The sequence below is a fragment of the Enterobacter sp. QK-SA4 genome (assembly GCF_056856775.1).
Genome location: NZ_JBXFXH010000007.1, coordinates 4,439,104 through 4,669,789, shown reverse-complemented (window position 1 = coordinate 4,669,789; position 230,686 = coordinate 4,439,104). Strand labels below are relative to the sequence as shown.

The following is a 230,686-nucleotide window of genomic DNA, read 5'->3' as shown; positions in this document are numbered from 1 at the left end:
CGGTACGCCGGTCTCAAAAACGGTGTAGTTCACCCCGTCGACGGTGACCGTCGCACCGCTCGTGATGGCGCTGCTGCTGGGCTGCAGCGTGCCTTTGTTGCAGGTAAAAACAATCCCGCACCAGAACACCTGCTGCACGCTGGCGGTGGCGCTCCAGGTCGAGCCGATAATGCTGCCCGGCACCACGGAATCCGCCGGCCCGCTGTAGGTCATCGGCTGAGGGGAGAGCGTAATGTCCGATTTCCAGTCCAGAGCCTGCACGCTGGCGCAGAAAAGTAATCCGCCGAGAAGAAATAATAAACGCATCATAGATACTCCGTTGTCCATGTGGCGAAGGCTGACACATCGCCAGCACTGACGGATGCGCCGGTGGCTACCAGCTGCGCGTAAAAGGTCATCTGTACGCTGTCATCCCCCGCCATTCCGTACGCGGCGGTTTGTGTGTTCAGGGGAATGAGCCCGCTCTCTTTATTGAGGATCTGCACCGCCACGCCGGTAGCGCCACCGTCAGCAATTTTCAGAAGCTGCGGGTTGTCATCATCCGGCGTTCCGCTGAAGCGAATTTTTACGCCAGCAAAGGTTGGCCCACACGCTTCAAGCCTGAGCGTAAAGGGCGTTTTGATATTGCTGACGGCTCCGGCGCGGTTGAACTGCTTGATGCCAATGGTGCCCAGCGGCACGTTTTGCACCTCAGAGCCCTCTGCAACCACGCAGGTGTTGCCAATCACATTGCCGGTGACGGAGACCAGCACGTCATACCCGCGAACGGGGAGAGCGAAAACCAGCAGTGCGATGCAGCCGATCCGGAACGTTACTGACATACCACCTCCTGAGAATAGAGACCGGTGCGGGCGTTATAGTTCTGCTTGTTTAAGGCGTAGGTAATGGCGCAGCGCTGGCGGCTGCCGCGGCCCCACACGGCGTTCAGCGTGCCTTTCTCTGACAAACCGGAGAGATACAGGCTGCCGCCATCGCCGACGATGCCGCTGGTTTTGTCATCATCGAGCGAGACCAGCGTGCCGAAGGGGAGCACGTCGTTGCCGTGACGCACGATAAACATCGCTTTAGCCCCCTGGTGCGTGATGAAGGTGGCGCGAACCAGGGCGCCATCGGTAGGCGTTTTGTTGGCGATGGCGTTTTCCAGCTCCACGTCATTGCCGGCGGTCGTCACGTCCAGCGCGACCTGGTTGACGCGATACGGCGTGGCGTACGGGATCACCGCGTAGCCCCGGCTGTCCGTTTTGATGCCCTTATGGTTAAGCACGGCGACGTTGCTGGCTCCCGGCGCTTTTACCAGAATGTTGGTGTTCCCGAGCGGCTGGCTCAGCGTCAGGCCATCTTCATGCACTACCGCGCCGCCGCTGATGCCGTAGCTGAGGTTGCGGGAGTCGCTGGCGTAGCTATAGCCCAGGTTGTAGTCTCCCCACGCGCCTTCGTACTGCAGGGTGGCATCGCCGCCGTAGTGCTGTCGGGAGCTGTAGCGCTGGTTGACGCTATAGAACAGGTTTTCCTGGCCCGGCAGGTAGCCGCTCACGCCCGTGCTGGTGGTTGTGCCGGTGGAGTCCGCATGGGTCGTGGTAAAGCGCGCGCGGGTCGACAGCGTCGGGTTGCCCAGCGGGACCGAAATTGACATCGACAGGATGTTATCTTTCTTGTCGTCATACAGGCTCGAGCTTCGCTGGACGCTGACGCCAAGCGACACGTTGCGAAACGTGGCGTTCCACGCAAACTGCAGGCTTTGCGTGGTATTTGACGTGTTCCAGTAGGTCTGCTGATCCCACGACAGTGACAGCGAGCCGTATTGTCCCATCGGCTGCGACAGCAGCAGCTGGTTTTTTGCCTTGCGCGACATGCGCAGGTTGTACACGGTGTCGTATTGGGTGGTGACGGTGCCATCGTCTTCCACCGTCTGCTTTGGCGATCCGCCCGACATGCCTTTGTACGTGGTGTCGCTGAGGGTATAAAACCCTTTCGTGGAGTAGCGCAGCGAGAAGAAGTTAACCCGCGTGCCAATGTCGTTCAGCAGCTTGCTGTAGCGCAGGCGGACCGAATCACCGGTATAGTGCCGATCGTCCGCCAGCTGGCTGCGGGCATGGGTCAGGTCGATGGAGTAGGCGCCAAAGCGGCCAAGGTTTTGCCCAAACCCGAGGGCCAGGCCGTTATAGCGATCGGCAAACTGCGCCCCGCCGTAAAACGTCAGGCCGTATCGCCAGCCGTAGAACAGCTCGCCCTGCGCGAAAGAGGGCGCGTCCTGATTGCCCGTCGGACGGTATTTCCCGGCGCCGAGGGCATATTTCACCTGTCCGTTACGCACCAGGTTCGGCACGCTGGCAAAGGGAAGCGTGTATTGCGTTTTGCTGCCGTCGTTCTCCTGAATGGTGACCGCCAGATCGCCTCCCGAGGAGGTCGGATAGAGATCTTTCAGCACAAACGCCCCCGGCGGGACGGAGGTTTGATAGATGATGTTGCCGTTCTGACGAACCGTGACCGTGGCGTTGCTGCGCGCGATGCCCCGGACTTCAGGCGCATAGCCGCTGAGGCTTGCGGGCAGCATGTTGTCATCGGTTTTCAGGGCGATACCGCGCAGGCCCACGGAGTCGAACACCTGCGCCGAGGTGTACGTTTCCCCGGCATACACCTGCGCGCGCAGGGCGTGAATATCGCGCTGCAGCCAGGTCTGCACGTGGGTAAGCTCATTGCTGTCTTTGGTCCACGTGGTGAAATCACGTAGCCGCCACGCGCCCAGGTTGACGCCGCTGTTGAGGCTCGCAAACAGCTGCTGCTCCCGCGTGCGCGTCTCGCCGCGATACTCATTGTTCGAGCCATTGACCACGTAATTCAGCCACGCGGCAGGAATGCCCGCCTCCCAGCTTTCCGGGCTGACGTACCCGCGCGGCAAATTTCGCATCGCACTTTGCGGTACGGTGAAGCTCAGGGTGAGCGTCTTCTGGTCCAGATCAAACTGCGTATCCGCAAACGCCTTCGTTAAGAAAATGCAGCGCTGCGCCAGCGGCAGGCCGCCGCCCTTCGCCTGATGGCTATCGATGCCCAGCGCGGCGAATTGTTCAGGCGTGAGGCAGGGCAGCGCTTCACCCGTGCTGTCTTCAGCAAGGCGGAACGTGACGTTTCCCGTGAACGCATAATTCGTATTGATATACACGTTGAGATTGTAATCACCCGGCGGCAACGCGCTCCCGGCGTTGACCCAGGCGAGATCGGCGCTGTTTGCGCTCTCGCCGTTGAGGAACGCGGGGTTAAATTGCAGCTCGCTTTCAGCAGCCACGGCTTGCCGAATCACCAGGGAGATCACCGTGGCGCACAGGATTTTTATTTTCACGTGGTCACGCCTTACTGTTTTTATTATTGGGATAACGACGCGCGCGTGGCGGGGGTCCATGCCCCGTAATCGTTAATGGTTTGATAGCTCATGCTGCTCGCGTGGCTGAAGCGTTCAGCCAGCGTCACGCTGCCTTTCGGGGGCACCATCACCGGCTGCACCGGCATACCGTCAATTTTCACGTTGATGGTGGTGAGGTAGTACGGCGTTGGGTTACTGAGCGTCACTTTTCCGGCACGGTAGGCACCGGCCAGTTTTTTCCACGCCTCTCGCGGGGGCTCACTGAGTCCCTCCGGGCGATAAAAGACCTTGATGCGGTTAGCCGATGCAAACTGCAGCGTATTCCCGGCGCCGCTTTTCGCCTGCTGGGGGATAGCTTTGACCGTCATCCAGTAGAGCGTCTCCCGATCCGCTGGCAGGGCTTTGCCGTTAAACATGATTTTCACCGCGCTTTCGCTGGCCGGTTTTATGACGTACAGCGGCGGCGTGATCGCGAAGTCGTTGGTGCGTTCGCCTTTCTCATTCTCCATCCAGGACTGGATGAGGAACGTGGCGTCGGGATGGGTGTTTCTCACCTGCATCATGGCCTGGCTGGTGGCGCTGGAGTAGACCAATCGCGTTGCGCCCAGCCCCACGCCGCCGGCATAGACGGCGGAGGAACATAACGCGCCCGCCAGGCAAATCCATGTGTTTACGCGCATAGTGTTACTCCTGAAAGATAAGACAGGCCCGGCTCGCAGACCGGGCCTGAAGATTACGAATAGGTCACTGTGTAGGTTGCGACGGCGCTGGCATCACCCGCGGTGGCGCCGCCCTTCGGCGAGTAATATTTCGCGCTGAAGTTCAGGGTGTTGGCACCCTTACGCAGAGGGATGGCCGAAGCGGGTTCACCCAGCTTCACCACGTTGCCCTGCTCGTCATAAAGGCGAATAGCCACGTTTTGCGCAGAGTTGGCGCTGCCGTTTGCCCCGACGGACAAGCTATTAACATCGGAAGTGTCCGGCGTGCCGGTGAAGGTGACGGCCACGGTTGTGGCGGCAATCGGGTTCTCATCCGTAGAGGCTGATGTATCGGCGATTTCGCAATCTTCCAGGGTGATGGCAAACGCTTTTGCCGTGCTGGCTTCGCTGCCGGCGGTCGCCAGCGTTGCGGTACGCACTTCACCCATATCCACGTCAATGTTGGCGCTTCCTGCGCTGATGGCGCAGGCGGAAGTCACCACTTTGCCGCTAAAGTTCACCGTGCCGCCGCTGGTGCCGGCAGCCAGGGCCGTGCCCGCTGGCAGTAATGCCGCAATAGCGATCGCGAGCAGCGTTTTATTATTGAATTGAGCTTTCATTGTCCTGATTCCATTATGGTGTTATGTCGAGATTTGCTCTGAAAGCAGCAGGTCTAACTGGTTAAAAAGACCAGCAAATCTGTCTTGTTCCTGAGCCCGAGTTTTCTTATCGCTGAGCTTTTTAACGCGCTGACACGACGGTAAGAAAGCTGCTCTGTTTCGGCGATGTAACGCATATCCAGACCCTTTCGCAGTTCCTTCAATACCCTCCATTCACCCGGCGTCAGCGATAACGCCGTGGGTTTTTTTATTGGGCGATAACGGCTATCGACCATTTTTAATACGCTGGCTCGCCAGTGATAAAGCGGGTCCTGCAGCGAGAGATAGGCGTCTATTTCACCGCGTATCCACAGCCAGGAATTTGCCGGTGCGGAATACATGCAAATAAGTACGTCGGGATAAAGGACTTTCATCTTCCTGATATATTTCAGGCAGTCATATCCGGCGTGATATTTCTCCATGCCGGATAAAAAAATCACGTCTACCGGTGCGGCCGCGAGTATCGTTTCGATCTCCGCGTAATTATCGATCGATGCCGTAATCTGCATAGCCGGGACAATATTTTTTAATAACGCGGCGATCCCCTGGCGCGCAAAGTGATCTCCACCCAATAGCGCGATATTTAAATGACGTGTGTTGTTGAGCTTATTCGCCATGTCATTCCCTCGATTTATAATTGTAATGAGACTCGTCTGTCTGGCAGAACGATGCCTGTATTTTCGAAGCAATTAAGCATTGCACGGTGTGAGCCCACTATACTCAGGGCGTAAAAGAGGTAACCTGAATTAATCTTAATTTGTTTTAAGTACGGTTTAGGTGTAGCGTCAATTTCTCCTCGCTGAACCGGCTTTTGCTTATCTACCTGTAAATAATCATACCGATAGTTTTTATTGAAAAGTTAGCTTTAATAAATGTTTTGTAAGGAAATAGTCTGGGGACGTCATGCGACGCGGGTTGTTACTGACGGTGACTAACAGTTTCGTGCCGAAATTGTTAATTAAGACGACAGGTTTCGAATGGGGCATAATTTTGAAACCCGCCGGGAACACCCGTCCTCTCTCCTTTTTGTTAAAAAAACAAATTAAGGGTGCTGAATAATTCAGACAATGATGGCTAAACCGTTCAACGGGCGGATTTGTCGAGTTTTGTCAGTGTCAAGACGGCTTTAAATAGCGGTTAAGAAAACTTTAGACCCTTCAGATAAAGAGAAAGGAAAAATAAGAATTTTCGCCAGGCGCCAGGATATACAGTTGCGCATTTATCCGTCACATTAATCCTTACACAGGCGAGGGATACGCATGTTAACCGTGAAGGGAATCTACTGGAGCAACAGGCGTTGACCGGAGGTATTTAGCCCATTCTATGCATAAGCATTACATTATTAATGGCCTGGTAGAGTTTCATCCAGCGGCCAGCACATTACGCGATCTCAACAATCCTGACCGGGTGGTGGTATTAAATTCCCCGGCGGGGCGCTGTTTGTTGTTATTAATAGAAAGAGTCGGAAGTATTGTGACTCAACAGGAGTGCATGGATATTGTCTGGCAGCGCCGGGGGATGCTGGTTTCGCCTAATACCTACTACCAGAATATTTCTATTCTGCGTAAGGGGTTGAAGAAAGTGGGGTTTGAAACCGATCCGATTGTCACTATCCCGCGGATTGGACTGACGCTCGCAAGCGATACGCAAATCACCGTTAAAGAGACGCAGCCGCAGGCTGATGAGGAAGAACGTGCTGCTCCGGATGTCTGCGAAGAGACCGTCGCCCCGACCGACTCGACGCGCCGCTTCTGGCTGCCGGGCGCGCTGGTGCTATTGCTGATGCTGGCTGGCGTGAGCGTTATCAGCCATAACCTGCTGCATGACAGCTATTTCGTCGACGGGTACCGCTTCGCGATGAAGATGGGCGATTGCCAGCTCTATTTTTCTCGCGATATTGAAACGCAGCGCGACCGGGATAAAGCCCTGGCCTATGCCGCCCCGTTTAAGGACCAGTGCGCGAACTATCCCTGGGTGTACGTCAGCGGTTACATCCTGCTGCCCCGTGCATCGGTCATTCGCTGTGACAGACCGATGACGGAACCCAACCGCTGTATGTCCGATTATTTTATAGAGGATCGCTAGTATGGTTCGCTACCGTCAAACGCTTGTTGCGCTCTGCCTGTGCCTGTTGATGGGGGCTGTCGTGGCGGCGTATTACCTCTGGCATCGCCATTACATTCAGCCCTTTTCCTGTCAGGCGAACTTTATTCAGCATCACCGTGATGAGACGCTCTCTCTGTGGCTGAATTACACCGTGGAGGGTAACAGCGGAATACTCAGCATGAATGGTCGGTTGAAAAGCGATCCCACGAAGACCCTGAATCGCAAACTTTTCTTTCAGATTGAGCGCAAAGACAGCGTCTATAATCTGACGTCCATACGCAATATGAAATTTCCGGACGACAACATCAGCGATAGCTGGCTGGAGAAGTACGAGCCCTTATTTTTTATCTATCCGAATAAGAATATTTATATGCGTATTAAGAAACAGCAGAATGAGAATTATTTATTTATTCTAGGGACGCTGCCGACCTATGTGTGCCACACGTCAAAAAACGGATAGCGACAGGGAGAAATGTTTTTAAGTTTTTGCGACCATCATTTATGCTTGATTTAACAGCCAGGACCTATCTTAGGAAAATATAACAGCAACAATAATGTTGCGATAATGTAATTATTCTTCGGCAAGTTAATGAAAAATATAATTGATGATAGCGTCAGAATGACGCCTGCACGGAATAAATCCCTGCATATGGGTTTACTCCTGTGGCCCCATTTCTCGCTTTTCGCATATTCAGGATTAATAGAGGCGTTACGTATTGCATCCAGCGTCCAGAAGCGTAGCCAGAAAATACGCTTTAAACTCAGTCATATAAGCACTTATCCCGACTTACCGGTAGTGAGCAGCTCAGGGCTCAGCTTGCGGCCGGAGGCCGCCCATGCGCCGCCCGGTGACTTCGACTACATTGCGGTAATTGGTGGAGGCCTGGAGCACCTTCACCAGGGGCACCGTGGCGACAGAGCGTTTCTCACGGAGGCTTATCACAACAACGTTCCCCTGATAGGTATTGGTACCGGCAGCTTTATCCTGGCGGAGGAAGGCTTACTGAACGAGCGCCGCGCCTCGATTCATCCTCATCACCATGACGTTTTCACGCAACGCTTTCCGCAGGTTTATGCTGAGCAAGGCCTCGATTTTATCGACGAAGGCGATTTGCTGACCTGCCCGGGCGGGATCTCAACGCTCACCCTGGTAACGGCGCTTATCCGAGCCCACGGGGGAGACGACATTGCGGCCACCACCTCCCGGCGGCTGTCCCTTCCTCCGCATGACGCCGCCACGCCGCGGCCCGCGAATATCGCCATGATCCCTGATTCACGGCTGCGCAGGGCGGTGACGATCGTCGAACAGTATCTGACTCACCCGCTGAACGCCGCCAGGCTCGCGCAGGACGTTAAGCTGAGCGAGCGCCAGCTTAACCGCCTGTTTCACGCCGAGTTTGGCAAAACGGCGCGGGAATTTATTCGCAGCGCCAGGCTGCGCTATGCCTGCTGGCTGCTGAAAAACTCTCAGCAAAGCGTTACGGATATTGCGCGACGGATGCGGTTTAGCGACTGCGCCCACTTTATTCGTCATTTTCAGACCGAGTACGGCTGCACGCCGGGGGTATGGCGCACGTCGCAGAACTGATGCACCTATTTCGTGCTTTCTTCGTAGGGTATTACTGGCTCGCCTGGATAGACTTCCGTTAAAAGCCTAACGGAGGGAAGACGACATGAACTGGCAGCCTTTTCGCGGCGATGCACCGGAAAATATGACGATTTTCAGCGCGTCATTTCCCGACGTCAGCGACCAGTGGCCGATGAAAGACGACGCTGCCCGCGAGATCGCCTCCCTTGACCGCGCCCTGAAAGCCGAGCCAGCGCTCCGGCCCCCGAGGGTGGAATACGACGAAGGGGGGCAAGCCGTGCTGGTTCCCCAGAACCGCTATTCCGAACAGGCCTTCCGCAACCGCCCGGCGCTCACCGCGTGGCGCACCCGGCTGGTGCCCTCCGCGCTGGCGCTGTTTGTGGTGCAAAACCCGCTGGAAGATCGCCTGCCCGACGGCACGAAAATGGACAGCGACAGCCGCCAGTGGTTTATCCACGCTAACGATGCGATTGGCGTGCGCTCCCGCGCCAGAGTGCTGGCCGCGCTGGTGGATAAGTACATTCATAATGAGAGCGAGAACAACTGGGTCAGCCTCGCGAGCGGTGCCGCCATCCCGGTGCTGGAGGCGCTGCGTGAAGCAAAGCTCGACGGCCAGCGGGTGTATCTCACGCTGGTGGACAAAGACCCGGTGGCGCTCAGTTGGGCCGAAACCATGGCGGCGCAGGAAGGGATTGTGGTGGGCGAACAGCTGACCCTGCTCAGGCGCAACCTGCTCCATACGCTGGTGCGTAACGAAGACCTGCTGCTGGAGCTGGGCGAGCAGCAGGCCGAACTGGTCGACGCGCTGGGGATTTTCGAATACTTCAACGATACCGACGCGGTGATTTTTCTCCAGCGCGCGCTGCGGCTGGTCAAGCCCGGCGGGGCGGTAATTGTGTCAAACATGCTCACCAGCAGCCCGCAAATTGACTTTGTGCTGCGGGGTATCGGCTGGGAGGATATTTACCCTAGGTCGTTACAGCAGCTGCAGGATATTCACCTCGCGGCGGGCGTGCCGGTGGAAAATGTTACCGTGGTGGTGCCGAAGGACGGCGTGTACGCGGTGATGGAGATTAGGGTTTAGCGCGAGCTGTGTGGGGGGACAAACCGCACAATCGGTTCCCTCTCCCTGAGGGAGAGGGCTAGGGTGAGGGGGAACAGAGCGCGCTGAGTTACTTGAATTAACGTTCTAAACCGCACATGATCCCCCCATGAAAATAGAAACCGCACTCCCCACACACTTTGAACGTCTGGTCGCGATCTGGGAATCCTCCGTTCGCGCCACCCACCACTTTTTACAGGAAAGCGATATTGCGGCGCTGCGCCCGTTATTGCTCAATGCGTATTTACCTAACCTCAAGGTTGTGATTGCTGAAGATAACGCAGGCGTTATTCACGGCTTTTCAGGCGTGGATGAAAACCGCATTGAAATGCTGTTTGTTGACGACGCGAGCCGGGGGAAGGGCGTCGGGAAATTGCTGCTGAAATACGCCATCGCCGAGTTTGGCGTAAACGAGGTGGATGTGAATGAGCAGAATCCGCAGGGCGTGGGATTTTATCGCCATATGGGGTTTGAGCAGGTCGGGCGCTCGGAACTGGACGGGCAGGGGAATCCGTTTCCGTTGCTGCATATGCGGTTGGGTGGGCAGGTTTAACGCCCTCTCCCTCTGGAGAGGGAATCTGCAAGCTAGTTACTGGTAATTTGCCCGATGATTACGCCTCGCACTTTATCGCCATCGAAGTAATAAGAGACCGTATTACTCTGGATGAATCCATTCTGTACTGGCGTCTCCTGATAAAAAAGCATCGCTTTCTTTTTGGCGATCTCTTTCTTGCCGAACAATGTGACTAAATTCCCATGCGTCGCGTTTAATAATGGAACATTAGCGACTGAGACTCTGACAGGTTCCGTTGTTTTAGCACACCCTTCATGGATGCCATCCCTGGCAATAGCTAGCGCAGTTAACAATCCTGCACCCATTTCGTTATCCGAGATGAACCAGTAATTCGTGCCATCGTCGTCATGAAGGCAGACCCAACGAGCGGAACTGTCTTTGTTGACTGGTGTGCTGGTGATATCTGACAGGTGAGTAACCTCCATTTGCACGGTTTTCTTACCGATGGTAATAGTGGGATAGAGGGGCATTGTTGTGGGTTCTTCCGGCGTTGTTCCATCATCCTGATAATACCTGGCTGCGAAGCCGGACATTTGGGCTGCTGATGTATTTTGAACCAGGAATAGAAGTGCAGCCAAAAATATCATTACTTTCATTTTAGATGCCCTAATACGTAGCACGATTATTCCATTCATCAGTGTAGGCAATGTTCCCATCGCAATGTTTCCATGTAATCTTCTCGTAACGGAGTTGAATATCTTCGAGATGCGTGCTTGTTAAGCCGGTGGGATGCAACAGGGGTGATATAGAGGTGATCTTTACGTTCTCCATTATCATATTGAAATACTCACTCTCAACACCCTAGTCAAGAATTCGATACATTTTCAAAACTGCTTTTTGGAATATTCTTCCTTCACACATTGCACGATACAAAACAGGCGTTGCAGCATCAAATTCCTTATGCAAGTTTAAGGGGGAATGAACTCTCGTACCTGTCAAACGACCCGTATTCGAGCTCTCAGGGATCCATACCTGATGGATAACTGAACGGATTTCAAACGATCCTAATCTCGCTGGCAGCAAGGATGGACCAACTATGGGCGAACCATTTTCATCAAACAACCACAGATGAGCGGGAATTGACATAATTTACTCCTGTTAAATAGTCATTATCTTTTTTTATGTAAAAGGATATAGAGGCCTACAATAACTACAATTGACCATATTGCATTCATTACGATTTTTTCGGGTAGCCAGGTTACGGCAAATAGTGCAAATATTATGACGAATAAAAGGGGAATTGCTCCTCTCAGGAAGAATATGAGTTGGCCTTTTAGCCAGTATTTAATAGCTTTGATCATCCCTTTATCATCCTTGAAATCGCATATGCAATGTCGCTGTCTGAAGCATAAGCTTGGTTAAGTATGGGGGACCTCATTATTATGGGCTCAATCAAGAAAAACATCATTTCAAGCTCTTCCTGATAAAGGAGATTATAGTAATAAGCATTATAGTTTTTTAGATGGTTGGCGCTTCTGGATGCCTGCTCAACGATGCCATAAACTTTTAAACCAAGGACAGCATAAGTAGAAAACGATGTGATCTTTTCTTTCATCCAAATGTTGGTATGAACACTACTACAAATTGCAATAGTTGCCGAATATATAAAAGCCTGGCTGGAGAGCATCGATGATGAAATTGATATGCCTAAATACATAAGATTTCGTTGTATGTTATGTATTCTTTTTTCACTCTTGTTGCTTAATAGACTTTTAATATAAATATAGAGCATCTTAAAGATAACGTCTCTGTGTTTTATTAACTGGACAATACCTATCAAAAATCTTGAGTCTTCTTTGCGTAACCGTAAACATACGTCCTGATAGTTTTCAGTAAAGCACGAAAGTTGATAGCTTAATCGTGTTGCCCCATCATCTAACAGTTGTGCTTGCTTTAATACTTCATCTTTTACGCCAGTTAAGGCATGTTCTAACTTTAAAGCCAATATTTTATGTGCATCTATTGATGTTATTAATGAGTCGCTATAATACATATTGCACCCTTTAACAGTAAACATAGGCACAAGTTTCTATTAATATTGACGTTCTGCTGTGATGTATATCGCAATAGTTTATCTTTAATAAAAAATACAGGGATTTTAACCTTGTATTATATTTATCATGAATAATGATTGGCTATCAATTTAGATATTGTATGAGCGTGAGAATGAGGGCGTTAGATCCGTTGTGTATTAGTTTAATAGCCGTATGGCCGGTAAAGGCGAAACTGGGTGCCACGAGCTGAGCGTAACTACGAGTGTTGCTTTGAGATTGTAGTGATCTCTCACTAGAAATCTGATGTCTCCTTTCCTGGCCAAGTATCCGGAATTTCCGGATACTTGGATGCTGATCAATTTCGCCATCAGAAATTCTATTTACGAGATGCTAATTGATGGTTCGAACACGGCGATGGGGTTGCGTCTTTCTTTGCATGTCGTCTCCCCATCTACATCGTCTAACACGCATGGCTGGTTGTATGCCAGAAACAGTCGTTAAGCCAGGTGGCTTGTATTTGATTTTGCGAGGCGCTTTCCGGGACGTGGAGTTTGGATCGCGGCAAGCGCGTCCTCTATCTCAATGAGCTTTGCCTTCGTCCGTTTATAATCATCCTGCAACCTCTGCTCCTGCTCGTTATACGCCACCAGAACGATACACCCTTTCATGATCTTTACCGTGACCTGCTGTCCGGTATCAAAACCCGCCGCGCGCAGCCACTTGCCGGACAGAATGATATTGGGCGTGGATTTGTCGAAAACATTCGGGCGATATCCCACAATTAACGAACGCTCGGTTCCGGATTGGTCGGTGTCTGGGGTAGAATGCGAATCAGCCATAATCAACTCCTTGATAGTTGGTGAGGTTAGACGCTCCGGTTGTGTTCCCGCACATCGGGGCGTTGCAAACACAGGGGGGACTTAGGTAGCCTCCTATTTGTATCAGAGTAAATGGATAGGTGGCCTCATGTCAATCATATCGCGCGAAAAAAAACCAAAAGGTGGTGGGCAGTCTCCGCAGTTTAAGATGCGTATTGATCCGGCATTAAAAGAACAATTGGATGCGGTGGCGGCTGAGGAAGGGGTGAGTCTCGCCAGCTGGTTGAAGGAGCTGGCGAGAGAAGCTTTAAAAAGAAAAGGAATCATTCCGAAAGGATAATTTTTTGGAGATATCACTTTTTTAAGGTTTAAAAACTAATTTTTAGGCTTTGGTTTTCGTAATACATCTTTCATATGTTTTAAGGTTTCTGTAACAATTGCGCTTGTATTAATCAGAATATTCCTTCCAGTATCTTCACCTACTCTTCGAGTTCCTATTCTGACATTATAATTCTCATTCGGTTCATTCCCATCTAGTATACATCTATATATTTCTTCCTTTTCAGAGGATAAGACTTGTCTAAGCTCCCCTTTTGTCTCAAACATTGCATTTAGACTTTCGATAACATTCATCTTCGCAAAGTCAATTCCCTTTTTCTTTGCTATCTCGTGGAAAATATCTGTAGCATATTCATTCGCTAATATTTCAATGTTAATCAAACAGGTAAAAGGGAGTTTCAAAGGGTGTTGTACGTAATTTAATACAATTGCAAGTTGTCCATTGACATCACCATGATCAATTGACCAGTCGGTAACACATTCAGGATCCTGGATACTTCTATTAAGTGATGGGCTTATGATTTTTGCAATACTTTCAATTATCTGGGTAAAGCCTTGATCAAAGTTGTTGCGAAAATCAGCATACATTTTACCTCTGGCAAATATAGGCATAGTACAATCTTCAAGTAAAACGGGGAGCACAACAACTCTTTTCTCTTCAAGTTCTCTTAATAACCCTGAAGACAATTCTTTTTTACACCATTCTGAGGATGTAGATGCTTTTGACAGAATAACTAATAAAGCGCTTGCTCCATCCAATGCATCTTGTACTTTATCGAGAATAGTATCCCCTACAGACAATTCCCAACGATCTAACCAGATGTTTATGTTTCTATTGATAAGTTGTAGAGCTAACTTGTCAACAAATTCTTTATCTTGATGCGAATAACTTATGAAAATAGGCATTTATTCACTCCTTTCAAATGTAGATGTTTGCCATGTTGATATTTTAATTTTACCCGCAAGTTCTGGTAAACTCTCTTTCAGAAGCTCAATAGTATCTTCACTTGTATAAATCCATTTAATATCATCAAATTCAAATGGTAGTTTATACCGAGCAATTCTAGAATTATATTTGTCTTTGTTTTTTTTATAGGCTGAGTAATTTACTGAAATTAAGTTTCCACCAATTTGTTTTTTTGATGGAACGAAGCGCCATTCATTTTCCTCATAAAATTTATAATCTTTTTTATTTGCCCAGCTATTAAATCCAACTGCATTTTTAGTGAAGCACTTTATTTTAATAATTGCTAGTCTCAATTTTGATGGGAGTTTATTAAGAGTGTTTCTCCTTGCTTCTAGCAAATCTTCAAGACCCGAAGAAGCAAAAGAATCGTTGTTCATATATATAACTGGATTCACTTGACTTCTTATTGCCCAGTCGCTTTTAAAAGCTATTCCGTACTGTCCATAACTTATTGTTCTACCTAATAATTCATCTTCTCTGAATTTACTAAATGAGACCATGGGATGGGCAGCGTTAGATGATATTCTTTTATTTTTATTTGAGAACTCTTCACCACAATACTTAATTAGGAGGCCTTTATCTTTCAGAATTGACTCTATGTTTTCATAACTACTTGTAAAGTGAACGAGCATGCGAGTTCCCTTAAAATGTCTTTAAAAATAAGTATGTATTGTAGGGGAAAAAGAAATTAATAAATATCTTATATGAACAGTTGGCAGGACAAAGCAGCATTTTGCGCAGAAATGTAAAATTTTGGCGGAAGATCACAGGAGTCGAACCTGCCCGGGAACGCTGGCGTCCCCAACTGGATTTGAAGTCCAGCCACCTCACCGGAGATGACGATCTTCCGCGCCTCGATTGCTACATGGAGGCGGGGCGCATTATAGCTACTTTCAGGCATTTACCACATCCCCCCGCACACTTTTTTCACCTCTCTTTTGACCTGTACCCCCCTGTTTCAGCTAATTCTTAAGAAAATCCTCAGGTTAGCCTTTCGTGCTCACCAGTATTTACCGCGATCACAAAAAACAAGAAACGTAATCTGCTAACCAGAAAACGCAATACCCGCTCCTGAAACAATGGTTTAAAACTCTGTAACCGGTCTCAGCGCCCCCTACAGCGTGAAGGATAAAAAAATGAGCGAAGTATTGTCAGTAAAAGAGAAGATTGGCTACGGCATGGGAGACGCCGCCAGCCACATCATTTTTGATAACGTCATGTTGTACATGATGTTTTTCTACACCGATATTTTCGGCATACCTGCCGGGTTTGTCGGCACCATGTTCCTGCTGGCGCGCGCGCTGGATGCGATCTCCGACCCGTGCATGGGGCTGATTGCCGACCGCACCCGCAGCCGCTGGGGCAAGTTCCGTCCGTGGATTTTGTTCGGCGCCATCCCGTTCGGCATCGTCTGCGTGCTGGCCTACACCACGCCGGACCTCAGCCTCAACGGCAAAATGGTTTACGCCGCTGTTACCTACACGCTGCTGACCCTGCTCTATACCGTGGTCAACATCCCCTACTGCGCGCTTGGCGGCGTGATCACCAGTGACCCGACGCAGCGTATTTCCCTTCAGTCCTGGCGCTTTGTGCTGGCGACGGCGGGTGGAATGCTCTCCACGGTGCTGATGATGCCGCTGGTCAACCTGATTGGCGGCGACGACAAAGCCTTTGGATTCCAGGGCGGGATTGCCGTGCTGTCGGTGGTCGCGTTCCTGATGCTGGCATTCTGCTTCTTCACCACCAAAGAGCGCATCCAGGTGCCGCCGAGCACCACCTCCATGCGTGAAGACCTGCGTGATATCTGGCACAACGACCAGTGGCGTATTGTTGGTGTGCTCACCATCCTCAACATCCTTGCCGTCTGCGTGCGCGGCGGCGCGATGATGTACTACTGCACCTGGATCATGGGCTCGCCGGAGGTGTTCGTCGCCTTCCTCACCACTTACTGCGTCGGCAACCTGATCGGCTCCGCGCTGGCGAAACCGCTCACCGACTGGAAGTGCAAGGTCAGCATTTTCTGGTGGACCAACGCCGCGCTGGCGGTGGTCAGCGTGGCGATGTTCTTCGTGCCGATGCACGCCACCGTGCTGATGTTCGCCTTTATCTTCGTCATCGGCGTGTTGCACCAGCTGGTGACGCCGATCCAGTGGGTGATGATGTCCGATACCGTCGACTACGGCGAATGGACCAACGGTAAGCGTCTGACAGGAATTAGCTTTGCGGGCACGCTGTTCGTGCTGAAGCTCGGCCTGGCGCTGGGCGGAGCGATGATCGGCTGGATGCTGGCAGGCGGCGGCTACGACGCGGCAGCCAAAACTCAGAACAGCGCGACCATCAGCATCATTATCGGCCTGTTTACCCTGGCTCCGGCGGTCTGCTACGTGCTGAGCGCCATCATCGCCAAACGCTACTACACGCTGAAAACCCCTTTCCTGACCAAAATCCTGGGCGAGCTGGCGCAGGGCGCGCGCCGCAATCAGAAGGAGTTTGAAAACCTGCCGGTCAGCAAAGAATTACAGAACTAAGAGGACGAGAGTATGAAAATCAGTGATGGAAACTGGCTTATTCAACCGGGCCTGAACGTGACGTATCCGGTTCAGGTGTTCGACGTGGAGCAGCAGGGCAACGATCTGGTGGTGTTTGTTGCGCCGCGCGACGTGCGCGAGCGCACCTGGCAGCTCGACACGTTGATGTTCACGGTGCGCCTGTTTGCCCCGCAGGAAGGGATTGTCGGGGTGCGCATCGAGCACTTCCAGGGCGCGCTGAATAACGGCCCGCACTATCCGCTGAACGTTCTGAAAAACGTGAAGGTAGAGATTGAAAACACCCCCGATTTTGCCGAGCTGAAAAGCGGAAGCGTCAGCGCGCGCGTCACCAAAGGCGAGTTCTGGGCGCTGGATTTCCTGCGTAACGGCCAGCGCATTACCGGCAGCCAGCTGAAAAACAACGGCTACGTGCAGGACAGCAATACCGACCGCAGTTACGTTTTTGAGCGTCTGGATCTGGGCGTGGGGGAAACGGTCTACGGTCTGGGCGAGCGCTTTACCGCGCTGGTGCGCAACGGCCAGACGGTCGAAACCTGGAACCGCGACGGCGGCACCAGCACCGAGCAGTCCTACAAAAACATCCCGTTCTACCTGACCAACCGCGGCTACGGCGTGCTGGTGAATCATCCGGAAAACGTCTCGTTTGAAGTCGGCTCCGAGAAGGTCTCCAAAGTGCAGTTCAGCGTGGAAGGGGAATATCTCGAATACTTCGTGATCGACGGCCCGACGCCGAAAGAGGTGCTGAACCGCTATACCCGCTTCACCGGCCGCCCGGCGCTGCCGCCTGCGTGGTCGTTCGGCCTGTGGCTCACCACCTCGTTCACCACCAACTACGACGAAGCGACGGTCAACAGCTTTATCGACGGCATGGCCGAGCGCGACCTGCCGCTGCACGTGTTCCACTTCGACTGCTTCTGGATGAAGGCCTTCCAGTGGTGTGATTTTGAGTGGGACCCGGTGACCTTCCCGGACCCGGAAGGGATGATCCGCCGCCTGAAGGAGAAAGGGCTGAAGGTCTGCGTGTGGATCAACCCGTACATCGGCCAGAAATCCCCGATCTTCCGGGAGCTGAAAGAGAAGGGCTACCTGCTCAAGCGCCCGGACGGCTCTCTGTGGCAGTGGGACAAATGGCAGCCGGGGCTGGCGATTTACGACTTCACCAACCCGGAGGCGTGCCAGTGGTATGCCGATAAGCTGAAAGGCCTGGTGGACATCGGCGTCGACTGCTTCAAGACCGACTTCGGCGAGCGTATCCCGACGGACGTGCAGTGGTTCGACGGGTCCGATCCGCAGAAGATGCACAACCACTACGCCTACATCTATAACGAGCTGGTGTGGAACGTGCTGAAAGAGACTGTGGGGGAGAAAGAGGCGGTGCTGTTTGCCCGCTCCGCGTCCGTCGGTGCACAGCAGTTCCCGGTGCACTGGGGCGGCGACTGCTACGCCAACTATGAATCGATGGCCGAAAGCCTGCGCGGCGGGCTGTCGATTGGCCTGTCCGGCTTCGGGTTCTGGAGCCACGATATCGGCGGGTTCGAAAACACCGCTCCGGCGCACGTCTACAAACGCTGGTGCGCGTTCGGGCTGTTCTCCAGCCACAGCCGCCTGCACGGCAGCAAATCCTACCGCGTGCCGTGGGCGTACGATGACGAGTCCTGCGACGTGGTGCGCCACTTCACGCAGCTGAAGTGTCAGCTGATGCCGTATCTGTATCGTCAGGCGGCGCTGGCGCGCGGGTTCGGTACGCCGATGCTGCGGGCGATGATGCTGGAGTTCCCGGACGATCCGGCGTGCGATTACCTCGACCGCCAGTACATGCTGGGGGATTCGGTGATGGTCGCGCCGGTGTTCTCCGAGGCGGGCGACGTGCAGTTCTACCTGCCGGAAGGACGCTGGACGCACCTGTGGCACAACGACGAAATTCAGGGCAGCCGCTGGCATAAGCAGCAGCACAATTTCATGAGCCTGCCGGTCTACGTGCGCGACAATACGCAGCTGGCGCTGGGTAACAACAACCAGAAGCCGGACTACGCGTGGAATGAGGGGACGGCCTTCCAGCTGTTTAACCTGGACGACGGCGCAACGGCGGTGAGCCAAGTGCCTGCGGCGGACGGCTCCGTGGCGTTTACGCTGAAGGCGTCACGTCGGGGCGACATCGTGACCTTTACCGGTGCGGGAGACGCACAAAACTGGTCGGTGTGCTTGCGCAACGTGCAGAAGGTGAGCGACGTGAAGGGCGGTTCACACGAGGGCTGCGAGTGGGGTGTGGTGGTGAAAGCCGAGGGGGATGAGGTGGTGGTTCACTTCTGAGCTGGAAAAATGCCCGGTGGCGCTTCGCTTACCGGGCCTACGATAATTATGCGGTCTGGTGCCCTCACCCTGACCCTCTCCCACAGGGAGAGGGAACAAACATCAAAAACGGCAACAGGGTTGCCGTTTTGCATTTACCTTGCGCCACCCGGCTTGTTTATTGCACCGGTGTTGAAACCACTCCGCCCGTCATCGTCTGCTGTACCTGCTGTTTATCCATATTCACCGCGTTCAGCTTGCCGTTCACCGTTGGCTTAAGTGGGGCATTCGCCTGCACGCTACCGCTGGCGGTGAGCTGAATATTGCCGTCGCCCGCAATCGGCAGCGCAGGCCAGCCCCACTGCTGCAGCACGTTGAGCGGTACGCCGCGCCCGTTCAGGCTCACCGTAGTCTGCCGCTGCGGAAGCTGTGAAACCGTCGCCGTTGCTTCAAGAATACCTTTCTCGGTAAAGGCGCTAAGGTCGGTAATGTTCACCGTGGCGGCGTTCGCATTCAGCGCGAGCGACGGACGGCGCACGTCGACGCGGTTAAAGGTCGCCGCCGCGCCGTTCAGGGTCGCGCTGCCGCCCCAGACGCCCCACTGGCGATCTTTCACAAGCTGCAGGTTTGCGCCATAGCCATCCAGAGAGGTGATCTGCCACGGGAAGGCAGGATCGATGTCGATCACCAGGTTACGGCTCAGGCCGAATTTTTGCAGCGTGACGCTGTTCAGCCATTCCGGTAGGGGCTCCATCCAAAGCGTTTTCCAGTTCTGCGGCAGGGTGTACTCCAGCCCGGCGATGGCAACATCGTCCAGCACCAGCGCTTTACCGCCGCGCAGCCAGTTACCGGACGTGCGCACCATGCCGCCTTCCCAGCGGGAGGTGAACTGACGCAGCGCCATGCCCTGCGGGGAAAACTCCGCATTCAGGATCGGGTCGAAAAGATGCAGCGAGCCGTAGATAAACTCGCTGGCGTTCATGGACAGGCGGCCTTCCTGGCTCTGCCAGTCGCCTTTGCTGAGAGTCAGGTTGCGCAGGCTTAAGTCGAGATCGGTCACCGCCCAGTCCGGGCCCTGAAGCCGGGCGTCGGTCACGTCCAGACGACCAATTTGCAGAGAAGGGATGGAGGCCAGTGGCGCGAAGAACGCCATCAGCGTTTTATCGCTCTGCAGGCGGATCTCATTCAGGCGCATCGTGTCGATAATCCAGCTCCCGTCGGCGTTGCGCAGGGCGGAGCCGGTAAGCGAGCCACGGGCCATATCGGCGCCAATCGTTTTCAGCACCACTTCCCTGCCGTTAAGCTGGCCCTCGATCAGCACGTTGGTTGCCGGTACGCCGTTCAGGGTCAGCGAGCCCGCGCTCATCTGGATCTGCGCGTTGTTCCCCAGCACGTTGCCCGCTTCCGGCTGCCACGGGCTGACGCCGCCCGTGACCTTTTGCGCGCTCAGGTCCCATTCGGTATTCGGGCTGTTAAACGCCATATTGTTCAGCTGCAGGCGATCCGCCTGGAACGGCAGCGGTGCCGTTTGAGGCGAGAGATTCAGCGTGCCGTCGAACAGGGTGATGGTGTCCATATGCAGCGGATCGGTTATCTGGCGGCTGCTCAGGCCGATATCGACTTTTTTGGCAACCAGCGTGGCGGGTTTACCGTCCCGACCGAAGGTGACGTTTTCCAGAATGATGTGGGAAGGCGACGAAAAGCGGTGATTCATCTTGTCGAAACTGAGTTCGTAGTCGGTATTCACCGTCACCCAGCTGCTGACCTGAGACGCGCCCCAGCGGGTCTGGAGCAGAATATAGAGCGCCAGCAGCACAATGAGCAGGGCTACCAGAAGATAGACGAGTAGCTTTCCAATAAATTTCATGGTCTTCCATCCCGCAAAACGCACATAAGGGAGTTATGCACGATTTATGCGCAATCCTCAAGGCGGGAATGGTGTAATTAGATGTCACGGCAGGCATTGACTACCTGCCGTGAAGATGATCAGTTCTTTTCAGGCGGGAAAACGAGGTTCAGAACGATAGCGGTGATACCGCCCGCGGCAATGCCGGAAGAGAGCAAGTTTTTCACCCAGTCAGGCGCAAACTGCAGGATCAGCGGCTGCTGGGACACGCCCAGGCCAACGGCCAGCGACAGCGCGATAATCATGATCGCGCGGCGGTTCAGCGGCTCGCGGGAGACAATACGCACGCCGGAGGCCGCGATAGTGCCGAACATCACCAGCGTCGCGCCGCCCAGCACTGGCTCAGGGATATGCTGCACAAAGCCGCTTACCGCCGGGAACAGGCCGAGAACGATCAGCATCAGCGCCACCACAAAACCGACGTAGCGGCTGGCAACGCCGGTCAGCTGGATCACGCCGTTGTTCTGACCGAAGCAGGAGTTCGGGAAGGTGTTGAATACCGCAGAGACAAATGAGTTCAGGCCGTTCGCCAGCACGCCGCCTTTGAGGCGCTTCATGTACAGCGGGCCGGACACCGGCTGCTCGGAGACGTCCGAGGTGGCGGTGATATCACCGATGGTCTCCAGAGAGGTGATCATAAAGACCAGCATCAGCGGCAGGAGCAGGCCCCAGTCAATGCCCAGTCCGTAGTACAGCGGCGTAGGAACGACGATCAGCGCGCTGTTGGTCGGCGCGGTGTTCTCCGGCAGCATGCGCAGCGCCCACGCCAGCAGGTAGCCCGCCGCCATGGCGATCACCAGCGAGGCGACGCGCAGGTAAGGGTTACGCTGACGGTTAAGCAGAATAATGATCGCCAGCACGACACCCGCCAGCAGCAGGTTTTTCGGCGCGCCGAAGGTGTGGTCGCTCATTGCGGCATAGCCGCCGCCGATGGACGTCAGGCCCACCTGGATCAGCGACAGGCCGATAATCATCACGACCACGCCGGAAACCAGCGGGGTGATGACGCGGCGAGCCAGATGCAGAACGCGGGAGATCACCATCTCCGTACAGCTGGCCAGCATCAGCGTGCCGAACAGCGCCGCCATCATGGTCGGAACATCCGCACCGCCGGTTTTCAGCGCCGCACCGCCCATGATCAGCGGTGCCACGAAGTTAAAGCTGGTGCCCTGAATCGACAATAATCCCGACCCCACCGGACCCCACGCTTTAATTTGAATAATCGAGGCCACGCCGGAGGCGAAGAGAGACATGCTGATAATGTGCTGCGTGTCCTGCGCCGGTAAGCCGAGCGCCTGGCAAATCAGCAGCGCCGGGGTGATCACCGCAACAAACATTGCCAGAAGATGCTGGCAGGCGGCGAAAAGCGTTTGCGGCAGCGGCGGGCGGTCTTCAAGGCGGTAAATCAGTTCGCTATTTTGCTTCTGCGCAATCGGTTGCGCATCAGGCGACTCTATGGTGTTAACGGACATCGGCGGCAATCCCACGGTGGAAAAGCGGGCATTTTATCTGACCACCTGGTAAAAGCAAACGATTGCCAGCAAAAAAAGGGAAGAAAATCTGCTGCTGTGAGCAGGTTTTCTACAACGCGTGGGGAAAAAAAATTACACTTTTTGCGCCGGGAGCTCATGAAGAGCGCAACCCGGCCCAGGATAACGCCGCGTGTGTATGGAACACGCGCATTACAGGAGCCTTTTATGATTCATCTCGATACGTTGTCGACCCTTGTTGCCGCAACGCTGGTTCTTCTGCTTGGTCGCAAGCTGGTACATAGCGTTTCCCTTCTGAAGAAATACACCATTCCTGAACCTGTCGCCGGTGGCCTGCTGGTGGCGCTGGCTCTGCTTATACTGAAAAAAAGCATGGGCTGGGAAATCGATTTTGATATGTCCCTGAAAGATCCGCTGATGCTGGCCTTCTTTGCCACTATCGGCCTGAACGCCAACCTGGCGAGCCTGCGCTCGGGCGGTAAGGTGCTCGGCGTATTCCTGATTGTGGTGGTGGGGCTGCTGCTGATGCAAAACGCCATTGGCATCGGCATGGCAACGCTGCTGGGGCTGGATCCGCTGATGGGATTGCTGGCGGGGTCGATTACCCTTTCGGGCGGTCACGGAACCGGGGCCGCGTGGAGCAAGCTGTTCATCGAGCGCTATGGGTTTGAAAATGCGACGGAAGTGGCGATGGCCTGTGCGACCTTTGGCCTGGTTCTGGGTGGCCTGATTGGCGGCCCGGTGGCGCGGTATCTGGTTAAGCACTCCACCACGCCGAACGGCAGGCCTGACGATGAGCTGGTGCCGACCGCGTTCGAAAAGCCGGACGTCGGGCGCAGCATTACCTCGCTGGTGCTGATTGAAACTATCGCGACGATCGCCATCTGCCTGACCGTGGGCAAAGTGGTTGCGCAATGGCTGGCGGGTTCCGCATTTGAACTGCCGACGTTTGTCTGCGTGCTGTTTATCGGGGTGATCCTGAGCAACGGTCTGGCGCTGATGGGCTTCTACCGCGTGTTTGAACGGGCGGTATCGGTGCTCGGCAACGTCTGCCTGTCGCTGTTCCTGGCGATGGCGCTGATGAGCCTCAAGCTGTGGGAACTGGCTTCGCTGGCGCTACCGATGGTGGCGATTCTGGCGGTACAGGCGCTGTTTATGGCGCTGTACGCCATGTTCGTGACCTGGCGCATGATGGGCAAAAACTACGATGCGGCGGTGCTGGCGGCGGGTCACTGCGGGTTTGGTCTGGGGGCCACTCCAACGGCTATCGCCAATATGCAGGCGATCACAGAACGGTTCGGGCCATCGCACATGGCGTTTCTTGTGGTCCCGATGGTTGGCGCATTCTTCATTGATATCGTCAACGCGCTGGTGATTAAGCTGTATCTGATGCTGCCGATGTTTGCCTGAAATCAGGCGTTGGAATAGCGCTCGGTTTCCGGCATCCAGCGCTCAATTAACGCTGCCGCCTGTTCGGGGTAGCGTTCATGAATATGGCGAGCCAGGCGCTGAACTTCTGGGATCATGGCCTGATCGCGCAGCAAATCCGCCACTTTGAACTCGGCGTTCCCCGTCTGACGCGTGCCCAGCAGTTCGCCCGGGCCGCGGATCTCCAGGTCTTTTTGCGCAATCACAAAACCGTCGTTGCTGTCGCGCAGCACCTGAAGACGCATCTGGGCGGTTTTGGAAAGAGGCGCTTTGTAGAGCAGAACGCAGTGGGACGCAACCGCGCCACGGCCGACGCGCCCGCGCAGCTGGTGGAGCTGGGCAAGGCCGAGACGCTCCGGGTTTTCGATGATCATCAGGCTGGAATTCGGGACGTCCACGCCGACTTCGATCACCGTGGTGGCGATCAGCAGATGTAAATCACCCTGTTTGAACGACTGCATCACCGCCTGTTTTTCAGCGGGCTTCATGCGTCCGTGAACCAGACCCACGTTCAGCTCCGGCAGCGCCAGCTTAAGCTCTTCCCACGTGGCTTCGGCAGCCTGCGCTTCCAGCAGTTCAGATTCTTCAATCAGCGTACAGACCCAGTAGGCCTGACGCCCTTCCTGGGTGCAGGCGTTGCGCACGCGGTCAATGATATCGCTGCGGCGCGTGTCGGGAATGGCGACCGTGGTGACCGGGGTACGGCCCGGCGGCAGTTCGTCGATGGTGGAGGTATCCAGATCGGCGTAGGCGGTCATCGCCAGGGTGCGCGGGATCGGCGTGGCGGTCATGATCAGCTGATGCGGGTGGAAGCCCTGCTGCAGCCCTTTCTCCCATAATGCCAAACGCTGATGCACGCCGAAGCGGTGCTGCTCGTCGATGATCACCAGCGCAAGACCGTTAAACTGCACCTGCTCCTGGAAGATAGCGTGCGTGCCGACAATCATCTGCACCTGCCCACTGGCAATAGCCTCCTGTTGCGCAAGGCGCGCTTTGCCTTTTTGCTTCCCTGCAAGCCAGCCCACTTCAATCCCGAGTGGCGCAAACCAGGCGCGGAAATTGTTGGCGTGCTGTTCAGCCAGCAGCTCGGTCGGCGCCATTAGCGCCACCTGTTTACCGTGGGCAATCGCGCGCAGGGCCGCCAGGGCGGCAACCAGCGTTTTACCGGAGCCCACGTCGCCCTGCACCAGGCGCATCATCGGCACGTCGAGCGCCATATCGCGTTCAATCTCGGCGGTGACGCGCGCCTGCGCGCCGGTGGGTTTAAACGGCATAGAGGCCAGCAGCTTATCTTTGAGCTCATCACGAGGGCTTAAGGGCTGGGCGTGGAAACGCTGCGCGCCCGCGCGAAGCGCCAGCATGCTCAGGTTATGTGCCAGTAATTCCTCAAGGATAAGACGCTGTTGGGCGGGGTGTTTGCCGCTTTCTAAATCGCTGAGCTGCAGCGTTGGCGGCGGTCGATGCAGGGTTCGCAGCGCCTCGGGCAGGCTCATCATGCCCTGCGCCAGCTCGGGCGGCAGCAGCTCGGTAATTGCGCAGGTATCCAGCAGCTCCAGCGCCTGATCGGTGAGCTTACGCAGCGTCGCCTGCTTGATGCCTTCGGTCGTCGGGTAAACCGGGGTAAGCGTCTCCTGCATTTCCGGCGTGCTGAGATCGCCCTGCACGCGGTACTCCGGGTGGATCATCTCTGCGCCGTATTTCCCGCGTTTGGCTTCGCCATAGGCCAGCACCCTGCGGCCCGTCGCCAGGCTGTTTTTCATCGCCGCGCTGAAGTTGAAAAAACGCATGGTGAGAATGCCGGTGCCGTCGCTGATCTGGCAGGTCATCATCCGGCGTCCGCCGAAGGTGATGTTGCAGTTCAGGACTTCGCCTTCAACGGTGGCGTAAATGGCGGGAAGGAGATCGCCAATCTTGTAGAGCTGAGTGCGGTCTTCGTAACGCAGGGGGAGGTGAAGCAGGAGATCCTGCACGGTGTGCAGGCCAATTTTTGCCAGCTTATTGCTTTGCGCCGCGCCCACGCCTGTCAGGCTGTTAAGCGGGATGGCATCCAGCAGGCGGCCTTTCATCGCTTACCCGGCGTACTGCATGGTGGCCCACCACTCGGCATCGGCTTCAATTTCGCCCTGCGCATTGACGTGGGGGTAAGGCAATTTTTTCTGCTTCGCAACGCGAGCCAGCACCGGATAACCACCTTCAAACAGCAGGCGCTGCTGTTCATCTTCCGGCAGCATGCTGTTGCTGCGCTCGTACATCCCGGCGTTCTGACGCTGACGCTGCGCTTCATACAGAATGAGTGCGGACGCCACGGAGACGTTCAAAGATTGCACCATGCCGATCATCGGAATGATAATGTCACGATCCGCCAGATCCAGCGCTTCCCGGGAGATCCCGGTTTTCTCCTGACCCATCAAAATGCAGGTCGGGCGGGTGTAGTCGATCTCGCGGAAATCTACGGCTTTAGCGGACAGGTTAGTGGCAAGGATCTGCATCCCGCGCCCTTTCAGGTGCGATACGGCTTCGCCAATGGTGTGATGATTTTTGACAGACACCCAGCTGTTGCTACCTGCCGCCGCCGAGACCGTATTGCGCATACGGCCATCCGGCCAGACGGCGTGCACTTCATGCACACCGACGGCATCTGCGGTACGAACGATAGCAGAGACGTTATGAGGTTTGTGCACCTGCTCCATGCAGACCGTCAGGTCAGGCTGACGCCTGGCGAGCATTTCGCAGATACGTGCATAACGTTGTGAATTCATAAACCTAGTTTCGGTTTCGGGTGACTTTAATCACGTCCGGCATGACGCGGATCTTGCGCATAATATTCGCCAGATGCACGCGGTCGCGGGCGGTCAGACGAATAAAGGCGCTATACACGCGGCCATCTTTTTCTTCCGTATTCAGGCTCTGAATGTTGGAAGAAGCCGTGTTGATCGCTGCCGTCAGGTTCGCCAGGGCACCCTGGTGGTTGAACATATCCACCTTAATTTCGGTGATAAATTCCTGCGCCGTCTCTTTATCCCACTCGACCGCCATAAACTTCTCGGCCTCTTTCTGGTAGCCGCGAATGTTACGACAGGACTCGTGGTGGATAACCAGCCCTTTACCCGGGCTGACGTGCGCAATAATCGGGTCGCCAGGGATTGGACGACAGCATTTTGCGAAGGTGATCAGCACCCCATCCGCGCCTTTAATCGGCAGGTGTCCGTGGCTTTGCGTGGTTGCAGGCACCGCTGTCGTGTCGCCTTGCTGCAGGTTCTTCGCCACCACCACGCTCATGGCGTTGCCGAGGCCAATCTCTGCCAGCAGGTCATCAAGCGACGCGAGCTTCATGCGCTCCAGCTCGCGCTGGACGTTCTCCTGCGGAATTTCAGCCAGCTTACGGCTGCCGCCCAACGCGTGGTTGAGCAGACGACGCCCCAGGCTGACGGAATCATCACGCTTGAGGTTTTTCAGCAGCTGGCGAATTTTGGCGCGTGCTTTGGAGCTCACGACAAAGTTCAGCCAGGCCGCGTTCGGACGTGCGCCCGGCGCAGTAATAATTTCTACCGTCTGGCCGCTGGAGAGCGGCTGAGAGAGCGGATAAGGCTGTCTGTCGACGCGCGCGCCGACGCAGGCATGCCCGATATCGGTGTGCACGGCGTAAGCGAAGTCGACCGGCGTTGCGCCCGCAGGCAGTTCGACAATGCGGCCTTCTGGGGTGAAAACGTAAATCTCATCCGGGAAGAGATCGGATTTAACGCTCTCGATAAATTCAAAGGAGCTACCCGCACTCTGCTGAAGCTCCAGCAGGCTCTGCATCCAGCGCTGGGCGCGGATTTGTGCGGTCGTGCTGCTTTCGCCACCGTGCTCTTTATACGCCCAGTGTGCGGCAACACCCATCTCTGCCATCTGGTCCATGTCTTCGGTGCGAATTTGCACCTCAACAGGCACGCCGTGCGGACCGATCATCGAGGTGTGCAAAGATTGATAGCCGTTCGCTTTTGGGATAGCGATGTAATCTTTCATGCGCCCCGGACGCGGTTTGTAGAGGCTGTGCATCTGCCCCAGCACGCGATAGCAGGTGTCCGAGTCGTGGACGATCACGCGGAAAGCGTAGATATCCATGATCGAGTGAAAACGCTGCTCTTTGAGCACCATTTTGCAGTAGATGGAGTACAAATGTTTTTCGCGACCGCTGACGCGGCACGGGATTCCCGCTTCCTGTAAGCGCCCTTCAATTTCCGAGAGGATTTTTTGAATCATCTCTTTACGGTTACCGCGTGCGGCTTTCACCACCTCTTTAATCACGCGATAGCGGTTCGGGTACAACGCTTCAAAACCCAGCTCTTCCAGCTCGGTTTTAATGTGGTGAATACCTAAACGGTGCGCCAGCGGACTGTAGATTTCGAGAGTTTCACGGGCAATGCGGCGACGTTTATCCGGGCGAAGTGAGCCCAGCGTGCGCATGTTGTGGGTACGGTCAGCGAGTTTGATGAGAATGACGCGGATATCCTGCACCATCGCCATAATCATCTTGCGGAAGTTTTCGGCTTGCGCCTCTTTCTTGTCGCGGAAATTCAGCTTATCAAGCTTAGAGACCCCTTCCACCAGTTCGGCAACGCTTTTGCCAAACAGCTGTTCCATGTCCTGATAAGTGGCAGGGGTATCTTCGATCACGTCATGCAGCAGAGCGGCCATCAGCGTTTCGTAGTCGAGTTTCATCTCGGCCAGAATACAGGCCACCGCTACCGGGTGCGTGATATAGGGTTCACCGCTTGAACGTGTCTGGCCCTCGTGAGCGTCACGTGCAACGAGATACGCCTGCTGAAGACGCTTAATCTGGTCTTCAGGCAGGTAGGTTTGAATCAGTTGATTCAGGCTTTCAAACAGATACAAGGGCGACCCGCAGGTTTAATTAACGACGACCTTCAGCAATAGCGGTTACGGCCTGCAGTTCTGCGGCTTCCTGCTCTTGCTGCTCCTGGCGCTCACGCACGTCGAGGATCTGGTTGTTGATCAGACCTTCTTCGATTTCGCGAAGTGCAATAACGGTGGTTTTATCGTTTTCTTCCGGTACCAGCGGATCTTTACCGCCTACCTGCATCTGACGAGCGCGACGCGCGGCGACCAGCACCAGGTCAAAACGGTTACCAATTTTCTCTACAGCGTCCTGAACAGTTACGCGTGCCATACTTAAAATGCTCCACAGGTGAAGAAATGACTGGGCATGATACTGAAAGTGGGTTCAGTCTGCCAACAGTTTGGTGATTAATGCGTCATGTCGCTGCTTCTGGCGGCTCATACGCAGACGTTCTGCACGAAGAATGGTTTTGAGATCGCTCAGCGCGGCATCAAAATCATCGTTCACAATAAGGTAATCATATTCCGCGTAATGGCTCATTTCTGCAACAGCCTGTTCCATACGCTTTGCGATCACTTCTTCGCTGTCCTGACCGCGGCCACGCAGGCGGCGATCCAGCTCATCTTTCGATGGCGGTAAAATAAAGATACTGCGCGAGTCAGGCATTTTCTTGCGAATTTGCTGTGCGCCCTGCCAGTCGATATCCAGGAACACATTCACGCCCGTGGCCAGAACCTGCTCAATGGTTTCACGCGAGGTACCGTAGTAATTACCGAATACTTCAGCGTGTTCAAGAAACGCGTCTCTGCCGATCATCGCTCTGAATTCGTCGTGATCCACAAAGAAATAGTGTTCACCGTGCACTTCACCCGGACGCGGCGCTCGCGTGGTGTGAGAAACAGAAACCTGTGTGTCGTACAACGGTTGGGTTTTTAACAGTGCCTGAATAAGGCTGGATTTACCCGCGCCACTAGGGGCAGAAACAATATAAAGCGTGCCTTGAGCCATGAGAGTCTTTTGTATGTGTTAACGAAGAAGTCCTACATACGGGCTTATTATACACGTCACCGCCGTGTGACGTAGCCTTTGTCACACTTTTTCCCCTGGATTATTAAATTTTGCGTGCCGTTTTCAGGTTTTATCCGTGGTTTTCAGCAACCAAAAGAAACACCGGATAGCGTCTCGCATTGTGAAACGTTGCCGTTAGCGTTGTTTCAGGCATCCGGGTATACCTCCTGCAATGCAAAGGAGGGGGAGCGATGTGGCGATGGATAAGCGGGTTAATGCTGTTGTGGTGTGGCTATGGCGCGGCGGTGTGTCCGGTGTGGTCGCAGGCAAAAGCAGAAAAAGAGATGGCGTCGTTAAGCGCGCAAATCAAAGGCTGGGATGAGGCCTACTGGAAGCAGGGCGTGAGCGAGATCAACGACGAGGTTTACGACCAGCTTCACGGGCGGTTAACGCAGTGGCAGCGCTGTTTTGGCAGCGAGCCTTCAGAAGAGAAACTCCCGGCGCTGGTGGGAAGCGTAAAGCATCCGGTTGCCCATACGGGCGTACATAAAGTGGCCAGCAAAGAGGAGTTGAGACAGTGGATGCGTGCCCGACAGCATCTGTGGATGCAGCCGAAAGTTGACGGTGTGGCGGTGACGCTGGTCTATCGCAACGGAAAGTTAACCCAGGCTATCAGTCGCGGTGATGGCCTCAAAGGGGAAGACTGGACCGGGAAGGTACGTTTAATCCCGTCTGTTCCGCAAAATATCACCGGCGCGCTGGCGAATAGCGTCTTACAGGGCGAGCTTTTCTGGTTGCGTGACAACTATATTCAGCAGCAGATGGGCGGAATGAACGCTCGCGCAAAGGTAGCGGGGGCGATGATGCGGCAAAAGGATAACTCGCTATTGAGCAAGATCGGCGTATTTATCTGGGCCTGGCCGGACGGACCGAAAGATATGCGTACCTCTTTAGCTGAACTGTCTCAGGCCGGTTTTACGCTGTCGGCACGGTACACGCTACCCGCCGAATCTGTCGATGCCGTCGAGAAGCAGCGCGCGGCCTGGCACGTGACCGCATTACCCTTTGCCACGGATGGCATTGTGGTGCGTTCGGAGGATGAACCTGCGGGCGAAGAGTGGTTACCGGGAGAAGGCCACTGGGTTGTCGCGTGGAAATATCCTCCCGCAGCTCAGGTCGCTGAGGTGAGTGATATTCATTTTTCCGTGGGGCGCACGGGCAAAATTTCCGTTGTAGCAGCGCTGGAGCCCGTGCAACTGGATGATAAACAGGTGCAGCGGGTGAGTCTGGGCTCGGTTGGGCGCTGGCAGAATCTGGATATTGCTCCAGGGGATCAGATACAAATCAGCCTGGCCGGGCAGGGTATACCCCGGTTTGATAAGGTGCTCTGGCGCGGGACCGACAGACATAAACCAGAGCCACCGGCCTCACGCTATCATGCTCTTAGCTGTTTCTATGCTTCGCCGGAGTGTATGGAGCAGTTCTTTGCCCGTCTGACCTGGCTCAGTTCAAAGCAGGTACTTGATATTGAAGGAGTAGGCGAGTCAGGCTGGCGAACCCTCTGGCAGGCGCATCATTTTGAACATCTCTTTTCATGGCTGTTATTAACGCAGGCGCAGCTGCAGGCTACACCGGGGTTTTCCTCAGCACGCGGGCTGGCGCTCTGGCACCGATTTAATCTGGTGCGCGAGAAGCCGTTTATCCGCTGGCTCATGGCAATGGGTGTGCCATTGACCCAGGCTTCGCTGAAGGCGATGGGAGACATATCGTGGCAGAAGATGAGCGGGCGCAACGCAAAGGACTGGCAGACCCTGCCGGGAACAGGAGAGGAGAAAGCGCGACAAATCGTTAACTGGATTCACGCCCCTCAGATAGATGTGCTGGCGAAATGGCTCGCTGAACAGCACATCAACGGGTTCTGAAGCTAGTGGGCGCTGTGTTTGTAATGAAAAACGGGCAGCCCGAGCTTCAGACGCAGCGCCAGCATGCGGGCCGTAAAGCCAAACAGCAGCGTTGAGATGACCACCACGTCATGGTTTGAAACGTAATGCTGCAGAGCGATATAGAGCACCGCTGCCGCAAAGGAGATGCCGGCATACAGCTCTTTTTGAAAGACCAGGGGGATGCGTTTGCAGAACATATCGCGCAGCACACCGCCGAATACGCCCGTGACCACGGCGGCGATGGTGGCGATAACGGGTCCTTCCCCCATATCGAGCGCGATTTGTGCGCCGATGATCGAAAAGACAATCAGCCCCAGCGCATCAAGCACCAGAAACAGGCGGCGAAGATGGGGCATAACGGGCGCCACTATGGTGGTTAACACGGCGGCCGTCGCCACAGTAATCACGTACTCAGGGTGTTTAACCCAGCCGAGCGGGTAATGGCCAAGCAGAATATCGCGCACGGAACCGCCGCCCAGTGCGGTCGCCGTAGCAATAATGATCACGCCGAAGGTGTCCATACGGCGACGTCCGGCGGCAAGCGCGCCGGTCATGGCTTCTGCGGTGATGCCAATGAGATAAAGGATGTGAAGCAGCATATACCCTCCGGTGTGAACGTGGGGGAGGTTAGCGATTTGTGCGCAAGATCACGATTGAGATTTTCTAAGGCGAGTCAGTTTGCACTATAAATTTTTATCAAGTTCTATAGAGAAAGCTTGATGGAGGGCGGTAAAGCGACAAAATTGGCGTTAGGATGGATTAGAAATAGTAATGGGTGGTGCGGTCGACACCACCCGAAAGGCATTACTCGATTGAATCTGAATATTGAGTGATTGTGTGTTTGCGTTGATTTTATTATGTTTTTAATAATCTATTTTTTCGTTAAGTACACTCTTAAGTACACGAGAAAAGAAAGTGTTCATTGCAGTTGGGGAAATCGGTTCAGTAAGATGAAGTAACAAGTGCGGATTGTTGGCATACTTTACATTTTGCAATTTTAAGAGAGGGCTCAGTAAGGCCTCCTCCTTGCCATTCTGTATGAAAATGTTGGAAAGAGCCTCCACTTTGCCAATGAGAGCCGCCCCAGTTAGAACCTTTATCTAGTATTGCCAGAGTTTCTACAATCTCGCAATTCGGACATTTTAGTGTATATGTCGATTTATCTATGATTCCCAAATGTCTTCCTTAGCACGTAGCTTAATGCTCTCAGAGCAGAATCGTGTTTAACGAATTTAGTTTGCACCATGAGATTTTGTAGGTGCTGCACTAACTGGTCAACGTTTTCTTACCTAATCGTATGGTTTTGCACTCGATCGATGAGTGCTTTGGTCATATCGGTATCAGGTTCTGCTCGAATTCAGTTTCTGAGTGTGTATTGTTCTGACTAAAACATAAAAACGGCTATTAATTATATGTTTATCATCAGTATTGACAAGATTGCGAATCGGTTACTTTTTTAATGTCACTTGACAAATATCGAAAAATGCAAGATTATTGCTAGGTATTTCACCAAATCCCATCAAGGGCTACGTAACTCTACGCATGAGGTCTTTTTTATAATGAAGCAACCGTGGGAGCTAAACCCAGCTCTAACAATAGAGCGACTTAAACAACTTGCATCCCTAATTCGAAATGTCAGGGATGATGTGATTGATTTACATAATGAAGAGCTTGGTGATTCTGCTCGTTCAACTGGGTTGAGGGCCTATGAATGTTGCCGAACGAGGATAATTCGTGCTGCAACTCAATATGAAGAGTGGCCCTGGCTTGGCATAGTGAAAGACGATGGGAAATTTACCTTTTCTATTGATTCAGTGCCAGTCCGTTTGTACCGGGGAGGCCCTAATCGCCCGGAAGAGCGTAGGCTGATACCTTGCGTAGAAGCGCTGAGTCAGATGAGTTTATTGCCTGTTGAAGTAGGCAACGCTGCTTCAGTTATTTGGTTTTTTGCTGTTGAAGTTGATGATTTCCGCTATGTTGAGCGTGTAACCTTTACTGGCTTTTTAGAAGGCGTGCAGGTTTCATGCTGGGAAATTCCTTTGGATGAAAGGGTTCCTGCTTTCAGCTCCATTGATACCGAATTACCTGAGCCAGTCAAAACTCAGAAAGCATCAATCTCTGTTAAAAGGAAAGATAAAAAGGCCGAGAATGATGACTCGAATAATGGTTCGTAAGTTATGGCTATAGAATTTTATGGCGAACGGCTTCGGCTCGCTCGTTTGTTAAAAGGGTATACTCTGCAAGAGCTTGGTGATGCTGTTTGCGTGACCCGGCAAAGTATACATCAGTACGAAAGTGACGTTCGGGCACCAGCTGATGACGTGCGGAATGCATTGGCAGAGTTTCTTCAGGTTTCCACCGATTTCTTCGGGATACCTCTTTCTGGTGACGTTAAGCCAGAGCAATGCCATTTTCGCAAAAGACAGACAACGCCTGCAGGTGTTAAAGAGCGGGTTCAGGCATACAGTACTATTCTTGAGCAACTCGTTGCTGAGCTGCATGAACACCTAGATATGCCCGAGAACGGTTTTAATTTGATTGATAATAGTAAGATTGTAGAATTAACACCTCCATTGATAGAAAAGATTGCTGAGGGGGCCCGTATTCGTTGGGGGCTAACACCTGATGCCCCTATAGATAATATGGTTAATGTTGTTGAAAATCAGGGAGCAATTGTTACCTGTTTTGATGGCGTGTCTGAAAAAGTTGATGCTTTATCTGTTAATAGAAAATTCCCTATAATAATTCGCAACACTGCGAAAGAAAGTGCCTGCCGAATGCGTTTTGACTTGGCTCATGAATGTGGTCATTTAATAATGCATGATGGTATTGAGACTGGATGTAAAAAAACAGAGCGAGAGGCTGATGCTTTTGCTAGTGCTTTCTTATTTCCTAGAAAGTCTTTTGCCAGAGAATTTCCGTCCTGCTTAGGTGTTGGCGGAATGATTGACTGGAAAAAAGTGTATGCTTTAAAAGCTCGATGGAAAGTTAGTGCTAAAGCAATTATTTATAGAGCACATTTCTTGGGATTTATTAACGCCCAGCAATATAGAAGCGCTAATGTTTGGTTCAGTCAAACACGACAAACAAAAAAAGAAAAACTGGACGATCAAATTCCGTTAGAAGAACCTCATGTTCTTGAGGAAAGTTTAACTATTTTGAAAGAACATCTGGGTATATCTTTCGGCATGTTAGCTGAAAAGATTAAAATCAAACCAGAATTATTGGCAGATATATCAGGTGTTAAATACGTACCTGACATAGATGATGGCTATGACGATATTGTTGTTCCATTCAAGTTTTGACGTTTTATTGTCCTCTATGGCCCTTAATATTTAAGGGCCTAAACTTTCTCTCTCACTCTGAGCAGTAGATAATTGGGATTGCGTTTACTTCTTTTACTGCATGAGAAAAAGATGACAATATCCATAGCAATTGAGTAATGTGCCCATTCACCTTCTCACCTCTGGATATTTTATTAAACTCATCCTTTATTTCATTCTTTGATACAAAGGAACAGCTCAGAATGCATTTTCTATGCAATTTAAAATCCTTTAAAAGATTAGAAATATATTCATCCAGACCATTTGAGTTGCCTTTTCTGGTCCTTTTTATATTTGTCTCACCTTTAGTTGAATTATATTTCTCTACAAATTTAGCTTCGAATTTTTTCATAAAATCAGCTTTACTAAAATTCATGTAACCTAAGTTTTTTACCGCTTGTCCGACAACATCATGCAAGTTACTAGCGGAAGTACTAACCGGTCCATGCTTCGAATGAATGAAATTGATGCATGAGTCACCTTTATTAAAGGTTATGTGATCAGCCCATTCATTACCTAAATCATCGCAAAAAACATAGTCATCATTTTTATGTATCTTCTCAACTAGATTAAACATTGACCCTTTCGAAAATTGGACACTGGTTTTCCTGAAATTACCTTTTTCACTAGTTACGGAATCCATATTTTCCACGGGTCTTAACATATCTAATATACTATTTATTTCTGCGATGCCTGAATCATCTTGAAAACAGTTTCCAATAAAATACATATAGCGGGGATCATCAAAAGTTATACTATAAAATCCATTTTTAATTATATAGCTTTGTAGCGTAACATTACTTCCTGATACATTTACTTTTAATGATCTCAAGAATGAGGAGTCGAAGGTTAAAGTTTTATTATTTATTCTGATAAATGCCCGGCCAAATTTAGTTGTTATTTTTCCTTCTGAATCGATGGCGTAAACTCTTTCGAGATGCTTTATCAATCGCTCTAATTCCTTCGTTTTTAGTTCAACCTCTATTCCTTTTTTGTTTTCATATCTAATTTTAATATCATCTTCGATGAGTTGGTCATATAAAGATGAGCTTTCAATTAAAATTGCATTTGGTTTTGAGTGCTCAAGCACTTCATGAAGTTTCTTCTGCTTAGCAAATGCATCTAAAAAATCCTTTTCGCCCCCACCATCTTTTATTAGAGAAAGTTGATTGTAAACCCAAAGAGCTAAGTTATCAAAGTTAATTCTATTAGATGACTCGACTAAACGCCCGGTTCCTGAAATAGTTCTTACAGTTGATCCTTGTCTGAATTTCAAGAATAGCGGTATTGATCTTCCAGCAGCATGAGTAGAGAAAGTGCCCTTTAAATCCGGAGCTTCATAAGATCGCTGCCTTATTGCTTTGTCCGATACCGTCATGTTTCTTAAGGATATTCTTTGGAAAGAAACATCAGAATCATTGAAAGTCTCAGCTATCATTGTGTTAGTAATCAGGTCAAAGTTTTTCTCAATTTTTTCAGATATATTAGAGCAGCTTTTTTTGATTATACTAATGTGATTTTCAAATTCAAAAATAATAATAAACGCATGAATTCTGTCATATAGGCCAAGCTCACCTTCATCTTTCCCAATGAAGTAAACTGGCCTGATCGTGGGGAATATCCTGACTGAATATAAATAAGGGATATCTTCATCAATTAAATGGCTTCGAGTTCTAAATTCATTTAGTATATATAGAGCATCAGGTTCAATATTGTCATCAGAAGCATTTAATATATCCAAGATAAATACATCTTCTATTGGAGGTAGTGGTTCATTTCCCTTGGAAATATAAAATTGTGCATTTTTGGTTAATTCTAACTTCTCAAGCATCGTAGTATCCTTTAAAGATAAAAATACAAAATATATTCGAGAAATAGTTCAGTGAAGGTAATCTACTTGATTGGTAGAAATTGATCAATTAATAAAATTTATTCCTGAGAGCTATGCCACTGATTAATATTCATATCAATGTCGAGATAATCTCCATGCAGGTAAATGATTTAACTGTCTGTCTGTAACCGCTGCGATCACTGGCGATAGATGTCATGCTCAACTCCTTCTCGTACAGGTCAGAATTCACGTTCAACAAAGTAAATTGCATCCGTCAGCAGCGTATGCCGTTTCAGCTCTGGCTGAATGGAGAAGGTGTCCCTGCGCTGACTATGTATCCCCAAGCTGTCAAACAAGAACAGCCGGGTGGAATCCGTGCGAATAACCACAGACCAGTGCCAGGTGGTGCCCAGAATCACCACGCGCTGCGCCTGATTTTCCGATGGTGCCAGCCAGTCGTTGATGTCGCTGAGAATCTGTCGGGTACGTCGGGAGCGGTAACGGAAAGGGGTATGAATATTGAGAGGATAATGTCGGGCGTAATGCCCTTTCAACAGGACATCACCAATCAGGTGGTCCATTTGCTCTTCATCCAAGCCAAGCGTCAGTAGATCAAATAAATCCCATCGTCGTTTATAGCTGCTAAGTAGGTGGTACATCAATTTTTCTCGCCGAACTCTGCCGTCATAAAGATAACTGAGGGTGTTAATCAGGCTGTAGATGCCACACAAGTAGTCATGCTGGCCCTGACGGGACGCATGGACGTCTCGGGGAAGTGTCATTGTAGTGATTCCAGAATAGGTGATGGCCGTGAACCAGCCAAGATGGGTTAATACAGTGGCTGAGTACGTAATGACTGCCACTATATTAATTATAGCAAAATCAAACAGTTAATTCAAATGATTCCTATTATCACTTATCCAACACAGTCAAGGCTTCCATCACTTATTACTGGTTAACGTCTCCTTCAGCCAGGTCCCTCGCAACCTGAGTCAGAGCCTGCTGTAAAAGTTTATCCCTGGAGGCCGGTTTCATTGTGCGAAACAGTTGTATCCACAGGTTAAGTTGCTCGTCTGCTGAGGCATCTGTCGCATCCCTCTCACTTTTCAGCGCCATCCCTGCCGCGCTGATATGGTACAGAAATCCCTTCCCACTCGTGCGTTTGCGGCGGATTTCCGGGTGCAGAGCTGTGAGTTTTTCCAGACGTAGCCGTGCCCCTTTCGCAGTGCCCGGCATCCCTTCCATTCCGGCAAACTGCTCTGCTGTTAGCCACTCTCCACTTTCTATCGCACCGATATCACTGGGCCCAGTCATCTGTTTATTACTCATAAAAATTTCACCTCTGATCAAAGCGTTAGTTAAATGAGCGCAAATAACCACAAAAAGGGAACTTGATAACTTCCCTTTGTTCGCTTTTAATATCTCCAGTACTAACAACCCGGAGTGAATACATTGAGTAACTCAACAGATTCGCAAAAAAAGCGAAGTAAGGGAAGTGCTGTTAACTGGCACCGGGCCGATATTATCGCGGCCCTGCACAAACAGGGGCTTTCTCTGTCTTCCCTCTCACGGCAGCATGGGCTGGCTTCACGGACACTAAATAATGCCTTCGAACGTCATTATCCACGGGCTGAAAAAATTATTGCAGACGCTTTGGGTACCACACCTGAATCCATCTGGCCTCAGCGCTATGGGGGAAAGTAAAGAAGTAAAACCGACAGATTCTGATATCACAAACCAGAACCAGTCTGACAACTACATGATTTTTAAGTATTAAGGACAGGAAATTATGAAAAAAACATTGATGGTCTCACTACCGAGTATCCTACTGCTTACATTATCAGCAGAAGCCAAAGTGTTACCGATCCAGTCATACAACGTCTTAACGGAGCAGTTCAGTCTTTTGAACACTTGCAGAGCTGAGGGATATATTGTCGATACAGCAGTACTTAAGCGGCTTGATAAACTCATCAAACGCTTTGAATACCAGGATGCCTCCGGTACCACAACCCGCATCACCCCGGCAATGGAGCAGGAATATCACAATCGAGCGGATATGGACGTACTGAATGCACGAATGCTTGGTCAGCAGGATCAGGCCTCCATTGTATGCAATAAAGTGCTTAAAGATTTCACTGACCGGTTCGATGAGCTTGAGGAAAAGATCTCAGCCACGAACTCGCCGCAAACCGAATCCCCTGCTTTAGCACCCGCCCCTACCGAGCCGGAAGACCGCCCGATGAAATGGGAAAACAGCCCGGTTCAGGGTATTCCAATTCAGTGAGGGGTAACACAATGAAGAAGCGTATTATTACTGCGCTACTCGTCACAACAGCATCCGCCCCGGCGCTGGCAACTTACCCGGCAAGCCAGCCTGCTCAGGCCGCAGAAGTGATGGTCAGGATGTGTCTACAGCAACGTACAGGCGTTGATAAGAAAACGGCGATCGGTAGAGTCTACGACACCGTAAGCGACTGGCCCATAGCCTCAACAACAGAGGTTGCTGCGGCTATGGATGAAGGATGGAAGTTCGCTGTACAGAATAGCGGGGCTCAGTGCGAGAAAATTTATCTCGTAATGATTGATATGCTGGCGGGGAAGACGCACCTAAAGGGCTGAACTAATGCTAACTATATTTCTTTGTTATTTTAAAGGATGCTAAAGCACTTAATATCTAATAAAGTAGAACACCGTCCTTTCAAATAAAAAAACCATACGGCAGCGATAATGTTTCTGACGTGTGGTTTTATTTCAGTTTTAATACTTCACTTTTGTGATGATATTTTCCGCCTAAGATATTGAATAGAGGTAATTACGTGTCACCATCCTTCCTAGAAAGATATACTGCAAGACTTAGTACTACAAGACTTAATGTAGCAAAAACCTGAACAAACACAATGTTTGTAATGAAAGGTGTATTTTGCCCACAAAAATTAAATGCATACCCCACATTCGTTAGCGTGCCAACACTCAACGACATTGTAACGGCATCATATACAGAATTTATTTGCGGTAATAGCATATATGCCGCCGCTGAATAAAAAAATATCTCTAAATAGCTAAATAGAGCTAACCGAATACGTTCATGTTTGTTTAACCCCGTAACGGATTCATGCTGCTGAAATATGTCACAAACAAAAGCATATGTGATCTCATAACTTCTAGAAATAAATCGAATAAAAGCTATACACATTAACGCTTTTGAATAAAAGTAATCATGAGCATATTCATAAACAAGAAAATTAAGCACCATGATAATAACACTAATACAAAAGTTAACCTTATTGTTTATATCCACATAATCTTTTAACTCTTCCTTCACTTTTTCACCCGTAACGTTTGCCTTTAGTCGGGATTTGAAGCGAAATGCCCACCAGTAATCAGGACTGATAAAAAATGTGCTTTCATGTCCATTCTGCCATCTTGCAATAGGAGGAGAAGAAAACTCTTTTCTGAACGGGTATAATATTCTCTTAATGATGTATGCAAATATTGAATATGTGATAAATGAGATAATAAAATATCTCATCCAAATATATACCCAATCCAATGACGTATATTCGCAAATACTAATCATGTATTTTTATCCAGATTAATAATAATCTTAGCTACCGTTGAAAATTCACTCATTTTTTTAACCTTGGCATCAGTCCACTCCCCGTCATCTATTATAATATCACCGTCTTTTTTACCTATTGAAAAAACGCTATTATTATTCAATTCCAACGCAACGGCCTTGACTGTTTTATCTTTTCTAACTCTCTCTTTGCATACCTTTTGATGAATTTCACGAATTATTTTTTCATTCTTATTTTTGACGGTAGAACATTGTTGCAAATAAGTGAATCCAATCAATTCTGCTATAACAAAACAACGTCCTTCAGTTGTTTTCAACATATCAACATCTAAAGCGGGAAACCCTCCTCCCCTGATAATTTCCTCAAGACATTTCTCCATATCTTTATGGATATAAATTTCCATTAACCTACCAAATTTTTTAACCAACGTATCACGCTGAATTTTTTTCCTGATCTTGGCAGCCTCACGCTTTTTTACCTGCGGGTTCCTCATCATACCTCCTACGACAAATGTACAGTTCGCCATTGACTATGTGACTGTCACAAATTCAAGGCGAACTGTCACGCTTCTTTTTCGAAAAATGAGAGAAATTGCATCTTGTAAATCCTGCTCCTCATTAACTGAAGGAGCACTTCGATGAACGAACTCAAATTGATCAAACGTCAGGCCGTACTGGAGCGCTGCGCCGTCAGCCGGGCAACGCTCTACCGAATGGTTGCAGCAGGCACATTCCCGCGTCCGGTATCGCTAACAGGAGGGCGTGCGGTGGCATGGTTGCAACACGACGTTGAGGCGTGGATTGCCTCCAGGGTACCCACAGGGCAGCGAAAGTAGCAGGTGGATGGCTTATGGGCGTGTTTTCAGCCCGTCTATAAGCCACATATGCGCCCACTTAGAACCATATTGCCACTGGGGAATATAACCAGTGAGAAGCATGTAATTGGATTAACTGATATAGCCACTCACGATGGTGGGTGGCATGGAGATAAACATGAATAATATCGACAATGGGAAGAAGTCATTAAAAATTGGGGTAAGCAAAGATGGGCACCCACTGAGAATGCGTGTGGATGCGATTACTATTGTAACCATGGCAGAAAACAAGAATGAGAGAATACTTATTAAACGTTGGGTTGAGAGTGTTTTTGAAGATCCAACGCCCTATTCTTTAAGACCTGCGACAATATCGAAGAATGGAAAAAAACTCTATCAAAAGGGGTTTGTTATATACTCTGGAAATACCATGCTGCTGAGGTTTGAATATAAACCAGTAAGAAGAAATGTTGGCAACATAAGAATGGAGTTTCGCCCTCAGCATTTGGATGAAAAGGGCATGGACAGCCTTATTCTTTGGATGGCTGAAAGTGGCCTCGGTGAGTTTATTTTCAAACTCTTAAAAAGAGCGTGGATTACACGCTTAGACGTGGCTCTAGATTTGTATAAGTGTACCCTTGAGGACTATTTTTTTGGGATGAAACGCTGCTATACAGGGAAAATGAACCTTGGCACGGAAACTAGGGGATTAACGCTGGGAACAGTAAATTCTCATATTCAGATGTCTATATATGAGAAAATTGATCTGTCTGATGCTGAGACATCCTTTAAAACAGTAAAAGCCGAGGGCAAAAACACTCTCAGCGTGGATCAGTTCGCGGGTTTCCTTCGTATCGAGGCCAGAATTCGCCCAAAAAGTATACCTCACTCAAAGCAGAGTAAGAATGCTCTGCTTCTGGCTGATATAGGCAAAGTAGAGAACCCGTATGAAGATCTACAGATCTATCAGAAAGGTTTGAACGAAACGCTGTATCTCACTGAGAGTCGCTTTAAATATGAAAAGGGGCATAATCTGGTGAAAAATAAACACGACTTTTTGAAGTCTGTTAATCTCAGGAAAATGCCGAAGCGTCTTGAGAATGTGTTCAGAATGTATGAATATGATCTTCTGAATAAGTCTGAAATATGGTGTGCTTGGCCCAGTTGCGTAGCTAAACTCGGCCTGTTAAGCAACGCGCCGTTGTGGGTCAACAGCAACAGAATACGCCGATTTGGTTAAACATACTCCAGATGCCCTTGTTACTCATACAGGGGCACTTAGGGCGCTGAATCATGACCATTGTTCATCGGTGAACGTTCGCGCCAAAATGGCCTTCAGACGAGCCTGTGAGTCATCAAAAATAGTTTCTGGCCCTGTATGAGTATTTTGTCATTTCACGGAGAGGCATATCCCCCCAGTAAAATTCATCGGTTACTTGCTAAATCTGTGCGCAGAAAGCGGCAACGACTCTTACAGGCACCCAGTTGTTAACGATAGTAGCCATATTGGCACGATACACAATTACCCAAGCAACCTCAGTATGGGGGATTCCTCACAGAACTAGTCGTGAGGACCGGAATTGCCTATTGCTCTGGGGTCATTCCAGTCTGTTAATCCCCTAACAAATCAATGAAACATTTTATCGCCGTACAGGCTAACTGATTTTTTTGTTGTTTTTTATCGGCATCACATTGTAATCCTCACCGCGTTCCAGTGAGGCCAGTAATGCTGCCCACTGCTCTAAGGCTGCTTTACGTTCTTGAAAATATTCATAACGGTTATAGATGCCTTCTACACCCTTGATACGGTGGTTTAAACAACGCTCTGCAACAACAGGGTCAACGCCTAAAGCAGCTAAGTGTGAGCGCCCTGTACGTCGGAAATCATGGATGGTGAAATTTGGTATATCAGGAAGGTTGCTGCGCACTTTTGCCAGTGCTACGGGCAGTGTACTTTCCTGTATATGAGGGATCATTCTGTGTTGCATTTTACGCGCAGGTAGCACCCACTGGCTATTGAGGGACATCTGGTGTAGTTCCTTCAACCATTCAACGGTTATCGCGGGTAAGGGGATATCGATAGCATCACCGTTCTTTACCCGTTCGGCAGGTAAATGCCAGACTGAGTTATTTAAATCAAATTCAGCCCACTGAGCAGCGCAGAGTTCCATTTTCCTACAGCAGAGTGCAAGCAGAAGTTTCATAGTCAGCTCGTTTTGCCGGGAAAATCCTTGAGTCACCCGCATGGCCTGAAAGAATTTAATCAATTCTTCTCTGCTCAGCCAGCGTTCACGGGATTTCTCCTTACCTCCAGCATCAGCGATCTCAAACGCTGTTGTGGGGTTACTCTCCAGCATATGGCGTTTGATACCATAGTTGAAAATGCGGCGGGTCCAGCGGAGGACATCATTAGCCACTGTAGGGGCGTTTCGTGCGATGATCTTCTGCAACATATCATCAATATGGCGGGGGCGAACATCTTCGATTTTAAGATGCCCAATACTAGGATTGATGTCTTTGTCGATACGACGGCGCAGGATATCTGGATGTTTCCAGTTCCCTAAGATCTGGCGTTCGAAGTACTCGTGGGCCAGATCTGAAACCTTCAACGCATTTTTTTGTTCTTCAATCTTTTTGATAGCCTCGGCCTTACGTTCCTGCTTTTCTCCTGCAACGTCATAGCCTAAGGCAACACGTGCGGAAAGCTCTTTCGCCGTTTCTCGCGCTTTAGCGAGTGAAAATTCAGAGTAGGTTCCAATAACCATTGCCCTCTGTTTCCCGACAAACCGATAGCGGAAACGCCAGAATGGTATAGCGTAGTTTTTAGGAAAGCATAGATACAAGCCATTGCCATCAGATCGACCATTAAATCGTTCCCCAGCCCTCACCCATGCTTTGATCTGAATGTCCGTTAGCTTTGCCATAATTCGTCCTCAATGAAGTTCTTACTGTGTACATAGATGTGCGTGTACATAACATGAGTATATACACAACTATGTACACGATAAATGTGCGCTGTATTGAGATCGTGTGAGATTCTATGGTATTAGAAAAGCCCGTTATTACACAGGCTTGTTGGTGTCGGTGAGATGTTGTGAGACTTAAAAAGTTTTTCTGAAATTTTACTCTATGTTTTGGATCTGCTCGCGCATCTGCTCAATCAGCACTTTCAGCTCAATCGCTGAATTCGTCACTTCTGCATTGATCGATTTAGACGCCAGGGTGTTCGACTCGCGGTTGAACTCCTGCATCATAAAGTCCAGACGGCGGCCCACAGCTTCTTTCTTCTTCAGAATGTTGTAGGTTTCTTTAACGTGCGCTTCCAGACGGTCCAGCTCTTCAGCGACATCAATACGCTGCGCCATCAGCACCAGCTCTTGTTCCAGACGGGTGTTTTCCAGCTGAACTTCCGCTTCTTCCAGTTTGGCGACAAGGCGCTCGCGCTGCCATTGCAGCACTTCTGGCATATGGGTGCGGACTTTCGCTACTTCGGTGCTCACGCCTTCAAGGCGCTGCTCAATCATCGCTTTCAGCGCCTGGCCTTCGGTTTCGCGGGCAACGATAAAGTCGTCCAGCGTGCCGTCGAGGGCTGCCAGGATTTCAGCGGCAATAGCATCCAGATCCTGCTCACCGGCCGCCATGACGCCAGGCCAGCGCAGAATATCAACCGGGTTGATTTCGCCTTCATCGCTCTGCATTTTGACCCAGTTCGCTGCATTCACGAGCTGTTTCGCCAGTTTTTCGTTGAGGATGAGCTCGCCCTGTGCGCTGGCATCGGGCTCAAAGCGCAGGTTACATTCCACTTTTCCGCGCGTCAGACGCGTACGGATACGTTCACGTACGACAGGCTCAAGGCTGCGGAACTGCTCCGGCATACGGAAATACGTTTCCAGGTAACGCTGGTTTACCGAGCGCATTTCCCATGTGGCGCTACCCCAGCTACCCTTGATTTCACGCCGGGCGTAGGCGGTCATACTGCGGATCATAGACATTCCCGTTTTTAAAGGAGAGATGGGGGGATTATAGCTTTCGGGGGCTTCTCAGGATAGGAATAAGCGTCCTTTATCCGTATAATGCGCAGCCACATTCGTTTCAAGCCGGAGAATCCATCATGCGTCCATCAGGTCGTAGCGCCAATCAGGTGCGTCCCGTCACCCTGACCCGTAACTATACAAAACACGCTGAAGGCTCCGTGCTGGTTGAGTTTGGTGACACTAAAGTTCTGTGCACCGCCTCCATCGAAGAAGGCGTTCCGCGCTTCCTGAAAGGTCAGGGCCAGGGCTGGATCACCGCTGAATACGGCATGCTGCCGCGTGCGACCCATACCCGTAACGCCCGTGAAGCGGCGAAGGGTAAGCAGGGCGGGCGTACCATGGAGATTCAACGTCTGATCGCGCGTGCGCTGCGCGCCGCCGTTGACCTGAAAATCCTCGGCGAATTCACCATTACTCTCGATTGCGACGTGATTCAGGCTGACGGCGGTACGCGTACGGCGTCGATTACCGGTGCCTGCGTGGCGCTGGCCGATGCCCTGAACAAGCTGGTTGCGGCCGGCAAGCTGAAAACCAACCCAATGAAAGGCATGGTTGCGGCGGTTTCTGTCGGTATCGTTAATGGTGAAGCGCTTTGCGATCTGGAATACGTTGAAGATTCCGCAGCAGAAACCGACATGAACGTGGTGATGACCGAAGACGGTCGCATCATTGAGGTGCAGGGCACGGCAGAAGGCGAGCCGTTCACCCACGAAGAACTTCTCTCCCTGCTGGCGTTGGCCCGAGGGGGAATCGAATCCATTGTAACGACGCAGAAAGCGGCGTTAGAAAATTGATTTTAAAGGCGACCAATGAGTCGCCTTTTTTTTGCCTGTAAGACAGAAAAACCAAAGGAGCAAATCCATGAAATCGTATCAGCGCCAGTTTATTGAGTTTGCGCTTAACAAGCAGGTACTTAAGTTTGGCGAATTTACGCTGAAATCCGGGCGTAAGAGTCCCTATTTCTTCAACGCCGGGCTGTTTAATACCGGGCGCGATCTGGCACTGTTAGGCCGTTTCTATGCCGAAGCGCTGGTGGATTCCGGGATTGATTTTGACCTGCTGTTTGGCCCGGCCTACAAAGGCATTCCGATTGCGACCACCACCGCGGTGGCGCTGGCGGAACACCATGACCGCGACGTGCCCTACTGCTTTAACCGCAAAGAGGCTAAAACCCACGGCGAAGGCGGGAATCTGGTCGGCAGCCCGCTGCAGGGCCGCGTCATGCTGGTCGATGACGTAATCACTGCGGGCACGGCGATCCGCGAATCGATGGAAATTATCCAGGCCAACGGTGCGACGCTGGCTGGCGTGCTGATTTCGCTGGATCGTCAGGAGCGTGGCCGTGGCGAGATTTCCGCTATTCAGGAAGTGGAGCGTGACTATAACTGCAAAGTGACGTCGATTATTACCCTGAAAGAGCTGATTGCGTATCTGGAAGAGAAGCCTGAAATGGCGGACCATCTGGCAGCGGTAAAAGCGTATCGCGAAGAGTTCGGGGTGTAATTAAATTGCCCGGTGGCGTTACGCTTACCGGGCTTACAGATTACTGCAACTGAGCAGCCACTAACGGCCAGCGGGCGTCAAAATCGTCCGTTGGACGGTATTTAAATTCGCTACGCACAAAGCGGGAGAGCATCCCTTCACAAAACGCCAGGATCTGGCTCGCCAGCAGAGTCTCATCAATACTGTAACCTTCGCCTTCACGCATTTTCTTCTCGCGCAGAACCTGGCGCAATTGCGCTTCAATACGCTCGAAAAGCTGGTTAATGCGACCCTGCAGTCTGTCCTGTTCAAACATCAGCGCGTGGCCGGTGAGAATGCGGGTTAAGCCCGGATTGCGTTCACCGAAGCCCAGGATTAACAGCACAATCAGACGCAGACGCGCGGTGGTGTCTTTTTCGTCTTTCAGAATCAGGTTGATGCGCGTAATCAGGCTGTCTTCAATAAACTCGATCAGGCTGTCGAACATCCGGGTCTTGCTCGGGAAATGACGGTACAGCGCCGCCTCAGACACGCCTACAGAGGCGGCCAGTTTAGCGGTGGTGATGCGTTGACTGCCATCGCTGGATTCAAGCATCAGAGCCAGAGATTGAAGTATTTCTTCGCGACGATTCCTTTTCGCAGTTTGTTTTTCTGCCATGTTACAAAATACCCCTGAAAATAAGCACTTGCCAGGCTGGCATCCACACAGCGACCGCAAACGGGCGTTTGCGGTTTGTTATTGCATTATAACGCTGTGAGATACGTGTCTTTCGGGCCGTTATTTGCGCCCGGAATGGCCGAAGCCGCCTTCGCCACGGTCGGTGGCGTCAAAGTCTGCCACCAGGTTAAATTCTGCCTGTACCACCGGTACAAAGACCATCTGGGCGATACGCTCGCCCGGTTCAATGGTGAAGCTGTCCTGACCGCGGTTCCAGACGGAGACCATCAGCTGACCCTGGTAGTCGGAGTCGATCAGGCCCACCAGGTTACCCAGCACAACGCCGTGCTTATGGCCCAGACCAGAACGCGGCAGGATCACCGCTGCCAGAGACGGGTCAGCAATGTGAATTGCCAGGCCAGTTGGAACCAGGGTAGTGGCACCCGGAGCCAGTTCTACGGCGTCATCGAGACAGGCGCGCAGGTCAAGACCGGCAGAACCGGAGGTGGCATATGTTGGCAGCGGGAATTGCTCGCCAACACGCGGGTCCAGAATCTTAACGTCGATTTTTTTCATCATAACGGGTAACGATCTCGTCCAGTAATTGTTGGCCCAGGAGTTCCTTGCGCTCAAGCGGTAAGACTTTATCTCCATCCTGCCAGAAAAGGTGCAGTGCGTTGCTGTCGCTGTTAAATCCTTGTGTGGCCAGCGATACGTCGTTCGCGCAAATCAAATCGAGGTTTTTGCGGGTACGTTTTTGCCGGGCATATTCTTCCACATTATTCGTTTCTGCGGCAAACCCAACAACGTATGGACGATGGCTTTTTAGTGCGGCGACGCCGGCAACAATGTCCGGGTTTTTCACCATTTTTAGTGTTAATTCATCGCCTTGCTTTTTAATTTTAGCCTCGGCGATCGTCTCGGCACGATAGTCTGCGACGGCCGCACAGCCGATAAAAATCTGCTGGCTTTGCGCATGTGCCTGCACGGCGGCTTCCATCTCCAGCGCGGTAGTCACGTCAATTCGCTTCACAAACGCAGGGGTAGGCAGCGATACCGGGCCGCTCACCAGCGTGACGTTCGCGCCACGCCTTGCGGCGGCGGCGGCAATCGCGAAGCCCATTTTGCCGGAGCTGTGGTTGGTGATGTAGCGCACCGGATCCAGCGGCTCGCGCGTGGGGCCCGCGGTAATCATGATGTTGAGATGTTGCAGATCGTTGACAGGCGAAAAATGGGCAGCGGCCATATCAACAATCGTCAGCGGATCAAGCATGCGACCCGGGCCAACGTCGCCGCAGGCCTGGCTGCCGCTGTCCGGACCCCAGATAAGCAGGCCGCGTGAGGCCAGCGTCTCGAGATTGTGCTGGGTGGCCGCGTTACGGTACATCTGCTGGTTCATGGCAGGAACGACGGCAACTGGAGCTGACGTGGCCAGACAAATGGTGGAGACCAGATCGTTTGCCATACCGGCCGCCACCCGAGCGATTAAATCAGCCGTGGCGGGGGCGAGGATAACCAGGTCTGCCCATTTACCCAGCTCAATATGGCCCATCGCGGCTTCGGCGGCCGGATCGAGCAGGCTGTCAGATACCGGGTATCCTGAAACGGCCTGCAGGCTCAGAGGAGTGATAAAGGCTTTACCGCCTTGGGTTATCGCGACCCGCACGTCAGCTCCGCGCTCGCGCAGACGACGCACCAGCTCCGGCGCTTTATAAGCAGCAATGCCGCCGCTCACGCCAAGAACGATTTTTTTACCGGCCAGGCTCATCATGATTCTTTCCTGTTGGGTTTCACCAGAGAGCGGGCATTTTATCACAATCCCCAAAGCGGAGTGATTTTGTCCTTCGTCCACTTTGCGAGGCGCTACGCAAGAACGCAATGTGGCCGTCGAGCGACGGATTGGCCTGTGGCAGCATGAAGTTAAAAAGGAGAAAGAGCATGGAAGAAGAGGATGAGGAGCTGCTGCCGCGCGAAAAACTGCTGCGCTATGGCGTCACCCTGTTAAAAGACGATGAACTATTGGCGCTCTTTTTACGTACCGGAACGCCCGGAAAAACGGTATTTACGCTGGCAAAAGAGCTGATAGCACATTTCGGTTCACTGTACGGTTTATTGACCGCCGACCTGGCGCAGTTTAAGCACGTTGAGGGGATTGGCGTGGCGAAATATGCCCAGCTGAGGGGCATTGCTGAACTTGCCCGCCGTTTTTACAATGTCCGCATGGAGAAGGAAGATCCGATCCTGACGCCAGAAATGACGCGCGAATTCCTGCAAAGCCAGTTAACCGATATTGAACGCGAGATCTTTATGGTGATCTTTGTCGATAACAGAAATCGGGTGCTGAAACATAGCTGTCTCTTTGCGGGCACGTTGAGCCACGTTGAGGTGCATCCGCGTGAAATTGTGCGGGAAGCGATAAAAGTGAATGCAGCGGGCGTGATCCTCGCGCATAATCACCCCTCTGGCTGTGCAGAACCGAGCAGAGCGGACAAAGAAATCACCGAACGCATTATCAAATGCTGTCAATTCATGGACATTCGTGTACTGGACCATCTGATAATTGGCCGCGGTGAGTACATTTCTTTCGCAGAACATGGCTGGATTTAGGCTATTTCTCGCGATCCATCGGGATCTTTGTCTGTTCGGGACTTGAGCACACCGCCGAGTCAGCGTATACTACGCCACCTTTGAGAATCTCGGGTTTGGCATTTGGGCCTGGCAATCGAGAGTTCACTTAGAACTATGCGATGACCGGGCTGTAAAGCCTGACGAGGCGCCGATACCCCATACGAAGCTCGAGCTAATTTGATTTTTGGAGAATAGACATGTCCCGAGTCTGCCAAGTTACTGGCAAGCGTCCGGTGACCGGTAACAACCGTTCCCACGCACTGAACGCGACTAAACGCCGTTTCCTGCCGAACCTGCACTCTCACCGTTTCTGGGTTGAGAGCGAGAAGCGTTTTGTCACCCTGCGCGTATCTGCTAAAGGTATGCGTGTAATCGATAAGAAAGGCATCGATACAGTTCTGTCCGAACTGCGTGCCCGTGGCGAAAAGTACTAAGTACTTAAAGAGGAAATAAATCATGGCTAAAGGTATTCGCGAGAAAATCAAGCTGGTTTCTTCTGCTGGTACAGGTCACTTCTACACCACCACGAAGAACAAACGTACTAAGCCGGAAAAACTGGAACTGAAAAAATTCGATCCAGTTGTACGCCAGCACGTACTGTACAAAGAAGCTAAAATCAAATAATTTTAGTCTCCTTGTATCGAAAAACCCCGCAACTGCGGGGTTTTTTGCATTCTGAATCTCAACGGAGGAACCATGCCTGAATTACCTGAGGTAGAAACCAGCCGTCGCGGCATTGAGCCCCATCTGGTCGGCGCAACGATTCTTCACGCGGTGGTCCGCAATGGACGTCTGCGCTGGCCGGTGTCCGATGAGATCCACGCGTTAAGCGATAAACCCGTCCTTAGCGTACAGCGCCGCGCTAAATACCTGCTGCTGGAGCTGCCCGACGGCTGGATTATTATCCACCTGGGAATGTCCGGGAGCCTGCGCATTCTTACCGAAGAACTGCCTGCGGAAAAGCATGACCATGTCGATCTGGTGATGAGCAACGGCAAAGTGCTCCGTTACACCGACCCAAGGCGCTTTGGCGCGTGGCTGTGGACGAAGGAGCTGGAAGGGCATAACGTGCTGGCGCATCTGGGCCCGGAGCCGCTCTCAGACGCGTTTAACGCGGAATACCTCAAGGCGAAGTGTGCGAAGAAGAAAAGCCCGATTAAGCCCTGGCTGATGGATAACAAGCTGGTGGTCGGCGTGGGGAATATCTACGCCAGCGAATCCCTGTTTGCGGCCGGGATCCATCCCGATCGGCTGGCCTCTTCGCTGTCGGCGCAGGAGTGCGAGCTGCTGGTCCGGGTGATTAAAGCCGTATTACTTCGCTCGATTGAGCAGGGCGGGACAACGTTGAAGGACTTCCTGCAAAGTGACGGCAAGCCGGGCTATTTTGCCCAGGAGCTGCAGGTGTATGGCCGTAAAGGCGAACCGTGCAGAGTCTGCGGCACGCCCGTTATTGCCACGAAGCACGCCCAGCGCGCCACGTTCTACTGCCGTCAGTGCCAGAAATAAGGCTACTTTAACTTTTCCATCAATGCCTGATGGACGTTAGTCGGCAGAAAATGGGTGACATCGCCGTGATGACGCGCCACCTCTTTTACCAGCGTGGAAGAGATAAACGACCACTCTTTGGAGGGCATCAGGAACACGCTCTCCAGCTCCGGCATCAGGTGGCGGTTCATGTGCGCCAGCTGCATCTCATACTCGAAGTCTGCCACCGCGCGTAAACCACGGATAAGAATGTTTGCCTGCTGAGCGCGGGCGAAGTTAGCCATCAGGTCGCTAAACCCGACCACCTCAACATTCGGCAGGTGCGAAATAGCATCGGTGGCGAGCTGCACGCGCTCGGGGAGGTCAAACATCGGCTTTTTGCTGGGGCTGGCGGCAATGGCCAGGATCACCTTGTCAAACATGCACGCCGCACGGGTGATGATATCAAGATGACCGTTGGTGATCGGATCGAAGGTACCCGGATAAATCGCTTTTGTGCTCATGGCTCACGTTTTCTCTGAGTAGCCGCGGCAGAGCGCCCACAGCTCGGTGTATTTGTTGAAAGTATACTGGGCATTCACTACCGCGAGTAACCAGCCCTGCTTGCCGTCCAGCACGCCACCACGCAGCAGCAGCGTTTTCAGAAACGCGCCCAGCGTGTGGGTGAAGATTCCCGTCAGCGAGGCCTTCTTGCCGCGCTGGTGACGCTCCTGCGCCCATGCGGTGGCATAGTTGAGCTGTTTACGCTGGAAGCTCGCGAAATCACGGCAGGTCAGGTGCAGCAAATCGCCCTTCAGGGGGATGACCTGAGCGCTATCGCAGCTCAGGGATTCATGCACCAGATTGTCGTTGTACTGATACCGCTCGCGCTCGTAGAGGCGCATCACGCGGTCAGGATACCAGCCGCTGTGGCGCATAAAACGGCCAAGGAAGTAGTTGCGGCGGGCAATGCTGTACACGGCGCCAGGCTGGGGCGAGGAAAGTACAGCCTGAATGGCCTGCTGAAGCTCCGGCGTGATGCGTTCGTCGGTGTCGAGCATCAGGACATAATCACCTGTGGCATACCCCTGTGCGCGCTGGCGCTGGATGCCGTAGCCTTGCCAGTCAGCGTCGACAAAGACGTTTGCGCCCGCTGCCCGGGCAACATCCACCGTGTTGTCCGTACTTCCGGAGTCAAGAATGACTATCTCGTCAGCCCAGGCAACCGACGCCAGGCAATCCGGAAGCAGGTCGGCGGCGTTTTTGGCGATCATGACGACCGACAGACGCGTTGACATCAGTGGCTCCGCTGGGGCAGATATGGTTGCAGAAGCTGCAGCAGTCGGGTCAGTGCGCCCTGGTTCTGGTGCAGCACTTCGACGGCATGACGCCCGTACCACAGGCGATAATCTTCGTCAGTCAGAAGGGTCGATACCTCTTTAACCACCGAATCCGCATCGGTCACGGTAATTAAACCATCGGCCTGCTGTAATTTCGCGCAGATATCTTTGAAGTTAAACGTGTGCGGCCCCATCAGTACCGGAATGGCGTGGGCTGCCGGCTCCAGCGGGTTATGACCGCCACGCTCCACCAGGCTGCCACCGACAAACGCGAGATCAGCAATGCCGTACAGCAGCATCAGCTCGCCCATCGTATCGCCAATCACCACCTGGGTGCTGCCGGAAGGGATTTCACCGCTGCTGCGCAGCGTGAAGCTGAAGCCGCCTTTCTGGACCATTTCACGGGCATCTTTAAAACGCTCCGGATGGCGAGGCACGAGGATCAGCAGTAAATCAGGGAATTTTTCCAGCAGCTTGCGGTGAGCCTGCAGGATGATCTCTTCTTCGCCATCATGGGTACTGGTCGCAATCCAGACCTGACGACGCGGGGCCCACTGGCGACGCAGCGTGATCGCACGGGCGGCGAGTTCAGGGGTAACGGAAATATCGAACTTCAGGCTGCCCGTTACCGCAAGCTGGTTGCGTTTCAGGCCCAGAGAGATAAAGCGCGCCGCGTCCTCTTCGTTCTGCGCGGCAATCAGCGTGATTTTGCCCAGCAGGCGGCGCATAAATTTACCCAGCTTGCCGTAACCTTTCGCCGAGCGCTCTGACAGGCGCGCGTTGGCAATGACCAGCGGGATTTTACGGGCATGCAGAGCGGAAATCATGTTCGGCCACAGTTCGGTTTCCATCACGATCACCAGCTTCGGGCGAACGGTGTTGAGGAAACGATTCATGGCGCAGGGCAGATCGTAAGGCAGATAGACGTGCTGCACGTCTTTGCCGAAAGCGGATAACGCGCGCTCCGAGCCGGTTGGCGTCATCGTCGTGACGGTGATTGGCAGCGAAGGGTAGCGGTGACGCAGGGCGCGAACCAGCGGGATCGCCGCCAGCGTTTCACCGACAGAAACGGAATGCAGCAAAATACCGTCCGGTACGACTTTATTGCGGCAGAAGCCATAGCGTTCAGCCCAGCGTTTACGATACGCAGGCGCTTTCCGGCTACGAAGCAACAGTCTCAGCCACACCAGTGGCTGAATGATGTAGAGCAGAGCGGTATACAACAATTCCAAGCGATTATCCGTTTTTTTAGTTTCGGCGGGCAAATTCTAAGCATTTAGGCCAGGTAAAGCTATCTCTTATGCCAGATACCGTTTCAAACGGAAATAACGTCGACCCAGCCGCCAGCGCAGACGCGGACTTTTTGCACTTTTCCAGATGAGTTTCCAGATGCCTGTTTCGAAGAACTCTTTAATAATCATTGATTTCTTCTTCTCATCCTTCATGTTGTCGAAGGTGTGAATAATGCCCAACCCCTCTTTGGCAATTTGCCAGTGGCAGGCAGGGATCCCTTTCACTTTATCCGGGTAGCGCTGATTGATGGCGTCGAGCATCTGCAGGATTTTCATGTAGTGACGCGCGGAGCGAATTAGCGTGTCGTCATTGTCCGGCATATGGGACACCGATGCAGAGTGAATGTAGTAGTCGTAATAACGTTCACTGGTGTACTGAACCCGCTCTGCCGCAAGCAGCACTTCGGTGGTCCACGGAATATCCTGATGGCGCAGGCCGGGTTCGAAATGGAAACTGTGTTTACGGATAAAGTCGTGGCGATAGATGTTCAGCCAGGTGACGTGAAGGAATTTACGTGAATCCAGCGCCATTTTTAACCACGCAGGGCCAGCCATGACCCCTGTGGAAGCCAGTTTGTCTTCAGGGAAGATCGGGCGTGAGGGTTTTTTGTTGTTCTCCCAGACGTAGTTCCCGTTACAGGTGGCGACATCCAGATCCTGCGTGACGGCCATATCCAGCAGGCGCTGGTACATGCCGGGTTTAAAGACATCATCAATATCCGGGAAAGAGAGATATTGACCCGTCGCAACGGCCAGACCGGTGTTACGCGCGATGGATACGCCCTGGTTTTGCTGTTCTATAACCTGCATCTGCGGTAGTTTTTCTCGCCATTTTTCGACGATCTCCATCGAGCGGTCAGTAGAGCCGTCATTGACAATGATGACTTCCATGCTGTCGATGCGTTGATTGACAAGGCAGGTAAAGAACTGATCCAGGAAAGCTTCACCGTTATAAACGGCAACCACCACGCTTAACAATGGGGCAGAATTTTGCATAAGAAACCTGATTATTTTTGATTGTCGACCAGAGCAATATATTGCTGGCAAATGGCACTGATACCGAACGACGCGATGGTTGCATCGCCAACGACCGGCGGGGTGGTATAAATATCCGCCAGCGTTTTTGCCAGTGACGCGTCATTTAACTCTGCCAGCCCGCGCGCTAAGGCTCCGGTGAGGATTTCAGCAGGGCCTCCGGGGCAATTTGTACTGACCGGTGGCGTCTGGCAGATAATGGCTTCGACCAGCACATTACCAAAACCTTCGCAGTCAGAACTTAACACTAAAAGGCGTGCCCCTTTAATCCAGGGATAGGGATTGGAGTCGAACGGGCGGAAAACCGTTTTGTTTTCAATACCCAGCTCGGCTGCAAGCTGCTTGAGTTTGCGAATTTGAGCGTCAGAGCCATTGCCCATCATGACCAGCGTGGTGTCAATTTTGCTCAGGGCGAACGCACGTAAGAGTCGGTCGTGGCGTTTGTGCTCATGGAAGCGGCCAACATGAATAATGTAATCCTTTCCCTGCATTTCGAAAGGCGCATCCGCCAGACGCTGAATTTCAGGAATATCAAAAGGATTATGGATAACCGCTTTGCGTCGAAGATTGAGCGCCAGCGTCTCGGAAAGATCTTTCAACACGGCGCCTGAGACGGCGACAACGTTGCGGTTTTCGTAGGTATGACGAATTTTAAGATGTTTAAACCAGCGCGAAAGTCCGCTGCGATGGCGAAGATAGGAAAACGAGAACATGCCGTGCACGCAGAACCAGACTTTGTCACGTTCCAGCGCGCGGCAGTGCGCCACAATGCGGTCTGTCTTGTGCAGGTGAGAGAACACCACATCAAATTTACCGCTGCGCTCAGCTCGCTCAATCGCCTGATCAAGCAGTTGGGCGCGGCGTGGGATCTCCGTCAGCTTTCGCCACGGTTTTTTACATGTGTCCTGAACAACCTGATAATCGATGCCTTCCGGGATGGCGTAGTCGCACACTTTCCGCAGAGAGAATAGAGAGACCTGATGCCCCATTTCTATTAACCCGCGGGAGAGTGTAAGAACCGTTTTTTCGGCTCCTCCACCGGGTAAACCATCAATAATCATTAGGATGCGCATTTTTAATCCAGTAATTTTTGATAAAGCGTAATAAGCTGACTTGATAGTTTTTCGGGAGTGGCGTCTTTTACACGTTCACGTGCCGCTCGTCCCATATTGTTATTTTTTTCCAGTGAAGGGATAGCGGCTACCGCTTCCTTCAATGTACTGATATCAAGTGCGTCACAATAAAATCCGTTCTGGCCTTGTTGAATAAATTCTGCACCACCGCAACTCTCTGAAGTAATGACGGGCAAGCCGCAGGCCATCGCTTCAAGAATGACGTTAGGAAAGGGATCATACAGCGTTGGCAACAGTAAACCATCGGATAGCTGATAAAAAGGCAGAGTTTCTTTTTGCATCCCCAGGAAACGGATTTGCCCCTCGCAGCCTAACGAACGGGCGAGGTCGCGATAACGACGTTCTGCTTTATCTTGCCCAACCACAATCAGCCAGGCAGATGTTCCAGCAATAGCGCGTATGGCGCTGGCTAATCCTTTTCGTTCAAACCCTGAGCCTACAAAACAGAACACAACGGCATCGGCTGGCAAACCAAATTGTTGGCGCAAAATCGCACGCTGTGCCTCCTGGGCCGGAACGAAGCGGCTGGAATCAATTGAATTATAAATCACATGAATTTTCTTTGCGTCAATATCAAAGTCTTCAACGATTTCGCGTTTGATCATCTCCGCATTACAGATTACGGCTTTTAACTCAGGCGCCTGATACATTTCCCGTTCCGCACGCATCACATAGCGGTGATAGCGGTCATACATCAGCATTTGCGCACGCCAGGCAGGTAAAATGCGCGCGCGCTGCAGCAGCCAGCGACGATGCACCCCATCACCCGCGCGATAAATATCACACCCCGGGATGCGCTCATGGCTTTGAACAATATCAAACTGCTGTTGCTGCCACAGCGCGCGCGCGGCCTGTGCAAATCCGCGTTCTCGACTGATGCGGCCCCATTTTTGAGGGTTGCAAATGTGGATATGCCAGTCGTCCTGCTTCTCTCCCTGCCACTCGCGCGTGATGACGTTGAGCTCAAGGTTCTGATTGCTCAGCGCGGTGAGAGCGCGCGAAACGAAGCGTTCCGCCCCGCCATCAGGGCGATATTTTTGGCGAACAATGGCCAGACGATGGTGTTTCATGACAGATATCTCCTTGCGGCGGAGACGACAGCATCAACGGGAATGGCGTCGAGATAGCGTTCTTTCGTTTTGGTATCAATGGCATCCGGATCGGGTAGCGGGCCGTAATCGCCGGCCCAGATCACTTCCCCTTTAACCTGCCACGGTGACCAGAACGTCAGTTTTGATGGACCAAACAATGCCACGCAGGGCGTTTGAAGCGCGGCGGCCATATGCATTGGAACGGAGTCAACGCCAATAAAAAGACACGCATGATCGATGAGTGAGGCCAGCTGGCGCAACGTTAGCTGGCCCGCCAGAGAGACGACCCCCGTCTTCGGCGAGGCGGCGAGAATGCGATCGATCATCGCCAGCTCTTTTTTATCCGGCCCCGCGGTGAGCACAACCGTATGGCCCTCCTGCTGCAGTGCAGAAATGGTTTGCGCCATTTTGTCTTCGCTCCAGCATTTAAAGAACCAGCGGGACGTTGGTTGGATCACGATATAGCGCTCGCCCACACCCGTCTGCGTCAGCCTTTGACGGGCATAATCCCAGTCCTCTGCGGCGTAGGCCATGGTGACGGCAGGCTGCGGCGCGACAGGTAATGGCCCCAGAATGGAGAGATTCTGCTCGACCGTATGCAGGGATTTGTGGCCGTCGACAGAGACCAGATCGGTGTGACAAAAACGCCAAAAGGCACTATTGCGTTTGTTAAACGCAAATCCGAGGCGAACGGGTGCGCCGGTAAAACGAGTGACGATCGCGCTACGCCATTGATCGGCCAGGTTAATGACCAGATGATAATGCTGATTTCTTAACGCACACAGTAGCTGCCACTCTTTTTGAAGATGCTTCAGCGTGCCCAGCTGCTTCCATTTACGATCGATTCCATAAATTGTACCGATCGCCGGATGCGCGGCGAGCATATCGCGCGTTTCTTCATACAGCAGGACATCAATTTGCGCCTGCGGCCATTTTTGACGTAATGAATCAATGACGGGAGTGGTCAGCAACATGTCGCCATGATGGCGGAGTTTGATAAGTAAAATGCGCAAATCAGGTGTGTTAGGTAAGTTATTCATCATCATCTTATCGGCGTTGTACTGATGGCAATTCTAATAGACCTGATAGCGACTTGCACTCTTTCTCCATAATCTCAGTAATTTCCCAGGAAGGGTTTACTCACGCTTTGGAGAGTGCGTAACATAGCGCTAACTTTCCTGTCTTGCGGACTCATTATGAACAAACCAGCGTTTATCATCACAATTGATACTGAGGGCGATAATCTCTGGCAAAATCACCGCGTCATTAAAACGGAAAACGCGCGCTATCTGGCGCGGTTCCAGGCGCTTTGTGAGCGTTTCGGCTTTAAGCCCGTGTGGCTGACCAATTACGAGATGGCGATCGAGCCCGTTTTCATCGAATTCGCCAGGGACGCGATCGCCCGCGGTCAGGGCGAGGTGGGAATGCACCTTCACGCATGGAATAGCCCGCCGGAACACGATCTCACGGGAGATGACTGGCGCTGGCAGCCTTATCTGATTGAGTTTTCGGATGAGGTGATGCGCGAGAAAGTGCTGTTTATGACCCGCCTGCTGGAAGAGACCTTCCAGACCAAAATGTTAAGCCACCGTGCCGGACGTTGGGCATTTGACAGTCGCTACGCAAAATTGCTCGTTGAACTGGGTTACCAGGTTGATTGCTCCGTGACGCCACGCGTGAACTGGCGCAACGCGAAGGGCGCCCCGCAGGGTAATGGCGGAACGGATTATCAGCATTTCCCTGACCACGCCTATTTCATGGATTTAGACAATATTTCCCAGGCAGGCGATAGTCCATTACTCGAAGTGCCGATGAGCATTCAGTATAAACACCCGGCGTGGTTGAACACCATCAAACAGGGTTACGACAGGCTTCGCGGTAAATACCGCTCCCCCTCTGTGAACTGGCTAAGACCGTCCGGTGGGAATGCGGCGCAAATGATTCAGGTTGCACAGCAATGCCTGTCTCAGGGAAGTGAGTACGTGGAGTTTATGCTTCATTCGTCAGAATTTATGCCGGGCGGAAGCCCCACGTTTAAAGATGAGGCGGCGATCGAAGGGTTGTATCAGGATTTAGAAGCGCTCTTTAGCTGGTTATCCGACAAGACGGTCGGGATGACGCTGGCGGAGTTTTATCAATACAAGAAAAAATAATGCCCGCCAGGCGGGCATTACCATTAACGTTGCCTGGTTTGCGAAAAAGGAGTACTCAGCGCAAATACGGTGACAAAGAAGATTACAGCCTCTGAACTCAATAGTATGACGTCCGTCAGGCCATAGAGTAACAAAAGAAGCATGGTCGTCAGCAGCAGGCCATTTCTGTTTTTAAGTGCGTAAACGATCATCGATATATAGAAAAAGAATAATATCGCCAGCCCGGGGATCCCCTGCAGCGAATATTTTTCAATAAACTCATTATGCAGATGCACCCTGATAAACTCGAGTGCAGTCGCGAGATGTGGATGCCCATTTTTTACATATTGCTGCGTCCATACTTCGCGCTCTTCAACTGACTGCCCGAAAGGATGAGCAAGTCCGTTTTGAATACCCACATTCCACATAGAAAAACGTGCACCGAGTGAAGTTGCATCATTGCCTTTTTGATAATTTTCAACTTCAGCTTGTGTTTGTTGTATCTTTGGTAAAATTAATGGCTTGTAGCTGACGATAACAATACCCGCCACAATACATAAGAAAATCAGCGTTGATTTAAGGTGTATTCTTCTAAAATGGTAAAGCGTAAGTACAATCGCCAGGAGTAAATATAATCCCATTGCGGCACGCGTGCCCGTTAACAGAATAACGAAATAAGATATTAAAATGATGAGCCCTGCGGTGATATATAGTTTTATATTTTTCTCTAGATAAAGGCTGTATACAAACGCCAGCGACAGTACAGAGTAAACATAGGCCGACACGGTCGCACGGTTTATGGCCATCTCAATACGTCCCATACCCTGTGATGCCTGCCATAAGCCATAGCCAGTGGCAAGTATAAACCCTGCACCAGAGGCGTATAAAAAATATTTCTGGAAGGAAGCTTTATCAATATAAGACTTAAACCGGTCAAGGTAAAAAATGAGAATACTTGCCAGAATCAACTTTTTACTTGCACCGAGATAATCGCTATAAACGTTCAGACCTTCACTATGATATTCATACACCAGATACCAGCCAAGATTGAGCAGTCCAATTAGCAAGATCGGCAATGCGATAGAAAAAGGACGCACTGTGATTTTTTTATATTCGCACGCTAAGCCGATAACGCTGGCATAAATTGCAATATAGAAAAACTCTCGCTGCTTACCTGAACTCAGCAGCGTCAGTGCAAGCGAAATAAGGCTCAAAATCAGCGTAAGCTGATAAAGTCGCAGTTTTACTTTTTCCATAATGCCTCAATGACCCTTTTTTTGTAGCTGAAACGTACATCTCTGGAGAAAAAGAAAGAGAGAGAATAAAGTGCATTGACCCGCTGTTTGACCAGTTTGAGTTGCAGGTCAGTCAGATGCTGCCGGTGGTTACGGTAGATATCAAACCAGTGACAATTAACAAGATGCTGAAAAGAACGAGGGAATGTTTTTTCCATCTGTAATGTGCATTCAACCAGCGTAGCGATTTTAGTGGCGTCGAGACGGCTCGACAAACTGTCGCTACGTTTGATGTAATAGTAATGGCCCTGGCGTTGGTAGCAGATTTTTTCTGCCTGCATGAGCATGGCAGGAAATACCGCAAAGTCTTCGTAACAGACCATCGATGGAATGGGATTGCTCTCGTACAATTTCTGATGAATGAATTGCCCGATGAGGTGCGCCTGAAAATCTTTGTGCTGCAGGAATCGCTTAATTGCCTCATATTGCGACAAAGCAACCGGAGAGAACCCCTGCCAGTCGGCTGTCATTTTTTTGGTGTCGCGAATTTCCAGCAGGCGCGTCAGTAGCATATCAGGGCGCTCTGTTTTGAGAAAAGCCACGGCGTCCCTGATGCTGCCCGGTTTCATCCGATCATCGCTATCCAGCATGGTAATGTATTCACCTGAGGCCAGCGAGAGGGCACTGTTTCGAACATGACCTACGTTACGGTACTCAACGTATCGGGATTGCGCATTCGGAAACGCTGGCAGCCACGCCTCGATAATATCCTGTGTAGAGTCATTGGAACTGTCGTTAAAGATAATGATCTCTACATCATCGCCCGCACCTTCAATCGCGTTTTGCAGGCTTTCTAGCGTTGTGTGAAGCGTCTCTTTGGCGTTATGCGCGGCAATAATGATGCTTAGAAAAGCCATAAAAATTAGTTTCCCTGAGCATCAAAGGAGTATGCGGTTGCGTTAATTGTTGGTAGCTCACAGATGAAATGTTTAAGTTCACGCAGCGATTCGTCTGTTACAGCGAAGAGTTCTTCCCGGCCCTGTGAGAAGTAATATCGTGTTTCAAAAACATATGAGCAAATGTTGTCATCATTACCAATCAGCAATACGTTGCCCAGCGGACGCTGTTCATAGTGACAACAAGGCCCAAACAGTAAGATTACCGGCACGCCGACAGCATCGGCAATGTAGACATTCCCCGAGTCAGACGCGATATAGCAATCCATTTTAGAAATGGCCCACGGCAGCTCTTCAAGCGAGATTTTGCCAATCAGATTAATAAAGTTGGGCAGTTCACCATAAGCGCGGGTGATGTCATCCATCCACGATTGTTCATTCGGCGCGCCAAAGACATAAAACTCGCAGGGCAGGTCGGCGAGACGATCGGCAATTTGCTTCCAGATGACCGGCGGAACGGTTTTCGCTTTATTTCCCGCGGCTACGCTGATGCCAATGCGGATCACGCCGGGTTTATCGAGGATTGCCGGATAGGTCGCCGGTTTGAAAAGCGGCTTTGTGGCGTGCTTTGGCGAGTCTTTCCAGGTTAAGGTGCGATCGGCCAGTTTGAGATAGTTCGTTACCGACAGCGTCTTTCTGCCGTGTTCAACAGTGCCGTCTGCCGTTGCATAGAAAATACCGTGATACCATCTGCGCGTGTAAGTGCTTAAAAACTGTTTGTTTTTAGCGTTACATACGGAGGCGAAAAAGAGGTTCACGCTGTTGGGTTGCAGGAGATAGACATTGTCATAGCGGTTCATGATCCGGCAGGCAAAGACCAGCTTTCGCCACAGGTTACGCTTATGCTGCTCGATAAAAAAAATCTCGTCGATCGTCTCATCATGCTTTGCCAGCGCACCTACGCTACGGCTGATGAGCACGTCGCTTTTTTGCAGGTACGCCAGAAGGGGCGTTGCATTAACAAAATCGCCGATTTTTGCTGTCTGAATGACCAGATTTTTACCCGTCTCTTTGCGGAACAGCTTCCGGATAAGCTTCACCGGAAAGAGTAAAATCAGCAGAAATACGTAACTCATGCGTTAGATATCCCTGTTGGAAAGCCAACGGCTGCCCTGTAAAAATGAAAAAATAGCATCTGCGCTGATATCCTTCGTTTGCTGGGTCGGGCTGACCATCTGATGCTGGTTTTTGCCGTAACCCCCGATCAATCCAGGATCGGTCGGACCAAAAATCGTAATATTCGGACGATCCAGCGCCGCGGTTAAATGGCTTAAACCTGTATCAACGGAAACAACAGCATTCGCTCCCGCCAGCTGCGCTGCAACCTGCGCCAGCGTGAGTTTCGGCAATACTTCGACGTGTGAAAAGCCTGCTGCCAGACGCTCTGCGCGCTGCCGCTCATGTTCAGCGCCCCAGGGCAGTTTAATATGGATGCCGGTAGGTTGCATTAGTTCAATCAGGCTTCGCCAGTGCGTTTCCGGCCAGTGTTTATCGTCGCGCGTTGTGGCATGCAGGAAGACAAGATAAGGCTGAACACAGGGATCTGTATTGCGCAAAAAGTGCTGCGCAATGGCGTAGTCGCCCTGGGTTTCCGGTTTCGCATAGCCCAGGCTTTTTGCAAACAGCTCGCGGGTACGTTCAACGGCATGCTGTTGCTTTGCGATGCGGTGGCGGCGGTTATAGAACAGGGTCGCCAGCGGTTCGCGGGCGGAGTGCCAGTCCATGCCGTGCTTTACGCCGTGTGCCAGACGCGTCACCAGCGCGGCGCTTTTCACCAGCCCCTGGGCGTCGATGATAGCGTCGTAATGCTGTACCTGCACCGCCTCGCGGAAGGCCTTGCGTTCGGCTTTAATCGGCGCGGAGAACCACGCTTTGCGCCAGCGGCGAATCGCCACCGGTATCACGCGGTCAACCGCTTCATGCCAGGTGGGGATCTGCGCGAAGCCTTCTTCCACCACCCAGTCAAAACGAATGCCGGGAACGGCCCGCATGGCGTCCGTCAGTGACGGGAGCGTATGCAGCACATCGCCCATCGAAGAAGTTTTAACGATCAGTACCCGCATTCGTTATCCTTCTTCACTCAACAGCAGTTCGTTAAGCTCTTCGAGAACGCGCTCTGGCGTAATGTCGATCAGGCTCTGATGGTAGCCTTCTGCGGCATCGCCCTTGCGAACTTTATGGTAGCCCGTGATCAGGCGGATGACGCGCGCTTTATGAGAAAGCGGGGGCGTGAAGTCCGGGCTACTTGGGCCATACAGCGCCACCAGCGGGCGGTTGAGCGCTGCGGCGACGTGCATCAGGCCCGAATCGTTGCTGACCACGGCCTTACAGGCGGCGATCAGAATAACCGCCTGTTCAAGCTGCGTTTCTCCCGCCAGGTTGCGGCACCAGGCCTGCTGTTCATTACTGAGCGTCGCGAGAATTTCGTTGCCTGCCTCGTGGTCCTTTGCCGAACCGAACAGGACAATCTGGTAGCCTTCGTCAATCAGCTGTTTCGCCAGCTCCGCATAGTGGTAGTGCGGCCAGCGTTTTGCCGGCCCGAACTCTGCACCGGGGCAGAAGCCAATCATCGGGCGTTCAGACGAAAGACCAAACGCGTTACAGGTCTGGGATTTTTCACCGTCGTTAACCTGAAGCTGTGGCCATAGCAGAGGCTGCGGCAGATCTTTCGCACTGCGCATCACGCCTTTGTCGTAGGCCAGCGCCACATAGCGCTCCACCATCAGCGGCCAGGCCTCTTTATCCAGCACCCGCGCATCGTTCAGCAGGCCGTAGCGCATTTCACCGCGCCAGCCGGTGCGATGTGGAATACCCGCAAAAAAGGGCACCAGGGCGGATTTAAAGGAGTTTGGCAGGACATACGCCCGATCGTAGCGCTTCTCGCGCAGGCTATGGCCGAGTTTACGGCGTTCGCCAATTTCCAGCGCCCCGTGGCCAAGCGGCATCGGGATCGCCTCGTTCACTTCCGGCATACGCGACAACAGCGGACGGCACCATGCGGGTGCCATCACGTCGATTATCGCCTGGGGATAACGCGCCTTGAGCGTGCGATAGAGACTTTGCGACATCATCATGTCGCCCACCCATGACGGGCCGATCACCAGAATCTTCATACTTACGCGTCGCGGTTCAGCCAGGCCATATATTCCGTTACGCCTTCGGCAACGGTCTTGAACGGCTTATCGTAGCCTGCGGCGCGCAGGTTGGTCAGATCGGCCTGCGTGAACGCCTGGTAACGGCCTTTCAGCTTGTCAGGGAACGGAATGTACTCGATGCTGCCTTTTTTGTGATACGCCAGCGTTGCGTCAGCCACTGCCTGGAAGGACTCCGCGCGGCCTGTACCCAGGTTGAAGATGCCGGATACACCGTTTTCCCAGAACCACAGGTTCACTGCGGCAACGTCGCCCACGTAAACGAAGTCGCGCTTAAAGCCATCGCTGCCTTCGAACAGTTTCGGGCTTTCGCCGTTATTCAGCTGGGTGTTCAGGTGGAACGCCACGCTCGCCATGCTGCCTTTGTGGCCTTCGCGCGGTCCGTAGACGTTGAAGTAGCGGAAGCCAACGATCTGCGAGTTCGCTTCTGGCAGTACCTGACGCACGTACTCGTCGAACAGGAATTTGGAGTAGCCGTAGACATTCAGCGGCTGCTCATATTCACGGGACTCGATGAAGTCCGAGGTGCGCCCGCCGTAAGTGGCCGCAGAAGAGGCATACAGGAACGGAATTTCACGCTCCAGGCAGTAGTGCAGGATCTCTTTGGAATACTGATAGTTGTTGTCCATCATGTACTTGCCGTCCCACTCGGTGGTGGAAGAACACGCACCTTCGTGGAAGATAGCTTCGATCTCGCCGAACTCTTCGCCTGCCATAATCTGGATAAGGAAGTCTTCTTTATCCATGTAGTCAGCGATGTTCAGATCCACCAGGTTGACGAACTTGGTGCCGTCTTTCAGGTTGTCAACCACCAGGATGTCGGTGATGCCTTTGTCATTGAGAGCCTTAACAATATTGCTGCCGATAAAGCCCGCGCCGCCGGTAACGATGATCATAACTGTAACCTTTGAAGTGTGGAGCCCGGGGACAATCCCGGACGCTAATGTCTCTATCATATCATTAGTATGGCTGCCCTTCAGCCATTCACCTTCACAGCGCAGGGGTACGCGTGATTTATGCTGCAAAAACGACAAGAGATGACGTGTCATCTCGTCATGAACTATAGGTTTGGGTAATATGTCCCGAAATTTGCCGAGTCTGGAGAATTGCAATGCGTGGTGATTTTTACAAACAGTTAAACAGCGACCTCGACACCGCACGTGCGGAAGGGTTGTTCAAGGAAGAGCGTATTATCACGTCTGCCCAGCAGGCGGACATCACCGTTGCCGACGGCAGCCATGTGATTAACTTTTGCGCGAACAACTATTTAGGTCTTGCGAATCACCCTGAGCTGATTGCCGCTGCAAAAAACGGCATGGACACCCACGGTTTCGGCATGGCCTCCGTACGCTTTATCTGCGGTACGCAGGACAGCCACAAGCAGCTTGAGCAAAAGCTGGCGAGCTTCCTCGGAATGGAAGACGCGATTCTGTACTCCTCCTGCTTTGACGCCAACGGCGGTCTGTTTGAGACCCTGCTTGGCGCAGAAGATGCGATTATCTCCGACGCCCTGAACCACGCCTCCATCATCGACGGCGTACGCCTGTGCAAAGCGAAGCGTTTCCGCTACGCCAACAACGACATGGTCGAGCTGGAAGCGCGCCTGAAAGAGGCGCGTGAAGCGGGCGCTCGCCACGTGCTGATCGCCACCGACGGCGTGTTCTCCATGGACGGCGTGATCGCCAACCTGAAGGGCGTGTGCGACCTGGCAGATAAATACGACGCGCTGGTGATGGTCGATGACTCTCACGCGGTCGGTTTTGTCGGCGAAAACGGCCGCGGTTCCCACGAATACTGTGACGTAATGGGCCGCGTGGACATCATCACCGGTACGCTGGGCAAAGCGCTCGGCGGCGCGTCCGGCGGCTATACCGCCGCGCGTAAAGAGGTGGTCGAGTGGCTGCGCCAGCGCTCCCGCCCGTATCTGTTCTCCAACTCCCTGGCGCCGGCCATTGTTTCTGCCTCCATCAAAGTGCTGGAGATGGTGGAGTCCGGCGCTGAGCTTCGCGACCGCCTGTGGTCCAACGCCCGTCTGTTCCGCGAAAAAATGAGCGCCGCAGGGTTTACCCTGGCCGGTGCTGCCCACGCGATCATTCCGGTGATGCTGGGTGATGCGGTCGTCGCGCAGCAATTTGCTCGCGAGCTGCAGAAAGAAGGGATTTACGTCACCGGGTTCTTCTTCCCGGTGGTGCCAAAAGGTCAGGCGCGTATCCGCACCCAGATGTCTGCGGCGCATACGCCTGAACAAATTGAACGTGCGGTAGAAGCCTTTACCCGCATCGGCAAACAGCTGGGCGTAATTGCCTGAGGACGTGTGATGAAAGCGTTATCCAAACTGAAAGCGGAAGAAGGGATTTGGATGACCGACGTGCCGGAGCCGGAAGTCGGTCATAACGATCTGCTGATCAAAATTCGTAAAACCGCCATCTGCGGTACTGACGTTCACATCTACAACTGGGACCAGTGGTCGCAGAAAACCATTCCGGTACCGATGGTTGTCGGTCACGAATATGTTGGTGAAGTGGTGGGTATCGGCCAGGAAGTGAAAGGCTTCCAAATTGGCGATCGCGTCTCCGGTGAAGGCCATATTACCTGCGGCCACTGCCGTAACTGCCGCGGCGGGCGTACGCACCTGTGCCGTAATACCATTGGCGTGGGCGTAAACCGTCCGGGCTGCTTCGCGGAATACCTGGTGATCCCGGCGTTTAACGCGTTCAAAATCCCGGACAATATCTCTGACGATCTGGCCTCCATCTTCGACCCGTTCGGCAACGCGGTGCACACGGCGCTCTCCTTCGACCTGGTCGGTGAAGACGTGCTGGTCTCCGGCGCGGGCCCAATCGGCATTATGGCGGCTGCGGTGGCGAAGCACGTGGGTGCGCGCAACGTTGTGATCACCGACGTGAACGAATACCGTCTGTCGCTGGCACGCAAAATGGGCGTCACCCGTGCGGTAGATGTCTCGAAAGAGAGCCTGACCGACGTGATGGAAGAGCTGGGCATGACCGAAGGCTTTGACGTGGGTCTGGAGATGTCCGGCGCGCCGCCGGCGTTCCGCACCATGCTCGACACCATGAACCACGGTGGACGTATCGCGATGCTGGGTATTCCGCCGTCAGATATGTCTATCGACTGGAACAAAGTCATCCTCAAGGGGCTGTTCATCAAGGGCATCTATGGCCGCGAGATGTTCGAGACCTGGTACAAGATGGCGGCGCTGATCCAGTCCGGTCTGGATCTGTCCCCGATTATTACTCACCGCTTCTCCATCGATGAGTTCCAGCAGGGCTTCGACGCGATGCGTTCCGGCCAGTCAGGAAAAGTGATCCTGAGCTGGGATAAGTAATCAAAAAGGGGCCTCAGGCCCCTTTTTTACTGATTCTTTTTCTCTTCGTCCGTCAGGTAACGCACCTTGCGGGTGTAGTCCTGACCTTTGAACAACAGTTTGTTATCCGGCGATTCAAGATACTTCTGCCATTCGGAGAGAGGGAAACCGCCGTGCGCGCCAACCACCTCTTTCGGTACAACGGCTTCCTGACCGCCGATTTTCTTCGAGACCGGCCAGTTCATCCAGTCACCCAGGTTAACCGTTTTTAGATCCAGCATGTCCAGCAGCGCGGCGAGCGGCAGCTGATCGGTCGGCGGCTGCGTGTCGTCCATCAGCTCCCAGGTATCCTGGAACAGCGTCAGCCACAGCGGGCAGATACGGCGCCAGGTCTTTTTAGTTGCCGCAAGAAACGCGCCGTTAACGTGATCGACCAGATACGGGCGCACCGTCTCTTTGTAATACGCCGGCACTTTCTCCGCTGGCGCACCGTCCAGCTTGGCAATCATTTTGCCCTGACGGAAGCTGGAGTAGATATGCATATCTGCCATGTTGATCTCGGGCATCTTGAGCAAGTTGAGATCGGAATCGATCATCAATACGCCTTCACCGCGCGCCTGCAGCGGGGCGTTAAGCTTCACCAGGCGGCTGAGGTAGATCTGCTTATAGCGGTAACCTTCCTCACGAACCGGAAGGTTAAGCGTCACTACGCGTGTTTTCGGCGGCAGTACCCCAAAGGCGGATTCAGGCTGATCGCTGACGATGACGATTTCGCTCACCCCGGTGGCATAGCGTTCCGCGAAGGTGGCAGAGAGTAATGCTTCTTCGACGAAATCTGCGCCGGTACACGGAATCACAATAGAATCCACCGCAGCAAGCGCGCCCGTCACGGGCAGAGAGCTGTAAGGAATGTTGTGTCGCCCGGTGATATGACGATAGCGAGCATTAAGAAATTTAAACATAGTTATCTCGTTTGGTTAGTGCGCGCCAAGCACGGCTTCGACACCGCTGACATAGTTTTCGATGGCATAGGTATGACAGACGTTCTGGTATGCAGCCGCAGCCAGTCGAGCCCGCAGATCCGCATCTGACCAGATATTGTCCAGATGCTGTGCAAGCTGTGAAACATCGCTCCAGGGGAAGAGCAGCCCTGTCGAATCATGATCAATCAACTCCGCCGTGCCGGTCACCTGAGAGCCAATCACGGGGATATTGAGAAGCATCGCTTCCAGCACCACGCGCGGCAGCCCCTCGCTTTTTGAGGCCAGAATAAAGGCGTCAAACGTAGCGAGGTAATCAAATGGGGTATTCTGAAAACCGGTGAAGATGACGCGGGATTCAATTCCCAGCGCTCGGGCCTGTTCCGCTAAAGCGCGACGCTCGGCACCTTCTCCGACCAGCACCATTTTCCATTTCGCCTGGGGATGTTTCTGGCTGAACTGTGCCAGCGCCTCCAGCGTGTGGTGGTTGGCTTTGCGAGGGATTAACGACCCGATACTGCCGAACACAAACGTGTCGTCATCGATGTTCAGGCGCTGGCGCATCGCGCGTCGGTCAGGTAAAGGCTGGTGGATGTCGATGGCATTATTGACCGTCGTACACAGTTCGGGCCGGACGCCATGCTCAAGCAACACGCGTTCAACGCCGTGCGAGACGGCGATGATTTTTGTGGCATGGGCATTAACCAGCTTTACCAGCGGCGGGGTTAAAACAGGTTCAATGCGGCAGTGCTGAATCAACCGCGCCTGCAGCTTTGCCGCCGCGAGATAGCCTTCCTCATTTGAGCCCGGCTGGTTATTCATATAGAGCGTATCGAAACCGCCCTGCTTGAAAAGGGTTTCGATTTTGCTGACGTTAGGCCTGATGCGCCACATGATATCCACATGACGTGTAAATGCCTTGCGGGCGCCGCGTGAGAAAAACAGCAGGCTACGTCCCGCTTCCTTCAGCAATTTGGCCCAGACCGGCTGCTGGCGTTGAGGGATAACGATGAGTGGGATCCCGATGCCGTTGAGCACCTGGCCAATCGTCTCACCTTCAGCACGACTATAATCACTGTAAAAACAACAGGTAATATCGAATTTATCGCGATTGATTCGCTTCAGGAGCTCAAGCATACTGTTGGTGCCTCCCCCCCATTCTTTACCCGTATCCAGGAGGAGAATTTTACTTTTGTGCGGCATGTCTGAATCCGTGTGCTACCCTTCAACTGACTGCATTATAAAGAATCTGTTGAAATAAAATAGATTTTTCTATTTTATTGCGCTTCAGGATTAGACAAAATTTCAAGCGTGCTTATTTGAAAAGTGTGATTCAGGACTTTAATCGTCTCTACTCATTTATATAGTATTAATAATATTAATTTAGACTGCTATTGAGAGTGGGGAAATGTTTAAAATAACGGTCTGCTTATTAACGTTTAATTCTGAAAGATTATTGCACGATGTTATCCCGCCTCTTTTGAAAATAGCGGATGAAATTGTCGTAGTCGATTCTGGCAGTACGGACAAAACACGATATATTTGTGAAAGCTTTGGCCTTCAACCCGTCTATAAAAAATTTGGCTGGCATGGCGAGCAGATGAACTATGCCACATCCTTAGCCAGCCATGACTGGGTCCTGTGCATCGACAGCGACGAAATTCTTGATCAGGAAACGGTTAATGCCGTTTTAACGTTAAAAGCAGGCGATGAGCCAGACCCGGGAATGGCATGGCAAATATGCCGCCACTGGTTTGTTCTGGGTGAGGAAGTCCGGACGATTTATCCTGTTTCATCCCCTGATTATCCTGTGCGTCTTTTTAACCGTAACCAGTCCCGGTTTAATAACCGACCGGTAGACGATCAGGTCGAAGGTTTTCTCCGTTGTGAACGTATTCCGGGTTATGTAAAACATGATACGTTTCCCACGCTGCATGAGCTTTTTAACAAATTAAATTGTTATACAACCCGCCTGGTTCAACATCAAAAAATACGGCCCTCTATCGGGCGCGGCGTAATCAGCGCCATCGGGGCTTTTTTCAAATGGTATCTGTTTAGCGGCGCCTGGCGTATGGGCAAAGTGGGGGTTGCGACGGGACTGTACGCCACAGCCTATAGCTTTTTGAAGTATTTCAAATCCTGGTATCAGCATCAGGAAAAAAAAGAGCCCGTTGCTAACGAGCAGACGGACTCTCAGATTGCGAAATAAGCGTCAGGCTTTCTTACCCCATCCCTGCCACTGCTGCTGGACGTAATTCACCAGCGTACTGTTACTGATGCTGTCTCCGATGACGGAGAAGAAGCGGGTTGCATAGACCGGTTCAAGCGGTTGCTTAGGTACACAGCGCTTCACGCCGCGGAACGGATTGCGCGGCGCTGTCGGGACAGGCTGCGCAGAATTTGGTTTAGAGGTATCCACCTGCGGCTCGTTCAGCAGATCGCTCGGACGCACCAGCGTGATATCGGCAGGCAGGGTCGGCAGCATCTGCTGCAGGACGCGGACAGTAGACGGGTGCGGGTGACCGATGGCGATGGCTGAGCCATTGCGGCGGGCCAGCTGTACCGCGCGATTAAACTGCATGCGAATATCGGCTTCGTTCTGGGTATCATCCAGGAACACCTTGCGCTTAATCACCTTTACGCCCGTTCCCTGAGCGGCACGCATTGCCTGGCTGTTGCCGATGGTCATGCTGTCGAGGAAGTAGAGGTTGTAACGCTCCAGCGCCTGCATCACTTTGAGCATCCCGAACAGGCTTGATGTCATCGCGCTGCCCATATGGTTGTTCAGCCCTACGGCATACGGCACTTTGTTGTAGGCGTCGCGGATGATGCGCTCGATCTCCTCGCTGCTCATATCCGGGCGCAGGGTATCTTTTTCCAGCGGCTGCTTGCTGAGCGGGGCCATCGGCAGGTGGATCAGCACCTGATGACCGCTGCTGTGGGCTTTGGTCGCCATTTCGCGCGCGTGGGGCGCATTTGGAAGAACGGCGACAGAGATGGCCGACGGCATCGCCAGCACCTGATTTTCATAGTGTGGACGATAACCGAAGTCATCAATCACGATAGCGAGTTTACCTGCGTATACCGGTGCAGCCAGCGCCAGCGCGCTGACGACGGAGAAAACCATTCGACGAAATTGAAGCAAAACTTATCTTCCCAACCACGGCTGTGGATTGACCGCCTGACCCTGGCGACGAATTTCGAAATAGAGTGACGGGCGGCCCTGACCGCCACTGCTGCCCACAAGGGCGATGGGTTGGCCTGCGCGCACCTGCGTGCCAACGCTGACCAGCGCGCTCTGGTTGTAGCCGTAAAGGCTCATGTCGCCTTTACCGTGTTCGACCACCACCACCAGCCCGTAACCTTGCAGCCAGTCGGCCAGAATTACGCGGCCATCGGCGATGGCTTTCACTTCGCTACCTTCAGACGCACCGATAACGATCCCTTTCCAACGTAGCTCACCCTGCAGCTGTTCGCCATAGCGATGCAGAATTGAACCGCGAACGGGCCAGAAAGCCTGACCGCGAGGAGAGCCCAAACCGCCGGTACGCGACATCAGAGAGCGTTCGCTCTCGCTTGGCTTGTAGGTGGTCCCTTTGCGGGACGCTTCCTGCTGCTTGTCGCGAACGGCCTGCGCCTCGCGCGCCTCTTTTTCGGCGCGCGCTTTCGCCGCCGCTTCCGCACGGGCGATGCTGTTACGCAGTTTTGATTCGTTGGCGCGCATTTCGCTGAGCTGGCTCTGACCTTCCTGAATGGAGGATTCAAGGCCGGAAAGGGTTTTCTTACGCTCGTTGCGAGCCTGCTCAAGCTTCGCCTGCTGGGCCTGCTGATCGTAGAGCAGCGTCTGCTGCTGGCTCTGCTTCTCTTCCAGCTCGGCTTTTTGCGTTGAGACCTCTTCGCGCGTCTGCTTCAGCTGCGCGATCGTCTCCTGACGCGCCTGGTTGAGATAGCCAAAGTAGGCCTGCAGGCGCTGACCGCGCTGGCTCTCTTCGCCGCTGAGGATCAGCTGGAGTCCGGTATGTTCACCCTGACGGAATGCGGCATCAAGCTGTGCGGCAAGATTGCGCTCCTGCGCATCGCGCTGGCGCTCGAGTTTGGCAATCGACGCGCTCATCTCGTCGATCTGTTTATTCAACTGGGCGAGGGTGTTTTGCGTTTCACGGAGTTTACGCGTTGCGGCGGAGATCGCCTCTTCCTGCTGCTTAAGCTGGGCGAGCAGGGCGGAGCGCTGCTGCTGCTGCTGGCGTACCGCACGCTCTTTGGCGGCGATATCGGCCTGAATGGATTTCAGCTGGTCGCGGTCATCCGCGTGGGCGGATGCGGCGCACAGCAATACGCCAGCGCTGAGTGCGCTGGCGTAAAACAGAGGTCTGACTGATAACCTAAGCGGCTTCACGACCCATGTGATTGAAAAAATCGCCTTTCCCCTCATGGGGAGCGATTATTCCACGATGAACAGCGGCTTACCAGTCATCTCTTCAGGGATCGGCATACCCATCAGCGACAGCATGGTTGGCGCGATGTCAGAAAGCTTGCCGCCTTCCACTGCTTTCAGTGATTTATCACCCACATAAATCAGCGGAACAGGCAGGTTGGTATGGGCCGTGTGCGCCTGGCCGGTCGCCGGGTCGCGCATCTGTTCAGCGTTACCGTGGTCAGCGGTGATCAGCAGCTGGCCGCCAACGGATTCAACCGCTTTCGCTACCTGCTCAACACAGTGGTCCAGCGCTTCTACCGCTTTCACAGCCGCTTCCATCACCCCTGTATGCCCAACCATGTCGCCGTTCGGGTAGTTACAGATGATGGTGTCGTACTTACCGCTCTCGATGGCCGCAACCAATTTTTCCGTCAATTCTGCAGAGCTCATTTCTGGCTGCAGATCGTAGGTAGCGACTTTCGGGGAGTTGATCAGAGTGCGGTCTTCGCCTTTGAACGGCTCTTCAACGCCACCGTTAAAGAAGAAGGTCACGTGCGCGTATTTTTCAGTTTCGGAAATACGCAGCTGCGTTTTGTCGTTCTTCGCCATCCACTCGCCAAAGGTGTTTGCCAGAGATGCTGGCGGATACGCGCAAGGCGCTTTGATGTCTGCGGCGTATTCAGTCAGCTGGATGAAGTCCAGTTTTACCACTTTCTTACGGGCAAAACCGTCGAAGTCGCTGTTGACGAAGGCACGGGTGATTTCACGCGCGCGGTCAGCGCGGAAGTTCATGAAGATCAGCGCGTCACCATCTTCCATGGCGGCGTCGGCCTGGCCTTCAGCGCGGATCACGGACGCTTTAACGAATTCGTCATTTTCATCACGTGCATAGGCCGCTTCCAGCGCTTCAACGGCGGTCGCGAACTGGAATTCACCTTTTGCCAGGGTCATCAGGTCATAGGCCTGTTCAACGCGATCCCAGCGGTTGTCGCGGTCCATGGCGTAGTAACGGCCAATGATGGACGCTACGCGGCCTTTACCCAGCGCGGCGAACTTCTCTTCGAAGGCTTGCAGAGAGCCTTTTGCGCTGCGTGGTGGCGTATCGCGTCCGTCCAGGAAGGCGTGCAGATAGATTTTTTCCGCACCGCGCTCGGCGGCCAGTTCAACCATCGCCATGATGTGATCTTCGTGGCTGTGAACGCCGCCAGCAGAGAGCAGGCCCATGATGTGTACGGCCTTGCCAGCGGCAACGGCTTTATCGACCGCGCCAGACAGCGTTGGGTTGGAGAAGAAGGTGCGTTCTTTGATTTCAACGTCCAGACGCGTCAGATCCTGATACACAATACGCCCGGCGCCCAGGTTTACGTGACCGACTTCGGAGTTGCCCATCTGGCGGTCCGGCAGGCCTACTTCCAGGCCAGACGCGTCAATCAGCGTATGCGGACGTTTCGCCCACAGGGCATCCATGACCGGGGTTTTGGCGTTGAAAATAGCGTTATCCTGGCTATCTTCACGGTAGCCATAGCCATCCAGAATCACCAGTACCATAGGTTTTTTAGAAACCGACATTGCGACAACCTCATGCTCAAGAGTCAAAATTTGCGTAATTTTACTACAGCTGAATCGATCAAATAGCCGCAGAAGATCAAAGAAAGCGCAGGGGCAAGATGTTCATCAGACCATTTTGAGGCATTTTTTTAGGTGGCATGCCGCAGAAAATGGATTAGGTTATGGTCGCTGGCTGTATTTGCCAGAACGCACAGGTATACTCCTGTCCTGGTTTTTTTTATCACTTAGTCGGGAGTAGTTACCCTCCATGCAAGAAATTATGCAATTCGTTAGCCGCCATCCGGTTCTGAGCATCGCGTGGATTGGCCTGCTGGCTGCTGTGCTGTTCACCACATTTAAGAGCCTGACGTCTAAAATTAAGGTTATCACCCGTGGTGAAGCGACGCGTCTGATCAACAAAGAAGATGCCGTCGTGGTCGATCTGCGTCAGCGTGACGATTTCCGTAAAGGTCACATTGCGGGCGCAATCAACCTGCTGCCAGCTGAAATCAAAGCGAACAACGTCGGTGAGCTTGAGAAACACAAAGCCCAGCCGATTATCGTTGTCGATGCGACCGGCATGCAGGCACAGGAATCTGCCAGCGCGCTTCATAAAGCAGGCTTCGAAAACGTAACGGTGCTGAAAGAAGGTATTTCCGGCTGGAGCGGGGAAAATCTTCCTTTGGTACGCGGTAAATAAGGAGTTCAGTCATGGCCAATATTGAGATCTATACCAAAGCGACGTGCCCGTTCTGTCATCGTGCGAAAGCGCTGCTGAACAGCAAAGGCGTCACGTTCCAGGAACTGCCGATCGACGGTGACGCGATTAAACGCGAAGAGATGATCAAACGTAGTGGTCGCACGACGGTTCCGCAGATTTTTATTGATGCGCAGCACATTGGCGGCTGTGATGACTTGTATGCGCTCGACGCCCGTGGTGGACTCGATCCGCTGCTGAGCTAAGAGACTTTAGGACAATTAAAAAGGGTATTTCCATGTCAGAACAAAACAACACCGAAATGACTTTCCAGATCCAGCGTATCTACACCAAGGACGTCTCTTTCGAAGCGCCAAATGCGCCGCATGTTTTCCAGAAAGACTGGCAGCCAGAGGTTAAACTTGATCTGGATACCGCATCTACCCAGCTGGCAGATGACGTGTATGAAGTCGTGCTGCGTGTGACCGTTACCGCGTCCCTGGGCGAAGAAACTGCATTCCTGTGTGAAGTTCAGCAGGGCGGCATCTTCTCTATCGGCGGTATCGAAGGCAACCAGATGGCGCATTGCCTGGGTGCGTACTGCCCGAACATTCTGTTCCCGTATGCGCGTGAATGCATCACCAGCCTGGTTTCTCGCGGTACATTCCCGCAACTGAACCTTGCGCCAGTTAACTTTGATGCGCTGTTCATGAACTATCTGCAGCAGCAAGCTGGCGAAGGTGCTGAACAACATCAGGATGCCTGATGAGCACTGTTAATGCGTCAATGACTGTGATCGGTGCCGGCTCATACGGCACCGCTCTTGCCATCACGCTGGCAAGAAATGGTCACGAAGTGGTTCTCTGGGGCCACGACCCAAAACATATCGCAACGCTGCAACGCGACCGTTGTAACGTGGCGTTTCTTCCGGACGTTCCGTTCCCCGACTCCCTGCACCTTGAAAGCGACCTTGCGACCGCGCTGGCGGCCAGCCGCAACATTCTGATTGTGGTCCCGAGCCATGTATTTGGCGACGTGCTCCGTCAGATTAAGCCGCTGATGCGCCCGGATGCGCGCATTGTCTGGGCGACAAAAGGACTGGAAGCCGAAACCGGACGCCTGCTGCAGGACGTTGCCCGCGAAGCGCTGGGTGATGCGATCCCGCTGGCGGTCATCTCCGGCCCGACCTTTGCCAAAGAGCTGGCCGCTGGCCTGCCGACGGCGATTTCGCTGGCCTCCACCGATCAGGCCTTCTCCGACGATCTTCAACAGCTGCTGCACTGCGGCAAGAGCTTCCGCGTCTACAGCAACCCCGATTTTATCGGCGTGCAGCTGGGCGGTGCGGTGAAGAACGTGATTGCGATTGGTGCCGGGATGTCAGACGGCATTGGCTTTGGTGCCAATGCGCGTACGGCGCTGATCACCCGAGGACTGACCGAAATGTCCCGCCTGGGCGAAGCGCTGGGTGCCGATCCGGCCACCTTTATGGGAATGGCTGGCCTGGGCGACCTGGTGCTGACCTGTACCGATAACCAGTCTCGTAACCGCCGTTTTGGCATGATGCTCGGACAGGGCAGCGATGTTAAAGGCGCGCAGGAGAAGATTGGTCAGGTGGTTGAAGGCTACCGCAATACCAAGGAAGTCCGCGAGTTGGCGCACCGTTTCGGTGTCGAAATGCCAATAACCGAGGAAATTTATCAGGTATTGTATTGCGGAAAAAATGCGCGCGAGGCAGCATTGACCTTATTAGGTCGTGCGCGCAAGGACGAGCGTAGCAGTAACTAGTCGGAACCGTTGTCACCTGAATGACCCAGCCAGCGCAGAACTGGCTGGTCATTAACTATCGTCTGGAGTAAGCAATGCCGTGTGAAGAACTGGATATCGTCTGGAACAATATTAAAGCCGAAGCCCGGGCGCTGGCCGACTGCGAGCCTATGCTGGCCAGTTTCTACCACGCGACGCTACTCAAGCACGAAAATCTCGGCAGCGCGCTGAGCTATATGCTCGCCAACAAGCTGGCTTCCTCGATCATGCCCGCTATCGCTATTCGTGAAGTGGTGGAAGAGGCGTACGCCGCAGACCCGGAAATGATCGCCTCTGCCGCCTGCGATATTCAGGCCGTGCGCACGCGTGATCCGGCGGTCGATAAATATTCTACGCCGCTGCTGTACCTGAAAGGCTTCCACGCCCTGCAGGCTTACCGCATCGGCCACTGGCTGTGGAATGAAGGCCGCCGCGCGCTGGCGATCTTCCTGCAAAACCAGGTTTCCGTGACGTTCCAGGTCGATATTCACCCGGCTGCGAAAATTGGCCGCGGGATCATGCTCGACCACGCCACCGGGATTGTCGTCGGGGAAACGGCGGTCATTGAAGATGACGTCTCGATCCTGCAGTCGGTTACCCTGGGCGGTACCGGTAAAACCAGCGGCGATCGCCATCCGAAAATCCGTGAAGGGGTGATGATTGGCGCGGGTGCCAAAATCCTTGGCAATATCGAAGTCGGGCGCGGTGCGAAGATCGGCGCAGGCTCCGTGGTGCTCCAGCCCGTGCCGCCGCATACCACCGCCGCAGGCGTACCGGCGCGCATCGTCGGTAAACCAGACAGCGATAAGCCTTCCATGGACATGGATCAGCACTTCAACGGCATTCACCATACGTTCGAGTATGGTGACGGCATTTAACTTCTGAGAATGGCGCCCGGATACCCCAGCTGGCGCCAGGCTTCATACACCACCACCGACACCGCATTCGACAGGTTCATGCTGCGGCTGTCCGGCATCATCGGAATACGGATTTTCTGCTCGGCGGGCAGGGCATCCAGGATCGTGGCCGGCAGGCCGCGGGTTTCCGGGCCAAACATCAGATAGTCACCTGCCTGATAGCTCACGGCGCTATGCGCTGGCGTGCCTTTGGTAGTCAGGGCGAACATGCGCTGCGGCTTCTCTGCTTCCAGAAACGCGGCGTAATCGTGATGGCGAACGACGGCGGTAAATTCATGATAATCCAGCCCTGCGCGACGCAGACGTTTGTCGTCCCACGTAAAGCCCATCGGCTCAATGATATGCAGACGAAAACCGGTGTTGGCACACAGGCGGATAATATTGCCGGTATTCGGCGGAATTTCTGGTTCGAATAAAACGATGTTAAGCATGCTGCCCCCTTAATTGCGGGGGCAGAATAGCAGAAAAGAGAGTAACTACGCGACGCCGGGTTCCTGCGAGCGGCCGTACAGCATTTTGTAGACGGTAGCCGCAGCGGCTACCAGAGCGGGCACGCTGAGGATCATTAAAATACTGTCTGCCTGCCACTGCATAGAGAGAAGCTGGGCGCTGGTCATGGTTCCCGCTACGCCGCCAAAGCGGCCGATCCCCTGCATCCAGGCGATGCCCGTCGCGCGGCACTCGGTAGGGTAAAAGGTGGCGGCCAGGGTTTGCATGCCCGATTGCGCGCCATTCATCGCGATCCCCATCAGGAAAATCAGCCCGCCAAACAGGGCGATATGGTTATGCTCAATGCCAAGCAAAAGGATGAGGCCCATTGTCAGCACGAAACCACACGCGACCACCCGGTGCGCTTCCCAGCGGTCCATCATCCAGCCCGCGAGCAGAATGCCTGCGGTGCCGCCGAAGGTGAACAGCGAGGTCAGCCATGCGGATTCTGCCAGGGCATAGCCCATTCCCTGCATCAGCGTTGGCATCCAGCTCAGCAGAACGTAGTAAATGACCAGCCCCATAAAATAGGTCACCCACAGCATCAGGGTGCCGGGCAGCCAGGGCATGGAAAACAGCTGCGACACGCTCCCTTTTTTAGAGGCGACTTTCTCCTCCGCCAGGAAAAAGCCCGTGACGCTATCCAGCGTGCTGCGGGCAAACCGGCTGGCGATGCGGCGGACCTGCATGACGTCTTTCCCGCGCTGCACCAGAAACTTCACGGACTCCGGTAAAAACAGCGCCAGCAGCAGCGTTAAAACCAGCGGCGCAATCGCCCCGGTCAGCAGCACGCTTCGCCAGCCGTGGTGGGGGATAAGCCAGGAAGAGATCGCGCCGCCGCCCGCCGCACCCAGAGGGAAGCCGCAGTACATGGTATTGATCGCCATGGCGCGACAGCGCTGGGGGGCAAACTCGGAGATCAGCGTGATGGCGTTAGGCATTGCGGCGCCGAGGCCCAGGCCCGTCAGAAAGCGCCACAGCGTGAGCGTATTCAGACTTTGCGCCCAGGCCGTCCCCAGGCTCGCAAGGCCGAAGAACAGGCACGAAAAGACCAGCACGCGCTTGCGCCCCATCCGGTCCGATACCGGACCGGCAACCAGCGCGCCCAGCGACAGCCCCAGCAGCGCTGCGCTCAGCACCGGCCCCAGATCCTGTTTGTGTATTCCCCATTCTGCCGACAGCGTAGGCGCGATGTAACCCATCGCTGCCGTATCAAAACCATCGATCGCCAGAACCAGAAAGCCCAGCACAATGAGCAGCCAGTGAAACCCTGAAAAGGGACTCTCATCGATCACCTGCTGAATATCCACCTTACCTGAATACGCCATACGCTCCACTCCGATCTGATGTTGTTTTTGTGTTCTTGTATTTGCTTGTCTATACAATTGCGGACGGCGGGTGAATGTCAAATTTTCTTATCCAATATGTTATCTGGATGTTATTTTTGGCGTAAAAAAGCGCCCGAGGGGGGAAATCGGGCGCGTGAGAAAGGGGGATTAACCGGCGAAGGTCAGGCCGCGTTTCCCTGAGCAAGTGGCGCCAGCGCCGCCGGTAATTTGCTTAACTCCTGCACCAGGGAATCTCTGCTGATTTCACCGATCGTTTTCGCTCCTGTGAGCGTCATCGCCACCTTCATCTCTTTTTCGATCAGGTTGAGCAGATTCGCCACCCCTGCCTGGCCCGCCGTCGCCAGCGCATACAGATACGCGCGCCCCAGCAGCACGCTGTCGGCGCCCAGCGCAATCATGCGCACCACGTCCAGCCCGTTGCGGATGCCGCTGTCGGCCAGGATCGCAATATCGCCTTTCACCGCATCGGCGATGGCCGGCAGGGCGCGTGCGGAAGAGAGCACCCCGTCAAGCTGGCGTCCGCCGTGGTTAGAGACCACAATCCCGTCTGCGCCAAAGCGTACCGCGTCGCGGGCATCCTCCGGGTCAAGGATCCCTTTGATCACCATCGGGCCGTCCCAGAATTCGCGGATCCACTCCAGGTCTTTCCACGAGATCGACGGATCGAAGTTGTTCGCCAGCCAGCCGATGTAATCTTCCAGCCCGGTCGGTTTACCGAGGTATGCCGAGATATTGCCCAGATCGTGCGGACGACCGTTCAGGCCGACATCCCACGCCCACTGCGGGTGAGTAACCGCCTGCCAGTAGCGGCGGAGCGCAGCATTCGGGCCGCTCATGCCTGAGTGGGCATCACGATAGCGCGCGCCGGGAGTCGGCATATCGACGGTAAAGACCAGCGTGGAGCAGCCCGCCGCTTTGGCGCGCTCGAGCGCGTTGCGCATAAAGCCGCGATCGCGCAGGACGTATAGCTGGAACCACATCGGGCGCTTGATGGTCGGGGCGACCTCTTCAATCGGGCAGACGGACACGGTGGAGAGGGTAAACGGAATGCCTTTGGCATCCGCCGCCGCGGCCGCCTGCACTTCGCCACGGCGGGCATACATGCCGCACAGGCCCACAGGCGCGAGCGCGACGGGCATGGAAAGCGTTTCGTTAAACAGCTTTGTCTCAAGGCTCAGGTCAGACATATTCTTCAGCACGCGCTGGCGCAGAGCCACCTCCGACAAGTCTTCCACGTTGCGGCGCAGGGTGTATTCGGCATACGCCCCGCCGTCGATGTAGTGGAACAGGAACGGGGGCAAAATGCGCTGCGCTGCGGCGCGATAGTCACTGGCTGCTGAAATAATCATGCTTTGTTCTCCCTGGAAATATCACTGTCGCCAGGCAGACGGGTAATACGCGCCTGTCGGGCCTGGTCTTCATCGAATCGTTTAATGGTGGTGTGCACGAAACCGAGATGCGCCATCATCGCTTTGCGCGCGGCCTCGGCATCACCGGCCAGAATGGCGTTGAGCACCGCCTCGTGCTGTTCGGTCAGCCGGGCAAACACCGGCGGAACCAGATACATGCGCTGGCGGCTCTGTTTAACGGAGGATTGCAGCAGGTCGAAGAACCCGCGCATGGTCTGGAGCAGCACCACATTGTGCGACGCCTCGGCAATCGCCAGGTGAAAACGGACATCCGCCTGGGAGGCGATATCCGGGTCGCTGCTCTGCGTGGCCTCAAAGCAGGCGATGAGTTTCTCTTTGTCGGCGTCGGTTGCCCGCATGGCCGCGTGCCAGGCGGTACTGGTTTCGATAGCGTGACGCGCTTCAAGGATGTCGAAGCTGTAGTCCGGGTCGTTCTCCATCAGCGTCTTCAGCGGCTGCACGATGCTTTGCTCGGACCAGTCGTCATGCTGCCAGCGTACAAAGGTGCCGCCGCCGCGACGGCTCACCAGCACCCCTTCGCTAACCAGCGTCGCCAGCGCCTCGCGCAGAGAATTGCGCGACACGCCAAGCTGGGCGGCGAGCTGGCGTTCGGCGGGCAACTTCATGCCCGCTTCTAGCTGTTGTTCTTCAATCAGCGCCCGCACGCGAGAGGCAATCTCGTCGGACAGGCGTCTGGGCATTACTATCATGGGATCATCCAGGTTAAGACATAGGCCTGCAGGGTGGTGATCACCCCAACCATGCAGGTGAATATCAGGCTGTGTTTCACGGTAAAGCGGAACAGATCCGACTCTTTACCGACCAGTCCCACCGCCGCACAGGCAATGGCGATGGATTGTGGAGAGATCATTTTTCCGGTCACGCCGCCGGTGGTATTCGCGGCCACCAGCAGGACGTCCGACACGCCAATCTGCTGGGCCGCCGTTGCCTGCAGCGCGGCGAACAGGGCGTTAGACGAGGTATCGGAACCGGTCAGGAACACCCCCAGCCAGCCGAGGAACGGCGAGAAGAAGGTGAAGGCGTGGCTGGTATGGGCCAGCGCCAGCGCCAGCGTCGATGACAGGCCGGAGTAGTTCGAGATAAACGCGAACGCCAGCACCATGCCGATGGAGTAAATCGGCAGCATCAGCTCTTTAACGGTCGCGGCAAAGGTCTGCACCGCAGCCGCAGGCTTCATGCGCAGCCATACTACGGAAAGAATAGCGGCAAACAGGATGGCGGTACCGGTGGCGGAGAACCAGTCGAATTTATAGACCGCGGCATACGGCGTGGCAGCGTGCACCACCGGCGGCATACGGGCGACCATCTTGTCGAGGAACGGTACGGAAATATTAATCACCATGTCGTACAGCGCCCCACCCGGCGCGAACAGGGCTTTAAACGGCGGGATGCTCCACAGGGTGACCGTTGCGGTCAGGAACAGGAACGGCGACCAGGCGCGGATCACCTGTCCTGCCGTATAGCCCGTGCGCGCCAGGGTCTGATCAACCTGCGAGGCGCCCATGTCGGTGAAGCGGAAAATACGCACCGGCTGCCAGCGTTTCAGGAACAGCGTCAGACAGACCAGCGACACCAGCGAAGAGATGATGTCCGGCAGCTCCGGGCCGAGGAAGTTCGAGCTGAGGTATTGAGCGATAGCGAACGAACCGCCCGCCACCATCACCGCTGGCCAGGTCTCCTTCACGCCGCGCCAGCCGTCCATAATCGCCATGATCCAGAACAGGACGATAATGGTCAGGAAGGGCAGCTGGCGGCCAACCATCTGGCCGATCTCGAAGCTGTCCAGCCCGGTGACCTGTCCGGCCACCAGAATCGGAATACCCATCGCACCAAACGCAACCGGCGCGGTGTTCACAATCAGGCACAGACCCGCGGCATAGAGCGGGTTAAAGCCCAGACCGACCAGCAGCGCGGCGGTGATCGCCACCGGTGCGCCAAAGCCTGCCGCGCCTTCCAGAAACGCCCCGAAGGAGAAGCCGACAATCAGCATCTGCAGGCGCTGGTCCGGCGTGATGGAAAGAATCGACGAACGGATTATGTCGAACTGCCCGGTTTTCACCGAGATTTTATAGACAAACACCGCCGCGATGATGATCCACGCAATCGGCCACAGGCCGTAGAAGAAACCGTAGACGACGGAGGCCAGCGCGCGATCGACCGGCATTTTATAGAAGAACAGCGCAACCATCAGGGCGATAGCAACGGTATACGTCGCGGCGAGGTAGCCCTTCAGCTTGAGCTTAATCAGCGCAAAGAAGAAGAACAGGATCGGAAGCGATGCGATCAGGCTCGACAGCCAGATATTACCGGCCGGGTCGTAGTTTTGTTGCCAGAGGCTCATGCAGGTCTCCTGGGGACCAGACAGCCTGCGCTGCGGGTGAGTCTCCGCTCAACTCTGCGTCACAGGTTGTGTAAAAGTGGTCCTGCCAATGTTGTGTTGTAGGGTTAATGACAATGAATGGTTAACCAAATGTTATGGTTAGGCAATGGGTTTGTGAGCGGAAATAATGGAATTGTGAACGGGGGAAGAAAGAAAAGGGGGATTGGTTGGGCCAATTTGAAGCTGGGGCTCCACAGTATGATAGTGGGCCCCGCAGAAGAGTTAATCGAATTTCAGGAATTAGACAGCATTTTGAATAGAAGCGGTCTCCCCGATGACTATCAAACCATCTTGTTGCTTAAGACGGTTATCTTTAATCTCCAGCTCAATAACATCGGAGATCACTTTTCGAAGAACACTACTGGTTGATTTAAAACCAAGCATCCTTGAGACAGATGTAATGATTTCATCTTCAGTTGCTCCAAGGCTTGCGCTAACGATGCCAAATATACCCGAAGCGATTTCTATAGGTGCGATCAGTTCTGGTTTACGCAAGCTTGCAGACAAGACGTTCTGTCTGTTGCGGAGTCGAATCGTTACTTCCTTGTGTATGAAAAATTCATGTTCCTTATAAATATTACCTTTCCTGCAGGCAATTTGAGCAGCATGACTAACAACGCTTTCTATCCGTGCACCAGCCCGTTGTAATCCCCATGCGGAGCGAAGACGAGTTATTACCTCGTTAATATGGATAGGAGATTCTGTGAAGACTATTTTTTCAACCATGTCAGCAAGTATGCCGATTGGTGTTTCATGTAAAGCATATGAAAGATTGGCTTCGGGCTGTGCTTCTTCATAACTCACAGACTGGTCATTAGCGGAATCAGTTCTATCAAAACCAACCTCAATAACGTCTTCTCGTTCAACTGCCACGATATCAATAGAAACAGCTCGGGAACGCCCGTGTGTATGTTCTGCTCTGCTATTCAGTTCTGCTTTTGCATTATCAATAGCATCAATAACTTTTTGCAATTGTTCCTCTGGTCTTTGGAACCAATCCGTACTCCAGATTCGGTGTATTATCCAACCATGATCTTCAAGTACGGCCTGACGTAAACGATCACGCTCTCGGGCAGACCGAGAGGAATGATAAGCACTGCCATCACATTCGATCCCGAGAAGATAACGTCCCGGTAATTCAGGATCGGCAATTGCTAGATCGATAAAGAAGCCAGCAATTCCTACTTGCGGGTGTACTTGATAGCCTCGGTTCTGAAGTGCTGAGGCGACTTGTTCTTCAAATACGCTATCCATCGGACGCCCGGAAACTTTGGACATTGATAAGCGTCCTGTACGGGCATATTGAAGGAATAGTTTGAACGCTATTACGCCAACACCTTTCGCTCGCTCAAGATCAATATCTTCATCGGTGATCGATGCAAAAACCTCACATCGACGTTTTGCACGGCTAATCAGCACATTCAGCCGTCGCTCACCACCTTGCGAACCCAGAGGGCCAAATCGCATTGCCAGATAGCCTTGTTTATTACGCGCATACCCTACAGAGATCATGATGACATCACGTTCATCACCTTGGATATTTTCCAGGTTTTTAATGAAGAATGGCTCTCCTGGATGGGAATTAAAGAAATCCTCATATTGAGGATTTAAACGGCGAAGAACCTCTAATTCATCCTGAATAGCCTTACGTTGTGAAACCGAGAATGTTGCGACTCCCAGTGACAATTCGGGATTCTGCTGTACATGCTCAAGAATTGCGGTAGCAATTCTTTTTGCCTCAATAGGGTTGGCATTACCTGCACCTGATTCGAAAACACCGTTTTCAACATAATGGAATCGCAAGCCCATACCCGCCTCTTCAGTGTATGGGCTTGGTACTATAAACAATTTGTTTTCGTAGAACTGACTATTAGAAACCGCAATAAGCGACTGGTGTCGACTACGGTAATGCCAGCGGAGCATTCGCTGTGGCAAGCCTCTGGCAACAAACAATCCAAGTATGCTTTCGATATCTGCTACTTGCGTCGAATCTTCATCCCCATCATCGTTACTGGCTTCAGTCATGCGAGAGAAGAAACTGGTTGGCGGCAATTGCCTTTCGTCCCCGACAACAACAACTTGCTGACAGCGCGCAATTGCACCTATGGCATCGACAGGCTGAATCTGGCTGGCTTCGTCCATAACGAGCAAATCAAATTTTTGCTTACCTGGGATCAAGAATTGTGCGACAGAGAGTGGGCTCATCATCATGACCGGTTTGATTGCCTGAATTGCCGGGCCCGCTTTAAGCATCAATTGGCGAATAGGCATATGGCCTCTTTTCCTCGCCATTTCGGCACGCAGGACTCCAACCGGACCTGCAGCTCCGATTTTTGAAGGAATACGACGATGGTGTGCCCGAGCGACCTCAATACTTGAGCTCTTTATACGGCGTAAATCCATTTCGGCAAAGTACTGCACTTTTCGGTTATGAAGTTCACCGTCGAAGCGGGAAAGAGACGGTGTCTCTTTAGCCATTAAACTGAACAGCGATTCATAGTAGGTATATTCGACCGAGCTATAACAAGTTGATAATGGTAAGCGCCCATCCTCAAGCCGTTCTACAACTTCTGAGAGTCCCAAATTATTTGCCTGGTTGCGCCGATGTTGCCAGGCAACCCATTTAGACAGTTGTTCGGCATTTTCAGTCCAGGAGGTTAGTTTTTGCAGGACACTATCGATACGTAAATGCTGATTATCCAAATGGAAGAATTCGTCGGTGGACGATTCGAGTTCGTTGGCCAGATTTTCAAGTTCGTTAATGATAGAGACACGTGTCGCTGAAAGTTGATTAGCGGAGTTCAGTAACTCACCACGATCGTTTACTGTCGCGCATATGAAGCGTAAGTCACCGTGTTTTTCAATCCATGTACAATCGCTAACGATATTTTGCCAGTTGGACAGTGTACCTCGCCATGCACTACCCAATGCTGCGCTTCCCAATTCGTATTGGGATTCGATGGCCTTCTTTTGATATTGCAATGCGATAATCTTCTTGACCAGCGCCAGACGTTCACCAGGGCGATCTGCCGGATCTTTAAACACCTGTTGTGATGTTGAATCTATACGACTAAGTTTTTGAGCCATAGCTTCAACATAGCTTAATGGAACACGCTTAATAGAATAATGATTATCAAACCAGGATTCTGCAGTTGCGCCAAAAGCCTTCCAAAGTTGTTTCAGTTCAATATCGGCTTGATTAAGAAGCTGCTCCAGTTTCTGGCTAAAGTGCCTCAACGTTTCACGATCAGACAGTTGGCTCGCCAGTAAACGTGCTTCTGAACCAACATCTTTAAGCGTTGCCATCCATTCTACTAATGCCTTCAGAGCACTGCTGTCACTGTTTTCACCACGCCAATGTGAGCCAAACGCACTGTTCCCAAACTCGCTAGCGTTGGCGATGTTTTTTCGTAGCGCTTGCGCCTGAATAACCTTATCCAAAAGCTCAATTTGCTGCTGAATAGGTTGATTTGTATTTCGAATGAGGGATTGAGCAAGTGCACGTGAACGACGCCATTCGCTGTTCAGTATTTTGAACATCCCAGTATGTATCGCAAGGTTATGGCGAATTTGTGTGAGTTCGGTATCCCAAATGGTCTCCGAAACATGGGGATCGATTTTCTGACGCAAAGAATGTAAATCAGCGATTGAATTGACCAACTCTCTGGCTTGTTCGACACCATGCTCCCATACGGAAGCGACAAAAGCTTGCGGGCTCGCATCGGGGGCATCAGCTACGCGTATGCTGAGTTCAATCAGATTATTGATTTCCTGAGATGAACGATACAGAGATTCAGTACCAAGCTCTTTCGTCAGAAGGGCCACTGTTAATTGAATTTGCGGTAATAGTGGTAGTAATGCTCTGGCAGCTGAGAAGGCATCTGGCAAAAGATCCTCTGGGACTGTTTGCAGTTCATCTCGGAATTCAAGTAGAGGGGTATCAAACTGTTCATCATGAAGCTGGTCTTTGATTTCCTCGAAATTATTTTGATACGTTGTACCCTGCTCAATTAGACTTTTTATTTCGTAAAGAGAGTTAGACCAGACAGGATTAACTAGTGCAGCTTCCTCTAACTCAGGTGCCTGATTTATGAGGTTAGCAATCTGAAAAATTTTGTCCGCCTCGTTGAAAAGTACTGGTTCAGGTATTATTCCAACTCGTACAGCTAAAGTCGCTATAGTGTTTTGAAAGTCATGTACTTTGTGTAACAACGTAGTAATTTTTGGCATCAGGCGATCGAGTTCACCCGGTAAAACGGATTCTCGTTTGACACCATTCCAGGGATGATTATGGGGTAGCCCAATATTCTCAATTCGTTCAATAAGCTCTTTAACGAGATCCAGTCGTTTTATCAGATCGTTATTACTCCATTCATCGAAGCCATGAAGAATGAAGTCCGTAGGTGTTTGTTCATTTTGACGCAATCTTACCAATTGCCCAATCACCTGATAAGGGCTCAAACCCGAAGGTGTATAGACTTTGTGGAGGCGCGCTGGGTGGGCATTCAGGGAGTCACGAGCTTCGGTTAAGTTCTCAATTAATTCATCAGGAAATTCACCGCGGGGTGAACCTAAATCCCATACTCGCTTCAACTCCTCGAGTAAAAGTCGTTTATTGGCCTTGTTGCTATGAAGTTCTAAACAGGCATCACCGACTCCTGTTTGGTCGAGACGGCGTTTGACGACTTCAAGAGCTGCCATTTTTTCTGCAACAAAAAGTACTGTTTTTCCATCCGCGATAGCCGACGCAATAATATTGGCTATTGTCTGTGACTTACCCGTGCCAGGAGGTCCTTGTATGACAAGGTTTTTACCTCTCCTTACTTCATGGATCGCCAGCGTTTGAGAGCTATCGCTATCCATAATATGAAGCATATCTTTAGGCGTGATAAGGTGGTCTATAGAGCTGTCCTCTGAAAGTAGTCCGTCGCTTTCATCAAACCCTTCTTCCATGAGGGCGCGAATAAGATATTTTGATGTAATAGCTTCATCATCGGGCCAGTTTGCAGGATCGAGATCTCGATACATCAAAAATTTAGAAAATGAGAACAAACCAAGGATGATGTCATTTGTTATAACTTCCCAGTCTGTTTTCAATGCTATTGATTGCTGTACAGCTTCAAAGTAACTACTTATGTTAATTTCATCATCATCAGATTGCATCACAGGTAATGTGATCTGATGTACGCGTTCAAGGAATGCTTCCAAAGAGAGGTTAGGAATGATGTCTTCTGAACGTGCTTTTAGTTTAAATCTTTCTCCAGCACTACCGCGTTCCAGGCTTACTGGCACTAGTATCAGAGGAGCATAACGGACATTCTCTTTATTGGTGGGATCTACCCACTTCAATGTACCCAGTGCCAGGAAAAGAATGTTTGCGCCTTGCTCCTCTTCAAGCGTTTTGGAGTCGTGGTACAAATCAAGTAATCGAGTTTGCAACCCTTTAGGGGTTAAACGAGTCTGCAGTTTAGTATCAAGATGCTGCGATTTTATTTCGGTGTTTGTTTCATCAAATTGATAAATAAAAGCTTTTTCGTCAGAAAGACCATCTTCAGTCTCCTGATCGTCTTCTTTACCTGATTTACCATGCAAAAATGTGAACGTTTTTTTTTCATTAAACAGAAGGTTGTAGACCAGTTCAGAACGTTCATCAATCACTTCCAGGAAACGTGTATTCTTCGATCGCGGAATGTTGAGTAATCGGTTTCTTGCGCCTAAATCCAGAAGTTCAGCCCTGGCTTTTTCAAGTTTTTGTTCTAAAGAAAGGGCGCTGTTTTGAAAGGTAGAGCTCTCAGTAGAATTCATAAAATTTATAACCTAATGCAATGACATACCATCATGCCAAAGAAATATATTATATTTCAATGACGTGCCGTGTGTATTAGTTAGATCTAAAGGAATGAATGTCCACTTTACTCTTAAGAATGAGAATTGTGAACCTGCAGATTTTACTCTTGCTTGTTTACATTTACGGGCAGTAACCCTGTTGTTTTGGACAATAAAAAACCCAATACATTCTTCCAATGAATATATTGGGCTAGGTTGTATAAAATTTTACTTAGATTAAGTATCAGAACGCGGTCTTACAAAAACCCGTCATCTCTTTCAGGCCCATTTCGCGGCCAAGCTCGGTCATCGGGTGTACCACCACCAGACCGCGGACGCTTTTCTTCAGCTTGCCCATGTCGGCCTGTTCTTTTTTGGTGATCGCTCGGCGGTGCGGCATGTTCATCAGCTTCTGCGCTTCTTTGCTCAGCTTCTGGCCTTTCACTTCGCGCAGGCGCTCGATTTCTGTTTCCAGCGTGGCGGCTTCTTTTTCCAGCTCGGCGTACTTCTCGGCGGAATCGACCAGTGACAGGCCAGCCATCTGGTGGCGGATCAGATCCAGGCGATCGCTCAGGCGTTTAATTTCGTTCTTTTCGACTTCTTTCATGACAAATAACTCTGAAAACGGGGAATTTAGAGGGAAGGATACACCAATGTGAGCAGGCTTACTTCTGAAACGCTTTTTTTAAGCTGATTCGGGAAATCAGCTCAGTCAGGGAGAGAACCATCGTGGAACGGACAACCTGTTGATAACGCAGCTTTTGCATCGCGTAGAGCTCAGGGTCGCTGTTATCAAAATGGGGCGCAGGGGGCAGCGCGGTGACGCAGTGCAGCTCGCCGAAGGGCCCCAGGATCTCATCATCGGTAAAGGTATACTCGTTACCGTCATGATTGAGTTCTTCGCGCAGCGCCATTAACAGCTCCGCATCTTCATACTCCTGCCGGTTCAGAACGCCAAGACCATAAATTAGCTTCAGACGCACGGATAGATCGCCCAGCGGTCCGTCTCCGTCCAGTAACGGTTCTACAGCATACTTTACCGCGTAGTCGTCTTTGCGAAACACCTGAAGCACCAGGATATTCACCGCCTCGGTTAACAGCTCGACGGCGGCAATCAGGAAGCTTCGTACGGTTTTGCCAGCATTCAGACGCTCAAGCACACGATTTTCAAAGGCCTGGGTTTGTTCCATTATTGCCTGCATATCTGACAATCTATTATTTGGGCGCAGGTTAACCTGCGCCGCACTGTGCATCATTTGGTTGCGTTGTATGCGTTAACCGCCTCCACAACCACGTCGCTGTTGGCGTCCAGACCGGAAATCTGCGCCAGCGCAGCCTGCGCGCCTTTGTCATCAATCAGCTGAGCCAGTTCCTGCGCCTGTGGGTCCTGCTCGCTGCGGTAGTGCATCGCGGCGGCAATCCCTTTCACCAGGTTGGCGTGCGGCAGGCCGTATTCCAGCGTGCCCAGCAGCGGCTTAATCAGACGGTCGCCCGCGCTCAGTTTGCGCAGAGGCTGACGGCCCACGCGCTCAACGTCATCTTTCAGATACGGATTTTCAAAGCGACCGAGGATTTTCTGGATGTATGCTGCGTGTTTATCAGCATCAAAACCGTAGCGTTTGATCAGCACCGCGCCGCTCTCTTCCATTGCCCCTTTTACCACCGCGCGGATCTTCTCATCGAGGATCGCATCACGAATGGTCTGATGACCGGCCAATTTTCCGAGGTACGCGGTTATAGCATGCCCGGTGTTCAGCGTGAAGAGTTTGCGTTCGACAAATGCCATCAGGTTATCGGTTAATTCCATTCCCGGAATGGTCGGCAGGGCGCCTTTAAACTGGGTTTTATCAACGATCCACTCGCTGAAGGTTTCCACAGTCACTTCCAACGGGTCGTTGGTGGCGGATTCAGACGGCGGAACGATGCGATCCACGGCGGAATCCACAAACCCGACGTGCGCTTCAACCCAGGCTTTGTCTTCATCTGCTACAGCGTTGAGCACGTGGCCTTTCAGCTGCGTGGTGCCGCGCACCATGTTTTCACAGGCGATGATGTTCAGCGGGGTGTCGATGCCCTGCGCTTTACGTTTTGCCAGGCCTTTCGCAACCGCAGGGGCGATACGCTCAAGAACGACCGGACCCACGGCCGTGGTGACCAGATCGACGCTGGCGATCAGGTCGATAACGTCTTCCCCGATGCTGCTGACCGCGTTGACGCCGGATACCGTCTCAACCTGCTCGTTTTCACCGACTACATGGACCTGATAGCTATGACGCGCATTCAGGGCATCCAGGACCACCTGATTCACATCGGCGAATGTCAGCGTAATGCCCGCGTCTGCCAGCAGTTTACCGATAAAACCACGACCGATGTTACCTGCGCCAAAATGTAATGCTTTCATAGATTTAACCTTCATCAATGTTTTTACCCGAGAGGGCTGGGGTGAGGAACGTTTCCCCTCACCCTAGCCCTCTCCCCAGAGGGGAGAGGGAAGAGGACTTATTTATTAAGAAGTGCCAGGACTTCTTCCACGCTGGTAGTGCTCGCCAGACGCGCAATGACAGACTCATCGTCCAGCGCGTTGGTCAGGCTGGTAATCACCTGAATGTGCTCGTTGTTGCGAGCGGCGATACCAATCACCAGACGGGCGATGTCGTCTTCTTCTTCACCGAAGCGCACGCCCTGCGGATACTGACAGAATACGACGCCGGTTTTCAGGACGCGATCTTTCGCTTCAACCGTACCGTGCGGCACCGCGATGGATTCGCCCAGGTAGGTTGGCGTCAGTTTTTCGCGTTCCAGCATCGCGTCAACATATTCAGGCTGAACGTAGCCTCCTTTCACCAGCTGCTCGCCGGCAAAGCGAATCGCTTCTTCTTTGGTTGCCGCTGTGCGACCGAGGAAGATGTTTTCCGCACCCAGTTTGAACAGGTGGGCGTTGCTCTCGTCAAAGCTGTCCTGCAGGCTTGAGCGCACTTTCACTTCGTTGTCTTCGTGACGCTGCGCCGCAACCAGACGTTCGGTCAGGCTGGTGTACAGGCCGCTGTCGAGGAAGTTAGTCAGCGAAATGTGCTGTGCCTGCGGTACCTGGCGCATGGCGCGTTCAGTCAGGTCGCGGTGCGTGATGACCAGGTCAACGTCCGGCGGCAGGCTGTTAATGGCGCTGTTGGTGACGGAGATGTTGGTCAGGCCCGCATCCTGCACTTTCTTACGCAGCACGCCTGCACCCATTGCGCTGGAACCCATACCGGCGTCACAGGCAACGATGATTTTACGCACGTGGCTCAGGTCGTTAGAGACATCACCAGCCGCCAGCGGGGTCGCGCCTTTGGATTCGGCTTTCATGTCGTGCATACGACGGGTCGCCGCTTCGATATCGTCGTCTTCTTTCACTTTACTGGTTTTCAGCAGGATAGAAGAGACCACGAAGGAGACCGCCATTGCCGCACAGATGGCCGCGATGTTCGCGAAGTACGCCCCTTTTGGCGTCATCGCCAGCACCGCCAGGATAGAACCCGGAGAGGCTGGAGACACCAGACCGCCGCCCAGCACGCTCAGGGTGAACACGCCGGTCATACCGCCAAGGATAACGGCCAGGATCAGACGTGGGTTCATCAGCACGTACGGGAAGTAAATTTCGTGAATACCGCCCAGGAAGTGAATGATTGCCGCACCGCCAGCAGACTGCTTAGCGCTGCCGCGACCAAAGAACATGTACGCCAGCAGAACGCCCATACCCGGACCCGGGTTAGCTTCAATCAGGAAGAAGATGGATTTGCCGAGATCGTGAGACTGCTGAATACCCAGCGGCGAGAAGATGCCGTGGTTGATGGCGTTGTTCAGGAACAGGATTTTCGCCGGTTCAACGAAGATAGACGCCAGCGGCAGCATGTCGTGCGCAACCATGAAGTTAACGCCTGCCGCCAGAATTTTGGACAGCACTTCAACCGCAGGGCCAATGCCGAGGAACGCCAGAATCGCGAGGATCATCCCGATGATGCCCGCAGAGAAGTTGTTCACCAGCATTTCGAAGCCGGATTTGATCTTACCATCAACCCAGACGTCGAATTTCTTAATCGCCCAGCCGCCAAGAGGACCGGCAATCATTGCTCCGAGGAACATCGGCATATCCGCACCGACGATAACACCCATGGTCGTGATAGCGCCCACTACGCCACCACGGTCACCGCCCACCAGACGACCACCGGTGAAACCGATGAGCAGCGGCAGGAGATAGGTAATCATTGGGCCAACAAGTTTCGCCAGCGTTTCGTTAGGCAACCACCCTGTCGGAATGAACAATGCAGTGATGATACCCCACGCGATAAACGCGCCGATATTTGGCATCACCATGTTGCTGAGGAAACGACCAAAGCTTTGAACTTTGATCTTGAAATCGGATGACATAAAACACCCCTTCTTCTGTTTACGCTTAGGCTTGCGGCCCGAGGTTTATTGTTAATGAGGCGGCAGAGGTAGCCGGGCCCTGTTCTGATGCTGTGAAATCTGGCACTGAATCGTTCAACTGTCCAGACAGCGAAAATTTGTGTGACGCATGTCACGTAAAGATAGGGGGGGTGGATGTCAATGAGGTGATCCTGGTCACAAAAAAGGTGGGCAAAAAAAATACGATGGCGAGAAATACGGCAAAAACCATCCTTTTTTGTGATGGTTGTCACGCTTTGGTTTTGTGTGTTTGTTTCTGGATTGTGACTGATTTCACAAAATATTTTTATGCAGATTTCTCCGGCTGTGATCGGCGGCAAACTCTGTTTAGCGATTCGGCGTCAGGATGGCATAGCGCGACACGTTAAGCTAAAAAACCACTTTTGATGTGTGGTATGGCGAAAAGTTAAAACGTGGATTACGCTAATATTGTAAGGTTAAGTATATTATTATTCAGGATATATTTTGACACGCTTATAAACTTGCACGGAGATATTATAAAAACCGATACTCCCCGGCTCTGAAATAACCAGCATACCTTATGTATTTCAAAATAAATTAATTAGGTTGCGTACTGTTTTATTAATTCAATGAGTTGACGTTGTTTAAGTGAGGAGAATATGTTTCTCAACTATTTTGCGCTGGGCGTATTGATTTTTGTATTTCTGGTTCTGTTTTATGGAATCATCGCCATCCATGACATTCCTTATAATATGGCCAAAAAGCGTAACCATCCGCATGCCGATGCGATTCATACGGCAGGCTGGATTAGCCTGTTTACGCTCCATGCCATCTGGCCGTTCCTGTGGATATGGGCCACGCTATACCGTGAAGATCGCGGCTGGGGGATGCAAAACCACATCACCAAGCCTGATGAGGTTCCGGGCATGGATGCGCTGGCCAAACGCGTGGCAGAATTAGAACAAAAGCTGGCCGCGGTAAAGCCTGCTGCTGATAATAACACGCTGGAGCGCTAATCATGGATCTGTTGATTATTTTGACCTACGTGGCATTTGCCTAGGCCATCTTTAAAATATTCCGCATTCCGGTAAACCAGTGGACGCTTGCCACCGCAACATTAGGCGGGGTGTTTATTGTTGCCGGACTTATTCTGTTAATGAACTATAACCATCCGTACACCTTTACGGCGCAAAAAGCGGTTATTTCTATTCCGATTACGCCGCAGGTTACCGGGGTGGTTAGTGAAGTGACCGATAAAAATAACCAGCTCATTAAAAAAGGCGAAGTGTTATTTAAACTGGATCCGGGCCGCTATCAGGCGCGCGTCGACAGACTCCAGGCCGACCTGGTGACCGCGACGCATAATATCGACAATCTTAAAGCGTAGCTGGCGGAAGCCGTCGCCAATACGACGCGCGTTTCCGCAGAGCGTGACCGCCTGTATAAAGATTATCAGCGCTACCTGAAAGGCAGCCAGGCGAAGGTGAATCCGTTCTCTGAAAGCGATATCGACAACGCGCGGCAGAACTATCTCGCGCAGGATGCGCTGGTAAAAGGCTCCGTTGCTGAACAGACGCAAATTCAAAGCCAGCTGGACAGCATGGTGAACGGCGAACAGTCGCAGATTGCCTCCTTACGCGCGCAGCTTGCCGAAGCCAAATACAACCTGGATCAGACCGTGGTCCGTGCGCCAAGCGATGGTTACATCACCCAGGTGCTGATTCGTCCGGGGACCTATGCCGCCGCGCTGCCTTTGCGTCCGGTGATGGTCTTCATTCCTGAACAGAAGCGTCAGATCGTGGCCCAGTTCCGCCAGAACTCGCTGTTGCGTCTGAAGCCGGGCGATGAAGCGGAAGTGGTGTTTAACGCACTCCCGGGTCAGGTGTTTACCGGTAAGCTCACCAGCGTTCTGCCAGTAGTGCCAGGCGGGTCTTATCAGGCACAGGGTGCGCTGCAGGCACTGACAGTCGTGCCGGGTACGGATGGCGTACAGGCGTTGATTGAGCTGGAGCCTAACGCCGATGTCGATGCCCTGCCAGACGGTATCTATGCCCAGGTGGCGGTCTACTCGGACCATTTCGCCCACGTCTCGGTGATGCGTAAAGTATTGCTGCGCATGACCAGCTGGATGCACTACCTCTATCTCGATCACTAATCCTTCCGGGGCAGGAATGCGACACGCAAACCTGCCCTTTTTTCATCGCTTGATCCATACTGACTTTTTTCCGGCATCAAGGATCAGGCAATGAAACTCATCGGTAGCTACACCAGTCCCTTCGTGCGAAAGATCTCGATTCTCCTGCTGGAGAAAGGGATTGAATTTGAATTCATCAATGAACAGCCCTACAACGCTGAAAACGGCGTCGCGCAGTACAACCCGCTGGGGAAAGTCCCGGCGCTGGTGACGGACCAGGGCGAATACTGGTTCGATTCCCCGATTATTGCGGAGTATATCGAGCTGCTGGGCGTTGCCCCGGCAATGCTGCCGGCTGACCCAAAAGCGGCGCTGGCAGTGAAGCAAATTGAAGCCCTGGCCGATGGCATTATGGATGCGGCGTTAACCTCCGTGCGTGAACAGGCAAGGCCCGCCGCCCAGCAGTCGGAAACGGAACTGTTACGCCAGCGGGAAAAAATCAGCCGCAGCCTGGACAGGTGCGAACAGCTTATCCGGGAAGGAAAGATTCAAACCGACAGCCTGAACCTGGCAACCATCGCCATCGCCTGCGCCATCGGCTATCTCAACTTCCGCCGGGTTTCTCCTGGCTGGTGCGTCGACCGTCCGCTGCTGGTGAAACTTGCAGACACGCTTTTTAGCCGCGAGAGCTTTGCCCGTACCGAACCGCCAAAGGCTTGACGCGGGTTATAACACTTCGGCGTCGGAGGTTGTACAATCCCTACACATGTTAACTCCCTCTCCCGTCGGGAGGGGGGAAGATATTTACTCGCCAGGCGCCTTCATGACTACTCATCATTCGCTGTACAGCCAGATCCCCGCTACCGACCGTCTCCTTCGCGAGCCCCGCATTCATGCTGCCGTTGAGCGTTTTGGCCATACCGCGACGGTGGAGATGTTACGCCTGCTTCAGGACGAAGCCCGATGCGCTATTCAGTCAGAAAACGCCTTGCCCGAATGGTGCGCGGCGTGGGAGCAGGAAGTTGAGCACCGGCTGGATGAGAAAGCGCAAAGCGCGTTACGCCCGGTGATTAACCTGACCGGTACCGTCCTGCATACCAACCTGGGACGCGCGCAGCAGGCGGAAGAGGCTATCGCGGCGGTTGTTCAGGCCATGCGGGCGCCCGTGACGCTGGAGTACGATCTGGACGGCGCCGGACGCGGGCATCGTGACCGGGCGCTGGCGGACCTGCTGTGCCAGCTGACCGGCGCGGAAGATGCCTGCATTGTGAATAACAACGCCGCAGCGGTGCTGCTGATGCTGGCGGCCACCGCCAGCGGCAAAGAAGTGGTGGTTTCCCGCGGCGAGCTGGTGGAGATTGGCGGGGCGTTTCGTATTCCGGACGTGATGCGCCAGGCGGGCTGCACGCTGCATGAGGTGGGCACTACCAACCGCACCCATGCGAAAGATTATCGCGCGGCGGTGAATGAAAATACCGCCCTGCTGATGAAGGTTCACACCAGCAATTATCATATTGAAGGCTTCACCAAAACGGTTGAAGAGGGCGAGCTGGCGGCGATTGGCCGCGAACTGAATATTCCGGTGATTGCCGATCTCGGCAGCGGCTCGCTGGTGGATCTGAGCCTTTATGGGCTGCCGAAAGAGCCGATGCCGCAAGAGATGATTGCCGCAGGCGTCAGCCTGGTCAGCTTTTCCGGCGACAAGCTGCTTGGCGGGCCGCAGGCCGGGATTATCGTCGGCAAGCGCGAGCTGATTGCGCAGCTCCAGCAGCATCCGCTCAAGCGCGCCCTGCGAGCCGATAAAATGACGCTGGCCGCGCTGGAGGCGACGCTGCGGCTCTATCTCCATCCGGAGAAACTGGCCGACCGCCTGCCCACGCTGCGTCTGTTAACCCGCGATGCCGCTTCGATTCGCGCCCAGGCCGAATTACTGCTGCCGCGCATTGCCCCGTGCTACCCCGATTTTGATGTTCGCATTGAACCCTGCCAGTCGCAGATTGGCAGCGGTTCGCTGCCGGTGGACAGGCTGCCGAGTGAAGCGCTCACGTTCACCCCGCGTGACGGGCGCGGCAGCCACCTTGAAGCCCTGTCGTCGCGCTGGCGTGGCCTGCCCGCGCCGGTTATCGGGCGGATTTACGATGGCCGAATGTGGCTGGATCTGCGCTGCCTTGAAGATGAAGAGCGATTTCTGGAGATGTTGTTGAAATGATTATTGCCACCGCCGGTCACGTCGACCACGGAAAAACCACGCTACTGCAGGCGATTACCGGCATAAACGCCGACCGCCTGCCGGAAGAGAAAAAGCGCGGCATGACCATCGATCTGGGCTATGCCTACTGGCCCCAGCCTGACGGTCGCGTACTGGGTTTTATTGATGTTCCGGGGCATGAAAAGTTTCTGTCCAACATGCTGGCGGGCGTGGGGGGCATCGATCATGCCCTGCTGGTGGTGGCCTGTGATGATGGCGTCATGGCGCAAACCCGTGAGCACCTGGCGATCCTGCAGCTGACCGGCAACCCGCAGCTGACCGTGGCGCTGACCAAAGCCGATCGCGTGGATGACGCACGCGTCAGCGAAGTGCGCGAAACGGTACAGGCGACCTTGCGGGAGTATGGTTTTGCCGATGCTCCGCTTTTTGTCACCGTGGCGACAGAAGGGCGCGGTATCGATGAACTTCGCCACCACTTACGGCAGCTTTCGTCGCGTGACCACGCCAGCCACCACCGCTTCCGTCTGGCGATTGACCGGGCGTTTACCGTGAAAGGCGCGGGGCTGGTGGTGACCGGTACGGCGCTGGGCGGTGAAGTGAACGTAGGTGATACGCTCTGGCTGACGGGCGTTAACAAGGCGATGCGCGTGCGAGGCTTACATGCGCAAAACCAGCCCGCGGAGCGCGCTCATGCCGGGCAGCGGATCGCGCTGAACATTGCCGGGGATGCGGAAAAAGAGCAGCTTAACCGCGGCGACTGGCTGCTGGCCGATGCCCCACCTGAGCCGTCTGAACGCGTCATTGTTTGCCTGCAGACAAACGTGCCCCTGACCCAATGGCAGCCGCTGCATATTCACCACGCGGCCAGCCATATCACCGGACGCGTGTCGCTGCTGGAAAACGACCTTGCCGAACTGGTATTCGATTCACCGCTCTGGCTCGCAGACAACGATCGTCTGGTTCTGCGTGATATTTCCGCGCGGGAAACGCTTGCCGGGGCGCGGGTGGTCGCGCTGAATCCACCGCGACGCGGCAAGCGTAAACCTGAATATCTGCAGTGGCTGGCTGCTCTGGCGCAGGCCAGCGATGATAACGCCGCGCTGCGGGTGCATCTTGAGCGCGGTGCGGTGAGCCTGCGTGATTTTGCATGGGCACGCCAGCTGAGCGAGGAAGGGTTACGCCTGCTGGCCCAGCAGCCGGGCTTTATTCAGGCTGGAAACAGTCTGCTAAACGCCCCGGTTGCTGCGAACTGGCAGCGTAAGATACTGAGCACGCTCGCAACGTACCATGAACAGCATCAGGATGAGCCTGGCCCGGGCCGTGAGCGTCTGCGGCGCATGGCGCTGCCGATGGAAGACGATGCGCTGGTGCTGCTGCTGATTGAAAACATGCGCGAAAGCGGGGCGATCAAAAGCCATCACGGCTGGCTGCATCTGCCGGATCACAAGGCCGGGTTTACCGCAGAGCAAGAAGCGGTATGGCAAAAAGTGGCCTCGCTGTTTGGCGATGAGCCGTGGTGGGTTCGCGATCTGGCCCGCGAAACGAATACCGACGAGCAGGTAATGCGTCAGGTATTGCGCCATGCGGCGCAGCAGGGGCTGATAGTCGCGATCGTGAAAGATCGTTATTACCGTAACGATCGCATTGTGGCGTTTGCGAACCTGATCCGCGAGCTGGATCAGGAGCGGGGCTCTACCTGCGCAGCCGATTTCCGCGATCGGCTGAACGTGGGCCGCAAGCTGGCGATACAGATCCTGGAATATTTCAACCGTATCGGCTTTACCCGCCGTCGGGGTAATGACCATCTGCTTCGTGACGCGCAGCTATTTCCCTGAGCGCTACGTGTGGCGGGAGAGTTTTTGCTTTGCCAGCCATACCGCGCCCAGTCTTCCTGCCTGGTTACCCAGCTCGCAGGGCAGAATGGGCACCTTGAGGGCATCCCACTCCTCGAATTGCTCCAGGTACTTATCGAGCAGGAGATAGATTTTCTCCTGCTCGCTTACCCCTCCGCCAATCAGCACTGCCTGTGGATCGAACATCGAGATCACGCTATAAACGCCGCGCGAGAGAAAATGCGCCCAGGCTTCAATAGCTTCGCGCAGATGCACGTCGCTCTCCATACGTTTAAACAGCTCCTTGCCGTCAGGCATTTCTTCTTCTGAAACGGCCAGCGCGCGGCGGCAGGCTTTCATCAGGCCGCTGGCAGACGCAACCTCGTGCATCGGTTCGCCCTGGTCCCCCACGGGCAGCACGCCAAATTCGCCGGCGCGGTAATGCGACCCGCGATAGAGATCGCCTTCCATCACAATCCCGCCACCAATGCCCGTGCCGATGGTGATACAGACGAAATGCTCGTAATCCTTACCCGCGCCCTGCCAGCGCTCGCCCAGCGCCGCACAGTTGGCGTCGTTTTCCACGGTGACGGGAAGATCGGTCAGATCGGCGAAGAGTTCGCACAGGTTTTCGCTGTCGAGATAGTCGAGCGCGCCCGCTTTAGCCGCTTCGCCGCTATGGTGCTTAATATGGCCGGGAAAGCTCACGCCGATACCGACGATATCGTATTCGCCCTGATACGTTTCAACTACCGCTTTCCACTTCTTTTTGAAGGTGTTTTTATCCTCAGGGGTATCGTACTCGTCTGTCGTCAGCTCCTTGCCATTTTCATCAATCACGCCGTGCTTGATATGGGTTCCGCCTACGTCAAAACCGATAAATAGCTGCATCGCATCGTTCCTTATGAGCTCTTGACTTGTTAAGTATGGCTCAGTGGCAGAAACGAAACGTAAAGTACGGTAATCCGTGATACGGCTCGTAAACCCGCCACCCACTGGCGAGAAAAACGCCAGCCGGAACTACCCTTGTTGTACACCAACAGCAAGGAGACGGTCATGACAAACAATCCTCCCTCATCGCGTATCCAGCCCGGCGAGTATGGTTTTCCCCTCAAGCTGAAGCCTCGTTATGACAACTTTATTGGCGGCGACTGGGTAGCTCCCGTCGACGGCGAATACTATTCCAACCTGACCCCCGTAACCGGCCAGCCGCTGTGCGAAATAGCCAGCTCCGGCAAGCGCGATATCGATCTGGCGCTGGATGCGGCGCACAAAGCGAAAGATAAATGGGGCCATACCTCAGTTCAGGACCGCGCGGCTATTTTGTTCAAAATCGCTGACCGGATGGAGCAGAATCTGGAGCTGCTGGCGACAGCGGAAACCTGGGATAACGGCAAGCCGATCCGGGAAACGATGGCGGCAGACGTGCCGCTGGCCATCGACCACTTCCGCTATTTTGCCTCCTGCATTCGCGCTCAGGAGGGCGGAATAAGCGAGGTAGACAGCGACACCGTGGCGTATCATTTCCACGAACCGCTGGGCGTCGTCGGGCAAATCATTCCGTGGAACTTCCCGCTGCTGATGGCGAGCTGGAAAATGGCGCCCGCGCTGGCGGCTGGCAACTGCATTGTGCTGAAACCCGCGCGTCTGACCCCGCTCTCGGTACTGCTGCTGATGGAAATCGTTGGCGACCTTCTGCCGCCGGGCGTGATTAACGTGGTCAACGGTGCGGGCGGTGAGATAGGGGAATATTTGGCCACCTCAAAACGTATCGCCAAAGTGGCGTTTACCGGGTCGACGGAAGTGGGCCAGCAGATTATGCAGTACGCCACGCAGAACATCATTCCGGTGACCCTGGAGCTGGGCGGGAAATCCCCGAACATCTTCTTCGCGGACGTGATGGAGGAAGAGGATGCCTTCTTTGATAAAGCCCTGGAAGGGTTTGCGCTGTTTGCGTTTAACCAGGGCGAAGTCTGCACCTGCCCAAGCCGCGCGCTGGTGCAGGAGTCCATCTATGAGCGCTTTATGGAGCGGGCCATTCGCCGCGTAGAGTCTATCCGCAGCGGTAACCCGCTCGATAACGTCACGCAGATGGGGGCGCAAGTCTCGCACGGACAGCTGGAAACCATCCTCAACTACATCGATATCGGCAAGAAAGAGGGGGCGGATATTCTGACCAGCGGTCGCCGTAAGGTGCTCGGTGGGGATCTGCAGGAAGAGTATTACCTGGAGCCAACGATCCTGTTCGGTCAGAACAACATGCGCGTCTTCCAGGAGGAAATTTTCGGACCGGTACTGGCCGTGACCACCTTCAAAACGATGGAGGAGGCGCTGGAGATTGCCAACGACACGCCGTATGGCCTGGGTGCGGGCGTCTGGAGCCGCAACGGTAATCTGGCCTATAAAATGGGCAGAGGTATTCAGGCCGGGCGCGTCTGGACCAACTGCTACCACGCCTATCCTGCCCACGCTGCATTTGGCGGTTATAAGCAATCGGGTATCGGGCGTGAAACCCACAAGATGATGCTGGAGCATTATCAGCAAACGAAATGTTTGCTGGTCAGCTACTCCGATAAACCGCTGGGGCTGTTCTAATCGCCCAGCTCAGGCCGTCCATGGGCGGCCTGAGCAATTTGCTGGCGCAGGCAGTTCAGAACGCCATCCAGAACGTATTGCACGCGCCAGGGCTGGTATTCGCGTTTGCGGAAGATGGCCGTCAGATCGAGCCACCACTCTTCCTGATGCGGGAAGCAGGGAACCAGCATCCCTTGCGTTAATTCTTTTTTCAGACTCTCTTTTGGCGCAAAAACAATCCCAAGATTATTTCTTGCCAGCTCCAGGGCCGTCTGCGTATTGTCGCAAATATAATTACCGGTCACCCGGTAGTCATGCACGCTATCACTGCCGTGCACGCGGAAACGCCAGATATTTGCATCATCGACCAGCATGGAGTCAATGAGAATACAGGAATGATTAATTAAATCTTCAGGTCCCTTTAAGGGGTGTTTATTTAAATACTCAACGGTTGCGAATGCCGTAACAGAATATTTTGTCAAAACGCTGGCGACCAGGCTTTCATCTTTCGGCTGCGCATAGGTAATTAAAATATCGCAGTCATCTGGAAACGAAACACCTTCCGCAAATTCATTGCGATCCAGATTGTACGTTTTCAGGGATATGCGGATGTCACCGATATCATTGATTTTGTGGATCACATGCCGCGACAGATAGGTCACGATACCCGTAGGGGCGTAAATCGTGACTTTTCCGCGTTTTTCATGCTTGTAATCCGCAATGAAATTAACAAGTTGAGTATTTTTATCCAGCGTGGCGTTAACATAGGGAAGTAACGCTTCACCGAACTGAGTAAGCGCCAGTTGACGTGTGGTGCGTTCAAAAACCTTGAGTCCAACCCGTGTTTCAAAATCAGACAGATATTTGCTGACGTTGGCCTGCGCCATGCCCAGCAGGGCGGCGGCATCACCAATGCTGCGAGTTGCGGCGATGACGGATATGATTTTTAATTCGCGTGGCTTCAGCTGTAAATTACTCATCCTGCACACCCATCTATATGATTTTATATATAATATTATATAAACCACAGCGTTGCATTGGCAAATTTGTAACCATTATTATGCGCCTCGCTTGTTTGGCATTTTAATGGATTACATGTAATGACTATTAAATACAATTTACTCATCGCGGCCACGTTATTTGCAACATCCTCAGCAATGGCCGGTGACTTTTCACTAGGAGCGGGGGCTGTATTTAATGAGTCTCCTTACAAAGGCTATAACGAAAATACGACCGCAGTACCGTTAATTAGTTACGAAGGCGACAACTTTTATGTTCGCCAGACCACGGGCGGATGGATCCTGTGGAAAGACGCAAAAAATGAACTCAGCCTGACCGCATCGTGGATGCCGCTGCATTTCGATCCAGATGACAACGACGACCATCAGATGAAACAGCTTGATGAGCGTAAAGCCTCTGCCTTCCTCGGCGGCGCGTACTACCGCCACGAAAGCTGGGGTTCTCTGAAAGTGGCGGTCTCTGGTGATGCCACGGATGAAAGCGGCGGTATGATCGGCGAGGTTTCTTACTTCCGTCCAATCAGGATGGAACGCCTGACCCTGACGCCCTCTGTCGGTATTTTCTATAGCGACGAAAGCTATAACGACTACTACTACGGCGTATCCGGCAGCGAGTCTCGCCGCTCAGGTCTGGATGAATACACCGCCGGTGACAGCTGGACGCCATACGTTGGCCTGGCGGCCAAATATCAGTTAACCCAGAAGCTGTATCTCAACGCCAGCGCGGTCTACACCGTATTGCCTGACGACTTGAAGAACAGCCCGATGATCGACCGCGACGACAGCTTCGCGCTGATGACCGGCCTGACCTGGCGTTTCTGATGCGTTAAAGCCGGGTGGCGGCTTCGCCTTACCCGGCCTACATGGACTGCCATCGCAGTTTTACGTAGGCCCGAGCAAGCGAAGCGCCGCCGGGCATATTTGATAATACCAATCTCCCGTTTTCCCTTCCCGTCATGACTTCCTCATTAATATTCCTGATACGCTAATGCGATCTGCGCCATCAATAAAGGTGTGCATCATGTGTATCATTCTTAAAGAAAATTAAATCTGGCACTCTCGCCCGTATTTGGCGACGGGTGGGAATTAAGCACGGATATCAGGAGTCGTTATGTTTTATCCGGCTTACATTCATTCTGATTCCGACGGTAGCGCCAGCGGCTATCTCAAAAGAACTGGATTTTAACGTGCGCGAGGCGTAACAGATGAACCGATTTATCGTGGCGGATGCGGAAAAATGCATTGGGTGCCGCACCTGCGAAGTGGCCTGCGCGGTGTCGCATCAGGACGCCGTCTCCGCTCATGCCTTTACGCCCCGCCTTCGGGTGGTTAAGGGGGACGACTACACAACGGCAGTGGGTTGCCATCAGTGCGAGGATGCGCCGTGTGCTAACGTCTGTCCAACCCATGCTATCAGCCGTACGGCGGGAGCCTGGCTCGTTGAGCAGACGCGCTGCATTGGGTGCAAAAGCTGTATGGTGGCGTGTCCGTTCGGGGCGATGCAGGTGCGCCTGGAGGGAAATAGGGCGCAGGCGCTGAAATGTGATTTATGCCTGCATCGCGAAGGCGGACCGGCCTGCGTGGAGGCCTGTCCAACCCACGCGTTGCGATGCGTTGATCCTGCCAGACTACGCGCCGAACGGCTGCATAATCTGGCGTAAGAACTTACTGACCGTCTTCGCGCCAGGCTTTTTCAATTTCTTCGGCGAGAATTTTAACACCCGCTTCGATTTTTTCCGGATCGGGCACGTAGTTCATGCGCATGCACTGGTGTGTATGCGGCCACGGCTTATCCAGCCCCGGGAAGAAATAATCGCCTGGTACCATCAGCACGCCGCGCTTTTTCAGGCGCTGGTAGAGCAGTTCGGTGGTGATAGGCAAATCCTTAAACCACAGCCACAGGAAAATCGCCCCTTCAGGTTTATGGATCAGGCAGCGTTCTTCCGGCAGGTAGCGGCGAAGTATCGCAATCGTCTCCTGAACGCGCTGGTAATAGAATGGCTTGATCACGTCATTGGACAGACGCAGCAGGTCGTTGCGCTTAATCATTTCGCACATCATCGCCGGGCCAATGCCGCCCGGTGAAAGGCTGATAATGCCGTTCATATTGGTTATGGCGGTGATGATTTTCTCGTTGGCGATGATGATGCCGCAGCGGCTGCCCGGCAGACCCAGCTTAGAGAGGCTCATGCACAGGACAATGTTCGGGTTCCACAGCGGACGCGCTTCGCTGAAGATAATGCCCGGGAACGGCACGCCGTAGGCGTTATCGATCACCAGCGGAATGCCGTGCTGATTCGCCAGCGCATCCAGCTTCATCAGTTCGTCGTCGGTGATCACGTTGCCCGTTGGGTTAGTCGGGCGCGATACGCAGATCATGCCCGTCTCTTCACCAATATGCAGGTGTTCAAAATCGACGTGATATTTGAACTGGCCTTCCGGCAGCAGCTCGATGTTCGGGCGCGCGGAGACGAACAGATCCTCTTCCAGGCCGGAATCGGCGTAGCCGATATACTCCGGCGCCAGCGGGAACAGCACTTTTTTGGTGGTGCCGTCGGCGCGACGCCCTGCGAACAGATTAAACAAGTAGAAAAACGCGCTCTGGCTGCCGTTTGTCAGTGCAATATTCTGTGGTTCGATATCCCAACCCAGCTCGTCACGCAGCATTTCGGCGAGGAGTGTCAGCAGTTCAGTTTTCCCCTGCGGGCCGTCGTAATTGCAAAGCGCATCGGTTGCTTTGCCGCTTTCCAGCATCTGAGCGAGCAGCGTCTGGAAATAGGTATTCATCTCCGGAATTTGAGCCGGGTTTCCGCCGCCGAGCATGATTGCGCCCGGTGTGCGCAGCCCGTCGTTGAGGTCCTCCATCAGGCGAGTAATGCCTGAATGGCGGGTAAATTTGTCGCCGAAAAGTGAAAACGTCATAGCAGGTGATCTGTCGAGCTTATTTTGAAAGTGGGTAACCATAACGCTAGCACCGTGCTGGTGCAAATCGGGTGATGTGGTCGGATTTGTTGTTTTGTATGGCGGAATTGGATTTATACAGTGAATAGTTCTGGTGGATTTTGCCTCACTCCGACCCTCTTCCAAGAGGGAGAAGGGGAAAAGACGGCGCCGTGCGGTTCCCTCTCCCCTGCGGGGAGAGGGTTAGGGTGGGGGAGAATTATTGATTACCTGCCCATACCACCATCACCTTATCGCCCTTGTGCTCGCGCACGAAGCCATATCCCTCTTTCAGCGATAATGTGGTTTGCTTGCCTTCACCGATCGCCGGATGGCGGGCGCGGAACTGACCCAGCGTTTGCCAGTGGGCGACGGTTAGGGCCTGCTTGCCCGTGACGTCCTGCCAGTTCATATCTGATCGGGTGCCCTGTAATGGGTCAGAACCTGTCGGCCCGAACGGACGCTCGGATTCATCCCCGTAATAGATTTGTACGCTGCCCGGTGCTAACAGAAGCAGCTCCGCAGCTCGCTGGCCCCCTTCGCGGAACAGACGCGTATCGTGTGATGAGAGATAGCTCAGCACGTTGAAGCTTTGCAGCTTTTCCGCCATCTGCTGCCAGGTGAGATCCATATCTGCCAGACAATCCACCGCTTTTGCCGCCTGCTCCTGATAGTCAAAGTTAATCATCGCATCAAAACCGTGGCGGTAATAATCGCTTTGCATCACCCCGTGGCCCCAGGATTCCCCGGTCATCCAGAACGGTGCGTTGTCGAGCTTTTTATCCGGGTTCGCCCCTTTCCAGGCGGCCAGCGCCTGGCTTGCCTGGTCTTTCAGCTGTTGCCAGGCCGCAAGCTCAACGTGTTTCGCCGTATCCACCCGGAAACCGTCGATGCCGTAGTCGCGTACCCACTGGCTCAGCCAGTGGGTCAGATAATCGCGCGGGGTATATTCCGGGATGGCCTTCGCGCGGGTGTCGGGCTTGTGTTGGTAAAAGTTAGGCAATCCGGAAGGCGTCGTGGATTCCGTTTTCAGATCCGGCAGAAATGCCAGCGACATGGTCAAATCGTCGAAGCCAGGGTTGTCGTAATCGCCGATGTCCGTGCGGATCCATTTCTTGCCCCACCATTTCTCCCATGCGGCTTTGTCGCTAAAGTTGATGTAGTCGTTAAAGCTGTGCCAGCTTTGGCCCGCGCCCGGCTTCCAGTCCGTCCAGCGTTCTCCCAGCGTCTTTTTCAGCTCATCACCCTGAAGGTACAGGGCACCAAACTGAAATTCCTGCATGTCTGCCAGCGTGGCATAGCCAACGTGGTTCATAACGATATCAAACAGAACGCGGATCCCGCGCTTGTGCGCTTCATCAACAAGATGGCGTAAATCATCTTCGGTTCCCATGTTGGCGTCGAGCTTCGTCCAGTCCTGGGTGTAGTAGCCGTGATAGGCGTAATGCGGGAAATCTCCTTTGGTGCCACCGCCTACCCAGCCGTGGATCTGCTCAAGCGGGGAGCTTATCCAGAGCGCGTTCACCCCCAACTGCTGTAAATAATCGAGCTTGCCGGCAAGTCCTTTGAGATCCCCGCCGTGGAAGGTGCCAATCTCTTGCATACCGTCTTTATGACGACCGTAGCTGTTGTCGTTGCCCGGGTCACCATTCACATAACGGTCGGTCAGCACAAAATAGACGGTGGCGTTTTGCCAGCTAAACGGCGCCGGCCTGTCGGTTTCGGCGCGCTCAAGCAGCAGCAGGCCGTTACTGTTAGCGGCTGGCTGCAGGGTGATTTTTCCATTCTGCACCGTCGCCGTCTGTTTACTGTAGTAGTCGCGCACCACGGAGCCTTCCGGGAAGGTACTGCTGACGTCCAGCGTCAGCGGTTTGCCGTCCCACTTCGGACACTGGCGGATAACGTTTGCAACCGGCTGTTCTGCGGTACTCTGAATCGTCAGCATGAGGGTGGGCGTGCCGGAGCGGGTATCAATCCGCATCTGGTAGTCACCGTCGCGGAAAAGGCGCCACTGCGGCGGCGTGCCGTCACAGGGCTTGAGCGACAGCATCTCATTGAGTTTTATCGCATCCGCAGGCTGCCAGCACGTCTTGTCAAAACTCAGCGTCAGAGGACGCGTACCCTTCGCAAGCTTTGCCTGGCTGGTGAAGACACCGGTGCCTTCGGCGGTAAATGCGTTAAACCCCGGCGATGACCAGTCGGCATGCGCCAGTGCGGGTAACATCAGAAAGGCTAATGCGGTACGTTTCATTCCTTTTTCCTGTCGCGGCATTTTTGACCAGTGTGCCATCAGGCGGGGGGCTGAAACTCATCCCCTGTCGCTTTCTGCCAGGAGGATGCGTGAGGATGAGTGATCTCGCGCAAAATTAGGCAGTTATCTGCGATAGCGCACACAGTTTTTGTGGAATGATGTTTTTATGAGCAAGTTTCAGGTGACATAGTTTCGGAATTGGACTATTTCTATACGTGCTCTTGAAGTCTATTTTTGATATGATTTGAGATTCCGCTCTCAAATTTGTGAAAAAAATAAGGTGTTGGGATGATTACATCCGACCAGGAGACCTAATGATATCGACTCCCATTCGACGATATGGGGCTGCGATACTCATGTTACTCACCACGGCATTTTCGGGTGAGGTGCTTGCGAAGACGCACACGGATACAACGAGTAAGAAAGCCCACGTAATAAAGACGACAAGTAGTAAGGTTAGCAGTAAACAAGAGTATTCTCGCAATAGTGCAAAGAGTAGTTCACTTCCTGATTTGCGAAAATACCCTTCCGGAACACCAAGGAAAAAAGCGTTTCTCCGGACGGTAATGCCTTACATCACGAGTCAAAATGCCGCGATTACTGCGGATCGTAACTGGCTGATTTCCAAACAGTACGATAGCCGCTGGTCGCCGTCAGAGCGCGCGCGTCTGAAAGATATCACGAAGCGCTACAAGCTGAGCTGGAACGGTAACACCCGTCGTGTGCCGTGGAATGCTCTCCTTGAGCGTGTAGATATCATCCCGGGCAGCATGGTTGCTACCATGGCTGCTGCCGAAAGCGGCTGGGGTACTTCTAAGCTTGCGCGTAGCAACAACAACCTTTTCGGCATGAAATGTGTGAAAGGTCGTTGTAATAATGCCCCTGGCAAGGTGAAAGGCTATTCGCAGTTTGAATCTGTGAAAGATTCCGTCAGCGCTTACGTAGTGAATCTGAACACGCACCCGGCTTACTCATCGTTCCGTAAATCACGCGCTCAGCTGCGTAAAGCGGACCAGGAAGTGACGGCCAGTACGATGATCCACAAGCTGAAAGGTTATTCGACAAAGGGACAGAGCTATAACAACTATCTGTTCGCCATGTACCAGGATAACCAGCGTTTAATCGCCGCCCATATGTAATCTCAAAAAAAACGCCTTCCACTGGAAGGCGTTTTCTTTTCTATATCAGCACCTCGCTGTGGCGATCCCGATACTCCTTCGGCGTGGTGTCATACTCTTTGCGGAACACCGAATAGAAGTATTGCAGAGACGGGTAACCGCACATCTGCGAGATTTCGTTGATCGACAGTGACGTGGAAATGAGCAAGCTGCGTGCTTTCTCTAGCTTTTCAGCATGGATGACGGCATGAATGGTTTCGCCCACCTCTTCTTTAAAACGCTTCTCCAGATTCGAACGCGAAATGCCCACCGAATCCAGCACCTGATCGACCTTAATCCCTTTGCAGGCGTGGTTGCGAATGTAGTGCATGGCCTGAATGACGGCCGGGTCGCTTAAGGAGCGATAATCGGTTGAGCGACGCTCCACCACGCGGACAGGAGGCACGAGCAAACGCTGAAGCGGCAGAGATTCTTTATCGAGCAGACGATGCAGCAGCTTCGCCGCCTGATAGCCCATCTGACGCGTGCCCTGAGCAACGGAGGAGAGCGCCACGCGAGACAGATAGCGGGTCAGTTCTTCGTTATCTATGCCAATCACGCACAGCTTTTCGGGCACCGGAATGTGTAAGTGTTCGCAGACCTGCAGCACGTGCCGCGCGCGAGCGTCCGTCACGGCGATAATACCGGTTTGCGGCGGCAGCGTTTGCAGCCAGTCCGCCAGGCGGTTTTGCGCGTGCTGCCAGTTTTCCGGCGCGGTCTCCAGCCCCTGGTACACCACGCCGCGATACTTCTCCTGTGCGACCAGCTGGCAAAATGCGTGTTCTCGCTCAACGGCCCAGCGCTTGCCGCTGGTGGCCGGTAACCCATAAAACGCGAAGCGATGGACGCCTTTTTCTTTTAAATGGAGAAAGGCGGCCTCGACCAGGGCATGGTTATCGGTGGCAATATAGTGGACCGGCGGATAGTGTTCGGGCGCATGATAGGAGCCGCCGACGCCCACAATCGGGACGTCGACGTCGGTCAACAGCTGCTCAATGACGGGATCGTCATAGTCTGCAATGACGCCATCGCCCAGCCAGTCTTTAATGTTCTCCAGACGGGTGCGAAAATCTTCTTCAATAAAAATGTCCCATTCAGATTGCGACGCCTGCAAATATTCACCAACACCTTCCACCACCTGACGGTCGTAGGCTTTATTGGCATTGAATAACAACGTAATGCGGTGACGCTTTTCAAACATGGCTCACTTCCCAATTAAGTCACAATACGGTTATCAGGCCCGTCGCTTGGTGGCCGAGTCCATCCAGACTGCCAGTAAAAGAATGGCCCCCTTGACGATATACTGCCAAAACGTCGGGACGTCCATCATGCTCATCCCGTTATCCAACGACGCCATGATAAATGCCCCCATGACCGCGCCCGCCACGCTCCCGATACCCCCTGCGAGGCTGGTGCCGCCAATGACGCAGGCGGCGATAGCATCCAGCTCGGCGATGTTACCGGCGGAGGGAGAACCGGCGCCCAGACGCGAGCTGAGGATCAGCCCGGCGATAGCGACCATCAGGCCGTTAATGGCGAAGACCGCCAGCTTGGTACGCTCGACATTGATACCCGAGAGGCGGGCAGCTTCAAGGTTGCCGCCTATGGCATAAATACGGCGGCCAAATGCGGTACGCGTCGCCATAAACATACCGGCCAGCAGTAAAAGCGCCAGCAGCAGGACGGGTGTCGGGACACCGCGATAGTCGTTCAGAAGCCAGATGGCGCCCAGCACAATGACCGCCGTGAGCGCCTGACGCCCCACCACCGATGTTGACGCCGGAGAAACCAGCCCCAGCGCCTGACGACGCATGCGTCCACGCCACTGCCACGCGACAAACCCCAGCAACCCCACCACACCGAGGGTAAAGCCCACGCTATCCGAGAGGTAGCTCTGACCAATCTGCGACATGGCTGCACTGGTCGGGGAGACGGTGGTGCCGTTAGTGATGCCGATTAAGATCCCGCGGAAGGCCAGCATCCCCGCCAGAGTGACAATGAACGATGGCACCTTACGGTAGGCAACCCACCAGCCGTTCCAGGCACCCAGAACCAGACCCAGCACCAGCGTGACCGCCACAGTCAGCGGCAGCGGCCAGCCGAGCCAGACGTCAAAAATCGCCGCCACGCCGCCGAGTAGGCCCATCATCGACCCGACCGACAGGTCGATCTCCGCGGAGATAATCACGAACACCATGCCCACGGCCAGAATGCCGGTGATGGCGGTCTGGCGGAGCAGATTGGAGACGTTACGCGCGCTTAAGTACGAGCCATCGGTCATCCAGGTAAAGAACAGCATGATGACGATAATGGCCGCGATCATCACGAAAACCTGCAGGTTAAGCGCTTTTAGCCCCGCGAACGCACCGGGCGTCGGAACAGCTACTTTGATATCAGACGGATTGCTTTTCGACATGACGTTCGCTCCTTAAAGCGGCTTCCATCACCTGCTCCTGCGTCAGGTTCTGGTTAATCAGGTTGGCTTTCAGTTTTCCCTCGTGCATGACCAGCACGCGGTCGCTCAGGCCGAGCACTTCGGGTAACTCAGACGAAATGACAATGACGGCAATCCCTTGCTGTACAAGCTGATTAATCAGTTTGTAGATTTCATATTTGGCACCGATATCAATCCCGCGCGTCGGCTCATCAAGGATTAATATGCGTGGATTGAGAAGCAGGCAGCGCGCCAGAATCGCCTTCTGCTGGTTTCCCCCGCTCAGGCGGCCAATCGCCAGTTCCGGCGAGGAGGTTTTGACCTTCAGCCGGGCAAGCGACTGGAGGATGCACTGCTGCTCGGCGGCGTCGTCCAGGCTGCTCAGCGCGCCGGAGAATCGATCGAGTGCCGCAAGCGTAATGTTTTTACCCACTGCCATCACCGGTACGATGCCGTCTTTCTTACGATCTTCCGGCACCATGGCAATGCCGTGGGCAATCGCCTGCTGGCAGTTGTCGATTTTCACCGGCTGACCGTCGATATAAACCGCGCCCTCCCAGCGCCCCGGCCACACGCCAAACAGGCACTGTACGGCTTCGGTGCGCCCGGCACCGACGAGGCCAGCAATCCCAAGAATTTCACCGCTGTGAAGGGAAAACGAGACGTTATTGACGCGCTTGATGTGGCGGTTAACGGGGTGCCACGCGGTCAGGTTTTCCACGCGCAGCACTTCATCGCCCGTTGCGTGGGGTTCATTCGGGTAGAGCGCCGTCAGCTCGCGGCCCACCATCATGGTGATGATGTCATCTTCACTCATGCCTGTGGCTTCACGCGTGCCGATGTGCTGCCCGTCGCGGATCACGCAGATGGTGTCCGAAATAGCTTTAACCTCGTTCAGCTTGTGCGAAATGTAGATGCAGGCGATGCCGTGGTTTTGCAGATCGCGGATGATGTTGAGCAGAACCGCGGTTTCCTGTTCGGTGAGCGAGGCCGTGGGCTCATCAAGGATCAGCAGCCTGACCTGCTTATTAAGCGCTTTCGCTATTTCGACCAGCTGCTGTTGCCCGAGCCCCAGATCCCCCACGCGGGTATCCGGTGAAATGTTGAGGCTCACCTGCGCCAACAGCTTTTCGCAACGGAGCGTCATGGTGTCGTAATCCAGCACGCCGCGGTGGGAAATTTCGGCCCCGAGGAAAATGTTCTCCAGCACGGTGAGATGCTTCACCAGCGCCAGCTCCTGGTGAATAATGGCGATGCCTTTGCGCTCGGTATCGCGGATGTGTGTCGCCTGAATCACTTCGCCGGCAAAGACGATTTCGCCTTCGTAGCTGCCGTGTGGGTAGATCCCGCACAGCACTTTCATCAGCGTCGACTTGCCCGAGCCGTTCTCGCCGCACAGCGAAACCACTTCGCCGGGGTTCAACCGGAGGCTAACGTTGTCGACGGCTTTCACCGTGCCGAAGCGCTTGGTGATGCTTTTCATTTCAAGTAAATAGGGCATAACCGCTCCACATAACCCGAGGGAAGAACAGTACAACGTGATGCGCCCCCGCAGAGCAGGGGCTGCGCCGGATTACAGTTCGCTCTTCTTGTGGAAACCGTCTTTAACCACGGTGGCGTCAATGTTTTCTTTATTGACTTCAATCGGCGTGAGCAGGCGAGCTGGAACGTCTTTCAGGCCGTTATTCAGCGTTGCATCTGCTTTAGGTTGTTTGCCATTGCCCAGCTCCACGGCGATTTCCGCCGCCGTATTGGCCAACTGGGTAATCGGTTTGTAGACCGTCATGGTTTGGGTGCCTGCGATAATGCGTTTTACGCCAGCCAGATCGGCATCCTGTCCTGAAATGGCGACTTTTCCGGCCAGCCCCTGCGCGCTCAGGGCCTGGATAGCACCGCCTGCAGTGGCATCGTTGGAGGCCACAACCGCATCAATTTTGTTGTTGTTGGCCGTCAGCGCGTTTTCCATAATTTTCAGCGCGTTTTCTGGCAGCCAGCCGTCGGCCCACTGATCGCCAACCACTTTAATTTTCCCGTTATCGATGTACGGCTTAAGGACTTTCATTTGCCCTTCGCGGAACAGTTTGGCGTTGTTATCTACCGGAGAGCCGCCCATCAGAAAATAATTGCCCTGAGGCACTTTGTCGATCAGGCTTTGCGCCTGTAATTCCCCGACTTTTTCATTGTCGAACGAAATATAATAATCAATATCCGCATTATTAATCATGCGATCATAGGCCAGGACTTTTATGCCTTCCTGTTTGGCTTCTTTCACCACGTTACTTAATACCTGGCCGTTATAGGGGATAATGACCAGAACATCGACGCCACGGTTGATCATATTCTCGATCTGCGACATTTGTGTTTCTTCATTGCCATTAGCCGACTGAACAAACACGCTGGCGCCGAGGGATTCTGCTTTATTCACAAAAATATCGCGATCTTTTTGCCAGCGCTCCAGGCGGAGGTCGTCAATCGCCATACCAATTTTGACCTCTTTGGCATGTCCTGCAAAGCTTGCAAGGAGGAGCGTAGTGCAGAGCGTTAGAGTCAGGTTCTTTATCTTCATAATTATTAGGCCTTTTTGTAGGGGTATGTGTTGCTGAGATAAAAGAAACATTCACTGCTGAGACGCAGCAAATTTTTAACGCGGAAAGGCGGGCTGGCAATTACAGATTTTTATCTTCTCATTATGATATTTGGTTTATTTCTGAATTTATGACCGCGATCGGATTTTAAAATACGTAACGTCTTAATTACATTTGATTCTGGAATACGCGCCGAAAAATAGTTTGTCTGCGCATTATTTTGCGAGCCAGCGCACAGTTGTGCATTCTCTCAATAGCAGTGTGAAATAACGTAATTGAGCAACCCAAAATGTCTATTCACTATTACTCCTGTATCAACGACTCGCCGCATACCCTGATTATGGAGCTCAATATGCAAGCTTATTTCGACCAACTCGATCGTGTTCGTTACGAAGGCCCAAAAACGACAAATCCTTTAGCATTTCGTCACTACAACCCGGATGAGCTGGTGCTGGGTAAGCGCATGGAAGATCATCTGCGCTTTGCCGCCTGTTACTGGCATACCTTCTGCTGGAACGGCGCCGATATGTTCGGCGTGGGTTCCTTTGACCGCCCGTGGCAGCAGCCGGGTGAGGCCATTGAGCTGGCAAAGCGCAAAGCCGATGTGGCGTTTGAGTTCTTCCACAAGCTGAACGTGCCGTACTACTGCTTCCATGACGTGGACGTGTCGCCGGAAGGGGCGTCGCTGAAAGAGTATCTGAACAATTTTGCGCAGATGGTGGATGTACTGGCGGCGAAACAGCAGCAAAGCGGCGTGAAGCTGCTCTGGGGCACGGCAAACTGCTTCACCAACCCACGCTACGGCGCGGGCGCGGCTACCAATCCGGATCCGGAAGTGTTTAGCTGGGCAGCCACGCAGGTGGTGACGGCAATGAACGCTACGCATCAGCTGGGTGGCGAGAACTATGTCCTGTGGGGTGGCCGTGAAGGTTATGAAACCCTGCTGAACACCGACCTGCGTCAGGAGCGCGAGCAGATTGGCCGTTTTATGGAGATGGTTGTCGACCATAAGCACAAAATCGGCTTCCGCGGCACGCTGCTGATCGAGCCGAAACCGCAGGAACCGACCAAGCACCAGTATGACTACGACGTGGCGACGGTGTATGGCTTCCTGAAGCAGTTCGGTCTGGAAAAAGAGATTAAAGTGAACATTGAAGCCAACCACGCCACGCTGGCGGGCCACTCTTTCCATCACGAGATCGCGTCTGCCATTGCGCTGGGCATTTTCGGCTCTGTCGATGCGAACCGTGGCGATGCACAGCTGGGCTGGGACACCGATCAGTTCCCGAACAGCGTGGAAGAGAATGCGCTGGTGATGTACGAGATCGTCAAAGCGGGCGGTTTCACCACCGGCGGCCTGAACTTTGACGCCAAGGTACGCCGTCAGAGCACCGACAAATACGACCTGTTCTACGGCCACATTGGCGCGATGGACACCATGGCGCTGGCGCTGAAAGTGGCCGCGCGCATGATTGAAGACGGCGAGCTGGATAAGCGCGTAGCGAAGCGTTACAGCGGCTGGAACAGTGAGCTGGGCCAGCAAATCTTGAAAGGTCAGTTATCGCTGGCGGAAATTGCGAAGTACGCTGAACAACAGCAGCTGGCGCCGCAGCACCAGAGCGGGCACCAGGAACTGCTGGAAAATCTCGTAAACCACTATCTGTTTGATAAGTGATTGAGATGCACGTAGGCCCGGTAAGCGTTAGCGCCACCGGGCATTTCTGTTAAAGGAGTCACCGTAATGTATATCGGGATCGATCTTGGCACATCGGGTGTGAAAGCTATCCTGTTGAGCGAGCAGGGCGACGTGTTAGCAACGCAGACGGAAACGCTGCAGGTTTCACGTCCGCATTCGCTGTGGTCGGAACAGGATCCGGAACAGTGGTGGCAGGCGACGGATCGCGCAATCAAAGCCTTAGGTGAGCAGCACAGCCTGCGCGACGTTAAAGCGCTGGGGATTGCCGGACAAATGCACGGCGCTACGCTGCTCGATAGCCAGCATCGTGTGTTGCGTCCTGCGATCCTCTGGAACGATGGCCGCTGCGCGGAAGATTGCGCGCTTCTTGAGGAACGCGTACCCAATTCCCGCGAGATTACCGGTAACCTGATGATGCCCGGCTTTACTGCGCCCAAATTGCTATGGGTGCAGCGCCATGAACCGGAGATTTTCCGTCAGGTGGCGAAAGTCCTGCTGCCGAAAGACTATCTGCGTTTTCGCATGACGGGCGATTTCGCCAGCGACATGTCGGATGCCGCGGGCACCATGTGGCTCGACGTGGCGAAGCGCGACTGGAGCGAGGCGATGCTGGATGCCTGCCATTTGACCCGGGAACATATGCCCGCGCTGTACGAAGGCTGTGAGGTGACAGGCGCACTGCTGCCAGCCGTTGCTGAACGCTGGAATATGCCTGCCGTACCGGTGGTAGCCGGGGGCGGCGATAACGCGGCGGGCGCAGTCGGTGTAGGGATGGTTGAGGCGGGCCAGGCTATGCTGTCACTGGGAACGTCTGGCGTCTATTTTGCCGTCAGCGACGGGTATCGCAGTAATCCTGAAAGCGCTGTGCACAGTTTCTGTCATGCCCTTCCCGGGAAATGGCATTTGATGTCGGTGATGCTCAGCGCGGCATCCTGCCTGGACTGGGCGGCAAAACTCACCGGCATGGCCGACGTTCCGGCTCTCATTTCCGCAGCCCAGCAGGCGGATGACGCTGCGGGTACCGTCTGGTTTTTACCGTATCTTTCCGGCGAGCGTACGCCGCACAACAACCCGGAAGCGAAAGGGGTGTTCTTTGGTTTAACCCATCAACATGGCCCGGCAGAACTGGCGCGTGCGGTTCTGGAAGGCGTGGGCTATGCGCTGGCCGACGGGATGGACGTGGTGCACGACTGCGGCCTGAAACCGACGAGCGTCACCCTGATTGGCGGCGGTGCGCGAAGCCCTTACTGGCGACAGATGCTGTCGGATATCAGCGGTTTGCAGCTGGATTTCCGCACCGGCGGGGATGTCGGGCCCGCGCTCGGCGCCGCACGTCTGGCGCAGATAGCCATTCATCCGGAACAACCGTTTTCGCAACTGTTGCCGCAGCTTGCGCTTGAACAGGCGCATTTGCCTGACGCGGAGCGCCATGCGCGGTACGCTGAAAGGCGCGACGTGTTCCGCAAAATCTACCAGCAGCTGCTGCCTCTGATGTCGTAAATACGCTTGTCCTGGAGAGGCACGAGGATGTCCTTTTTTGGTCTGTGCGTGCCTTCATTTCCTTGCCAGTATGGTGTTACACCCACTGGCGAGGAGATTTATCATGTCACGCATTGCATTAATCAACATCGATACTCAGCAGTCATTCCATCACCGCAATTACTGGCAGGAGGACGAAATTCCTGCCTTTCAGCAGGCGATGCTGGGGCTGATCGAAGGCTGCCAGGCGCGCAATATTCCGGTCGTTGATATTTTTCACGTGGATGAAGACGGTCCTTTCACTCTGGAAAGCGGCTATGTCAAACCGATGGCCTTTTTACGTCATCAGCCGGATGTGGTTTTCCAGAAACACGTCCATAATGCCTTCACGGATACCGGGCTTGACCGCTGGCTGCGCGAGCGTGATATCAACAGTGTGATTATCTGCGGAATTCGTACTGAGCAATGCTGTGAAACCACCGCCCGGGTGGCTTCCGATCTGGGTTATGCTGTGACCTTTGTTAGTGAGGCAACGCTGACGTTTCCCATGACGTACAAGGGCATTACCCTTAGCGCAGCGGAAATTCGCCATCGTACCGAGACGGTACTGTCCGGGCGTTTTGCCGAGATTAAAACGGTAGCGGAGACGCTGGAGTCCCTGTAATGAGCATCGACGTCTGGTTCGTGATGTTGCCCGGGGTGCTGTCATTAGACATGACCGGCCCGGCAGAAACTTTTGTGCTGGCAGGCGACGCGTTTCGCCTGCATTACATTGGCCCGCAGCCTGAGGTTCCGACGTCCATTCGCCTGACGATGAGCGGCATTCAGCCGCTGCCGGAGCGTCTCCCGGAAGGCAGCCTGCTGGTGCTGCCGGGTGTGAGCGACTCCCGCAGTCAGTTCTCAACGCCACAGGCGCAGCAGATCCAGCACTGGCTGATGTGCATGCAGCCGCAGATCCAGCGCCAGGAAATCACCGTGATGTGCGTCTGTTCAGGGGCCTTACTGGCGGCGAAATCGGGCCTGTTGAACAACCGGCAGTGCACGACCCATCATGACGTTATTAGCCGTTTACGCACCGCTGCCCCCACGGCGACGATTAAAGAAAACCGCATCTTTGTGCAGGATGAGAACATCTGGACCAGCGCGGGGATCACGTCAGGCATCGATCTGGCGCTGCACATGATTAACCGCCTGTGCGGCCCCGAAAAGGCGCTGAGTGTGGCGCGTGAGATGGTGGTCTGGTTCCGCCGTTCCGGTGACGATCCCCAGCTATCCCCGTGGCTGCGCTACCGCAATCATCTTCATCCGGCGATCCATCGGGCGCAGGATGCGCTCACCGCCGAGCCGCAAAAAGCGTGGAGCTTGCCTGACATTGCCGCACTGGCGCACGTCAGCCCGCGTCATCTCACCCGGCTTTTCCAGTCACATTTAGGGATTAGCGTTCGCGATTATCTGGAGCAGCTGCGTCTGGCGGTGGCGGAACAGTGGCTATTGCAGGGGCGCGGCGTGGAACAGGCTTCACTGGCGGCAGGGTTTTCCTCCCCGCGCCAGTATCATCGTGCCCGGCAGCGCAGCGTTAACTGACGAAGCGGCGAACGTCTATTTTTTGCAGCAGCATCGACAGCAGCAGGCTGATCGCCAGCGTGGCGGCAAAAATCCAGACGATATCCAGCACCGGCCAGCTTTTAAGCTCAACGCCTCTCGTGCGCAGCGCGTGGATCACCAGCGCATGAAAACCGTAAATCCCGAGAGAGTGGCGCGAGATAAGACTCAGCACGGGCAGGGCGCGCGCGTTCAGGGTATTTTTAACGAGCGTGAGCAGTGATAGGGCACAGATAAAGACCATCGGCCCGCAGTAGAGATACCAGGTATCGGCAAAATTGCCGCGCCACTGTAGCTCGTGCAGCGTCCCGCGTGAAATCACCGTCACGCCAGCGATAAACAGCGCCCCGCAGAGCCAGTTCAGACCGCGTTTTTGCGTGTCCATCATCCCGATGGCGCGCCCCAGCATGCCGTAAAGCACATAGTAAAAAGTATCGCCGTTGATATAGAGATTGATCGGCAACCACTCAAATCCGTCGATTTTCTGCGAAACCGTATTCGGGTTGGCGACGATGCCAATCACCACCATCAGGGCCAGAAGCATTTTACCGCTGACGTTTTTTACCTGGATGAGCGGGGAGACCAGATAGATAACGATAATGGCGAAGAAGAACCACAGGTGGTAGAACACCGGTTTTTGCAGCACGTATTTCAGCGATAGCCCGGCGTTAATGGAGGTGAACAGGGTGATATAGAGCAGGGCAACGGCGCTGTAGAACCCCAGGCAGGCCGCGATGCGGATGAAGTGCCGCGGCTGCGCGCTACGTTCGCCAAAAAAGAGAAAGCCGGAAATCATAAAGAATAACGGCACGCTGACGCGCGATGCGGAGTTAAGGATATTGGCAATATCCCAGTTAACGGGGCTGATGCTGTGGGCATTCGTGACGTACCAGGTCGTCGTGTGGATCATGACCACCATCAGACACGCTATTCCTCGCAGGTTATCAATCCAGTTAATTTTTGACTGCATCAGTTCCTCGTATTCCCTGTAAATTGAGTGTGACTGCCATTGTCCAAAAGTCTTCGCTTGGAAAATTCTGAGTTTTATGCGCAGGCTTGCCGGGAGACCGTGAGATTCGCAGAATGGCAGACCTTAATCTATAAAAGTGTTGATATTAAAAATAACAGCCACTGACCAGGGCGGTAATAAAAATGATGATGAAGCGTGCGGCGTCACTCTTTCTGCTGGTGATCCTGGCGGGATGCAGCGCGCCGCAAGAAGCATCTGTGCAAAAAGCGCAGCAGGGTAAAATGAGTCCGGAACGTTCGTTGAATATGGAGTCTCTCTGCAAGGACAAGGCCGCCCGCCGCTATAACTCGGACATTCAGAAAATTAACATCATCGGATTCGAGCGCTTTCAGGGCAGCTATGAACTAAGAGGATATACGGCGCGTAAAGAGGGCTTTGTCTGCTCGTTTGATGCGGACGGTCAGTTTTTACACCTCTCCATGCGCTAGCCTGCTCGTATAATCAGCAGCCAGACGCCGTCAGCGTTCTGGCCGGAAGGCTTATTTCCCAATTTTCCCTAAACAACCCCGTTTCGTACTGTATATCTTGCAGCCAGCGGGTATACTGGTCCCTTCCATTTAAAACCACACGTATCCAGCACGAAATACTATGCAAAAGTTTGATACCAAGACCTTCCAGGGCCTGATCCTGACCTTACAGGATTACTGGGCTCGTCAGGGCTGTACCATTGTTCAACCTTTGGACATGGAAGTCGGCGCCGGCACTTCACACCCGATGACCAGCCTGCGCGCGTTGGGGCCAGAGCCAATGGCGACCGCGTATGTGCAGCCTTCCCGTCGTCCGACCGATGGTCGTTACGGTGAGAACCCGAACCGTCTGCAGCATTACTATCAGTTCCAGGTGGTGATTAAGCCATCACCCGACAACATTCAGGAACTGTACCTCGGGTCGCTGAAAGAGCTGGGTATGGATCCAACCATCCACGACATCCGTTTCGTGGAAGATAACTGGGAAAACCCAACGCTGGGTGCCTGGGGTCTGGGTTGGGAAGTGTGGCTGAACGGCATGGAAGTGACCCAGTTCACTTACTTCCAGCAGGTGGGTGGTCTGGAATGTAAGCCAATCACCGGTGAAATCACCTACGGTCTGGAACGTCTGGCCATGTACATTCAGGGCGTAGACAGCGTTTACGACCTGGTCTGGAGCGACGGCCCGCTGGGTAAAACCACCTACGGCGACGTGTTCCATCAGAACGAAGTGGAGCAATCCACCTATAACTTCGAATACGCGGACGTGGACTTCCTGTTCACCTGCTTCGAGCAGTACGAGAAAGAAGCGCAGCAGCTGCTGGCGCTGGAGACTCCGCTGCCGCTGCCTGCCTACGAGCGTATTCTGAAGGCCGCCCACAGCTTCAACCTGCTGGACGCCCGCAAAGCCATCTCCGTGACTGAACGTCAGCGCTACATTCTGCGTATTCGTACCCTGACCAAAGCCGTTGCAGAAGCTTACTACGCGTCCCGTGAAGCCCTTGGCTTCCCGATGTGCAACCGAAACAAATAAGAGGCGGCCATGTCTGAGAAAACTTTCCTGGTGGAAATCGGCACCGAAGAGCTGCCACCAAAAGCCCTGCGCAGCCTGGCTGAATCTTTCGCTGCGAACGTGACCGCCGAGCTGGATAACGCTGGCCTGGCACACGGTAAAATTGAGTGGTTTGCCGCACCTCGCCGTCTGGCGCTGAAAGTGGCAAATCTGGCGGCGTCTCAGCCGGATCGCGAAGTTGAAAAACGTGGCCCGGCGATTGCCCAGGCGTTTGACGCGGAAGGCAAGCCGAGCAAAGCGGCTGAAGGCTGGGCGCGCGGTTGCGGCATCACCGTCGATCAGGCCGAGCGTCTGACCACGGATAAAGGCGAGTGGCTGCTGTACCGTGCGCACGTGAAAGGCGAAAGCGCGGAAGCGCTGCTGCCGGACATGATTGCCACTTCTCTGGCGAAGCTGCCGATTCCTAAGCTGATGCGCTGGGGCGCGTCCGACGTGCACTTCGTGCGTCCGGTTCACACCGTGACCCTGCTGCTGGGCGATACCGTTATCCCGGCTACCATTCTGGGCGTGGCGTCCGATCGCGTGATCCGCGGCCACCGCTTTATGGGCGAGCCTGAGTTCACCATCGACAATGCCGACCAGTATCCGCAGATCCTGCTGGAGCGCGGTAAGGTCATTGCCGACTACGAACAGCGTAAAGCCAAAATCAAAGCGGACGCCGAAGACGCGGCGCGCAAGATTGGCGGTAACGCAGACCTGAGTGACAGCCTGCTGGAAGAAGTGACCTCTCTGGTGGAATGGCCGGTTGTGCTGACCGCGAAGTTCGAAGAGAAATTCCTGGCCGTTCCGGCTGAAGCGCTGGTGTACACCATGAAGGGTGACCAGAAATACTTCCCGGTCTATGCCAACGACGGCAAGCTGCTGCCAAACTTCATCTTCGTGGCAAACATCGAATCGAAAGATCCTATCCAGATTATCTCCGGTAACGAGAAAGTCGTTCGTCCGCGTCTGGCGGATGCAGAGTTCTTCTTCAACACCGACCGTAAAAAGCGTCTGGAAGATAACCTGCCGCGCCTGCAGACCGTGCTGTTCCAGCAGCAGCTGGGCACGCTGCGCGACAAGACCGACCGCATTGCGGAGCTGTCCGGCTGGATTGCCCGTGAAATCGGTGCAGACGTCAACCACGCGACTCGCGCGGGCCTGCTGTCCAAGTGCGACCTGATGACCAACATGGTGTTCGAATTCACCGACACCCAGGGCGTGATGGGCATGCACTACGCGCGTCACGATGGCGAAGCGGAAGACGTAGCCGTTGCCCTGAACGAGCAGTATCAGCCGCGCTTTGCGGGTGACGAGCTGCCGTCCAACCCGGTTGCATGTGCCGTCGCAATTGCCGATAAGATGGACACCCTGGCGGGTATCTTCGGTATCGGTCAGCATCCGAAAGGCGACAAAGACCCGTTTGCGCTGCGTCGTGCCGCGCTGGGCGTGCTGCGTATCATCGTTGAGAAGAACCTGAACCTCGATCTGCAGACCCTGACCGAAGAAGCGGTGCGTCTGTACGGCGACAAGCTGACCAACGCGAACGTTGTGGATGATGTGATCGACTTTATGCTCGGTCGTTTCCGCGCGTGGTATCAGGACGAAGGTTACACCGTTGACACCATTCAGGCGGTGCTGGCGCGTCGTCCGACCCGTCCGGCTGATTTCGATGCGCGTATGAAGGCGGTTTCCCACTTCCGTACCCTGGAAGCGGCATCTGCCCTGGCCGCGGCCAACAAGCGTGTATCCAACATTCTGGCGAAATCCGACGAGACGCTGAACGAGCGCGTGAACGCCGCAACCCTGAAAGAGCCGGAAGAGATCGCTCTGGCGATGCAGGTTGTGGTGCTGCGCGATAAGCTCGAGCCGTACTTCGCGGAAGGTCGCTACCAGGAAGCGCTGGTGGAGCTGGCCGAGCTGCGTGACGTGATCGATGCTTTCTTCGAGAAAGTGATGGTGAACGTAGAAGATAAAGAGCTGCGTATTAACCGTCTCTCTATGCTCGAGATACTCCGCGAGCTGTTCCTGCGCGTAGCGGATATTTCGCTGCTGCAGTAATGTGCCCGCTGCCCGGCGGCGCTTCGCTTGCACGGGCCTACAGGTGAGAAAAACCCGCTTCGGCGGGTTTTTTTATACCGTTTCGCCCAAAATTTAACCTTGAAACCTTCAACGCATTACCGCTATCCTTAACGTGTTAACTTTCTCGCGCTGGAGCGCCCCCCAAAAATGAACAAACACGACTGATGAATTTCGATCCTTGCTAAACGCCACCGCGTCGGCAGGGGATGTTTTGATTTCATTCAGGAGTGCTTATGGCTCATTTTGCGCAGTCCCCTTCTTTTATTTTGCATCAGGTCACCTGTCAGTTTCCGACGGGCGATACCCTTTTTGGTCCGCTGAATCTCACGCTGGAACCCTCCCTGTGCGCGCTGGTTGGCCGCAACGGCAGCGGGAAAACGCGTCTGCTGCGTCTGCTGGCGGGGCTGGACGAACCGGCTTCCGGTCATATTGAACGCTTTGGCTCGCATGCCTGGGTGGCGCAGCAGCACGTCATTTCGCCGCAGACGACGCTTGCTGAACTGCTCGGGTATGACGCGATTTTTGCGGCGCGTAAGCGCATCGACAGCGGCGATTATCAGCCTGACGATCTGGAGCTGCTTGACGGCCGCTGGGATGTTGCCGAGCGCCTGAGCGAGGCGTTTATCAATGCGCAGCTCCCACCGTTTGATCCGGATAAACCCGCCGGCGAACTCAGCGGCGGCGAGCGCATTCGCGCCCTGCTGTGCGGGGCGTTTACGGCTGAAGCCGATTTCATGCTGCTGGACGAGCCCACTAACCATCTGGACCGACAGGGCCGGGCGTGGTTCTACGACCAGTTGAGTCGGTATCAGGGCGGCGTGCTGGTGGCCTCCCATGACCGTGAGTTACTGGCTCAGGTACCCCGTATCCTTGAGCTGAGCGCCTCGGGTCTGCACAGCTACGGCGGAAATTATGCGGATTATCAAGCCCAGCGCGATGCCGAACAGCAGGCGGCCCGCGCGGCGCTGGAACATGCGGCAACCGAGCGCAAACGCACCCGCGCACGCATGCAAAAAGAGCATGATGACAGCCAGCGGCGGTCGGCAAAGACGTTACGCACCGTCGATACCCTGAATATCGCGTCGTTTGAGCGGGTCAAATATAAAGGCGCGGCAAAGGAACGTATCGGCTCCTGGAAAAAACAGCACAGCGAGCAAAATGAAGCGCTGAACGCTGCGGTTAACAAGGCGCGTGAGCGGGTTGAAGACGATAACCCGGTGATGTTCACTCTGCCGGGGAGTCAGGTCCCGGAGGGCAAACAGGTACTGGTGCTGGAGGATCTGGTGCTGCCGCATGTGCCTGTTCCACCGCTTACCTGGCGTATGGACGGACCGATGCGCGTGGCGTTAAAGGGACCGAACGGCTGCGGAAAATCGACGCTGTTAAAAACTATCCTCGGCGAGATGACTCCCCGTTCGGGTACCTGTAAGGTCTCCGTTAGCTGTGCTTATCTCGACCAGCATCTCTCCCGGCTCGATCTCTCGCAGTCGGTCATGACGCATCTCAATTTGAGTCATACCCCTCTGGAAGAGGGGGTATTGCGAACCCGTTTAGCGCAGCTTCAACTGGGGGCTGACAAAGTGATGCTCCCATTGGCGGCGCTCAGCGGCGGTGAGCGTCTTAAGGCTGCCCTGGCCTGCGTGCTGTGGCGCGCGGAGGCCACGCAGCTTCTGCTGCTGGATGAACCGACCAATCATCTGGATCTGGCTTCAGTCCAGGCCATTGAAGCGGCGCTGGCCGGTTTCCCCGGAGCTCTGCTGGTGGTATCACACGACGAGGCTTTTTTAAGAGGCTTAACGTTAACGCATGAGTGGGTATGGGAAGAGGCGGGCTGGCGTTGCGAGAGCCTTTAAAACACAAGCCCCCGCAGAGGCGGGGGCATTCAATCTTCACTACGCTATCTGTTTACTGAGTGCAGGGTTGGCCTGAATCAGGCGCATCAGCCTTAACTCGGTTGGGGTGGGTTTCTCACGTTTTGACTCCCACTCCTGCACCATAGCCACGCTGACACCCATCGCTCTGGCGAATTCTTCGGTTTTCAGTCCTGTCCCTTTGCGCAATTGCTCATATTCTGTAAAGGGATTGGATTTTTGTTGCAGGCTAATCGTCTGCGGTACGTCTTTAAAAATGATCTGTTCCAGACTGCTCAGCAGCTCAAACTCAGGATCTTTATATTCCATTGAGGACTCCTCTTAAATCTCACATCGTGATCAAGAACATCAGAGAGCCAGTTAAGAATAGTCCCTAATACGAACCTAGGATCGTCACGGGTGTGATTAATCGTGCGATAACGATCGCTTTACCCGATTCAGCGATATGGATAGTTATGCTAATTACCTGATTACTCATATGTCGGCTTCGGCAGGTATTTTTTTGTAAATGGTAAGAAATAAATCGGCAATAGCCGTTTTGCATGAAAAGAGTATCTTGCAAGGCTGACCTGGACTATCCTTGTCAGCGTCGGGCACGCGTGTGCCGGTGTGCGCTTTTTTGGGTGAAAGGAGTAATAAAATGGCGACAGGAAAGTCCTGCTCTCGCTGGTTTGCGCCTATTGCGGCGTTGTTGATGGTTGTTAGCCTGAGTGGGTGTTTTGATAAAGAAGGCGATCAGCGCAAAGCGTTTATCGATTTTCTGCAGAATACAGTGATGCGCAGCGGCGAGCGGTTGCCGACGCTGACTGCGGATCAGAAAAAACAGTTTGGCCCCTTCGTGTCCGATTACGCCATTCTTTATGGTTATTCACAGCAGGTGAGCCAGGCGATGGATTCCGGTATCCGCCCGGTAGTGGATAGCGTGAACGCCATTCGCGTTCCGCAGGATTATATGACGCAGCGTGAACCGCTTCGCCAGTCCAACGGTGCGCTTGGCGTGCTGAGCCAGCAGTTGCAGAATGCGAAAATGCAGGCTGACGCGTCACGTTCTGCGCTGAAGCAGGGCGACGATCTCAAACCTGTCTTCGACAAAGTGTATGAGAAAGTGGTGACGAAACCGTCTGAAGCGCTGCAACCGCTGATTCCGGCCGCGCAAATCTTCACGCAGCAGCTGGTTCAGGTGGGCGACTTTATTGCCCAGCAGGATACTCAGGTGAGCTTCGTTGCCAACGGCATTCAGTTCCCGACCTCGCAGCAGGCAAGCCAGTACAATACGCTGATTGGGCCGCTGGCCTCCCAGCATCAGGCCTTTAGCCAGGCCTGGAGTGCCGCCGTCACGGCCACAGAATAAACCGAAAAAACCCCGCTCCCGGCGGGGTTTTTTTATGCTTATGGAAAATAACGCTTGTCATTCTTCTACCACATCGGTATAACTATCCCCGTCGGTTTGTTACACAGACCTAAAGCAGTTTAGTAAAGCAGTCCAGATTGTTATCCATAGATACCCTTCGTTGTGACCCTTCCTTCATCGCTTAAAAATCTGTAACGCAATCCATCAAGCCGGAAGGCTCAATATATTTGTTAATAAGGTAATTTCTATGTCTGCTAAAATGACTGGTCTGGTAAAATGGTTCAACGCTGATAAAGGTTTCGGCTTCATCACTCCTGACGATGGCTCTAAAGACGTGTTCGTACACTTCTCTGCTATCCAGAACGATGGCTACAAATCTCTGGACGAAGGTCAGAAAGTTTCCTTCACCATCGAAAGCGGCGCTAAAGGCCCAGCAGCTGGTAACGTTGTAAGCCTGTAAGCTTCCAACCCAGTAGCACAAAATTCAAAAACCCGCCTTCTGGCGGGTTTTTTCGTTTCTATCGTTGCACCTGCGGGTTCACGCAGTTTATCTCCACCTTTCCACTTAGGGCGGCGATAAGGTTATCGACCGCAGTGGCCGCCATGTTGTAGCGCGTCTCATGGGTGGCTGAGCCGATGTGGGGCAGGGCGACGACGTTTGGCATTGCCAGCAGCGGGGAATCCACCGGCAGCGGCTCCTGTTCAAACACGTCCAGACCCGCGGCATGGATCTCGCCGTTTTGCAACGCTTCAATCAGCGCCTTCTCATCCACCACCGGGCCGCGACCCGCGTTGATGAAAATGGCGGATTTCTTCATTTTTTCAAACGCCTCTTTACCTATCAGATGACGGGTTTCGTCCGTCAGCGGCAGAACCAGGCAGACAAAATCGGCTTCCTCCAGCAGGGTATCCAGCTCGCAGTAGCGGGCGTTGAAGCGTTCTTCGGCTTCACTGTGATGGCGACGCGCGTTATACAGAATCGGCATGTTAAAACCAAAATGCGCGCGCTGCGCCAGTGCCAGCCCGATACGCCCCATGCCAACAATGCCCAGCGTTTTGCCGTTAACGTCCACGCCGAACCAGTCCGGTCCAATGCTTTTTGTCCATTCGCCCGCTTTGACGCGCTCGGCTACTTCCACCACGCGACGTGCCGTGGTGAGTACCAGCGCCATCAGCGTATCGGCCACGGTTTCCGTCAGGGCATGTGGCGTATGCATCAGCAGGATCTTGCGGGCGTTAAGGGCATCCACATCGAAATTGTCGTAACCCACGGAAACGGTAGAGGTAGCACGAAGCTTCGGCATTTTCTCCAGCAGGGCGACATCCACTTTCTCGCTTGAACCCAGCAGGCCTTCGGCGCTGGCGAACGCTTCGGCGTGCTGCGCCACGGTTTCCGGGCTCAGGTTCTTCACCTGCGTGACGGTGAAGTGTTCTTCAAGGCGTTTCTGCAGATCTTCCGGCAGTGCTTTGTACAAAATGACGGACGGCTTCATGCTAATCTCCGTTAATTTTTAAGGATTCAGGCGTGGCGTGCGCCGACAGGGTGTTGTTGATTATTAGCAGGCTTAACAATCAGAGTAAGCCACACGGAGGCGAAAAGCGCCACCCCCATAAAGATGTACGATGCGGACGGGCTGCCGGTGGCACCGTTCAGGTAGCCGACGAACCATGAGCCGCAGAACGACCCCAGCGCACCCATGCTGTTAATCAGCGCCATCGCGCCACCCGCGACGTTACGCGGCAGCATTTCCGGGATGATGGCAAAGAATGGACCATATGGGGCATACATGGCGGCACCGGCGACCACCAGCAGGGTATAAGAGGCCCAGAAGTGATTTGCACCCACGGCCCACGAGCCGATAAAGGCAAAAGCAGCGATCAGCAGCAGCGGCCAGACAAACAATTTTCGGTTCTGCAGCTTGTCCGACGCCCAGGAGACGACGATCATGGCGATGGTCGCGGCCAGATACGGTACGGAAGAGAGCCAGCCCACTTCTACCATGCCGAGGTTCTCGCCGCCGCTGCGGATAATCGACGGCAGCCACAGCACAAAACCGTACACGCCAATGCTCCAGGTAAAATACTGCGCGCAGAGCAGGATCACGTTGCGCGAGCGGAAGGCTTCACCGTAGTTGCGTACCGCCTTCAGACCTTGCTGTTCTTTATCCAGCTGCGCCTGCAGCGCCGCTTTTTCGTCTTCGGAAAGCCATTTCGCCTGGGCTGGTTTATCTTTTACCAGTACCCACCAGCAGAATGCCCAGATCACTGCCGGAACCCCTTCGATGATAAACATCTCGCGCCAGCCGAAGGACTGGATCAGGTAGCCAGACACCACCGACATCCACAGCACCGTGACCGGGTTACCGAGGATCAGGAAGGTATTCGCGCGCGAGCGTTCGGATTTGGTAAACCAGTTGCTGATGTAGATCAGCATCGCCGGCATGACCGCCGCCTCAACGACGCCGAGGATAAAGCGAATGGCGGCCAGGGCAGGAATATTGTTCACCACGCCGGTCAGTGACGCGCAGGCGCCCCACAGGATCAGACAGACGAAGATCAGCTTACGCACGCTGCGGCGTTCTGCATAAATCGCGCCGGGGATCTGGAAGAAGAAGTAGCCCAGGAAGAAAAGGGCACCCAGCAGGGAGGAGATACCTTTCGTGATGCCAAGGTCCTCTGTGATCCCCGCCGCGGACGCGAAGCTGAAGTTGGCACGGTCAAGGTACGCCAGGCTGTACGTGATAAACACGATTGGCATGATGTACCACCAGCGTTTTACTGCATTGGTCGAACTGTTCATAGGCTTGCCTCTGTTGTTGAGGTTGTTACCGCCGTTGTCTGTAGGGTACACGGTGGCTTAATTATTTGGTGTGGCTTGCTGCCCTCACCCTGGCCATCTCTCACAGGGAGAGGGAATTTAAATGCCGAGCTCTGCTCGCGTTGGTAATCCTTCGCTGTCGCCCTGCACCTGAATGGCCAGCGAGCCAATCTTGTTGCCCCGCGCCACGGCCTGCGGCAGCGTTTTGCCTTCCAGCAGGGCGCTAATCACGCCCACGGCAAAACCGTCGCCCGCGCCGACGGTGTCGACAACGTTCTCAACCTTCACCGCCGCGACCGCGCCCTGTTGGCCGTCGGCCGTCTTGAACCATGCGCCATCGGCACCGGTCTTCAGCACCACCGCTTTTACCCCTTTATTCAGGTAGAAATCGGCAATGCCTTCCGGCGTGCTTTCTCCGGTCAGGATCATCCCTTCTTTCAGGCCCGGCAGAACCCAGTCCGCTCTGAATGCCAGGCGGTTGAGCTTCTCGACCATTTCCGCTTCGCTTTTCCACAGCACCGGGCGCAGGTTTGGATCGAAAGAGATCGTTTTTCCCCTGGCTTTCAGCGTGGCTGCCGCGTGATCCAGCAGCTCATACGAGGTGGCGGATAGTGCTGCCGCCACGCCGCTCAGATGCAGATGGCGCGCAGAGGCGAAATAGTCGGCGTGATAGTCTTCTACAGAGAGGTGGCTTGCCGCCGATCCTTTACGAAAATACTCCACGATGGGATCGGTTCCATTTTCGACCTTAGATTTAAGCTGAAAGCCGGTAGGGAAGCGTCCATCGAGGGTGACGCCTGCGGCATCAATTCCCTCTTTTTTCAGCGAGTCGAGAACGAAATGGCCAAAGCTGTCGTCCCCCACGCGGCTGACCCAGCCGACGTTCAGGCCGAGACGCGCCAGGCCGGTTGCGACGTTCAGCTCTGCGCCTGCCACGCGCTTGATAAAGTGCTCCACCGCGCTCAGCTCACCCGTTTCAGTGGCGACAAACATCGCCATGGCTTCGCCGATCGTGATGACATCCAGCGTCTTGTGCATGTTTTACTCCTCGCGCAGCAGGTTGACGTAATGGCGGGTAACGGCGGTTAAATCCGTCCCTTCCAGCGGGAACTCGATACCGCGCGGGGCATCGGCAGGCAGCTGGCCGAGCAGATCCAGCCAGCGCGCATCGGCGTGGTCTGGCGCCACGGCGCGGAAGTTATCTCTGTGCGGCACGGCCGCTTTCACGTGGATATAGCTCACCGCAGGGGCCAGATGACGCGCGGCCTCTTCAGGCGAATCGCCAACCCACAGCCAGTTGCCCATATCGAAGGTCAGCGTGACGGGTAAGGCCATTTCCCGACAGGCGGCCTGGAAGCGCTGCATGGGCGCGAGCTGTCCGCAGTCGGTCTGATCGTTCTCCACGACCAGCGCCATGCCGCTTGCGTTCAGCAGGGTACGCAGGGCGTCGAGAGGCTGCGCGTCGCGGAAATGGCCCAGGGAAACCTTCAGCCACAGGGCGTTCAGGGTGCTGGCCTCAGAGAGATAGCGGGTCAGGTCCGGGTTGAGGGTGCCGTCAGGCATAAACAGGGCGGCGGGGGCGGAGTAGCACGCCAGCAGGCCGAGCAGCTCAATGGATTCTCCCAGCGCAGGCAGCGCCAGCAGCTCTTCGCTGTTGAACAATTCCCGGCGGATCTCCACGCCGTCTGCCCCCGCGCCTGCAATCACGGGAAGCATTGCCCGCTGACCGCCCGCCTGTCGCACCTGTTCCGCACCGTACGCGGCGGTGACCACCATAATTTTCCTGCCCATCTTCGGACTCCATCGCAACATATCAATACTATTACGCTAGATGGAACCGGTTCCAAAGAAAAGGTCAGGATGTCGAATTTATGATCGGTATCACAAGGGAAAATTAACGCGCCGTGGAGCCGCGAACGATCAGCTCGCCGGAGAAGACCTGCTCGCGAACGGCATCGCTGGTGCCTTCAATGCGACGAACTACTTGTTCAACAGCAGCATAGCCAATCTGCCAGGTGGGCTGTTTGAGGGTCGTAATGCCGACGCCTGCCAGCTCCGCCCACTCCAGTTCATCAAACCCCAGCAGACCGATATCGCTGCCCCAGTGCAGGCCAATGCGCTTGAGCGAGCGGGCGACCTGAAGCGTAAGCGCCCCGTTGGCGGAGATAACGGCTTTGCGCATGCCGCGATGGCGCGTGTGGAACTGGCGCAGGGTGTTATCGAGCTGGTCAGCTTCGTGAAGCGGCGTTTCGGCATTTTCGGCGATCACGCCGGGATATCGCTCCAGCGTGGTGCGAAATGCGCTCAGGCGCTCGCGACGGGTATTGACCATCCCTAACGGTTCACTCAGAAACAGAATGGCCTCGAAGCCCTGTTCGATCAGATGTTCGGTGGCGGTAGTGGCTGCCTGGGTGTTATCCAGACCGACCACATCGCAGGCAAATTCCGGGATTTTACGGTCGATGAGGACCATAGGCAGAGAGGACTGCTGCAGGCGGTTTAAACCCTCTTCCCGCATGCCCACCGCGTTCACCACAATCCCTTCGACCTGATAGCTGCGCAGCAGATCGAGGTAATGCAGCTCCTGGTCAACTTCGTTGTTGGTATTACAGACCAGCGGCGTGAACCCCTTCTCGCGACAGGCGGCTTCAATACCGCTGAGCACGTTAACGGAATAGGGGTTGGTGATATCGGCGATGATAAGCCCGATAAGGCGGGTGCGGCCGCGTTTGAGCCCGCGCGCCATGAGGCTGGGACGGTAGTCGAGATCGGCAATGGCCTGTTCAATACGCGCCAGCAATGCGTCGGACAGCAGGTGTTTCTCGCCGTTAAGGTAGCGTGAAATACTGGTTTTACCGGTTTTGGCGGCTTTCGCCACGTCGCTGATGGTGGCCCGGGCTGGTTTGCTCATCGCTGATTTCCCTGAATTTAGTGAGAATACCTTAGCGGGAAAATCAGACGAATCAAGTAATTTGCCCGGTGGCGCTGCGCTTACCGGAGGTTGCGGTCTGGTGCCCTCACCCCAACCCTCTCCCACGGGAGAGGGTGCAACCACTAAAAACGGCAACGAGCGTTGCCGTTTTGCTTTTACCTACTGAATTGGGCTTAACGTAATCTCAACGCGGCGGTTCTGCGCTTTGCCTTCCGCCGTGCTGTTGCTGGCGATAGGGTTGGCAGGGCCCATGCCGCTGGTGCGGATACGGTTCGCTTCAACACCCTGGGTAATCAGCGAGCTGGCCACGGAATCGGCGCGCTGCTGAGACAGTCGCATGTTCAGATCCTGGCTGCCGGTACTGTCGGTATAGCCAATCACGTTAACGGCGGTTTTATTGTACTCTTTCAGCACCATCGCCACGCCGGTCAGGGTGTTTGCGCCTGCTGGTTTCAGCGTTGCGCTGCTGCTGTCGAAGGTCACGTTGTTCGGCATATTCAGGATGATGTTATCGCCGCTGCGCGTCACGCTCACGCCGGTTCCCTTCATTTTGTCGCGCAGCTTCGCTTCCTGCACGTCCATGTAATAGCCAACGCCGCCACCCAGCGCCGCGCCCGCCGCTGCGCCAATCAGCGCGCCTTTACCGCGGTCTTTCTTGGAGGAGGAGAGCGCCCCCACGCCTGCGCCGACCAGCGAGCCGATACCCGCGCCAATGCCGGATTTACCCGCTTCACGCTCACCGGTGTAAGGGTTAGTTGTGCAGCCAGAAACAGCCAGGGCACCGCTCACCAGAGCGGCAATAACGAGTACGCGTTTTTTCATCTTCTTTCCTTAATCCTTTTTATTCTTTGCCACGGCGAGCGTGGCAGTTGATTATGACGTCCAGATACGGAGAAAATTCCGGTATAACTCTGAAATTTGTGACAAACCATAAACTGCCTCAGAAAGAAGGCCGTAAACCTGCACGCAACCAGGAGCGCACGCTTGAGCACCTCAACGAAAACCATTCTGACCGCCGCCCACTGGGGGCCGATGCTGGTCGAAACCGATGGCGAAAATGTTCTGTCGTCCCGCGGGGCACTGCCAACCCAACATTCCAACTCGTTACAGACCGTCGTTCGCGATCAGGTGCATAGCAAAACGCGCGTGCGTTGGCCGATGGTGCGTAAAGGTTTTCTGGCCTCGCCGGATAAGCCACAGGGGATTCGCGGTCAGGATGAGTTTGTTCGCGTGAGCTGGGATGACGCGCTGGCGCTGATCCACGCCCAGCACAAGCGCATTCGCGACAGCTACGGTCCGTCGTCCATTTTCGCCGGGTCGTACGGCTGGCGTTCTAACGGCGTGCTGCACAAGGCCTCGACGCTGCTGCAGCGTTACATGAGCCTGGCGGGAGGCTATACCGGCCATCTGGGGGATTACTCCACCGGCGCGGCGCAGGCGATCATGCCGTACGTCGTGGGGGGGAACGAAGTGTACCAGCAGCAGACCAGCTGGCCGCTGGTGCTGGCACATACCGACGTGGTGGTGCTCTGGAGCGCTAACCCCCTCAACACGCTGAAAATTGCCTGGAATGCCAGCGACGAGCAGGGCATCGGGTATTTCGACGCGCTGCGCAAAAGCGGCAAGCGCATCATCTGCATTGACCCGATGCGCTCTGAAACCATGGATTTCTTCGGCGACAGCGCCGAGTGGATTGCCCCGCATATGGGCACCGACGTGGCGATGATGCTGGGGATTGCCCATACGCTGGTCGAAAACGGTTGGCACGATGTTGAATTCCTGACGCGCTGTACCACCGGTTTCGATAAATTCGCCCACTACCTGACGGGCCAATCCGATGGGGTAGCAAAAACGGCAGAGTGGGCCGCAGAAATTTGTGGCGTTCCTGCGGACAAACTCCGCGAACTGGCGGCGTTGTTCCATAAAAATACCACCATGTTAATGTCCGGCTGGGGAATGCAGCGCCAGCAGTTTGGCGAGCAAAAACACTGGATGCTGGTCACCCTTGCCGCAATGCTTGGGCAGATAGGCACGCCGGGCGGGGGTTTTGGTCTCTCCTATCACTTTGCGAACGGCGGTAATCCAACGCGTAAAGCGGCGGTGCTGGCGTCACTGCAAGGCTCGGTGCAGGGCGGCGTGGATGCCGTGGATAAAATCCCGGTGGCGCGTATTGTTGAAGCCCTGGAAAACCCGGGCGGTTTTTATCAGCACAACGGTCTGGACCGCCACTTCCCGGACATTAAATTTGTCTGGTGGGCGGGCGGATCGAACTTCACGCACCATCAGGATACCAACCGCCTGATACGCGCCTGGCAAAAGCCGGAGCTGGTGGTGATTTCCGAGTGCTTCTGGACAGGTTCGGCTAAGCATGCAGATATCGTGCTGCCGGCGACCACCTCGTTTGAGCGTAACGATCTCACCATGACCGGCGACTACAGCAACCAGCATATGGTCCCGATGAAGCGCGTTGTGGCCCCGCGCGATGAGGCGCGTGATGATTTTGACGTGTTTGCTGAACTGAGCGAGCTGTGGGAAGCGGGCGGTCGCGAGCGTTTTACCGAGGGGAAAAGCGATCTGCAATGGCTGGAGAGCTTCTACCAGATTGCCGGACAGCGTGGCGCGGCGCAGGGCGTGACGCTTCCGCCATTTGCTGAATTCTGGGAGGCGAACCAGCTCGTCGAGATGCCGGAGAGCGAACAGAACGCGAAGTTTGTCCGTTTTGCCGATTTCCGCCGCGACCCGGAGAGCCACCCGCTGAAAACCGAGAGCGGAAAGATCGTGATCTATAGCGAGCGTATCTCCAGCTTTGGCTATGCCGACTGCCCGCCACACCCTATGTGGCTCGAGCCGGACGAGTGGCACGGCAACGCCCAGCCGGAACAGCTGCAGGTGTTGTCTGCGCATCCCGCTCACCGTCTGCACAGCCAGCTTAACTATACCTCCCTGCGCGAGCAGTATGCGGTCGCCGGGCGAGAGCCGATCACGCTGAATACCCTTGATGCGAAAGCCCGCGGGATCGCGGACGGCGACGTGGTGCGCGTCTGGAACTCGCGCGGGCAGGTGCTGGCAGGGGCAGTGGTGAGCGACGGGATTAAACCGGGCGTGATCTGCATTCATCAGGGCGCATGGCCCGACCTTGAGCCCGCCGAGGGAGGGATCTGTAAAAACGGGGCGGTTAACGTGCTGACCAAAGATCTCCCCAGCTCGAAACTGGGGAATGGCTGCGCAGGGAACACGACGCTGGCCTGGGTAGAGAAATATCAGGGACCCGAGCTTACCTTAACGGCGTTTGATCCGCCTGCCAGCTCATGATCCACGTCGGGTGCTGGGTATCATCCTGCCAGGCGCTGTCTTCAATGCGAAAGCCCTGAGCATGGTAGAAATTCACCGCCCGCACATTTTTCTGATATACCTCCAGCGTTAAATGCGGGAAGCGCTGTTGAACATGGTTCAGCAGCGCGCGCCCGATGCCTTTCCCGATGCATGACGGTGCGACAAACAGCGCGCCGACAAACTGAGACTGCATCACGCTGATAAATCCGCATGGCTCGCCGTCCTGTTCCCAGACCCAGGTTTCCGCCGACGGAAGGTAAACGTCCCGCACCATGGCCTCGTTCTCTTTCCAGTAACCCGGCTCGATAAACGGATGCGCTTCCGTGGTGCTTTCAAGCCATAGGCTCAGAAGCGGCGCGGTATTCTCACTTTGCCATTTGCGGATCATGATGGCCTCCCGGATGACAGAAGCAGCCGGTAACATGGTCGTTGACCAGGCCACAGGCCTGCATAAAGGCGTAGCAGATGGTGGAGCCGACAAACTTAAAGCCGCGTTTTTTCAGGGCCTTCGAGAGCGCATCCGAGGCCGGGGTGGAGGCCGGGATTTCCGCGAGCGTAGCGGCCTGGGTGACCTGCGGATCGTTGTTCACAAACGTCCAGACAAAATCTGAGAACGATTCGCCGTTTTGTTCCATCGCCAGGTAAGCACGAGCGTTGCCGATGATGGCCTGGATCTTACCGCGATGACGGATGATACCGGCGTCCTGCACCAGGCGTTCCACATCCTCATCGGTCATGGCGGCGACGGCAACAGGATCGAACTGGTGGAAGGCGTTGCGGTAGTTTTCGCGTTTCTTCAGTACCGTAATCCACGACAGCCCCGCCTGCTGGCCCTCCAGGCAGATCATCTCAAAGAGTTTTTTGCCATCCGTTTCCGGCACGCCCCATTCCCGATCGTGATAGTCGATATAAAGCTGATCCTGGCTCACCCAACCGCAACGTTCCATCCGTCATCTCCCTTATTGATACTGATTTCGCAAAATTTTCTTTCTGACTGGCTTGACGTGTTTACTATAAAGACAATAGTTAATACAGGGCTATAAGCTCTTCCTGAATAACGACAAATATCGCCGAATTCGGCTCTCTCTGGGGTCGCGTTGATGATGATAAAAAAAATCAGTGGTCGCCATGCTGCTTCTGGCCTGGTGGGAATTTCAGCCTGCCTGTTTTTTTGTAATACAGCGTCTGCCTGGCAACAGGAATATATCGTTTCAGACGCCCAAAATAATACGGCGGAACGCTATACATGGGACGCGGATCACCAACCGCGTTATGAGGATATTCTTGCTGAGCGTATTCAGTCTTCGCAAAACGCGCCGGGTCTTGCCCTGAATATACCGTCTGGCAGCACGACGGAGGGGGCGATGAGCGTGGGCTGGAATTTTCCGGTTTCAGCGCGGATCACCACCGGTCCGGTAGTGGCGTGGCGTTACGACGGCACGGCTCCCATGATGATCAACGAGTTTGGTGACAGCGCGTCGACGCAGGCAATTACCGACCCGCTCTGGCATGCCAGCGTCAGCACGCTGGGGTGGCGCGTGAATACCCAGTACGGCGATCTTCGTCCGTGGGCGCAGATTAGCTATAACCAGCAGTTTGGTGAAAACCAGTGGAAATCGCAGTTTGGCATGCCGCAAACGCCAGCCCCTGCCCAAAACGGTAGCTGGATGGACGTCACCGTGGGAACGGATATTCCTTTTAATACGCACGTGGCGGCCTATGCGTCGCTGGCTCAGGGGGAGCACACCACCACCGGTGAGGAGTTTTTATACACCCTCGGCGTTAGCGCAAATTTCTAGAGTTGTTACTTTTTTAAACGTTACGATAACATCTCGAATACAACAATCACGGGCTTTACAGTGATAGCGCGTACTAACATGCTGTCGCTTAATTCCCGGGCCAGGCCATTCATTCCCGATTCCAGGCATTTCATTCCGTTCAGCCTGCATTTCATGCCGTTTTACCCCAGGCGTTTTAAGGTTTTGTTTATCGTTGTCCTCAGCGAACTTCCTTAATTTCTCTTGCAGGACAACTGCCATGAACACATCAACCTATAACCGCACGCGCTGGCTCACGCTCTTTGGCACCATCGTCACTCAGTTTGCATTGGGATCGGTCTATACCTGGAGCCTGTTCAACAGCGCGCTTTCCGACAAACTCGGCGCGCCGGTCAGCCAGGTCGCGTTCTCCTTTGGTTTGCTGAGCCTGGGTCTGGCGATTTCGTCTTCCGTCGCGGGCAAGCTGCAGGAGCGTTTTGGCGTGAAGCGCGTGACCATGGCGTCCGGCATTCTGCTGGGTCTGGGCTTTTTCCTGACGGCGCATTCCAGCAACCTGATGATGCTGTGGCTGAGCGCCGGCGTGCTGGTGGGTCTGGCCGATGGCGCAGGTTACCTGCTGACTCTGTCGAACTGCGTGAAGTGGTTCCCGGAACGTAAAGGCTTAATCTCCGCGTTTGCCATTGGTTCTTATGGCCTGGGCAGCCTCGGGTTCAAATTTATCGACGCCCACCTGCTGGCGTCTGTCGGCCTCGAAAAAACCTTTATGATCTGGGGCGCAATCGTGCTGGTGATGATTTTGTTCGGCGCCACGCTGATGAAAGATGCGCCGCAACAGGAGGTTAAATCCGTGAACGGCGTGGTGGAGAACGACTTCACCCTCGCGCAGTCAATGCGTAAACCGCAGTACTGGATGCTGGCGGTGATGTTCCTGACGGCCTGCATGAGCGGTCTGTATGTCATCGGTGTGGCGAAGGATATCGCGCAGGGGATGGTGAAGCTGGATGCGGCCACGGCGGCGAATGCGGTGACGGTCATCTCCATAGCCAACCTCTCCGGTCGTCTGGTGCTCGGTATTCTGTCTGACAAAATTGCCCGCATCCGTGTGATTACGATTGGGCAGGTGGTTTCGCTGGTCGGTATGGCGGCGCTGCTGTTCGCTCCGCTGAATGAAGCCACCTTCTTTGCGGCGATTGCCTGCGTGGCCTTTAACTTCGGCGGCACCATTACCGTCTTCCCGTCACTGGTGAGCGAGTTCTTTGGCCTGAACAATCTGGCGAAAAACTACGGCGTTATCTATCTGGGCTTCGGGATCGGCAGTATCTGCGGCTCGCTGATTGCCTCCCTGTTCGGCGGATTCTACGTGACCTTCTGCGTCATATTTGCCTTGCTGATTATCTCGCTGGCGCTCTCGACCACGATTCGCCAGCCGCAGCGCGAAGTATTCAAGGAAGCGCACGCGTAAGCGATATGAAAGAGGCCTCCGTGGCCTCTTTTTTCTTTATGCGAGACGCTTCCCGTCTCGATATTTTGTAAAAATTTACACCGATCACACTCTCTGCTGCCACTTTTCTCTCCCGCTGTGGTCTACTTACCGCGCTTGTAGACGTTTCTCATAACGCTTCCTTACGCATTTACTTACTCTGTCCGCTTTCTCTTTGAGATTCGACGGGTCTTTATACCCCTTCCCCCAGGGTTGTTTGCATGAAATACATTAGGTCTCTTACCCAGCAAAGATTGTGTCTGATGCTGGCTGTCTATATCGGATTATTTCTGAATGGCGCGGTACTGTTCAGAAGAGTGGAAGGGTATGTTGAAAACCTTACCCTAAGTAATGGTATATTTGCCGCAATTGAAGTATTCGGCTCCGTTCTCGCGACCTTCTTCCTCTTACGCCTCCTGTCCCTTTTTGGTCGACGTACCTGGCAAATTTTGGCCTCGCTGGTGGTGATTATTTCCGCCGCCGCAAGCTATTACATGACCTTTATGAACGTGGTCATTGGTTACGGTATCGTTGCCTCGGTGATGACCACGGATATCGACCTCTCGAAAGAGGTGGTAGGGAAAGGCTTTATCGTCTGGACGGTTTTAGCCTGTCTGATCCCGCTGTTCTTTATCTGGAGCAATACGTGCCGCTATACGCTGTTACGCCAGCTGCGCACCCGTGGACAGCGGATCCGCAATATCGTCGTCGTCCTGCTGGCCGGTCTGCTGGTGTGGGCGCCTATCCGCCTGATGGAAACGCAGCAAAAACGCGTCGAAAAAGCGACGGGCGTGGATATGCCAAGCTATGGCGGCGTGGTGGCAAACTCGTATTTGCCATCTAACTGGCTGTCAGCGTTAGGGCTGTATGCCTGGGCGCAGGCGGACGAATCCAGTGATGTGAAATCGCTGATCAATCCAACGAAACAATTCACCTACCAGCCGCCAGCCGACGGGATTGATGATACGTACGTCGTCTTTGTCATAGGCGAAACGACGCGCTGGGATCATATGGGTATTCTCGGCTATAACCGGGATACCACGCCAAAGCTGGCGCAGGAGAAAAACCTGGTGGCCTACCGTGGCTACTCCTGCGATACCGCAACCAAGCTCTCGCTGCGCTGCATGTTTGTGCGTGAAGGCGGTGCAAGCGATAACCCGCAACGCACGCTGAAAGAGCAGAACGTGTTTGCCGTGCTGAAGCAGCTTGGATTTAGCTCTGACCTGTTCGCCATGCAAAGTGAGATGTGGTTCTACACCAACACGCTGGCAGATAACATCGCGTACCGCGAGCAGATTGGCGCAGAGCCGCGTAACCGCGGCAAAAACGTCGACGACATGCTGCTGCTGGAAGAGATGTCCCAGTCCCTCAAGAACCATCCGCAGGGTAAGCATCTGGTTATTCTGCATACCAAAGGGTCGCATTATAGCTACTACCAGCGCTACACGCGTGATTTCGCGAAGTGGCAGCCTGAGTGCGTGGGCATTAATAAAGACTGCAGCAAGCAGGAGCTGATCAACGCCTACGACAACTCGGTGCTGTACGTGGATACCTTCCTGAGCCGGGTGATCGACCAGCTGCGCGATAAAAAAGCGATTGTGATTTACGCGGCAGATCACGGTGAATCCATCAATGAGAAAGAGCATCTGCACGGTACGCCGCGCAAGCTGGCACCGCCGGAACAGTTCCGCGTGCCGATGATCATGTGGATGTCGGATAAGTATCTTGAAAATCCGGAGAAGGCGAAGATGTTTGCTCAGCTGAAAAAAGAGGCGGATATGAAGGTGCCGCGTCGTCACGTTGAGCTGTACGACACCATTATGGGTTGTCTCGGTTATACCTCACCGAACGGTGGGATTAACGAAAACAACAACTGGTGTAAACTCCCTGATAACAGCGTAAAAGCCGCGCAGTAGCTGCTCTGGCGAGAATATCGCCAGTTGAATGGCTTTTTGAAAATAAGGGATTGACGGGGGCGCACCTCAGCAGTAAGATGCGCTCCGCATTCGGCGAGTAGCGCAGCTTGGTAGCGCAACTGGTTTGGGACCAGTGGGTCGGAGGTTCGAATCCTCTCTCGCCGACCACATTCTGAAAAGGGCTAACCGCAAGGTTAGCCCTTTTTGCATTATGATCTTATCCCGTCAGAGTATCCAAAACGCCCCTTAGGCCTGCTTCTCCCTGCCTGTTAACGATTTTGTGACATAATCCATTGTATTTTTTTATATATAGATTGATCTTTTTTCGCGTTGCTTATGGATAACCTCAGCATTTTTCGCTGTGCGTTTTAACGTTCGCGGTATTTAGTGCTCAGATAATCACCATTCTGCAAGAAAATTTACCCATTCTGAATAAAAGTTAATCACTGATTGTTGCGAAATATGAAGAGACTTGTGCTGCAAGATAGCGAGTAGCATAAATTTCCCTGCTGAAAACTGGCATGCATAGTTTTTTTAATCTTTGTTTGCGGTTTCTCACACTCAGCGTAAATCCCCGTCACCTGTATTGACGTTTTCACATTCTGTTGACAGATTGTAGGGCATGAGGGGCATTTCAGGGACGATCTGCGCTGCAACTCAAACGCTCTTCTGAAAGGATTCTCCATCCCTTTAAAGCCTTCGGGCATCACCGACCGGACCGGGTAAAAAATAAATAAAGGTCTGGCGGCGTAACACAACAAAGCAAAACATCACATTGGAGCAGAATAATGAGTATTTCCTTGAAGAAGTCAGGGATGCTGAAGCTTGGTCTGAGCCTGGTGGCTATGACCGTGGCAGCAAGCGTACAGGCAAAAACCCTGGTTTACTGTTCTGAAGGCTCGCCGGAAGGCTTTAACCCACAGCTCTTTACCTCTGGTACGACTTACGACGCAAGCTCTGTACCGATCTATAACCGTCTGGTTGAATTCAAAACCGGTACCACGGAAGTGATTCCGGGTCTGGCCGAGAAGTGGGACGTCAGCGAAGACGGCAAAACCTATACCTTCCACCTGCGCCAGGGCGTGAAGTGGCAGGACAGCAAAGATTTCAAACCAACGCGCGACTTTAACGCCGACGACGTTGTGTTCTCCTTCGACCGTCAGAAAAACGCTCAGAACCCGTACCATAAAGTGTCTGGCGGCAGCTATGAATACTTCGAAGGGATGGGTCTGCCAGACCTGATCGCTGAAGTGAAAAAAGTGGACGATAAAACGGTTCAGTTCGTGCTGACGCGTCCGGAAGCGCCATTCCTGGCTGACCTGGCCATGGACTTCGCCTCAATTCTGTCCAAAGAGTACGCGGACAACATGCTGAAAGCCGGCACGCCGGAGAAAGTTGACCTGAACCCAATCGGTACCGGTCCATTCCAGCTGCTGCAGTACCAGAAAGACTCCCGCATTCTGTATAAAGCGTTCGAAGGCTATTGGGGCACCAAGCCGCAGATCGACCGTCTGGTCTTCTCCATCACGCCTGATGCTTCCGTGCGTTACGCAAAACTGCAGAAAAACGAATGCCAGGTGATGCCGTACCCGAACCCGGCTGATATCGCCCGCATGAAGCAGGACAAGAACATCAACCTGCTGGAGCAGGCCGGCCTGAACGTGGGCTATCTCTCCTTTAACACCGAGAAGAAACCGTTTGATGACGTGAAAGTGCGTCAGGCGCTGACCTACGCGGTGAACAAAGAAGCGATTATCAAGGCGGTTTACCAGGGCGCTGGCGTTGCTGCCAAAAACCTGATCCCACCAACCATGTGGGGTTATAACGACGACGTTAAAGACTACACCTACGATCCTGAGAAAGCGAAAGCGCTGCTGAAAGAAGCTGGCCAGGATAAAGGCTTTACCGTTGAGCTGTGGGCGATGCCGGTACAGCGTCCTTACAACCCGAACGCACGCCGTATGGCGGAAATGGTTCAGGCTGACTGGGCTAAGGTTGGCGTTCAGGCCAAGATTGTGACCTACGAGTGGGGCGAGTACCTGAAGCGCGCCAAAGCGGGTGAGCACCAGGCGGTAATGATGGGCTGGACCGGTGATAACGGGGATCCGGACAACTTCTTCGCCACCCTGTTCAGCTGCGCGGCGGCGAAAGACGGTTCTAACTACTCTCGCTGGTGCTACAAGCCGTTTGAAGACCTGATCCAGCCGGCGCGTGCGACCGACGATCACAACAAACGTATTGAACTGTACAAGCAGGCTCAGGTTGTTATGCACGATCAGGCTCCGGCGCTGATTGTTGCTCACTCCACCGTGTACGAGCCAGTGCGTAAAGAAGTGAAAGGCTACGTGGTAGATCCACTGGGCAAACACCACTTCGAAAACGTATCGGTTGAATAATAAGTAGGGTGTTCTCCCTCTCCCTCTGGAGAGGGCAGGGGTGAGGGGCGTGCATGCATCCCCTCACCCTAACTCTCTCCCGCTGGGAGAGGGAATTTACATTTGTGAGCAATACAGACGTCACGCCACTGGTCGTGCGTCATCAGAGAGAATCCGGGTTATGTTGCAGTTCATCCTCCGACGTCTGGGACTTGTCATCCCCACGTTTATCGGTATCACCCTTCTCACTTTTGCCTTCGTCCATATGATCCCCGGCGACCCGGTAATGATTATGGCGGGCGAGCGTGGTATTTCCCCTGAGCGCCATGCACAGCTGCTGGCGGAACTCGGTCTCGATAAGCCGATGTGGCAGCAGTACCTCCACTATATCTGGGGCGTGTTGCACGGTGATTTAGGGATTTCGCTGAAAAGCCGCCTTCCGGTGTGGGACGAGTTCGTGCCGCGTTTTAAAGCGACGCTGGAGCTTGGCATCTGCGCCATGATTTTCGCCACTGCGGTGGGTATTCCTGTCGGGGTACTGGCTGCCGTCAAGCGTGGCTCTATTTTTGACCATACCGCCGTGGGCCTGGCGCTGACCGGCTACTCCATGCCTATCTTCTGGTGGGGCATGATGCTGATCATGCTGGTATCGGTGCAGCTTAACCTGACGCCGGTCTCCGGTCGCGTCAGCGATATGGTCTTCCTGGATGACTCCAACCCGCTCACCGGCTTTATGCTGATTGATACGGCTATCTGGGGCGAAGAGGGCAACTTCATTGATGCCGTGGCGCACATGATCCTGCCTGCCATGGTGCTGGGCACCATTCCTCTGGCGGTGATCGTGCGAATGACCCGTTCATCGATGCTGGAAGTGCTGGGCGAGGATTATATCCGCACCGCGCGCGCTAAGGGCCTGACGCGTATGCGCGTCATCATCGTCCATGCGCTGCGTAATGCCATGCTGCCGGTGGTGACCGTTATCGGCCTCCAGGTGGGGACGTTGCTGGCGGGGGCGATCCTGACCGAAACCATCTTCTCCTGGCCGGGCCTTGGACGCTGGCTGATTGACGCGCTGCAACGCCGTGACTATCCGGTTGTGCAGGGCGGTGTACTGCTGGTCGCGACGATGATTATCCTCGTCAACCTGCTGGTCGATTTGCTGTACGGCGTGGTGAACCCGCGTATTCGTCATAAGAAGTAAGGGACCATCATGTCACAAGTCACTCAAAATAAAGTGGTCGCTGCACCGGTTCCTATGACGCCGCTGCAGGAATTCTGGCACTACTTCAAGCGCAATAAAGGCGCGGTGGTAGGGCTGGTGTATGTCGTAATCATGATCCTGATTGCGGTGTTTGCGAATTTCCTCGCACCGTATAACCCGGCGGACCAGTTCCGCGATGCGCTGCTCGCGCCGCCTGCGTGGCAGGACGGCGGCAGCCTGGCGCACCTGCTGGGTACCGATGACGTGGGCCGCGACGTGCTGTCGCGTCTGATGTACGGCGCGCGCCTGTCGCTGCTGGTCGGCTGTCTCGTTGTTGTGCTGTCGCTGATCATGGGCGTTGTACTCGGCCTGGTTGCCGGTTACTTCGGCGGTATCGTTGATAACATCATCATGCGCATCGTTGACATCATGCTGGCGCTGCCAAGCCTGCTGCTGGCGCTGGTGCTGGTGGCGATCTTCGGCCCGTCGATAGGCAATGCCGCGCTGGCGTTGACCTTCGTGGCGCTCCCTCACTACGTGCGTTTAACCCGTGCGGCGGTGCTGGTGGAAGTGAACCGCGATTACGTCACCGCCTCTCGCGTGGCGGGTGCCGGTGCGATGCGCCAGATGTTCGTGAATATCTTCCCAAACTGCCTTGCGCCGCTGATTGTTCAGGCGTCGCTCGGTTTCTCTAACGCCATTCTTGATATGGCCGCTCTTGGCTTCCTGGGCATGGGTGCGCAGCCGCCAACACCGGAGTGGGGCACGATGCTCTCCGACGTGTTGCAGTTCGCACAAAGCGCCTGGTGGGTTGTCACCTTCCCGGGTCTGGCAATCCTGCTGACGGTGCTGGCATTTAACCTGATGGGTGATGGTCTGCGTGATGCGCTTGATCCCAAACTGAAGCAGTAAGAGGCACGAGATGGCGTTATTAAATGTAGATAAATTATCGGTGCACTTTGGCGACGAAGGCACCCCGTTTCGCGCCGTGGACCGCATCAGCTACAGCGTAAATCAGGGCGAAGTGGTTGGTATCGTCGGGGAGTCCGGCTCCGGTAAGTCAGTGAGCTCGCTGGCGATCATGGGGCTGATTGATTACCCGGGCCGCGTGATGGCGGAAAACCTGCAGTTCAACGGTCAGGATCTGAAGCGCATTTCTGAGAAACAGCGCCGCCAGCTGGTGGGCGCCGAAGTGGCGATGATTTTCCAGGATCCCATGACCAGCCTGAACCCCTGCTACACCGTTGGTTTCCAGATTATGGAAGCGATTAAGGTGCATCAGGGCGGAAATAAGAAAACCCGTCGCCAGCGCGCGATCGACCTGCTGAACCAGGTGGGTATTCCTGACCCGGCATCACGCCTGGACGTTTACCCGCACCAGCTCTCCGGTGGGATGAGTCAGCGCGTGATGATCGCGATGGCGATTGCCTGTCGACCAAAACTGCTGATTGCGGATGAACCGACGACGGCGCTGGATGTGACTATTCAGGCACAAATCATCGAACTGCTGCTGGAGCTGCAGCAGAAAGAGAATATGGCGCTGGTGCTGATTACGCACGATCTGGCGCTGGTGGCCGAAGCCGCGCACAAAATCATCGTGATGTATGCCGGCCAGGTGGTCGAGACCGGGAATTCACACGATATTTTCCGCGCGCCGCGTCACCCGTATACCCAGGCGCTTTTACGCGCGCTGCCGGAGTTTGCCCAGGACAAAGCGCGTCTGGCGTCGCTGCCGGGTGTGGTACCGGGTAAATATGACCGTCCGCAGGGCTGTCTGCTTAATCCGCGCTGTCCGTATGCAACGGACAAATGCCGGGCAGAAGAGCCTGAGCTGAACCAGCTTGCTGACGGCCGTCAGTCGAAATGCCACTACCCACTCGATGATGCCGGGAGGCCAACACTATGAGTACGCAACAGGCCACCACGCAACAACCGCTGTTGCAGGCCATCGACCTGAAAAAATACTACCCGGTGAAGAAGGGGCTGTTTGCCCCTGAACGCCTGGTGAAAGCGCTGGACGGCGTCTCTTTTAACCTCGAACGCGGTAAAACGCTGGCGGTGGTGGGGGAGTCAGGCTGCGGCAAATCCACGCTGGGCCGTCTGCTGACGATGATTGAAGTGCCGACCGGCGGGGAGCTCTACTATCAGGGGCAGGATCTGCTCAAGCACGATCCGCAGGCGCAGAAGCTGCGCCGCCAGAAAATCCAGATTGTGTTCCAGAACCCGTATGGTTCTTTGAACCCGCGTAAAAAAGTGGGGCAGATTCTGGAAGAGCCGCTGCTGATCAACAGTAATTTGAGTAAAGAGCAGCGCCGTGAAAAGGCGCTGGCGATGATGGCGAAGGTCGGCCTCAAAACCGAGCATTACGATCGCTATCCGCACATGTTCTCCGGCGGCCAGCGTCAGCGTATTGCGATCGCCCGCGGGCTGATGCTCGATCCGGACGTGGTGATTGCCGATGAGCCGGTCTCCGCGCTCGACGTATCCGTGCGTGCGCAGGTGCTGAACCTGATGATGGATCTCCAGCAGGAGCTGGGGCTGTCTTACGTGTTCATCTCCCACGACCTGTCGGTGGTAGAGCATATTGCCGATGAAGTGATGGTGATGTACCTGGGGCGCTGCGTGGAGAAGGGGACTAAAGACCAGATCTTTAATAACCCTCGTCACCCGTATACCCAGGCGCTGCTGTCTGCAACGCCGCGTCTGAACCCGGACGATCGTCGTGAGCGTATTAAGCTGACGGGTGAACTGCCAAGCCCGCTGAATCCGCCTCCGGGATGTGCATTCAACGCCCGCTGCAGTCGCCGCTTCGGTCCGTGCACCCAGCTACAGCCGCAGCTGAAGGATTATGGCGGCCAGCTGGTTGCCTGCTTCGCGGTCGATCAGGATGAAAATGGCGAGAAGCCACAGGCATAACGAAAAAAACCGGCGTTAAGCCGGTTTTTTTTATGTCTGCTTGATTATTTCCGCAGGCGAATCTGGTCGACGGCGTGCTTCTCGCTCTTGGTGAGGATCAGGCTCGCACGCTCGCGCGTCGGCAGGATGTTCTCTTTGAGGTTCACGTAGTTGATCTCATTCCACAGCCCCGTGGCCACGCCGATCGCTTCTTCTTCAGAAAGCTGAGCATAGTGGTGGAAATAGGAATCCGGGTCAGTGAACGCCCCTTCGCGGAACTTCAGGAAGCGGTTGATGTACCAGTTTTGCAGCAGGTCTTCCGGCGCATCGACATAAATAGAGAAATCGACGAAATCCGAGACGAATACGTGATGCGGGTCGTGAGGATAGTCCATCCCGCTTTGCAGCACGTTCAGACCTTCCAGAATCAGGATGTCCGGCTGGACCACGGTTTTATCCCCACCCGGGATGCGATCGTAGATCAGGTGCGAATAGACTGGTGCAGTCACGTGAGGCACGCCGGATTTCAGGTCAGAGACAAATTTCACCAGACGGTGCATATCGTAAGAGAGCGGGAAGCCCTTCTTCTTCATCAGCCCGCGTTCTTTTAACACCTCGTTCGGGTGCAGGAAGCCGTCGGTGGTGATCAGCTCCACGCTGCGGTGTTCCGGCCAGCGGCTCAACAGCGCCTGCAGGACGCGCGCGGTGGTACTTTTACCCACGGCCACGCTGCCTGCGATACTAATGATATAAGGAATGCGTTGACCGTTCGTCCCGAGAAACTGCTCCAGCACGGCCTGACGGCGCAGGTTCGAGCTGATATAGAAGTTAAGCAAGCGAGAGAGGGGGAGATAAATTTCTGCCACTTCTTCCAGGGACAGATCTTCGTTTATCCCTTTTAACCGTGCGATTTCACCTTCCGTCAGCGTCATAGGGACGGAATCACGCAGGGCAGCCCACTGGCTGCGGTTAAAGTGAAGATAAGGCGTCATTAACGTTTGCTCTTTTTTGCTCATAAGCATGCTTCAGTGAGCCAGCATCACACTGTCGGATCATGGCTCATCACACAGTTAATTTTGGACAATGGGCAGGAGGTTAACACCAGATGACGGGAATAATAAGAAAAAAGATGGAAAGCGCTGCGTTACGCGGAAGCCGTCACGCTACGGTGAATACGGTGCTAATCACGATGATATGTTGAATATTTGACCTCAAATGACTACTTTTACAGCGTCCGACACGCTCTTCGCATAAAATGTGAGCGAAAGAACGTTTTATGCAAATTTTTAGTTGCATGACCGCGCAGGTATCCATAGAATGCGCGCTACTTGATGCCGACTTAGCTCAGTAGGTAGAGCAACTGACTTGTAATCAGTAGGTCACCAGTTCGATTCCGGTAGTCGGCACCATCAAGTCCGGTGGGGTTCCCGAGCGGCCAAAGGGAGCAGACTGTAAATCTGCCGTCACAGACTTCGAAGGTTCGAATCCTTCCCCCACCACCACTTTCTGGCAGCGTAAATGCCGCCGGAGCTGGTTGGAAAAATTAGCCAGCTCAAACTGAAAAAGAGAGAAATCTCTTTTTTTGTTACAGAAAGAACTGGGTAGCCGAGTTTCAGGATGCGGGCATCGTATAATGGCTATTACCTCAGCCTTCCAAGCTGATGATGCGGGTTCGATTCCCGCTGCCCGCTCCAATACGTGCTGATATGGCTCAGTTGGTAGAGCGCACCCTTGGTAAGGGTGAGGTCCCCAGTTCGACTCTGGGTATCAGCACCACTTCACTTCTCCTTCCCGTTTCTCTCTGTTTCAATTTTACTGTATTCAACAATTCAGGCATTTCGCCTGGTTGATGTGGTGATATCACCGATTTATCCGTGTCTTAGAGGGACAATCGATGTCTAAAGAAAAGTTTGAACGTACAAAACCGCACGTTAACGTCGGTACTATCGGCCACGTTGACCATGGTAAAACAACGCTGACCGCTGCAATCACTACCGTTCTGGCAAAAACCTACGGTGGTTCTGCTCGTGCATTCGATCAGATCGATAACGCACCAGAAGAAAAAGCTCGTGGTATCACCATCAACACCTCTCACGTTGAGTACGACACCCCGACTCGCCACTACGCACACGTAGACTGCCCAGGCCACGCCGACTATGTTAAAAACATGATCACCGGTGCTGCGCAGATGGACGGCGCGATCCTGGTTGTTGCTGCGACTGACGGCCCAATGCCTCAGACTCGTGAGCACATCCTGCTGGGTCGTCAGGTAGGCGTTCCTTTCATCATCGTGTTCCTGAACAAATGCGACATGGTTGATGACGAAGAGCTGCTGGAACTGGTAGAGATGGAAGTTCGTGAACTGCTGTCTCAGTACGATTTCCCGGGCGACGATACTCCAATCGTTCGTGGTTCTGCTCTGAAAGCGCTGGAAGGCGACGCAGAGTGGGAAGCGAAAATCATCGAACTGGCTGGCTTCCTGGATTCTTACATCCCAGAACCAGAGCGTGCGATTGACAAGCCATTCCTGCTGCCAATCGAAGACGTATTCTCCATCTCCGGTCGTGGTACCGTTGTTACCGGTCGTGTAGAGCGCGGTATCATCAAAGTTGGCGAAGAAGTTGAAATCGTTGGTATCAAAGAGACTGCGAAGTCTACCTGTACTGGCGTTGAAATGTTCCGCAAACTGCTGGACGAAGGCCGTGCTGGTGAGAACGTTGGTGTTCTGCTGCGTGGTATCAAACGTGAAGAAATCGAACGTGGTCAGGTTCTGGCGAAGCCAGGCTCAATCAAGCCACACACCAAGTTCGAATCTGAAGTGTACATCCTGTCCAAAGACGAAGGCGGCCGTCATACTCCGTTCTTCAAAGGCTACCGTCCACAGTTCTACTTCCGTACAACTGACGTGACCGGTACCATCGAACTGCCAGAAGGCGTTGAGATGGTAATGCCAGGCGACAACATCAAGATGGTTGTGACGCTGATCCACCCAATCGCGATGGACGACGGTCTGCGTTTCGCAATCCGTGAAGGTGGCCGTACCGTTGGCGCGGGCGTGGTTGCTAAAGTTCTCGGCTAATCGCTGATAACATTTGACGCAATGCGCATGAAAAGGGCATCATTTGATGCCCTTTTTGCACGCTTTCACATCAGAACCTGGCTCATCAGTGATTATTTTTGTCATAATCATTGCTGAGACAGGCTCTGCAGAGAGCGTATAATCCATAAAGGGATTATTTCGATTTGGCTCGCCTCGCAATCGCGGGGTGAAATTATTTGTAGAATTCTTCTGACAGGTTGGTTTATGAGTGCGAATACCGAAGCTCAAGGGAGCGGGCGCGGCCTGGAAGCGATGAAGTGGGTCGCTGTTGCCGTGCTGCTGATTGTGGCAATCGTTGGCAACTATCTTTATCGTGACATGATGCTGCCGCTCCGCGCGCTGGCAGTGGTGATTCTGATTGCTGCAGCGGGCGGTGTCGCGCTGTTGACGACTAAGGGTAAAGCAACCGTTGCTTTCGCTCGCGAAGCACGTACCGAAGTCCGCAAGGTCATTTGGCCGACTCGCCAGGAAACACTGCACACCACTCTGATCGTGGCTGCAGTGACTGCGGTAATGTCACTGATCCTGTGGGGACTGGATGGTATTCTGGTTCGCCTGGTTTCCTTTATTACTGGCCTGAGGTTCTAAGATGTCTGAAGCCCCTAAAAAGCGTTGGTACGTCGTTCAGGCGTTTTCCGGTTTTGAAGGCCGCGTAGCAACGTCGCTGCGTGAGCATATCAAATTACACAACATGGAAGAGTTATTTGGCGAAGTTATGGTTCCGACCGAAGAAGTGGTTGAGATCCGTGGCGGCCAACGTCGCAAAAGCGAGCGTAAATTCTTCCCGGGTTACGTGCTGGTTCAGATGGTGATGAACGACGCGAGCTGGCACCTGGTGCGCAGCGTACCGCGCGTGATGGGCTTTATCGGCGGCACGTCTGACCGTCCGGCGCCAATCAGCGACAAAGAAGTTGATGCGATTATGAACCGCCTGCAGCAGGTGGGTGATAAGCCGCGTCCGAAAACGCTGTTTGAACCGGGTGAAATGGTTCGTGTTAGCGACGGTCCGTTTGCTGACTTTAACGGTGTGGTTGAAGAAGTGGACTACGAGAAGTCCCGCCTGAAAGTTTCTGTTTCTATCTTCGGTCGTGCGACCCCGGTAGAACTGGACTTTGCGCAGGTCGAAAAAGCCTAAGCAGCGATCAAAAAAGCGGCGATTTAATCGTTGCACAGGGCGCGAGATTGGAATACAATTTCGCGCCTTTTGTTTTTATGGGCCCGGCCCGTAAAACGAATTTTATTCACGGGGAGCCTCCCTGAGGCGCTATCACCCAATCAGAGGATTTTAGAATGGCTAAGAAAGTACAAGCCTACGTCAAGCTGCAGGTTGCAGCTGGTATGGCGAACCCAAGTCCACCAGTTGGTCCAGCTCTGGGTCAGCAGGGTGTGAACATCATGGAATTCTGTAAAGCGTTCAACGCCAAAACCGAATCCCTGGAAAAAGGTCTGCCAATCCCAGTCGTAATCACTGTTTACGCTGACCGTTCTTTCACTTTCGTTACCAAAACCCCTCCAGCAGCTGTTCTGCTGAAGAAAGCGGCTGGTATCAAGTCTGGTTCCGGTAAACCGAACAAAGACAAAGTGGGTAAAATTTCCCGCGCTCAGCTGCAGGAAATCGCGCAGACCAAAGCTGCCGACATGACTGGTGCCGACATTGAAGCGATGACTCGCTCAATCGAAGGTACTGCACGTTCCATGGGCCTGGTAGTGGAGGACTAAGAAATGGCTAAACTGACCAAGCGCATGTCCGTGATCCGTGACAAAGTTGATGCGACCAAACAGTACGACATCAACGAAGCTATCGCTCTGCTGAAAGAACTGGCAACTGCTAAGTTCGTTGAAAGCGTTGACGTTGCCGTTAACCTCGGCATCGACGCGCGTAAATCCGATCAGAACGTTCGTGGCGCGACTGTACTGCCACACGGTACTGGCCGTTCCGTTCGCGTAGCTGTATTTGCTCAGGGTGCAAACGCTGAAGCTGCTAAAGCTGCCGGCGCTGAACTGGTAGGTATGGAAGATCTGGCTGATCAGATCAAGAAAGGCGAAATGAACTTTGACGTTGTTATTGCTTCTCCAGATGCAATGCGCGTTGTTGGCCAGCTGGGCCAGGTTCTGGGTCCACGCGGCCTGATGCCAAACCCGAAAGTGGGTACTGTAACTCCTAACGTTGCTGAAGCGGTTAAGAACGCTAAAGCAGGTCAGGTTCGTTATCGTAACGACAAAAACGGCATCATCCACACCACCATCGGTAAAGTGGACTTTGACGCTGACAAACTGAAAGAAAACCTGGAAGCTCTGCTGGTTGCGCTGAAAAAAGCAAAACCAACTCAGGCGAAAGGCGTGTACATCAAGAAAGTTAGCATCTCCACCACCATGGGTGCAGGTGTTGCAGTTGACCAGGCTGGCCTGAGCGCTGCTGCAAACTAATGCCTTTACGTGGGCGGTGATTTTGTCTACAATCTTACCCCCACGTTTGCTAACGAAAGTTAGCGGCTAAAAGATTTGTTCGTTGGAGCCTGGCCTAATCCAGGCCTCCGTCGAAGACCGCAGGTGTTTCGCAAGAGACTTAATCCCCTGCGTAGACGGTGACAGAACGCTAAGATTATTTTTGGATACTCTGGCTTGTTTCTGCTCACCGTATTAAGACGCTCTTTCCGTTGGGGAGAGTGAAGTGAGTTCCGGAACATGAGTTCCGGCAAACATCCAGGAGCAAAGCTAATGGCTTTAAATCTTCAAGACAAACAAGCGATTGTTGCTGAAGTCAGCGAAGTAGCCAAAGGCGCGCTGTCTGCAGTAGTTGCGGATTCCCGTGGCGTTACTGTAGACAAAATGACTGAACTGCGTAAAGCAGGTCGTGAAGCTGGCGTATATATGCGTGTTGTTCGTAACACCCTGCTGCGCCGCGTAGTTGAAGGTACTCAGTTCGAGTGCCTGAAAGACACGTTTGTTGGTCCGACCCTGATTGCATACTCTATGGAACACCCGGGCGCTGCTGCTCGTCTGTTCAAAGAGTTCGCGAAAGCGAATGCAAAATTTGAGGTCAAAGCTGCAGCCTTTGAAGGTGAGTTGATCCCGGCATCGCAAATCGATCGCCTGGCAACCCTGCCGACCTACGAAGAAGCAATTGCACGCCTGATGGCAACCATGAAAGAAGCTGCGGCTGGCAAACTGGTTCGCACTCTGGCTGCTGTACGCGATGCGAAAGAAGCTGCTTAATCGCAGTTATCTTTATAAAGCATTTGCTTACGTATAAACTTATTCTGATTTTCAGGAACAATTTAAATGTCTATCACTAAAGATCAAATCATTGAAGCAGTAGCAGCTATGTCCGTAATGGACGTTGTAGAGCTGGTTTCTGCAATGGAAGAAAAATTCGGTGTTTCTGCTGCTGCTGCTGTAGCTGTAGCTGCGGGCCCGGCTGAAGCTGCTGAAGAAAAAACTGAATTCGACGTAATTCTGAAAGCTGCTGGCGCTAACAAAGTTGCTGTTATCAAAGCAGTACGTGGCGCAACTGGCCTGGGTCTGAAAGAAGCTAAAGACCTGGTAGAATCTGCTCCAGCTGCGCTGAAAGAAGGCGTGAGCAAAGACGACGCAGAAGCACTGAAAAAATCTCTGGAAGAAGCTGGCGCTGAAGTTGAAGTTAAATAAGCCAACTTTTCTGGTTGCAGCCTAAGTAATTAGGCTGATGGCTGGTGACTTTTTAGTCACCAGCCTTTTTGCGCTGTAAGGCATCAGTAGCATTTCACACTGTTTGACTGCTGATTGTCCTGACAATGCATGTTTCTATCGACGACTTAATATATTGCGACAGGGTGCTCGCTCTGTGTAAATCGCGACGAAATGATTTAAGCGTGATAGCAACAGGTATTGCGGAAAGTATTCAATTTTCCGGTCCACAAAATGGTGTTGCACAAACTGTCCCTTCGTCGGACAGATGGGTCGACTTGTCAGCGAGCTGAGGAACCCTATGGTTTACTCCTATACCGAGAAAAAACGTATTCGTAAGGATTTTGGTAAACGTCCACAAGTTCTGGACATTCCATATCTCCTTTCTATCCAGCTTGACTCGTTCCAGAAGTTTATCGAGCAAGATCCTGAAGGGCAGTACGGTCTGGAAGCAGCCTTCCGCTCCGTGTTCCCGATTCAGAGCTACAGCGGTAACTCCGAGCTGCAGTACGTCAGCTACCGCCTTGGCGAACCGGTGTTTGACGTTCAGGAATGTCAGATCCGTGGCGTGACCTATTCCGCACCGCTGCGCGTAAAACTGCGTCTGGTGATCTACGAGCGCGAAGCGCCGGAAGGCACCGTAAAAGACATTAAAGAACAAGAAGTCTACATGGGTGAAATTCCACTCATGACAGACAACGGTACTTTCGTAATCAACGGTACTGAGCGTGTTATCGTTTCCCAGCTGCACCGTAGCCCGGGCGTCTTCTTCGACAGCGATAAAGGTAAAACACACTCTTCCGGTAAAGTACTGTATAACGCACGCATCATTCCTTACCGTGGTTCATGGCTGGACTTCGAGTTCGATCCGAAAGACAACCTGTTTGTCCGTATCGACCGCCGTCGTAAGCTGCCTGCAACCATCATTCTGCGTGCGCTGCAATACACCACTGAACAGATCCTGGACCTGTTCTTTGAGAAAGTGATCTTTGAAATCCGCGACAACAAGCTGCAGATGGAGCTGGTGCCGGAACGTCTGCGTGGCGAGACCGCGTCGTTCGACATCGAAGCCGACGGCAAAGTGTATGTGGAAAAAGGTCGCCGTATCACCGCGCGCCACATCCGCCAGCTGGAAAAAGATGATATCAAACTCATCGAAGTTCCGGTTGAGTACATTGCAGGAAAAGTAGCCGCGAAAGATTACGTTGACGAGTCAACGGGTGAGCTGATCTGCCCAGCGAACATGGAGCTGAGCCTGGATCTGCTGGCTAAGCTGAGCCAGTCTGGTCACAAACGTATCGAAACGCTGTTCACCAACGATCTGGACCACGGCGCGTATATCTCTGAGACTATTCGCGTCGACCCAACCACCGATCGTCTGAGCGCGCTGGTAGAAATCTACCGCATGATGCGCCCTGGTGAGCCACCAACTCGCGAAGCGGCGGAAAGCCTGTTCGAGAACCTGTTCTTCTCCGAAGACCGCTACGATCTGTCCGCGGTTGGTCGCATGAAGTTCAACCGTTCTCTGCTGCGCGACGAAATCGAAGGTTCCGGTATCCTGAGCAAAGACGACATCATCGAAGTGATGAAGAAGCTCATCGATATCCGTAACGGTAAAGGCGAAGTGGACGATATTGACCACCTCGGCAACCGTCGTATCCGTTCCGTAGGCGAAATGGCGGAAAACCAATTCCGCGTTGGCCTGGTACGTGTAGAACGTGCGGTGAAAGAGCGTCTGTCTCTCGGCGATCTGGATACCCTGATGCCTCAGGATATGATCAACGCCAAGCCGATTTCTGCAGCAGTGAAAGAGTTCTTCGGTTCAAGCCAGCTGTCTCAGTTCATGGACCAGAACAACCCGCTGTCTGAGATTACGCACAAACGTCGTATCTCTGCACTCGGCCCGGGCGGTCTGACCCGTGAACGCGCAGGCTTTGAAGTTCGAGACGTACACCCGACGCACTACGGTCGCGTATGTCCAATCGAAACGCCTGAAGGTCCAAACATCGGTCTGATCAACTCCCTGTCCGTGTACGCACAGACTAACGAATACGGTTTCCTCGAGACCCCGTACCGTAAAGTGACCGACGGTGTTGTAACCGACGAAATTCACTACCTGTCTGCTATCGAAGAAGGCAACTACGTTATCGCTCAGGCGAACTCCAACCTGGATGACGAAGGCCACTTTGTAGAAGATCTGGTTACCTGCCGTAGCAAAGGCGAATCCAGCTTGTTCAGCCGCGACCAGGTTGACTACATGGACGTATCCACCCAGCAGGTGGTATCCGTCGGTGCGTCTCTGATCCCGTTCCTGGAACACGATGACGCCAACCGTGCATTGATGGGTGCGAACATGCAACGTCAGGCCGTTCCAACTCTGCGCGCTGATAAGCCGCTGGTTGGTACCGGTATGGAACGTGCTGTTGCCGTTGACTCCGGTGTTACTGCAGTTGCTAAACGTGGCGGTACTGTTCAGTACGTCGATGCATCCCGTATCGTTATCAAAGTTAACGAAGACGAGATGTATCCGGGCGAAGCAGGTATCGACATTTATAACCTGACCAAATACACCCGTTCTAACCAGAACACCTGTATCAACCAGATGCCTTGCGTATCTCTGGGTGAGCCAGTTGAGCGCGGCGACGTGCTGGCAGACGGTCCGTCCACCGACCTCGGTGAACTGGCGCTTGGTCAGAACATGCGCGTAGCGTTCATGCCGTGGAATGGTTATAACTTCGAAGACTCCATCCTCGTCTCCGAGCGGGTGGTTCAGGAAGATCGTTTCACCACCATCCATATTCAGGAGCTGGCATGTGTGTCCCGTGACACCAAGCTGGGGCCAGAAGAGATCACCGCTGACATCCCTAACGTGGGTGAAGCTGCGCTCTCCAAACTGGATGAATCCGGTATCGTTTACATCGGTGCTGAAGTGACCGGCGGCGACATTCTGGTTGGTAAGGTTACGCCTAAAGGTGAAACCCAGCTGACGCCAGAAGAGAAACTGCTGCGTGCAATCTTCGGTGAGAAAGCGTCTGACGTTAAGGACTCTTCTCTGCGCGTACCAAACGGTGTTTCCGGTACGGTTATCGACGTTCAGGTCTTCACCCGTGACGGCGTTGAGAAAGATAAGCGTGCGCTGGAAATCGAAGAGATGCAGCTCAAACAGGCTAAGAAAGACCTGTCTGAAGAACTGCAGATCCTCGAAGCGGGTCTGTTCAGCCGTATCTATGCGGTGCTGGTTGCCGGTGGCGTTGAAGCTGAGAAGCTCGACAAACTGCCACGCGATCGCTGGCTGGAACTGGGCCTGACCGACGAAGAGAAACAAAATCAGCTGGAACAGCTGGCTGAGCAGTATGACGAACTGAAACACGAGTTCGAGAAAAAACTCGAAGCGAAACGCCGCAAAATCACTCAGGGCGACGATCTGGCACCAGGCGTGCTGAAGATTGTTAAGGTGTATCTGGCCGTTAAACGTCAGATCCAGCCTGGTGATAAGATGGCAGGTCGTCACGGTAACAAGGGTGTTATCTCTAAGATCAACCCGATCGAAGATATGCCGCACGATGCTAACGGTACGCCGGTAGATATCGTACTGAACCCGCTGGGCGTACCGTCTCGTATGAACATCGGTCAGATCCTGGAAACTCACCTGGGTATGGCTGCGAAAGGTATCGGCGACAAGATTAACGCCATGCTGAAGCAGCAGGAAGAAGTCGCGAAACTGCGGGAATTCATCCAGCGTGCCTACGATCTGGGTACCGACGTTCGTCAGAAAGTCGACCTGAATACCTTCAGTGATGAAGAAGTACTGCGCCTGGCTGAGAACCTGAAAAAAGGTATGCCAATCGCAACGCCGGTCTTCGATGGTGCGAAAGAAGCTGAAATTAAAGAGCTGCTGCAACTGGGTGGTCTGCCAACGTCTGGTCAGATTACGCTGTTTGACGGCCGTACCGGTGAACAGTTCGAGCGTCCGGTAACCGTAGGTTACATGTACATGCTTAAACTGAACCACCTGGTCGACGACAAGATGCACGCTCGTTCTACCGGTTCTTACAGCCTGGTTACTCAGCAGCCGCTGGGTGGTAAGGCACAGTTCGGTGGTCAGCGCTTCGGGGAGATGGAAGTGTGGGCGCTGGAAGCATACGGCGCGGCATACACCCTGCAGGAAATGCTCACCGTTAAGTCTGATGACGTGAACGGTCGTACCAAGATGTATAAAAACATCGTGGACGGCAACCATCAGATGGAACCGGGCATGCCAGAATCCTTCAACGTACTGTTGAAAGAGATTCGTTCGCTGGGTATCAACATCGAACTGGAAGACGAGTAATTCTCGCTCAAACAGGTCACTGGTGCCGGGTTAACCCCCGGCACCAGATTGTGCTAACTCCGACGGGAGCAAATCCGTGAAAGATTTATTAAAGTTTCTGAAAGCGCAGACTAAAACCGAAGAGTTTGATGCGATCAAAATTGCTCTGGCTTCGCCAGACATGATCCGTTCATGGTCATTCGGTGAAGTTAAAAAGCCGGAAACCATCAACTACCGTACGTTCAAACCTGAGCGTGACGGCCTTTTCTGTGCGCGTATTTTCGGGCCAGTAAAAGATTACGAGTGCCTGTGCGGTAAGTACAAGCGCCTGAAACACCGTGGTGTGATCTGTGAGAAGTGCGGCGTTGAAGTGACCCAGACCAAAGTGCGTCGTGAACGCATGGGCCACATCGAGCTGGCGTCTCCGACCGCTCACATCTGGTTCCTGAAATCTCTGCCGTCCCGTATCGGTCTGCTGCTGGATATGCCGCTGCGCGATATCGAACGCGTTCTGTACTTCGAATCTTATGTGGTTATCGAAGGCGGGATGACGAACCTGGAACGTCATCAGATCCTGACTGAAGAGCAGTATCTGGACGCGCTGGAAGAGTTCGGTGACGAATTCGATGCGAAGATGGGTGCGGAAGCTATTCAGGCCCTGCTGAAGAGCATGGATCTGGAGCAAGAGTGCGAGCAGCTGCGTGAAGAGCTGAACGAAACCAACTCCGAAACCAAACGTAAAAAGCTGACCAAGCGTATCAAACTGCTGGAAGCGTTCGTTCAGTCTGGTAACAAACCAGAGTGGATGATCCTGACCGTTCTGCCGGTTCTGCCGCCAGATCTGCGTCCACTGGTTCCGCTGGATGGTGGTCGTTTCGCAACGTCCGATCTGAACGATCTGTATCGTCGCGTTATCAACCGTAACAACCGTCTGAAACGTCTGCTGGATCTGGCTGCGCCGGACATCATCGTACGCAACGAAAAACGTATGCTGCAGGAAGCGGTAGATGCCCTGCTGGATAACGGTCGTCGCGGTCGTGCGATCACCGGTTCTAACAAACGTCCTCTGAAATCTTTGGCCGACATGATCAAAGGTAAGCAGGGTCGTTTCCGTCAGAACCTGCTCGGTAAGCGTGTTGACTACTCTGGTCGTTCTGTTATCACCGTAGGTCCATACCTGCGTCTGCATCAGTGCGGTCTGCCGAAGAAAATGGCACTGGAGCTGTTCAAACCGTTCATCTACGGCAAGCTGGAACTGCGTGGCCTCGCCACCACCATCAAAGCCGCTAAGAAAATGGTTGAGCGTGAAGAAGCTGTCGTTTGGGATATCCTGGACGAAGTTATCCGCGAACACCCGGTACTGCTGAACCGTGCACCAACACTGCACCGTCTGGGTATCCAGGCATTTGAGCCAGTCCTGATCGAAGGTAAAGCTATCCAGCTGCACCCGCTGGTATGTGCGGCATATAACGCCGACTTCGATGGTGACCAGATGGCTGTTCACGTACCGCTGACGCTGGAAGCCCAGCTCGAAGCGCGTGCGCTGATGATGTCTACTAACAACATCCTGTCCCCAGCGAACGGTGAACCAATTATCGTTCCTTCTCAGGACGTTGTATTGGGTCTGTACTACATGACCCGTGACTGTGTTAACGCCAAAGGCGAAGGCATGGTGCTGACTGGCCCGAAAGAAGCTGAGCGTATTTATCGCGCTGGCCTGGCCTCTCTGCATGCGCGCGTTAAAGTGCGTATCACCGAATACGAAAAAGATGAAAACGGCGAATTCGTTGCGAAAACCAGCCTGAAAGACACGACCGTTGGCCGTGCCATTCTGTGGATGATCGTACCGAAAGGTCTGCCTTTCTCCATCGTCAACCAGGCGCTGGGCAAGAAAGCGATCTCCAAAATGCTGAACACCTGTTACCGCATTCTGGGTCTGAAGCCGACCGTTATCTTCGCTGACCAGACAATGTATACCGGCTTTGCTTATGCAGCGCGTTCAGGTGCATCTGTTGGTATCGATGACATGGTCATCCCAGAGAAGAAACACGAGATCATCTCTGAAGCGGAAGCCGAAGTTGCTGAGATCCAGGAGCAGTTCCAGTCTGGTCTGGTTACCGCGGGCGAACGCTATAACAAAGTTATCGATATCTGGGCTGCAGCGAACGATCGTGTATCCAAGGCGATGATGGATAACCTGCAGACCGAAACCGTGATTAACCGTGACGGCGTAGAAGAGCAGCAGGTTTCCTTCAACAGCATCTACATGATGGCCGACTCCGGTGCGCGTGGTTCCGCAGCACAGATTCGTCAGCTGGCAGGTATGCGTGGTCTGATGGCGAAGCCAGATGGCTCCATCATCGAAACGCCAATCACCGCGAACTTCCGTGAAGGTCTGAACGTACTCCAGTACTTCATCTCCACCCACGGTGCTCGTAAGGGTCTGGCGGATACCGCACTGAAAACAGCGAACTCCGGTTATCTGACGCGTCGTCTGGTTGACGTTGCGCAGGATCTGGTTGTGACCGAAGACGATTGTGGCACCCTCGAAGGTATCACCATGACCCCGGTTATCGAGGGTGGTGATGTTAAAGAGCCACTGCGCGATCGCGTTCTGGGTCGTGTAACCGCGGAAGACATTCTGAAGCCGGGTACTGCAGACATCCTGGTTCCACGCAACACGCTGCTGCACGAGCACTGGTGTGACCTGCTGGAAGCGAACTCTGTTGACTCCGTGAAAGTACGTTCCGTTGTATCCTGTGACACCGACTTTGGTGTATGTGCGCACTGCTACGGTCGTGACCTGGCGCGTGGCCACATCATCAACAAAGGTGAAGCAATCGGCGTTATCGCGGCACAGTCCATCGGTGAGCCGGGTACACAGCTGACGATGCGTACGTTCCACATCGGTGGTGCGGCATCTCGTGCGGCTGCTGAATCCAGCATCCAGGTGAAAAACAAAGGTAGCATCAAGCTCAGCAACGCGAAGTCTGTTGTTAACTCTGCTGGCAAGCTGGTTGTGACCTCCCGTAACACCGAGCTGAAGCTGATCGACGAATTCGGTCGTACCAAAGAGAGCTATAAAGTGCCTTACGGTGCGGTTATGGCGAAAGGTGATGGCGAGCAGGTTGCCGGCGGTGAAACCGTTGCAAACTGGGATCCACACACCATGCCGGTTATCACCGAAGTGAGTGGTTTCATCCGCTTCACTGACATGATCGACGGCCAGACCATTACTCGTCAGACCGACGAGCTGACCGGTCTGTCTTCTCTGGTGGTTCTGGATTCTGCTGAACGTACTACCGGTGGTAAAGATCTGCGTCCTGCACTGAAAATCGTTGATGCTCAGGGTAACGACGTTCTGATCCCTGGTACCGACATGCCTGCGCAGTACTTCCTGCCGGGTAAAGCGATCGTTCAGCTGGAAGATGGCATTCAGATCGGTGCGGGTGATGCTCTGGCGCGTATTCCACAGGAATCCAGCGGTACCAAGGACATCACCGGTGGTCTGCCACGCGTTGCGGACCTGTTCGAAGCACGTCGTCCGAAAGAGCCTGCAATCCTGGCTGAAATCAGCGGTATCATCTCCTTCGGTAAAGAGACCAAAGGGAAGCGCCGTCTGGTTATCACTCCAGTAGATGGCAGCGAACCGTACGAAGAGATGATTCCTAAGTGGCGTCAGCTCAACGTGTTCGAAGGTGAACGTGTAGAACGTGGTGACGTGGTTTCCGATGGTCCAGAAGCTCCGCACGACATTCTGCGTCTTCGTGGCGTACACGCGGTAACGCGTTACATCACCAACGAAGTACAGGACGTTTACCGTCTGCAGGGCGTTAAGATTAACGATAAGCACATCGAAGTTATCGTTCGTCAGATGCTGCGTAAAGCAACCATCGAAAACGCAGGCAGCTCCGAGTTCCTGGAAGGCGAGCAGGTTGAATACTCACGCGTCAAGATCGCTAACCGCGAACTGGAAGCGAACGGCAAAATCGGTGCGACCTTCTCGCGCGATCTGCTGGGTATCACCAAAGCGTCTCTGGCAACCGAGTCCTTCATCTCTGCAGCATCGTTCCAGGAAACGACTCGTGTCCTGACCGAAGCCGCTGTTGCAGGTAAACGTGATGAACTGCGCGGTCTGAAAGAGAACGTCATCGTGGGTCGTCTGATCCCGGCGGGTACCGGTTATGCGTACCATCAGGATCGTATGCGTCGTCGTGCTGCGGGCGAACTGCCAGCTGCACCGCAGGTGACTGCTGAAGATGCATCCGCGAGCCTGGCAGAACTGCTGAACGCAGGTCTGGGCGGTTCCGACAACGAGTAATCGTTGATGCCGTAAATAAAAAACCCGCCTCGGCGGGTTTTTTTACATCTGCATGTATTCAATTCACCAACGGGATCCGACGATAAAGCTCAATCATATCGCCCGCCAGATCCTGAATGACCATCGCGTTCATCAGGTGATCCTGCGAGTGGACGGTGATCAGGTTAACCGGAAGCTTCCCGGTCCCCTCATCAAGACCGATAAGCTGCGTCTGTATAGTGTGCGCATGCTTCACATATTCACGCGACTCTTCCATCGCTTTTTCAGCTTCGTCAAAATCACCTTTACGCGCCATCTGCAACGCCGTCAGGGCTGCACTGCGCGCCGCGCCCGCGTTGACCAGCAGTTCCATAATCGTGGTTTCTAAGTCTTCCATTATGACTCCAGAAGTTTGAGCGCTTTTTCCAGTACGGCATCACCTTTCATCATGCCGTAATCCATCATGTCGATCACCGCGACCTTTTTACCCAACGGGTCGGCCTGCGCCTGGAGTTTAGCCTGCTCGTATTTAACCTGTGGCCCCAGCAATACGATGTCGGCCGTCGCGATGTTGTCTTTAAACTCCGCAACCGGAACGGCTTTAATGGTGACTTCAACCCCTTTTTTCTGAGCGGCGTCTTTCATACGTTGAACCAGCATGCTGGTTGACATTCCCGCTGCACAGCATAAAACAATGTTCTTCATAATCAGCCTCGATCTACATGTGTTTATTGATAATTATCCCGTGCAGACCGCTTCAACAACCGCTTTACCATGATTGTGTGTCAGGCATCACAAAGAAACCGGTGATTTTCTGAAACCGGTTACAATTTTGCATTGTCGGGCACCCGGCCCGTGGAATCGGGCAGGGTGAAAGAGGGAGGATTAGCTGATGGACGTTCGGTTAATGCGGTTTTTACCCTGCTGTTTGGCGCTGTAGAGGGCGCTATCAACGCTTCCGACAAATTGCTCCAGCGGTTCAAAATGCCACTCTCCAAGACCGCCGCTGAACGTAACCCGCAGGTTTTCTTCCCGCCAGACGCGCTTTTCAACGGCGGTACGCCACGCTTCCAGCAATGAGAGCGCGGAAGACATCTGCTCAGCCTGGAAGATTACCGCGAACTCTTCTCCACCGTACCGGTAAAGCGAGACGTGATGTGGCTGCATGATCTGGATCCCTTCGCGGGCCACGTTGCGCAGAACAATATCACCGGTCAGGTGGCCCAGCGTGTCGTTAATCGACTTGAAGTTATCAATGTCTACCAGCGCCATCGCGAAAGGCTGCTGGGCATTCAGCAGCTCCGCGACATCGCTGTCGAACGCGCGGCGGTTTTTACAGCCCGTCAGCGCATCGTGAGTGGCCTGGCGAACATAGGCCATCTCACGCTCTTTGTTGGACTGAATCGTGTGGCTCAGCATCGCTTCCAGGCGCGGCGCCTCGCTAACATCGCCAGTTTTGATGGCATTGATAATGTGCATCAGCACGGTACGCGAGGCGTGGCGGAGGTATAAGCCGAAGAGGATGATGATGATGGCGGCCAGCGCAAACCCCCAGCCAACGATCGTCGTTTCGTGGCGGGTGATATCGGTGAGCGTCGCACCGGATACCCGGTAGATGACAAACCAGTCCGGGTTGGTAAACGAGTAGTAGTAATACCAGGCGTTGCTTTTCTTGTCGTAAAGGTGGCCTTCGCCGCTGGTCATTTTGTCCATCAGCGCTTCGCTCACGTACTGTTTGAACAGCGCGCCGGTATCCGGATGCAGCACAACGGCGCCGTCGCGTTCGACGACGAAGAATTCCCCCTGAACGGGCGCCACCATCTGGCGCAGGGTGAAGCCCATAGACGTCAAATCGAGATGGAAAGCGAGCGTTCCCTTCAGTCTCCCTTCAGGCGAAATCAAAGGTTTATAGAGTGTCACAGTCGGATGGCCAGTGAAGTAGTCCATATAGGGACGGGTATAGTGACTGAAGATACTGGCTTCCGCCTGAGCGACGAACCACGGGCGTGTCCGGGGATCGAAGGTTTTACTCGTCTCCGTGGGGAGCACTTCCGGCGCGCGAAGATAATGCCCCTGCGTGTCCGCCAGCGAGATGGAGGAGACGGTCGGCATCAGGTTCTGCAAATGCATCATCATCTGCAGCCCCTGCGTCGGGTTGACGTTGAGCGTCTCGTTGAGCCTGTCGTCGCGGGCAAAGTACATCGCGGAACGGCCCAGGATATAGTCGTTTTCACGCAGGATAGATTCGGTGTAGTTCACCGCCAGGTTGTGCGTGAAATTGCTGTTGATCTGATGATAATCCTCAAGAAAATCCTTTCGTTGCGAAAGCGTTACCGCGATCGCGATCACCGCAAAACTGCAGAGGATCCCCGCAAAGCTGAGCATGATTGGCCGGGTAAAAGAGAGCTTTTTGCTGTGAAGTGCCATGAGCTGTACATCGTTCCTGATGGTGAATACTTTTCGTCTGCCGATATCCTCTCAGCATAGTCGCTGTCCTGCGGTTAGCGGTGAATTATACGGCACACGATTTCTGGTGGGATGATTTATCTTAAGAACCATTAAGAAAATACTTATTCAACTTGTCAGGAGCCGTTTGTGCAATGAACCAGAGGCAGGGCGAAACGAGGAAGAAGCTTTTCGCCCTGGTCAGCGTCCGTTGCTGACCGTGTGACAATAAAAAACCGGACGATCGCTGACAACCACCCGGTTTTGCCTTTTCGTAGCGCCTCGACAATTTTTTATGGCGTTGCAGTACGTTTCAGCGTCATTGCGAGACTCTTCCCAGCCAGCTGTCCCAGTCTTTCCAGACAGGCTGAAGACCCTGGGCCGTCAGCGCTGCGGCGACCGCTTCCGGACGTCGCCCGTCATGCGGCACAAACTGCTCCAGCTCCGGACGATCGTCGGCGTAGCCGCCAGGCTGCGTTTTGGAAAACGCGCTGACGTTGTTAATCGCAAGCGGGATAACGCGATCGCGAAACGCCGGGGATTCACGCGTTGAGAGCGATAATTCAACTTCCGGGGCGAGCAGGCGAAACGCACAGATGGTCTGCACCAGCTGGCGTTCATCCATCAGCGAAGCCGGTTCAATCCCGCCCGCGCAGGGTCTCAGGCGCGGGAAGGAGATGGAATAACGGCTCTGCCAGTAGTGCTGCTGAAGCCACAGCAAATGTTCCGCCACCATGTAACAATCCACCCGCCAGCTGTCAGCGAGCCCGATCAGCGCCCCCAGACCGATTTTGTCGATCCCCGCACGACCCAGCCTGTCCGGCGTTTCCAGCCGGAAAAAGAAATCCTGTTTCTTGCCCTTCAGGTGGTGCCGGGCGTACGTCGCCTCGTGGTAGGTTTCCTGATAGACCATGACCCCGTCCAGCCCGAGGGTTTTGAGCTCCGCATACTCCTCCTGCGCCAGGGGCTGTACTTCCATCTGCAGCGACGCAAACTGACGGCGAATGGCGGGAAGGTGGTGACGGAAATAGTCCATTCCCACCTTGCCCTGATGTTCGCCCGTGACCAGCAGAAGATGTTCAAAACCCATTTCACGAATGGCCGCACACTCACGGGCAATCTCATCTTCATCGAGCGTTTTACGCTTGATGCGGTTGCTCATGGAAAAACCGCAGTAGGTGCAGTCATTGGCGCACAGGTTTGAGAGATAGAGCGGCACGTAGAAGCTCACCGTGTTGCCAAAACGCTGGCGGGTGAGCCGCTGTGCTCGCTGGGCCATCGGTTCGAGGTACGCGCTGGCCGCCGGGGAGAGCAGAGCCATCAGATCCTCGCGGGTCAGATGGCGGGCATTCAGCGCGCGCTCCACGTCAGCCGCCGTTTTGCTGTTGATGCGAAGGGCAATGTCGTCCCAGCTAAGCTGGCGCCAGCGCTCGGTAAACGTGCTCATGAGATCGCCTCCAGAAAACCGGTCAGCGGGCTGGTGGCCTGGGCCTGGAAACTGCGCGAGCCGGGACCGGACTCCCTTGCCAGCAGGCCAGCCTCTACGGCCATGCGGAACGCACGCGCCATCATGACCGGATCGTCGGCAACCGCGATGGCCGTATTGACCAGTACCGCGTCGGCGCCCATCTCCAGCGCCTGCGCGGCATGGCTGGGCACGCCAATGCCCGCATCAACCACCACCGGTACGGTAGCCTGCTCAATAATGATTTCCAGCATCGCGCGGGTTTCCAGCCCCTGGTTGGAGCCAATGGGGGCGCCCAGCGGCATGACGGCGGCGCAGCCGACCTCTTCCAGCCGTTTGCACAGGACAGGGTCGGCGCCGCAGTAAGGCAGGACGGTAAACCCTTGCTGCACCAGCTTTTCAGCCGCTTTCAGCGTTTCGATGGGGTCGGGCAACAGCCAGCGGGCGTCAGGATGAATTTCCAGCTTCAGCCAGCGGGTGCCGAGCGCCTCGCGGGCCAGCTGCGCGGCAAAAATCGCCTCTTCGGCTGTTTTGGCACCGGAGGTGTTGGGCAGCAGCGTGACGCCAGCCTCCAGTAAAGGCGCCAGAATGGCGTCGCTGTGATGACGCAGATCCACGCGCTTGAGCGCCAGCGTCACCAGCTGGCTGCCGCTTTCGCGAATGGCATCCACCATCAGCTGCGGCGAGGCGAATTTTCCGGTTCCGGTAAACAGATGTGAATCAAAGACTTTATCGGCAATACGTAACATCTCAGCCCCCTGCGATAACCTGAAACAGCAGGATCTGGTCGCCGTCATTGACCTGCTGATGTTCCCACTGCTCGCGCGGCAGGATCTGTTGATTGAGCGCCAGCGCCGTTCCCGGCTTGAGCTGGCGCAGCTTGTCGAGCAGTACCGCAACGGTGAGACCGTCGTCGCATCTCATCGGCTCATCGTTAAACAGAATGCGCATCGCGGCCTCCGCATACCGGGCAGCGGCTGGCGCGGCGTAACGCCAGCTGGCGCCAGCCGCTGGAGCGGGCATCAAATAGCCGCAGCGTATTGCGTTCCGTCTCCATGCCGCTGAGCAGCTTGATGGCCTCCAGCGCCTGCATGGTGCCCATCACGCCGACCACCGGACCAAGAATGCCCGCCGTACGGCAGTTGCGCGCTGGCTCGGCATCATCCGGCCACAGGCAGCGATAGCAGCCCTGCGACCACGGCGGGGTCAGGACCATCATCTGCCCGCCAAAACCCACCGCGCTGGCCGTGATAAGCGGCGTATTATTTGCCACGCAGGCGGCGTTAATCGCCTGGCGCGTCGCCATGTTGTCCGTGCAGTCCAGCACCACGTCGGCCAGGGCAACCTCACGGCGCAGATTGTCACCGCTGAGCCGGTCCTGCAGGGCAATCAGCTCAATATCCGGGTTGAGCTGGTTCAGGCGCTGCCGGGTAATTTGCGCTTTCGGCTGGTTGATATCCTCGGTGGTAAAGAGGATTTGTCGCTGCAGGTTGCTGAGGTGAACCTCGTCGTCGTCGGCCAGCACCAGCGTACCGATACCTGCGCCTGCCAGATAAAGCGCGGCGGGCGCGCCTAACCCGCCCAGACCGACAATTAGCACCCGGCTGGCGAGCAGCTTTTGCTGCCCGTCGATGGCGATATCTTCCAGCAGGATCTGACGGCTGTAGCGCATAAAATCACGATCGTTCATCACCCGCTCCTGCCAGCTGTAACAGCTGTTCGGTGGCGAGACGCCAGTCTGCGGCCTGGGTGATGGCGCTGACGACGGCGATACTGCCGACGCCGGTCTCCAGCACCGCCGGGGCGCGTTCAAGACTGATTCCGCCGATGGCAACGGTGGGGTAATCGGTAAGGCGTTTAACGTGACTCGCCAGCTGCGTCAGCCCCTGCGGTGCGGAGGGCATCTGCTTGGTTTGCGTCGGGAAGACGTGACCCAGCGCGATGTAAGAGGGACGGGCCGCCAGCGCCACGTCGATCTCCATGTCATCGTGTGTTGAAACGCCAAGACGCAGCCCGGCTTCGCGGATAGCGCTCAGATCCGTTGTTTCCAAATCCTCCTGACCCAGATGCACGCCGTACGCCTGGTGCTTAACGGCCAGCCGCCAGTAGTCGTTGATAAACAGACGGGCGTTATGCCGACGCCCCAGCGCGATGGCGGCAACCACATCGGCTTCTACCTCGTCGTCGCGTTTATCCTTGATGCGCAGCTGGATCGTTCGAACGCCTGTCTCCAGCAGGCGCTCTATCCACTCCACGCTGTCCACCACCGGATAGAGCCCTAAACGGTAGGGGACGGGCGGGAAATCGGGCTTATACATTACGCCTCCTCTTTTTTGAGGTAGATTTCACCGCCTTTGGCGCGGAAGGTCTCAGACATGTCCGCCATACCCACTTCAATGGTCTGCGCGGCGGCGTAGTCGCGCACCTCCTGGCTGATTTTCATCGAGCAGAATTTTGGCCCGCACATAGAGCAGAAGTGCGCGACTTTGCCTGACTCCTGCGGCAGGGTCTCGTCGTGATAGGCGCGGGCGGTGAACGGGTCCAGCGCCAGGTTGAACTGGTCTTCCCAGCGGAATTCGAAGCGCGCCTTCGACATGGCGTTATCGCGGATTTGCGCGCCCGGGTGGCCTTTGGCCAGATCAGCCGCGTGGGCGGCAATTTTGTAGGTGATCAGCCCCTGCTTCACATCCTCTTTGTTTGGCAGGCCGAGGTGCTCTTTCGGCGTCACGTAGCAGAGCATGGCGCAGCCGAACCAGCCGATCATCGCCGCCCCAATGCCTGACGTGAAGTGGTCATAGCCCGGCGCAATATCGGTGGTCAACGGCCCCAGGGTGTAGAACGGCGCTTCGTGGCAGTGCTCCAGCTCCTCGGTCATGTTGCGGCGGATCATCTGCATCGGCACGTGGCCCGGGCCTTCAATCATCACCTGCACGTCATACTCCCAGGCGATTTTGGTCAGCTCGCCCAGCGTGTGCAGCTCGGCAAACTGCGCTTCGTCGTTCGCGTCGCGAATAGAGCCCGGACGCAGGCCGTCGCCCAGCGACAGAGAGACATCGTACGCGGCGCAGATTTCGCAAATTTCGCGGAAGTGCTCGTAGAGGAAGTTTTCCTGATGATGTGACAGGCACCACTTCGCCATGATGGAACCGCCGCGCGAGACGATGCCGGTCAGACGCTTCGCGGTCATCGGCACGTAGCGCAGCAGCACGCCCGCGTGAATGGTGAAGTAGTCCACGCCCTGCTCGGCCTGCTCCAGCAGCGTGTCGCGGAACGCTTCCCAGGTGAGGTCTTCGGCAATGCCGTTGACCTTTTCCAGCGCCTGATAAATCGGGACGGTGCCAATTGGTACCGGGCTGTTACGCAGGATCCATTCGCGGGTTTCGTGAATATAGCGTCCAGTGGAGAGGTCCATTACCGTGTCCGCACCCCAGCGCGTGGACCAGACCAGCTTTTCCACCTCTTCTTCGATGGAGGAGGTGACGGCCGAGTTACCGATGTTCGCGTTGACCTTCACCAGGAAGTTGCGGCCGATAATCATCGGCTCGGATTCCGGGTGGTTGATGTTGGCGGGGATAATTGCGCGCCCGGCGGCCACTTCGTCACGCACAAACTCCGGCGTGATGTTTTCCGGCAGGCGAGCGCCAAAGCCTTCACCCGGATGCTGATAGCGCAGCACTTCGCTACGGATGCGCTCGCGACCCATGTTTTCGCGGATGGCGATGAACTCCATCTCCGGCGTGACGATGCCCCGGCGCGCGTAGTGCAACTGGGTCACGCATTTGCCCGTCTTAGCGCGTTTTGGCGTCAGCAGGCCGGTAAAGCGCAGCTCGTCCAGACCGTCGTCGGCCAGGCGCTCTTTAGTGTATGCAGAACTCAGGACGCTCAGCTCTTCGCAGTCGTTACGCGCGTCAATCCACGGCTGGCGCAGCTTTGCCAGACCCTGCTGGACGTTGATGGCAACATCAGGATCGCCGTACGGGCCGGAGGTGTCATACACCGGCACGGCTTCGTTGTCTTCGTACTGCGGGTTATCTTTGCTGCCGCCGATAAGCGTCGGGCTGAGCTGAATTTCGCGCATTGGGACGCGGATATCGGCCTGCGAGCCGGAAATGTAGATGCGTTTCGAGTTCGGGAAAGCGGTGCCTTCCAGCGTGTCGATGAAGTGTTGGGCCTGTGCGCGCTGTTCGCGGCGGGTCAGTTTTGCAGTAGACATAGCTCATTCCAAAAGTGAAGGACATGGCTTGTCAGACGACGGATGAAGCAAGAGAGGATCGCCCTCAGGCGATACAACAGCAGTGTGACTCTTGTTCCCTTCGCAGGTATTAGCCTGATCAGGTTCCGCGGATCCCGAATTAACGGTCTCAGCCCGCGCTTTCAGGCGCTGGGCACTCCGACAAGAAAAATCCCCCTCGTGAGAGGGGCGAATGGTTGTAAATTACTCGTTAACGATGAAGAACTCAAGCAGGGCGCGTGACGTTCTCTTCGTTACTGATGTTCAAATCGTTGTCCAGCACGAGGGCGATCAGCTTATCTTCCAGCGTGAATCGCTCTTCCAGCGCTTCGCCGAGGTCGGATAGCGCCTGCTGAAACTCAAGATAGTTATCGTGGTCGATAGCGTTCTCGAGCGCGGAATCATAGTAATCCATGATCTGCTGGGTGTTGGCTTCCAGAAGCGGATAGAGCTTGCTGGCCGCTAAATACGGCGTTGTCCCTTCCATTTCGCGGATAATGCGTTCATAAATATTGAAATGGCCGTCGGACAGATAATCGACCAGGCCCTGACAAAAATCATCCAGCGCTTTTTCGTTCAGTCGCATAAACGATTCTTTGCCAGGCTTAATACCGACCAGATTGTAATAAGCCACGAGTAGATGCTTGCGTACATGTAGCCAGCGATCCACCAGTTTGTTATTTCCTCTAACGCGCTCAGTCAGGCTTTGCAGCTGGTTTAACATGGTCGACTCCGCAAAATGTAGGATTGAATCTGCTTATCCAGAATGTAACCACAATGCTAACAACATGTCAGTGAAGCGAAGGTAGTGCAATAGATATGGATCGTATTATTGAAAAATCAGATCTTGGTTGGTGGATCGTCAGTCACGAACAAAAATTATGGCTTCCTGCCGGAGAAATCCCCTACGGTGCAGCTGAAGCGTTCGATCTCGTTGGACAGCCAGCGCTACAGATCGGCGAGTGGCAGGGTGAGCCCGTGTGGTTGATCCAACAGCCCCGCCGCCAGGATATGGGATCGGTGCGCCAGGTGCTGGATCTGGACGTGGGGCTGTTCCAGCTGGCGGGGCGCGGCGTGCAGCTGGCCGAGTTTTACCGCTCGCATAAATACTGCGGCTACTGCGGTCATACCATGCGCCCGAGCAAAACCGAGTGGGCGATGCTCTGTAGCCACTGCCGCGAACGCTACTATCCGCAGATTGCGCCGTGCATTATCGTCGCTATCCGCCGGGAGGATTCCATCCTGCTGGCGCAGCATACCCGCCATCGCAACGGCATTCACACCGTGCTGGCCGGCTTCGTCGAGGTGGGCGAAACGCTGGAGCAGGCGGTGGCGCGCGAGGTGATGGAGGAGAGTGGGATCAAAGTGAAGAACCTGCGCTACGTCACCTCCCAGCCGTGGCCGTTCCCGCAGTCGCTGATGACGGCATTTATGGCCGAATACGACAGCGGCGAGATCGTTATCGACCAGAAAGAGCTTCTGGACGCGAACTGGTATCGCTACGACGATCTACCGCTGTTGCCTCCGCCGGGCACCGTGGCGCGTCGCCTGATAGAAGATACCGTGGCGATGTGTCGGGCCGAGTATGAGTAGTGTTACACTGAGGCCATGACGCTTAAGGAACTGCAAAAATGACCGAACTGAAGAACGATCGTTATCTGCGTGCGCTGCTGCGCCAGCCCGTTGATGTCACCCCGGTGTGGATGATGCGCCAGGCGGGACGCTATCTCCCGGAGTACAAAGCCACGCGCGCGCAGGCGGGCGATTTTATGTCGCTGTGCAAAAACGCCGAGCTGGCCTGTGAAGTGACGCTCCAGCCGCTGCGCCGCTTCCCGCTGGATGCTGCGATCCTCTTCTCGGATATTCTGACCATTCCGGATGCAATGGGCCTTGGCCTGTACTTCGAAACCGGCGAAGGCCCGCGTTTCACCTCCCCAATCAAAAGCAAAGCCGACGTGGATAAGCTGCCGATCCCCGATCCGGAAGGCGAGCTGGGCTACGTGATGAACGCCGTGCGCACCATTCGCCGCGAGCTGAAAGGTGAAGTGCCGCTGATTGGCTTCTCCGGCAGCCCGTGGACGCTGGCGACCTATATGGTTGAAGGGGGCAGCAGCAAAGCCTTTACCATGATTAAAAAGATGATGTACGCCGAGCCGCTGGCCCTGCATGCGCTGCTCGACAAGCTGGCGAAGAGCGTTACCCTCTATCTGAACGCGCAGATTAAAGCCGGTGCGCAGTCGGTGATGATTTTCGATACCTGGGGCGGCGTGCTGACCGGGCGCGATTATCAGCAGTTCTCCCTGTACTACATGCACAAAATCGTTGATGGCCTGCTGCGTGAAAACGAAGGCCGCCGCGTGCCGGTGACGCTGTTCACCAAAGGTGGCGGTCAGTGGCTGGAAGCGATGGCGGCAACCGGCTGCGACGCGCTGGGCCTCGACTGGACCACAGATATCGCCGATGCGCGCCGTCGCGTGGGCGACAAAGTGGCGCTGCAGGGCAATATGGACCCGTCCATGCTCTATGCGCCGCCAGCCCGCATTGAAGAAGAAGTGTCGACTATACTGTCTGGTTTCGGCCAGGGGGAAGGCCACGTCTTTAACCTCGGCCACGGCATTCATCAGGATGTGCCGCCAGAACACGCAGGCGTATTTGTGGAGGCGGTGCATCGGCTTTCTGCCCAGTATCACCTGTAAGGAGTGATTATGGATCTCGCGTCGCTACGCGCTCAACAAATCGAACTGGCCTCATCGGTGATCCGCGAGGATCGTCTGGATAAAGATCCTCCGCAGTACATTGGCGGAGCAGACGTCGGATTCGAGCAGGGTGGGGAAGTGACGCGAGCGGCGATGGTGGTACTGAAATACCCTTCGCTTGAGCTGGTGGAGTACAAGGTAGCGCGTATCGCGACCACCATGCCGTACATTCCGGGCTTTCTCTCCTTCCGCGAATATCCCGCGCTGCTGGCAGCGTGGGAGCAACTCTCGCAAAAACCTGACCTGCTGTTTGTCGATGGACACGGTATCTCACACCCGCGCCGTTTAGGCGTTGCCAGCCACTTTGGGCTGCTGGTGGATGTGCCGACCATTGGCGTTGCCAAGAAACGCCTGTGCGGCGCGTTTGAACCTCTTTCTGCCGAGCCGGGCGCGCTGGCGCCGCTTATCCATAAAGGCGAGCAGCTAGCGTGGGTCTGGCGCAGCAAGGCGCGCTGTAACCCGCTCTTTATCGCCACCGGGCACCGGGTGAGCATGGACAGCGCCCTGGCGTGGGTGCAGCGCTGCATGAAGGGCTACCGCTTGCCGGAGCCGACGCGCTGGGCAGACGCCGTGGCCTCTTCGCGTCCGGCTTTTGTTCGTTGGCAGGAAATTCAGCGATGATTCAGGTAAACTGCGCCTAATTTTCGATTCGAGAGATCATCATGCTACAAAACCCGATTCACCTGCGCCTTGAGAAACTTGAAAGCTGGCAGCACGTGACGTTTATGGCTTGCCTGTGCGAGCGCATGTATCCCAACTATGCCGCGTTCTGTAAGGAGACGGGCTTTGGTGATGGCCATATCTACCGCCGCATTCTGGATCTGATCTGGGAAACGCTGACGGTGAAAGACGCGAAGGTGAACTTCGACTCCCAGCTGGAGAAGCTGGAAGAGGCGATTCCGGCTGCGGATGATTTTGACCTGTACGGTGTCTATCCGGCGATTGACGCCTGCGTGGCGTTAAGCGAACTGCTCCACTCCCGTCTGAGCGGTGAAACGCTGGAGCACGCAATTGAAGTCAGTAAGGCATCTATTACGACCGTCGCGATGCTGGAAATGACCCAGGAAGGCCGCGAGATGACCGACGAAGAGCTGCGTGCAAACCCGGCGGTTGAGCAAGAATGGGACATTCAGTGGGAAATTTTCCGCCTGCTGGCAGAGTGTGAAGAACGCGATATTGAGCTGATAAAAGGGCTGCGCGCGGACTTACGAGAGGCTGGCGAGAGCAATATTGGTATAATTTTTAACCAATGAGACAATAAAACTTGAGATAACGCCCGTTTTGTCGCTCCTCGACTCTTCCCTTTCGCCCCTTGTCTGGTCTACATTTGGGGGGCGAAAAAAAGTGGCTATCGGTGCGTGTATGCAGGAGAGTGCTTTTTTGGCATTTTCGTCGCACTCGATGCTTAGCAAGCGATAAACACATTGAAAGGATAACTTATGAACAAGACTCAACTGATTGATGTAATTGCGGACAAGGCTGATCTGTCTAAAGTGCAGGCTAAAGCTGCTCTGGAATCTACCCTGGCTGCTATTACTGAGTCTCTGAAAGAAGGCGATGCTGTGCAACTGGTTGGTTTCGGTACCTTCAAAGTGAACCACCGCGCTGAGCGTACTGGCCGCAACCCGCAGACCGGTAAAGAAATCAAAATCGCCGCCGCTAACGTGCCGGCATTTGTTTCTGGTAAAGCACTGAAAGACGCTGTTAAGTAAGACGCGTGGCAGTGAACAGTTTTAGCGAAGGGGCGGTAACGCCCCTTTTGTCTTTCTGGCGTGGAACGCTCGCGCTGGCAGGCATGCTGCTGCTGTCAGCCTGCAGCCACGACACCTCTCTGCCGCCGTTTACCGCCAGCGGTTACGCGGACAACCAGGGTGCGGTCAGGATCTGGCGCAAAGATTCCGGCGGCGAAGTGCATCTGCTTTCTGCCTTCAGCCCGTGGCATAACGGCAATACGTCGACTGCGGAATATCGCTGGCAGGGAGATGACCTGTCGCTGATTGAACTGAACGTCTACAGCAAGACCCCCGAACACGTGAAAGTGCGTTTTGACGACCATGGCGAGCTGAGCTTTATGCAGCGCGAAGTCAACGGTCAAAAACAGCAGCTTTCCAGCGATCAAATCGCCCTCTACCGTTATCGTGCCGAACAAATCCGCCAGACCAGCGATGCGCTTCGTCTGGGACGCGTTGTGCTGCGGCAGGGGCGCTGGCATGCCGATGGGACGGTGACAACCTGCGAAGGACAGACGGTCAAGCCTGAGCTCGAATCCTGGGCAACCGAACACATACAACGTCGTCAGCGTCATTCATCAATGGAGGTGAGTGTGGCGTGGCTGGAAGCGCCGGAAGGCTCTCAGCTGCTGCTGGTGGCGAACGAAGACTTCTGCACCTGGCAGCCGACGGAAAAAAGTTTTTGATTTAAATCCCCTCTCCCTTGAGGGAGAGGGTTAGGGTGAGCGGGAAATTACTCTCCCTGCTCACGCGCAATCGCGCGATAACCGATATCCTGACGGCTAAAGCTGCCGTTCCAGTGAATATCCGCCATCAGCGCGTAGGCGCGTTTCTGCGCTTCTGCCACAGTATGGCCCAGCGCGGTTGCACACAGCACGCGTCCGCCGTTGGTGAGGACGCGATCGTCGTCAGCCAGCTTCGTACCCGCATGGAACACCTTCGCACCTTCAATCTCTTCCAGCGGCAGGCCGTGGATTTCATCCCCGGTGTTGTAGTTGCCCGGATAACCACCTGCAGCAATCACCACGCCCAGAGACGCACGCTCGTCCCACTCTGAGGTTTTCTCGTCGAGCTTGCCTTCGCAGGCTGCCAGACACAGTTCCACCAGATCGGATTTCATGCGCAGCATGATGGGCTGCGTTTCCGGATCGCCAAAGCGGCAGTTGAATTCGATGACCTTAGGGTTACCCTGCTTGTCGATCATCAGACCCGCATAGAGGAAACCGGTGTAGGTGTTGCCTTCCGCCGCCATCCCTTTCACGGTTGGCCAAATGATGCGATCCATGGTGCGCTGGTGGACTTCGTCAGTCACTACCGGAGCAGGGGAGTAAGCGCCCATTCCGCCAGTATTCGGGCCGGTATCGCCATTACCCACACGCTTGTGATCCTGGCTAGTGGCCATCGGCAGAACGTGCTCGCCGTCGACCATCACGATAAAGCTCGCTTCTTCACCGTCGAGGAACTCTTCGATCACGATGCGGTGGCCCGCATCGCCAAAGGCGTTGCCCGCCAGCATATCCTGAACCGCGGCTTCTGCTTCCTCGAGGGTCATCGCGACGATAACACCTTTACCAGCAGCCAGACCGTCGGCCTTGATGACAATCGGCGCGCCTTTTTCACGCAGGTAGGCCAGGGCTGGCTCCACTTCGGTGAAGTTCTGATATTCCGCCGTCGGGATGTTGTGACGCGCGAGGAAATCTTTGGTGAAGGCTTTGGAGCCTTCCAGCTGCGCGGCGCCTTCCGTTGGCCCGAAGATTGTCAGGCCCGCCGCGCGGAAGGCATCCACCACGCCAATCACCAGCGGCGCTTCCGGGCCGACGATGGTCAGATCGATTTTCTCGCTCTGGGCAAAGCTCAGCAGCGCAGGAATATCGGTTACGCCAATAGCCACGTTTTGCAGCGCGGGTTCCAGCGCGGTTCCGGCGTTGCCCGGTGCTACGAAGACTGTTTTCACCAGCGGAGACTGCGCCGCTTTCCACGCCAGAGCGTGCTCGCGTCCGCCGTTACCAATAACTAATACTTTCATTTTCTGCTCCGGGAATTAATGGCGGAAGTGGCGCATGTCGGTGAAGATCATTGCAATTCCATGTTCGTCGGCAGCGGCAATCACTTCGTCGTCGCGAATTGAGCCGCCAGGCTGGATCACACAGGTGATGCCCACTGCAGCCGCCGCGTCGATACCGTCACGGAACGGGAAGAAGGCGTCAGAAGCCATGGCGGAGCCTTTTACTTCCAGACCTTCATCACCTGCTTTAATGCCCGCGATTTTCGCGGAGTAAACGCGGCTCATCTGGCCTGCGCCTATCCCGATAGTCATGTTTTCTTTGGCGTAGACGATGGCGTTGGATTTGACGAACTTCGCGACCTTCCAGCAGAACAGCGCGTCACGCAGTTCCTGTTCGGTCGGTTGACGTTTGGTCACCACGCGCAGGTCGGCTTCTGTCACCATACCCAGATCGCGGTCCTGAACCAGCAGGCCGCCGTTCACACGCTTGAAGTCCAGGCCCGGCACGCGTTCTGCCCACTGGCCGCAAACCAGCACGCGTACGTTCTGTTTCGCCGCGGTGATTTTCAGCGCCTCTTCGGATGCCGATGGCGCGATGATCACTTCAACGAACTGGCGGGAGATGATGGCCTGCGCGGTTTCAGCATCCAGCTCGCGGTTGAAGGCGATAATGCCGCCGAACGCGGAGGTCGGGTCGGTTTTGTAGGCGCGATCGTAGGCGTCCAGAATAGAGGTGCTTACCGCAACACCGCATGGGTTCGCATGCTTGACGATAACGCAGGCCGGCTCGCTGAACTCTTTCACGCATTCCAGCGCGGCGTCGGTGTCAGCAATGTTGTTATAGGAGAGCGCTTTGCCCTGAACCTGCTGAGCGGTCGCAACAGAGGCTTCTTTTACCTCTTCTTCTATATAGAAGGCTGCCTGCTGGTGGCTGTTCTCGCCGTAACGCATATCCTGCTTCTTAATGAAGTTCAGATTCAGGGTACGCGGGAAACGGCCAGAAGGATCTTTGCTTTCACTGTGGTAAGCAGGCACCAGGCTACCGAAGTAGTTGGCGATCATGCTGTCGTACGCCGCGGTGTGCTCGAAGGCTTTGATGGCGAGGTCGAAACGCGTTTCCAGAGTCAGTGACCCTTCGTTGGCATCCATCTCATTAATAATGGTTTCGTAATCGCTGCTCTTTACGACGATGGCCACATCTTTATGGTTCTTGGCCGCGGAGCGCACCATGGTTGGGCCGCCGATATCAATATTCTCTACGGCATCTTCCAGAGAACAGTTTTCGCGGGCTACGGTCTGGGCAAACGGGTAGAGGTTAACGACAACCATGTCGATTGGCGCGATGTCATGCTGTTCCATAATGGCGTCGTCCTGACCGCGACGGCCAAGAATACCGCCGTGCACTTTCGGATGCAGGGTTTTGACGCGTCCATCCATCATTTCCGGGAAACCGGTGTAATCGGACACTTCGGTTACCGGCAGACCTTTATCTGCTAACAGGCGAGCGGTACCGCCTGTAGAAAGCAGCTCCACACCGCGTGCGGAAAGTGCCTGAGCGAATTCGACGATACCGGCTTTATCAGAAACACTGAGCAGAGCGCGGCGGACTGGACGACGTTGTTGCATGGTAAATCCCCTGGATTTCACGATTACAGAGAGCGTTAGATGAATTTTCCTGCGAAAAACTCATCTAACACACCTGACGGGGCATCCTTATTAAGCGCGAGCATTTTAACGAAAACGTTTGCGCAACGCTCGCACATTTTCACTTTTTCGTATCATTGTGGATAAGTCTGTGTGTAAAAAGGTATAAGGCGGGGTTTTGCTGGGGAATACAGCAGTCAGTCATTTTTTTGCAACTTTTCGGTTGCGGCCTGCGGAGAACTCCCTATAATGCGCCTCCATCGACACGGCGGATGTGAATCACTTCACAAACAACCCGGTCGGTTGAAGAGAAAAAATCCTGAAATAACGGGTTGACTCTGAAAGAGGAAAGCGTAATATACGCCACCTCGCAACGGTGAGCGAAAGCCGCGTTGCACTGCTCTTTAACAATTTATCAGACAATCTGTGTGGGCACTCAAAGTGACATGGATTCTTAACGTCGCAAGACGAAAAATGAATACCAAGTCTCTGAGTGAACATACGTAATTCATTACGAAGTTTAATTCACGAGCATCAAACTTAAATTGAAGAGTTTGATCATGGCTCAGATTGAACGCTGGCGGCAGGCCTAACACATGCAAGTCGAGCGGCAGCGGAAAGTAGCTTGCTACTTTGCCGGCGAGCGGCGGACGGGTGAGTAATGTCTGGGAAACTGCCTGATGGAGGGGGATAACTACTGGAAACGGTAGCTAATACCGCATAACGTCGCAAGACCAAAGAGGGGGACCTTCGGGCCTCTTGCCATCAGATGTGCCCAGATGGGATTAGCTAGTAGGTGGGGTAACGGCTCACCTAGGCGACGATCCCTAGCTGGTCTGAGAGGATGACCAGCCACACTGGAACTGAGACACGGTCCAGACTCCTACGGGAGGCAGCAGTGGGGAATATTGCACAATGGGCGCAAGCCTGATGCAGCCATGCCGCGTGTATGAAGAAGGCCTTCGGGTTGTAAAGTACTTTCAGCGGGGAGGAAGGTGCTGAGGTTAATAACCTCAGCAATTGACGTTACCCGCAGAAGAAGCACCGGCTAACTCCGTGCCAGCAGCCGCGGTAATACGGAGGGTGCAAGCGTTAATCGGAATTACTGGGCGTAAAGCGCACGCAGGCGGTCTGTCAAGTCGGATGTGAAATCCCCGGGCTCAACCTGGGAACTGCATTCGAAACTGGCAGGCTAGAGTCTTGTAGAGGGGGGTAGAATTCCAGGTGTAGCGGTGAAATGCGTAGAGATCTGGAGGAATACCGGTGGCGAAGGCGGCCCCCTGGACAAAGACTGACGCTCAGGTGCGAAAGCGTGGGGAGCAAACAGGATTAGATACCCTGGTAGTCCACGCCGTAAACGATGTCGACTTGGAGGTTGTGCCCTTGAGGCGTGGCTTCCGGAGCTAACGCGTTAAGTCGACCGCCTGGGGAGTACGGCCGCAAGGTTAAAACTCAAATGAATTGACGGGGGCCCGCACAAGCGGTGGAGCATGTGGTTTAATTCGATGCAACGCGAAGAACCTTACCTACTCTTGACATCCAGAGAACTTAGCAGAGATGCTTTGGTGCCTTCGGGAACTCTGAGACAGGTGCTGCATGGCTGTCGTCAGCTCGTGTTGTGAAATGTTGGGTTAAGTCCCGCAACGAGCGCAACCCTTATCCTTTGTTGCCAGCGGTCCGGCCGGGAACTCAAAGGAGACTGCCAGTGATAAACTGGAGGAAGGTGGGGATGACGTCAAGTCATCATGGCCCTTACGAGTAGGGCTACACACGTGCTACAATGGCGCATACAAAGAGAAGCGACCTCGCGAGAGCAAGCGGACCTCATAAAGTGCGTCGTAGTCCGGATTGGAGTCTGCAACTCGACTCCATGAAGTCGGAATCGCTAGTAATCGTAGATCAGAATGCTACGGTGAATACGTTCCCGGGCCTTGTACACACCGCCCGTCACACCATGGGAGTGGGTTGCAAAAGAAGTAGGTAGCTTAACCTTCGGGAGGGCGCTTACCACTTTGTGATTCATGACTGGGGTGAAGTCGTAACAAGGTAACCGTAGGGGAACCTGCGGTTGGATCACCTCCTTACCTTAAAGAACATGCCTTTGCAGTGCTCACACAGATTGTCTGATGAAAAGTAAATAGCAAGGCGTCTTGCGATTGAGACTTACACGTCCCCTTCGTCTAGAGGCCCAGGACACCGCCCTTTCACGGCGGTAACAGGGGTTCGAATCCCCTAGGGGACGCCACTTGCTGGTTCGTGAGTGAAAGTCACCTGCCGTCATATCTCAAAACTCATCTTCGGGTGACGTTTGAGATATTTGCTCTTTAAAAATCTGGATCAAGCTGAAAATTGAAACGACACATCTTAAATGGTGTGTTCGAGTCTCTCAAATTTTCGCAAGTCGATGATGAATCGAAAGAAACATCTTCGGGTTGTGAGGTTAAGCGACTAAGCGTACACGGTGGATGCCCTGGCAGTCAGAGGCGATGAAGGACGTGCTAATCTGCGAAAAGCGCCGGCGAGGTGATATGAACCTTTGACCCGGCGATGTCCGAATGGGGAAACCCAGTGCAATTCGTTGCACTATCGTTAACTGAATACATAGGTTAACGAGGCGAACCGGGGGAACTGAAACATCTAAGTACCCCGAGGAAAAGAAATCAACCGAGATTCCCCCAGTAGCGGCGAGCGAACGGGGAGCAGCCCAGAGTCTGAATCAGCTTGTGTGTTAGTGGAAGCGTCTGGAAAGTCGCACGGTACAGGGTGACAGTCCCGTACACGAAAGCACACAGGCTGTGAACTCGAAGAGTAGGGCGGGACACGTGGTATCCTGTCTGAATATGGGGGGACCATCCTCCAAGGCTAAATACTCCTGACTGACCGATAGTGAACCAGTACCGTGAGGGAAAGGCGAAAAGAACCCCGGCGAGGGGAGTGAAAAAGAACCTGAAACCGTGTACGTACAAGCAGTGGGAGCACCCTTGTGGTGTGACTGCGTACCTTTTGTATAATGGGTCAGCGACTTATATTCTGTAGCAAGGTTAACCGTATAGGGGAGCCGAAGGGAAACCGAGTCTTAACTGGGCGTTAAGTTGCAGGGTATAGACCCGAAACCCGGTGATCTAGCCATGGGCAGGTTGAAGGTTGGGTAACACTAACTGGAGGACCGAACCGACTAATGTTGAAAAATTAGCGGATGACTTGTGGCTGGGGGTGAAAGGCCAATCAAACCGGGAGATAGCTGGTTCTCCCCGAAAGCTATTTAGGTAGCGCCTCGTGAACTCATCTTCGGGGGTAGAGCACTGTTTCGGCTAGGGGGCCATCCCGGCTTACCAACCCGATGCAAACTACGAATACCGAAGAATGTTATCACGGGAGACACACGGCGGGTGCTAACGTCCGTCGTGAAGAGGGAAACAACCCAGACCGCCAGCTAAGGTCCCAAAGTCATGGTTAAGTGGGAAACGATGTGGGAAGGCACAGACAGCCAGGATGTTGGCTTAGAAGCAGCCATCATTTAAAGAAAGCGTAATAGCTCACTGGTCGAGTCGGCCTGCGCGGAAGATGTAACGGGGCTAAACCATGCACCGAAGCTGCGGCAGCGACGCGTATGCGTTGTTGGGTAGGGGAGCGTTCTGTAAGCCGTTGAAGGTGTGCTGTGAGGCATGCTGGAGGTATCAGAAGTGCGAATGCTGACATAAGTAACGATAAAGCGGGTGAAAAGCCCGCTCGCCGGAAGACCAAGGGTTCCTGTCCAACGTTAATCGGGGCAGGGTGAGTCGACCCCTAAGGCGAGGCCGAAAGGCGTAGTCGATGGGAAACAGGTTAATATTCCTGTACTTGGTGTTACTGCGAAGGGGGGACGGAGAAGGCTATGTTAGCCGGGCGACGGTTGTCCCGGTTTAAGCATGTAGGCGGAGGTTCCAGGTAAATCCGGTACCTTTTAACGCTGAGGTGTGACGACGAGGCACTACGGTGCTGAAGTAACAAATGCCCTGCTTCCAGGAAAAGCCTCTAAGCATCAGGTAACACGAAATCGTACCCCAAACCGACACAGGTGGTCAGGTAGAGAATACCAAGGCGCTTGAGAGAACTCGGGTGAAGGAACTAGGCAAAATGGTGCCGTAACTTCGGGAGAAGGCACGCTGATATGTAGGTGAAGCCCCTGCGGGTGGAGCTGAAATCAGTCGAAGATACCAGCTGGCTGCAACTGTTTATTAAAAACACAGCACTGTGCAAACACGAAAGTGGACGTATACGGTGTGACGCCTGCCCGGTGCCGGAAGGTTAATTGATGGGGTTAGCGGCAACGCGAAGCTCTTGATCGAAGCCCCGGTAAACGGCGGCCGTAACTATAACGGTCCTAAGGTAGCGAAATTCCTTGTCGGGTAAGTTCCGACCTGCACGAATGGCGTAATGATGGCCAGGCTGTCTCCACCCGAGACTCAGTGAAATTGAACTCGCTGTGAAGATGCAGTGTACCCGCGGCAAGACGGAAAGACCCCGTGAACCTTTACTATAGCTTGACACTGAACACTGGTCCTTGATGTGTAGGATAGGTGGGAGGCTTTGAAGCGTGGACGCCAGTCTGCGTGGAGCCGTCCTTGAAATACCACCCTTTAATGGCTGGTGTTCTAACGTAGACCCGTGATCCGGGTTGCGGACAGTGTCTGGTGGGTAGTTTGACTGGGGCGGTCTCCTCCCAAAGAGTAACGGAGGAGCACGAAGGTTAGCTAATCCTGGTCGGACATCAGGAGGTTAGTGCAATGGCATAAGCTAGCTTGACTGCGAGAGTGACGGCTCGAGCAGGTGCGAAAGCAGGTCATAGTGATCCGGTGGTTCTGAATGGAAGGGCCATCGCTCAACGGATAAAAGGTACTCCGGGGATAACAGGCTGATACCGCCCAAGAGTTCATATCGACGGCGGTGTTTGGCACCTCGATGTCGGCTCATCACATCCTGGGGCTGAAGTAGGTCCCAAGGGTATGGCTGTTCGCCATTTAAAGTGGTACGCGAGCTGGGTTTAGAACGTCGTGAGACAGTTCGGTCCCTATCTGCCGTGGGCGCTGGAGAATTGAGGGGGGCTGCTCCTAGTACGAGAGGACCGGAGTGGACGCATCACTGGTGTTCGGGTTGTCATGCCAATGGCACTGCCCGGTAGCTAAATGCGGAAAAGATAAGTGCTGAAAGCATCTAAGCACGAAACTTGCCCCGAGATGAGTTCTCCCTGACCCTTTAAGGGTCCTGAAGGAACGTTGAAGACGACGACGTTGATAGGTCGGGTGTGTAAGCGCAGCGATGCGTTGAGCTAACCGATACTAATGAACCGTGAGGCTTAACCTTACAACGCCGAAGCTGTTTCGGCGGACGAGACGACACAATCAAATTTCAGCCTGATACAGATTAACAGAATTTGCCTGGCGGCTTTAGCGCGGTGGTCCCACCTGACCCCATGCCGAACTCAGAAGTGAAACGCCGTAGCGCCGATGGTAGTGTGGGGTCTCCCCATGTGAGAGTAGGGAACTGCCAGGCATCAATTAGAAGAACCCCGTACCGTAAGGTGCGGGGTTTTTTGCTTTGTGCGTCAGAAATCATGCCGAGTGGCTTTGTAGGCCCGGTAAGCGCAGCGCCATCGGGCAAGTCAAACCGCACCATCCCCTCCTTGAAACTTTCTCACCTTCTGCTTGCGGACTCGACATTCAAACCATTTCTGGGTATCGTTAGCTGTCTGGATGTCTAAACGTTTATACGTATGCTGTGAGGATATTAAGTTATGCCGATTCGGGTGCAGGACGAGCTACCAGCCGTCAATTTCTTGCGTGAAGAAAACGTCTTCGTCATGACGGCTTCGCGTGCGACAGGTCAGGAAATTCGCCCGCTGAAGGTGCTTATTCTCAATCTGATGCCAAAAAAGATCGAAACAGAAAACCAGTTCCTGCGTCTTCTGTCGAACTCCCCTCTGCAGGTTGATATTCAGCTGCTGCGAATCGATGCCCGTGAGTCACGTAACACGCCTTCTGAGCATCTGAACAACTTCTACTGTAACTTCGATGATATTCAGGGGGAAAACTTCGACGGACTGATCGTGACCGGCGCGCCGCTCGGTCTGGTGGAATTTAACGATGTCGCTTACTGGCCGCAGATCAAACAGGTTCTGGAGTGGGCAAAAGATCACGTTACCTCCACATTGTTTGTCTGTTGGGCGGTACAAGCCGCGCTGAATATTCTTTATGGCATCCCCAAGCAAACCCGTACTGAAAAGCTCTCCGGCGTATACGAACATCACATTCTTCAACCGCATGCGTTGCTGACGCGCGGTTTCGATGACTCCTTCCTGGCCCCGCATTCTCGCTACGCCGATTTCCCTGCCCAGCTGATTCGTGATTACACCGATCTGGAGATCCTGGCCGAAACGGAAGATGGAGATGCTTATCTGTTTGCCAGCAAGGATAAACGCATTGCATTCGTGACCGGGCATCCTGAGTACGATCCGCATACCCTTGCGTCAGAGTATTTCCGTGATGTCGAAGCGGGTCTAAATCCGGATGTACCGTACAACTATTTCCCGAAAGACGACCCGCAAAACAAACCGAGAGCAACCTGGCGCAGCCATGGAAATTTGCTTTTCACTAACTGGCTCAACTATTACGTCTACCAGATAACACCATACGATCTGCGTCACATGAATCCGACGCTGGAGTAATCTTCTACGCTAAACGATCCTAAAGCGTTTCAGCTATTCAAATCAGGCACCTTCGGGTGCCTTTTTTATTTCCGAAATGTCACTCACCGTTCAATTAAACTTTAATCTCAATAAAATCAATCAATTAATTGCAATTAGTAATTAAAATGGAAATTGTTTTTGATTTTAGAAAAAATATAGATAGTCTTAATTCTGCTGAGCGAAAACTACCCAACGATCTTTCGTTCGCATCGGGGGCGTGATTTTGGATCTTTGATGAGGAGCAGAGTAATGACTCAACAGGCAACGACGGTCGATGAACTGGCCTTTACCCAGCCGTATGGCGAACAGGAACAGCAGGTTTTGACGGCGGAAGCGGTAGAATTTCTGACTGAACTGGTGACTCGCTTTACGCCGCAGCGTAATAAGCTGCTGGCGGCACGCATTCATCAGCAGCAGGAAATTGACGATGGCAAGTTGCCTGGCTTCATTTCGGAAACCGCTTCCATTCGTCGCGGTGAGTGGAAAATCCGCGGCATCCCTGAAGATTTACAGGATCGTCGCGTTGAGATCACCGGTCCGGTAGAGCGCAAAATGGTGATCAACGCCATGAACGCCAACGTTAAAGTCTTTATGGCCGATTTTGAAGACTCACTGGCGCCTGACTGGCGTAAGGTCATCGAGGGGCAGATCAACCTGCGCGACGCCGTGAACGGCACCATCAGCTATACCAACGAAGCCGGCAAAATTTACCAGCTCAAACCGAACCCGGCGGTGCTGATCTGTCGCGTACGCGGCCTGCACCTGCCTGAAAAACATGTCATCTGGCGTGGGGAAGCCATTCCGGGCAGCCTGTTTGATTTCGCGCTTTATTTCTTCCATAACTACAAGAATCTGCTGGCAAAAGGCAGCGGCCCTTATTTCTATCTGCCAAAAACGCAGGCCTGGCAAGAAGCGGCCTGGTGGAGCGAGGTCTTCAGCTACGCGGAAGATCGTTTCAACCTGCCGCGCGGTACCATCAAGGCCACCCTGCTGATTGAAACGCTGCCTGCCGTGTTCCAGATGAATGAAATTCTGCACGCCCTGCGCGACCATATTGTCGGCCTGAACTGCGGACGCTGGGACTATATTTTCAGCTACATCAAAACCCTGAAAAACTATCCCGATCGCGTACTGCCGGATCGCCAGGTTGTGACCATGGATAAACCGTTCCTGAGCGCCTACTCGCGTCTGCTGATCAAAACCTGCCACAAGCGCGGCGCCTTTGCGATGGGCGGCATGGCGGCTTTTATCCCGAGCAAAGACGCAGAGCGGAACAATCAGGTGCTCAACAAGGTGAAGGCCGATAAAGAGCTTGAAGCCCGTAACGGTCACGACGGCACGTGGATTGCCCATCCTGGCCTTGCCGATACGGCGATGGAGGTCTTCAACCGCGTTCTCGGCGACAATAAAAATCAGCTGTTCGTCACGCGTGAAGACGATGCCCCAACGGCTGAAGAACAGCTGCTGGCACCGTGCGCGGGAGAGCGTACGGAAGAGGGCATGCGTGCCAATATCCGCGTCGCGGTCCAGTACATCGAAGCGTGGATCTCTGGCAACGGCTGCGTACCTATCTACGGCCTGATGGAAGATGCCGCGACGGCGGAGATCTCACGTACCTCCATCTGGCAGTGGATCCACCATCAAAAAACGCTCAGCAACGGCAAGCCGGTGACCAAATCTCTGTTCCGCCAGATGCTGGTCGAAGAGATGCGGGTGATCCAGGACGAGCTGGGCGAACACCGCTTCAGCAGCGGACGTTTTGACGACGCTGCGCGCCTGATGGAGCAAATCACCACATCAGATGACTTAATCGACTTCCTGACCCTGCCGGGCTACCGCTTCCTGGCGTAACTCACCACATAACAATATGGAGCATCTGCACATGAAAACCCGTACCCAACAAATCGAAGAGTTAAAGAAAGAGTGGACACAACCTCGCTGGGAAGGCATCCGCCGTCCTTACAGCGCGGAGGAAGTGGTGAAATTACGCGGCTCGGTCAATCCGGAATGCACGCTGGCACAGAACGGTGCGGCGAAAATGTGGAAGCTGCTGCACGGTGGCTCTAAAAAGGGCTACATCAACAGCCTCGGCGCGCTGACCGGCGGTCAGGCGCTGCAGCAGGCGAAGGCCGGTATTGAAGCTATCTATCTTTCCGGCTGGCAGGTCGCGGCGGACGCCAACCTGGCGTCCAGCATGTACCCGGATCAGTCGCTCTATCCGGCTAACTCCGTGCCGTCGGTGGTGGATCGGATCAACAACACCTTCCGCCGTGCGGATCAGATCCAGTGGGCTGCCGGTATCGAACCTGGCGATCCGCGCTTTACTGACTACTTTCTGCCGATCGTCGCGGATGCGGAAGCAGGCTTCGGCGGCGTGCTGAATGCCTTCGAGCTGATGAAATCGATGATTGAGGCCGGTGCAGCGGCCGTTCACTTTGAAGATCAGCTGGCATCAGTGAAGAAATGCGGACACATGGGCGGTAAGGTGCTGGTTCCGACTCAGGAAGCGATTCAGAAGCTGGTTGCCGCGCGTCTGGCTGCTGACGTGCTCGGCGTGCCGACGCTGGTGATTGCCCGTACCGATGCGGACGCGGCGGACCTGATCACCTCTGACTGCGACCCGTACGACAGCGAATTCATCACCGGCGAACGTACCAGCGAAGGCTTCTACCGCACCCATGCCGGCATTGAACAGGCGATCAGCCGCGGCCTGGCGTATGCGCCTTACGCGGACCTGGTTTGGTGTGAAACCTCCACGCCGGATCTGGCGCTGGCAAAACGCTTTGCCGACGCCATCCACGCGAAATACCCGGGCAAGCTGCTGGCCTACAACTGCTCGCCGTCCTTCAACTGGCAGAAAAAGCTGGATGACAAAACCATCGCCAGCTTCCAGCAGCAGCTGTCCGACATGGGCTACAAATACCAGTTCATTACCCTGGCCGGTATCCACAGCATGTGGTTCAACATGTTCGACCTGGCGCACGCCTATGCGCAGGGTGAGGGCATGAAACACTACGTTGAGAAGGTGCAGCAGCCGGAGTTTGCGGCGGGCAAAGACGGTTACACCTTCGTGTCTCACCAGCAGGAGGTGGGGACCGGCTACTTTGACAATGTGACCACGATTATTCAGGGCGGCACCTCCTCCGTCACTGCCTTAACGGGTTCAACAGAAGAAGCACAGTTCTAATCTTTTCCCCCTCTCCCCTCCCGGGGAGAGGGTTGGGGTGAGGGGGAATATATGTCGCGTGGCCTGGAATTGCTGATCGCCCAAACTATTTTGCAGGGCTTCGATGCCCAGTATGGTCGTTTTCTGGAAGTGACCTCCGGCGCGCAGCAGCGCTTCGAACATGCAGACTGGCATGCAGTTCAGCAGGCCATGAAGCAGCGTATCCATCTCTACGATCACCACGTGGGTCTGGTGGTGGAGCAGCTGCGCTGTATTACCGACGGTAAAAGCCCGGACGCGGAATTTTTACTGCGCGTGAAGGAGCACTACACCCATCTGTTACCCGATTACCCGCGCTTCGAGATTGCGGAGAGCTTTTTCAACTCCGTCTATTGCCGGTTATTTGACCACCGCTCACTATCTCCTGAGCGGTTATTTATCTTCAGCTCCCAGCCCGAGCGACGCTTTCGAACCATTCCCCGTCCGCTGGCGAAAGATTTCTTTCCCGATCGCGGATGGGAAAAACTCCTGCACCGCGTGCTAACGGATCTGCCGCTGCGCCTGCCCTGGGAGAATAAAGCCCGGGATATCGGTTATATCCACGCGCATCTCAACGAAACCTTCGGCGCGGAGGTGCTTAGCCATAGTCATTTGCAGGTGGCCAACGAGCTTTTCTACCGCAATAAAGCCGCCTGGCTGGTCGGCAAACTGGTTACGCCGACCGCCATTGTGCCTTTTCTGCTGCCCATTCACCGTACCGACGATGGGGAACTGTTTGTCGATACCTGCCTGACCACCGGCGCCGAGGCCAGCATCGTGTTTGGCTTCGCCCGCTCCTATTTCATGGTGTACGCCCCGCTGCCTGCCGCGCTGGTGGAGTGGCTGCGAGAGATCCTGCCGGGCAAAACCACCGCCGAGCTGTATATGGCCATTGGCTGCCAGAAGCACGCCAAAACGGAAAGCTACCGGGAGTACCTGCGCTATGTCACCACGGCCGATGAGCAGTTTATCGAAGCGCCCGGCATTCGCGGCATGGTGATGCTGGTCTTTACGCTGCCGGGTTTTGACCGGGTATTTAAGGTGATTAAAGACAGATTCGCGCCGCAGAAAGAGATGACCGCAGCGCACGTTCGCGCCTGCTATCAGCTGGTCAAAGAGCACGATCGCGTCGGGCGCATGGCGGATACTCAGGAATTCGAAAACTTTGTGCTGGATAAACAGCAGATCGACCCGGCGCTCATGGCGCTGTTAATGCAGGAAGCGCCCGCGAAAATCACCGATCTGGGTGACAAAATCGTGATTAGCCATCTCTACATTGAGCGCCGCATGGTACCGCTGAATATCTGGCTTGAGCAGTCCGAAGGTCAGGCGCTGCGGGATGCCATTGAAGAATACGGCAACGCGATTCGCCAGCTTGCCGCCGCCAATATTTTCCCGGGCGACATGCTGTTTAAAAACTTCGGCGTCACCCGTCACGGGCGCGTGGTGTTTTACGATTATGACGAAATTTGCTACATGACCGAAGTGAATTTCCGCGATATACCACAGCCCCGCTACCCGGAAGATGAGCTTTCCGGTGAGCCGTGGTACAGCGTCTCGCCGGGCGATGTGTTTCCGGAGGAGTTTCGCCACTGGCTGTGCGCCGACCCGCGCATCGGGCCGCTATTCGAAGAAATGCATGAGGATCTGTTCCGCGCCAGCTACTGGCGCGGACTGCAAACGCGGATCAAAAACGGGCATGTCGAAGATGTGTACGCTTACCGCCGCAAGCAGCGGTTTTGCATTAGGTTTGCACCCTCTCTCGCAGGATGAGGACATCATGTTTGCACCCTCTCTCGCAGGGTGAGGGCATCATGTTTTCTCCCTCTCCCTATGGGAGAGGGCCGGGGTGAGGGCATCAGGCCACAGTGTAACCCCATCGCCCGGTGGTGCTGCGCTTACCGGGCCTACGGTTCGAATGTTCGCCGGAACCCAACTTAGCGAATCCCACCATACGCCAGCGTCACCTCTTTCGCCGCCTTTATCACCAGCGCACCCAGCTCGGTCACGCGGTCGTCGGTCATCCGCGAAATCGGCCCGGAGATGGAGATGGCGGCAAACGGCTCGCGGTGCTCGTCGAAAATACAGGCCGCCAGGCAGCGCAGGCCCAGGGCATGTTCTTCATCATCAAACGAATAGCCGCGCTTGCGGGTCAGGGCCAGATCTTCTTTCAGATGCACGGGCGATACCAGCGTGGCGTGGGTATAGGCGTGTAAACCTTTACGGTGCAGCAGCCCCGTCACCTGCTCTTCGCTCAGCTGCGACAGAAACGCTTTCCCCGCCCCGGAGGCGTGCATCGGCAGCTTGCCGCCAATCGGTGCGGACATACGCATCAGCTGCGTGCACTGCACCTGGTCGATGATAATCGCCTGATGGTCGCTTTGGTCCAGCACCGCGAGGTTGACCGTCTCGCCGGACTCCTCCATCAGCTTGCGCAGAATCGGGTGCACAATCGCCAGCAGGTTGCGGCTCTGCAGGAAGCTGCTGCCGACGATAAACGCGTGCGCGCCCACCGCCCAGTGCCCCAGCTCGCCGACCTGGCGGACAAAGCCCAGCTGCTGCATGGTGGTCAGCAGGCGATGCGTCGTGGAGTTCGGCAGGCCAGCCTGCTGGGCCAGCTCCGTCAGGGCCACGCTGCCGTGCGACTCGGCTATCCACTCCAGCAGCTTCAAACCGCGCGTGAGCGATTGAACCTGTCCGCCCTGTTGTGCGGCGGCGGTGGTGGCAGCAGGTTTTCTGCCGCGTTTAGCGGGAACGGTCGCGACCATGACGATCTCCTTTTTCTGTATCGTGGAAATCATTTTCGTTTTATTTGGTGAATTTGCAACCGTTATCCTGACTGATCGGAGGAGTGATGGTGAACATGTCTCATGTTACCGCTGTGCGGCTTTTCCACCCTGCGAGATTGTGCCAGTATGGAACGCAGCCTTTTGGCCTTGTTGAGCGTTGTTGGGAGCAAGTGTGAGCAGCAAAGTAGAGCAACTGCGTGCGCAGTTAAATGAACGAATTCTGGTGCTGGACGGCGGCATGGGCACCATGATCCAGGGGTATCGTCTGAGTGAAGACGATTTCCGCGGCGAGCGCTTTGCCGACTGGCCCTGCGACCTGAAAGGGAACAACGATCTGCTGGTGCTCAGCAAGCCGTCCGTCATTAAGGATATCCACAACGCCTACTTCGAAGCGGGTGCGGATATCGTTGAGACCAACACCTTTAACTCGACAACCATCGCCATGGCGGATTACCAGATGGAATCCCTGTCGGCGGAAATCAACCTGGAAGCCGCGAAGCTGGCGCGCGCCTGCGCCGACGAGTGGACGGCACGCACGCCGGACAAGCCTCGGTACGTTGCCGGGGTGCTAGGCCCGACGAACCGAACCGCGTCGATTTCACCGGACGTCAACGACCCGGCGTTTCGTAATATCACCTTCGATCAGCTCGTTGCGGCCTACCGTGAATCGACCAAAGCGCTGGTGGAAGGCGGTTCCGATCTGATCCTGATAGAAACCGTATTCGACACCCTTAACGCCAAAGCCGCGATTTACGCGGTGAAAGAGGAGTTTGAGGCGCTGGGCGTTGACCTGCCGATCATGATTTCCGGCACCATCACCGACGCCTCCGGCCGTACCCTGTCCGGTCAGACAACCGAAGCGTTTTATAACTCCCTGCGTCACGCCGAAGCACTCTCCTTTGGCCTGAACTGCGCGCTGGGGCCGGATGAACTGCGCCAGTACGTACAGGAGCTTTCCCGTATCGCGGAATGCTACGTCACCGCCCACCCGAACGCCGGTCTGCCGAACGCGTTCGGTGAATACGATCTCGATGCCGACACCATGGCGGCGCAAATCCGCGAGTGGGCCGAGTCTGGCTTCCTGAACATCGTCGGTGGCTGCTGCGGCACCACGCCGGAGCACATCGCGGCCATGAGCAACGCCGTCGCCGGACTGCCGCCGCGCAAGCTGCCCGAGCTTCCGGTTGCCTGTCGTCTGTCCGGCCTTGAGCCGTTGACCATCGGCGACGACAGCCTGTTTGTGAACGTGGGTGAGCGTACTAACGTCACAGGTTCTGCAAAGTTCAAGCGCCTGATCAAAGAAGAGAAATACAGCGAAGCGCTGGACGTTGCCCGCCAGCAGGTGGAAAGCGGCGCGCAGATTATCGATATCAACATGGACGAGGGGATGCTCGACGCCGAAGCGGCGATGGTGCGTTTCCTCAACCTGATCGCCGGTGAGCCGGACATCGCCCGCGTGCCGATCATGATTGACTCCTCCAAGTGGGAGGTCATCGAAAAAGGGCTGAAGTGCATTCAGGGTAAAGGCATCGTCAACTCTATCTCGATGAAAGAGGGCGTTGATATCTTTATCCACCACGCGAAGATGGTCCGCCGCTACGGTGCCGCCGTGGTGGTGATGGCCTTTGACGAGGTGGGCCAGGCGGATACCCGCGAGCGTAAAATTGAGATATGCCGCCGCGCGTACAAGATTTTGACCGAAGAGGTGGGCTTCCCGCCGGAAGACATTATCTTTGACCCGAATATCTTCGCCGTCGCGACCGGGATTGAAGAGCACAACAACTATGCCCAGGACTTTATCGGGGCATGTGAAGACATCAAGCGCGAGCTGCCGCACGCGCTGATCTCCGGCGGCGTGTCGAACGTGTCGTTCTCGTTCCGCGGTAACGACCCGGTGCGCGAAGCGATCCACGCCGTGTTCCTCTACTACGCCATCCGCAACGGCATGGACATGGGGATCGTTAACGCCGGCCAGCTGGCGATTTACGACGATCTCCCTGCCGAGCTGCGCGACGCCGTAGAGGACGTGATCCTTAACCGCCGCGACGACGCCACCGAGCGCATGCTGGACCTGGCGGAGAAATATCGCGGCAGCAAATCGGATGAGGCGGCAAACGTTCAGCAGGCCGAGTGGCGTTCCTGGGACGTGAAAAAGCGTCTGGAATACTCGCTGGTCAAAGGCATCACCGAATTTATCGAGCTCGATACCGAAGAGGCGCGCCAGCAGGCAGACCGCCCGATTGAGGTGATCGAAGGCCCGCTGATGGACGGCATGAACGTGGTCGGCGATCTGTTCGGTGAGGGCAAAATGTTCCTGCCGCAGGTGGTGAAATCCGCCCGCGTGATGAAGCAGGCGGTAGCGTATCTTGAGCCCTACATCGAAGCCAGCAAAGAGAAAGGTTCCAGCAACGGCAAGATGGTTATCGCCACCGTGAAGGGCGACGTGCACGACATCGGCAAGAACATCGTCGGCGTAGTGCTGCAGTGTAATAACTACGAAATTATCGACCTCGGCGTGATGGTCCCGGCGGACAAAATCCTCAAGACCGCGCGCGAAGTGAACGCCGACCTGATTGGCCTCTCCGGCCTGATTACGCCGTCGCTCGACGAAATGGTCAACGTGGCAAAAGAGATGGAGCGGCAGGGCTTCACCATTCCGCTATTGATTGGCGGGGCGACCACCTCAAAAGCGCACACGGCGGTGAAAATCGAGCAGAACTACAGTGGCCCGACGGTGTACGTGCAGAACGCCTCGCGCACGGTGGGCGTAGTCTCCGCGCTGCTCTCCGACACCCAGCGCGACGATTTTGTGGCGCGCACCCGCAAAGAGTACGAAACCGTTCGCATCCAGCACGGCCGTAAGAAGCCGCGCACACCGCCTGTTTCGCTTCAGGCGGCGCGCGACAACGATCTGGCCTTCGACTGGTCCAGCTATACGCCACCGGTGGCACATCGTCTGGGCGTGCAGGACGTGACGGCCAGCATCGAGACGCTGCGCAACTACATTGACTGGACGCCGTTCTTTATGACCTGGTCGCTGGCGGGCAAATATCCGCGCATCCTGGAAGATGAGGTGGTCGGCGAGGAGGCGAAGCGCCTGTTTAAAGATGCCAACGACATGCTCGACACGCTGAGCGCAGAGAAAACCCTCAACCCGCGCGGCGTGGTGGGCCTGTTCCCGGCGAACCGCGTGGGCGACGACATCGAAATTTATCGCGATGAAACCCGCACCCACGTGCTGGCGGTCAGCCGCCATCTGCGCCAGCAAACGGAGAAAGTGGGCTTTGCCAACTACTGCCTGGCCGATTTCGTCGCGCCGAAGCTGAGTGGTAAAGCCGACTATATCGGCGCCTTTGCGGTGACCGGCGGTCTGGAAGAAGACGCGCTGGCGGACGCGTTCGAAGCGCAGCACGATGATTACAATAAAATCATGGTGAAAGCGATTGCCGACCGCCTGGCAGAAGCCTTTGCCGAGTATCTCCACGAGCGCGTGCGTAAGGTGCACTGGGGCTACGCGGCGAATGAAAACCTCAGCAATGAGGATCTGATCCGCGAAAACTACCAGGGGATTCGCCCGGCGCCGGGCTATCCGGCCTGTCCGGAGCACACCGAAAAAGGCACTATCTGGAAACTGCTGGATGTGGAAGCCCATACCGGCATGAAGCTCACCGAGTCGTTCGCCATGTGGCCAGGCGCGTCCGTCTCAGGCTGGTACTTCAGCCATCCGGACAGCAAGTACTTTGCCGTGGCGCAGCTGCAGCGGGATCAGATTGAAGATTACGCCCTGCGCAAAGGGATGAGCATGTCTGAAGTGGAGCGCTGGCTGGCGCCAAATCTCGGCTACGACGCCGACTAAAATCACTTTTCCTTACAACAAACAGGGCGCTCATTGGGCGCCCTGTCTCTTTCTTACGTTTAAACCCTTATACTGGAAGAAGGTTCTTATCTTTTGCCCGGTGGCGCTGCGCTTACCGGACCTGCGCGTAGGCCGGATAAGGCGTAGCCGCCATCCGGCAAGACAATGCGCAACAAACCTCAGGAAAACACATAACGATAAGGAGGAAAAACTTCCGTGCTGACGTTGTTACACCTGCTCTCTGCAGTCGCACTGCTCGTATGGGGCACCCATATCGTCCGTACCGGCGTGATGCGCGTATTTGGCGCGCGCTTACGTACCGTTCTCAGCAGCAGCGTTGAGAAGAAGCCGCTCGCCTTCTGCGCGGGCATTGGCGTAACGGCGCTGGTTCAGAGCAGTAACGCCACGACCCTGCTTGTCACCTCCTTTGTGGCGCAGGATCTGGTGGCGCTGGCCCCGGCGCTGGTGATTGTGCTGGGGGCGGATGTAGGTACCGCGCTGATGGCGCGTATCCTGACCTTCGATCTCTCCTGGCTGTCGCCGCTGCTGATTTTTATCGGCGTTATCTTCTTCCTCGGCCGCAAGCAGACGCGCGCCGGACAGCTCGGGCGCGTAGGGATAGGCCTGGGGCTGATCCTACTGGCGCTGGAGCTGATTGTGCAGGCGGTCACGCCAATCACCGAGGCCAACGGCGTGCAGGTCATCTTCGCCTCCCTGACCGGGGACATCATGCTTGACGCGCTGATTGGCGCGGTGTTTGCCATCGTCAGCTACTCCAGCCTGGCGGCGGTTCTTCTGACGGCGACCTTAACCGCCACAGGGGCGATCTCCTTCCCGGTGGCGCTGTGTCTGGTGATCGGGGCCAACCTCGGCTCCGGCCTGCTGGCGATGCTCAATAACAGCGCGGCCAACGCCGCAGCCCGCCGCGTGGCCCTCGGCAGCCTGCTGTTTAAGCTGGTGGGCAGCCTGATTATTCTGCCGTTCGTTCACCCGCTGGCGAACCTGATGGACAACCTACCGCTGCCGAAGGCGGAGCTGGTGATCTATTTCCACGTGTTCTACAACCTGGTGCGCTGCCTGGCGATGGTGCCGTTTGCCGCGCCGATGGCCCGCTTCTGCGAACGCCTCATTCAGGACGAACCGGAGCTGGATGCGCGCCTGAAGCCGAAGCACCTGGATACCTCCGCGCTGGATACCCCTGCGCTGGCGCTGGCGAACGCCGCGCGCGAGACGCTGCGCATGGGCGACGCAATGGAAACCATGCTCGAAGGCCTGCAAAAGGTGATGCGCGGCGAGCCGCGTGAAGAGAAAGAACTGCGCAGACTGGCGGACGATATCAACGTGCTCTATACCGCCATTAAGCTTTACCTGGCGCGTATGCCGCAGGACGAGCTGGCGGAGGAGGAGTCCCGCCGCTGGGCGGAAATTATCGAGATGTCGCTTAACCTAGAGCAGGCCTCGGATATCGTGGAGCGTATGGGCAGCGAGATCGCCGACAAATCCCTTGCCGCGCGTCGTGCGTTTTCAGGTGAAGGCCTGAAGGAGCTGGAAGCGCTGCACGAACAGCTGGTCAGCAACCTCAAGCTGGCGATGCTGGTCTTCTTCTCCAGCGACGTGCCGAGCGCGCGCCGTCTGCGTCGCAACAAGCATCGTTTCCGTATTCTGAACCGCCGCTACTCGCATGCCCACGTTGAGCGTCTGCACCAGCAGAACGTGCAGAGTATCGAGACCAGCTCCCTGCATCTGGGGCTGCTGGGGGATATGAAGCGTCTCAACTCGTTGTTCTGCGCGGTGGCGTACAGTGTGATGGAACAGCCGGATGAAGACGACGAGCGGGATGAGTATTAATCTCCGGAAGCGCCTCGCAAAACCGTTTTGCGGGGCGTGACACCTCATAAAGCGCCATTTACTCTTCAGACCTTACATTTTGAAGGGAATAGAAAATGCTCGTTTATTACGCTACACTTCGCCAATTCATGCGCATTCCGATGGGAGTTCTCATGCGCGCTACTCATGGCATCAAAAAATCAGTCAATGTGTCGTTAGCACCAGAAATCCTTGAAGAGGCGCGTCGGCTTAAACTTAATCTCTCTGCTGTACTCACGGCTGCGCTGCAAGAGCAGTTTCGAGCGCATCAGCGCGCAGAGTGGTTAGCAGAAAATAAAGCTTCTATCGAGGCCATTAACCAGTGGGTTGATGAAAACGGCTCCTTTAGTGATTCTCAGAGATCGTTCTGATGGAGCAATATTTTGCTTATGAGAATGAAGGTAAGGGGAAAACTGCCTATCCCTGGCTAATCAATATGCAGCATCCCGTGGCCAATGTGATGAAGCATGTCCTGGTCGCACCAGCAGTTGAGCTTAGCAACCTGGGAGGCATTCAGCCGCCTGCGAAAGTGTGCCCTGTCGTTGAGATAGCGGGTAAGCCCTGCGTGGTCATGATGCACATGATGGCTGGCATATCGCCAAAAGAGTTAGGTGAGCGTGTTGCCGATCTTACGCAAAACCGGGCTTCATTGCGGGATGCACTCGATTTTTTGATCAACGGCTACTAACACTTTTTTGTCAGCCGCAAGGTAAGGTATATTTCGCCCTTCACAGGAGAAACTATGCTGCCAACTCAATCAACCCGATTAAACAAATACATTAGCGAGAGCGGGATCTGCTCACGTCGCGAGGCTGACCGTTACATTGAACAAGGTAACGTGTTTCTTAACGGCAAACGCGCCACCATCGGCGACCAGGTGGTGCCTGGCGATGTGGTTAAAGTGAATGGTCAGGTCATCGAACCGCGTGATGCTGAAGACCTGGTGTTTATCGCGTTGAACAAACCGGTTGGGATTGTCAGCACCACGGAAGACGGTGAGCGGGACAACATCGTTGATTTCGTGAACCACAGCAGCCGTATCTTCCCGATTGGCCGTCTGGATAAAGACTCTCAGGGGCTGATTTTCCTCACCAACCACGGCGATCTGGTCAACAAAATTCTGCGTGCCGGTAACGACCACGAGAAAGAGTACATTGTGACGGTGAATAAGCCGGTCACGGACGAATTTATTCGCGGCATGGGCGCCGGTGTGCCGATCCTCGGCACCGTCACGAAGAAGTGTAAGGTCAAGAAAGAAGCGCCGTTCGCGTTCCGCATTACGCTAGTTCAGGGCCTGAACCGCCAGATCCGCCGTATGTGCGAGCACTTCGGTTATGAAGTGACGAAGCTGGAACGCACGCGCATCATGAATGTCAGCCTGTCAGGCATCCCGCTGGGCGAGTGGCGCGATTTAACGGATGACGAGCTGATTGAACTCTTCAAGCTTATCGAGAATTCCTCGTCCGAAGCGAAGCCGAAGGCCAAAGCAAAACCGAAAACCCAGGCGATTAAGCGCCCGGTGGTGAAGGCGCCGCAGGCGGAAGATAAGGGGCGAGGCAAGCCGGGTAATGGAAAACGCTTTACCCAGCCGGGACGCAAAAAGAAAGGGCGCTGATTAGCGCCTTCCACGTGTAGACGTTGTGGCCGACCAGGAAAATGTCGCCTCTGCATCGGGTTTATAAGCCTGCTCTTTTTTCAGCTTGCGGGCTTTTTTCGCCGCGGCGTCACGCTGCGCCATCAGCTTATCGATGTACTCTTTTTTCACCTGATTGGTTTCGGCGTTCGTCAGCGTGCGGCCATGTGCGATACGGGCGCGGTCGAGAAGCGTTTTCAGTTCGCGCTGCTCGGCTTCCGTCATGTCTTTCTGGGTCAAACGTGGTGTAGCCATTGCTGAAGCCTCCTGATAGAGAGGCTTCAGTGTAAAGCAAGCCGCGCAAATTAACCCTGCTTCACCGCATCTTTTTTCGTTTGTTCATCAATCGGTTTGCCGGACCAGTAGCCTGCCAGCAGCGAGCCGGAGAGGTTATGCCAGACGGAGAACAGCGCGCCAGGCAGGGCCGCCAGCGGGGAGAAGTAGATTTTACCGAGCGCCGCCGCCAGGCCGGAGTTCTGCATGCCTACCTCGATTGCCAGCGTGCGGCAGGTAGATTCGTCAAAACCGAACAGCTTCCCACCCCAGTAGCCGCCCAGCAGGCCAATCGTGTTATGCAGCACCACGGCGATGATCACCACAAAGCCCACGGAGGCAATGTGCGATGCGGAACCCGCCACCACGGCGCTGATGATCGCCAGAATGCAGACCATCGAAAACGCGGGCAGGTACGGCTCAACGGCCTTCACCACGCGCGGGAAAAGATGGTGAATGACCAGCCCCAGCGCAATCGGGATCACCACAATCTGCAGAATGCTGAGCAGCATGCCCATCACGTCCACCTGAATATGCGCGTCCACGTACAGGCGGGTTAACAGCGGTGTGGCAACGACGCCCACCAGCGTCGAAACGGACGAGATCGTGACGGAGAGCGCCACGTCGCCTTTCGCCAGGTAGATCATGACGTTGGACGCCGTGCCGCTGGCCACGCTGCCCACCAGCACCATCCCGGCCGAGAGATCGGGCGGCATCTTAAAGGCCATCGCCAGCAGCCACGCCGCAAGCGGCATCACCAGGTAGTGCAGGAAGATCCCTGCTGCGACGGGCGCAGGGCGAGACAGCACGCGTTTAAAGTCGTCGATTTTCAGATGCACGCCCATACCGAACATGATCAGCATCAGCAGCGTGGCGACCCACGGACCAATGCCCGTGAACGTAGCGGGGGTGTAATATGCGAGTACGGAGAGCAGCAGCGCCCATAACGGGAACAGTCGCGTAACGACGGATAACATAGTGGATTCCTTGCAGTATTGTCGTGTTGTTTAGTTATGAAAAAGCCGGGTCTGTGCCCGGCTTATAGGTATTGTTTATCGTGCTAACGAATTTTATTCAAACAAATTCTGATGAAGTTTCTGCACGACCTGCTCGGCCTGATCGGCAGGCACCAGGAAGCAGAGGTTGTAGCTGGATGCGCCGTAGCAGATCATGCGGATGCTGAACGGGTCGAGCACGCCGAACACTTCTTTACCCACGCCGCAGGCGCGCGACAGCTTGTTGCCGATGATGGCAACCAGCGCCAGGTCTTCTTCTACTTCCACGCGGCAGAGCTCAGACAGCTCAATCAGCAGCGACTGCGTCAGCAGCGTGTCGCCGGTGGAGGTCGAGCCGGTGGTGTCCAGCGTTAGCGCAATGCTCACTTCAGAGGTGGTGATCAGATCGACTGAGATATTATGGCGCGCCAGAATGCCAAACACTTCCGCCAGGAAACCGCGGGAATGCAGCATATTGTGGCTGTGGAGCGTCACCAGCGTCTGACGACGGCGCAGGGCCAGGGCGCGGAACAGCGGTGGGTTTTCCGTTTTCTTGCAGACCAGCGTCCCGCCCGCTTTCGGATCTTTACTGGAACCCACGAAGACCGGAATATCGCTGCGCACTGCCGGCAGCAGCGTTGCAGGGTGCAGCACTTTCGCGCCGAAGGTGGCCATTTCCGCCGCTTCTTCAAAGGCGATCACATCAATACGTTTAGCCGCGGAAACGACGCGCGGGTCGGTGGTGTAAATGCCCGGAACGTCCGTCCAGATATCCACGCGCGTTGCATGCAGGGCTTCGCCCAGCAGCGCGGCGGTGTAGTCGCTGCCGCCGCGGCCAAGCGTGGTGGTGCGGCCTTTCGCTTCACTGCCGATAAAGCCCTGGGTAATCACGATACCGTCTGCCAGGCGTGGTGCCAGCTGCTGATTGGTCAGCTCCGCCAGCGCCTCAACGTCCGGCTCGGCACGACCAAAGCGATCGCTGGTACGCATCACTTTACGCACGTCAAACCACTGCGCCTGAACGTTACGCTCGCGCATGATTTCGACAAACAGCAGGGTGGACATCAGCTCGCCGTGGCTGACCAGTTCGTCGGTCAGGGCGGTGGAGGTGGCCAGAGAAGCCGCTTCTGCCAGAGTGGTAATATTTTCCAGCAGACGCTCCACTTCCTCGCGGATGACGTTCGGGTTCTGCAGACGCTCAAGAATGTCGAACTGAATTTTGCGCAGTGCATCCAGCTTCACGAAACGTTCTGTCGCTTCCAGTCCTTCAGACAGAGAAACCAGCAGGTTCGTCACGCCGGCGGATGCAGACAGCACCACCAGGCGGGTATTCGGATCGGCCAGCACCACATCGGCGCTGCGGTTCATGGCATCGTAATCGGCCACACTGGTGCCGCCAAATTTGGCGACCACAAAACTCGTCATAACAACCTCGTGTCAGGGAATGAATAAGCGACCTTGGCACAAGAGTGAAACGAAAACAGGTGCAGGCGCAAAATACGGCCCTATAAATAAAATGCGGGGGAGGTCCTGTCAATGCTGGGATTATGCGGATTTTTTATGGGGGGGTACCCCTGAGAAACAGGACTTATAACAGCGCCAGATTTTATGCTCCGTTTTAGGGCTTTTTGACCGACATTTCGCCGCCCCAGGAGGCTCCGTCAGCAGCTATACTTTTCGGGTCTTTTCACCTGTGTTTGATGCAGGCCAGGCAATGGCATAAAAACCATCACAATTTTTATTTGCAGGCGCTACAATCGACCGCAGTCACAATTCTCAAATCAGAAGAGTATTGCTAATGAAAAACATCAACCCAACGCAGACCGCTGCCTGGCAGGCACTCCAGAAACATTTTGATGAAATGAAAGACGTCACCATCGCGGATCTGTTCGCGAAGGATGCCGATCGTTTCAACAAGTTCTCCGCGACCTTCGACGACCTGATGCTGGTGGATTTCTCTAAAAACCGCATTACCGAAGAGACGCTGGCAAAGCTGCAGGATCTGGCGAAAGAGACTGAGCTTGCCGATGCCATCAAATCCATGTTCTCCGGCGAGAAGATCAACCGCACCGAAGACCGTGCAGTGCTGCACGTGGCCCTGCGTAACCGTAGCAATACCCCAATCATCGTTGACGGCAAAGACGTCATGCCGGAAGTGAACGCGGTGCTGGAAAAGATGAAAGCCTTCTCCGAAGCGATCATCTCCGGTAGCTGGAAAGGCTACACCGGCAAAGCGATCACCGACGTGGTGAACATCGGTATCGGCGGTTCTGACCTCGGCCCGTTCATGGTGACCGAAGCGCTGCGCCCGTATAAAAACCACCTCAATATGCACTTTGTGTCTAACGTCGATGGCACCCACATCGCCGAAGTGCTGAAGAACGTGAACCCGGAAACCACCCTGTTCCTGGTTGCGTCCAAAACCTTCACCACTCAGGAAACCATGACCAACGCCCACAGCGCGCGCGACTGGTTCCTGAAAACCGCGGGCGACAACAAGCACGTGGCGAAACACTTCGCGGCGCTGTCTACCAACGGTAAAGCGGTCAGCGAGTTCGGCATTGATACCGCGAATATGTTCGAGTTCTGGGACTGGGTCGGCGGCCGCTACTCCCTGTGGTCTGCGATCGGTCTGTCCATCATCCTGTCCGTGGGCTTCGACAACTTCGTTGAGCTGCTCTCCGGCGCGCACGCGATGGATAAACACTTCTCCACTACCGCACCAGAGAAAAACCTGCCGGTGCTGCTGGCGCTGATCGGTATCTGGTACAACAACTTCTTCGGCGCTGAAACCGAAGCGATCCTGCCTTACGACCAGTACATGCACCGCTTCGCAGCCTACTTCCAGCAGGGCAACATGGAATCCAACGGTAAATACGTTGACCGTAACGGCAACGCGGTGGATTACCAGACTGGCCCAATCATCTGGGGCGAGCCGGGCACCAACGGTCAGCATGCCTTCTACCAGCTGATCCACCAGGGCACCAAAATGGTACCGTGCGATTTCATCGCCCCGGCTATCACCCATAACCCGCTGTCCGACCACCATCCGAAGCTGCTGTCGAACTTCTTTGCGCAGACCGAAGCGCTGGCGTTCGGTAAATCCCGCGAAGTGGTTGAGCAGGAATACCGTGACCTGGGTAAAGATCCGGCAACCCTGGACCACGTTGTGCCGTTCAAAGTGTTCGAAGGCAACCGCCCAACCAACTCCATCCTGCTGCGCGAAATCACGCCGTTCAGCCTGGGCGCGCTGATTGCCCTGTACGAGCACAAAATCTTCACGCAGGGCGCCATCCTGAACATCTTCACCTTTGACCAGTGGGGCGTTGAGCTGGGCAAACAGCTGGCAAACCGTATTCTGCCAGAGCTGGGTGACGATAAAGCGATTGCCAGCCATGACAGCTCGACAAATGGTTTGATCAACCGTTATAAAGCATGGCGCGCGTAATTAAAACGTCATGAAAACGTGCCGGCTTAATGCCGGCATTTTTTTATCGGATAATTCCTGATGTCTGTTAGTTAACTCAAATTCTGAATCTGAGTTTAATCCGAAAAAGACGCTTAACCCGTTAATTCCTGCGGTTTATTTTAAGAAAATACGTAGTGGTTAATTAATATAGTAATATTATAAATTATTGATTTATAACAATTATATATTTATGTTATTTGTCTTTCATTTCCATTTTAACCATTAGTCCGAAAACTCTCTCCCTATTTCCCCTTACGGCAAACCCACGGCACTAGTTGTGTATACTCGATTCCGCCTGAAATTCTTTTCGGGCAAATCTCCATTCATTCATTGAAGGGAAATTGTTATGAAGAAAGTACTGTATGGCATTTTTGCCATATCTGCGCTTGCGGCGACATCTGTCTATGCAGCTCCGGTTCAGGTCGGGGAAGCGGCAGGTTCGGCTGCGACGTCTGCGTCTGCGGGAAGTTCTACCGCAGCCAGCGCCAGCACCGTAAGTTCAGCCGTGGGTGTCGCGCTGGCGGCAACCGGTGGCGGTGATGGCTCCAATACCGGAACCACGACCACCACGACAACCAGCACCCAGTAATAGCGGGTGTTTTAATCATAACCACACTTCGGTGTGGTTATTTCGCCCCTTCGGAGAAGAGTCGTGAAGCGACCTGCAATCATTCTGATTTGCCTGCTGCTGCAGGCGTGCTCGGCCACCACCAAAGGGCTGGGAAACTCACTGTGGGAAAGCATGTTCGGTACACCGGGCGTGCATCTGACCGATGACGAACTTCAAAACATGCCCTATGCCAGTCAGTACATGCAGCTAAACGATGGCCCGCAGCTGTTTGTGGTGCTCGCTTTCGATGAAAACGGGCAGCAGAAATGGGTGACGCAGGATCAGGCCACCATCGTGACGCAGCATGGCCGTATCGTGAAAACCCTGTTGGGCGGCGATAACCTGCTGGAGGTGAATAATATCGCCGACGACCCGCTAATCAAGCCGAACCAGATCGCCGACGGCGCAAGCTGGACGCGCACGATGGGCTGGACCGAACATAAGCAGGTGCGTTACGCCACGGCACGCTCGACCTTCCGCTGGGACGGCACGGACAGCGTGAAAGTCGGCAGCGACGAAACCCGTGTCCGCGTGCTGGATGAAGAAGTCACCACCGACCAGGCCACCTGGCACAACCGCTTCTGGATCGACGAGGAAGGGCAGATCCGCCAGTCCCTGCAGTATCTCGGTGCCGGATTCTTCCCGGTGAAAACCACCCTGATCAAGGCGGCGAAATCATGAAAACGCTCATCCACGTTGCGCTTATCGCCAGCCTTGCCGCGCCGCTGGCATGGTCCGCAGGGACTGTGAAGGTCTACACGCCGGACAGTGAAAAACCCAAAACCTTAACCCACGCTGAGCATCTGCTCGATCTCGTCGGACAGCCAAGGCTCGCCAACAGCTGGTGGCCGGGGGCAGTGATCGCTGAACGTCAGAAGACCGCTGAAGCGGAACAACAGCACAAGGTGCTCCTTGCCAGGCTGACGGGGTTAGCGGAACAGGAAGATGGCGACGACGCGGCGGCGATTAATAGCGTTCGCCAGCAGCTGCAGGCGCTGAAGGTGACGGGCCGTCAGAACGTGAACCTTGATCCCGACGAAGTGCGCGTTACGGAAAAGGGTAATCCCACGCTTGAAGGGGAGTATACGCTCTGGCTGCCGGAGAAGCCGACGACGGTGACCGTAATGGGGCTAATCAGCAGCCCGGGTAAAAAGCCCTTTACGCCCGGTCGTGACGTGGCGAGCTACCTCGACGAGCAGAGCCTGCTGAGCGGTGCCGATAAAAGCTACGCCTGGGTGGTTTACCCTGACGGGCACATGCAGAAAGCCCCCGTCGCTTACTGGAATAAACGGCATATCGAACCTATGCCAGGCAGCATCATTTTTGTCGGTTTTGCCGACCATTTCTGGACGAAGGCGTATGACGGGCTTAACGCCGATATCCTTCACTCCCTGATTCAGCGGATACCGGAATAATGAAAAAAACCTATCTCTACAGCATGCTGGCGCTCTGCGTGAGTGCCGCCTGCCATGCAGAAACGTATCCGGCACCCATTGGCCCGTCTCAGTCAGACTTCGGCGGCGTCGGTTTATTGCAAACGCCCACCGCGCGTATGGCGCGCGAAGGGGAAATTAGCCTTAACTACCGTGATAACGACCAGTATCGCTACTACTCCGCCTCGGTACAGCTGTTCCCGTGGCTTGAAACCACGCTGCGCTATACCGACGTGCGTACGAAACAGTACAGCAGCGTAGAGGCGTTCTCCGGCGATCAGACCTACAAAGATAAAGCCTTCGACGTCAAGCTGCGCCTGTGGGAAGAGAGCTACTGGATGCCGCAGGTGTCCGTGGGCGCCAAAGATATCGGTGGTACCGGTCTGTTTGATGCGGAATACATCGTGGCCAGCAAAGCCTGGGGACCGTTCGACTTCTCGCTCGGCCTGGGATGGGGCTATCTCGGCACCAGCGGTAACGTGAAAAACCCGTTTTGCTCCTACAGCGACAAATACTGCTATCGCGATAACAGCTATAAGAAAGCGGGCTCCATTAACGGAGACCAGATGTTCCACGGTCCGGCGTCGCTGTTTGGCGGCGTAGAGTATCAAACGCCCTGGCAGCCATTACGACTGAAGCTGGAGTATGAAGGGAATGACTACTCGCAGGACTTCGCCGGGAAGATTGAGCAGAAGAGCAAGTTTAACGTCGGCGCCATTTATCGCGTCACCGACTGGGCCGACGTTAACCTCAGCTACGAGCGCGGCAATACGGTGATGTTTGGCTTCACGCTGCGCACCAACTTTAACGACATGCGGCCGCACTACAATGATAACGCGCGCCCTGCATACCGGCCGGAGCCGCAGGATGCGATTCTGCAGCACTCCGTGGTGGCAAACCAGCTGACGCTGCTGAAATACAATGCCGGCCTGGCGGATCCGAAGATTCAGACCAAGGGCGACACGCTTTACGTCACCGGCGAGCAGGTAAAATACCGCGACTCACGGGAAGGGATCGAACGCGCCAACCGGATCGTGATGAACGATCTGCCGGAGGGGATCCGAACGATCCGCGTGACGGAAAACCGTCTCAACCTGCCGCAGGTCACAACCGAAACGGACGTTGCCAGCCTCAAGCGCCATCTGGAAGGCGAGCCGCTCGGGCATGAGACCGAGCTGGTGCAAAAACGCGTAGAGCCGATCGTGCCGGAAACCACCGAGCAGGGCTGGTATATCGACAAATCGCGCTTCGATTTCCATATCGATCCGGTGCTGAACCAGTCCGTGGGCGGGCCTGAAAACTTCTACATGTATCAGCTGGGCGTCATGGCGACGGCGGATTTGTGGCTCACCGACCACCTGCTGACCACCGGCAGCCTGTTCGGCAACATCGCCAACAACTACGACAAATTCAACTACACCAACCCGCCAAAAGACTCGACGCTGCCGCGCGTGCGCACCCGCGTGCGTGAGTATGTGCAGAACGATGTTTACGTGAACAACCTGCAGGCCAACTACTTCCAGTACTTCGGCAACGGCTTCTACGGCCAGGTGTACGGCGGGTATCTGGAAACCATGTACGGCGGCGCGGGGGCGGAAGTGCTTTATCGTCCTGTCGACAGCAACTGGGCGTTCGGGGTGGATGCCAACTACGTCAAGCAGCGTGACTGGCGCAGCGCGCAGGACATGATGAAGTTCACCGACTACAGCGTCAAAACGGGCCATCTGACCGCCTACTGGACGCCGTCGTTCGCACCTGACGTGCTGGTGAAAGCCAGCGTCGGTCAGTACCTGGCGGGCGATAAGGGCGGCACGCTCGATATCTCTAAACACTTCGACAGCGGCGTCGTGGTGGGCGGCTACGCCACCATCACCAACGTCTCGCCGGACGAATACGGGGAAGGGGACTTCACTAAAGGGGTCTACGTGTCGATTCCGCTGGATCTGTTCTCGTCAGGCCCAACCCGCAGCCGCGCGGCGATTGGCTGGACGCCGCTGACGCGTGACGGGGGTCAGCAGCTTGGACGTAAGTTCCAGCTGTATGATATGACGAGCGATAAGAACATTAACTTCCGCTGATGCTTCACGCCGGGCGGCACCGCGTTTGCCCGGCCTGCTATTTTGTAGGCCCGGTAAGCGCAGCGCCACCGGGCGAATCACAAGCGGCGCAGTAGCCTCGCCGGGTTCCCGGCATAGACACCTTTCTCGACGATCGATTTTGTTACCACGCTCCCTGCACCAATCACCGCACCGTCGCAGATGGATACCGCCAGAATGGTCGCTCCACTGCCTATCGAAACATCATTCCCCACGGTAATATGGCCCCAGCTCTCTCGGTCGGCATTCGGTTTCCCCTCCCGAAACATATCGTTGGCAAACATCACGCCATGGCCAACAAAGCAACGCTGACCAATAGTGACATACTCGCAGATGAAGGTGTGCGACTGGATTTTGCAGTCGTCACCGATGCGCGTATTGCCCTGGATTTCAACAAACGGGCCGACGAATACGCCGTTGCCCAGCACACAGTCGTAAAGGTTAGCAGGCTCATATACGATCACATTGTCGCCACAGGTCACGTTGCGAACCCCGGTTTGTTTACGCTCCATCGGTTTTCTTCCTACATAAAACATAATTAAAAAATATAGATCCCCGTCACATTTTTGCGTTATACAGGAACCTCGCCCTGGAGAATGAGGTGCTGTATGACATCCCTGACTCGCCCGCGCGTTGAGTTTATCTCAACTATCCTCCAGACCGTGCTGAACCTCGGTCTGTTGAGCCTTGGCCTGATACTGGTCGTCTTTTTGGGTAAAGAGACGGTGCATCTTGCGGATGTACTGTTCGCCCCTGAACAAACCAGCAAATATGCGCTGGTGGAAGGCCTGGTGGTCTACTTTCTCTACTTTGAATTTATCGCCCTGATTGTGAAGTACTTTCAGTCCGGATTTCATTTCCCACTGCGTTATTTTGTTTACATTGGGATCACTGCGATAGTGCGGCTGATCATCGTCGATCATAAATCCCCGCTCGACGTGCTGATCTACTCGGCGGCGATCCTGCTGCTGGTGATCACCCTCTGGCTGTGCAACTCGAAGCGGCTGAAACGCGAATAAAAAAATGGCGGCCCGGAGGCCGCCTAACAACAGTCACAAGTTGGGTCAATACAATACGTCTAAAGTTGAGGGTTGCAGTGGCATAACAAAATGAAACTTAACCTTTCACACCGCCCGCCGTCAGGCCGTTGACCAGCCAGCGCTGCGCCAGCAGGAACACCACGGTAATCGGGATGGCGGAAAGTACGGCCGCCGCGGCAAAGTCGCCCCACAGGTAGTTTTGCGGGTTGAGGTATTGCTGCATACCTACGGCCAGGGTGTAGCTGTTCACATCACGCAGTAACAGTGAGGCAACCGGTACTTCGGTGATCGCAGCGATAAACGACAGGATAAACACTACCGCCAGAATCGGCACCGACAGCGGCAGCAGCACCAGGCGGAACGCCTGCCACGGGGTTGCGCCATCCAGCGCGGCCGCTTCTTCCAGCGAGCCGTCGATAGTTTCGAAATAGCCTTTAATGGTCCATACATGCAGTGCGATACCGCCAAGATAGGCGAAGATCACGCCGCCGTGGGTGTTCAGGCCGATAAAGGGTACGTACTGGCCCAGACGGTCAAACAAGGCATACAACGCCACCAGCGACAGCACGGCCGGGAACATCTGGAAAATCAGCATCCCTTTCAGCAGCGTCGCTTTGCCCGGGAAACGCATGCGGGCGAAGGCGTAGGCGCAGGTGGTGGAAAGCGCCACGATACCAATGGCGGTAATACCTGCGATTTTCACCGAGTTCCACAGCCACAGCAGCACCGGGAACGGCGGCGGCGTGACGCGGCCATCCGCGTGTTCCACGCTGAAGCCCAGCGCGAGCTTCCAGTGCTCCCAGGAGATTTCGTCCGGGATCAGGCTCCCCGTCGCGAAGTTACCCGAACGCAGGGAGATGGCGATAACCATCAGCAGCGGGAACATGATCGCCGCGATGAAAATCAGCAGGCCTAAGTGCGTCGCCAGGAGGCGCAACTTCTGAGATTTGGGTTGTACCATAGCCATGATTGATGCCCTCCTTAATCAAATTTCATACGTGTGGCTTTCAGGTTCACAATCGCCAGAGCGCCTACCAGCAGGAAGATCAGGGTGGCAATCGCTGCCGCCAGACCGAAGTCCTGGCCGCCGCCGCCTTCGAAGGCGATACGGTAGGTGTAGCTCACGAGCAGGTCGGTATAGCCTGCTGGCGTCGTGGTGCCAAGGCGGTCCGGGCCGCCGTTGGTCAACAGCTGAATCAGCACGAAGTTGTTAAAGTTAAAGGCGAAGCTGGCAATCATCAGCGGCGTCAGCGGCTTAATGAGCAGCGGCAGCGTAATTTTAAAGAAGTTCTGGAACGGGCCCGCGCCGTCCATCGCCGAGGCTTCGTACAGATCGTCCGGGATAGCCTTCAGCAGGCCCATGCACAGGATCATCATGTACGGATAACCGAGCCAGGTGTTCACGATGATAATCATCGAGCGAGCGGTGGTCGGGTCGCTGAACCAGGCTGGTTTGATGCCGAACAGGGCGCTCAGCATCATGTTGATTTCACCGAAGCTCTGGTTAAACAGCCCTTTGAAAATCAGAATCGAGATAAACGACGGTACGGCATACGGCAGGATCAGCAGCACGCGGTAAATCGCTTTGCCTTTCAGGGATTCCCACTGGACCAGGCAGGCAAGCACCATGCCCACGGCCACGGTCAGGATCACCGTCAACACCGAGAAGACCACCGTCCAGACGAAGATGGCGAAGAACGGCTTCTGAATGCCTTCGTCGGTAAACACACGGGTAAAGTTGTCCCAGCCGATGGTGACGGTATAGCCAGGGCTGAGCTTGTCATCACCCCATTTACCGTCGGCAGTAATGGACTGATAGAAACCAATGTCGTTATTCGGACGATATTTCACGCCGCTCTGGTTGTTGGTCAGCGTGCCGTCGTCCGCCAGGGTATACAGCGGCTGCGTGCCGGAGAACTGGCGCAGCGAGCTCATGGTCACCTTGCTTTCGTCTGGCAGCACGGCGGTGAGCTGGGTCAGCGCCTGACGGTTCTGGGTAATGACGCGCAGGTTGGCTCGTTCACCTTCCGGCAGGGCCTGTGCCTCTTTTAAGGCCAGCTTCTGCTCGCCGCCAAATTTGAACGCGTCGGAGACATAGTATTTCCTGCTTGCTTCGTCAGTAAGCGCTAACTTCCACTCGTTACCGTCAGGATACAGGCCGAAGTTAAAGGTCTTGCCTGCCTGATATGAGCGATCCAGCAGGACCTGCTGCGCGCGTTCCTGCGCAAGCTGGTTGGTGCTGCTGTAGTTGGTAAACGCAATGGCGATGGTACAAATCAGCGGGAACAGGACAAACAGCCCCATCCCGGCCACGCCCGGGTAGACATAGCGCCAGGCATAGGCTTTACGATTAGCGAAAATATACAGGCCAGCAGAGCTTAAAATCAGCGTCATGATGGCAAACAGATATTCCCCTTGTACGTACATTAAAACAACAAGGTAACCCACCAGCAGACACAGCAGACCTATCGCTGACCACTTCAGCGCGTCGCTTTGCCACCAGCGTTTCTTTTTAATGACATCCATGGGGTTTTTCCTCTACAACGTTTGATCTTTTCTCCCTCTCCTGGGGGAGAGGGCCGGGGTGAGGGCGTGCGGATAGCGCCAACCCTCACCCTAACCCTCTCCCAAAGGGAGAGGGGACTACGTCATTACTTAGTAATACGACCCTGAGCATCTTTCAGCGCGGCATCGACAGTCTGACGACCGCTTGCAGCGTTGATGACCGCGGTACGCGTGGCGTACCAGAACGCAGCCATCTGTGGGATGTTCGGCATGATTTCGCCTTTCTGGGCGTTATCCATGGTGGCCGCGATACGTGGGTCTTTCGCCAGCTGATCCTGGAAGGATTTCAGCGCGACGGCGCCCAGCGGTTTGTCCTTGTTCACTTCATCCAGACCCTGATCGGTCAGCAGGTAGTTTTCCAGGAACTCTTTCGCCAGCTCTTTGTTCGGGCTGGCGGCGTTGATGCCCGCGCTCAGCACGCCAACGAACGGTTTAGACGGCTTGCCTTTGAAGGTTGGCAGCAGCGCTACGCCGTAGTTGACTTTGCTCTTGTCGATGTTGGTCCAGGCCCACGGACCGTTGATGGTCATCGCGGTTTCGCCTTTGTTGAACGCCGCTTCTGCGATGGAGTAGTCGGTATCCGCGTTCATGTGTTTGTTCTTGATCAGATCCACCAGGAAGGTCAGACCCGCTTTCGCGCCAGCGTTGTCCACGCCCACGTCTTTCACGTCATATTTGCCATTTTCAAACTTGAACGCGTAACCGCCATCGGCAGCAATGAGCGGCCAGGTGAAGTACGGCTCTTGCAGGTTGAACATCAGGGCGGATTTACCTTTCGCCTTCAGCTCTTTATCCAGTTTCGGGATCTCTTCCCAGGTTTTCGGTGGGTTTGGTACCAGGTCTTTGTTGTAAATCAGAGACAGGGCTTCAACCGCGATAGGGTAAGCGATCAGCTTGCCGTTATAGCGAACGGCATCCCAGGTGAACGGGAACAGCTTGTCCTGGAAGGCTTTATCTGGCGTCACTTCTGCCAGCAGGCCAGACTGCGCGTAACCCCCGAAACGGTCATGCGCCCAGAAGATGATGTCCGGGCCGTCGCCGGTTGCTGCAACCTGCGGGAACTTCTCTTCCAGCTTGTCCGGATGTTCTACGGTAACTTTGATGCCGGTATCTTTTTCGAATTTTTTGCCCACTTCGGCCAGGCCGTTATAGCCCTTATCGCCGTTAATCCAGATAACCAGCTTGCCTTCTTCAATTTTGGCGAGCGCTGGGGCGGAAACCATCATTGCTGCAAGGGCGGACAATGCGAAAACGCGTGCGCCAGTCTTGATATTCATATCTGCCATCCTTTTTGGTGATGTGCTCGTGGATACATAAGGTGGTTCAACGTGACTCAGTCTCCTTATTTGACATCCTCTTTCCATCCTCCCAACCCCTACGCCCCACCCCCCGTTTGTGTGATCTCCGTTGCATAAATTTAAGTTATGAGTGCTGGCGCACATAAAAACCCACCGAATTTTGCAGGCGGCTTCACGAATTTTGCCTCAGCCCGCCCGCGGCGGTCGCAGAGCCTGCTCCCTCATCCTCCCGCCTCCTCCCCCATAAAAAAGGCGGGGGGTGGAGGATTCGGGAAAGTAATGGATACCCCATAGTGAACTTATCTTGAATGTTTCTGTCGGTGACAGGTTGTAACGAAGGGAGAAGGGCATGGCGAGCGTACAGCTGCGTAATGTAACGAAAGCCTGGGGTGACGTTGTGGTGTCGAAAGACATCAATCTGGACATCAACGAAGGCGAATTCGTGGTGTTTGTTGGCCCATCAGGCTGTGGTAAATCTACTCTGCTGCGTATGATTGCCGGTCTTGAAACGATTACCAGCGGCGACCTGCTGATTGGTGATACCCGAATGAACGACATCCCGCCTGCCGAACGTGGCGTCGGTATGGTGTTCCAGTCTTATGCACTCTATCCACACCTTTCCGTTGCCGAAAATATGTCCTTTGGCCTGAAGCTGGCCGGCGCGAAGAAAGAAGTCATTAACCAGCGCGTGACGCAGGTGGCGGAAGTGTTACAGCTGGCCCACCTGCTGGAGCGTAAACCAAAAGCGCTTTCCGGTGGTCAGCGTCAGCGTGTGGCGATTGGCCGTACCCTGGTGGCCGAACCGCGCGTGTTCCTGCTTGATGAACCTCTCTCTAACCTGGATGCCGCCCTGCGCGTCCAGATGCGTATTGAAATCTCCCGTCTGCACAAGCGTCTTGGCCGCACGATGATTTACGTCACCCACGATCAGGTGGAAGCGATGACCCTCGCCGACAAAATCGTGGTGCTGGATGCCGGCCGCGTGGCGCAGGTGGGTAAACCGCTGGAGCTGTATCACTACCCGGCAGACCGCTTTGTTGCGGGCTTTATTGGCTCGCCAAAGATGAACTTCCTGCCCGTCAAAGTGACCGCGACAGCCATTGAACAGGTACAGGTGGAGCTGCCAAACCGCCAGCAGGTCTGGCTGCCGGTCGACAGCGCCAACGTACAGGTCGGGGCAAACATGTCCCTCGGTATTCGTCCTGAGCACCTGCTGCCGAGCCACATCGCTGATGTGACCCTGGAAGGTGACGTTCAGGTCGTCGAACAGCTTGGTCACGAAACACAGATTCATATCCAGATCCCCGCCATCCGTCAGAACCTGGTCTACCGCCAGAACGACGTGGTGTTGGTAGAAGAGGGTGCCACATTCGCTATCGGCTTGCCGCCAGAGCGTTGCCATCTGTTCCGTGAGGATGGCACTGCATGTCGTCGGTTGCACAAAGAGCCAGGCGTTTAAGCAATCCCAAAAGAAGACACGAAACCGACAGGTCAAGTGTTCAAAGAAAAGCAATGATCTCAGGAGATAGAATGATGATTACTCTGCGCAAACAAGTCCCTCTGGCAATCGCCGTTGCGGCAGGCATCCTGTCTGCCCAGGCAGGCGCCGTGGACTTTAAAGGTTATGCTCGTTCCGGCATTGGCTGGACCGGGAGTGGCGGTGAACAACAATGTTTCCAGGCAACGGGTGCTCAAAGTAAATACCGTCTCGGTAACGAATGTGAAACCTATGCGGAATTGAAACTGGGTCAGGAAGTGTGGAAAGAAGGCGACAAGAGCTTCTATTTCGACACTAACGTAGCGTATTCCGTTTCTCAGCAGAACGACTGGGAATCCACCAGCCCGGCCTTCCGTGAAGCTAACGTGCAGGGTAAAAACCTGATTGAATGGCTGCCAGGCTCCACCATCTGGGCCGGTAAGCGTTTCTATCAGCGTCATGACGTTCACATGATCGACTTCTACTACTGGGACATCTCAGGTCCTGGTGCCGGTATTGAAAACATCGATCTGGGCTTTGGTAAACTCTCTCTGGCAGCCACCCGCTCTTCTGAATCAGGCGGTTCTGCAACCTTCGCCGATCGTGATGCGAACGGCGACCGTATTTATGACAACGTTGTACCAAATGACGTCTTCGACGTGCGTTTAGCGGGGCTGGAAACTAACCCGGGCGGTACGCTGGAACTGGGCGTTGACTATGGTCACACCAACATTCCTGACGACTACTACCTGCAGCCAGGCGCTTCTAAAGATGGCTGGTTGTTCACTGCTGAACATACCCAGAGCATGATGAAGGGCTTCAACAAGTTCGTACTGCAGTACGGTACAGACTCCATGACCTCTAACGGTAAAGGTATTCCACAGGGCGGCAGCGTTGATAACGACGGCTCCATGTGGCGTGTGCTGGACCACGGTGCAATTACCCTGGCAGACCGTTGGGACCTGATGTACGTCGGTATGTACCAGAACATCGATCGTGACAACAACAACGGTACCGAGTGGTGGACTGTGGGTGTTCGTCCGATGTTCAAATGGACGCCAATCATGAGCACCCTGCTTGAAGTGGGCTACGACAACGTCAAATCTCAGAGAACTGACGAGAAAAACAGCCAGTACAAAATCACCCTGGCACAGCAATGGCAGGCAGGCGACAGCATCTGGTCTCGTCCGGCTATCCGTGTCTTCGCAACCTACGCGAAGTGGGATGAGAAATGGGGTTACGCAAACAACAGCGACACGGGTTACACCTCTGGTGTGGCTTACAGTGACACCTCTGCGAAAACCTTCAGCCGTGGCGACAACGATGAATGGACCTTCGGCGCCCAGATGGAAATCTGGTGGTAATTCGTTAGACCTGACGTAATGACCTGAAAAGAGGGGCGTAAGCCCCTCTCTCCTTAGGGTGCTGCGCGCTATTGCCTGGCCACCGCAGTGCTCACGCTATCAGAGGTAATAACAATGAAAATGAAGAAAAGTCTCGTCGCGCTGTGCCTCTCTGCGGGGCTGTTAGCCTGTGTTCCGGCCATCTCCCTGGCAGACGTGAATTTCGTGCCACAAAATACCAGCGCTGCGCCGGCTATCCCGGCGGCGGCCCTCCAGCAGCTGACGTGGACGCCAGTTGATCAATCCAAAACCCAGTCGACACAGCTTTCTACGGGCGGCCAGCAGCTGAACGTACCGGGTATCACCGGGCCGGTTGCCGCCTACAGCGTGCCGGCTAACATTGGTGAGCTAACCCTGACGCTGACCAGCGAAGTGAACAAGCAAACCAGCGTATTTGCACCGAACGTGCTGATTCTGGATCAGAATCTGACGCCGTCTGCCTTCTTCCCAAGCGAGTACTTTAGCTACCAGGAGCCTGGCGTCATGAGCGCCGACCGTCTGGAAGGAAAAATGCGCCTGACGCCAGCGTTGGGACAGCAGAAGATTTATGTTCTGGTTTTCACGACTGAAAAAGATCTACAGCAGACCACTAAGCTTATCGATCCGGCAAAAGCCTACGCCAAAGGAACGGGTAACTCTGTTCCGGATATTCCGGATCCGTTAGCGCGCCACGTCACCGACGGCCTGCTCAAACTGAAAGTCTCAACTAACAATGCGTCCAGCGTGCTGGTCGGCCCGCTGTTTGGCTCCTCCGGCACCGGCCCCGTCACCGTAGGTAACACTGCTGCACCTGTTTATACCGCGCCAGCTGCCACGGCAGCCGCACCGGTAGCGACCGCAGCACCTGCCCCGGTGAAGAAAGCCGAGCCGGTACTGAACGACACCGAAGAGTACTTCAACAACGCCATTAAGCAGGCGGTGAAGCGCGGCGATGTCGATAAAGCGCTGAAACTGCTTGATGAAGCCGAACGTTTAGGTTCAACCACTGCCCGTTCCACCTTTATCAGCAGTGTAAAAGGCAAGGGGTAACCGTTTCCCCACAGTGCTGATTTGTTAGTAGTTTGGTGCGCCTGAGTGGGCGCACTTTTTTTGCCGCTGATCAAAGGCATTCTGTTCAGAACGCATTATCCCTGACGCGGAAAGAACGAATGATGCGATCCCAGATTTCCACCAGTTCAGCGTCGCTGTATTCCGATGGGGATGAGACATCACTTCCTTCAGACAAGATCTCATTGCTTAATGTCAGATCAAGGCTGGGGTGTGCAAAATCAGCGTTGGTTTCATTGACTACGGCGGTAAACATGAGTTGTTTTGACGGATTATAGGATGATTTTTCTGGCGGGGCGGTGATTAGCCATTCACTGGCATTAAAACCGGCAATTCGTGCTTCTCCTTTTCGCAGCGTACTTCCGTCTATGCTATTGATATACGATTGAATTTCACCGCTGCGCTCCAGCATGGTTGTGCTTTCCTTAAGGGCGTTATTGCTCCAGACCGAAAAAGAAAATACCGAACTATACGGGTAAACAAAGGTAATATCTTCCTTAGGCTTGCCGTTTCCGTCGCGGATAAACCCTTGCGGAATGCAGGTGCCGGGCACAGAAGGAATATCCTCGTTATGCCGTCCGCTCAGCCGGGACATGAGGTACTGTAATTCTGCCAGGTTCTGGAGTTTAGTGTTAAGAGAACCGGCACTGGCACCGGCTTTTAAAAGATCCTGTTTATCTTTTTGATACTTTGGGTCAGACAAATCGGTAATCTCCTGCGTGAGGATAAACGCCACTCCGTCAACATAGAGATGACCTTCCAGAACGCGTCCAAATCCCGCCACACTCTCATTTCTGTTACGGTCAAAAATCACCGCATTATCACTCAGCCTGTATACCTGCTTGAGAAAAGGCTGATCTACAGGGTCAACGGTAGCGCTGTTTTTCAGTTTCTGTTCCCGCAGCCGGATACGCTGCTCAAACGCCGGACGGTAGAGCCGCTTGCTGCTGATGTGGATCTCATTAATCTGCACCCGGTCAGTCAGGGTGTTTTCGAATGAGGCCGGAACCTCAAACACATAGCGCCCCACGCACTGGGATTTGGTGGTGGCAAAAAGAGTATTAACCATACGTTTTTCCTTGTCCGTTAACGCCGGGGGCGCATGCACGAATGTTACATAGTTATGGATGTAATATCCTGCCGCCAACAGCAGGAGCGTCAGCGTGACAATCAGAGGGGATGTGTCTTTTTTCATGGGGCGGGAACCTGCTGCACAATCTTTACCACCGAGCGAACCGTGAACACCAGGGCGTCGGAGAGATCGCTGTATACCGAGCGGGAGCGATCGACAGGATCGACAGCATAAGCACCTTCATGATCGACATCTGTCGCCAGGACGCCCTGTATACGGGAAGAGGAGGTGCGGACGGAGGTGATCGGCACGGTCCCATCGCCGGGGCTTGCGGATGAAATCAGTTGATGAGCCCTTAACGGGGACAATGCAAAAGGGTTACCTGCATTTCCCCTGTACCTCTGCGCTTCCTTAACGTTCTTAGGGATCCGCTCTTCCCATGTCAGGAACCCATCGGAAGGGTTACTCTCGCTGGCACCGTAAAATAACCACGTCTGGGGATGGTACTGCCCATCCAGTTTTTCGATGAATTTATAAACGGAGTCTTTCATCCGCTTAACAAAAGCATCCCATTCTCTGCCAGTATCATCCAGCAGGAAATCCTGCTCGCATAGCCGCCACCACGCTGTTTTGTTTAGATAAATTTCCTCATACGGATCGGCCACCGGGAGGGAAAGTTGAGTCTCCTTACTGTTGATTTTCAGCCATCCCGGACCATAAGCCATGCCCGGCAGCAGTTGTAACGGACCGGGAGACTGTGCCAGCACCGGCATCAGCTTTTCTGCACTGTCCCCGATAATCATTCCAGTGACGCCACGCTCACCGATCTTCATGCGGCGATAAGCTGCCGGTGATCCGAGATCCGGCATGACGCCGTGTACGATACCCAGGATTGAGTCCTGCCCGCCCATATTTTCCGAGTAATGGCGGGCGACCAGTCCGCCCATCGAATGGGTGATCAGGATGACCTTGTTGACTGCCAGGCGTCCGTGGTACGTACTCAGCACCTTACGGACATATTCGCCCAGCAACGCCGCAGAGTCCGCATTCGATTGCAGCCAGTTGTAACCAAAAACGTGCAGAGGGAATAAGAACTTGTGCCCGTGAGCCACTTCTTCTTCGCTCAGCACCTGCTCCTGAGGCTCGTCACCGATTCTGACGCCGATAAAACGCTGCCGTGCCGTTTGCAACTGTATTTCCCGAAAATAATTATCCATCAGGATATCGTCGTCGCTGAGCAGATATTGCAGCCGGTCAAGCGCCTCACCGTAGCTCATGTAAAATGCACTTCCCCATCCGCGGGCGCGACGGGACGGGAATTTTTTGCCATCCGCACCGTCATTTAAAATTTCCCCGGAGTCATCGACGACGGTGGTCTTTGGATCAAGCAGTTGTTTTCTCTTTTGGGGGCCAGCAAGTGGCCATTTTTTAAGCGAAGAAAAGCTGAACTGCCAGACTTTTTTATCCCCGCTCTTTAAGTTTGACCCCATCACTCCAGGAATAAAAATCACCGGGATCACTTTTGAAGGGGGCTTGAGACAAACCGAGATGTGGTTTTTGTCTTTTGGCTGCGCAACAACCTTATAATGAAACGTGCCATCGTCATCCCAGATGGGACGATGATAAGACCGATTAGGGGGGCTATTTTTATTGTCATCCATGTATTAAGTTCCTGATATTCCTTCCCAAGAGCTGCATTAGCTCACAATTTAGCCGTGCGATACTTAATCAAAATCAAGTCTGCTGTTGCTGCCGCGAACATATATCCAGCGTTGTTGCGCCCATGTTGCGATCGTGATCGTTAAATAACGTTTGGCCCCCCTCAATCCGTGTTTCTGCGATACAATGCCATTACGTTATGTATCGGAGAGTCTGGCATGTCACACCCTGCGCTAACGCAACTGCGTGCGCTGCGCTATTTCGACCAAATACCTGCGCTTGATCCGCAGCAGCTGGACTGGCTGTTGCTGGAAGATTCCATGACAAAACGTTTTGAGCAGCAGGGAAAAACGGTCACGGTGACCCTGATTCAGGAAGGGTTTGTCTCTGGCTATGAGATCGCCAGCGAGCTGCCGCTGCTGCCGCACGAACCACGCTACTGGCTGCGCGAAATTTTACTCTGTGCTGATGGTGAGCCTTGGCTTGCCGGGCGGACGGTGGTCCCCGAGTCCACCCTTTCCGGACCAGAGCTGGCGCTGCAACGTCTGGGGAAAACGCCGCTGGGGCGTTACCTTTTCACCTCGTCTGAGCTTACCCGGGATTTTATTGAGATTGGTCGTGATGCCGAACTCTGGGGGCGTCGTTCCCGCCTTCGCCTGAGCGGTAAACCGTTAATTCTGACGGAGCTTTTTTTACCGGCATCACCGTTGTACTAAGAGGAAGAAAAAATGGAGTGGAGCCTGACGCAGAATAAGCTGTTGGCGTATCACCGCTTAATGCGTACCGATAAACCCATTGGCGCGTTACTGTTGCTGTGGCCGACCCTATGGGCGCTGTGGCTCGCCACGCCGGGCGTGCCGCCGCTGTGGATCCTGGCCGTGTTCGTTGCCGGCGTCTGGCTGATGCGCGCGGCGGGCTGCGTGGTGAATGACTATGCCGATCGTAAATTCGACGGTCATGTTAAGCGTACTGCCGGTCGTCCGTTACCCAGCGGGCAGGTCACCGGGAAAGAAGCCCGCGTGCTGTTCATTGTTCTGGTGCTGCTCTCTTTCCTGCTGGTGTTAACCCTCAACACCATGACCATTCTGCTTTCCGTTGCGGCGCTGGCGTTAGCCTGGGTTTATCCGTTTATGAAGCGCTATACCCACCTGCCTCAGGTGGTGCTGGGCGCAGCGTTTGGCTGGTCGATTCCGATGGCGTTTGCGGCGGTTAGTGAGTCCTTACCGCTCAGCTGCTGGCTGATGTTCCTGGCGAACATTCTCTGGGCCGTGGCGTATGACACGCAATACGCGATGGTAGATCGCGACGATGACCTGAAGATTGGCATCAAATCCACCGCCATCCTCTTTGGTCGTCAGGACAAGCTGATTATCGGTATCCTGCAGGTTGCGGTACTGGCGCTGATGGTTGCGATCGGTCGCCTGAACGGGCTGAACTGGGAGTTTTACTGGTCCGTGCTGGTGGCGGGACTGCTGTTTGCTTATCAGCAAAAGCTGATTGCGAAGCGTGAACGTGACGCCTGTTTTAAAGCGTTTATGAACAATAACTACGTTGGTCTGGTGCTGTTTTTAGGCCTGGCGATGAGCTATTTCTTATAAAAAAGTCGGGTGGCGGCTTCGCCTTACCCGACCTACGAGTTAGCAGGACATGGAGGCCCGGTAAGCGCTAGCGCCACCGGGCTTTTTTTATCGGCGACGCAGCAGCCGGAGCGCGTTCGCCGTCACCAGTACCGTTGCCCCGGTATCCGCCAGCACCGCCAGCCACAATCCGGTCATGCCGAGCAGCGTCGTCACGAGGAAAATTCCTTTCAGCCCGAGCGCAATGCCAATGTTCTGACGGATGTTGGCCCGCGTCGCGCGCGCCAGGCTAATCATCTGCGCCAGCCCGGTCAGGCGGTTGTGCGTCAATGCCGCGTCAGCCGTTTCCAGCGCCACGTCGGTACCGCTGCCCATCGCTATACCGATGGTGGACGCTTTCATCGCCGGGGCATCGTTAATCCCGTCACCGACCATTGCCAGCGGCGCGCGAGCGTTCAGCTCCGTCACGGCGCTGACCTTATCCGCAGGCAACAGTCCGGCTTTAAACTCCAGCCCCAGCTCACCGGCAATCGCTGCCGCCGCGCGAGGGTTATCACCGGTGAGTATAACGCCCTGCACGCTCAGCTTGTGCAGCGCCGCCACGGCTCCTTTGGCGTCATCGCGCAGGGTATCGCGCAGCGCCAGCATCCCTTTCGCGACGCCGTCCTGCATAACGGTCACGACGGTTTGTCCGGTCTGTTCTAACGCCTCAACCTCTGGATTAGAAGACTTGCCCGCCGCGACAATCAGCACCTTTTTACCGTCAACAATGGCCTCAATCCCTGACCCGACCAGCGCCCGCTGGGCGGTTGCCGGAGGGATGTCCAGCCCGCGCGCCTGCGCTTCACGCACAATCGCCTGCGCCAGCGGGTGAGTGGACCCCTGTTCAACGGCGGCGGCCAGGGTCAGCAGCTCATCTTCACTGATGTCCTGCGGATATACGCCGGTCACCTGCGGCTTACCCACGGTTAACGTACCGGTTTTATCGAAGGCGATATGCTGAACCTGGCTCAGCTGCTCCAGCGCCGCGCCGCCCTTAATCAGCGCGCCGCGACGCGCCGCCGCCGCAAGACCTGAGGTAATCGCAGCCGGGGTGGAAATCACCAGCGCGCACGGGCAGCCAATCAGCAGCAGCGTCAGCCCTTTATAAATCCAGCCCTCCCACGGCGCGTCGAAGAACAGCGGTGGCAGGATGGTAACCAGCAGGGCAACCAGCATGATGGCAGGGGTATAAATTCGGCTGAAGCGATCGATAAAGCGTTCGACCGGCGCGCGGCGCTCTTCGGCCTCTTCAATCAGCTTCAGGATACGGTCGATGGCGCTGTCGCCCGGCTCGGAAAGCACGGTGAGCTGCACCAGACGGTCGACGCTGGTGGCGCCAGCAGGCACTTTTTCACCCGCGGCCCGCTCTACCGGAATGGATTCCCCGGTCAGGGCGCTTTCATCAAAGCTCGCGGTGGCGCCAAGCAGCGCGCCGTCTGCGGGCAGACGCCCCCCTGCGGCCACCTCAATCACGTCGCCCGGGCGCAGCGTATTGATGGCGACCGTTTCACGCGTGCCGTTTATCACGCGAGTGGCGGTTTCCGGCTTCAGCGCCATCAGCGCGCTGACCCCTTTACGCGCCCGGCTCGCCGCCCAGCCCTCAAGACGTTCGCCGATTAAGAACAGCAGCAGCACCATCGCCGCTTCTGCCGTCGCGCCAATAAACAGCGCGCCGATTGCCGCCACGCTCATCAGCGTTTCGATTGCAAACCAGCTGCCGCTTTTCATCAGGCGCAGCGCCTGACGGGCTATCGGGAACAGGCCGACCAGCGTGGTGGCGATAAACGCCAGATTGCCGAACGGATGCTTAATCTGCTCCAGACCCCAGCTCAGGGCCATCATGATGGTGAGGGTGATGAGCGGCAGGTTTTCTTTCAGGGAAGAGGCTTTTTCAACGGGCGCCGTTTCGCTGCGCAGGGTATAGCCCGCCTGGCTGACTGCGGCTTCAACCTGTTTGCTGACGTCGTTATCGGCGCTGACCAGCAGCTTTTCGGTGGCGAACAGCACCTGAACATGACTCACGCCCGGCACCTGCTTGACGGCGTTTTCCACCTTGCGGGCGCAGGCCGCGCAGTCCATTCCGTTGACGACCCAGCTGTAGCGGTTGCCGCTTTCAGGAAGGGGTTGAGCTTGCGTTTCGCACGCGCCTTCGCAGCAGCAGTCGTCTTTCGACGGAGCCGGGCTGAGCTTAAGTGCCGAGAATTGAGGAACTTTTTTAGGTATTTCTGGAGTCGACATGGCAGTCTCCGGCAATGATAATTTTCTCATTAACCGCAGCATACACTCTGGAGTCGACTCCAGAGTCAAGCGCTATTTAGATATACAGCGAACGCACAATCAGGAAATGCCCGGCAAAGTAACAGGCGGAGGCTATCGCGTTATCCGCCCGGAAGCGGCGGCGATAGTGGCTGCCCAGCCACACGATATTCCCGATCAGCAGCAGCGCGGCACCGAAGAACGCGGACATCGCCGGAGCGGTCGGACGGAAGAACCACAGCTCGCCCGCCAGCCACACCATCACCAGCGTCATGGCGATAAAGGTACAGACCGGCAAACGCATCTCTTCCAGTCGTGACCAGATCACCGCAATCAGCAGCGCGCCAATCACCAGAAGCACCAGCGGCAGCGGCCAGAAGAAGGAGAGCGTCATCTGGCTGGCAAAGTAGATGGTATAGAGCAGATGCGACAGGAAGAACGCCCCAACGGCGTAGAGCAGGCGCTGGCGTGGCAGCAGGGTTAAGGCATCGCCAATCAGGGATGCACACAGTCCGGCTAGCACCAGATAGCTGACGGCGTTGAACATCGGCGCTTGCCAGGCCAGCAGCAGCAGGAGCAACAGCGTGACCGGTTTAAACAACCAGCGCTGCCAGGTGGGACCGCGGTACGACGCATCGACATAAAGCCATGCGGAAAAACAGACAGCGATAAATGACCAAAGCATATTAACTCCCTGTATCTGTTAAGTCTGAATAATCAGTTTCTGATCCAGTGTAGTGACGCGGGCGGGCATTTGGCAATGGCGGGGGAGGCAAGGTATCCTGAATTCCGCAAAATCTGATGGGATTGTCGAATGAGCAAGATGCCGCTTTTTTTCATTATCGTGGTGGCGATTATCGTCATTGCCGCCTCGTTCCGTTTCGTGCAGCAGCGCCGCGAGAAGGCGGATAACGATGCCGCGCCGCTGATGCAAAAGCGCGTGGAGGTGACCAACAAACGCGAGAAACCGCTCAACGACCGCCGCTCGCGCCAGCAGCAGGTGACGCCTGCGGGCACAGCAATGCGCTATGAAGCGAGCTTTAGGCCGGAAGCGGGCGGCCTGGAGATAACCTTCCGCCTGGAGGCGCAGCAGTACCATCAGCTGACGGTGGGGGAGAAAGGGACGTTGAGCTACAAAGGGTCGCGGTTTGAAGGGTTTGAACCGGAGCGGTAATTTTCCCCTCTCCCCGGCCCTCTCCCTGTGGGAGAGGGTTAGGGTGAGGGTATCAGGCCGCGCCTTACTTCTTCACCTGCGCCTTAAACTTCTTCATCCACACCAGCAGTTCAAACACGCCGAAAATAAACACGCGCAGCTGCTGCCAGCCCGTCATCTGCGGGCCGTCTTTCGGCAGACCGTTTTTCAGCATCACCATCTGCAGGGCGTGCATGAACGACGTGAAAATCAGCGCGACGTTAACGAAAATATTCATCGGGCGCGGGAACGGGTGCACCAGATTTAAAATCAAAAATGCCCAGACGCCCAGCATCAGCAAACGTCCCAGGTTAATCAGTACCGGCATCGGAGCCTCCTTGTGCCTGACGGTGATACAGACGATAAGCGACCTGGCCGGCGACCTTTTCGCGGTGCAGATCCCAGTGGGCGGGAACCGGCGGCAAACCGTTTTCCACTTCGCTTTCAACGTAAATTAGCGCGTCATCCGCCAGCCAGCCGTTTTGCTCCAGCAGGGATAACGCCTCTTCCAGCAGCCCCTTACGGAACGGCGGATCGACAAATACCACGTTATGCGGCGTACCTTTCTGCGCAAGAAAACTCAGCGTGTTGGTGTTCACAACTTTGGCGTTGCTCGCCTTTAGCGTCGCCAGATTTTGCTGCAGCGTCTGCGCAACGCCGCGCTCCATCTCCAGCAGCGTGGCGCTGGCGGCATAGCGCGACAGCGCTTCCAGCCCCAGCGCGCCGCTTCCGGCGAAGCAGTCCAGGCAGTGGGCGTCTACCATTGACGGGGCCAGCCAGTTAAACAGCGTCTCGCGCACGCGGTCGGTAGTAGGGCGTAAACCGGGGCTGTCCGGCACCGGTAATTTCCGGCCTCGCCACTGACCGCCGATAATACGAATTTGACCGGCCGGGGCGCGGTTGGGTTTCTTCATCTCAGGAAAGCTCTGTTAACAATTGGCCTGCGATTGCGGGCGGTGATGTCAATTAAGTAAAGTGTTAGACTATTTCATCATTTTTTTAGCTTCCATGTATATAGCGCCGCGAGGAGTGTAGTCGCAGATGGCAAAACAAAAAAAACGTGGCTTCTTTTCCTGGCTGGGCTTCGGTGAAAAAGAGCAAGAAACAGAACAGAAAACCGAAGAGCAACAAGCCGTTGAAGAGCAGTCGCAGCCTGAAACGCCTGTAGAAACCGCCGCGGTTGTCGAAGCGGAAGAAACGGCGCACAGCAAAGAAGAGATTGAATCCTTTGCACAAGAGGTGGTTGAGGTCACTGAACAGGTTCAGGAGAGCGAGCAGCCAGAATCGATTATCGTTGAGGACATTACCGAAGCGCCACAGGCCGTTATCGAACATGAAGAGCTGCCGCTGCCGGAAGAGGTGAAAGCCGAAGAGGTTTCTGCCGAAGAGTGGCAGGCGGAAGCGGAAACCGTTGAAATTGTTGAGGCGGTGGAAGAAGAAGCCGCACTCGAGCCAGAGCTTACCGACGAAGAGCTGGAAGCCCAGGCGCTGGCGGCAGAAGCCGCGGAAGAAGCGGTCATCGTCGTGCCGGTAGAAGAGCAGGCCGAAGAAGAGAGCGTCCAGGAGCAGGAAAAACCGACCAAAGAAGGTTTCTTCGCGCGCCTGAAGCGCAGCCTGCTCAAAACCAAAGAAAACTTAGGTTCCGGATTTATCAGTCTGTTCCGCGGCAAGAAGATCGACGACGATCTCTTTGAAGAGCTGGAAGAACAGCTGCTGATTGCGGACGTCGGCGTGGAAACCACCCGTAAGATCATCGCCAATCTGACCGAAGGGGCGAGCCGCAAACAGCTGCGCGACGCCGAAGCGCTGTACGGCCTGCTGAAAGACGAGATGGGTGAAATTCTCGCAAAAGTTGACGAACCGCTTAATATTGAAGGCAAAACGCCATTTGTTATTCTGATGGTTGGCGTAAACGGCGTGGGTAAAACCACCACCATCGGCAAGCTGGCGCGTCAGTTCGAGCAGCAGGGCAAATCGGTGATGCTGGCGGCAGGCGATACCTTCCGCGCGGCAGCGGTTGAGCAGCTGCAGGTCTGGGGCCAGCGCAACAACATTCCGGTGATTGCCCAGCATACCGGCGCGGATTCCGCGTCCGTGATCTTCGATGCCATCCAGGCGGCGAAGGCGCGCAACGTGGACGTGCTGATTGCCGATACCGCAGGGCGTTTGCAGAACAAATCGCACCTGATGGAAGAGTTGAAGAAAATCGTCCGCGTCATGAAGAAGCTGGACGAAGACGCGCCGCATGAAATTATGCTGACCATTGATGCCAGCACCGGACAGAACGCCATCAGCCAGGCGAAGCTGTTCACTGAAGCGGTAGGACTGACCGGGATCGCGCTGACCAAGCTGGATGGCACCGCGAAAGGCGGGGTGATTTTCTCCGTGGCCGATCAGTTCGGCATTCCTATCCGCTACATCGGTGTGGGCGAGCGTATTGAGGATTTGCGTCCGTTTAAAGCGGACGACTTTATTGAGGCATTATTTGCCCGAGAGGACTAACAATGATTCGCTTTGAACACGTCAGCAAGGCCTATCTCGGTGGGAGACAAGCGCTGCAGGGGGTGACATTCCACCTGCAGCCGGGCGAGATGGCATTCCTGACCGGCCATTCCGGCGCGGGGAAAAGTACCCTGCTCAAGCTTATCTGTGGGATCGAGCGGCCAAGCGCCGGGAAAATCTTTTTTGGCGGCCATGAGATCAGCCGCCTGAAAAACCGCGAAGTGCCGTTCCTGCGTCGTCAGATCGGCATGATTTTCCAGGATCACCACCTGCTGATGGATCGCACCGTTTTCGATAACGTGGCCATTCCGCTGATTATTGCCGGCGCCAGCTATGACGATATCCGCCGTCGCGTCTCTGCGGCGCTGGATAAGGTCGGGCTGCTGGACAAAGCGAAGAACTTCCCGATCCAGCTCTCCGGCGGTGAACAGCAGCGCGTGGGCATCGCCCGCGCGGTGGTGAACAAGCCTGCCGTACTGCTGGCGGATGAACCGACCGGTAACCTGGACGATGCTCTGTCAGAAGGGATTTTGCGTCTGTTTGAGGAATTTAACCGCGTAGGAGTCACCGTATTGATGGCGACGCACGACATCGGGCTCATTTCCCGTCGTTCGTACCGCATGCTGACCCTGAGCGACGGGCATTTGCACGGAGGCCACGGTGAACAAGCGTGATGCAATAAACCAGATTCGGCAGTTCGGGAACCGGTTTGACCGTTTCCGTAAGCCGCAGGGCGGTGGTGACGGCAATCGTAATGCGCCGAAGCGCCAGAAGGCCGCGCCAAAACCGGCCTCCCGTAAAACCAACGTGTTCAACGAGCAGGTGCGCTACGCTTTCCACGGCGCGCTGCAGGATCTGAAAAGCAAACCGCTGGCGACGTTCCTGACGGTGATGGTGATCGCCATCTCCCTGACGCTGCCAAGCGTCTGCTATATGGTCTATAAAAACGTCAACCAGGCGGCCTCACAGTATTATCCGTCTCCGCAGATCACGGTCTATATGGATAAAGCGCTCGATGATAACGCCGCCGCGCAGGTGGTTGGGCAAATCCAGGCCGAGCAGGGCGTGGAGAAGGTCAACTATCTCTCACGTGAAGACGCGCTGGGCGAGTTCCGTAACTGGTCTGGCTTTGGCGGCGCGCTGGATATGCTCGAAGAGAACCCGCTGCCCGCCGTTGCGGTGGTGATCCCGAAGCTGGATTTCCAGGGGACCGATTCGCTTAACACCCTGCGCGATCGCATCACGCGCATTAAGGGCATTGATGAAGTGCGCATGGACGACAGCTGGTTTGCGCGTCTCTCTGCCCTGACCGGGCTGGTAGGACGCGTCGCGGCGATGATTGGCGTGCTGATGGTGGCGGCGGTCTTCCTCGTCATCGGTAACAGCGTGCGCCTGAGCATTTTCGCCCGTCGCGATACCATCAACGTGCAGAAACTGATTGGTGCAACGGATGGTTTCATCCTCCGACCGTTCCTTTACGGCGGTGCACTGCTCGGTTTTTCCGGTGCATTTCTTTCACTGATATTGTCAGAAATTTTGGTGATGCGGCTTTCGTCTGCCGTCACTGAAGTGGCGCAGGTTTTCGGAACGAAGTTTGATATCAGTGGCTTAGGCTTCGATGAGTGCCTGTTGCTGCTGCTGGTTTGTTCGATGATTGGGTGGGTGGCAGCCTGGCTGGCAACCGTTCAACATTTACGTCACTTTACTCCCGACTAATAAAAGCGTGATATAATCTTTCCCTGCACCGAGATGCTCGCTCTGCAGGGAAAGCGTCCCTGTTGTCGCTTCCCCTGTTATCATCTCCATGTCACAATTTGTGCGTAATTTATTCACCGTTGCACCTGGAACTTGTGGATAAAATCACTGTCTGATAAAAGAGTGAATGCTAATCTCGTTGCTCAAACGCTTTGGCATGGTTGTTGCCTGACGGGGACGACCAGGACCAGAAGAAACATTGAGAGGAATGAATGACCAAAGAAATGCAAACTTTAGCTTTAGCCCCTGTTGGTAACCTGGAATCTTATATCCGGGCTGCGAACACCTGGCCGATGTTAACGGC

Annotated in this window: 201 protein-coding genes, 7 tRNA genes, 3 rRNA genes, 2 pseudogenes and 1 riboswitch (2 of these 214 running past the window's edge); of the genes and pseudogenes, 109 read left to right on the top strand and 104 right to left on the bottom strand. The window is 54.5% G+C overall.

Annotated features, from left to right (window positions below; genetic code table 11):
• The 6 genes in view from AC1VYI_RS24060 to AC1VYI_RS24035 are tightly spaced (at most 53 nt apart) and all read right to left on the bottom strand, a layout consistent with a single transcriptional unit that may run on beyond the window.
• Positions 1-306 carry the 5' portion of a fimbrial protein gene (locus AC1VYI_RS24060; protein WP_226484448.1) on the bottom strand. 705 nt of this gene lie to the left of the window's left edge, so only the first 306 of its 1,011 coding nucleotides appear in the window; it begins with the start codon at positions 304-306; the stop codon falls past the left edge of the window.
• Positions 306-821, bottom strand: coding sequence for a fimbrial protein (locus AC1VYI_RS24055; protein WP_023309859.1), 516 nt, complete (start codon positions 819-821; stop codon positions 306-308). Before AC1VYI_RS24055 ends, AC1VYI_RS24060 begins: the two co-directional genes overlap by 1 nt.
• On the bottom strand, positions 812-3,337 hold the full coding sequence (locus tag AC1VYI_RS24050) for a fimbria/pilus outer membrane usher protein (RefSeq protein ID WP_134866967.1): 2,526 nt from the start codon (positions 3,335-3,337) through the stop codon (positions 812-814). Before AC1VYI_RS24050 ends, AC1VYI_RS24055 begins: the two co-directional genes overlap by 10 nt.
• Positions 3,338-3,360: 23 nt before the next feature.
• Complete coding sequence (locus AC1VYI_RS24045; protein ID WP_023309861.1) at positions 3,361-4,038, bottom strand: fimbrial biogenesis chaperone; 678 nt, start codon at positions 4,036-4,038, stop codon at positions 3,361-3,363.
• 53 nt (positions 4,039-4,091) lie between these two features.
• On the bottom strand, positions 4,092-4,676 hold the full coding sequence (locus tag AC1VYI_RS24040; RefSeq protein ID WP_023309862.1) for a fimbrial protein: 585 nt from the start codon (positions 4,674-4,676) through the stop codon (positions 4,092-4,094).
• A 53-nt stretch (positions 4,677-4,729) separates the two neighbouring features.
• Positions 4,730-5,332 (bottom strand): helix-turn-helix transcriptional regulator, encoded by a 603-nt coding sequence (locus tag AC1VYI_RS24035; protein ID WP_023309863.1) that lies wholly within the window; start codon positions 5,330-5,332, stop codon positions 4,730-4,732.
• Positions 5,333-6,038: 706 nt separating this feature from the next.
• Here AC1VYI_RS24035 and AC1VYI_RS24030 point away from each other — a divergent pair.
• The 5 genes from AC1VYI_RS24030 (at position 6,039) to AC1VYI_RS24010 (ending at position 10,064) form a co-directional block, all read left to right on the top strand.
• Positions 6,039-6,800 (top strand): winged helix-turn-helix domain-containing protein, encoded by a 762-nt coding sequence (locus AC1VYI_RS24030; protein ID WP_134866966.1) that lies wholly within the window; start codon positions 6,039-6,041, stop codon positions 6,798-6,800.
• Position 6,801: 1 nt separating this feature from the next.
• Positions 6,802-7,281: a hypothetical protein gene (locus AC1VYI_RS24025; RefSeq protein WP_134866965.1), complete on the top strand. Its 480-nt coding sequence runs from the start codon at positions 6,802-6,804 to the stop codon at positions 7,279-7,281.
• A 189-nt stretch (positions 7,282-7,470) separates the two neighbouring features.
• A complete protein-coding gene (locus tag AC1VYI_RS24020; RefSeq protein ID WP_226484450.1) occupies positions 7,471-8,409 on the top strand; it encodes a GlxA family transcriptional regulator in 939 nt (312 codons plus the stop codon).
• Between the two features lie 85 nt (positions 8,410-8,494).
• The gene (locus AC1VYI_RS24015; protein ID WP_047174812.1) at positions 8,495-9,493 is read left to right on the top strand and encodes a class I SAM-dependent methyltransferase; all 999 of its coding nucleotides are present in this window, start codon (positions 8,495-8,497) and stop codon (positions 9,491-9,493) included.
• Positions 9,494-9,620: 127 nt separating this feature from the next.
• On the top strand, positions 9,621-10,064 hold the full coding sequence (locus AC1VYI_RS24010) for an acetyltransferase (RefSeq protein WP_226483384.1): 444 nt from the start codon (positions 9,621-9,623) through the stop codon (positions 10,062-10,064).
• Between the two features lie 32 nt (positions 10,065-10,096).
• Here AC1VYI_RS24010 and AC1VYI_RS24005 read toward each other — a convergent pair whose 3' ends face one another.
• From AC1VYI_RS24005 to AC1VYI_RS23990, 4 genes and pseudogenes are all read right to left on the bottom strand, one after another.
• Entirely contained in the window at positions 10,097-10,681 is a 585-nt protein-coding gene (locus tag AC1VYI_RS24005; RefSeq protein WP_227412871.1) for a hypothetical protein, read from the bottom strand.
• A 10-nt stretch (positions 10,682-10,691) separates the two neighbouring features.
• Positions 10,692-11,171: pseudogene (locus AC1VYI_RS24000) on the bottom strand (Hcp family type VI secretion system effector).
• A 211-nt stretch (positions 11,172-11,382) separates the two neighbouring features.
• Positions 11,383-12,078 (bottom strand): hypothetical protein, encoded by a 696-nt coding sequence (locus AC1VYI_RS23995; RefSeq protein ID WP_126786504.1) that lies wholly within the window; start codon positions 12,076-12,078, stop codon positions 11,383-11,385.
• A gap of 498 nt (positions 12,079-12,576) precedes the next feature.
• Complete coding sequence (locus AC1VYI_RS23990) at positions 12,577-12,918, bottom strand: SymE family type I addiction module toxin (RefSeq protein ID WP_226483386.1); 342 nt, start codon at positions 12,916-12,918, stop codon at positions 12,577-12,579.
• Between the two features lie 127 nt (positions 12,919-13,045).
• Between AC1VYI_RS23990 and AC1VYI_RS23985 the strand changes: the two genes are divergently transcribed.
• Positions 13,046-13,237 (top strand): toxin-antitoxin system HicB family antitoxin, encoded by a 192-nt coding sequence (locus tag AC1VYI_RS23985; RefSeq protein ID WP_047626561.1) that lies wholly within the window; start codon positions 13,046-13,048, stop codon positions 13,235-13,237.
• A gap of 35 nt (positions 13,238-13,272) precedes the next feature.
• On the opposite strand, the gene AC1VYI_RS23980 is transcribed toward AC1VYI_RS23985, so the two are convergent.
• The 3 genes from AC1VYI_RS23980 to AC1VYI_RS23970 form a co-directional block, all read right to left on the bottom strand.
• Positions 13,273-14,142: a toll/interleukin-1 receptor domain-containing protein gene (locus tag AC1VYI_RS23980; protein WP_126303915.1), complete on the bottom strand. Its 870-nt coding sequence runs from the start codon at positions 14,140-14,142 to the stop codon at positions 13,273-13,275.
• The gene (locus tag AC1VYI_RS23975) at positions 14,143-14,835 is read right to left on the bottom strand and encodes an abortive infection system antitoxin AbiGi family protein (protein ID WP_226483387.1); all 693 of its coding nucleotides are present in this window, start codon (positions 14,833-14,835) and stop codon (positions 14,143-14,145) included.
• A 122-nt stretch (positions 14,836-14,957) separates the two neighbouring features.
• Positions 14,958-15,052, bottom strand: a tRNA-Sec gene (locus AC1VYI_RS23970).
• Positions 15,053-15,339: 287 nt separating this feature from the next.
• Here AC1VYI_RS23970 and AC1VYI_RS23965 point away from each other — a divergent pair.
• A complete protein-coding gene (locus AC1VYI_RS23965; RefSeq protein ID WP_134866964.1) occupies positions 15,340-16,731 on the top strand; it encodes a glycoside-pentoside-hexuronide family transporter in 1,392 nt (463 codons plus the stop codon).
• Positions 16,732-16,743: 12 nt separating this feature from the next.
• Positions 16,744-19,062 (top strand): alpha-xylosidase, encoded by a 2,319-nt coding sequence (gene yicI / locus AC1VYI_RS23960; RefSeq protein ID WP_134866963.1) that lies wholly within the window; start codon positions 16,744-16,746, stop codon positions 19,060-19,062.
• Positions 19,063-19,219: 157 nt separating this feature from the next.
• Here the strand turns inward: yicI and AC1VYI_RS23955 are convergent, their stop codons facing one another.
• Together AC1VYI_RS23955 and AC1VYI_RS23950 are read right to left on the bottom strand one after the other, a co-directional pair.
• Complete coding sequence (locus AC1VYI_RS23955) at positions 19,220-20,908, bottom strand: AsmA family protein (protein ID WP_226483388.1); 1,689 nt, start codon at positions 20,906-20,908, stop codon at positions 19,220-19,222.
• A 119-nt stretch (positions 20,909-21,027) separates the two neighbouring features.
• Entirely contained in the window at positions 21,028-22,419 is a 1,392-nt protein-coding gene (locus AC1VYI_RS23950; protein WP_134866962.1) for a nucleobase:cation symporter-2 family protein, read from the bottom strand.
• 225 nt (positions 22,420-22,644) lie between these two features.
• On the opposite strand from AC1VYI_RS23950, the gene gltS reads away from it, so the two are divergent.
• Complete coding sequence (gene gltS, locus AC1VYI_RS23945) at positions 22,645-23,847, top strand: sodium/glutamate symporter (RefSeq protein ID WP_023309880.1); 1,203 nt, start codon at positions 22,645-22,647, stop codon at positions 23,845-23,847.
• A 2-nt stretch (positions 23,848-23,849) separates the two neighbouring features.
• On the opposite strand, the gene recG is transcribed toward gltS, so the two are convergent.
• Genes recG through gmk form a run of 5 tightly spaced genes read right to left on the bottom strand, consistent with a single transcriptional unit; the run spans position 23,850 to position 29,716 of the window.
• On the bottom strand, positions 23,850-25,931 hold the full coding sequence (gene recG, locus AC1VYI_RS23940) for an ATP-dependent DNA helicase RecG (RefSeq protein ID WP_045354720.1): 2,082 nt from the start codon (positions 25,929-25,931) through the stop codon (positions 23,850-23,852).
• A gap of 3 nt (positions 25,932-25,934) precedes the next feature.
• Entirely contained in the window at positions 25,935-26,624 is a 690-nt protein-coding gene (gene trmH / locus AC1VYI_RS23935) for a tRNA (guanosine(18)-2'-O)-methyltransferase TrmH (RefSeq protein ID WP_045354723.1), read from the bottom strand.
• Positions 26,625-26,628: 4 nt separating this feature from the next.
• Positions 26,629-28,743, bottom strand: a complete 2,115-nt coding sequence (gene spoT / locus AC1VYI_RS23930) for a bifunctional GTP diphosphokinase/guanosine-3',5'-bis pyrophosphate 3'-pyrophosphohydrolase (RefSeq protein ID WP_023309883.1) — start codon at positions 28,741-28,743, stop codon at positions 26,629-26,631.
• Between the two features lie 19 nt (positions 28,744-28,762).
• On the bottom strand, positions 28,763-29,038 hold the full coding sequence (rpoZ, locus tag AC1VYI_RS23925) for a DNA-directed RNA polymerase subunit omega (RefSeq protein ID WP_000135058.1): 276 nt from the start codon (positions 29,036-29,038) through the stop codon (positions 28,763-28,765).
• A gap of 54 nt (positions 29,039-29,092) precedes the next feature.
• Complete coding sequence (gene gmk / locus AC1VYI_RS23920; RefSeq protein ID WP_010426438.1) at positions 29,093-29,716, bottom strand: guanylate kinase; 624 nt, start codon at positions 29,714-29,716, stop codon at positions 29,093-29,095.
• 251 nt (positions 29,717-29,967) lie between these two features.
• Here gmk and ligB point away from each other — a divergent pair, with 251 nt between their 5' ends.
• The gene (gene ligB, locus AC1VYI_RS23915; RefSeq protein ID WP_134866960.1) at positions 29,968-31,638 is read left to right on the top strand and encodes an NAD-dependent DNA ligase LigB; all 1,671 of its coding nucleotides are present in this window, start codon (positions 29,968-29,970) and stop codon (positions 31,636-31,638) included.
• A gap of 2 nt (positions 31,639-31,640) precedes the next feature.
• Here ligB and AC1VYI_RS23910 read toward each other — a convergent pair whose 3' ends face one another.
• Positions 31,641-32,258 (bottom strand): trimeric intracellular cation channel family protein, encoded by a 618-nt coding sequence (locus AC1VYI_RS23910; RefSeq protein WP_023309885.1) that lies wholly within the window; start codon positions 32,256-32,258, stop codon positions 31,641-31,643.
• Positions 32,259-33,218: 960 nt separating this feature from the next.
• Here AC1VYI_RS23910 and AC1VYI_RS23905 point away from each other — a divergent pair.
• Together AC1VYI_RS23905 and AC1VYI_RS23900 are read left to right on the top strand one after the other, a co-directional pair.
• On the top strand, positions 33,219-33,833 hold the full coding sequence (locus AC1VYI_RS23905) for a hypothetical protein (RefSeq protein ID WP_223862641.1): 615 nt from the start codon (positions 33,219-33,221) through the stop codon (positions 33,831-33,833).
• 3 nt (positions 33,834-33,836) lie between these two features.
• Positions 33,837-34,964, top strand: a complete 1,128-nt coding sequence (locus tag AC1VYI_RS23900; protein ID WP_032175747.1) for a helix-turn-helix domain-containing protein — start codon at positions 33,837-33,839, stop codon at positions 34,962-34,964.
• 52 nt (positions 34,965-35,016) lie between these two features.
• Here the strand turns inward: AC1VYI_RS23900 and AC1VYI_RS23895 are convergent, their stop codons facing one another.
• The 3 genes from AC1VYI_RS23895 to AC1VYI_RS23885 form a co-directional block, all read right to left on the bottom strand.
• Positions 35,017-36,813 (bottom strand): hypothetical protein, encoded by a 1,797-nt coding sequence (locus tag AC1VYI_RS23895; protein ID WP_053263784.1) that lies wholly within the window; start codon positions 36,811-36,813, stop codon positions 35,017-35,019.
• Positions 36,814-37,052: 239 nt separating this feature from the next.
• The gene (locus tag AC1VYI_RS23890) at positions 37,053-37,595 is read right to left on the bottom strand and encodes a hypothetical protein (RefSeq protein WP_045426554.1); all 543 of its coding nucleotides are present in this window, start codon (positions 37,593-37,595) and stop codon (positions 37,053-37,055) included.
• Positions 37,596-37,761: 166 nt separating this feature from the next.
• Positions 37,762-38,142: a hypothetical protein gene (locus AC1VYI_RS23885; RefSeq protein ID WP_482883006.1), complete on the bottom strand. Its 381-nt coding sequence runs from the start codon at positions 38,140-38,142 to the stop codon at positions 37,762-37,764.
• Between the two features lie 123 nt (positions 38,143-38,265).
• Between AC1VYI_RS23885 and AC1VYI_RS23880 the strand changes: the two genes are divergently transcribed.
• From AC1VYI_RS23880 to AC1VYI_RS23870, 3 genes are all read left to right on the top strand, one after another.
• On the top strand, positions 38,266-38,517 hold the full coding sequence (locus AC1VYI_RS23880; protein ID WP_032175744.1) for a helix-turn-helix domain-containing protein: 252 nt from the start codon (positions 38,266-38,268) through the stop codon (positions 38,515-38,517).
• Positions 38,518-38,602: 85 nt separating this feature from the next.
• Entirely contained in the window at positions 38,603-39,097 is a 495-nt protein-coding gene (locus AC1VYI_RS23875) for a hypothetical protein (protein ID WP_032175743.1), read from the top strand.
• Between the two features lie 11 nt (positions 39,098-39,108).
• Positions 39,109-39,432 (top strand): hypothetical protein, encoded by a 324-nt coding sequence (locus AC1VYI_RS23870; RefSeq protein ID WP_032175742.1) that lies wholly within the window; start codon positions 39,109-39,111, stop codon positions 39,430-39,432.
• A 193-nt stretch (positions 39,433-39,625) separates the two neighbouring features.
• On the opposite strand, the gene AC1VYI_RS23865 is transcribed toward AC1VYI_RS23870, so the two are convergent.
• Entirely contained in the window at positions 39,626-40,135 is a 510-nt protein-coding gene (locus tag AC1VYI_RS23865; protein ID WP_133166645.1) for a hypothetical protein, read from the bottom strand.
• A gap of 251 nt (positions 40,136-40,386) precedes the next feature.
• Positions 40,387-40,887 carry a hypothetical protein gene (locus AC1VYI_RS23860; RefSeq protein ID WP_149010916.1) on the bottom strand — a complete coding sequence of 167 codons (501 nt, stop codon included), beginning with the start codon at positions 40,885-40,887 and terminating at the stop codon, positions 40,387-40,389.
• 141 nt (positions 40,888-41,028) lie between these two features.
• Here AC1VYI_RS23860 and AC1VYI_RS23855 point away from each other — a divergent pair, with 141 nt between their 5' ends.
• Positions 41,029-41,226, top strand: coding sequence for a helix-turn-helix transcriptional regulator (locus AC1VYI_RS23855; protein WP_032175739.1), 198 nt, complete (start codon positions 41,029-41,031; stop codon positions 41,224-41,226).
• Positions 41,227-41,383: 157 nt separating this feature from the next.
• Positions 41,384-42,445 carry a hypothetical protein gene (locus AC1VYI_RS23850; RefSeq protein WP_139156526.1) on the top strand — a complete coding sequence of 354 codons (1,062 nt, stop codon included), beginning with the start codon at positions 41,384-41,386 and terminating at the stop codon, positions 42,443-42,445.
• 415 nt (positions 42,446-42,860) lie between these two features.
• Here AC1VYI_RS23850 and AC1VYI_RS23845 read toward each other — a convergent pair whose 3' ends face one another.
• Both AC1VYI_RS23845 and AC1VYI_RS23840 read right to left on the bottom strand, forming a co-directional pair.
• A complete protein-coding gene (locus tag AC1VYI_RS23845) occupies positions 42,861-44,129 on the bottom strand; it encodes a tyrosine-type recombinase/integrase (protein WP_045426541.1) in 1,269 nt (422 codons plus the stop codon).
• Between the two features lie 198 nt (positions 44,130-44,327).
• Complete coding sequence (locus tag AC1VYI_RS23840; RefSeq protein ID WP_023309886.1) at positions 44,328-45,191, bottom strand: YicC/YloC family endoribonuclease; 864 nt, start codon at positions 45,189-45,191, stop codon at positions 44,328-44,330.
• Positions 45,192-45,316: 125 nt separating this feature from the next.
• On the opposite strand from AC1VYI_RS23840, the gene rph reads away from it, so the two are divergent.
• The gene (gene rph / locus AC1VYI_RS23835; protein WP_010426431.1) at positions 45,317-46,033 is read left to right on the top strand and encodes a ribonuclease PH; all 717 of its coding nucleotides are present in this window, start codon (positions 45,317-45,319) and stop codon (positions 46,031-46,033) included.
• 67 nt (positions 46,034-46,100) lie between these two features.
• The gene (pyrE, locus tag AC1VYI_RS23830) at positions 46,101-46,742 is read left to right on the top strand and encodes an orotate phosphoribosyltransferase (protein WP_023309887.1); all 642 of its coding nucleotides are present in this window, start codon (positions 46,101-46,103) and stop codon (positions 46,740-46,742) included.
• 40 nt (positions 46,743-46,782) lie between these two features.
• Here the strand turns inward: pyrE and slmA are convergent, their stop codons facing one another.
• The 3 genes from slmA to coaBC form a co-directional block, all read right to left on the bottom strand.
• The gene (slmA, locus tag AC1VYI_RS23825) at positions 46,783-47,379 is read right to left on the bottom strand and encodes a nucleoid occlusion factor SlmA (protein ID WP_008502690.1); all 597 of its coding nucleotides are present in this window, start codon (positions 47,377-47,379) and stop codon (positions 46,783-46,785) included.
• A gap of 120 nt (positions 47,380-47,499) precedes the next feature.
• Positions 47,500-47,958, bottom strand: coding sequence for a dUTP diphosphatase (gene dut, locus AC1VYI_RS23820; RefSeq protein ID WP_008502691.1), 459 nt, complete (start codon positions 47,956-47,958; stop codon positions 47,500-47,502).
• The gene (gene coaBC, locus AC1VYI_RS23815) at positions 47,936-49,147 is read right to left on the bottom strand and encodes a bifunctional phosphopantothenoylcysteine decarboxylase/phosphopantothenate--cysteine ligase CoaBC (RefSeq protein WP_134867406.1); all 1,212 of its coding nucleotides are present in this window, start codon (positions 49,145-49,147) and stop codon (positions 47,936-47,938) included. The genes dut and coaBC overlap by 23 nt, the downstream gene beginning before the upstream one ends.
• A 170-nt stretch (positions 49,148-49,317) precedes the next feature.
• Here coaBC and radC point away from each other — a divergent pair, with 170 nt between their 5' ends.
• From radC to mutM, 4 genes are all read left to right on the top strand, one after another.
• Entirely contained in the window at positions 49,318-49,986 is a 669-nt protein-coding gene (radC, locus tag AC1VYI_RS23810; protein ID WP_023309889.1) for a RadC family protein, read from the top strand.
• Between the two features lie 218 nt (positions 49,987-50,204).
• Positions 50,205-50,441, top strand: a complete 237-nt coding sequence (gene rpmB, locus AC1VYI_RS23805; RefSeq protein ID WP_002436699.1) for a 50S ribosomal protein L28 — start codon at positions 50,205-50,207, stop codon at positions 50,439-50,441.
• Positions 50,442-50,463: 22 nt separating this feature from the next.
• Positions 50,464-50,631, top strand: coding sequence for a 50S ribosomal protein L33 (rpmG, locus tag AC1VYI_RS23800; RefSeq protein ID WP_003024094.1), 168 nt, complete (start codon positions 50,464-50,466; stop codon positions 50,629-50,631).
• A gap of 72 nt (positions 50,632-50,703) precedes the next feature.
• Positions 50,704-51,513, top strand: coding sequence for a bifunctional DNA-formamidopyrimidine glycosylase/DNA-(apurinic or apyrimidinic site) lyase (mutM, locus tag AC1VYI_RS23795; RefSeq protein WP_023309890.1), 810 nt, complete (start codon positions 50,704-50,706; stop codon positions 51,511-51,513).
• A gap of 2 nt (positions 51,514-51,515) precedes the next feature.
• Here mutM and coaD read toward each other — a convergent pair whose 3' ends face one another.
• The 7 genes from coaD to rfaQ form a co-directional block, all read right to left on the bottom strand.
• Positions 51,516-51,995: a pantetheine-phosphate adenylyltransferase gene (gene coaD, locus AC1VYI_RS23790; protein ID WP_134866959.1), complete on the bottom strand. Its 480-nt coding sequence runs from the start codon at positions 51,993-51,995 to the stop codon at positions 51,516-51,518.
• 3 nt (positions 51,996-51,998) lie between these two features.
• Positions 51,999-52,769, bottom strand: a complete 771-nt coding sequence (locus AC1VYI_RS23785) for a glycosyltransferase family 2 protein (RefSeq protein WP_023309892.1) — start codon at positions 52,767-52,769, stop codon at positions 51,999-52,001.
• On the bottom strand, positions 52,769-54,043 hold the full coding sequence (waaA, locus tag AC1VYI_RS23780; protein ID WP_023309893.1) for a lipid IV(A) 3-deoxy-D-manno-octulosonic acid transferase: 1,275 nt from the start codon (positions 54,041-54,043) through the stop codon (positions 52,769-52,771). The genes AC1VYI_RS23785 and waaA overlap by 1 nt, the downstream gene beginning before the upstream one ends.
• 66 nt (positions 54,044-54,109) lie before the next feature.
• Positions 54,110-55,099, bottom strand: coding sequence for a glycosyltransferase (locus AC1VYI_RS23775; RefSeq protein ID WP_032661919.1), 990 nt, complete (start codon positions 55,097-55,099; stop codon positions 54,110-54,112).
• Positions 55,100-55,110: 11 nt separating this feature from the next.
• A complete protein-coding gene (locus tag AC1VYI_RS23770) occupies positions 55,111-56,211 on the bottom strand; it encodes a glycosyltransferase (RefSeq protein WP_045354735.1) in 1,101 nt (366 codons plus the stop codon).
• A 2-nt stretch (positions 56,212-56,213) separates the two neighbouring features.
• Complete coding sequence (locus AC1VYI_RS23765; RefSeq protein ID WP_023309896.1) at positions 56,214-57,341, bottom strand: glycosyltransferase family 4 protein; 1,128 nt, start codon at positions 57,339-57,341, stop codon at positions 56,214-56,216.
• Positions 57,338-58,408 carry a putative lipopolysaccharide heptosyltransferase III gene (rfaQ, locus tag AC1VYI_RS23760; RefSeq protein WP_134866958.1) on the bottom strand — a complete coding sequence of 357 codons (1,071 nt, stop codon included), beginning with the start codon at positions 58,406-58,408 and terminating at the stop codon, positions 57,338-57,340. The genes AC1VYI_RS23765 and rfaQ overlap by 4 nt, the downstream gene beginning before the upstream one ends.
• Before the next feature lie 150 nt (positions 58,409-58,558).
• Here rfaQ and AC1VYI_RS23755 point away from each other — a divergent pair, with 150 nt between their 5' ends.
• Positions 58,559-59,515, top strand: coding sequence for a polysaccharide deacetylase family protein (locus AC1VYI_RS23755; protein WP_134866957.1), 957 nt, complete (start codon positions 58,559-58,561; stop codon positions 59,513-59,515).
• A 23-nt stretch (positions 59,516-59,538) separates the two neighbouring features.
• Here AC1VYI_RS23755 and AC1VYI_RS23750 read toward each other — a convergent pair whose 3' ends face one another.
• The 6 genes from AC1VYI_RS23750 to rfaD are packed head-to-tail and all read right to left on the bottom strand — an operon-like array spanning position 59,539 to position 65,733.
• Entirely contained in the window at positions 59,539-60,750 is a 1,212-nt protein-coding gene (locus AC1VYI_RS23750; protein WP_134866956.1) for an O-antigen ligase family protein, read from the bottom strand.
• Positions 60,738-61,646: a glycosyltransferase family 2 protein gene (locus tag AC1VYI_RS23745; RefSeq protein ID WP_134866955.1), complete on the bottom strand. Its 909-nt coding sequence runs from the start codon at positions 61,644-61,646 to the stop codon at positions 60,738-60,740. Before AC1VYI_RS23745 ends, AC1VYI_RS23750 begins: the two co-directional genes overlap by 13 nt.
• 5 nt (positions 61,647-61,651) lie before the next feature.
• The gene (locus AC1VYI_RS23740) at positions 61,652-62,761 is read right to left on the bottom strand and encodes a glycosyltransferase family 9 protein (protein ID WP_134866954.1); all 1,110 of its coding nucleotides are present in this window, start codon (positions 62,759-62,761) and stop codon (positions 61,652-61,654) included.
• A 3-nt stretch (positions 62,762-62,764) separates the two neighbouring features.
• Positions 62,765-63,748: a lipopolysaccharide heptosyltransferase RfaC gene (rfaC, locus tag AC1VYI_RS23735; RefSeq protein ID WP_047743192.1), complete on the bottom strand. Its 984-nt coding sequence runs from the start codon at positions 63,746-63,748 to the stop codon at positions 62,765-62,767.
• 3 nt (positions 63,749-63,751) lie between these two features.
• Positions 63,752-64,798, bottom strand: coding sequence for an ADP-heptose--LPS heptosyltransferase RfaF (gene rfaF / locus AC1VYI_RS23730; protein WP_032661897.1), 1,047 nt, complete (start codon positions 64,796-64,798; stop codon positions 63,752-63,754).
• 2 nt (positions 64,799-64,800) lie between these two features.
• The gene (gene rfaD, locus AC1VYI_RS23725; RefSeq protein WP_008502707.1) at positions 64,801-65,733 is read right to left on the bottom strand and encodes an ADP-glyceromanno-heptose 6-epimerase; all 933 of its coding nucleotides are present in this window, start codon (positions 65,731-65,733) and stop codon (positions 64,801-64,803) included.
• A gap of 215 nt (positions 65,734-65,948) precedes the next feature.
• Here rfaD and kbl point away from each other — a divergent pair, with 215 nt between their 5' ends.
• Entirely contained in the window at positions 65,949-67,145 is a 1,197-nt protein-coding gene (kbl, locus tag AC1VYI_RS23720) for a glycine C-acetyltransferase (protein WP_134866953.1), read from the top strand.
• Positions 67,146-67,154: 9 nt separating this feature from the next.
• Positions 67,155-68,183, top strand: coding sequence for an L-threonine 3-dehydrogenase (tdh, locus tag AC1VYI_RS23715; RefSeq protein WP_482882990.1), 1,029 nt, complete (start codon positions 67,155-67,157; stop codon positions 68,181-68,183).
• A gap of 26 nt (positions 68,184-68,209) precedes the next feature.
• Here tdh and AC1VYI_RS23710 read toward each other — a convergent pair whose 3' ends face one another.
• Together AC1VYI_RS23710 and AC1VYI_RS23705 are read right to left on the bottom strand one after the other, a co-directional pair.
• A complete protein-coding gene (locus AC1VYI_RS23710; protein ID WP_023309907.1) occupies positions 68,210-69,124 on the bottom strand; it encodes a hypothetical protein in 915 nt (304 codons plus the stop codon).
• Between the two features lie 15 nt (positions 69,125-69,139).
• Entirely contained in the window at positions 69,140-70,345 is a 1,206-nt protein-coding gene (locus AC1VYI_RS23705) for a glycosyltransferase (protein WP_226483389.1), read from the bottom strand.
• A 205-nt stretch (positions 70,346-70,550) separates the two neighbouring features.
• Between AC1VYI_RS23705 and AC1VYI_RS23700 the strand changes: the two genes are divergently transcribed.
• Complete coding sequence (locus AC1VYI_RS23700; RefSeq protein ID WP_134866952.1) at positions 70,551-71,351, top strand: glycosyltransferase family 2 protein; 801 nt, start codon at positions 70,551-70,553, stop codon at positions 71,349-71,351.
• Between the two features lie 3 nt (positions 71,352-71,354).
• Here AC1VYI_RS23700 and AC1VYI_RS23695 read toward each other — a convergent pair whose 3' ends face one another.
• The 3 genes from AC1VYI_RS23695 to gpmM are packed head-to-tail and all read right to left on the bottom strand — an operon-like array spanning position 71,355 to position 75,128.
• Positions 71,355-72,287 (bottom strand): divergent polysaccharide deacetylase family protein, encoded by a 933-nt coding sequence (locus AC1VYI_RS23695; RefSeq protein WP_047743183.1) that lies wholly within the window; start codon positions 72,285-72,287, stop codon positions 71,355-71,357.
• Between the two features lie 3 nt (positions 72,288-72,290).
• Positions 72,291-73,550, bottom strand: a complete 1,260-nt coding sequence (gene envC, locus AC1VYI_RS23690) for a murein hydrolase activator EnvC (RefSeq protein WP_230122857.1) — start codon at positions 73,548-73,550, stop codon at positions 72,291-72,293.
• A 33-nt stretch (positions 73,551-73,583) separates the two neighbouring features.
• On the bottom strand, positions 73,584-75,128 hold the full coding sequence (gene gpmM / locus AC1VYI_RS23685; protein WP_023309912.1) for a 2,3-bisphosphoglycerate-independent phosphoglycerate mutase: 1,545 nt from the start codon (positions 75,126-75,128) through the stop codon (positions 73,584-73,586).
• 247 nt (positions 75,129-75,375) lie between these two features.
• Between gpmM and AC1VYI_RS23680 the strand changes: the two genes are divergently transcribed.
• The 5 genes from AC1VYI_RS23680 to cysE all read left to right on the top strand — a co-directional run bounded on the left by AC1VYI_RS23680 (position 75,376) and on the right by cysE (position 78,485).
• Entirely contained in the window at positions 75,376-75,807 is a 432-nt protein-coding gene (locus tag AC1VYI_RS23680) for a rhodanese-like domain-containing protein (RefSeq protein ID WP_023309913.1), read from the top strand.
• Between the two features lie 11 nt (positions 75,808-75,818).
• Entirely contained in the window at positions 75,819-76,070 is a 252-nt protein-coding gene (grxC, locus tag AC1VYI_RS23675) for a glutaredoxin 3 (protein WP_023309914.1), read from the top strand.
• Positions 76,071-76,102: 32 nt separating this feature from the next.
• The gene (gene secB / locus AC1VYI_RS23670; RefSeq protein WP_003860835.1) at positions 76,103-76,570 is read left to right on the top strand and encodes a protein-export chaperone SecB; all 468 of its coding nucleotides are present in this window, start codon (positions 76,103-76,105) and stop codon (positions 76,568-76,570) included.
• Complete coding sequence (gene gpsA, locus AC1VYI_RS23665) at positions 76,570-77,589, top strand: NAD(P)H-dependent glycerol-3-phosphate dehydrogenase (protein WP_023334039.1); 1,020 nt, start codon at positions 76,570-76,572, stop codon at positions 77,587-77,589. The genes secB and gpsA overlap by 1 nt, the downstream gene beginning before the upstream one ends.
• A 74-nt stretch (positions 77,590-77,663) precedes the next feature.
• Positions 77,664-78,485 carry a serine O-acetyltransferase gene (cysE, locus tag AC1VYI_RS23660; RefSeq protein ID WP_008502718.1) on the top strand — a complete coding sequence of 274 codons (822 nt, stop codon included), beginning with the start codon at positions 77,664-77,666 and terminating at the stop codon, positions 78,483-78,485.
• Here the strand turns inward: cysE and trmL are convergent.
• From trmL to AC1VYI_RS23610, 10 genes are all read right to left on the bottom strand, one after another.
• Entirely contained in the window at positions 78,482-78,955 is a 474-nt protein-coding gene (trmL, locus tag AC1VYI_RS23655) for a tRNA (uridine(34)/cytosine(34)/5-carboxymethylaminomethyluridine(34)-2'-O)-methyltransferase TrmL (RefSeq protein WP_033147028.1), read from the bottom strand. The genes cysE and trmL overlap by 4 nt on opposite strands.
• A 45-nt stretch (positions 78,956-79,000) precedes the next feature.
• The gene (locus AC1VYI_RS23650; protein ID WP_059445367.1) at positions 79,001-80,341 is read right to left on the bottom strand and encodes an MFS transporter; all 1,341 of its coding nucleotides are present in this window, start codon (positions 80,339-80,341) and stop codon (positions 79,001-79,003) included.
• A gap of 182 nt (positions 80,342-80,523) precedes the next feature.
• Complete coding sequence (lldD, locus tag AC1VYI_RS23645; protein ID WP_023309918.1) at positions 80,524-81,711, bottom strand: quinone-dependent L-lactate dehydrogenase; 1,188 nt, start codon at positions 81,709-81,711, stop codon at positions 80,524-80,526.
• Complete coding sequence (gene lldR, locus AC1VYI_RS23640; RefSeq protein ID WP_134866950.1) at positions 81,708-82,481, bottom strand: transcriptional regulator LldR; 774 nt, start codon at positions 82,479-82,481, stop codon at positions 81,708-81,710. The genes lldD and lldR overlap by 4 nt, the downstream gene beginning before the upstream one ends.
• Positions 82,478-84,133: an L-lactate permease gene (lldP, locus tag AC1VYI_RS23635; protein WP_134866949.1), complete on the bottom strand. Its 1,656-nt coding sequence runs from the start codon at positions 84,131-84,133 to the stop codon at positions 82,478-82,480. Before lldP ends, lldR begins: the two co-directional genes overlap by 4 nt.
• 279 nt (positions 84,134-84,412) lie before the next feature.
• Positions 84,413-89,977: a DUF3320 domain-containing protein gene (locus AC1VYI_RS23630; RefSeq protein ID WP_482882989.1), complete on the bottom strand. Its 5,565-nt coding sequence runs from the start codon at positions 89,975-89,977 to the stop codon at positions 84,413-84,415.
• 265 nt (positions 89,978-90,242) lie between these two features.
• Entirely contained in the window at positions 90,243-90,605 is a 363-nt protein-coding gene (locus tag AC1VYI_RS23625) for a YibL family ribosome-associated protein (RefSeq protein WP_010436679.1), read from the bottom strand.
• 58 nt (positions 90,606-90,663) lie between these two features.
• Entirely contained in the window at positions 90,664-91,254 is a 591-nt protein-coding gene (gene mtlR / locus AC1VYI_RS23620; protein ID WP_023309920.1) for a mannitol operon repressor MtlR, read from the bottom strand.
• The gene (mtlD, locus tag AC1VYI_RS23615) at positions 91,251-92,399 is read right to left on the bottom strand and encodes a mannitol-1-phosphate 5-dehydrogenase (protein WP_023309921.1); all 1,149 of its coding nucleotides are present in this window, start codon (positions 92,397-92,399) and stop codon (positions 91,251-91,253) included. Before mtlD ends, mtlR begins: the two co-directional genes overlap by 4 nt.
• A 98-nt stretch (positions 92,400-92,497) precedes the next feature.
• Complete coding sequence (locus AC1VYI_RS23610; RefSeq protein WP_023309922.1) at positions 92,498-94,405, bottom strand: PTS mannitol transporter subunit IICBA; 1,908 nt, start codon at positions 94,403-94,405, stop codon at positions 92,498-92,500.
• A 659-nt stretch (positions 94,406-95,064) separates the two neighbouring features.
• Here AC1VYI_RS23610 and AC1VYI_RS23605 point away from each other — a divergent pair.
• The 5 genes and pseudogenes from AC1VYI_RS23605 to selB all read left to right on the top strand — a co-directional run bounded on the left by AC1VYI_RS23605 (position 95,065) and on the right by selB (position 100,583).
• Positions 95,065-95,421: a DUF3302 domain-containing protein gene (locus AC1VYI_RS23605; RefSeq protein ID WP_045400278.1), complete on the top strand. Its 357-nt coding sequence runs from the start codon at positions 95,065-95,067 to the stop codon at positions 95,419-95,421.
• Positions 95,422-95,468: 47 nt separating this feature from the next.
• Positions 95,469-96,560 (top strand): annotated as a pseudogene (locus AC1VYI_RS23600) (HlyD family secretion protein).
• Between the two features lie 90 nt (positions 96,561-96,650).
• A complete protein-coding gene (locus AC1VYI_RS23595; RefSeq protein ID WP_134866946.1) occupies positions 96,651-97,259 on the top strand; it encodes a glutathione S-transferase in 609 nt (202 codons plus the stop codon).
• A 103-nt stretch (positions 97,260-97,362) separates the two neighbouring features.
• Entirely contained in the window at positions 97,363-98,748 is a 1,386-nt protein-coding gene (gene selA, locus AC1VYI_RS23590) for an L-seryl-tRNA(Sec) selenium transferase (protein WP_063408573.1), read from the top strand.
• Complete coding sequence (gene selB / locus AC1VYI_RS23585) at positions 98,745-100,583, top strand: selenocysteine-specific translation elongation factor (protein ID WP_134866945.1); 1,839 nt, start codon at positions 98,745-98,747, stop codon at positions 100,581-100,583. Before selA ends, selB begins: the two co-directional genes overlap by 4 nt.
• 3 nt (positions 100,584-100,586) lie before the next feature.
• On the opposite strand, the gene AC1VYI_RS23580 is transcribed toward selB, so the two are convergent.
• The gene (locus AC1VYI_RS23580; protein WP_134866944.1) at positions 100,587-101,471 is read right to left on the bottom strand and encodes an ROK family protein; all 885 of its coding nucleotides are present in this window, start codon (positions 101,469-101,471) and stop codon (positions 100,587-100,589) included.
• 165 nt (positions 101,472-101,636) lie between these two features.
• Between AC1VYI_RS23580 and aldB the strand changes: the two genes are divergently transcribed.
• Complete coding sequence (gene aldB / locus AC1VYI_RS23575) at positions 101,637-103,175, top strand: aldehyde dehydrogenase AldB (RefSeq protein WP_134866943.1); 1,539 nt, start codon at positions 101,637-101,639, stop codon at positions 103,173-103,175.
• Here aldB and AC1VYI_RS23570 read toward each other — a convergent pair.
• Positions 103,172-104,134 carry a LysR family transcriptional regulator gene (locus AC1VYI_RS23570; RefSeq protein WP_023309929.1) on the bottom strand — a complete coding sequence of 321 codons (963 nt, stop codon included), beginning with the start codon at positions 104,132-104,134 and terminating at the stop codon, positions 103,172-103,174. The genes aldB and AC1VYI_RS23570 overlap by 4 nt on opposite strands.
• Positions 104,135-104,254: 120 nt before the next feature.
• Between AC1VYI_RS23570 and AC1VYI_RS23565 the strand changes: the two genes are divergently transcribed.
• The gene (locus AC1VYI_RS23565; RefSeq protein ID WP_134866942.1) at positions 104,255-104,995 is read left to right on the top strand and encodes a MipA/OmpV family protein; all 741 of its coding nucleotides are present in this window, start codon (positions 104,255-104,257) and stop codon (positions 104,993-104,995) included.
• Positions 104,996-105,378: 383 nt separating this feature from the next.
• The gene (locus AC1VYI_RS23560) at positions 105,379-105,834 is read left to right on the top strand and encodes a 4Fe-4S dicluster domain-containing protein (RefSeq protein WP_071845511.1); all 456 of its coding nucleotides are present in this window, start codon (positions 105,379-105,381) and stop codon (positions 105,832-105,834) included.
• 4 nt (positions 105,835-105,838) lie between these two features.
• Here AC1VYI_RS23560 and avtA read toward each other — a convergent pair whose 3' ends face one another.
• Both avtA and AC1VYI_RS23550 read right to left on the bottom strand, forming a co-directional pair.
• A complete protein-coding gene (gene avtA / locus AC1VYI_RS23555) occupies positions 105,839-107,095 on the bottom strand; it encodes a valine--pyruvate transaminase (RefSeq protein ID WP_196350887.1) in 1,257 nt (418 codons plus the stop codon).
• A gap of 238 nt (positions 107,096-107,333) precedes the next feature.
• Positions 107,334-109,364 (bottom strand): alpha-amylase, encoded by a 2,031-nt coding sequence (locus AC1VYI_RS23550; protein WP_134866941.1) that lies wholly within the window; start codon positions 109,362-109,364, stop codon positions 107,334-107,336.
• A 314-nt stretch (positions 109,365-109,678) separates the two neighbouring features.
• On the opposite strand from AC1VYI_RS23550, the gene AC1VYI_RS23545 reads away from it, so the two are divergent.
• Positions 109,679-110,503, top strand: a complete 825-nt coding sequence (locus tag AC1VYI_RS23545) for a protein bax (protein ID WP_032661838.1) — start codon at positions 109,679-109,681, stop codon at positions 110,501-110,503.
• A 40-nt stretch (positions 110,504-110,543) separates the two neighbouring features.
• Here AC1VYI_RS23545 and xylR read toward each other — a convergent pair whose 3' ends face one another.
• From xylR to xylF, 4 genes are all read right to left on the bottom strand, one after another.
• Positions 110,544-111,722: a D-xylose utilization transcriptional activator XylR gene (gene xylR / locus AC1VYI_RS23540; RefSeq protein ID WP_023309935.1), complete on the bottom strand. Its 1,179-nt coding sequence runs from the start codon at positions 111,720-111,722 to the stop codon at positions 110,544-110,546.
• Between the two features lie 33 nt (positions 111,723-111,755).
• Entirely contained in the window at positions 111,756-112,937 is a 1,182-nt protein-coding gene (gene xylH, locus AC1VYI_RS23535; protein WP_134866940.1) for a xylose ABC transporter permease XylH, read from the bottom strand.
• On the bottom strand, positions 112,915-114,456 hold the full coding sequence (locus tag AC1VYI_RS23530) for a xylose ABC transporter ATP-binding protein (RefSeq protein WP_134866939.1): 1,542 nt from the start codon (positions 114,454-114,456) through the stop codon (positions 112,915-112,917). The genes xylH and AC1VYI_RS23530 overlap by 23 nt, the downstream gene beginning before the upstream one ends.
• Positions 114,457-114,528: 72 nt before the next feature.
• On the bottom strand, positions 114,529-115,521 hold the full coding sequence (gene xylF, locus AC1VYI_RS23525) for a D-xylose ABC transporter substrate-binding protein (RefSeq protein ID WP_134866938.1): 993 nt from the start codon (positions 115,519-115,521) through the stop codon (positions 114,529-114,531).
• 371 nt (positions 115,522-115,892) lie between these two features.
• On the opposite strand from xylF, the gene xylA reads away from it, so the two are divergent.
• The 4 genes from xylA to AC1VYI_RS23505 all read left to right on the top strand — a co-directional run bounded on the left by xylA (position 115,893) and on the right by AC1VYI_RS23505 (position 120,299).
• Entirely contained in the window at positions 115,893-117,215 is a 1,323-nt protein-coding gene (gene xylA / locus AC1VYI_RS23520) for a xylose isomerase (protein ID WP_134867405.1), read from the top strand.
• 66 nt (positions 117,216-117,281) lie between these two features.
• The gene (xylB, locus tag AC1VYI_RS23515; RefSeq protein WP_134866937.1) at positions 117,282-118,736 is read left to right on the top strand and encodes a xylulokinase; all 1,455 of its coding nucleotides are present in this window, start codon (positions 117,282-117,284) and stop codon (positions 118,734-118,736) included.
• Positions 118,737-118,839: 103 nt separating this feature from the next.
• Positions 118,840-119,379 (top strand): isochorismatase family protein, encoded by a 540-nt coding sequence (locus tag AC1VYI_RS23510; protein ID WP_023309941.1) that lies wholly within the window; start codon positions 118,840-118,842, stop codon positions 119,377-119,379.
• Complete coding sequence (locus tag AC1VYI_RS23505; RefSeq protein WP_059445353.1) at positions 119,379-120,299, top strand: GlxA family transcriptional regulator; 921 nt, start codon at positions 119,379-119,381, stop codon at positions 120,297-120,299. The genes AC1VYI_RS23510 and AC1VYI_RS23505 overlap by 1 nt, the downstream gene beginning before the upstream one ends.
• Here AC1VYI_RS23505 and AC1VYI_RS23500 read toward each other — a convergent pair.
• On the bottom strand, positions 120,292-121,287 hold the full coding sequence (locus AC1VYI_RS23500; protein WP_226483394.1) for an acyltransferase: 996 nt from the start codon (positions 121,285-121,287) through the stop codon (positions 120,292-120,294). The two genes, AC1VYI_RS23505 and AC1VYI_RS23500, sit on opposite strands and share 8 nt — an antisense overlap.
• A gap of 182 nt (positions 121,288-121,469) precedes the next feature.
• On the opposite strand from AC1VYI_RS23500, the gene AC1VYI_RS23495 reads away from it, so the two are divergent.
• The 4 genes from AC1VYI_RS23495 to AC1VYI_RS23480 all read left to right on the top strand — a co-directional run bounded on the left by AC1VYI_RS23495 (position 121,470) and on the right by AC1VYI_RS23480 (position 126,800).
• Positions 121,470-121,775, top strand: coding sequence for a YsaB family lipoprotein (locus tag AC1VYI_RS23495; protein WP_134866935.1), 306 nt, complete (start codon positions 121,470-121,472; stop codon positions 121,773-121,775).
• Positions 121,776-121,935: 160 nt separating this feature from the next.
• Positions 121,936-122,847 carry a glycine--tRNA ligase subunit alpha gene (gene glyQ, locus AC1VYI_RS23490; RefSeq protein ID WP_003860141.1) on the top strand — a complete coding sequence of 304 codons (912 nt, stop codon included), beginning with the start codon at positions 121,936-121,938 and terminating at the stop codon, positions 122,845-122,847.
• Between the two features lie 9 nt (positions 122,848-122,856).
• Positions 122,857-124,926, top strand: coding sequence for a glycine--tRNA ligase subunit beta (glyS, locus tag AC1VYI_RS23485; RefSeq protein WP_045357263.1), 2,070 nt, complete (start codon positions 122,857-122,859; stop codon positions 124,924-124,926).
• A 254-nt stretch (positions 124,927-125,180) separates the two neighbouring features.
• On the top strand, positions 125,181-126,800 hold the full coding sequence (locus tag AC1VYI_RS23480; protein ID WP_134866934.1) for an ABC-F family ATP-binding cassette domain-containing protein: 1,620 nt from the start codon (positions 125,181-125,183) through the stop codon (positions 126,798-126,800).
• Between the two features lie 39 nt (positions 126,801-126,839).
• Here the strand turns inward: AC1VYI_RS23480 and AC1VYI_RS23475 are convergent, their stop codons facing one another.
• On the bottom strand, positions 126,840-127,127 hold the full coding sequence (locus AC1VYI_RS23475) for an HTH-type transcriptional regulator (protein WP_023309948.1): 288 nt from the start codon (positions 127,125-127,127) through the stop codon (positions 126,840-126,842).
• A 331-nt stretch (positions 127,128-127,458) separates the two neighbouring features.
• Between AC1VYI_RS23475 and AC1VYI_RS23470 the strand changes: the two genes are divergently transcribed.
• Together AC1VYI_RS23470 and cspE are read left to right on the top strand one after the other, a co-directional pair.
• Complete coding sequence (locus tag AC1VYI_RS23470; protein ID WP_023309949.1) at positions 127,459-128,169, top strand: DUF3053 domain-containing protein; 711 nt, start codon at positions 127,459-127,461, stop codon at positions 128,167-128,169.
• A gap of 247 nt (positions 128,170-128,416) precedes the next feature.
• Entirely contained in the window at positions 128,417-128,629 is a 213-nt protein-coding gene (gene cspE, locus AC1VYI_RS23465; protein WP_003860775.1) for a transcription antiterminator/RNA stability regulator CspE, read from the top strand.
• A gap of 58 nt (positions 128,630-128,687) precedes the next feature.
• On the opposite strand, the gene ghrB is transcribed toward cspE, so the two are convergent.
• The 6 genes from ghrB to AC1VYI_RS23435 all read right to left on the bottom strand — a co-directional run bounded on the left by ghrB (position 128,688) and on the right by AC1VYI_RS23435 (position 134,741).
• Positions 128,688-129,662 (bottom strand): glyoxylate/hydroxypyruvate reductase GhrB, encoded by a 975-nt coding sequence (gene ghrB / locus AC1VYI_RS23460; RefSeq protein WP_023309950.1) that lies wholly within the window; start codon positions 129,660-129,662, stop codon positions 128,688-128,690.
• 26 nt (positions 129,663-129,688) lie between these two features.
• Positions 129,689-130,969 (bottom strand): MFS transporter, encoded by a 1,281-nt coding sequence (locus tag AC1VYI_RS23455; RefSeq protein ID WP_023309951.1) that lies wholly within the window; start codon positions 130,967-130,969, stop codon positions 129,689-129,691.
• Between the two features lie 117 nt (positions 130,970-131,086).
• A complete protein-coding gene (locus tag AC1VYI_RS23450) occupies positions 131,087-132,025 on the bottom strand; it encodes a sugar kinase (RefSeq protein ID WP_134866933.1) in 939 nt (312 codons plus the stop codon).
• Between the two features lie 3 nt (positions 132,026-132,028).
• Entirely contained in the window at positions 132,029-132,778 is a 750-nt protein-coding gene (locus AC1VYI_RS23445) for a sugar phosphate isomerase/epimerase family protein (protein ID WP_134866932.1), read from the bottom strand.
• Between the two features lie 103 nt (positions 132,779-132,881).
• On the bottom strand, positions 132,882-133,898 hold the full coding sequence (locus tag AC1VYI_RS23440; RefSeq protein WP_023309954.1) for a LacI family DNA-binding transcriptional regulator: 1,017 nt from the start codon (positions 133,896-133,898) through the stop codon (positions 132,882-132,884).
• A 180-nt stretch (positions 133,899-134,078) separates the two neighbouring features.
• Positions 134,079-134,741 carry an OmpA family lipoprotein gene (locus tag AC1VYI_RS23435; protein ID WP_008502762.1) on the bottom strand — a complete coding sequence of 221 codons (663 nt, stop codon included), beginning with the start codon at positions 134,739-134,741 and terminating at the stop codon, positions 134,079-134,081.
• Positions 134,742-134,951: 210 nt separating this feature from the next.
• Between AC1VYI_RS23435 and AC1VYI_RS23430 the strand changes: the two genes are divergently transcribed.
• Positions 134,952-137,231, top strand: coding sequence for a molybdopterin guanine dinucleotide-containing S/N-oxide reductase (locus AC1VYI_RS23430; RefSeq protein WP_264181460.1), 2,280 nt, complete (start codon positions 134,952-134,954; stop codon positions 137,229-137,231).
• On the opposite strand, the gene AC1VYI_RS23425 is transcribed toward AC1VYI_RS23430, so the two are convergent.
• A complete protein-coding gene (locus AC1VYI_RS23425; protein WP_134866931.1) occupies positions 137,194-137,640 on the bottom strand; it encodes an N-acetyltransferase in 447 nt (148 codons plus the stop codon). The two genes, AC1VYI_RS23430 and AC1VYI_RS23425, sit on opposite strands and share 38 nt — an antisense overlap.
• A complete protein-coding gene (gene tag, locus AC1VYI_RS23420) occupies positions 137,618-138,199 on the bottom strand; it encodes a DNA-3-methyladenine glycosylase I (RefSeq protein WP_024909083.1) in 582 nt (193 codons plus the stop codon). The genes AC1VYI_RS23425 and tag overlap by 23 nt, the downstream gene beginning before the upstream one ends.
• Before the next feature lie 153 nt (positions 138,200-138,352).
• Here tag and AC1VYI_RS23415 point away from each other — a divergent pair, with 153 nt between their 5' ends.
• The 9 genes from AC1VYI_RS23415 (at position 138,353) to dppF (ending at position 148,918) form a co-directional block, all read left to right on the top strand.
• Positions 138,353-139,051 carry an autotransporter domain-containing protein gene (locus tag AC1VYI_RS23415; protein ID WP_063442052.1) on the top strand — a complete coding sequence of 233 codons (699 nt, stop codon included), beginning with the start codon at positions 138,353-138,355 and terminating at the stop codon, positions 139,049-139,051.
• Between the two features lie 238 nt (positions 139,052-139,289).
• Complete coding sequence (locus AC1VYI_RS23410; RefSeq protein WP_023309959.1) at positions 139,290-140,492, top strand: L-lactate MFS transporter; 1,203 nt, start codon at positions 139,290-139,292, stop codon at positions 140,490-140,492.
• 239 nt (positions 140,493-140,731) lie between these two features.
• Positions 140,732-142,426: a kdo(2)-lipid A phosphoethanolamine 7''-transferase gene (gene eptB, locus AC1VYI_RS23405; protein ID WP_047173778.1), complete on the top strand. Its 1,695-nt coding sequence runs from the start codon at positions 140,732-140,734 to the stop codon at positions 142,424-142,426.
• A gap of 91 nt (positions 142,427-142,517) precedes the next feature.
• Positions 142,518-142,594: transfer RNA gene (locus AC1VYI_RS23400), tRNA-Pro, on the top strand.
• Between the two features lie 620 nt (positions 142,595-143,214).
• Positions 143,215-144,822: a dipeptide ABC transporter periplasmic-binding protein DppA gene (gene dppA, locus AC1VYI_RS23395; protein ID WP_023309961.1), complete on the top strand. Its 1,608-nt coding sequence runs from the start codon at positions 143,215-143,217 to the stop codon at positions 144,820-144,822.
• 160 nt (positions 144,823-144,982) lie between these two features.
• A complete protein-coding gene (gene dppB, locus AC1VYI_RS23390) occupies positions 144,983-146,002 on the top strand; it encodes a dipeptide ABC transporter permease DppB (RefSeq protein ID WP_023309962.1) in 1,020 nt (339 codons plus the stop codon).
• A 9-nt stretch (positions 146,003-146,011) separates the two neighbouring features.
• Positions 146,012-146,914, top strand: coding sequence for a dipeptide ABC transporter permease DppC (dppC, locus tag AC1VYI_RS23385; protein ID WP_023309963.1), 903 nt, complete (start codon positions 146,012-146,014; stop codon positions 146,912-146,914).
• 10 nt (positions 146,915-146,924) lie between these two features.
• Positions 146,925-147,908, top strand: coding sequence for a dipeptide ABC transporter ATP-binding protein (gene dppD, locus AC1VYI_RS23380; RefSeq protein WP_008502772.1), 984 nt, complete (start codon positions 146,925-146,927; stop codon positions 147,906-147,908).
• Positions 147,905-148,918 (top strand): dipeptide ABC transporter ATP-binding subunit DppF, encoded by a 1,014-nt coding sequence (gene dppF, locus AC1VYI_RS23375; protein WP_023309965.1) that lies wholly within the window; start codon positions 147,905-147,907, stop codon positions 148,916-148,918. Before dppD ends, dppF begins: the two co-directional genes overlap by 4 nt.
• Before the next feature lie 44 nt (positions 148,919-148,962).
• Here the strand turns inward: dppF and coaA are convergent, their stop codons facing one another.
• A complete protein-coding gene (coaA, locus tag AC1VYI_RS23370) occupies positions 148,963-149,913 on the bottom strand; it encodes a type I pantothenate kinase (RefSeq protein WP_032668002.1) in 951 nt (316 codons plus the stop codon).
• Positions 149,914-150,230: 317 nt separating this feature from the next.
• Here coaA and AC1VYI_RS23365 point away from each other — a divergent pair.
• The 13 genes from AC1VYI_RS23365 (at position 150,231) to rpoC (ending at position 164,293) form a co-directional block, all read left to right on the top strand.
• Positions 150,231-150,306, top strand: a tRNA-Thr gene (locus AC1VYI_RS23365).
• Between the two features lie 8 nt (positions 150,307-150,314).
• Positions 150,315-150,399, top strand: a tRNA-Tyr gene (locus tag AC1VYI_RS23360).
• A 117-nt stretch (positions 150,400-150,516) separates the two neighbouring features.
• A tRNA-Gly gene (locus AC1VYI_RS23355) sits at positions 150,517-150,591 on the top strand.
• A gap of 6 nt (positions 150,592-150,597) precedes the next feature.
• Positions 150,598-150,673 (top strand) — tRNA-Thr (locus AC1VYI_RS23350).
• A gap of 118 nt (positions 150,674-150,791) precedes the next feature.
• Positions 150,792-151,976 (top strand): elongation factor Tu, encoded by a 1,185-nt coding sequence (gene tuf, locus AC1VYI_RS23345; protein WP_023309456.1) that lies wholly within the window; start codon positions 150,792-150,794, stop codon positions 151,974-151,976.
• 225 nt (positions 151,977-152,201) lie between these two features.
• Positions 152,202-152,585, top strand: coding sequence for a preprotein translocase subunit SecE (secE, locus tag AC1VYI_RS23340; protein WP_014068449.1), 384 nt, complete (start codon positions 152,202-152,204; stop codon positions 152,583-152,585).
• A gap of 1 nt (position 152,586) precedes the next feature.
• On the top strand, positions 152,587-153,132 hold the full coding sequence (gene nusG / locus AC1VYI_RS23335) for a transcription termination/antitermination protein NusG (protein WP_002438628.1): 546 nt from the start codon (positions 152,587-152,589) through the stop codon (positions 153,130-153,132).
• Positions 153,133-153,287: 155 nt separating this feature from the next.
• Positions 153,288-153,716, top strand: coding sequence for a 50S ribosomal protein L11 (rplK, locus tag AC1VYI_RS23330; RefSeq protein WP_008503452.1), 429 nt, complete (start codon positions 153,288-153,290; stop codon positions 153,714-153,716).
• Positions 153,717-153,719: 3 nt separating this feature from the next.
• On the top strand, positions 153,720-154,424 hold the full coding sequence (rplA, locus tag AC1VYI_RS23325; RefSeq protein ID WP_006810530.1) for a 50S ribosomal protein L1: 705 nt from the start codon (positions 153,720-153,722) through the stop codon (positions 154,422-154,424).
• Positions 154,425-154,715: 291 nt separating this feature from the next.
• Positions 154,716-155,213 (top strand): 50S ribosomal protein L10, encoded by a 498-nt coding sequence (gene rplJ / locus AC1VYI_RS23320; protein ID WP_003862338.1) that lies wholly within the window; start codon positions 154,716-154,718, stop codon positions 155,211-155,213.
• Between the two features lie 66 nt (positions 155,214-155,279).
• Entirely contained in the window at positions 155,280-155,645 is a 366-nt protein-coding gene (rplL, locus tag AC1VYI_RS23315; protein WP_002445276.1) for a 50S ribosomal protein L7/L12, read from the top strand.
• A 319-nt stretch (positions 155,646-155,964) separates the two neighbouring features.
• Complete coding sequence (rpoB, locus tag AC1VYI_RS23310) at positions 155,965-159,993, top strand: DNA-directed RNA polymerase subunit beta (RefSeq protein WP_023334099.1); 4,029 nt, start codon at positions 155,965-155,967, stop codon at positions 159,991-159,993.
• 76 nt (positions 159,994-160,069) lie between these two features.
• Positions 160,070-164,293 carry a DNA-directed RNA polymerase subunit beta' gene (gene rpoC / locus AC1VYI_RS23305; protein ID WP_023309968.1) on the top strand — a complete coding sequence of 1,408 codons (4,224 nt, stop codon included), beginning with the start codon at positions 160,070-160,072 and terminating at the stop codon, positions 164,291-164,293.
• A 58-nt stretch (positions 164,294-164,351) separates the two neighbouring features.
• On the opposite strand, the gene AC1VYI_RS23300 is transcribed toward rpoC, so the two are convergent.
• The 10 genes from AC1VYI_RS23300 to rsd form a co-directional block, all read right to left on the bottom strand.
• Complete coding sequence (locus AC1VYI_RS23300; RefSeq protein WP_003862327.1) at positions 164,352-164,669, bottom strand: PTS lactose/cellobiose transporter subunit IIA; 318 nt, start codon at positions 164,667-164,669, stop codon at positions 164,352-164,354.
• Positions 164,669-164,977 carry a PTS sugar transporter subunit IIB gene (locus AC1VYI_RS23295; protein WP_010425948.1) on the bottom strand — a complete coding sequence of 103 codons (309 nt, stop codon included), beginning with the start codon at positions 164,975-164,977 and terminating at the stop codon, positions 164,669-164,671. Before AC1VYI_RS23295 ends, AC1VYI_RS23300 begins: the two co-directional genes overlap by 1 nt.
• Before the next feature lie 180 nt (positions 164,978-165,157).
• Positions 165,158-166,699, bottom strand: a complete 1,542-nt coding sequence (locus tag AC1VYI_RS23290; RefSeq protein ID WP_134866929.1) for a sensor domain-containing diguanylate cyclase — start codon at positions 166,697-166,699, stop codon at positions 165,158-165,160.
• Between the two features lie 337 nt (positions 166,700-167,036).
• Positions 167,037-168,164: a 2-iminoacetate synthase ThiH gene (thiH, locus tag AC1VYI_RS23285; RefSeq protein WP_134866928.1), complete on the bottom strand. Its 1,128-nt coding sequence runs from the start codon at positions 168,162-168,164 to the stop codon at positions 167,037-167,039.
• Complete coding sequence (thiG, locus tag AC1VYI_RS23280; RefSeq protein ID WP_023334103.1) at positions 168,161-168,931, bottom strand: thiazole synthase; 771 nt, start codon at positions 168,929-168,931, stop codon at positions 168,161-168,163. The genes thiH and thiG overlap by 4 nt, the downstream gene beginning before the upstream one ends.
• Before the next feature lies 1 nt (position 168,932).
• A complete protein-coding gene (thiS, locus tag AC1VYI_RS23275; RefSeq protein ID WP_023309972.1) occupies positions 168,933-169,133 on the bottom strand; it encodes a sulfur carrier protein ThiS in 201 nt (66 codons plus the stop codon).
• Complete coding sequence (locus AC1VYI_RS23270; protein WP_126304582.1) at positions 169,117-169,872, bottom strand: HesA/MoeB/ThiF family protein; 756 nt, start codon at positions 169,870-169,872, stop codon at positions 169,117-169,119. The genes thiS and AC1VYI_RS23270 overlap by 17 nt, the downstream gene beginning before the upstream one ends.
• Complete coding sequence (thiE, locus tag AC1VYI_RS23265) at positions 169,859-170,500, bottom strand: thiamine phosphate synthase (RefSeq protein WP_226483396.1); 642 nt, start codon at positions 170,498-170,500, stop codon at positions 169,859-169,861. Before thiE ends, AC1VYI_RS23270 begins: the two co-directional genes overlap by 14 nt.
• Entirely contained in the window at positions 170,500-172,395 is a 1,896-nt protein-coding gene (gene thiC, locus AC1VYI_RS23260) for a phosphomethylpyrimidine synthase ThiC (RefSeq protein WP_134866927.1), read from the bottom strand. The genes thiE and thiC overlap by 1 nt, the downstream gene beginning before the upstream one ends.
• 78 nt (positions 172,396-172,473) lie before the next feature.
• A riboswitch (TPP riboswitch) is annotated at positions 172,474-172,585 on the bottom strand.
• 54 nt (positions 172,586-172,639) lie between these two features.
• On the bottom strand, positions 172,640-173,137 hold the full coding sequence (gene rsd, locus AC1VYI_RS23255; RefSeq protein WP_134866926.1) for a sigma D regulator: 498 nt from the start codon (positions 173,135-173,137) through the stop codon (positions 172,640-172,642).
• Positions 173,138-173,232: 95 nt separating this feature from the next.
• Here rsd and nudC point away from each other — a divergent pair, with 95 nt between their 5' ends.
• The 6 genes from nudC to AC1VYI_RS23225 all read left to right on the top strand — a co-directional run bounded on the left by nudC (position 173,233) and on the right by AC1VYI_RS23225 (position 177,585).
• The gene (gene nudC / locus AC1VYI_RS23250; protein ID WP_045357738.1) at positions 173,233-174,006 is read left to right on the top strand and encodes an NAD(+) diphosphatase; all 774 of its coding nucleotides are present in this window, start codon (positions 173,233-173,235) and stop codon (positions 174,004-174,006) included.
• 38 nt (positions 174,007-174,044) lie between these two features.
• Positions 174,045-175,109 carry a uroporphyrinogen decarboxylase gene (gene hemE / locus AC1VYI_RS23245; RefSeq protein WP_045357740.1) on the top strand — a complete coding sequence of 355 codons (1,065 nt, stop codon included), beginning with the start codon at positions 174,045-174,047 and terminating at the stop codon, positions 175,107-175,109.
• 9 nt (positions 175,110-175,118) lie between these two features.
• Positions 175,119-175,790, top strand: coding sequence for a deoxyribonuclease V (nfi, locus tag AC1VYI_RS23240; protein ID WP_023309979.1), 672 nt, complete (start codon positions 175,119-175,121; stop codon positions 175,788-175,790).
• A 41-nt stretch (positions 175,791-175,831) separates the two neighbouring features.
• Complete coding sequence (locus AC1VYI_RS23235) at positions 175,832-176,422, top strand: YjaG family protein (RefSeq protein WP_023309980.1); 591 nt, start codon at positions 175,832-175,834, stop codon at positions 176,420-176,422.
• A gap of 186 nt (positions 176,423-176,608) precedes the next feature.
• Positions 176,609-176,881 carry a nucleoid-associated protein HU-alpha gene (gene hupA, locus AC1VYI_RS23230; protein WP_002445246.1) on the top strand — a complete coding sequence of 91 codons (273 nt, stop codon included), beginning with the start codon at positions 176,609-176,611 and terminating at the stop codon, positions 176,879-176,881.
• Positions 176,882-176,892: 11 nt separating this feature from the next.
• A complete protein-coding gene (locus AC1VYI_RS23225) occupies positions 176,893-177,585 on the top strand; it encodes a DUF1481 domain-containing protein (protein WP_134867404.1) in 693 nt (230 codons plus the stop codon).
• A 47-nt stretch (positions 177,586-177,632) separates the two neighbouring features.
• Here AC1VYI_RS23225 and purD read toward each other — a convergent pair whose 3' ends face one another.
• A complete protein-coding gene (gene purD, locus AC1VYI_RS23220) occupies positions 177,633-178,925 on the bottom strand; it encodes a phosphoribosylamine--glycine ligase (protein ID WP_023309982.1) in 1,293 nt (430 codons plus the stop codon).
• Positions 178,926-178,940: 15 nt separating this feature from the next.
• Positions 178,941-180,530 carry a bifunctional phosphoribosylaminoimidazolecarboxamide formyltransferase/IMP cyclohydrolase gene (gene purH / locus AC1VYI_RS23215; RefSeq protein ID WP_023309983.1) on the bottom strand — a complete coding sequence of 530 codons (1,590 nt, stop codon included), beginning with the start codon at positions 180,528-180,530 and terminating at the stop codon, positions 178,941-178,943.
• 560 nt (positions 180,531-181,090) lie between these two features.
• On the opposite strand from purH, the gene AC1VYI_RS23210 reads away from it, so the two are divergent.
• The 8 genes from AC1VYI_RS23210 (at position 181,091) to aceK (ending at position 192,250) form a co-directional block, all read left to right on the top strand.
• Positions 181,091-182,632, top strand: a 16S ribosomal RNA gene (locus AC1VYI_RS23210).
• Between the two features lie 85 nt (positions 182,633-182,717).
• Positions 182,718-182,793 (top strand) — tRNA-Glu (locus AC1VYI_RS23205).
• Positions 182,794-182,986: 193 nt separating this feature from the next.
• Positions 182,987-185,891 (top strand): 23S ribosomal RNA (locus AC1VYI_RS23200).
• A 73-nt stretch (positions 185,892-185,964) separates the two neighbouring features.
• A 5S ribosomal RNA gene (gene rrf / locus AC1VYI_RS23195) occupies positions 185,965-186,080 on the top strand.
• The 16S, 23S and 5S rRNA genes sit together here with 1 tRNA gene alongside, the layout of an rRNA operon.
• Positions 186,081-186,321: 241 nt before the next feature.
• Complete coding sequence (gene metA / locus AC1VYI_RS23190; RefSeq protein ID WP_134866925.1) at positions 186,322-187,251, top strand: homoserine O-acetyltransferase MetA; 930 nt, start codon at positions 186,322-186,324, stop codon at positions 187,249-187,251.
• Between the two features lie 270 nt (positions 187,252-187,521).
• The gene (gene aceB / locus AC1VYI_RS23185; protein ID WP_134866924.1) at positions 187,522-189,123 is read left to right on the top strand and encodes a malate synthase A; all 1,602 of its coding nucleotides are present in this window, start codon (positions 187,522-187,524) and stop codon (positions 189,121-189,123) included.
• 31 nt (positions 189,124-189,154) lie between these two features.
• A complete protein-coding gene (gene aceA / locus AC1VYI_RS23180) occupies positions 189,155-190,459 on the top strand; it encodes an isocitrate lyase (protein WP_029742132.1) in 1,305 nt (434 codons plus the stop codon).
• Positions 190,460-190,510: 51 nt separating this feature from the next.
• The gene (aceK, locus tag AC1VYI_RS23175) at positions 190,511-192,250 is read left to right on the top strand and encodes a bifunctional isocitrate dehydrogenase kinase/phosphatase (protein WP_045355208.1); all 1,740 of its coding nucleotides are present in this window, start codon (positions 190,511-190,513) and stop codon (positions 192,248-192,250) included.
• Between the two features lie 164 nt (positions 192,251-192,414).
• Here the strand turns inward: aceK and iclR are convergent, their stop codons facing one another.
• Entirely contained in the window at positions 192,415-193,245 is an 831-nt protein-coding gene (gene iclR, locus AC1VYI_RS23170; RefSeq protein WP_038417708.1) for a glyoxylate bypass operon transcriptional repressor IclR, read from the bottom strand.
• Between the two features lie 193 nt (positions 193,246-193,438).
• Between iclR and metH the strand changes: the two genes are divergently transcribed.
• The 5 genes from metH (at position 193,439) to rluF (ending at position 200,603) form a co-directional block, all read left to right on the top strand.
• On the top strand, positions 193,439-197,122 hold the full coding sequence (metH, locus tag AC1VYI_RS23165; RefSeq protein ID WP_226483397.1) for a methionine synthase: 3,684 nt from the start codon (positions 193,439-193,441) through the stop codon (positions 197,120-197,122).
• Positions 197,123-197,338: 216 nt separating this feature from the next.
• Positions 197,339-198,970: a Na/Pi cotransporter family protein gene (locus tag AC1VYI_RS23160; protein WP_134866923.1), complete on the top strand. Its 1,632-nt coding sequence runs from the start codon at positions 197,339-197,341 to the stop codon at positions 198,968-198,970.
• Between the two features lie 95 nt (positions 198,971-199,065).
• On the top strand, positions 199,066-199,359 hold the full coding sequence (locus AC1VYI_RS23155) for a type II toxin-antitoxin system CcdA family antitoxin (protein ID WP_032662656.1): 294 nt from the start codon (positions 199,066-199,068) through the stop codon (positions 199,357-199,359).
• The gene (locus AC1VYI_RS23150; protein WP_023309992.1) at positions 199,359-199,676 is read left to right on the top strand and encodes a CcdB family protein; all 318 of its coding nucleotides are present in this window, start codon (positions 199,359-199,361) and stop codon (positions 199,674-199,676) included. The genes AC1VYI_RS23155 and AC1VYI_RS23150 overlap by 1 nt, the downstream gene beginning before the upstream one ends.
• Positions 199,677-199,730: 54 nt before the next feature.
• Complete coding sequence (gene rluF / locus AC1VYI_RS23145) at positions 199,731-200,603, top strand: 23S rRNA pseudouridine(2604) synthase RluF (protein WP_023309993.1); 873 nt, start codon at positions 199,731-199,733, stop codon at positions 200,601-200,603.
• On the opposite strand, the gene AC1VYI_RS23140 is transcribed toward rluF, so the two are convergent.
• From AC1VYI_RS23140 to lysC, 3 genes are all read right to left on the bottom strand, one after another.
• Positions 200,604-200,876: a YjbD family protein gene (locus tag AC1VYI_RS23140; RefSeq protein WP_023309994.1), complete on the bottom strand. Its 273-nt coding sequence runs from the start codon at positions 200,874-200,876 to the stop codon at positions 200,604-200,606.
• A gap of 50 nt (positions 200,877-200,926) precedes the next feature.
• Positions 200,927-201,871: a ketopantoate/pantoate/pantothenate transporter PanS gene (gene panS / locus AC1VYI_RS23135; protein WP_023309995.1), complete on the bottom strand. Its 945-nt coding sequence runs from the start codon at positions 201,869-201,871 to the stop codon at positions 200,927-200,929.
• A 93-nt stretch (positions 201,872-201,964) separates the two neighbouring features.
• Positions 201,965-203,314: a lysine-sensitive aspartokinase 3 gene (gene lysC, locus AC1VYI_RS23130; protein WP_023309996.1), complete on the bottom strand. Its 1,350-nt coding sequence runs from the start codon at positions 203,312-203,314 to the stop codon at positions 201,965-201,967.
• Positions 203,315-203,687: 373 nt separating this feature from the next.
• On the opposite strand from lysC, the gene pgi reads away from it, so the two are divergent.
• From pgi to AC1VYI_RS23105, 5 genes are all read left to right on the top strand, one after another.
• The gene (pgi, locus tag AC1VYI_RS23125) at positions 203,688-205,337 is read left to right on the top strand and encodes a glucose-6-phosphate isomerase (protein ID WP_134866922.1); all 1,650 of its coding nucleotides are present in this window, start codon (positions 203,688-203,690) and stop codon (positions 205,335-205,337) included.
• Positions 205,338-205,704: 367 nt separating this feature from the next.
• Positions 205,705-205,947, top strand: coding sequence for an exopolysaccharide production protein YjbE (gene yjbE / locus AC1VYI_RS23120; RefSeq protein ID WP_008503423.1), 243 nt, complete (start codon positions 205,705-205,707; stop codon positions 205,945-205,947).
• 63 nt (positions 205,948-206,010) lie between these two features.
• Entirely contained in the window at positions 206,011-206,649 is a 639-nt protein-coding gene (locus tag AC1VYI_RS23115) for a YjbF family lipoprotein (protein ID WP_023309998.1), read from the top strand.
• On the top strand, positions 206,646-207,383 hold the full coding sequence (locus AC1VYI_RS23110) for a capsule biosynthesis GfcC family protein (RefSeq protein ID WP_134866921.1): 738 nt from the start codon (positions 206,646-206,648) through the stop codon (positions 207,381-207,383). Before AC1VYI_RS23115 ends, AC1VYI_RS23110 begins: the two co-directional genes overlap by 4 nt.
• Positions 207,383-209,479, top strand: coding sequence for a YjbH domain-containing protein (locus tag AC1VYI_RS23105; RefSeq protein WP_134866920.1), 2,097 nt, complete (start codon positions 207,383-207,385; stop codon positions 209,477-209,479). Before AC1VYI_RS23110 ends, AC1VYI_RS23105 begins: the two co-directional genes overlap by 1 nt.
• A 77-nt stretch (positions 209,480-209,556) precedes the next feature.
• Here the strand turns inward: AC1VYI_RS23105 and AC1VYI_RS23100 are convergent, their stop codons facing one another.
• A complete protein-coding gene (locus tag AC1VYI_RS23100) occupies positions 209,557-210,009 on the bottom strand; it encodes an acyltransferase (protein WP_045355214.1) in 453 nt (150 codons plus the stop codon).
• A gap of 96 nt (positions 210,010-210,105) precedes the next feature.
• Between AC1VYI_RS23100 and psiE the strand changes: the two genes are divergently transcribed.
• Positions 210,106-210,516: a phosphate-starvation-inducible protein PsiE gene (gene psiE, locus AC1VYI_RS23095; protein ID WP_000202963.1), complete on the top strand. Its 411-nt coding sequence runs from the start codon at positions 210,106-210,108 to the stop codon at positions 210,514-210,516.
• A gap of 97 nt (positions 210,517-210,613) precedes the next feature.
• On the opposite strand, the gene malG is transcribed toward psiE, so the two are convergent.
• The 3 genes from malG to malE all read right to left on the bottom strand — a co-directional run bounded on the left by malG (position 210,614) and on the right by malE (position 214,379).
• Entirely contained in the window at positions 210,614-211,504 is an 891-nt protein-coding gene (gene malG, locus AC1VYI_RS23090; RefSeq protein WP_023310002.1) for a maltose ABC transporter permease MalG, read from the bottom strand.
• 14 nt (positions 211,505-211,518) lie between these two features.
• On the bottom strand, positions 211,519-213,063 hold the full coding sequence (gene malF, locus AC1VYI_RS23085) for a maltose ABC transporter permease MalF (protein WP_134866919.1): 1,545 nt from the start codon (positions 213,061-213,063) through the stop codon (positions 211,519-211,521).
• Positions 213,064-213,188: 125 nt separating this feature from the next.
• On the bottom strand, positions 213,189-214,379 hold the full coding sequence (malE, locus tag AC1VYI_RS23080; RefSeq protein WP_023310004.1) for a maltose/maltodextrin ABC transporter substrate-binding protein MalE: 1,191 nt from the start codon (positions 214,377-214,379) through the stop codon (positions 213,189-213,191).
• A 370-nt stretch (positions 214,380-214,749) separates the two neighbouring features.
• Here malE and malK point away from each other — a divergent pair, with 370 nt between their 5' ends.
• From malK to malM, 3 genes are all read left to right on the top strand, one after another.
• On the top strand, positions 214,750-215,859 hold the full coding sequence (gene malK, locus AC1VYI_RS23075) for a maltose/maltodextrin ABC transporter ATP-binding protein MalK (RefSeq protein ID WP_023310005.1): 1,110 nt from the start codon (positions 214,750-214,752) through the stop codon (positions 215,857-215,859).
• A 71-nt stretch (positions 215,860-215,930) separates the two neighbouring features.
• Positions 215,931-217,241: a maltoporin gene (locus tag AC1VYI_RS23070; protein ID WP_023310006.1), complete on the top strand. Its 1,311-nt coding sequence runs from the start codon at positions 215,931-215,933 to the stop codon at positions 217,239-217,241.
• Positions 217,242-217,355: 114 nt separating this feature from the next.
• Positions 217,356-218,309, top strand: a complete 954-nt coding sequence (malM, locus tag AC1VYI_RS23065; protein WP_134866918.1) for a maltose operon protein MalM — start codon at positions 217,356-217,358, stop codon at positions 218,307-218,309.
• An 85-nt stretch (positions 218,310-218,394) separates the two neighbouring features.
• Here malM and AC1VYI_RS23060 read toward each other — a convergent pair whose 3' ends face one another.
• Together AC1VYI_RS23060 and AC1VYI_RS23055 are read right to left on the bottom strand one after the other, a co-directional pair.
• Entirely contained in the window at positions 218,395-219,522 is a 1,128-nt protein-coding gene (locus AC1VYI_RS23060) for a T6SS immunity protein Tli4 family protein (protein ID WP_134866917.1), read from the bottom strand.
• On the bottom strand, positions 219,519-221,060 hold the full coding sequence (locus AC1VYI_RS23055) for a lipase family alpha/beta hydrolase (RefSeq protein ID WP_134866916.1): 1,542 nt from the start codon (positions 221,058-221,060) through the stop codon (positions 219,519-219,521). The genes AC1VYI_RS23060 and AC1VYI_RS23055 overlap by 4 nt, the downstream gene beginning before the upstream one ends.
• Positions 221,061-221,276: 216 nt before the next feature.
• Here AC1VYI_RS23055 and ubiC point away from each other — a divergent pair, with 216 nt between their 5' ends.
• Positions 221,277-221,774 carry a chorismate lyase gene (ubiC, locus tag AC1VYI_RS23050; protein ID WP_134866915.1) on the top strand — a complete coding sequence of 166 codons (498 nt, stop codon included), beginning with the start codon at positions 221,277-221,279 and terminating at the stop codon, positions 221,772-221,774.
• Positions 221,775-221,786: 12 nt separating this feature from the next.
• Positions 221,787-222,656, top strand: a complete 870-nt coding sequence (gene ubiA / locus AC1VYI_RS23045; protein WP_032662636.1) for a 4-hydroxybenzoate octaprenyltransferase — start codon at positions 221,787-221,789, stop codon at positions 222,654-222,656.
• Between the two features lie 87 nt (positions 222,657-222,743).
• Here ubiA and zntA read toward each other — a convergent pair whose 3' ends face one another.
• Both zntA and AC1VYI_RS23035 read right to left on the bottom strand, forming a co-directional pair.
• Positions 222,744-224,915 (bottom strand): Zn(II)/Cd(II)/Pb(II) translocating P-type ATPase ZntA, encoded by a 2,172-nt coding sequence (zntA, locus tag AC1VYI_RS23040; protein ID WP_134866914.1) that lies wholly within the window; start codon positions 224,913-224,915, stop codon positions 222,744-222,746.
• A gap of 76 nt (positions 224,916-224,991) precedes the next feature.
• The gene (locus AC1VYI_RS23035) at positions 224,992-225,618 is read right to left on the bottom strand and encodes a lysoplasmalogenase (RefSeq protein WP_023310011.1); all 627 of its coding nucleotides are present in this window, start codon (positions 225,616-225,618) and stop codon (positions 224,992-224,994) included.
• A 129-nt stretch (positions 225,619-225,747) separates the two neighbouring features.
• On the opposite strand from AC1VYI_RS23035, the gene AC1VYI_RS23030 reads away from it, so the two are divergent.
• Positions 225,748-226,107: a DUF2500 domain-containing protein gene (locus tag AC1VYI_RS23030; protein WP_047743106.1), complete on the top strand. Its 360-nt coding sequence runs from the start codon at positions 225,748-225,750 to the stop codon at positions 226,105-226,107.
• A 64-nt stretch (positions 226,108-226,171) separates the two neighbouring features.
• Here AC1VYI_RS23030 and AC1VYI_RS23025 read toward each other — a convergent pair whose 3' ends face one another.
• Positions 226,172-226,453, bottom strand: coding sequence for a DUF1145 family protein (locus AC1VYI_RS23025; protein ID WP_010436509.1), 282 nt, complete (start codon positions 226,451-226,453; stop codon positions 226,172-226,174).
• On the bottom strand, positions 226,437-227,039 hold the full coding sequence (rsmD, locus tag AC1VYI_RS23020; RefSeq protein WP_134866913.1) for a 16S rRNA (guanine(966)-N(2))-methyltransferase: 603 nt from the start codon (positions 227,037-227,039) through the stop codon (positions 226,437-226,439). Before rsmD ends, AC1VYI_RS23025 begins: the two co-directional genes overlap by 17 nt.
• Before the next feature lie 127 nt (positions 227,040-227,166).
• Here rsmD and ftsY point away from each other — a divergent pair, with 127 nt between their 5' ends.
• The 4 genes from ftsY to rpoH form a co-directional block, all read left to right on the top strand.
• Positions 227,167-228,627, top strand: coding sequence for a signal recognition particle-docking protein FtsY (gene ftsY / locus AC1VYI_RS23015; protein WP_134866912.1), 1,461 nt, complete (start codon positions 227,167-227,169; stop codon positions 228,625-228,627).
• A gap of 2 nt (positions 228,628-228,629) precedes the next feature.
• Positions 228,630-229,301 (top strand): cell division ATP-binding protein FtsE, encoded by a 672-nt coding sequence (gene ftsE, locus AC1VYI_RS23010; protein ID WP_023310016.1) that lies wholly within the window; start codon positions 228,630-228,632, stop codon positions 229,299-229,301.
• On the top strand, positions 229,288-230,343 hold the full coding sequence (gene ftsX / locus AC1VYI_RS23005) for a permease-like cell division protein FtsX (protein ID WP_023310017.1): 1,056 nt from the start codon (positions 229,288-229,290) through the stop codon (positions 230,341-230,343). The genes ftsE and ftsX overlap by 14 nt, the downstream gene beginning before the upstream one ends.
• Positions 230,344-230,594: 251 nt before the next feature.
• A protein-coding gene (gene rpoH, locus AC1VYI_RS23000; RefSeq protein ID WP_134866911.1) for an RNA polymerase sigma factor RpoH crosses the window boundary here: on the top strand, positions 230,595-230,686 show its 5' end (the start). It continues 766 nt past the right edge of the window; only the first 92 of its 858 coding nucleotides appear in the window; it begins with the start codon at positions 230,595-230,597; its stop codon lies off the right edge, out of view.

What these genes read in the sequence shown, in the direction of transcription:
- AC1VYI_RS23745 (WP_134866955.1), bottom strand. Translation starts at nt 61,646, where the DNA reads ATGGCTTTTCTAAGCATCATTATTGCCGCGCATAACGCCAAAGAGACG.
- AC1VYI_RS23470 (WP_023309949.1), top strand. Translation starts at nt 127,459, where the DNA reads ATGGCGACAGGAAAGTCCTGCTCTCGCTGGTTTGCGCCTATTGCGGCG.
- AC1VYI_RS23570 (WP_023309929.1), bottom strand. Translation starts at nt 104,134, where the DNA reads ATGAGTAATTTACAGCTGAAGCCACGCGAATTAAAAATCATATCCGTC.
- cysE (WP_008502718.1), top strand. Translation starts at nt 77,664, where the DNA reads ATGCCGTGTGAAGAACTGGATATCGTCTGGAACAATATTAAAGCCGAA.
- AC1VYI_RS23155 (WP_032662656.1), top strand. Translation starts at nt 199,066, where the DNA reads ATGCTCGTTTATTACGCTACACTTCGCCAATTCATGCGCATTCCGATG.
- AC1VYI_RS24055 (WP_023309859.1), bottom strand. Translation starts at nt 821, where the DNA reads ATGTCAGTAACGTTCCGGATCGGCTGCATCGCACTGCTGGTTTTCGCT.
- ligB (WP_134866960.1), top strand. Translation starts at nt 29,968, where the DNA reads ATGTGGCGATGGATAAGCGGGTTAATGCTGTTGTGGTGTGGCTATGGC.
- recG (WP_045354720.1), bottom strand. Translation starts at nt 25,931, where the DNA reads ATGAAAGGCCGCCTGCTGGATGCCATCCCGCTTAACAGCCTGACAGGC.
- AC1VYI_RS23610 (WP_023309922.1), bottom strand. Translation starts at nt 94,405, where the DNA reads ATGTCATCCGATTTCAAGATCAAAGTTCAAAGCTTTGGTCGTTTCCTC.
- trmL (WP_033147028.1), bottom strand. Translation starts at nt 78,955, where the DNA reads ATGCTTAACATCGTTTTATTCGAACCAGAAATTCCGCCGAATACCGGC.
- AC1VYI_RS23435 (WP_008502762.1), bottom strand. Translation starts at nt 134,741, where the DNA reads ATGAAAAAACGCGTACTCGTTATTGCCGCTCTGGTGAGCGGTGCCCTG.
- glyQ (WP_003860141.1), top strand. Translation starts at nt 121,936, where the DNA reads ATGCAAAAGTTTGATACCAAGACCTTCCAGGGCCTGATCCTGACCTTA.
- AC1VYI_RS23530 (WP_134866939.1), bottom strand. Translation starts at nt 114,456, where the DNA reads ATGCCCTATTTACTTGAAATGAAAAGCATCACCAAGCGCTTCGGCACG.
- malF (WP_134866919.1), bottom strand. Translation starts at nt 213,063, where the DNA reads ATGGATGTCATTAAAAAGAAACGCTGGTGGCAAAGCGACGCGCTGAAG.
- aceK (WP_045355208.1), top strand. Translation starts at nt 190,511, where the DNA reads ATGTCGCGTGGCCTGGAATTGCTGATCGCCCAAACTATTTTGCAGGGC.
- radC (WP_023309889.1), top strand. Translation starts at nt 49,318, where the DNA reads ATGGAAGAAGAGGATGAGGAGCTGCTGCCGCGCGAAAAACTGCTGCGC.
- eptB (WP_047173778.1), top strand. Translation starts at nt 140,732, where the DNA reads ATGAAATACATTAGGTCTCTTACCCAGCAAAGATTGTGTCTGATGCTG.
- lldD (WP_023309918.1), bottom strand. Translation starts at nt 81,711, where the DNA reads ATGATTATTTCAGCAGCCAGTGACTATCGCGCCGCAGCGCAGCGCATT.
- aceA (WP_029742132.1), top strand. Translation starts at nt 189,155, where the DNA reads ATGAAAACCCGTACCCAACAAATCGAAGAGTTAAAGAAAGAGTGGACA.
- aldB (WP_134866943.1), top strand. Translation starts at nt 101,637, where the DNA reads ATGACAAACAATCCTCCCTCATCGCGTATCCAGCCCGGCGAGTATGGT.
- AC1VYI_RS23855 (WP_032175739.1), top strand. Translation starts at nt 41,029, where the DNA reads ATGAACGAACTCAAATTGATCAAACGTCAGGCCGTACTGGAGCGCTGC.
- kbl (WP_134866953.1), top strand. Translation starts at nt 65,949, where the DNA reads ATGCGTGGTGATTTTTACAAACAGTTAAACAGCGACCTCGACACCGCA.
- AC1VYI_RS23025 (WP_010436509.1), bottom strand. Translation starts at nt 226,453, where the DNA reads ATGCCGGTACTGATTAACCTGGGACGTTTGCTGATGCTGGGCGTCTGG.
- AC1VYI_RS23510 (WP_023309941.1), top strand. Translation starts at nt 118,840, where the DNA reads ATGTCACGCATTGCATTAATCAACATCGATACTCAGCAGTCATTCCAT.
- AC1VYI_RS24015 (WP_047174812.1), top strand. Translation starts at nt 8,495, where the DNA reads ATGAACTGGCAGCCTTTTCGCGGCGATGCACCGGAAAATATGACGATT.
- aceB (WP_134866924.1), top strand. Translation starts at nt 187,522, where the DNA reads ATGACTCAACAGGCAACGACGGTCGATGAACTGGCCTTTACCCAGCCG.
- AC1VYI_RS23300 (WP_003862327.1), bottom strand. Translation starts at nt 164,669, where the DNA reads ATGGAAGACTTAGAAACCACGATTATGGAACTGCTGGTCAACGCGGGC.
- AC1VYI_RS23110 (WP_134866921.1), top strand. Translation starts at nt 206,646, where the DNA reads ATGAAAACGCTCATCCACGTTGCGCTTATCGCCAGCCTTGCCGCGCCG.
- AC1VYI_RS23785 (WP_023309892.1), bottom strand. Translation starts at nt 52,769, where the DNA reads ATGTCAACGCGTCTGTCGGTCGTCATGATCGCCAAAAACGCCGCCGAC.
- mutM (WP_023309890.1), top strand. Translation starts at nt 50,704, where the DNA reads ATGCCTGAATTACCTGAGGTAGAAACCAGCCGTCGCGGCATTGAGCCC.
- rph (WP_010426431.1), top strand. Translation starts at nt 45,317, where the DNA reads ATGCGTCCATCAGGTCGTAGCGCCAATCAGGTGCGTCCCGTCACCCTG.
- AC1VYI_RS23980 (WP_126303915.1), bottom strand. Translation starts at nt 14,142, where the DNA reads ATGCCTATTTTCATAAGTTATTCGCATCAAGATAAAGAATTTGTTGAC.
- rfaC (WP_047743192.1), bottom strand. Translation starts at nt 63,748, where the DNA reads ATGCGGGTACTGATCGTTAAAACTTCTTCGATGGGCGATGTGCTGCAT.
- AC1VYI_RS23295 (WP_010425948.1), bottom strand. Translation starts at nt 164,977, where the DNA reads ATGAAGAACATTGTTTTATGCTGTGCAGCGGGAATGTCAACCAGCATG.
- AC1VYI_RS23140 (WP_023309994.1), bottom strand. Translation starts at nt 200,876, where the DNA reads ATGGCTACACCACGTTTGACCCAGAAAGACATGACGGAAGCCGAGCAG.
- coaA (WP_032668002.1), bottom strand. Translation starts at nt 149,913, where the DNA reads ATGAGCAAAAAAGAGCAAACGTTAATGACGCCTTATCTTCACTTTAAC.
- AC1VYI_RS24005 (WP_227412871.1), bottom strand. Translation starts at nt 10,681, where the DNA reads ATGAAAGTAATGATATTTTTGGCTGCACTTCTATTCCTGGTTCAAAAT.
- AC1VYI_RS23270 (WP_126304582.1), bottom strand. Translation starts at nt 169,872, where the DNA reads ATGAACGATCGTGATTTTATGCGCTACAGCCGTCAGATCCTGCTGGAA.
- selB (WP_134866945.1), top strand. Translation starts at nt 98,745, where the DNA reads ATGATTATTGCCACCGCCGGTCACGTCGACCACGGAAAAACCACGCTA.
- xylA (WP_134867405.1), top strand. Translation starts at nt 115,893, where the DNA reads ATGCAAGCTTATTTCGACCAACTCGATCGTGTTCGTTACGAAGGCCCA.
- zntA (WP_134866914.1), bottom strand. Translation starts at nt 224,915, where the DNA reads ATGTCGACTCCAGAAATACCTAAAAAAGTTCCTCAATTCTCGGCACTT.
- AC1VYI_RS24030 (WP_134866966.1), top strand. Translation starts at nt 6,039, where the DNA reads ATGCATAAGCATTACATTATTAATGGCCTGGTAGAGTTTCATCCAGCG.
- ftsE (WP_023310016.1), top strand. Translation starts at nt 228,630, where the DNA reads ATGATTCGCTTTGAACACGTCAGCAAGGCCTATCTCGGTGGGAGACAA.
- AC1VYI_RS23630 (WP_482882989.1), bottom strand. Translation starts at nt 89,977, where the DNA reads ATGAATTCTACTGAGAGCTCTACCTTTCAAAACAGCGCCCTTTCTTTA.
- malE (WP_023310004.1), bottom strand. Translation starts at nt 214,379, where the DNA reads ATGAATATCAAGACTGGCGCACGCGTTTTCGCATTGTCCGCCCTTGCA.
- AC1VYI_RS23625 (WP_010436679.1), bottom strand. Translation starts at nt 90,605, where the DNA reads ATGAAAGAAGTCGAAAAGAACGAAATTAAACGCCTGAGCGATCGCCTG.
- rfaF (WP_032661897.1), bottom strand. Translation starts at nt 64,798, where the DNA reads ATGAAGATTCTGGTGATCGGCCCGTCATGGGTGGGCGACATGATGATG.
- rplL (WP_002445276.1), top strand. Translation starts at nt 155,280, where the DNA reads ATGTCTATCACTAAAGATCAAATCATTGAAGCAGTAGCAGCTATGTCC.
- AC1VYI_RS23765 (WP_023309896.1), bottom strand. Translation starts at nt 57,341, where the DNA reads ATGAAACACCATCGTCTGGCCATTGTTCGCCAAAAATATCGCCCTGAT.
- AC1VYI_RS23550 (WP_134866941.1), bottom strand. Translation starts at nt 109,364, where the DNA reads ATGAAACGTACCGCATTAGCCTTTCTGATGTTACCCGCACTGGCGCAT.
- AC1VYI_RS23995 (WP_126786504.1), bottom strand. Translation starts at nt 12,078, where the DNA reads ATGTATTATAGCGACTCATTAATAACATCAATAGATGCACATAAAATA.
- rplJ (WP_003862338.1), top strand. Translation starts at nt 154,716, where the DNA reads ATGGCTTTAAATCTTCAAGACAAACAAGCGATTGTTGCTGAAGTCAGC.
- glyS (WP_045357263.1), top strand. Translation starts at nt 122,857, where the DNA reads ATGTCTGAGAAAACTTTCCTGGTGGAAATCGGCACCGAAGAGCTGCCA.
- purD (WP_023309982.1), bottom strand. Translation starts at nt 178,925, where the DNA reads ATGAAAGTATTAGTTATTGGTAACGGCGGACGCGAGCACGCTCTGGCG.
- AC1VYI_RS23770 (WP_045354735.1), bottom strand. Translation starts at nt 56,211, where the DNA reads ATGCGCATCCTAATGATTATTGATGGTTTACCCGGTGGAGGAGCCGAA.
- tag (WP_024909083.1), bottom strand. Translation starts at nt 138,199, where the DNA reads ATGGAACGTTGCGGTTGGGTGAGCCAGGATCAGCTTTATATCGACTAT.
- malK (WP_023310005.1), top strand. Translation starts at nt 214,750, where the DNA reads ATGGCGAGCGTACAGCTGCGTAATGTAACGAAAGCCTGGGGTGACGTT.
- AC1VYI_RS23430 (WP_264181460.1), top strand. Translation starts at nt 134,952, where the DNA reads ATGCTGGTCGAAACCGATGGCGAAAATGTTCTGTCGTCCCGCGGGGCA.
- AC1VYI_RS23475 (WP_023309948.1), bottom strand. Translation starts at nt 127,127, where the DNA reads ATGGAATATAAAGATCCTGAGTTTGAGCTGCTGAGCAGTCTGGAACAG.
- rsmD (WP_134866913.1), bottom strand. Translation starts at nt 227,039, where the DNA reads ATGAAGAAACCCAACCGCGCCCCGGCCGGTCAAATTCGTATTATCGGC.
- AC1VYI_RS23495 (WP_134866935.1), top strand. Translation starts at nt 121,470, where the DNA reads ATGATGATGAAGCGTGCGGCGTCACTCTTTCTGCTGGTGATCCTGGCG.
- slmA (WP_008502690.1), bottom strand. Translation starts at nt 47,379, where the DNA reads ATGGCAGAAAAACAAACTGCGAAAAGGAATCGTCGCGAAGAAATACTT.
- AC1VYI_RS23505 (WP_059445353.1), top strand. Translation starts at nt 119,379, where the DNA reads ATGAGCATCGACGTCTGGTTCGTGATGTTGCCCGGGGTGCTGTCATTA.
- AC1VYI_RS23425 (WP_134866931.1), bottom strand. Translation starts at nt 137,640, where the DNA reads ATGATCCGCAAATGGCAAAGTGAGAATACCGCGCCGCTTCTGAGCCTA.
- purH (WP_023309983.1), bottom strand. Translation starts at nt 180,530, where the DNA reads ATGCAACAACGTCGTCCAGTCCGCCGCGCTCTGCTCAGTGTTTCTGAT.
- mtlD (WP_023309921.1), bottom strand. Translation starts at nt 92,399, where the DNA reads ATGAAAGCATTACATTTTGGCGCAGGTAACATCGGTCGTGGTTTTATC.
- pyrE (WP_023309887.1), top strand. Translation starts at nt 46,101, where the DNA reads ATGAAATCGTATCAGCGCCAGTTTATTGAGTTTGCGCTTAACAAGCAG.
- xylH (WP_134866940.1), bottom strand. Translation starts at nt 112,937, where the DNA reads ATGTCGAAAAGCAATCCGTCTGATATCAAAGTAGCTGTTCCGACGCCC.
- rplK (WP_008503452.1), top strand. Translation starts at nt 153,288, where the DNA reads ATGGCTAAGAAAGTACAAGCCTACGTCAAGCTGCAGGTTGCAGCTGGT.
- secE (WP_014068449.1), top strand. Translation starts at nt 152,202, where the DNA reads ATGAGTGCGAATACCGAAGCTCAAGGGAGCGGGCGCGGCCTGGAAGCG.
- avtA (WP_196350887.1), bottom strand. Translation starts at nt 107,095, where the DNA reads ATGACGTTTTCACTTTTCGGCGACAAATTTACCCGCCATTCAGGCATT.
- AC1VYI_RS23755 (WP_134866957.1), top strand. Translation starts at nt 58,559, where the DNA reads ATGAACAAACCAGCGTTTATCATCACAATTGATACTGAGGGCGATAAT.
- AC1VYI_RS23860 (WP_149010916.1), bottom strand. Translation starts at nt 40,887, where the DNA reads ATGATGAGGAACCCGCAGGTAAAAAAGCGTGAGGCTGCCAAGATCAGG.
- AC1VYI_RS23100 (WP_045355214.1), bottom strand. Translation starts at nt 210,009, where the DNA reads ATGGAGCGTAAACAAACCGGGGTTCGCAACGTGACCTGTGGCGACAAT.
- nfi (WP_023309979.1), top strand. Translation starts at nt 175,119, where the DNA reads ATGGATCTCGCGTCGCTACGCGCTCAACAAATCGAACTGGCCTCATCG.
- AC1VYI_RS23070 (WP_023310006.1), top strand. Translation starts at nt 215,931, where the DNA reads ATGATGATTACTCTGCGCAAACAAGTCCCTCTGGCAATCGCCGTTGCG.
- AC1VYI_RS24040 (WP_023309862.1), bottom strand. Translation starts at nt 4,676, where the DNA reads ATGAAAGCTCAATTCAATAATAAAACGCTGCTCGCGATCGCTATTGCG.
- AC1VYI_RS23565 (WP_134866942.1), top strand. Translation starts at nt 104,255, where the DNA reads ATGACTATTAAATACAATTTACTCATCGCGGCCACGTTATTTGCAACA.
- AC1VYI_RS23440 (WP_023309954.1), bottom strand. Translation starts at nt 133,898, where the DNA reads ATGAGCAAACCAGCCCGGGCCACCATCAGCGACGTGGCGAAAGCCGCC.
- xylR (WP_023309935.1), bottom strand. Translation starts at nt 111,722, where the DNA reads ATGTTTGAAAAGCGTCACCGCATTACGTTGTTATTCAATGCCAATAAA.
- AC1VYI_RS23545 (WP_032661838.1), top strand. Translation starts at nt 109,679, where the DNA reads ATGATATCGACTCCCATTCGACGATATGGGGCTGCGATACTCATGTTA.
- AC1VYI_RS23705 (WP_226483389.1), bottom strand. Translation starts at nt 70,345, where the DNA reads ATGCCGCACAAAAGTAAAATTCTCCTCCTGGATACGGGTAAAGAATGG.
- dppD (WP_008502772.1), top strand. Translation starts at nt 146,925, where the DNA reads ATGGCGTTATTAAATGTAGATAAATTATCGGTGCACTTTGGCGACGAA.
- AC1VYI_RS23650 (WP_059445367.1), bottom strand. Translation starts at nt 80,341, where the DNA reads ATGGCGTATTCAGGTAAGGTGGATATTCAGCAGGTGATCGATGAGAGT.
- rplA (WP_006810530.1), top strand. Translation starts at nt 153,720, where the DNA reads ATGGCTAAACTGACCAAGCGCATGTCCGTGATCCGTGACAAAGTTGAT.
- yjbE (WP_008503423.1), top strand. Translation starts at nt 205,705, where the DNA reads ATGAAGAAAGTACTGTATGGCATTTTTGCCATATCTGCGCTTGCGGCG.
- trmH (WP_045354723.1), bottom strand. Translation starts at nt 26,624, where the DNA reads ATGAATTCACAACGTTATGCACGTATCTGCGAAATGCTCGCCAGGCGT.
- thiS (WP_023309972.1), bottom strand. Translation starts at nt 169,133, where the DNA reads ATGCGCATTCTGTTTAACGATGAGCCGATGAGATGCGACGACGGTCTC.
- AC1VYI_RS23710 (WP_023309907.1), bottom strand. Translation starts at nt 69,124, where the DNA reads ATGTTTAAATTTCTTAATGCTCGCTATCGTCATATCACCGGGCGACAC.
- gltS (WP_023309880.1), top strand. Translation starts at nt 22,645, where the DNA reads ATGATTCATCTCGATACGTTGTCGACCCTTGTTGCCGCAACGCTGGTT.
- dppA (WP_023309961.1), top strand. Translation starts at nt 143,215, where the DNA reads ATGAGTATTTCCTTGAAGAAGTCAGGGATGCTGAAGCTTGGTCTGAGC.
- AC1VYI_RS23750 (WP_134866956.1), bottom strand. Translation starts at nt 60,750, where the DNA reads ATGGAAAAAGTAAAACTGCGACTTTATCAGCTTACGCTGATTTTGAGC.
- AC1VYI_RS23990 (WP_226483386.1), bottom strand. Translation starts at nt 12,918, where the DNA reads ATGGCTGATTCGCATTCTACCCCAGACACCGACCAATCCGGAACCGAG.
- AC1VYI_RS23875 (WP_032175743.1), top strand. Translation starts at nt 38,603, where the DNA reads ATGAAAAAAACATTGATGGTCTCACTACCGAGTATCCTACTGCTTACA.
- lldR (WP_134866950.1), bottom strand. Translation starts at nt 82,481, where the DNA reads ATGATAGTAATGCCCAGACGCCTGTCCGACGAGATTGCCTCTCGCGTG.
- dppF (WP_023309965.1), top strand. Translation starts at nt 147,905, where the DNA reads ATGAGTACGCAACAGGCCACCACGCAACAACCGCTGTTGCAGGCCATC.
- AC1VYI_RS23455 (WP_023309951.1), bottom strand. Translation starts at nt 130,969, where the DNA reads ATGAACAGTTCGACCAATGCAGTAAAACGCTGGTGGTACATCATGCCA.
- AC1VYI_RS23910 (WP_023309885.1), bottom strand. Translation starts at nt 32,258, where the DNA reads ATGCTGCTTCACATCCTTTATCTCATTGGCATCACCGCAGAAGCCATG.
- AC1VYI_RS23500 (WP_226483394.1), bottom strand. Translation starts at nt 121,287, where the DNA reads ATGCAGTCAAAAATTAACTGGATTGATAACCTGCGAGGAATAGCGTGT.
- AC1VYI_RS23560 (WP_071845511.1), top strand. Translation starts at nt 105,379, where the DNA reads ATGAACCGATTTATCGTGGCGGATGCGGAAAAATGCATTGGGTGCCGC.
- AC1VYI_RS24045 (WP_023309861.1), bottom strand. Translation starts at nt 4,038, where the DNA reads ATGCGCGTAAACACATGGATTTGCCTGGCGGGCGCGTTATGTTCCTCC.
- rpoB (WP_023334099.1), top strand. Translation starts at nt 155,965, where the DNA reads ATGGTTTACTCCTATACCGAGAAAAAACGTATTCGTAAGGATTTTGGT.
- AC1VYI_RS23605 (WP_045400278.1), top strand. Translation starts at nt 95,065, where the DNA reads ATGTTTCTCAACTATTTTGCGCTGGGCGTATTGATTTTTGTATTTCTG.
- AC1VYI_RS23895 (WP_053263784.1), bottom strand. Translation starts at nt 36,813, where the DNA reads ATGCTTGAGAAGTTAGAATTAACCAAAAATGCACAATTTTATATTTCC.
- rfaD (WP_008502707.1), bottom strand. Translation starts at nt 65,733, where the DNA reads ATGATCATCGTTACCGGCGGCGCGGGCTTTATCGGCAGCAATATTGTT.
- AC1VYI_RS23680 (WP_023309913.1), top strand. Translation starts at nt 75,376, where the DNA reads ATGCAAGAAATTATGCAATTCGTTAGCCGCCATCCGGTTCTGAGCATC.
- mtlR (WP_023309920.1), bottom strand. Translation starts at nt 91,254, where the DNA reads ATGATGCACAGTGCGGCGCAGGTTAACCTGCGCCCAAATAATAGATTG.
- AC1VYI_RS23030 (WP_047743106.1), top strand. Translation starts at nt 225,748, where the DNA reads ATGAGCAAGATGCCGCTTTTTTTCATTATCGTGGTGGCGATTATCGTC.
- rpmB (WP_002436699.1), top strand. Translation starts at nt 50,205, where the DNA reads ATGTCCCGAGTCTGCCAAGTTACTGGCAAGCGTCCGGTGACCGGTAAC.
- AC1VYI_RS23775 (WP_032661919.1), bottom strand. Translation starts at nt 55,099, where the DNA reads ATGCAAAATTCTGCCCCATTGTTAAGCGTGGTGGTTGCCGTTTATAAC.
- AC1VYI_RS23890 (WP_045426554.1), bottom strand. Translation starts at nt 37,595, where the DNA reads ATGACACTTCCCCGAGACGTCCATGCGTCCCGTCAGGGCCAGCATGAC.
- AC1VYI_RS23235 (WP_023309980.1), top strand. Translation starts at nt 175,832, where the DNA reads ATGCTACAAAACCCGATTCACCTGCGCCTTGAGAAACTTGAAAGCTGG.
- rpmG (WP_003024094.1), top strand. Translation starts at nt 50,464, where the DNA reads ATGGCTAAAGGTATTCGCGAGAAAATCAAGCTGGTTTCTTCTGCTGGT.
- malM (WP_134866918.1), top strand. Translation starts at nt 217,356, where the DNA reads ATGAAAATGAAGAAAAGTCTCGTCGCGCTGTGCCTCTCTGCGGGGCTG.
- yicI (WP_134866963.1), top strand. Translation starts at nt 16,744, where the DNA reads ATGAAAATCAGTGATGGAAACTGGCTTATTCAACCGGGCCTGAACGTG.
- AC1VYI_RS23975 (WP_226483387.1), bottom strand. Translation starts at nt 14,835, where the DNA reads ATGCTCGTTCACTTTACAAGTAGTTATGAAAACATAGAGTCAATTCTG.
- ghrB (WP_023309950.1), bottom strand. Translation starts at nt 129,662, where the DNA reads ATGAAGCCGTCCGTCATTTTGTACAAAGCACTGCCGGAAGATCTGCAG.
- AC1VYI_RS23480 (WP_134866934.1), top strand. Translation starts at nt 125,181, where the DNA reads ATGGCTCATTTTGCGCAGTCCCCTTCTTTTATTTTGCATCAGGTCACC.
- rsd (WP_134866926.1), bottom strand. Translation starts at nt 173,137, where the DNA reads ATGTTAAACCAGCTGCAAAGCCTGACTGAGCGCGTTAGAGGAAATAAC.
- coaD (WP_134866959.1), bottom strand. Translation starts at nt 51,995, where the DNA reads ATGAGCACAAAAGCGATTTATCCGGGTACCTTCGATCCGATCACCAAC.
- dut (WP_008502691.1), bottom strand. Translation starts at nt 47,958, where the DNA reads ATGATGAAAAAAATCGACGTTAAGATTCTGGACCCGCGTGTTGGCGAG.
- ubiA (WP_032662636.1), top strand. Translation starts at nt 221,787, where the DNA reads ATGGAGTGGAGCCTGACGCAGAATAAGCTGTTGGCGTATCACCGCTTA.
- AC1VYI_RS23965 (WP_134866964.1), top strand. Translation starts at nt 15,340, where the DNA reads ATGAGCGAAGTATTGTCAGTAAAAGAGAAGATTGGCTACGGCATGGGA.
- xylB (WP_134866937.1), top strand. Translation starts at nt 117,282, where the DNA reads ATGTATATCGGGATCGATCTTGGCACATCGGGTGTGAAAGCTATCCTG.
- psiE (WP_000202963.1), top strand. Translation starts at nt 210,106, where the DNA reads ATGACATCCCTGACTCGCCCGCGCGTTGAGTTTATCTCAACTATCCTC.
- iclR (WP_038417708.1), bottom strand. Translation starts at nt 193,245, where the DNA reads ATGGTCGCGACCGTTCCCGCTAAACGCGGCAGAAAACCTGCTGCCACC.
- gmk (WP_010426438.1), bottom strand. Translation starts at nt 29,716, where the DNA reads ATGGCTCAAGGCACGCTTTATATTGTTTCTGCCCCTAGTGGCGCGGGT.
- AC1VYI_RS23580 (WP_134866944.1), bottom strand. Translation starts at nt 101,471, where the DNA reads ATGCAGCTATTTATCGGTTTTGACGTAGGCGGAACCCATATCAAGCAC.
- ubiC (WP_134866915.1), top strand. Translation starts at nt 221,277, where the DNA reads ATGTCACACCCTGCGCTAACGCAACTGCGTGCGCTGCGCTATTTCGAC.
- pgi (WP_134866922.1), top strand. Translation starts at nt 203,688, where the DNA reads ATGAAAAACATCAACCCAACGCAGACCGCTGCCTGGCAGGCACTCCAG.
- AC1VYI_RS23150 (WP_023309992.1), top strand. Translation starts at nt 199,359, where the DNA reads ATGGAGCAATATTTTGCTTATGAGAATGAAGGTAAGGGGAAAACTGCC.
- AC1VYI_RS23290 (WP_134866929.1), bottom strand. Translation starts at nt 166,699, where the DNA reads ATGGCACTTCACAGCAAAAAGCTCTCTTTTACCCGGCCAATCATGCTC.
- hupA (WP_002445246.1), top strand. Translation starts at nt 176,609, where the DNA reads ATGAACAAGACTCAACTGATTGATGTAATTGCGGACAAGGCTGATCTG.
- grxC (WP_023309914.1), top strand. Translation starts at nt 75,819, where the DNA reads ATGGCCAATATTGAGATCTATACCAAAGCGACGTGCCCGTTCTGTCAT.
- coaBC (WP_134867406.1), bottom strand. Translation starts at nt 49,147, where the DNA reads ATGAGCCTGGCCGGTAAAAAAATCGTTCTTGGCGTGAGCGGCGGCATT.
- AC1VYI_RS24010 (WP_226483384.1), top strand. Translation starts at nt 9,621, where the DNA reads ATGAAAATAGAAACCGCACTCCCCACACACTTTGAACGTCTGGTCGCG.
- rfaQ (WP_134866958.1), bottom strand. Translation starts at nt 58,408, where the DNA reads ATGATGATGAATAACTTACCTAACACACCTGATTTGCGCATTTTACTT.
- secB (WP_003860835.1), top strand. Translation starts at nt 76,103, where the DNA reads ATGTCAGAACAAAACAACACCGAAATGACTTTCCAGATCCAGCGTATC.
- xylF (WP_134866938.1), bottom strand. Translation starts at nt 115,521, where the DNA reads ATGAAGATAAAGAACCTGACTCTAACGCTCTGCACTACGCTCCTCCTT.
- AC1VYI_RS23950 (WP_134866962.1), bottom strand. Translation starts at nt 22,419, where the DNA reads ATGTCCGTTAACACCATAGAGTCGCCTGATGCGCAACCGATTGCGCAG.
- tuf (WP_023309456.1), top strand. Translation starts at nt 150,792, where the DNA reads ATGTCTAAAGAAAAGTTTGAACGTACAAAACCGCACGTTAACGTCGGT.
- lysC (WP_023309996.1), bottom strand. Translation starts at nt 203,314, where the DNA reads ATGACGAGTTTTGTGGTCGCCAAATTTGGCGGCACCAGTGTGGCCGAT.
- AC1VYI_RS23900 (WP_032175747.1), top strand. Translation starts at nt 33,837, where the DNA reads ATGGCTATAGAATTTTATGGCGAACGGCTTCGGCTCGCTCGTTTGTTA.
- AC1VYI_RS23740 (WP_134866954.1), bottom strand. Translation starts at nt 62,761, where the DNA reads ATGAGTTACGTATTTCTGCTGATTTTACTCTTTCCGGTGAAGCTTATC.
- AC1VYI_RS23905 (WP_223862641.1), top strand. Translation starts at nt 33,219, where the DNA reads ATGAAGCAACCGTGGGAGCTAAACCCAGCTCTAACAATAGAGCGACTT.
- malG (WP_023310002.1), bottom strand. Translation starts at nt 211,504, where the DNA reads ATGGCTATGGTACAACCCAAATCTCAGAAGTTGCGCCTCCTGGCGACG.
- AC1VYI_RS23595 (WP_134866946.1), top strand. Translation starts at nt 96,651, where the DNA reads ATGAAACTCATCGGTAGCTACACCAGTCCCTTCGTGCGAAAGATCTCG.
- AC1VYI_RS23035 (WP_023310011.1), bottom strand. Translation starts at nt 225,618, where the DNA reads ATGCTTTGGTCATTTATCGCTGTCTGTTTTTCCGCATGGCTTTATGTC.
- AC1VYI_RS23985 (WP_047626561.1), top strand. Translation starts at nt 13,046, where the DNA reads ATGTCAATCATATCGCGCGAAAAAAAACCAAAAGGTGGTGGGCAGTCT.
- rpoZ (WP_000135058.1), bottom strand. Translation starts at nt 29,038, where the DNA reads ATGGCACGCGTAACTGTTCAGGACGCTGTAGAGAAAATTGGTAACCGT.
- AC1VYI_RS23105 (WP_134866920.1), top strand. Translation starts at nt 207,383, where the DNA reads ATGAAAAAAACCTATCTCTACAGCATGCTGGCGCTCTGCGTGAGTGCC.
- dppB (WP_023309962.1), top strand. Translation starts at nt 144,983, where the DNA reads ATGTTGCAGTTCATCCTCCGACGTCTGGGACTTGTCATCCCCACGTTT.
- thiH (WP_134866928.1), bottom strand. Translation starts at nt 168,164, where the DNA reads ATGAGCACGTTTACCGAGCGCTGGCGCCAGCTTAGCTGGGACGACATT.
- panS (WP_023309995.1), bottom strand. Translation starts at nt 201,871, where the DNA reads ATGTTATCCGTCGTTACGCGACTGTTCCCGTTATGGGCGCTGCTGCTC.
- lldP (WP_134866949.1), bottom strand. Translation starts at nt 84,133, where the DNA reads ATGAGCCTCTGGCAACAAAACTACGACCCGGCCGGTAATATCTGGCTG.
- gpmM (WP_023309912.1), bottom strand. Translation starts at nt 75,128, where the DNA reads ATGTCGGTTTCTAAAAAACCTATGGTACTGGTGATTCTGGATGGCTAT.
- thiG (WP_023334103.1), bottom strand. Translation starts at nt 168,931, where the DNA reads ATGTTACGTATTGCCGATAAAGTCTTTGATTCACATCTGTTTACCGGA.
- ftsY (WP_134866912.1), top strand. Translation starts at nt 227,167, where the DNA reads ATGGCAAAACAAAAAAAACGTGGCTTCTTTTCCTGGCTGGGCTTCGGT.
- AC1VYI_RS23060 (WP_134866917.1), bottom strand. Translation starts at nt 219,522, where the DNA reads ATGAAAAAAGACACATCCCCTCTGATTGTCACGCTGACGCTCCTGCTG.
- nusG (WP_002438628.1), top strand. Translation starts at nt 152,587, where the DNA reads ATGTCTGAAGCCCCTAAAAAGCGTTGGTACGTCGTTCAGGCGTTTTCC.
- AC1VYI_RS23450 (WP_134866933.1), bottom strand. Translation starts at nt 132,025, where the DNA reads ATGCACAAGACGCTGGATGTCATCACGATCGGCGAAGCCATGGCGATG.
- tdh (WP_482882990.1), top strand. Translation starts at nt 67,155, where the DNA reads ATGAAAGCGTTATCCAAACTGAAAGCGGAAGAAGGGATTTGGATGACC.
- AC1VYI_RS24025 (WP_134866965.1), top strand. Translation starts at nt 6,802, where the DNA reads ATGGTTCGCTACCGTCAAACGCTTGTTGCGCTCTGCCTGTGCCTGTTG.
- AC1VYI_RS23955 (WP_226483388.1), bottom strand. Translation starts at nt 20,908, where the DNA reads ATGAAATTTATTGGAAAGCTACTCGTCTATCTTCTGGTAGCCCTGCTC.
- AC1VYI_RS23415 (WP_063442052.1), top strand. Translation starts at nt 138,353, where the DNA reads ATGATGATAAAAAAAATCAGTGGTCGCCATGCTGCTTCTGGCCTGGTG.
- cspE (WP_003860775.1), top strand. Translation starts at nt 128,417, where the DNA reads ATGTCTGCTAAAATGACTGGTCTGGTAAAATGGTTCAACGCTGATAAA.
- AC1VYI_RS23410 (WP_023309959.1), top strand. Translation starts at nt 139,290, where the DNA reads ATGAACACATCAACCTATAACCGCACGCGCTGGCTCACGCTCTTTGGC.
- AC1VYI_RS23850 (WP_139156526.1), top strand. Translation starts at nt 41,384, where the DNA reads ATGAATAATATCGACAATGGGAAGAAGTCATTAAAAATTGGGGTAAGC.
- rluF (WP_023309993.1), top strand. Translation starts at nt 199,731, where the DNA reads ATGCTGCCAACTCAATCAACCCGATTAAACAAATACATTAGCGAGAGC.
- AC1VYI_RS24035 (WP_023309863.1), bottom strand. Translation starts at nt 5,332, where the DNA reads ATGGCGAATAAGCTCAACAACACACGTCATTTAAATATCGCGCTATTG.
- AC1VYI_RS23055 (WP_134866916.1), bottom strand. Translation starts at nt 221,060, where the DNA reads ATGGATGACAATAAAAATAGCCCCCCTAATCGGTCTTATCATCGTCCC.
- nudC (WP_045357738.1), top strand. Translation starts at nt 173,233, where the DNA reads ATGGATCGTATTATTGAAAAATCAGATCTTGGTTGGTGGATCGTCAGT.
- metA (WP_134866925.1), top strand. Translation starts at nt 186,322, where the DNA reads ATGCCGATTCGGGTGCAGGACGAGCTACCAGCCGTCAATTTCTTGCGT.
- AC1VYI_RS23840 (WP_023309886.1), bottom strand. Translation starts at nt 45,191, where the DNA reads ATGATCCGCAGTATGACCGCCTACGCCCGGCGTGAAATCAAGGGTAGC.
- AC1VYI_RS23870 (WP_032175742.1), top strand. Translation starts at nt 39,109, where the DNA reads ATGAAGAAGCGTATTATTACTGCGCTACTCGTCACAACAGCATCCGCC.
- AC1VYI_RS23445 (WP_134866932.1), bottom strand. Translation starts at nt 132,778, where the DNA reads ATGGGCAGGAAAATTATGGTGGTCACCGCCGCGTACGGTGCGGAACAG.
- AC1VYI_RS23700 (WP_134866952.1), top strand. Translation starts at nt 70,551, where the DNA reads ATGTTTAAAATAACGGTCTGCTTATTAACGTTTAATTCTGAAAGATTA.
- hemE (WP_045357740.1), top strand. Translation starts at nt 174,045, where the DNA reads ATGACCGAACTGAAGAACGATCGTTATCTGCGTGCGCTGCTGCGCCAG.
- thiE (WP_226483396.1), bottom strand. Translation starts at nt 170,500, where the DNA reads ATGTATAAGCCCGATTTCCCGCCCGTCCCCTACCGTTTAGGGCTCTAT.
- AC1VYI_RS23885 (WP_482883006.1), bottom strand. Translation starts at nt 38,142, where the DNA reads ATGAGTAATAAACAGATGACTGGGCCCAGTGATATCGGTGCGATAGAA.
- selA (WP_063408573.1), top strand. Translation starts at nt 97,363, where the DNA reads ATGACTACTCATCATTCGCTGTACAGCCAGATCCCCGCTACCGACCGT.
- dppC (WP_023309963.1), top strand. Translation starts at nt 146,012, where the DNA reads ATGTCACAAGTCACTCAAAATAAAGTGGTCGCTGCACCGGTTCCTATG.
- AC1VYI_RS23845 (WP_045426541.1), bottom strand. Translation starts at nt 44,129, where the DNA reads ATGGCAAAGCTAACGGACATTCAGATCAAAGCATGGGTGAGGGCTGGG.
- gpsA (WP_023334039.1), top strand. Translation starts at nt 76,570, where the DNA reads ATGAGCACTGTTAATGCGTCAATGACTGTGATCGGTGCCGGCTCATAC.
- thiC (WP_134866927.1), bottom strand. Translation starts at nt 172,395, where the DNA reads ATGTCTACTGCAAAACTGACCCGCCGCGAACAGCGCGCACAGGCCCAA.
- AC1VYI_RS24020 (WP_226484450.1), top strand. Translation starts at nt 7,471, where the DNA reads ATGGGTTTACTCCTGTGGCCCCATTTCTCGCTTTTCGCATATTCAGGA.